Here is a 210151-nt window from a genome sequence, read left to right as displayed (position 1 = left end):
TTGTTTTTCTTTTTCCCCCTTTTGTTTGTGGCGGGGGGGGGGGGCGCCCCCCGCGGGGGGCCCCCCCCCCCCCCCCCCCCCCCCCCCGGGGGGGGGGGGCCCCCCCGGGCCCCCCCCCACGCTTCTCGTGCTCCCCGCACGCGGCTGCAGGCGGCCGGCCGTCACCGTCGTACGACGGTCCCGAACCGGATGTCATGGGCGGCCTCCGGATACATGACCGCGAGCATCCGCTCGCCCTCGGCGGTCACCTCCTGCCGTTGCGCCTTGCCGAGTGTGCCGAAGGGCTCGATCACCAGCGCGCCCTCCTCCAGCGTCCACACACCCGCCAGGAAACCGTCGACGAGCAGCGTGCGGTACGCCTGGTTACCCTGCCGGCTGCGGCCCTTGAGGCCGGCGGGCACGACCCGGGTGCGGTCCGCGTGGGAGAGCAGCAGATTGTCGTACTCGGGCAGGAATCGTGGCGGGGCGGGGGTGTCCGGGTCGGGCCGGGGGGCGTCGGGGAGGTCGAAGAGTTCGACGCCTTTGTGGTCGCGGAAGGCGAGGAGGCGGGGGCGGAGACGTTCGAAGGCGTCCTTCAGCCGGGTCAGGCCGGCCCAGGTCTGCATGTCCTTGACGGACGCCGGGCCGAAGGCGGCGAGGTAACGCAGCACGGTCTCCTCCGGCGCCGGGGCCGGCCCGGCGGCGCGGCCGAGCCAGCGCTCGGCGGTGGTGAGCGCGACCTGGCCGCTCCTGCCCCACAGGCCGCGCGGGGTGACCTGGACCAGTGGAAGCCGGCAGCGGGCGGCGACGGCGAGCGCCCCCGGGTCGGCGTGCGGCCACTCGGCGAGCAGTGCCTCGCGCAGCTGCTTCATGGTGCGGGGCTCGGCCTCGACGAGGTCGCGGGCGAGCGCGGTGAGGCGGTCCAGGTCGACGCCGGCCAGACCCGTGCGGAAGACGCCGAGCTCGCGGTCGCGGGCGGGCTGGACCAGGGGACGCAGGGACAGGCAGTCCTCGGCGGTGTGGGTGTGAAGGGTGGAGCGCAGGGTGACGATGCGAACCACCTCGCGGTCGGCCATGAGCACCGAGAGGTGCTCGGGGGCGAAGCCCTCCAGTCGGGCGGCGAGCGCGAAGTAAGGGGGCTGGACGTTCTGCGCCTGGAGCCCGAGAAGGTGGGTCGCGGCGGCCTTCGCGGACAGCGGCGACCGGCGGAGCAGGAGCTGACGGGCGAGGGTGGCCCGGTTGAGGGCGCGGGGGTGGAGGACGGGGGCCGCGGCCTCCCCAGGGGACGCGTTGCGGGGCGCGGGGGCCGTGGCCCCCCTTCCGGCTGCCGTCCGTGGCGCGCGGCTCGTCTTCGTCATGGCATGCACGCTAGCCCCGCTTGCGGTCGGTTTCCGTCCGCAAGGGTGGCCCCGCCTCACGGCGTGGGTGAGATCGCCGTCAGCCGAAGCCGAGCGAACTAGGCCGGGGCGACCGTCTCGCCTGCGAATTGCTGCGAGCGGCTCGCGAGGCTGATTCGCTCCTCGACGTCCCCCGGAGACAGGCCGAGCCTGCGCGGACGATGAACGAACTGTGGGGGCTGGGGAGAGGGGTACGGCCCGCTCAGGCAGGTGACAGGCTGGGTGAAGCGGTCGACGGGCGACGTGGTCGACGACCGCACGAACCCGGCGTGGGAGTCGGCTTCCTGGGCCAGGCGTTTCCCGGCCGGCGCGTTGTGGATCAGTCGACACGGCCCCTGACCTGGCTTCTTGCAGAAAAAGGTAGTATCGCCCTATATCCTTCTCCGGGATCGACAGACGTACGTTCGATACGGGAGGCAGCCGCGATGGCCGAGCGCCGCGCCCGCCCCGCCGCCGGCAACGGCCGCAAGCCGGTATGGCGCCGCGCCCTGGTACAGGCGACGGCGCCGCCCCCGAACCCACCGGCGCCCCGGCCCGACCCGGCACCCCCGGAGCCCCCGGAGGCGGGCAGCATCGTGCAGGCGGCGCTGTACCGGGACGGCGTCCGCATCTCCTCCCCCGCGTCGCTCGCCGACACCTTCCGCGAACTGCGCGAGGACCCGGACGGCATGGCGTGGATCGGGCTGGCCCGCCCCACCGAGTCGGAACTGCTCTCCCTGGCGGCCGAGTTCGATCTGCACCCGCTCGCGGTGGAGGACGCCCTGGAGGCGCATCAGCGGCCGAAGCTGGAGCGGTACGGCGACACCCTGTTCGTCGTGCTGCGCGCCGCCCGCTATCTGGACGCGCCGGAGGAGGTCGACTTCGGTGAGCTGCATGTGTTCGTGGGCCCGGACTTCGTGATCACGGTCCGCCATGGTGCGGCCCCGGACCTGTCGGCCGTCCGTCACCGCATGGAGGAGTCGCCCGAGCTGCTGAAGCTGGGCCCGGAGGCGGTGCTGTACGCGATCCTGGACGCGGTCGTGGACGGATACGCCCCTGTGGTCAACGGCGTGCAGAACGACATCGACGAGATCGAGACCGAGGTCTTCCGCGGCGACCCGGAGGTCTCCCGCCGCATCTACGAACTGTCCCGCGAGATGGTGGAGTTCCAGCGCGCCACCCGCCCCCTGGTCGGCATGCTGAACGGCCTGATGGCGGGCTTCGCGAAGTACGGGACGGACGAGGAACTCCAGCGTTATCTGCGTGACGTGGCGGACCACGTCACGCACACCAGCGAACGCGTCGACAGCTTCCGCCAGGCCCTTGCGGACATCCTGACCGTCAACGCGACACTCGTCACCCAGGAACAGAACGCCGAGATGCGGGCGTTGGCGGAGGCGGGCTTCGAACAGAACGAGGAGATCAAGAAGATCTCGTCGTGGGCGGCCATTCTGTTCGCTCCCACACTGGTCGGGACGATCTACGGCATGAACTTCTCGCACATGCCGGAGTTGCACTGGGTGTTCGGATACCCCTTCGCGATCGTGCTGATGGCGGTGGTCTGCACCAGCCTGTACGTCATCTTCAAGCGGCGGGACTGGCTCTGAGCGGTCGGGCGACGGACTGCCCCCGCCGGGCCGCCCAGGCCATCCCGTCCGCTCAGCGAAGCGGCTTGCGTGGGAGGTCGAGGACGGCCCGCACCGCCGATGCGGCGACGACGGCGAGCCCCGCGAACATCAGCCACCGGCCCCAGAGGGAGGCGAAGAGTTCCTGCGGATCGCCGTCCGGCATGACCCGGCCCCAGACGCAGGTCACCCGGGGCGGGAACACATCCACCGTCACACGGTCGAGGGCGTAGTCGCGCATCGTGTCCATGTACACGCCGTCGCCGGTCTTCGAGGCGCACAGGTCCAGGGGGCGAAGGAACGCGATCCCGTACACCGTCGCCGCGCCGTAACCGGCCAGGGCGATGACGGAGCCGGCCACCGCCCACCGCTTCGCCGGCGACGGCTGCCGGGTCCGCGCCCAGTACCGGTACAAGACGACGGCGAGCGGCGTGAGTACGACGGTGAGGGCCGGCGGGCCGAACAGCGCGAGCAGATCCATCACCGGTCACACGTCCTGCGCCGCGGTCAGGGGAGCTGCCGCGTTCGGGAGAACGGTCGTAGGCATCCGATCACCTCATCAGGGCCACCGGAGCCGGGCTGTGGCGGAGGCCACTCGTCCTGTCACAGGCGCGTCACAGGCAGGCCCGGGGCCCCTCGGCCGCCCTGCCGGGTCGCCGACAGCCACTCGATCACTCGATCACCGCAAACCAGGGCATCAACCGCGTACCATCCCCCCGTGGTCCTCTTCCGCCTCGAACGCGTCGTCCCGTTGCCCGTCGAACAGGCCTGGGCGCGGCTCACGGACTGGCCCCGCCACGGCGACGTGGTGCCGCTGACCCGGGTCACGGTGCTGACGCCCGCGCCGACGGATGTCGGAACGGTGTTCGTGGCCCGTACCGGGGTGGGACCGCTCACCTTCGACGACCCGATGGAAGTGGTCGACTGGCGGCCTCCGACGTGGTGCCGCCTGGCCAAGCGGGGTGGTCTCGTCACCGGGTGGGCGGAGGTCGAGGTGCACCCGCACGGGGACCGGTACGCGCGCGTGGTGTGGCGGGAGGAGCTGGCCGTACGCCGTCTGCCGGGACTCTTCGACTCACCGCTCGGGTGGCTGGCCCGGCGGGTGTTCGGGCGGGCGGTGGACGGGCTGCTGCGGCCGGATCCGGACCCTGGTGCTATTGGCCGCCCCTACCGTCCACCCCCATGACCGATACCCAGTCCACCCCCATGACCGATGCCGCACACCTCGAGACCACCAGGGCGTCGTTCGACGCCGTCGCCGCGGACTACGAACGGCTGCTCAGGAACGAGTCGGACGACAGTCCCAAGCCCTCGTCCGGCACTCCACGGTGCACACTCCGCCGCACGAACTTCCGCTGCGCTTCCGTCAGTTCCACCGCATCCTCGCGCCGGGCGGCCATCTCCTCACGACGTTGAAGGCGGGCTGCGAACGTGTGCGCCTGGACCACGCCTACGGCCACGAGCCGATACGATCACAGGGCGCGCCGACGCTACGGACACCTGGGGAAGGGGACACCGTGCACGAGGAGAGCCCGCGGCTGGAACTGCGGATCGACTCCGGGCCGCAGGCCACGGCAGAGCAGACGGATCGTCAGGTACGTCGGCTCCACAGCGATCTGAAGACCCTCGGCGTCCTCCGTGTCGCACGCGGGACGGTGCCGCCGCCTGCGGGCTCGATGGCAGGCCCGGGACACGACCTTGCGGTGCTCGTCCTCAGCGGCGCGTTCTCCGCCGCCACGGTCAAGGCCGTGAGCAACGTCGTCGTGGCCTTCCTCCAGCGGTCGAAAGCACGTTCGGTCGAGTGGGAGATCGACGGAGCCAAGGGGTCGTTCGGCGCCCTGTCCGCCGGGGACCACCATGCGCTGGTCGAGGCGGTCACCGCCCGTATCGGCGCCGGGTCCGCCACCGTCGCGGACCGGGAGACCAGTGGCGAACCGGGGGTTGGCGATGGCGGGACGCCGGATCGCGCTGCTGGTCGCGACTGACGGCTACCAGGACCCGGGCCTCAACCAGCTCAGGGCCCCGGCCCGGGGCGCCACCGAGCTGGGGGCGCTGCTGCGGGACTCCGCGATCGGGCGCTTCGACCTCGTGCGGGAGCTGCTGAACCGGCCCAAGCACGAGATCGAGGCGGCCGTCGAGGACGTCCTCAGCGACCGGTCGCCCGACGATTTGGTGCTGCTCTACTTCGCCTGCCACGGCATCCGCAACGACGCCGACCGGCTGTTCTTCGCGACCCTCGGCACACAGCTGAGGCGCCCGCACGCCACCGCCATCCCGGCCTCCTTCATCCACCACCTCCTCGACGAGTGCGAGGCCCGTACCAAGATCGTGCTGCTGGACTGCTGTTACAGCGGCCTCTTCCACCGTGGGGCGCCGCTGTCCCCCGCTCCCGTGGACGTGGAGGCCGCGCTCGCCGGGCGGGGCACCTTCGTCATCACCGCGTCGACAGCGCTGGAATACGCCTACGACGGCGACCTGTTGACCCTGGACAACAGTCTGTCGGCGCCCCGGTTCACCGCCGCCGTGATCGAGGGGCTGAGCACGGGCCTGGCGGACCTGAACCGGGACGGGGTGATCACTCCGGAGGAGCTGTACACCTACGCCCACGACACGGTGATCAACCAGGCGGGGCCGGAACAGACCCCCACCAAGTCCGGGCAGTGGGAGGGAAACGTCCCCCTGGCCTACGCGCCGTGGATCGACCCGGCCGCGGGACCCGCCGCCAGGGCCACGGTGGCCGAGGAACTCGCGCTCGGCTCGCTGCTTCCGACCCCCGTGGACACCATGGACCGCGGCTTCATCTGTGACGCCTGGGAGGGCGCCTCGCGGCTCGTCGCGCCCATCGGGCGGCTGGAGAACGGCACCGTCGACGACCTCATGTGCGTCGACTTCTCCAGCAGGGACGGCAACGCCGCGGTCGTCGGCAAGCTGGGCAGCGGCAAGACCACCCTGCTGCGTTCACTGATCATGTCGCTGGCCCTGACCCACACGCCGCGCGAGGCCGAGTTCTACCTGCTGGAGGGGGCGGTGAACCGGCTCGGAGTACTACGCTCGCTGCCGCATGTGCGGACGATCGCGGCGCCGCACGAGCACGACGCGGTCGAGGGCACCCTCACCGCGGTCAGGGCCGTCCTGTCCACCCGGCGCACGCTGTTCCGCAACCTCGACATCGACTCCATCGAGGCGTTCCGCGCGCTGCGCACCACCGACCGCGTCGAGGCGGGGGCCGCCGGCGATGTCTTCCTCGTCGTCGACGGCTGGCTCGACTTCTGCTGGGAGTACCCGGACTTCGCCGACACGGTGCACCGGCTGGCCAACACGGGCCTGAACTACGGTGTCCACCTGCTGGTCACTGCGCGCCGCTGGAGCGACTTCTCGGCGGACCTGCTGGGCCTTCTGGGGACGCGGCTGGAACTCGCCCTCGACGCACCCGAGGAGTCCCATGTCGACGCGGCTCTGGCGTCCGGGATCGCGGTGGGGTGGGCGCTGTGCCGGCGCAGACGCTTCCGGGTGGCGGTTCCGCGGTTCGACGACGGCACCGGGCCCGTGTCGGCACGGGAGTCGCTGACGGAGACGGCGGAACTTGTGCGGCAGGGGTGGAGCAACCGGCGCCCGGGTCTGTCGCGGCTCCTCGCCCAGTCCCGCACCGGCGCGTCGGGCGAGTCCTTCCTCCGGCTGTTCGGCATCGGCAACAACCCGGCCGCGCTGGATCTCCCGTCACTGCGCGACCGCGGGTCCCCCCGGGAGCGACTGACGGTGCCCTTCGCGGTGGGCGACGCGGGCCAGACCGTGCTGCTCGACCTCAAGGAGGCGGCACAGGAGGGTATGGGGCCGCACGGCCTGTGCGTCGGGGCGTCCGGCTCCGGCAAGTCGGAACTGCTGCGCACGATCGTGCTCGGCCTCGCCCTGCGGCACTCCGCGGAGGAACTGTCCTTCGTCCTGGCCGACTTCAAGGGCAGCGGCACGTTCGCGGGTCTGACGGGCCTGCCCCATATGGCGGGCGCCATCACCGGCCTGGAGGGCGATCTGCTGCTTGTGGCGCGGATGCGCGACGTCCTCAGCGGTGAACTGAGCAGGCGCCAGGAGTGGCTGCGGGCCCACGGCGTGTCCGGCGCCTACGAGTACGACCGGCAGCGCGCCACCACCCGGCCCGACCTGCCGCCGCTCCCGGCGCTGCTCGTGGTGATCGACGAGTTCGTCGAACTCCTCGACGCCGTACCGGATTTCGTGGAGCTGCTCGTGTCCGTCGCCCGTCTGGGCCGATCGCTGGGCGTCCACCTGCTGCTGGCCTCACAGCGGCTTGAGGAAGGCAGGCTGCGCGGGCTGGACACGTATCTGTCGTACCGCATCGCGCTGCGCACCTCGTCCGCCACCGACTCCCGGGCGGCGCTGGGCAACCCCGACGCCCACCACCTGCCACCGGAGCCGGGCACCGGGTTCCTGAGGGACGGCGGGACGGGCCTGCCGGTCCGTTTCAAGGCCGCGTACGTGTCGGGCCCCGTCGTGGGCGCGGGCGTGGACGACGTCGACGGCTCGGCGTCGCTGTTGGAGGCAGTCGTCGCCCAGCTGTCGGCCACCGGGCCCGCCGCCCGCCGGATCTGGCTCCCGCCCCTGACCGAATCGCCCACGTTGGGCACTCTGTTCGGCCGCGCACCGGAGGTCGTCCCGGACCGCGGCCTGCAGATCCCACGGCCGGCCCAGCCCCTCAGCGCCCCGTTCGCCCTGGTCGACCGGCCGTTCGAGCAGCGACAGGACGTGCTGGCCCTGAACTTCCGGAACACCGGTCATGCCCTCGTCTTCGGCGGGCGCCAGTCCGGCAAGTCGACCGCCCTGGCCACCCTCGTCCTCTCGTTCGCCCTCACCCACACCCCCGCCGAAGTGCAGTTCTACTGCCTGGACTTCGGCGGCGGCCGACTGGAGGCGCTGGCCGGGCTGCCTCATGTGGGCGGCGTGTCCTCCCGGCTGAACCCGGAGCGTGTCAGGCGCACCGTCGCCGACGTGCTGCGCGTCCTCGACGAGCGCGAACGGTTCTTCCGCGAACACCGGATCGAGTCGGTCGCCGAATACCGGGAACGCCGTGCGGCCGGTGAGTGGCCGGATCAGCCCTGGGGTGATGTGTTCCTGGTGATCGACGGCTGGGGGACCCTGCGGAACGACTTCGAGACCCTCGAGCCGTCCGTCATGGCCATCGCCCTGCGGGGCACGGATGTCGGGGTGCATCTGCTGGTCAGCGCCGCCCGGGGTTACGCCGAGGTCCGCCCCGCGCTGCGCGACTGCCTGGGCGACGGGTTCGAGCTGCGGCTCGGCGACCCGGTGGAGTCCGACATCGACCACCGGCAGGCCGCGCTCGTGCCACTGGGGATGCCGGGGCGCGGGCTGTCCCGGGACGGGCTGCACCTGCTGACCGCGCTGCCGAAACTCGACGACGACATCGAGGGCGAGTCACTGGAGAGCGCGACGACCCGGCTGGTGCAGAAGGTGCGCGAGCACTGGTCGGGGCCGCCCGCCCCGCCGGTACGCACGCTGCCCGAACTGGTGACCGTCGACGAACTGCCGGAGCCCGGCAAGCTCCCCGGCCATGCGGTCGCCGTCGGGATCGACGACACCGACCTCCTGCCCGCCCTGATCGACTTCGAGAAGGAGCCGCTGTTCGTCGCCTTCGGCGAGACCGAGTCCGGCAAGACCTCGCTGCTGCGCATGCTGGCGCATCAGATCTGCCGTCGCTACACGCCGGTCCAGGCAAGGCTGATCCTGGTCGACTACCGGCGGGGCCTGCTCGGGGCGGTTCCCGAGGACCACCTGATGACCTACTGCGCCACCGGGCGGCAGGTCGCCGACATGGCGGAACAGCTCAGCGAGGCGCTCGCGGCCCGGGCACCGGGGCCGGATGTGACACCTGAGCAGCTGCGCGACCGCAGCTGGTACACGGGTCCCGACGCCTATCTGCTCATCGACGACTACGACCTGATCGCCGGCCGGAGCGGCAATCCGCTCCTGCCGCTGATGGAGTACCTTCCCCTCGCCCGAGACCTGGGGCTGCGCGTGCTGCTGGCGCGCAGTGCACAGGGAGCCGCCCGGGCGTCGTACGAGCCGTTTCTGCAGCAGATGAACGACCTCGGGCCGCAGGGGGTCGTGCTGTCGGGCGATCCCTCCGAGGGGCCGCTGCTGGGGCGTGTCAAGCCGAGCCGCCGGCCGCCGGGGCGCGGAACCCTGGTGCGGCGCGGCGCCGCGCGCGGGGTGCAACTGGCCTGCCTTCCCCCGCTGCGCACCTGACGCTCAGGCCACCGAGCCGATCCGCCGCGCCGTCGCCCGGGGCACCTCGTGATGGATCGGGGTGTGGGCGCCGGTGAGGGAGGCGCCGCTGCCGCCGCGGCGGGCCGCGACGATCTCCGAGGCGATGGACAGGGCCGTCTCCTCGGGCGTACGGGCGCCGAGGTCGAGGCCGATGGGTGACCTCAGACGGGCCAGTTCGAGCTCGGTGACGCCGACCGCGCGCAGGCGTTCGTTGCGGTCCAGATGGGTGCGGCGGGAACCCATCGCGCCGATGTACGCGACCGGCAGGCGCAGCGCCAGCTTCAGCAGGGGTACGTCGAACTTGGCGTCGTGGGTCAGGACGCACAGGACGGTGCGCGCGTCGATCCGGGTGCGCTCCAGGTACTGGTGCGGCCACTCCACGACGATCTCGTCGGCCTCCGGGAAGCGGGCGCGGGTGGTGAAGACCGGGCGCGCGTCGCAGACCGTGACGTGGTAGCCGAGGAACTTGCCGACGCGAACCAGCGCGGAGGCGAAGTCGATCGCGCCGAACACGATCATGCGGGGCGGCGGGACGGACGACTCGACCAGGACCGTGAGCGGTGCTCCGCAGTGTGAGCCCTGCTCTCCGATCTCGAGGGTGCCGGTGCGGCCCACGTCGAGGAAGGCACCCGCCTCGGCCGCCACCGTCCGGTCCAGCTCCGGATGGGCGCCGAAGCCGCCCTCGTACCCGCCGTCGGGACGTACCAGCAGCGCGCGGCCGAGCAGCTGTGCCGGACCCGTCACGATCCGTGCGAGCGCAGCGGCGGAGCCTGAGGCCGCTTCGGCCAGCACGGACGCCACCACCGGCCGGACGGGGTCGGCCGCCCGGACCGGGGTGACGAGGACGTCGATGACGCCGCCGCAGGTGAGACCCACGGCGAAGGCGTCCTCGTCGCTGTAGCCGAACCGCTCCGAGACGGTTGCGCCGTCCTGGAGAGCCTGCCGGCACAGCTCGTAGACCGCCCCTTCCACACAGCCACCGGAGACCGAACCGATCGCCGTGCCCTCGGCGTCCACCGCGAGGGCGGCGCCGGGCTGGCGGGGGGCGCTGCCGCCGACCGCCACCACCGTGGCGACGGCGAAGTCGCGTCCCTGCTCGGCCCACCGGTGCAGCTCGTCGGCGATGTCCAGCATCTGTCGGTCTCCTTGGCACTGTGTGGGAAGGACGGGACCGGGGGTCTCTAGCGGACGCCCAGCCAGTGCTCGATCGGATGGAGGGCGAAGTAGACCAGGAAGATCCCGGTCAGGCCCCACATGAAGGCGCCGATCTCGCGGGCCTTGCCCTGGGCTGTCCTGATGGCGGTATACGCGATCACACCTGCGGCGACACCGGTGGTGATGGTGTACGTGAACGGCATGAGGACCACGGTCACGAAGACCGGGATCGCGGTGGCGCGGTCGCTCCAGTCCACATGACGGGCGTTCATCAGCATCATCGCACCGATGACCACCAGTGCGGCCGAGGCCACCTCCTGCGGGACGATCGCCGTCAGCGGGGTGAAGAAGAGGCAGGCCGTGAAGAACAGCCCGGTGACGACCGAGGCGAGGCCCGTGCGGGCGCCCTCGCCGACGCCGGTGGCGGACTCGATGAACACGGTCTGGCCGGAGCCGCCCGCCACACCGCCGATCGCACCGCCCGCGCCGTCGATGAACAGGGCCTTGGAAAGGCCCGGCATCCGGCCCTTGTCGTCGGCGAGACCGGCCTCGGTGCCCACGCCGATGATGGTGGCCATCGCGTCGAAGAAGCCGGCGAGGACGAGGGTGAAGACGATCACGCCGACGGTCATCGCGCCGACCTTGTCCCAGCCGCCGAAGGCGACGTGCCCGAAGAGCGAGAAGTCGGGCATCGAGACCGCGCTGCCGTGCAGCTCGGGGGGCCCGCCCGCCCAGGCTCCGGCCTTGACGACCCCGGCGGCGTCGAGGAGCGCGGCCACGACCGTGCCGCTGACGATGCCGATGAGGATGGCGCCGGGCACGTTGCGGGCCTGGAGCATGAAGATCAGCAGCAGGGTGCCGGCGAAGAGGAGGACGGGCCAGCCGGTGAGCTGTCCCGCCGGGCCCAGGCTGAGCGGGGTGGCCCTGCCCTGGTGGACGAATCCGGCCTTGTACAGGCCGATGAGGGCGATGAACAGGCCGATGCCCATGGTGATGCCGTGCTTGAGCGCCAGCGGGATCGCATTCATGATCATCTCGCGGAGGCCGGTGACGACCAGCAGCATGATGACCACGCCGTACAGCACGCACATGCCCATGGCCTGCGGCCAGGTCATCTGCGGGGCGACCTGGGAGGACAGGACGCCGGAGACGGAGAGGCCGGCGGCGAGGGCGAGCGGCACCTTGCCGACGAAACCCATCAGCAGCGTGGTCAGGGCCGCCGCGAACGCGGTCGCGGTGATCAGGGCCTGCCGACCGAGGGTGTCCCCCGCCGCGTCCCGGCCGGAGAGGATGAGGGGGTTGAGCAGCAGGATGTACGCCATCGCCATGAAGGTGGTGACGCCGCCGCGCACCTCGCGCGCGACGCTGGATCCACGCCGGGATATGTGGAAGTACCGGTCGAGCCAGGATCTGCCGGCCGGGACGCGGGCTCCCGCGCCCGCGTCCTCGGCGGTGGTCCTGGGCTGCACTGACTGCTGGGTCATGGTGCCATCTCCCAAGGTTCACAGGGGCACCCGCCCGTGCCTGGGGGCGAGGGGCGGGATTTGGGATCTGCACGACCCGGGGGACGGCCCGAGACGCTGGGTGGTACTGGACTTCAGCCCGGCGCCGGGAAGGCCGTTGGTGGAGCTGTCGCCCGGCCGCGGGGTCCCGCGGATTACGCCATGCCCGTCAGGTGTTCGGGCCGCACCGGTGTCCTGTTCAGCTCCAGGCCCGTCGCGTTGCGGATCGCCGCGAGGACCGCCGGAGTGGACGACAGGGTCGGTGCCTCGCCGATGCCGCGCAGCCCGTACGGGGCATGGTCGTCGGCGAGTTCGAGCACGTCGACGGGGATGGTCGGCGTGTCGAGGATGGTGGGGATCAGATAGTCCGTGAAGGAGGGGTTCCTCACCTTCGCGGTCCTGGGGTCGACGACGATCTCCTCCATGACCGCGATGCCGAGGCCCTGGGTGGTGCCGCCCTGGATCTGGCCGGCGACGGACAGCGGGTTGAGGGCCTTGCCGACGTCCTGGGCGCAGGCCAGTTCTACGACCTTCACCAGGCCCAGCTCGGTGTCCACCTCCACCACGGCACGGTGCGCGGCGAAGGAGTACTGGACGTGTCCGTCGCCCTGGCCGGTGCGCAGGTCGAAGGGCTCGGTCGGCCGGTGCCGCCACTCCTGCTCGATCTCGACGGCCTCGTCGCCGAGGACGTCCACCAGGTCGGCGAGCACCTCGCCGCCGTCGGTGACGACCTTGCCGCCCTCCAGGAGCAGTTCGGCCGTGGCCCAGGCGGGGTGGTACGAGCCGAACCTGCGGCGCCCGATCTCCAGGACCCGCTCGCGGACCAGCTCGCAGGCGTGTCTGACGGCGCCTCCGGTGACGTAGGTCTGCCGGGAGGCGGACGTCGAACCCGCCGATCCGACCTGTGTGTCCGCCGGGTGGATCGTCACCCGGCTGACGCCCAGCTCGGTACGGGCGATCTGCGCGTGCACGGTGATGCCGCCCTGGCCGACCTCCGCCATGGCCGTGTGCACGGTGGCGACGGGCTCCCCGGCCACGACCTCCATGCGCACCTTGGCGGTGGAGTAGTCGTCGAAGCCCTCGGAGAAGCCGACGTTCTTGATGCCGACCGCGTAGCCGACGCCGCGGACGACACCCTCGCCGTGCGTGGTGTTGGACAGTCCGCCCGGCAGCTGCCGTATGTCCGCGCCCTCGGAGCTCTCCCACTGGCGCTCCGGCGGCATGGGCCTCGCCTTGACGCGGCGCAGCAGCTCCGCGACCGGCGCCGGGGAGTCGACGACCTGCCCGGTCGGCATGACGGCGCCCTGGGACATCGCGTTCAGCCGGCGGAACTCCACCGGGTCCATGCCGAGTTTCCCGGCCACCTTGTCCATCTGGGCCTCGTAGGCGAAGCACGCCTGGACCGCGCCGAAGCCGCGCATGGCACCGCAGGGCGGGTTGTTGGTGTAGAGGGCGATGGCTTCTATGTCGACGTCGTCCACGACGTACGGGCCCACGCCGAGCGAGGACGCGTTGCCGACCACGGCCGGGGAGGAGGAGGCGTACGCGCCGCCGTCGAGGACGATCCGGCACCTGACGTGGGTCAGCTTGCCGTCCTTCGTGGCCCCGTGCTCGTAGTACAGCTTCGCGGGGTGGCGGTGGACGTGCCCGAAGAAGGACTCGAACCGGTTGTAGACGATCTTGACCGGTTTGCCGGTGCGCAGGGCGAGCAGGCAGGCGTGGATCTGCATCGACAGGTCCTCACGGCCTCCGAAGGCGCCGCCGACGCCCGACAGGGTCATCCGGACCTTGTCCTCGGGCAGGCCCAGTACGGGCGCGATCTGGCGGAGGTCCGCGTGCAGCCACTGGGTGGCTACATAGAGGTCGACGCCGCCGTCCTCCGCGGGCACGGCGAGACCGGACTCGGGGCCGAGGAACGCCTGGTCCTGCATGCCGAAGTGGTACTCGCCCTCGACGATCACATCGGCCCGCCGGCGTGCCTCCTCGACGTCACCGCGGACGATCGGCTGGCGGTGGACGATGTTCGGGTGCGGGACGTGGCCGGCGTGGTGATCTGTGCGGTTGTGGTGGATCAGGATCGCGTCCGGGGCGGTCGCGGAGGCCTCGTCGGTGATGACCGGCAGCTCGCGGTACTCGACCTTGATCCTGGCGGCCGCGCGGCGGGCGGTCTCCGGGTGGTCGGCCGCGACGATCGCGACGGGCTCGCCGTGATGGCGCACCCTGCCGTGGGCGAGGACCGGCGTGTCCTGGATCTCCAGGCCGTACGTCCTCACCCCGGTCGGCAGGTCGTCGTACGTCATGACCGCGTACACGCCGGGCGTGGCGAGGGCCTCGCTCGTGTCGATGGACACGATCTCCGCGTGTGCGACCGTGGAGCGCAGGATCTGCCCCCAGAGCATGTCCTCGTGCCACATGTCGGACGAGTACGCGAACTCGCCGGTGACCTTGAGGGTGCCGTCCGGGCGGAGCGTGGACTCTCCGATGCCGCCCTTGGTCCCCGAGCCCTGCGTGATCTTCGTGGGAGCGCCGTTGGGCATTCTCAGACCCCCTCGGACTGCCGGGCGGCCGCCAGACGGACCGCGTCCATGATCTTCTCGTAGCCGGTGCAGCGGCACAGGTTGCCGGAGAGCGCCTCGCGGATGTCCTCGTCGGTGGGGCTGGGGTTGCGCTCCAGCATCTCGTCGGCGGCGACCAGCAGACCGGGGGTGCAGAAGCCGCACTGGACCGCGCCCGCGTCGATGAACGCCTGCTGGACCGGGGACAGTTCGACGCCCTCGCCGGTCTGCGAGACGGTGCCCTTGGCCGCCCAGCGCCTGGCCTCGTCGAGGGCGGTGCCGCAGGAGCCGGTGCCGCAGGAGCGCTCCTTGGCGTACTCTGCGAGGCCCTCGACCGTCACGACCTCGCGGCCCTCGACCTGCCCCGCGGCCACCAGACAGGAACACACCGGCACGCCGTCCAGCCGGACCGTGCAGGACCCGCACTCACCCTGCTCGCAGGCGTTCTTCGAACCCGGCAGGCCGAGCCGCTCGCGCAGGACATACAGCAGGCTCTCGCCCTCCCACACGTCGTCGGCTTCCTGCGGACGTCCGTTCACCGTGAAGTTGACACGCATCACGCAGCTCCCTTCGAGGTGCGGGCGGAGCCGCGGTACGACTCCCAGGTCCAGGTCAGGGTGCGGCGGGCCATGACACCGACCGCGTGGCGGCGGTAGTTCGCGGTGCCCCGGACGTCGTCGATCGGGTTGCACGCGGCCGCGCACAGTTCCGCGAACTGCCGGGCGAGCGACGGGGTGATGATCCTGCCGTTGTCCCAGAAGCCGCCCTCCTCGAGCGCGGCGTTCAGGAATTCCTCGGCGGTCCGGGCCCGGACGGGAGTCGGGGCGGCGGAGCCGATGCCGGTGCGGACCGTGCGGGTCTCGGGGTGCAGGGCGAGACCGAAGGCGCACACCGCGATCACCATCGCGTTGCGGGTGCCGACCTTCGCGTACTGCTGCGGCCCGTCGGCCTTCTTCACACGGACGGCCCTGATCAGCTCGTCCGGGGCGAGCGCGTTGCGCTTCACGCCGGTGTAGAAGTCGTCGATCGGGATCAGCCGGGTGCCGCGTACCGACGCGACCTCGACCTCGGCGCCGGCCGCGAGAAGGGCGGGATGGGCGTCGCCGGCCGGGGAGGCGGTGCCGAGGTTGCCGCCGACGCCGCCGCGGTTGCGGATCTGCGGTGAGGCGACGGTGTGGGAGGCGAGAGCCAGGCCCGGCAGGTCGGTCCGCAGCTGCTCCATGATCTTCGAGTACGGGACCGAAGCGCCGAGCCGCACGCTGCCGCCTTCGGCCTCCCACTCGTGGAGTTCGCCGATGCGGTTCAGGTCCATCAGGTACTCGGGCCGGCGGTGGTCGAAGTTGATCTCGACCATCACATCGGTGCCACCCGCAATGGGCACGGCGGTGGGGTGCTCCGCCTTGGCGGCGAGCGCCTCCTCCCATGTTGCGGGGCGAAGGAAGTCCATGAACGGCTCTCTTCTTCGTCTCGTGGGGCGTGGGGATCGAGCCGGATCGGGTGCGGCGGGCCCGGCTCGTTCATGTCCTGTTCACGCGGGGTGGGCTCAGTACACCGTTCGGCTCGTCGCCGCGGTCAGTCACCGAAACCATGAAGGAGTTGGCTGGCCAGGGCGACCATCTTGTAGATTCATATGAACAGAGGCCGTCTGTAACCTCTCCATTTTCCTCTGGAAACACGGCACCGGCCCGGGGGGAATCGCGAGCGCGGCCTCCGTAAGCCCAGGACAACGCCCTGGGCACTGCCCGAGGACCCGCCCGCCGGGTTCTCACCCTGACCGAACGTGGATTTCCGGACAAGAACGGCGGCGACGAGACATGCGGCTGCGCGCACTGCTCAACACCGACGCGCTGGGGCTGCGGCTGCTCGGCGGCGAGGACGAGCTGGACCGCACCGTGCGCGGTGTGATGACGACGGACCTCAAGGACCCGAGCCGCTATCTCTCCGGCGGTGAACTGGTCCTCACGGGCCTGGCGTGGCGGCACGACGCCGCGGACTCCGAACCCTTCGTCCGCATTCTCGCGGGCGCGGGCGTCGCCGCGCTCGCCGCGGGCGAGGCGGAGCTGGGCGACATCCCGGACGATCTGATCGTGGCCTGCGCCCGGCACAGGCTGCCGCTGTTCGCCGTGCACGAGTCCGTGGCGTTCGCCACGATCACCGAGCATGTGGTGCGCCAGGTCTCCGGCGAGCGGGCCGGGGACCTGGCGGCCGTGGTGGACCGGCACCGGCGGATGATGACCTCGGGTCCGGCGGGCGGCGGCCCGGACGTCGTCCTGGACCTGCTGGGCTCCGACCTGGACCTGCGGGCCTGGGTGCTCTCCCCCACCGGCCGGCCGATCGCGGGCCCGCATCCGGGGCTCACCACGGACGTGTGCGCCACACTGGCCGCCGAGCATCTGGCGGCGGCGCGTACCGGCCGCCGGGTACCGCACCGGGTGACGGTCGATACGGCGACGTACTCGCTCTTCCCGGTCCGCGGCAGCCAAGGCCGCTCGGGGAGCGCCGCACAGGACGTGCGCGAGACGGTGCTGTCCGACTGGATGCTCGCCGTCGAGGCGGACGCCGGGGACTGGCCCGCGGAGCGGCTCGATCTGCTCCAGGGCGTCACCCAGCTGATAGCGGTGGAGCGGGACCGCCGGGACGCGGCCCGCGGCGTGCGGCGGCGGCTCGCCCAGGAGGTGCTGGAGCTGGTGCAGACCGGGGCCGCGCCCGCCGAGATCGCGGCCCGGCTGCGGGTCGCCGCGCCCGTGCTGCTGCCCGGAGTGGGCGCGGCCCCGCTGTGGCAGGTGGTCGTGGCGCGGGTCGAGTGGGACGGCGGGGAGATCGAGGGCGGCCCGGTCGCCCAGTCGCTGCTCGAGGAGATCTTGGTGCCCCCGGTGTCGGCCGGCCCCGAGCACTCCGACCGGATCGCGGTGGCCCATACCGACGACGAGGCGATCGCGCTCGTCCCGCTGCCCGCGGTGTCCACGGAGCACGGCGGGACCGAGCCGGGCATCCTCGCCGACAACCTGCTGGAGGCCGTGCGGGAGCCGCTGTCCTCGGGGCTCGACGACGACGGGCGGCTCACACTGGGCGTCAGCGCCGCTGTGCACTCGGCCGAGGGGCTGCGCGGCGCCCTGGAGGAGGCACGGCACGCCCGCCGGGTGGCCGCCGCCCGCACCGGCCGGGTCTGCGCGGCCGGCCACCACGAACTGGCCTCGCACGTGCTGCTGCTGCCGTTCGTTCCGGACGATGTGCGGCGTGCCTTCACGGCCCGCCTCCTGGACCCGCTGCGCGACTACGACCGCCGGCACCGCGCCGAGCTGATCCCGACCCTGGAGGCGTTCCTGGAGTGCGACGGCTCCTGGACCCGCTGTGCGACCCGGCTGCACCTGCACGTCAACACGCTGCGATACCGGGTGGGGCGTATCGAGCAGTTGACGAGCCGTGACCTTTCGCGCCTGGAGGACAAGCTCGACTTCTTCCTCGCGTTGCGCATGAGCTGAGGTCACGGCGCTGGGGCACCGGTGGCACCGATCGCCCCCCGCGTCCCACGACTTTGTGAAATCCTTCACCCAGCCCCTTGGCCCGGTACCGCGATTGGTGCTGGAATGCGGCCACCACTCAACAGCTCAATGGCGTGCTCGGGGAGGGCAACGTGGCGCATACCGCCACCGGTACCGGAACGACCGCAAGCGACGATCCCCTCCAGACCGCGGTGTGGCGGCTGCGCTCACGGGCCTGCTGGGCCGACGCGGCAGCCCTTCTGCCACCGGAGACGGCCGAGGCGTCGCTCCAGCGGGCCTCGCTGCTCGTCGAGCGGTGCCTGTACACGGAGCGGGGCTGGGAGGAGGCCGAGGACGCGCTGCGTACGGCCGAGGCACAGGCCCACAGCGACGAGGAGCGGGGCGCCGCCGCCTGTGAGCGCGGGCAACTGGCGTACGCGGCCACGCTGCACGGCGTACGGGACCGGGCGGACGAGGCGCGGGCCGCCCTCGGCCGGGCCGCGGCGCTGATCCCGCCCGGCGCCCCGGGCCGGGCACTGCTGGACTTCCGGCGCGGGCTCCTCGCCGAGAACCTCGCCCGCTCCCCGCAGGCGGCGCGTGCCGCCTACCGGCGCGCCCACGCGGGCGCCTCCGCGCACGGGGACGCGTTGCTGCTCTCCTTCACCTGGCGGCACCTGGCCGGTCTCGCCCTGCGCGACGGCGAGGTGGCGGAGGCACGGCACGGCTTCGCGGAATCGCTGCGGATCCGCGAGGAGCTGGGCTACCTCGTCGGTACGGCCCCGGCGCTGGCGTCCCTCGCGGACGCGGAGGTGGAGCCGGACGCCTCCCGGCTGCGGGCCGAGGCGGGCCGGCTGTTCCGCCTCCTCGGCGGCGTACCGACCTGGCTGGCACGGCAGTTGGCATCGGTGACACCGGCGGCGGGACCGGCCGCTTCGTAGGAACCGGGCGGCCGGGCGGGCTACGGCTTCTCCCCGGTCGCAGCACACCACGGCGGCTGACGGGCCGTCCGTCACAGCCCCCTCACGAACGTCCATACCGCGGTGCGCAATTCGGGATCGCGGCCGACGAGGACGGCGACGACGACAAGCGCGGCGAACGCCAGCGGTCCGCCGGCGCCGTCCACGGCGAACACCCACCGCTTGGGACCGGCCCCACCGGCCCCGCCCCGGAAGTCACCGGCGCTCCTGGCGCCGAGTCGCCTCCGCCACCGCCGCCGGGCCTGCCGCCCCGTTTCGGACATCATCGTCGCTCACCCCCGTGGGACGGCGGTCGTCCCTCGCCGGGCAGCACGCAACGGCCGCCGGAGCGGTTCCCTCCATGGCCTCCGCCCCCGGCACGGGCCGGTCGTGCCGGGCATACGGGCGCCTCAGGCCGCCCCGGCGAAGTGCTCCCGCACCAGTGACTGCACCACCGCGAGGTCCTGGGCTGCCAGTGCGTCGAGAAGGGCCGTGTGCTCGGCCGCGTCGGCGAGCAGCTCGGCGCGGCCAGGCGTGGCGGGGCCGCCGACGAGCGGCCACTGGGCGCGGCGGTGCAGGTCCTCCGCGATCCGCACCAGCTGCTCGTTGCCCGCCAGGGCGAGCACCGCGCGATGGAAGGCGCGGTCGGACTCGGCGTACGTGGCCCGGCACCCGGAGGACGCGGCCCGGACGGTCGCCTCGGCCAGCGGGCGCAGTCCGGCCCAGCGTTCGGCGGGCACGGTGCGGGCGAGCCGCAGCATCACGGGGACCTCGATCAGTGCCCGGATCTCGGCGAGCTCGGCCAGTTCGCGGGCCCCGCGGACGGCGACACGGAAGCCACGGTTGGGTACGACCTCGACGGCGCCCTCCAGTGCGAGCTGCTGCATGGCCTCGCGCACGGGGGTCGCGGACACTCCGAACCGCTCGGCGAGCACGGGTGCCGAGTACACCTCGCCGGGCGTCAGCTCCCCCTCGACCAGCGCGGTACGCAGGGCGTCCAGGATCTGGCCGCGGACGGAGGCCCGCTGAACGGCGGGACGCCGCCCCCCGTCCCCCGACGGCACCCCGCCGAAGGACCCCTGCCCCGCTCCGGGCAGCCCCCCGAGGGCGGACCGCTCAGCCAGAGGCCCTTCCTCCAGGCGCGGACGCGGGATGGGCGGCTCGCTGTGGGTGTGCTCGCCGCGCGTGGAGCCGACGGCGGCGCCCCGCTCGCGGACCTCGTCCCCCGCTCGGGGCCGCGGCGGCGCTCCGGCGGCCTCCGTCCGGGCGTCCGCTGCACACGTCTCGGCGGAGCCCTCCGCACGGCGCGAACGGGCCTGCTCCACGGGCTCCTCCTCCGGTCCTGGCGGTGCTGGGCAGGGGCGGGATCCCCATGGGGTTGTTACCGCTCGTAAAGCACCTTAGGCACCTTACGCTCCGGTTCCCCCGCTCTTCATCTTCGGTAAGGTAAGCCTTACCTACAGAGGCTCGTGAAACGGCGGTTCCGTATGCCCCTCCCCGTCCCACCCCCGTCCGCACTCACGGATGCGTACACCCGGCTCGGCGAGGCGTTCGGGGCGCCGGCCGTCAGGGAACTGGGTCCCGGAAAGGCGGCCCCCGAGGGCGGCGGCTGGTTTCCGGCCGCCCGCCTCGCGGAGGGCGGGGCCGCACTCGACGCGTTCCTGGCCTGGGACGAGGCGCAGGTGCTCCGCGACTACGGAGCAGGCGCCCGGCCGGATGTCGTGGCGGGCTTCGGGCTGCACCGGTACGCATGGCCGGCCTGTCTGCTCATCACCACCCCCTGGTTCCTGCTGCGCCGGGTGCCCCGCCTCCCCGTGGAGCAGGTGGCCTTCCATCGTGGCCTCGGCCGCATGGCGGTGCGGACCGGCGTGTTCGCATGCCTGCCGGACGATCCGGCGGCCACACTGCCCGGGGCCCGGGTCGTGGCGGACGAGGAGGCACTGCGGGCCGAGGTGCGGGCCGCCGTGGCCGAGCACCTGGAGCCGGTGCTCGCGGGCTTCGGACCACGCATGCGGCGCCGCGGGCGGGCCCTGTGGGGCATGGTGACGGACGAGGTCGTCGAGGGCCTGTGGTACGTCGCCCGTCTGCTCGGCGAGGAGCGGCGCGCGATACTCGAGCTGGAACTGCTGCTGCCGGGTGCCACGAAGCCGTACACAGGCTCGGCCGCTTTCCGTGAACTGGCCGGTCCGGACGGTGCGCCGCTGCCCACCCGGGACCGCGCGAGCTGCTGCCTCTTCTACACCGTGCGCCCCGAGGACACCTGCGTCACCTGCCCGCGCACCGGTGACGCCGAGCGCGTGGCCAAGCTGGTGGGAGCCGCCGCGAATTGACGGGACCTCAGCGGTCGGGCGCGCCCGGGGGTTCCGGCGACCCCGACCGCCCCGGTGTCATGAGATCCACTCGAACGAGACCCCGCCCGGATCAACGATGTTTGAACAACTTCCTCACCCGTCTCGGGAACTTTCCGTGGAACCATCCGTCCGGGTAGTCTTATTCGAACTCAACTCCCGCCCCTCAAGCGGCAGTTCGAGCAGAACGCCGCCCGGGGCTTCCACTTGCACTTCCTTGGCGGCCTCTTGCCCCGAAACCCCCTGAGGGCCCGAGGGATTGGGCCACTATGGCGGGCGATACGCCCTATCCCAATGCAAGGGACCCCAGATGAGACTGACCGACATATCGCTGAACTGGCTGCTTCCGGGCGCCGTACTGCTCCTGGGCGCGGTGGCGGCGGTAGCGGTGCTCGCGCGCGGAAAGCGCTCCTCCGGGGAGAACGCGAGCGCGGACGACTCGTGGGAGCGCGCCGAGGAGCGCCGCAGGCGCAAAGAGGCGATCTATGCCACGGCCTCCTACGTATTGCTCTTCTGCTGCGCCGCCGTCGCCGCGGCGCTCTCCTTCCACGGCCTGGTCGGCTTCGGCCAGCAGAACCTCGGCCTCACCGGCGGCTGGGAGTACCTGGTCCCGTTCGGCCTGGACGGCGCGGCCATGTTCTGCTCCGTGCTCGCGGTGCGCGAGGCCAGCCACGGCGACGCGGCGCTCGGCTCCCGGATCCTCGTGTGGGCCTTCGCGGCGGCCTCCGCCTGGTTCAACTGGGTGCACGCGCCCAGGGGCATCGACCACGCGGGCGCGCCGCAGTTCTTCGCGGGCATGTCGATGTCGGCCGCGGTGCTCTTCGACCGCGCGCTGAAGCAGACCCGCCGCGCCGCACTGCGCGAGCAGGGCCTGGTGCCGCGTCCGCTGCCGCAGATCCGCATCGTGCGCTGGCTGCGGGCTCCGCGCGAGACGTACAAGGCATGGTCGCTGATGCTGCTGGAGGGCGTGCGGAGCCTGGACGAGGCCGTCGAGGAGGTCCGCGAGGACCGGCGCGAGAAGGAGCAGAACCGGGCCCGCCGGCGCGATCAGCAGCGCATGGAGCGCGCTCAGCTCAAGGCGCTCAGCCGGGGGCACCGCGCGCTGACCGGCGGCAACGGCGGGCGCCAGGTCGACATGCCCACCGTGGAAAGGGCGTCCGCACCGGTCCCGTCGGAGCCTGCCCTACCCGCCGGGGAACTGCCCTCGTCCACCCGTCCCTCGCTCCAGCCCGTCCGGAACTCCTCCGCTGACCCGATCCGGGTCGATCTCACGGCGGAGGACGACACCATGGCGCTGCCGCGGCTGGACTCCCTGGAGCGCAAGCTCAAGGACCTTGAACAGCAGTTCGGCTGAGACCGGACGTCTTCACCGGAAGGGGGCGCGGCATGCTGCCGGGCCCCCTTCCGGTGTCAGGCGGCCTCCGCGTCGAGATCGAACCACACCGACTTGCCCACCCCGTGCGCCCGTACGCCCCACGCGTCCGCGAGGGACTGCACGAGGACCAGGCCCCTGCCGTGCGTACCGTCGTCGATGGTCGGCATCCGCAGATGCGGTCTGCGCCGCACGAAGTCCCGTACCTCCACGTGCAGTCCGCGGGGTGAGACGGTGGCCGTCAGGACCGCGTCGCGGTCGGTGTGGACAAGCGCGTTGGTGACCAGTTCGCTGGTGAGCAGTTCGGCTATCTCGGATCGTCCCGGCTTCCCCCAGTGCGTCAGCAGTTCCCTCAGTGCCCTGCGTACCTCGGGCACCGCCCGTAAGTCCGCCTGTCCCAGCCTGCGGCTGAGCTTAAGGCCCGCTGAGCGGTCCGTCGCACCGTAGGCCGTTTCCCCCGTCTTCGCCGAGAAGGCCCCGATGGTCGCGGGACCGCCTCCTCGTGCTCGCCTCTTCATGTCCCCCGTCCCGTACGTGGTTGTCGGTTCCCCTCCTGCCCGAACCCGTCAGGGGAATCCATGCCCCCATCCGGCAGACGCCAGTCCTGTCAAAACGTCAACAGCCGTCGTCCTCCATGAGACTCAGCGCTGGAGCTGGGCCAGGAACTCCTGCGGGTGATCACAGGACCGCCTTCGCTCTTCACGACGGGAATTACTTCATCGTCACACCGGACGACCGGAGTTCCCACCACACCGAAGGACTCGAAGTTCCCTACCGCTTCTCCCGCCCGGGTCATGTACTCATCACCCGTGACCTTCCGGTCGAATTCAGCGGACCTCAAACCGTCCACCTCACCCGCCGGCGACAGCAGTACCGACGGGTCGGCGAACCGGTCGTCGCCGGGCGGGAACGGCTGTTGAGCGAGCAAGGTCCTGAGGTAGTCGATGAATTGCCGCCGGCCGACGTCGGCGGCTGCGGCGAGCGCGCTCAGACCACGTCGAGAACCGGACCCGCCGACCGTGTCGTCGATCAGCGCCGCAAAATGGAACCGAACGACGAACTGCGCTCATCGGCGACCTGACGGATGGTGTCGAGAAGGTTTTCCGCCATACGGTGGCTCGCCCGGTCGCGCAACTCCAGGAATACCCGGAGTACGTGTGGAGTGTCCGGATCACCGTAATAGATTGTGGTGCCATCGGTACCGGTGGTGTTTTTCGGAGCCATGATCGCAGCCTGGCACAGACGGCCCGAATGAGCGCGGTGGACGAGTAGCAGGTGGCACACATCAGGAGTCAAGGACTGCGGCGACGGTTCGCGGGTGTGGTGCGGGTGCTCTCCCCGCGCGGTGCGCTGACCCTGCACGAGGTGGACGGAGCGCTTCTCTTCGCCCTCCGTGCGGCCCTGACCATGGTGGTGGTGGCGCTGCCGATCGTGCTGGCCGGGCGGCCCGATCTGGCCGTCTACGCCGTGCTGGGCGCCTTCACCACCACGTTCGGGCGCAATCTTCCCTACCGTCGCCGCGCGCGCGTTCTCGCGCTGGTGGGGCTGGCCATGACGGCGTGTGTGGGCTGTGGTGCGGCTCTCGCGGCATCGGTCCATCCGCGAGCCGGAGGAGCCGGCGCCATGGCGGTGGTGGCGGCTACGGCCCTGGTTGCCGGGTTGGCCAAGTTCGCGTGTGATGCGACGGGGCTGGGCGGGCTGGGCGCGGTTCTGCTGCTCTTCTCCTTCGCCGTGGCAGCGAACGCCTCGACCGCTGCGACCGCCGTGCTCCCGCAGACCGGACTGGCCGCGGCGGCATCGGCCGTGGCCTGGGCGCTGGCTGTGGGAGGCCGGCTCGTGCACCCGGACCGTCCTCAGCGCCTCGCCGTCGCCGGCGCCCTGCGCGCCCTGGCGGAGTTGTTGGAAGCGGTCGGCTCCGGGAAGCCGGCCGGCCGGCTCCGTCATCGGGCGACGGTGGCCGTGCTGGAGGCGTACCGGTCCCTGGGGCTCACACTGCCGACGCATCCGCGGGAAGGCGGCCGGAACGGGACCTGTGTGCGCCTGGCCGACATGTCCTGGTCGCTGCTGATCGGGTCCGCGCGCCGGTCGACCGACGACCTCACCGCCACGGCGCAGGCCCTGCGCCGGCAGACTCTTCTCCTCGGGGACCGGCGCCGTCGGCCACCGCCCTTGGTGCCCGGGTTGCCGCCCCCGGCTTCGGCCGCTCGGGAGGGCGCGGTCCGCTCCGTGCCGGGGACGGCCGCGGCGCAGGCCGATCCCGCCGCGCGCCGTGCCTCCGAACTCATGGCCGGGCACCGCCTCGGCGGCCCCGGGCATCTCTCGGTCCGGGTCGTTCCCGCGCTGCGGATGGTCCTGGGCACGGGGGTGGCGGGCGGGCTGGCCGTCTGGCTGGGGCTGGGGCACGGCTACTGGGCGGCGATCTCGGCCGCCGCCGTGCTGCACTCGGTCAACATCCGCACGACGGCACAGCGTGCCGTCCAGCGGACGCTGGGCACGGTCATCGGACTGCTGCTGGCACTCGGGGTGCTCGCCGCACACCCCGATCCCGTGGCCCTCACCCTGGTGATCGCGCTCCTGGAGTTTCTGCTGGAATACCTCGTGGCCCGCAACTACGCCCTGGGCGTCGTCTTCCTCACGCCGTTGGCCCTGCTGCTGAGCGACTTGGCCGCCCCTGTCTCCGCCGGGGAGCTCGTCCAGGACCGAGGGCTGGCCAGCCTTCTGGGGATCGGGGTGGGGCTGGTCTGTGCGCTGGTGGTGGTCCATGACCGTGCCGCGGTGCGGGTGCAGCGCGCACTGGCCGCCTGCACGGACGCGGCCGAGCGCGCCGAGCAGGCGCTGGCCGCCCCTTCAGGGCCACCGCACCCGAACGTCCCGACGGCTCTGGCCATGGCGGTGGTGGAGTTGCGCGAGGCCGACGACGCCGCGGCAGGTGAGTTGTGGTCCGCGGAAATCGATCCCGCCGGACTCGCCGCCGCCGAGCAAGGGGCCTACCTCCTTCTGGAGCGGCTCCACCATCGCCGGTGGGACTGATCCCCTGACAGACCGGTCACCGCGGGGATGCGCCCGGCCGGACAGGTGCAGGCTCCAGTCGGACGACGATCCCCTTCGACGTCGGCTGGTTGCTGATCTCGGCCACGCTGTCCAGCGGCACCAGGACCTGGGTCTCCGGGTAGTACGCCGCGGCGGAGCCGCGTGCGGTCGGATAGGGGACCACCTCGAAGTCTTCGGCCCGGCGCTCGGCGCCGTCCGTCCACACGCTGACCAGATCGACGTGCTCTCCTTCCGCGAGGCCGAGTTCTGCCAGGTCCGCGGGGTTTACGAGCACCACCCGGCGGCTTCCGTGGATGCCCCGGTAGCGGTCGTCGAGCGTGTAGGGGATGGTGTTCCACTGGTCGTGCGAGCGCAGGGTCTGCAGCAGCAGGTGCCCCTCGGGCGCGTGCGGCATCTCCCAGGCGTTGCAGGTGAACAGTGCCTTGCCGACCGCGGTCGGGAAGACGCCCTCGTTCACCGGGTTCGGCAGCCTGATACCGCCGGGACGCGCCACCCGTCGGTTGAAGTCGTGCAGTCCCGGCACGACGCGGGAGATCCGGTCACGGATCGCCCCGTAGTCGGCCTCGAACCCGTGCCACGGGATGTCCGCCCTGCCGTTGAGGGTGCGGCGGGCGAGCCGGCACAGGATGGCGACCTCACTGAGCAGGAGCTTGGAGGCCGGCTTCAGGCGTCCTCGGGAGGTGTGCACCTCGCTCATCGAGTTCTCCACGGTGACGAACTGCTCCCCGCCGGCCTGGACGTCCCGTTCCGTGCGGCCCAGGGTCGGCAGGATGAGTGCGGTCCGGCCGCAGACGGTGTGGGACCTGTTGAGCTTGGTGGAGATGTGGGCGGTCAGGCGGCACTTGCGCATCGCTTCCTCGGTGACCGCGCTGTCCGGGGCCGCCCGGACGAAGTTGCCGGCGAGAGCGAGGAAGAACTTGATGCGGCCTTCCCGCATGGCCCTGATCGAGTTCACCGTGTCCAGCCCGTGGGCGCGCGGCGGATCGAAACCGAACTCCTGCCGCAACGCGTCGAGGAACGAGTCCGGCATCTGTTCCCAGACGCCCATGGTGCGGTCGCCCTGCACATTGCTGTGCCCGCGTACCGGGCAGGCCCCGGCTCCCGCCTTGCCGACGTTCCCGCGCAGCAGCAGGAAGTTCACGATCTCCCGAATGGTGGGCACGCCGTGCTTGTGCTGGGTCACCCCCATAGCCCAGCAGGCGATGACACGTTCGCTGCGCAACACGTCGTCCCTGACCTTCTCGATCTCCTTGAGGGTCAGCCCCGTGGCGCTGAGAATGTCCTTCCACTCGACGGTGCGGGCGTGCCGGGCGAACTCCTCGAAGCCGCTGGTGTGGGTGCGGATGAAGTCATGGTCCAGTACGCTGCCGGGCCGGGCGTCCTCGGCCTCCAGCAAGAGCCGGTTCAGCCCCTGGAACAGCGCCAGATCCCCGCCGGGTCGGATGTGCAGGAACCGATCGGCGATCTGCACGCCCCGTCCGAGCACCCCCCGGACCTTCTGCGGGTTCTTGAAGCGCAGCAGCCCGGCTTCCGGCAGCGGATTGACCGCGATGATGCGCGCGCCGTTCAGCTTGGCCTGTTCCAGCGCGGAGAGCTGCCGCGGATGGTTGGTGCCGGGATTCTGCCCCACCAGGAAGATCAGGTCGGCGTGGTGCATGTCGTGGAGGCTGACCGTGCCCTTGCCGGTGCCCAGCGTCTCGTGCAGGGCGAACCCGCTGGACTCATGGCACATGTTGCTGCAGTCGGGCAGGTTGTTGGTGCCGTATGCCCTGGCGAAGAGCTGCAGGACGAAGGCGGCCTCGTTGCTGGCCCTGCCCGAGGTGTAGAAGACCGCCTCGTCGGGGGAGTCGAGTGACGTCAGCTCCTCGGAGAGCACTCCCAGGGCGTCGGCCCAGCTGATCGGCTCGTAGTGGTCCGAGCCCGCCCACTTGACCATCGGTTCGGTGAGCCGCCCTTGATGGTTCAACCACATGTCGGATCGCCGGCCGAGTTCGGACACCGTGTACCTGCGGAAGAAGTCGGCGGTGATACGGCGCGTCGTCGCCTCGTCGTTGATGTGCTTGGCGCCGTTCTCGCAGTACTCGTTGCGATGCCGGTGCCCCGGAGAGGGATCCGCCCACGCGCAGCCGGGACAGTCGATGCCGTCCACCTGGTTCATGGTCAGCAGCGTCACACCGGTTCGCCACGGGGACGTCTGCTCCAGGGAATACTCCAGCGCGTGCGCGACGGCAGGCACTCCCGTGGCCCACTTCTTGGACGGTGTCACCGTGAGCGGATCTTCCGGCTCTTCGCCGGCGGGCTTCTGCATCAGGTTGCCTCTCGCTTGCCGGGTCGGGCACGAGAATCAGCCGACGGGCCAGCTGGCCACCCGGCTCCTCGGCGGGTCCGGTTCGGCCGGCAGCACGTGTCCGTTGCGGATGCTTCCCCGCCAGGCCCCGCCCTCCTCCCCCAGCCCCTCGATGAACTCCTTGAAGTGCCCGAGTTCCCACCGCACGACACGGCCGACCATCTTGGAGACATCGGGGAAGACGCTCGCGGGTCCGCGCGGCTCGACCTGCATCCGCACGGTGACCGCTGTGCCGCCCGCCGCGGTGGGGCGGAAGGACACCTCGCCCCGGTGGGAGGGGCGACGCTCCAGACTGCGCCAGACCAGGCCGGCGTCCGGTGTCTGCTCCACGATCTCGGCCTCGAACTCACGGCGCACCGGTCCCCAGCCGATGACCCAAGTGGTCACTGCGGGCCTGACCTGCTCGACCCGCTTCACCACGGACATGAACCGCGGGAAGCTCTTGAACTGAGTCCACTGGTTGTACGCCGTGCGTACCGGTACCGCGACCTGGATCATTTCTTCGACGGTATTCATGGCCCACCACATCTTCAGGCGCCGCTGCCCCCAGTGTCATCGCCCGACCGGCAGGCCGCCACACGGACATCGTTCCAGGATCGAGCGCCGGCCTTTCCCGAGCGACCGGCGCCCGGGAACAAATACCCTGGAAAAGAAGAGCACCTCATGGCGTGCGGGGAGGCCCCGTGCACGAGAAACCGCTGAGCAAAATCGTCGACGAGCTCTTGCGTCTGCGCCGCGACGCGTCACGCACCTCTCAAGACCGGTCGGCGCCTTCCTCTTTCGAGTTGGATCCCGCGCTGGTCGGCAGGTTTGTCGCGGGCACGCTGGATTCCCAGGGCGAGGCCGCGCTCGCCGACCAGGTCGCGCGGCTGCTGCCGTTCCACTGGGTCCTGTCCAACAAGCCCACCGAGGCGATGACACAGGTCATCGACCACCTTGGTGGTCAGGGCGAGCTGATGACCTGGCTGGACCGGCACCCGGGGCTGCCACGGCTGGTGGCACGGCTGTACGTCCTGATGGGACTCCTCGACCGATACAGCGGGAATCCCGCGGTTGTCACGGCCCTGCGGGAATCCCGGGAGCGGACACCCTATCCACCGGGCCTCGAGGATTTCCTGGTACCGGAAACCGACGACGAGACCCTCGGCAGCCTCGCCTTCAAGATCGAGGAACTGCTCGGCGACGGCCGGAGAGAAGAGGCCACCGCGCTTGCGCTGGCCACTGCGGACTGGCTCCGCCGTGTCGCGCCGCGCGCCGGGGAACTCGATCCCGAGGTCGGTGACATGGGTGAGCTGATGGACCATATGCACCGGGACATCCAGGGCGCGGCGGGGCCGGGCACGGTCTAGAAGTTCACCCCGTCCTGCTCCCCTTGCGGATCACGCCTTGACGCACCCTGCTTCTCCTTGTCGATCCTGTCGATGACAGGCGCACCCCCGTATGGGCACGCTGCGCCGCCACGTCGGTCAGCAGGCGAAGCGCGGGAGCCCGGTTGACGTGATCGCGAGCATGACACGCAGGTGACTGCCGTCAAATGACAGGCTCAGGGACGGGGCACGTTGCGGAGGTTGGAGCGGGCCATCTGGAGCATGCGCCCGACGCCGCCGTCCAGCACGATCTTCGATGCGGAGAGCGCGAACCCCGTCACCATCTCCCGGCTGATCCTGGGCGGGATCGAAAGGGCGTTCGGGTCGGTGACGACGTCCACCAGCGCGGGCCCCTTGTGCCGCAACGCTTCTTTCAGGGCGCCCGCGAGCTGTTTGGGCTTCTCGACCCGGGCGCCGTACGCCCCGCACGCCTCGGCCACGGCCGCGAAGTCGGGGTTCTTGGCGCTGGTGCCGTACGCCGGGAGTCCGGCGACCATCATCTCCAGCTCCACCATGCCCAGCGAGGAGTTGTTGAAGAGCACCACCTTCACCGGCAGGTCGTACTGCACGAGGGTCAGGAAGTCGCCCATCAGCATGGAGAACCCGCCGTCACCGGACATCGACACGACCTGCCGCCGACGGTCGGTGAACTGCGCCCCGATCGCCATCGGCAGCGCGTTCGCCATCGAGCCGTGGGAGAACGAGCCGATGATACGGCGGCGGCCGTTGGGGGAGATGTACCGCGCGGCCCAGACGTTGCACATCCCGGTGTCGACGGTGAAGACCGCGTCGTCGGCGGCGATCTCGTCGAGGACGGAGGCCACGTACTCGGGGTGGATCGGGATGTGCTTGTCGACCCTGCGGGTGTACGCCTTCACCACTCCCTCGAGCGCGTCCGCGTGCTTCTTCAGCATCCTGTCCAGGAAGCGCCGGTCCTTCTTCTCCTTCACCCGCGGGATGAGACAGCGCAGGGTCTCCTTCACATCGCCCCACACCGCGAGGTCCAGCCTGGAGCGGCGGCCCAGGTTCTCCGGTCGCACATCGATCTGGGCGATCGTCACGTCGTCCGGCAGGAAGGCGTTGTACGGGAAGTCGGTGCCCACCAGGATCAGCAGGTCGCACTCGTGGGTGGCCTCGTATGCGGCGCCGTAGCCGAGCAGGCCGCTCATCCCGACGTCGTACGGGTTGTCGTACTGGATCCACTCCTTGCCCCGCAGGGCGTGTCCCACCGGGGCCTTGATCTTCCCGGCGAACTCCATGACCTCGGCGTGCGCACCCCGCGTGCCGCTGCCGCAGAAGAGGGTGACCTTCTCCGCCTCGTCGATCATCGCCGCCAGCCGGTCGATCTCCGCGTCGCCGGGACGGACGGTGGGCCGTGAGGTGACGAGGGCGGTCTGGGCCGCCCGCTCGGGCGCGGGCTCGTCGGCGATGTCGCCGGGGAGCGAGACGACGCTGACGCCGCTGCGGCCGACCGCGTTCTGGATGGCCGTCTGCAACAGGCGGGGCATCTGCTTCGGGTTGGAGATCAGCTCGCTGTAGTGGCTGCACTCGCTGAACAGACGGTCCGGGTGGGTCTCCTGGAAGTAGCCGAGACCGATCTCGCTGGACGGGATGTGGGAGGCGAGGGCGAGGACCGGGGCCATGGAGCGGTGGGCGTCGTACAGACCGTTGATGAGATGCAGATTGCCGGGGCCGCAGGAGCCCGCACAGGCGGTCAGCTTGCCGGTGATCTGCGCCTCGGCGCCCGCCGCGAAGGCTGCGGTCTCCTCGTGCCGCACATGGACCCAGTCGAGGGCGGAGTTGCGGCGGACGGCGTCCACGATCGGATTGAGGCTGTCGCCGACCACCCCGTACAGGCGTTTGACTCCAGCCCGGGCGAGGATGTCGACGAACTGGTCGGCGACGTTCTGCTTGGCCATGGATCCATGCACCCCTTCGGTCTCCTTGGATCCATCAACCCACAGCGCCCGCGATCACGCCTCCCAGACCGCGGCCGCCGTACGGTCGTCGGCGTAGCCCTTCACCCTCACCCGGATGTCCGCGAGGAACGCGGTGAGGGTCGGCGGTCCGCCCGTCGACCAGCGAACCGTCAGATGCTCGGCGAGCTGCGGTTCGCCGCGCAGCGGGTCCGCCAGGCCACTGGTGCACAGCAGGAGCGTGTCGCCCGGGCGGGCGATGGAGGCACGGAAGCGGAAGGGGTCCCTTGGCGGTTCCGGTGCCGGTTCAAAGGGGCTCGGGGGTGTCGTGATGCCGAGGTCCATGGTGAGGCGGTCGCCCTCGGGGGTCTCGGACGGCAGCGAGCCGAACCCGACCACCGGCTCGCCCGCCGTCTCGGCGGCACGGGGCTCGATGTCCTGCCATTCCCCGCCGCGCAGCCGGAACAGGCCGCCCTCGCCGACACCGAAGAACACCCGTGTGCGGCAGGCCGGGTCGGCGGGCAGCAGCAGACAGCGCAGGGTGGCGGTGTGCTCGTCGGGGTCGACGCCCTGTTCGGCGGCGCTCGCGCGGAGCTTGCCGAGGCTGCGGTCGGTGAGCCGTTGCAGGCCCGACTTGAGGTCGCCGCGCCGGCCGGCCCGGATGTCCTCGCCGAGAGGGACGTGGCTGCGGCCGACGGCCCGTCCGATCCACTGGCACAGCTGGGCGGCGGCCCGGTGTGCCCCGGGGGTGCCCCGGGCGCCGGTCGCCATGGCGACGAGGACGAGGGCCTGGTCGCCGGTGCCGAAGCGGGCCGTGAGCAGGCAGTCCCGGCGTGGCTCGCCCCTGAAGCGCGCCGAGTCACCCCGCACGGAGGTCGCGCGCAGCGTCAGGGCTCCGTAGCGCGCCCCGTCCAGCACGGTGTCGGGCACCAGATCGTCCAGGGCGTCCGGGTCGGCGAGCGGGAGGGCGGTGGGCTCGGCGTCGTAGGTGGGCGGGCCGGAGCCGACGTAGTCGACCGGGGCCGGCGTGCGGGGGACGGCGCCCTCCGCGGGCGGACGGGCAGGGGACGGGGCTTCGCCGGGCGGCGGGGGTGCTGCTACGGGAGCGGGTCCGGGCGGGACGGCGTCGGTGGGGACGGCCGGCGGACGGCCGGGAGGTGGCGGTACGGCGGGCGGGGGCGGTACGTGGGCCGGGGAGCGGCCGGGGGGCGGCGGCGCATCGGCCGGGGAGCGGCCGGGGGGCTGCGCCGCATCGACCGGGGAGCGGCCGGGGGGCGGCGGTACGGGGGCGTGAGGGCGGTCCGGGAGCGGAACCGCGGCGGGCGACGGCTGCGTCGGGGTTCCCGCCAGGGGGGCCGCCGCGCGGAACTCCGGGGCGCTGGATCCGAGCGGGAAGGTCACCGGCCCCTGCGGACGGGCGGAGGGGGGGTCCCACGGCAGAGGCCCAGGACGCTGCCCGGCGGACCGCCGGGCCTCCGCGGGCCCGAACGGGTCGCCGGCCTCCCCGGCCCCGGGCGGAGCAGCCGCGTCCCCCGAGCCGGGCCGAGCGGCGCCTTTCCCGGGCGCTGGTGGGGCAGCGTTCGGTGGGTCGGTGTTTGGTGGATCGATGTTCGGTGGATCGGTGTTCGGTAGGTCGGTGTTCGGCGGGGAGGCGGTGGTGCGGCCGGAACCGGATACCCCGGACGGCACGGGCCCGTCATCACGCGGCGCGTCCTCCGCGCCGGTCCCCCCGGCCGCCTCCGCGGGCGCGGCGGTGGGGGCCCTCCAGGGTGCGGGGGCGGTCTGCCGCCCCGGTCCGCGCTGTTCCGGGAGAGCCGGTGACGGCTCGGTCGGTTGCGGTGGCTCGGCCCGGTCCCCGGGGGTTCCCCGGCCGACCGCGCCCGCCGCGGAGGCGAAACGGTCGTCCAGGCTGTCGGCCGCGGGGGCCGGTCCCGTGTCTCCGGTGGCGTCGTCGTACAACTGCCCCCACCAGTCGTCCTCGTGGCCGGTGGCCCTCTCCCCCTGCTGGCTCATGCCCCCGATTGTCCACCGTACGGGGCGTATGAAAACGGGGCATCGGGAAAATCCTGCCGAACCACCGGCTTCCTGACGGCGTGTCGGACGTCGCCTCGAACGGCGATGCGAAACCGGCCGAGGGGGGCGTCGCCCCCGGTCCGGGGGCCGAGCATGACCCGTCTTCCCGGGGTTCCGTCGTCACCCGCCGGACCGTCGTACGAGACGACCGGCGGCGAGTGCCGCTCCGGTGGCGCCACCTTGGCAGAGAGAGCAGCAGTACGGCGATGATGTTCCCAGGCGGGTTTGCGCCGTGGCCGCTTTCCGCCACGCACCGCACCGCGGGACCTTGTCTCAGGGGAGGGACGACGGCTGATGCTGGCAGCGATAGGGCTCGACGAGACCCACGAGTCCGCGTACCGGGCACTGGTGTCGGTGGGCGCCGCAGACGTGCCCGATCTGGCACGGAGGCTGGTTCTCGGCGAGCGGGACACCGAGCGTCTCCTGCGCCGACTGGAGGGGCACGGTCTCGCGGCCCGGTCCTCCGCCCGGCCCGGTCGCTGGGTGGCTGCGCCGCCCGGAGTGGCGCTGGGCGCGCTGCTCATCCAGCAGCGGCACGAGCTGGAGCAGGCCGAGTTGGCGGCCGCGCTGCTGGCCGACGAGTACCGGGCGGCGGCCTCCGAGCCCGCGGTCCACGATCTGGTCGAGGTGGTGACCGGCGCGGCCGCGGTCGCTCAGCGCTTCCTGCAGCTCCGGCTCGGCGCGACCGAGGAGGTGTGCGCCCTTGTCACCAAAACCCCGGTCGCCGTGACGGGGACGGAGAACGACGCGGAGGAACAGGCCTCCGCCCCCGGTGTCCGCTACCGGGTGGTCGTCGAGCGGACGGTGCTCGACCAGCCCGACGGCATCAACGAGCTGACCGCCGCGCTGAGCCGTGACGAGCAGGTGCGGGTCGCCGACTCGGTGCCGACCAGACTGGTGGTCGCCGACCGGGCGCTGGCCATGGTTCCGCTCACCGCGCCCACGGCGGAGCCTGCCGCGCTGGTGGTCCACGCGAGCGGTCTGCTGGAGCTGCTGTCCGGTCTGTTCGAGTCGGTGTGGCGGGACGCGCTGCCGCTGCGCCTCGGCGCCTCCGGCGCCACCGAGCAGGCACCGGACGGGCCCGACAGCACCGACCTGGAGGTCCTGTCGCTGCTGCTCGCCGGGCTCACCGACGCGAGCGTCGCCAAGCAGCTCGACCTGGGTCTGCGCACCGTACAGCGCCGGGTGAAGCGGCTGATGGAGCTGACCGGGGTGACGACACGGCTTCAACTCGGCTGGCACGCCTACGAACGGGGCTGGGTCGCACGGCACTGACCGACGCCGGAACTCACGCCTGTGCCGAACGGGGCGGCTCCCCGTCGGGGGCACCGCCCATCCGAGTGCCTGTCACCGGCTCAGCAGGGCCGGATCGATCGCGTCGGCCAGCGCCTTCATGCCCAGGTCGTTGAAGTGGAGGTGGTCACCCGGGTCGTAGGCCGGACGGATGCGATCGGGGCGACCGGGGTCGCGGACGGCCCTGTCGAAGTCCACTACGCCGTCGAAGAGCCCGCCGCGGATGAGGGCGTTGATCTCGTGGCGGAGGCCCTCGCGCGCCGGCGTCCAGCTTCCGTGGCCGCCGAAAGGCGTGAGGGTGGCGCCGACGACACGGATGCCGTGGGCATGGGCGCGGGCCACGATCCGGCGGTACGCGCGGACCAAGGCGCCCGGATCGGTCTCGGGCGGGGTGCCCTTGAGGTCGTTGACGCCCTCCAGGACGACCAGGGTGCGCACTCCGGTGCGGGAGAAGACGTCCGCGTCGAGACGGCTCAGTGCGCTCGGGCCGACCCCGTCGCGCAGCAGGCGGTTGCCGGAGATCCCCGCGTTCAGAACGCCGGGCCGCCGCTCGGCGGACAGTCCGCGCAGCCGCCGGGACAGCAGGTCGGGCCAGCGGTGGTTGGTGCCGTACGAGGATCCGTTGCCGTCGGTCAGGGAGTCGCCGAGCGCGACGACGCTGTCCGGGGCGGCCGGACGCAGCACGTCGACGCCGGTCACGTAGTACCAGTGGGACATCCTGCCCGTGTACGCGGTGGCGCCGGGGTCGGCCGCATGGTTGCCGCTCCTGGCGAGGAAGCCGGTCTGGAGAGAGGTGCGGTGATAGGTCGCCGGGCCGCAGTCGGCGGAGGTGTGCACGGTGACAAGGAGGTTGGCGTCCGCCGGTACCGCGAGGGGGACGGCGTCGGTGACCCGGTCCTCTCCCGGCGGGACGGTCACGGAGGTGGCGCCGGCGAAGGTGGCGGTGCGCAGGGAGCCCGGCACCGCCTCGGGACCGGCGGGGCCGTGCGCCCGCTGCAACGCGACGGTCACGGCGTCGAGGCGGAGGGGGGAGGTGCCGAGACGGTTGGAGAGACGGATCCGGGCGACTGTGCCGCCGACGCTGATGTGTACGACGTTGCGGATCGAGGTGCCGGGAAGGGCGGGGGCCGTGCCGGAGGCGGCGGCCTCCCAGGTGCCGGTCCATTGCGGTGCCGTCTCCGCCCGGCCGACGGCGCCCGGGAAGGTGGCCGCGGTCGACAGGACGGTGAGCAGGAGAACGGCGAGGCAGTGGCGCCGGGTCCCGGTCAGTCGACGCAGGTGGATCATACGGACACGCCCTCTCCGCACCGGTGGCCCCGGGCACGGGGCCGGGAAGCGCTCGATGTCTTCCCGGGACACGTCGGCGGGGTAACACAACGTCACCCGTTCGGAGTCGGTCCGGTCACCCGGCCGCCGGACGGCTTTCACCCCCGGCCGTTCCCACCCCTCCGGGCTCCGGGCCCCGAACAAGAGCCTGGATCCGGTTGAAGGGCGCCCTCCGGCCGGGTCCGGGGGCGGGGCCCCGAGCCCGGCCGGAGGCCTCTAGCGCAGGCGCCCCCGCTTGGCGTCCATCGCCGCCTTCCCCTCGGCCCCCTTCCGTTTCCACTCACGTCGCAGCTCGGTCCGCAGCCGGGCATCCGTCTTGGCGACGATCCGCTGGTTCTCCCGCAGCAGCTTGCGGTAGCTGTCCAGCCGTCGCTCGGGCAGTTCCCCGGCATCGAGCGCCGCACGCACCGCGCATCCGGGTTCCGTGCCGTGCGCGCAGTCGTGGAAACGGCACTCCGCGGCCAGTTCCTCGATCTCGGAGAACACCTGGCCCACACCGGTGCCGGCGTCCCAGAGCCCGACCCCGCGCAGCCCGGGGGTGTCGATGACGACTCCCCCGCCCGGCAGGAGGAGCAGATTGCGCGTGGTGGTGGTGTGGCGGCCCTTGCCGTCGATGTCCCGGGTGGCCTGGACGGCCATGACGTCCTCGCCGAGCAGCGCGTTGGCGAGGGTCGACTTCCCGGCGCCGGACTGCCCCAGCAGTACGGCCGTGCCGCCGGACAGGACGGCGGAAAGGACGTCGAGTCCCTCGCCCAGCCGTGCGCTGACCGGCAGCACCGGCACCCCGGGCGCGGACGTCTCCACGTCCTCGACGAGGTACGAGAGGGTCATCGCGTCCGGCACCAGGTCGGCCTTGGTGAGCACCACGACCGGCTGCGCCCCGGACTCCCAGGCCAGTGCGAGGAAGCGTTCGATCCGGGCGAGGTCCAGCTCCGCGGCGAGCGAGACGGCGATGACCGCGTGGTCGACGTTGGCCGCGAGGATCTGCCCCTCGGACCGCTTGGAGGAGGTGGAGCGCACGAAGGCGCTGCGGCGCGGCAGATACATCCGTACGTAACGGGGGATGCCCGCGGGGTCGACGGCGACCCAGTCGCCGGTGCACACGACCCGGAGGGGGTCGTGCGGGGTGACGAAGGCGGTGTCCGCGCGGAGCACCCCGTCGGCGGTGGCCACGTCGCACTGGCCGCGGTCGACACGGACGACACGGCCGGGCAGGAGCCCCTGTTCGGCGTACGGCGCGAACTCGGACTCCCAGCCGGTGTCCCAGCCGTACTTGGCGAGAGGGTGCGAGGAAGCCGAAGTCACCGGAAGAGAAGAGAGGTTCAAGGGAAACCCTTCACAAGGGCGGCCCCGGCTCCGCGCAGGTGCGCGCTGTGAAAGGTCAGCCGGAGGCCACGGAGGTGGAGTGGATGATCTTCTGGTTGCGGGCAGCGCCCATCACAGAGACAGCCATCGGTCACACCTCCCATTCCTCACCTGGTCGACAGCGGCCACCAACGGCCGCCGTACGAAGCAGTCCTCACCCTAGAGCGGCACACACCCGAGTGCCACCGGTTTATGCTCCTGCGCCCAATCGGCCTTGCGCCCTGGCGTCCGCCGGTCGATAGCCCTTCGGCTGCTGTGGCCCGCGGGCGGTGTCGTACCGGGCACGGAATTGCGGCATGCCTCTCGGCACGATGGCACTGTTCTTCTTGGCCGGGGGCCATGCCGCGGGCGGCTCCTGGTCGCGTGCGCGGGCGGCTGGGGGTACGGCCGCCGGGTGGCCGGGGCGGCGGGCGCTGCGGCTGCTGCTTCCGGGGGGCGTCTACAGCGGTTCGGTGATCTCAAGGCCGCCCACCGCCTGATCAACCAGGCCGGAGGCGGACTCACCGGCGGCTTCGCGGTCCTGGCCCGGTCCGCCTCCACCTTCGACCAGGCGGCCCGCACTGCCGGTCTCACGCCCAGCGGCTGGCTGGACGCCGTCCTCATCGGCACGGCGTACGGCCCGAAGGCGTCGGCCGCTTTGGACCGGTGGCCGCCCGCCGGCCGAGCCCGCTGCCGCCGGCCCGTCGTCCTGGTCGAAAACCGCAAGGCACCGTGATCGCGGATGCCGCCGAACAGCAGCGCAAGGGGCAGGTCGGCTCCGAGGAGGACTCGGCCGAGTACGCCGACCTGGGACGACTGGACGACCCCTCAGTTCTTCCACAACTGCCGGCGCTCGTCGCTGTTGCAGGTGGCCACCATCACCTGGTTGCCGCCGCCGTACGCCGGGGAGGCGATCTCCAGGCAGTGCCCCGTCTCGGTGTTTTTCAGGGTCTGGCCCGCCGCGGTGGGGCTTCCCATACGCCAGTGCTGGTAGCCAGTGCCTCCGACGCCGCCGCAGGCTTCCAGCCCGGCCGCGTAGTTGTTGTTGTAGGGCGCCGACAGGCAGTTTCCGCTCGCGCGGTTGACCAGCTCGAAGGTGCTGCCGCCAAAGGAGCGCAACGTCCATGCGTAGGCATCGCTGGAAGTGCAGGTCCCGTAGCCGGGGTAGACGGAACCGTCGCCGGACACGCACTGGCCGGTGGAGACGTTCCGGAGGCGCGACACGGACCCCGGAGAGAGTCTGGTTGCCGCCGGCTCCCCGGACGGGGGCGGTTCGGCCTCGGGGGTGACCGCCGCGCTGGTCTGCGCCGGCTGAGCCACGGCCGCCGCGGAGCCGGACACGCGCGCAACCGAGGCCGAGGCCGAGGCCGACGGGGAGCCGGTGGCGGAGGGCGGCCCGGAAGGCGGCGGCGCCACCGAGGACGACGGCACCGAAGAGGATCGCCCCCGGCCCGGCGGGGATGAGTCCGGCACGAGAGTGATGGCCGTGATCGTCCCGCCCGCCACGAGGACGGGCACGACCAGCAGGCGCATGCGGCGTGCACGCTGCTTGCGGATGTAGGTGACGTGGCCGGCGTGACCGACCGCCACTCCCCCGTGGGAGGCGGTGATGCGCGAGGCCCGGCTGCCGCCGAGGGCGCCGAAGCCGGCCATGTGGAGCAGTCTTCCGACGAATGCGCTGCGGCTGCGGCGCTGTGGACCTGACGAGCCGGGGGTGGTCAGTCCTGGGCCGCCCCCGGCCTCGGAGGGTCCAAGCGCACGTCCCCGTTGACCACACCGGCGACAACCGATCCTTGTGCGGCCTTCATGATCACGTCGCCGGTGGCAGCGAACCCACCGGTACCGGCCGAGGCACCGGAGCCGCGAGCGTGCTGCCGGACATGCTCGACCAGGGAATGCAGCGCCCTGACGGCCTCGTCCCTTTCGGGTTCCGGCAGATCCTGGAGCAGGTCCGTGAAACGCGTCTCCCAGGACAGGGACTGCGCGACGCGTACCCGTTCCAGCGCTCCCTGCGCCTCTTCCTCGGATGCCCGTGCGAGATCGGCGGCGGTCTGGTCGAGGCGCTGCAATACCGCCTCTTCCCGTTGCCCGTCTCGCCCCAGGAGCCGGGCCACTGTTGTTCTGGTCCCGATCCAGGCATCGGTGCCGGCCGCGGTCACGACCGCCGTTCCCCCCGAAGCGGCAAGCCCGACCAAGATTTCCGGCAACATCCAGCTCCCCTACGACCAGTTGAGTGACGGACCTTCAGCCACGCCATTCAACACGCCTCGTCGGGTGAAGGAGTAACGAATCCGACAACGACCCCAAGAGACTGCGCGGCGGTCGGCCCGAGCTGAGGGCCGCTGTTGGCTGCCGGGTGGCTCAGCCGGTCGCGGCGCACCTGGCGCCGTTCACCGTGAAGGCGCGCGGTTCGGCGTTGCCGCCGTGCCAGGACCCGATGAACCCCACGGCGAAGGTGCCGTTCGCGGCGACCTTCTTGTTGTAGTCGGCTGCCTTCACGGTGACCTCGGAGCCGTCCTGGGTGAAGGTGCCGTCCCACAACCGGGTGATGCGCTGGCCGTCCTCGAAGGTCCAGCGGATGTTCCAGTCGTCGAGCGCCCGGGCCGAGGTGACCGTGACCGTGGCCTGGAAGCCGTCCGACCACTCGTCGACGACGCGGTACCTGACCCGGCAGGTCGACGGTGCCCGCGAGGCGGGGGCCGACGCCGTGGACGGGTCGGCCACCGGGCTCGTCGACCTGCCCTGTGGTTCGGTGTCGGCGTCACCGCTCCTGGTCGTACCGGCCGTGCCGGTCCTGCCGGCCGGACCCGAGCTCGGCGGCAGGCTGGTCCGGGGATGGCCCGGGGTCGTGCCGAGGGGCGGCAAGGACGGCGTCGCGACGGCGATCGCCCCGTCCGCGGCGTCGCCGTTCGCGCTCCTCTGCTCGCCCGAGTCGCCGAGCTGCATCAACGAGACCGTCAGCGCCAGCACGGACACGATCACGGCCGCGGCCAGGATCCCGGCCCGTCCGATCCGGGGCCGTGCCACGGTGCCCACCGCGATGCCCCGGTCCGTTCCCGCGTCCGCGCGGCCGCCGCTCAGTCCCGCCTCCGCGGCCCGGCGCCGTCGCTCCAGATAGGCGAGCCCTCCCCAGCCGATCACTCCGCTCGCCAGCGCGGCGGGCGTGCCACCGTCGTGCAGCCGCAGACAGGCCGCGGCCTCCGCGCACTCGACACACGTCGCGAGGTGCCGCGAGACGTCCTCCGGTGCCTCCGCGCCCGGAGAGCGGGTGACCGCGTCCAGGAGCCGGGCGTAACTGCGGCAGTCGGCGCCCATCGGCGTATCGAGATGATTGCGCTGGCAACGGTCCCGGAACAGCGCGCGCACCTGCACCAGTTCCTGCGCGGCGGCGGCCCGGTCCAGGCCGAGCCGCCCGGCCACGTCGGGCAGGGACAGCCCCTCCACTTCCGCCAGCCACAGCAGCGCCGCGTCCGGCTCCTGCATGTCCTTCAGTCCGCGCAGGGCCAGCGGGCGCTGGAGGGGCGGGCCGGTGTACCGAGCGGCCTTCTCGGAGTTCAGCCACAGCCTCAGGTCCGGGTCGAGCCGGTGCCCCTTGCCCTCGGCCTCCCAGGCCGCCGCGGTGGTGCGGACCGCGGTGAGCAGCAGCGGGATCCGGGGCAGCCGCAGGGTGCGCCGACCGGTGGTCCTCTCCTGGGACTCGGCCTCGCGTGCCTCGTGGATGCCGCGGCCGAACGCCTCGGTGGCCAGCTGCCAGCCGGCCCCGGAACCCGAGGTGCACAGATCGGCATACGACAGGACGGCGTCCCAGCACTCCGAGAACAGCGCCGCCTCGGCGGCGTCCTGGGGGGTCGGCAGGTCGGGCATGGAGGGCTCCTGCATCAACTGCTTCCACAAGCAAAGCCAAACACACCCTGAATACAAGGGAGTTGGAGGCCATCTCACGACAGGCCCAGAGCCTGTCACGCTCCCCACACAACTGACAAGCGCCGTATTCAATTGCCGTCGGCAGTGCGGTGGGGCGCCGCTGTGTCGGGTTGTACGGACAGGGCCCCGCCGCGACTCAGCGCACGGGGCCCCGTGATGCCTTCGTTACGCGGCGAAAGCGCCTACGGCGCAGCCCGATCAGGGCTCCCCCCGCGGTCGGGCCGGACCATGCGGCTTCGGGCGGCTGGATTGGGCTGTCCTGCAAGAGCGACGACGCCCAGGAGTTTTCCTGCTTCGTCCGTCCGTCCGTCCGTCCGGCCGGCCGGCCGGCCGCTGCCGGGCCGGGTTCCGGACTCGATACGCGCCCTACGCGCGGGAGGGCTCCTCCGCCTGCGCCTCCGCCTCCGCCTCCGCCTCCGCCTCCGCCGGAAGGCTGTCCATGAAGGAGCTGACGGAGAACACCGCCCGACCGGGTCCGGGCGGGCCGTAGCCGGGCGGCGAGGAGAGCCCGAAGTCGTCCATCGTGGCGCGGTAGGCCTCCAGCAGGCGGATGTGGTACTCCAGCGGCGCGCCCTGCGGGTTGGCCTTGCCGAGCGGGGTCGTCGGCTCGGGGCACCAGGTGGTGAAGCGGGGCGTGATGCCGTGCGACATGAAGAAGCGCAGGCCCTCGGTGGTGGAGGCGATCGCCTCGTCGACCGTGGTGAAACCGAAGGGCTCGGCCATCTCGACGCCCGCCACGAAGTTGGGGATCACATTGCGCGCGCCGAGGACGTCTGCGGAGTCCAGGATCCGCCGGTGCCACTCGTCCCGGCCGACGTACCGCTCCTTGCCCGGGCAGTAGAGCTCGAACAGGCGCCGGTCCCACACCTCGAAGTTGGGGTGGTAGATCTGCACGCCGTAGTCCTTGAAGCGCTGTACGTCGGCCTTCGGCAGCGCCTGGGCGACGACCTTGCCGATCCAGCGGCCCGGGAAGCGCTCCTCGATGGCCCTGGCGTAGTGCCCGTAGAAGTCGGCCTCGTCCCGGCCCGCGACCTTGGAGGTGATCGCGCCGCCGGTCAGGGTGTAGGCGGTGGACGCCTTCTGGGTGTCGTACCTGTCGATGATCTCCAGCGCCTCGAGGACCTCCTCGACGTCCTTCACGCCGGTGTACGGCCGGCCGGCCGCCTTGTGCTGGCGCCAGTTGTGGTTGATGTCGCAGTACTGGCACTCCTCCTTGGCGCCGAAGTACTGGCACACGCGGAAGACGGTGAGGTAGATCAGGTAGCCCCACTGGATGGTGGGGGCCACCTCCATCACGGACTTCCCGTTGGAGAGGGTGTGCCGGTAGTACTCGGGCATGGGCGGCACACCGACGTCCGCGATCCGCCGCCCGTCGAGGTAGAGCCCGAGCAGCCCCTCCTCATCGGCGGCCACCCGGTAGGGCGAGGCCGGGTTGACCCGTACGGAGACGACGGTCCTCCGCAGGTCGTAGGGGCCGCCGGTGAGGATGATCTCCTCGGGCGGACGCCGCAGCGCCGCCTCCCCCAGCTCGGGCAGGGTGCCGTGGTCGAAGGAGAAGATGAAGTACGACTTCGGCTTGACCTCGCCGGCCGCCTCGTTGGCGGTGTCGCTGAGCGCGGACGCGTCGAAGGCCACACCCCCGCGGAGCAGATCCTCTTTGAAGACGGCTTCCCGCGGTACGTGCGGGAATCGCTCCATCAGATCCTCGACCAGTGCGGTGCGGCTGCCCATCCCGTGTCTCCTCCCGGCTCAGGCGTTCGACTCCTCACGGTATGCCCCCGCCTGCGCGTCAGCCGTGCCGGGTCCCCTCGCGCCGCGCGATGTGCTCCGGTACGGCGATGTCCGGGGGCAGCCGGGGGTCCGGCACGGGCGCGCCCCATGCGGAGGTGAGCGGCAGCACACCGGCCCACAGGCCCAGCTCCGCGTCGGGCCCGTCGCCGTCGTCGGGGGCGCCGGTGCGGATCTTGACGGAGGCCTCTTCGAGGGACAGGGCGAGCAGGGCGGTGGCGGCCAGCTCCTTGCGGTTGGGCCGCCGGGCGTACGACCACTGCCCCGGGGTCGCGTGCTCGGTGAGCAGGCGCAGTCCGGCCAGTTTCTCTCCGGCGTCGGTGACCCGGCGGGGTACGCCGTGGATCACGGCGCTGCGGTAGTTCACTCCGTGCTCGAAGACGGACCGCGCGAGGACCAGGCCGTCGACGTGCGTGACGGTCACGCAGACGGGGCTGCCGCCCTCGAGGCTGCGGCTGGCGACCGAGCCGTGGACGTAGAGCTGCCGCTCGTCCCGGCCGTACACCGTGGGCACGACCAGCGGCCTTCCGTCGACGACCACGCCGAGGTGGCACACGAACCCCGCGTCCAGGATCGCGTCGAGATCGGCCCGCCGGAGGCTGCCCTGGTCGCGCAGGCGGCGGTGCCTGGTCAGATCGGTCCGGGGAAGGGTGTCGGGGAGCGGCGAAGGCTGCTGCGTCATGACCAGCGAGGCTACCGATAATAGGTTTCCCGGTGGATGAGCGGTCACGGGATGCGCGGTTGCCGGATGCGGGATGCGCGGATGCGGGATGCGCGGATGCGGGATGCGCGGTTGTGGCGGTTGTCGGTGCGTGGTTCGCGATGCCACGGGAAGGACGGCGGGATGACGCAGAGCGTGACCAACTGGGCGGGCAACATCACGTACGCCGCCGGGGAACTGCACCGGCCGCGCTCGCTCGACGCGCTGCGGGCGCTGGTCACCGCGAGTGCGCAGGTACGCGTCCTGGGCAGCGGGCACTCCTTCAACCGGATCGCCGAACCCGGCCCGGACGGTGTCCTGGTCTCGCTGTCGGAGCTGCCCGGTGAGGTGGACGTCGACACGGCCGCCCGTACGGTACGGGTGGGTGGAGGCGTGCGGTACGCCGAACTCGCCCGGGTGGTGCACCGGCACGGGCTCGCACTGCCCAACATGGCGTCCCTGCCGCATATCTCCGTGGCGGGCTCGGTGGCGACCGGAACGCATGGCTCGGGGGTCGCGAACGGTCCGCTCGCCTCGGCGGTACGCGAGGTGGAACTGGTCACGGCGGACGGGTCGACGTTGCGGATCGGCCGGGGCGAGCACGGCTTCGCCGGCGCGGTGACCGCGCTCGGGGCGCTCGGCGTGGTCACCGCGCTCACCCTGGACCTGGAGCCGGACTTCCTGGTCGAGCAGCATGTGTTCACCGAACTCCCGCTCGAGGGGCTGGAGTTCGAAACCGTGACGGCGGCGGCGTACAGCGTGAGCCTGTTCACCGACTGGCGCGCGCCGGGCTTCCGGCAGGTGTGGCTGAAGCGGCGCACCGATCAGCCGCTGCCGGACTTCCCGTGGGCACGACCGGCCACCGAGGCGCTGCACCCGGTGCCCGGTATGCCCGCTGTCAACTGCACCCCGCAGGGCGGTGTCCCCGGTCCCTGGCACGAGCGGCTCCCGCACTTCCGGGCGGACTTCACGCCGAGCAGCGGTGCCGAGCTTCAGTCGGAGTATCTGCTGCCGCGCCCCTGCGCCCTCGATGCGCTGCACGCCCTGGACGCCGTCCGCGCCACAGTGGCGCCCGTGCTCCAGACCTGCGAGGTGCGCACGGTCGCCGCCGACGCACAGTGGCTGAGCCCCGCGTACGGGCGGGACTCGGTGGCGCTGCACTTCACCTGGGTCGAGGACACGGCGTCCGTGCTGCCCGTGGTGCGGCGGGTGGAGGAGGCGCTGGACGCCTTCGGGCCCCGCCCGCACTGGGGCAAGGTGTTCACCGTGCCCGCGGAGACGGTCCGCGCGCGCTACCCCCGCGTCGGGGACTTCGCGGCGCTGGCGGCCGGGCTGGACCCGGCGGGGAAGTTCCGCAACGCGTACGTGCGGGACGTGCTGGGAGCTGCCGGGACGGTGGCCTGACCGTGGACCCCTCTCGCCGCACTGCTTCGTAAATCCCCTTTCCTAACCGCTTGTCGGAGCCCGGCGACGGTCATAGGCTCGCGCCGAGCCGAGGCCCGGTCGGGGGGAGTCCTATGAAGCGTGGGACCTCCCGCGACATTCGTACCGCGAACCGGTACGAGGTGCTGCGCCGGATCATCGCCCGGTCACCGACGTCCCGTCAGGAGCTGGCGGCCGCGACCGGGCTCAGTCTGCCCACCGTGGCCACGCTCGTCGGTGAACTGCTCGACCTCGGGATGCTGACCGAGGTCGGTTTCGAGGAGTCGGCGGGCGGCCGGCCGCGCGGCCTGGTCGCGGTCGACGCGTCGGGGGGCGCCCTGATCGGCGTCGACGTCGCCGAGACGTACGTCCGCGTGGAGCTGTTCGACCTGGCGCTGAGCGTACTGGCCCGCGCCGAGGAGGACGTACACCCCGGGGAGAACCGTCCCGAACAGGTCGTCGCCCATGTGGCCACGGCCGTCGGCTCGGTGGTGGCCCGGGTCGGCGTGGCGGACGCCCGCGTGCTGGGCACCGGCGTCAGCGTGCCGGGCCAGGTCGACCGCGACCGGGGCGTCTGCGAGTACGCCCCGAACTGGGACTGGCACGACGTCCCGCTGCTCGACCTGCTCGCCCTCCACATCGCCCATCCCCTGTACCTGGACAACCCGCTGCGCGCCGGCGCCGTCGCCGAACTGTGGTTCGGCGCGGCTCGCGGGCGCGGGGACGCCGTGGTCGTCAATCTGGGCACGGGCGTCGGGGCCGGGCTCGCGCTGGGCGGCGGACTGCACCGCGGCGTCAGCAACAGCGCCGGCGAATGGGGCCATACGACGCTGGTGCTGGACGGGCGGCCGTGCCACTGTGGCAACCGCGGCTGCGTGGAGACCTATGTCGGGGCACCCGGGATCATGCGCAACCTGCGGGAAGTGAGCCCCCGCAGCCCACTGCTGCACCCCGAGGACCAGACCGCCACGATCGACGCCCTCGCACGCGGAGCCGCCGATGCGGACCCCGTCGCGCTCGAGGTCGTCCGGAACACCGCCCGTTATCTGGGCGCCGGGATCGCCACCCTGGTCAACCTGCTCAACCCTGAAGTGGTGGTGCTCGGCAGCTGGGTCGCGGCCACGCTCGGCGAGCCCCTGCTCCACGAGGTACGCGAGGCCGTCGGCCGGCATGCGCTCGGCCGCCCGTTCGCCGCCACCGAGATCGTCCTGTCCCCCATCCCCAACGACCCGGTGTGCCTCGGTGCCGCGACCTTCGCCCTCGAAGGCACCCTCCGGTCGGTCGGCCGGCGGGCCGGCCGGCGCACCGCCCCCGCGAGGACCTAGGAGACCGATGTCCCTGCGCACTTCCCCCGAGCCTTCGTCCTCTCCCCCGTCGGCCGTCGGCTATGTCGAGGACGTCGCACCGGGCAGCGGCAGCCTGCCGCCGCGGGCCTGGTACGCGACCTCGGACGCCGCCTCCCTCTGTCTGAACGGCAGGTGGCGCTTCCGTCTGTCCCCGACGGCGGACGCCCACGACGACTCGTTCGCCGAACCCGGATACGACGCCGGGGACTGGGCGGAGGTCGCCGTGCCCGGCCACTGGGTGCTCCAGGGCGGCGGTTCCCTCGGCTCCCCCGCCTACACCAACCACCTCTACCCCTTCCCGGTCGACCCGCCGCGCGTCCCGACCGAGAACCCGACCGGCGACCATCTGCGGTTCTTCGACCTGCCCACCGACTGGCCGTCGGACGGCGGGGCTGTGCTGCGCTTCGACGGCGTGGAGTCCTGTGCCCGGGTATGGCTGAACGGCACCGACATCGGCGAGTTCAAGGGCTCCCGGCTGCCGCACGAGTTCGCCGTCGGGCATCTGCTCGAGCCGAGCGGCAATGTGCTCGCGGTCCGGGTCCACCAGTGGTCCGCGGGCTCCTACCTGGAGGACCAGGACCAGTGGTGGCTGCCGGGCATCTTCCGGGACGTGACGCTGCTGCACCGCCCGGCGGGCAGCGTCCTGGACTTCTTCGTGCACTCCTCGTACGACCACCTCCGCGGCGAGGGCACACTGAAGGTCGACTCGGACGTGGACGGCCGGGTCACCGTGCCCGCCCTCCGCATCGATGTCGCGACCGGAGAGCCGGTGACCGCCCCCGTGGAGCCGTGGACCGCGGAGACCCCGAAGCTGTACGACGGCATGCTGATCACCGAGGGCGAGCGGGTGCCGCTGCGGATCGGGTTCCGCACGGTCGTGCTCGAGGACGGCCTGATCAAGGTCAATGGAAGGCCGGTGCTCTTCAAGGGCGTCAACCGGCACGAGTGGCATCCCGAGAAGGGCCGTGCGCTCGATCCGGAGACCATGCGCGAGGACGTGCTGCTGATGAAGCGGCACAACATCAACGCCGTGCGCACCTCGCACTACCCGCCGCATCCCGCGTTCCTGGACCTGTGCGACGAGTTCGGCCTGTGGGTGATCGACGAGTGCGACCTGGAGACCCACGGCTTCGTCGAGCAGGCGTGGCGCGACAACCCGGTCGACGACGACCGCTGGACCCCGGCGCTCCTCGACCGTGCCGCCCGCATGGTCGAACGCGACAAGAACCACCCGTCGGTCGTCCTGTGGTCCCTGGGCAACGAGGCGGGCACCGGCCGCGGCCTGACGGCGATGGCCGAGTGGATCCGCGCCCGGGACGGCTCGCGGCTCGTCCACTACGAGGGCGATGTCACCTGCCGTGACACGGACGTGTACTCGCGGATGTACGCCTACCACGACGAGGTGGAGAGGATCGGCCGACGGCTGGACGGCGGTGGCGCCAAGCGCCGCGAACTCCCCTTCTTTCTCTGCGAGTACGGGCACGCCATGGGCAACGGTCCCGGCGGACTCGCCGACTACCAGCGGCTCTTCGAGAGGTACGAACGGCTCCAGGGCGGTTTCATCTGGGAGTGGATCGACCACGGCATCAAGGACGAGCGGTACGGCTTCGCCTACGGCGGCGACTTCGGTGAGGAACTGCACGACGGGAACTTCGTCTGCGACGGGCTGCTGTTCCCGGACCGGAGGCCCTCTCCGGGCCTGCTCGAGTACAAGAAGGTCCTCGAGCCGGTCCGGATCGATGGCGACCGTGCGGACGGAACCGTGCGGGTGCGCAACGCGTACGACTTCGCGGACCTGTCCGCTCTCGCCTTCGAGTGGTCGTACCAGCGCGACGGAGAGACGGTCGGTTCGGGCGCGCTGCCGGTGCCCGCGCTCGCGCCGGGCGAGTCGGCGGACGTGAAGCTGCCCGAGCCACCCGGCACCGGCGGTGGCGAGACACAGTGGACGGTACGGGCTCTGCTGGCGTCCGGCACCGCGTGGGGACCCAAGGGCCACGAGGTGGCGTGGGGCCAGTTCCCCGTGTCCGTCCGGCCGCCGCTGCGCGTCGCCCCCAGCCGGGCCCCGGTCCGCGACGACGGCCGCATCACCCTGGGCCCGGCCTCCTTCGACGGCCGCACCGGTGCGCTGCGGACCGTCGGCGCAGTGGACGTGACCGGTCTGCGCCTGGATGTCTGGCGTGCCCCCACCGACAACGACGACGGCGCCGCATGGCAGCCCGACCCCCGCTATGGCCTGCTGTGGCGCAAGCTCGGACTGCACCGCATGCGGCACCGGCTGGACGCCGTTCAACCGGGCGACGACGCGCTGACCGTGCGGACGCGGGTCGCGCCCGCCGCCCGGGAGGTGGGCCTTGTCACGGTGTACCGCTGGACGTCCGACGGGGACCGGCTGAAGCTGACCTTGTCCGTCGCGCCCGAGGGTGACTGGACGGTGCCGCTGCCCCGGCTCGGTATCCGGCTGGGGCTGTCGGGCCCGGCGGATCGCGTGCGGTGGTTCGGCGGCGGGCCGGGCGAGGCGTATCCGGACACCGGGTCGGCCTCCCGTATCGGCCGCTGGGAGTCCACGGTCGACGCGTTGCAGACGCCGTATGTCAAACCACAGGAGAACGGCGCCCGCGCCGACGTCCGGTGGGCGGAGGCCGGCGGCCTCAGGATCGAGGGCGACCCGGAGTTCTGGTTCAGCGCCCGCCGCTGGACGAACGAGGAACTGGACGCGGCCCGGCACCTCACCGACCTCACCCCCGGCGACACGGTGTGGGTGAACCTCGACCACGGTCAGCATGGCATCGGCTCCCAGTCGTGCGGTCCCGGCCCGCTGCCGCGGTACTTCCTGCGAGCCGAGCCCACGGAGTTCAGCTTCGTCTTCTCGCCGACGAAACCGACCCGTTGAGTGTCTGCCCGGCGTCGGCCTTCGATGAACCGGTGGTCGCTGAGGATGCGCCGCGAAAGCCGCACCCGGGCCATTCCCCACAGGGAATGGCCGACCGGCGGCCGAGGGGTTACACAGGAGGGGTGATCAGCGAACCGGCCGGAAGCGGGCTCGCCGGCGCGTTGCGCGCATGGCGCACCCGCCGGCGTGTCAGTCAGCTGGAACTGGCCATGCGCGCCGGAACCACGCAGTGGCACGTCGGTTTCATCGAGAGCGGGGGATCGGCACCCGGCCGCTCCGTGATCATCCGACTGGCCGAATCCCTGGAGGTACCGATCCGCGAGCGCAACGAACTGCTCCTCGCGGCCGGATTCGCCCCCGTCTACCCGCAGACCCGTCCGGACGACGCCTGGCTCGAGCCGATTCGCACAGCCCTCGAACGGATCTTGCACGGCCACCTGCCGTACCCGGCGGTGGTCGTGGACCGGCACGGCGATCTCGTCCCGGCCAACGCAGCGTTCCATGCGCTCACCGCCGGGGCGCGCCCCCCAACTGCTCGTACCGCCGGTGAGCGTTCCCCGCGTGCCGCTCCATCCTCAGGGCCTCGCCAAGCGCATCGTCAACCTGGACGAATGGGCCTGGCACATCATCGACCGCGTCCAGGCCGAATGCGTACGCAACCCCGACGAACAACTGCACCATCCGGCCTGCGAACTCACCGGCCTGGCGCCACCTCGGCCGCGTGAGTCACCGGACCATCTCGGCTTCGCCGTACCGCTGCGTCTGCGGGCACACGACCCGGACGACGGCCGCGAGTTCAGACTCATCACGACGCTCACCCACTTCGGCACAGCGGTCGACGTCACCGTCGCCGAACTGCGACTCGAGGCGTTCCTGCCGGTCGACGAGACGACCAGCGCCATGCTGGCCGAACTCGTCGAGCGATGACCGAGGTGCCGAACCTTCCGGCAACCGAACCGTTCACGGCAGTTCCGGCCGGCCGCCAGCGGGCCTCCACACCCGCACCTCCGCCCAGACCACCTTGTACGCGCAGCCGGGCCGCGGGTCCGCACCCCATCGCTGGGCGATCGCGGCGACGATCGGCAGCCCGTTCCCGCCCTCGCCACCGGGGGTCCGCAGCACGGGCAGCCGCTCGGTCCGCCCGTCTGCGACCTCGACGCGTACGACACCGTCCCGCAGCACCAGCCGCACACGGAAGTCCCGCCCCGGCACGCGGCCATGGCGGACGGCATTGGCGGCCAGTTCGGCGGACGACGAGGGTCACGTTCTCGCTCGGATCGCTGTCGTACGGGAACCCCCAGAGGTCCATCCGGTTCGCCACGAGCCGCCGCGCGAGCCGAGCGCCTCGCGGCGTACAGCTGAAGAGCTGGGTGAACGTACGTACGGTAACGGGGTCATGGATCTGTGGGTCTGCGTGCATGGCTCGACGGTCCCCGACGTCAGAGGCGTCGAACCAGGTACGGCACTCGTACGCCGCGGACCGTACGAGTCCACCGAATGGACAGTGCGCGTAACGGTGCGTGACCATATGGGACTTGGCGGGGTTGGCAGCAGTGCGCACTCGGGGGTTCCGCGGCATGACCGACAGCACCATCGGCACCACGAACGAGCCGGAGTCGTCCGACAGTCTGAAAGGCTTCGGGGCGGTCCACAAGGCCTTCCGCAAGCGCGCGGGACTCACACAGGAGGAATACGCCCCGCTGGTGCGGTACCAGCCGTCGACGGTCGCGTCGATCGAGCAGGGGCGGCGCTTCCCGCCGCGGGTGTTCGTGGAGCGCGCGGAAGAGGTGCTGGACGCCTTCGGCGCGTTGAAGGGCGCCTACAAGCACGTCGGACGGGAGAAGGGGCTGGCGTCCTGGTTCCGGCAGTGGGCGGAGCTGGAGGAGCAGGCGATCAGTCTGCACACGTTCGAGAACCGGTTGGTGCCGGGGCTTTTGCAGACGGAGGCGTATGCGCGGCTTCTCTTCGACGAGCAGGTGCCGGTGCTCACGGACTCTCAGATCGAGGCCCAGCTTGCCGCGCGCGAGGAACGGCAGCGCCTGTTGAGCGACCGTCCCGATGCGGCGTTCAGCTTCATCGTGGAGGAGTACGTCATCCGACGGGGCACCGGCGGGCGGGTCATCACTCGTGAGCTGATTTGCCACATCCTGGAGGTGACCAAGGCCCGCAACGTCGAGCTCCAACTGCTCCCCATGGCACTCGGCGCCCACGCGGGACTGGCCGGACCCATCCAGCTGCTGGAAACCCCGGACAACGAGTGGTTCGGATACTGCGAAGGACAGCGAAGCGGCCAGTTCGTCGCCGACCCGAAAGCAATCAGTGTGCTTCACATGCGCTATGCGAAACTGCGCTCACAGGCTCTGTCCCCGGGCGAGACCCGGAGCCTGCTCGAACGGATGCGAGGAGCGCTATGAGCACCACCGAACTGGCTTGGTTCAAGAGCAGCTACAGCAGTAGTGGTGACGGCGACTGTGTCGAGATGGCCACCGACCCCACCACCGTCCACGTCCGGGACTCCAAGAACCCCGGCGGCCCCCGGCTCGCCCTCGCCCCCACCGCGTGGGAGGAGTTCGTGGGGTTCGCCACGCACAACCACCGTCCCCGCTCCTAGGCAGGAGCGGGCCGGCCGCCGCCGAACTCGCGGACGAGGCCGGCTTCGACAAGCTCACCGCACGGCTTCGGTTCGGACGGTATCGCCGTACTCGATCTACTCACCCGCCATCCGGAGCGGCTGCGGCATGTCATCGCGCACGAGCCTCCGGTGGTGCGGGCTCTGCCGGATGTCGAGCGGAAGTCGGCGATGTTCGCGGAGGTGTACGACACCTATCGCGCCGCCGGTCTGGCCGGCACCGCCACTCCGCCGGAGGGCGGACAGCCACCGTCCGCCGTGGAGGAGTCGAGCAGCCCCATGGCACTCTTCCCGACGCGCGTCCTGACCCGGTTCACCGCGTACGTGCCGGACCTGGACGCCTTGGCGTCGGCGCCTTTCACCCTGGCGGCGGGAGCCGACTCACGCGGCGGGCTGCCGCAACGGACCGCCTCCGTGGCGGCCGAGCATCCCGGGAGTTCGCGGCGAGCGTGGTGGACACGCCGCGTCGCTGACCGGGCGGGACCTGGGGCGCCCCGGTTCCGGTCGGGACGCCCCAGGGGATCGCGGGCGGGGGCGCACGCCGGCGTGCTCGCCCCGCACGTCAGGGTCTCACGGCGAACGTGAGAGACCCTCCGGTATCAAATCCTGCGTCAACAGCGCGTCGCGCACCAGACCCAGGTACCCCGTCGCACCGTAAACGGACGTGTGCGGGTTGTCACGATGCGGACCGACCCTCCGATGAGGTAGGGGAGACGGGACATTCGGCATCTCGCCTTCGGTAAATGCACCAAACCGGCCTCACTGCAGCGTGGTCGACGGGATCATCGGATCATGGCTGGGTTTCGGGGGTATCGGCGTAGGCGCACACTGGTCTTCGGTGTCTGCGCGGTCGCCAGCTTGGCGGCCACCGTTGCCTACGCCGTGTGGCAGTTCACCGGTGACAGGCTCCATTTGGAGGACAGCGCAGCCCTGCTGGGCCTGCCCCTCGGCGTTGCCGGCTTCCTCCTGTCCGTCCTGACACTCCGCAGACAGGCCGAAGGCGACGACTCCGCAGACGTCCGCAGATGGGCGCACATCCTGGCCAGCCAGGTGTCCGAGCGCGAGTCCTGGACGCTTCGGCGGCAAATCGGTGCCGGCCCCCACCTCATCGACCTCACCTATACGCTGCACCCCGCGAGCAGCCGGGACGCCTCAGCCCTGCCTGCAGGACGTCTCGGCTCCAATCCGTCCGCCGCCCTCCCCGGCATCCTCGACTTCTACCACTCTCTCCGCCCCCGACGCCTGGTGATCACCGGTGCACCCGGGGCAGGCAAGACCACCCTTGTTGTCGCACTCATGCTCGCCCTGATCAGGAACCGCGACCAGGGCGATCCGGTGCCAGTACGCATTCCGGTCGCTCACTGGGACCCCACGAAGCCGCTGGACACCTTGCTGCTGGACCACCTCACCGACGTCTACGACTGCCCCAGGGACGTGACCGCCGACCTGGTCCGCCAAGGCCTGGTTCTTCCAGTGCTGGACGGTCTGGACGAGATGCCCTCCGCCCAGCGCGACTCCGTGGTACCGCTGTTGGGCCGCTGGCTGTCCGCTTTCCCGGCGCACATCGTGACGTGCCGGAGGGATGCCTACGACGAGCTGTCCGACGTGGCGGTTCGCGCGCTGGGCACCGCGGTGGTGGTCGAGCCGCTGTCGGCGTCCGCCATCGCCGACTGTCTGTTGGGGGCCGCTCCTGGAAGAGGCTGGCGAGTCGTCGCCGAGGCGGTGGCGAGGGACCCGGCCGGGCCGCTTGCCCAGGCACTGTCGTCGCCGGTCACGCTGATGCTGGCCCTCACCAGCTACTCGCGGCCCGGACACCGCGAACTCGTCGAGCTGACGGACCGCGGAGCGTTTCCCGACGCTGCCGCGGTCATGGCGCGCATCTTCGACACCGCCGACCCGACAGCCAGCTTCGACGGCTGGGACAGGGCGGCCGGGAGGCAGCATCTGACGCTGCTGACCGACGCCATGGGTCGGGAGAACGACGGTGCGTTGCTGTGGTGGCGTATGGCGCGGGCCTACCAGTCCCGGGGCGTGCTGTGGGGCGTGCGGCTTGGACTGCTGCTGCTTCCACTGCCTCTGATCGCCGCTGTGAACCCGCCTCTGGCAATCGTGGCTCTCTTTCCGTGCGCGGCAACAGGGCTCGTGGCCCTGGAGCTTCTGCGGCGTCCGATCCCCCTGCGCCTCACACCGCCTGCCCTCGGAAGAGCCGGCCGGAGAGGCCGTATCAGGGGGATGGCCGCCGCCATCGCCGCGGGTGCGCTGCCCGGGATGCTGGTCTTTCTCGTGCCTTCGGCGCTGCGCAGCGAGACCCTGGGCACCGCAGTGTCGACCCCCGGGCGCGTGGTCCTTCTGGTGTGCTGCGCGCTCATCGGCTGTGTGATCCCGTGCGTGCGCGCGAATACCGGCGCCGAACCCGGGCGGTCGGCCGGTGACCTGAGCCGGGATCTCCGGTGCGCGCTGGCCGTCTCGGCCGCCGTGGCTCTTCTCCTGTATCTGCCCTCCGCGCGTTTCGCCTGGGCTGCACAGGCCCCGCACGGTGACTTGCTCGCCTGGCTCGTATGGGTGGTGCCCCCGCTCTGCCTGTGGATGGCCTTCCTGCTCACCGGCAGCGCGTGGGGCCGATACCGGCTGGTCCACTTCCGCCTCGCGCTCGACGGCGAGTTGCCCTGGCGGCTGGGGCGCTTTCTCCAGGAGGCACAGGAACGAGGGCTGCTCATGCCCGCCGACGGGTACGGCGGCGGCTGCTATGCCTTCCGTCACCGCATGGTCCTCGACGTGTTCGCCGCCCGGGCCGTGCAACTGCCCCATCTCCGTGCCGTGCAGAGGTTTCAGGCGGAGATCCTGGCCGAGGTCTTGGATCTGCCGGAGTCCGTCGCCTATCGCGCGTACCGGGCGGATCGCGACCCTGAGGCTGCAACGCAGGCAGAGGCCGACATAGAGACACTCACCCACCGTGTTCTGGACGAGGAGCTCGCCGCCGTCGCGAGCCCGGGACGCGATGCCTATCAACGGTTTCAACGTGCCCAGGAGCGGATGAGGGCCGCGGTGCGCCGGCCCTGGTGGGCCCAGACCACCGCGGCCCGGATCTACGCGGCAGCCGCTCTGGTGGCCGGGGGCGCCGTATGGGGGGCCGAACTCCTGTCGGCGGGCGCTCGCGAGAACCTCCCGGGGGCCGAGAGCGCGGCTCTCGCCGTTCTGGGCGTCGCTCTCACGCTCTCGGTGCGTCGGCGGCGCGCCACGCGGGCTCGGACACACGGTTCCCAGCTGCCCCTGTCGCACCGTGCCGGGGTCGTGGCCGGCCTGTATTCCGCGCTGCCCCCGCTCCTGGCTCCGGTGGTCTCCGACGGTCTGCTGAGGACGGCGCTCCTGCCCGCGTCGGGGGTCGCCGGTGCGTCTCTCCTTGCCTGGTTCTACGCACGGCCCCATGTCGCGCGGGCCCGCGCTCTGCGTGACGACAATCCTCGCGGCTGGCCCGTCCTGCCCCGTTCCCGGGCCCGGCATCGTGAGGCCGCGCTCCAGGCGCGCCAGGACTGGCTGAACGTCGTGGCGCGGGACGGAGTCATGCCGCTGATCAGGAGTCGGCTCCGGGTGAGCGAGGACACCACGACGACCCCGGCCTTCCCCGCCATCGATCTCTCCCGTCTCACCGGGGCCCGTCACTCCGACAGCTTCGTGGAGACGGCCGCGTCCCAGCAGATCGCTTTCGACCTCGGGGAGCTGGACAGCGCCAGTATCGGCGTCAGCGGGCCACGCGGCGCCGGGAAGTCGCATCTCATGGAGCGGTTTTGCACCCATGGCCCCACCTCCACCTCCGAAGACCTGCTCGTCCTGGTCGCCGCGCCCACGTCGTATGATCCCCGCGAGTTCCTCATCCACCTGTTCGCGGAGGTGTGTCGGGGCATCACCGGCGACACGGCCGCCGAGGGCGGACGGCCCGGTCCCGACCCGGCCCGTCGCCGAGCGCGGGTACTCCGTATCGGCGCGGGTCTCACCACTGTTGCGGGCCTCGCGGTCGTCGCGGTCACTTTGCTGTGGCCACAGCTGAACGCGGCGGCGGCAACCGCCACGGCACACCTGCGTACCCTGCTGGTCGCCAGTGGTGTCGCACTTATCTGCGCGGGACTGATCTGGGCCTTCGTGCTGTCCGCCCGCGCCGGGCACCGCGCTGTCGGCTCCTTCGCGGACGCCGAAACCGTGGCGGCTCATCACCTGCGCACCTTGCGCTATCAGCTGTCGGTGATGCGCGGACGCAACGCCCAGCTCAGCCTGCCCGCGGGGCTCCAGCTCTCCGACGGCGCCCAGGTCCAGCACACCGAACAAGTACTCACCTACCCTGAGCTGGTGGCCCGGTTCCGGGCGTTGCTCGACATGATCGCGCTGGAGCGCCGCCCTGCCGGCGGGCGCGTCGTCATCGGCATCGACGAACTCGACAAGCTCGGCGACGCCCAGGCTGCCGAACGCTTCCTCAACGACCTCAAGGTCGTCTTCGGCATCAGGGGCTGTCACTTCCTTGTCGCGGTCTCCCAGGACGCCCTGACGGCCTTCGGTCGGCATGTGGTCGACATTCGTACCGCTTTCGACAGCGCCTTCGACCAACTCGTCGCCGTGCGTCCGCTGGATCTCGCACAGGCGCGCAGGCTCCTCGAACTGCGCGGTGTGTGGCTTCCCGAACCGTATCTCTGGGTGTGTCAAATGCTGTCCGGCGGGCTACCGCGCGATCTGCTGCGTACGGTGATGAGCCTGGCGACCGACCGAGCGCTGCACAACACCACTGACATGCACACGCTCGTAGTCCGTCTGATCGAGAACGACGCCCGTACCGTGCTCTCCGCCCAGAGCCGCCACGTCTCCGCCCTCACCAGTCCCCAGGCCCCGGCTGCCGCCCGCTGGATCGGGAGCGCCTCCGAGGCCCCGGCTCGCGCCGACGCCTGGGAGGAGGTCGTCGGCAACGCGCCTCTCGTCCCCGCCGGCGAGTACGAAGTCGCCAAGGCCGTCACTCAGGTGCGGGCCTATCTGGGGCTGGGCGCCGCACTCCTGCGCACCTTCGCCGACGACGTCTCCGATCGCCTGCCCCGCCACCTCCAGGCCCTGCGTGGCGCGGGCCCCGAACCCGTCGACCGCCTCACCGCCGCCCGGGCCAAACTCGCGGCGGAGCCCGAGGCGGCCTGGGCCGCGGTCAACCGGTACCGCGAGGAAGTACTCGGCCTCGCCCCACTGCCGGAACCGCAGTGAGACGGCGATCGCGTCCAGGGCATCGGCAAACTGTCTTCAGTACCCCGGGTCGCCGTCGGTATGCACACTTCTCGCCTACCGATTCGCCCGTCTGGGATATTTGCGCGAGGCTTTGGTTGTCGCACGACAACTGAGTTAATCTGCGACGGATTTTCTTATCGGGCAGATCCGTGAACTGCGAAAATGCGGGGCGATGAGCGGGGCCGGCCACGGCCCCGGCGCGGTTCCGAGTCCTCGGCGCGGGGACTCCTGGGGAGCGGAACGAGGGTGCGCATGACCAGCAGGACGACCGAGACCGTACGGCGGGCTCCGGGCGAGCAGGAGCTGCGGCAACTGCTGGCCGGACTGACCGCGGTACGGGACGGCGACTTCGGCACACGGCTGCCGTCCGACGGCGAGGGCCTGCTCGGCGACATCGCCACCGTCTTCAACGGCATGGTGGACCAGTTGTCCGTGTTCACCTCCGAGGTGACGCGTGTGGCCCGCGAGGTGGGGACCGAGGGCACGCTCGGCGGTCAGGCGGAGGTGCCCGGGGTCTCCGGCACCTGGGCCGACCTGACCGACTCGGTCAACGCCATGGCGGGCAATCTGACCACCCAGGTCCGTGACATCGCCCAGGTGGCGACGGCGGTGGCCAAGGGTGATCTGTCGCAGAAGATCGACGTGCCCGCGCGCGGCGAGATCCTCCAGCTGAAGGAGACCGTCAACACGATGGTCGACCAGCTCTCCGCCTTCGCCGACGAGGTCACCCGTGTCGCCCGCGAGGTCGGCAGCGAGGGGCGGCTCGGCGGTCAGGCCCAGGTGCCCGGCGTCGGCGGCGTCTGGCGCGACCTCACCGATTCCGTCAACTTCATGGCGGGCAATCTGACCTCCCAGGTCCGCAATATCGCCCAGGTGACGACCGCGGTCGCCCAGGGCGACCTCTCCCAGAAGATCACCGTCGACGCCCGCGGCGAGATCCTCGAACTGAAGAACACCATCAACACGATGGTCGACCAGCTCTCCGCCTTCGCCGACGAGGTCACCCGCGTCGCCCGCGAGGTCGGCACCGAGGGGCGGCTCGGCGGTCAGGCGGACGTCAAGGGGGTCAAGGGCACCTGGCGCGACCTCACCGACTCGGTCAACTTCATGGCGGGCAACCTCACCGCACAGGTCCGCAACGTGGCCCAGGTGGCCACCGCGGTCGCCCAGGGCGACCTCTCCCAGAAGATCACCGTCGACGCCCGCGGCGAGATCCTCGAACTGAAGAACACCATCAACACGATGGTCGACCAGCTCTCCGCCTTCGCCGACGAGGTCACCCGCGTCGCCCGCGAGGTCGGCACCGAGGGCAACCTCGGCGGACAGGCCATCGTCCGGGGTGTTTCGGGGACCTGGAAGGACCTGACGGACAACGTCAATGTGATGGCGTCGAACCTCACGGGCCAGGTCCGCTCGATCGCCCAGGTCGCCACCGCGGTGGCGCGCGGCGACCTGTCGCAGAAGATCACCGTCGAGGCGAAGGGCGAGGTCGCGGCCCTCGCGGACGTCATCAACACCATGGTCGACACGCTCTCCGCGTTCGCCGACGAGGTCACCCGCGTGGCCCGCGAGGTCGGCACCGAGGGACGGCTGGGCGGCCAGGCGCACGTCCCCAATGTGGCGGGCACGTGGAAGGACCTCACGGACAACGTCAACTCGATGGCCAACAACCTCACCGGCCAGGTGCGCAACATCGCGCTGGTGACGACCGCGGTGGCCAACGGCGACCTGTCGAAGAAGATCGACGTCGACGCCCGCGGCGAGATCCTCGAACTGAAGACCACCATCAACACGATGGTCGACCAGCTCTCGTCGTTCGCCGCCGAGGTCACCCGCGTGGCGCGGGAGGTGGGCAGCGAGGGGCGGCTCGGCGGACAGGCCGAGGTGGAAGGTGTCGAGGGCACCTGGAAGCGGCTGACGGAGAACGTCAACGAACTGGCCGGGAACCTCACCCGGCAGGTCCGCGCGATCGCCGAGGTCGCGAGCGCGGTCGCCGAGGGCGACCTGACCCGCTCGATCAACGTGGAGGCCTCCGGCGAGGTCGCCGAGCTCAAGGACAACATCAACTCCATGGTGGAGTCCCTGCGCGAGACCACACGGGCCAACCAGGAGCAGGACTGGCTGAAGACCAACCTCGCCCGGATCTCCAGCCTGATGCAGGGCCACCGCGACCTGCCCGTCGTCGCCGAGCTGATCATGGACGAGCTGACGCCCCTGGTGGCGGCCCAGTACGGCGCCTTCTACCTGGCGGAGGACACCGACCGCGGGCCCGAGCTGCGGCTGGTGGGCTCGTACGGCTTCCCGGACGGCGAGCAACGGCCCACCCGTATCCCCGTGGGCCGCTCGCTGGTCGGCCAGGCCGCGCGCAACCGCCGCGCCATCGTCGTGGAGGAGCTTCCGCCGGGATACGTGACCATCTCCTCGGGCCTCGGCCAGGTCGTGCCGAGCGCCCTGGTGGTGCTGCCCATCGTGGTCGAGGAGCAGGTGCTCGGCGTCATCGAGCTGGCGTCCGTCACCCGCTTCACCCAGATCCACCAGGACTTCCTGGGCCAGCTGATGCCGACCATCGGCGTCAACCTCAACACCATCGTGGCCAACGCACGTACGGACGAGCTGCTGGAGGAGTCCCAGCGGCTGACCACGGAACTCCAGGCCCGGTCCGAGGAGTTGCAGGTCCAGCAGGACGAACTCCAGCGTTCCAACGCCGAGCTGGAGGAGAAGGCGTCCCTGCTCGCCTCGCAGAACCGCGACATCGAGGCCAAGAACCTCCAGATCGAACAGGCCCGGCAGGAACTGGAGACCCGCGCCCAGGAGCTGGCGCTGGCCTCCAAGTACAAGTCGGAGTTCCTGGCGAACATGAGCCACGAACTGCGCACTCCGCTCAACAGCCTGCTCATCCTGGCCCAGTTGCTCGCCCAGAACCCCTCGCGCAACCTCACCCCGAAGCAGGTCGAGTATGCGGGCATCATCCACTCCGCGGGCTCCGACCTGCTCCAGCTGATCAACGACATCCTCGACCTGTCGAAGGTCGAGGCGGGCAAGATGGACGTCAGCCCGGAACGGGTCTCGCTGCGGCAGCTGCTGGAGTACGTCGAGGCGACGTTCCGGCCGATGACCACACAGAAGAGCCTGGAGTTCACGGTGACCACGGCCCCGGGCGCCCCGGCCGATCTGCTCACCGACGACTCCCGGCTGCGCCAGATCCTGCGCAACCTGCTGTCCAACGCGGTCAAGTTCACCGAGCAGGGAAGCGTCGAGCTGCGCATCGAACCGGCTGCGGACCAGGAGGTGCCCGGGGGAGTCCTCCGCGGCGGGACCATCGTGGCCTTCCGGGTGAAGGACACCGGCATCGGCATCCCCCAGCAGCAACTGGAGACGATCTTCGGGGCGTTCCAGCAGGCGGACGGGACGACCAGCCGCAAGTACGGCGGCACCGGCCTCGGTCTGTCGATCACCCGGGAGATCGCCCATCTGCTCGGTGGCGCCGTCACGGTCGACAGCACGCCCGGTCAGGGCAGCACCTTCACCCTGTATCTGCCCGTGGCGCGCCCGGACTTCGAGGAGTTGATGGACGGCAGCGCCCGGCCGCCGGAGCTGTCCGCCCGCACGGTGCCCTCCGAGGTGGTGCCGGCCCCGCGTCCGGACTCCTCCGCCGCGCCGGCGGTGCCCGGGCAGCGCAGGCGCCGGCTGCTGGTGGTCGAGGAGCGCCCGCGCGGTCTGCTGACCCTGGTCGCGGAGAGCGCGGTCGCGGACATCGCGCACGACCACGACACCGGCGACGCGCGCGGGGCGATCGACATCATCACCGCCATCGGGGCGCAGGAGGCGGCGAGCGCGCTGGCCGCCGAACCATGCCACTGCGTCGTCCTCGAACTCGGCATGCCGGACGAGGAGGCCTCGCACTTCCTGGACGCGATGCAGGGCGACTCGGCGCTGGCGAGCGTTCCCGTGCTCGTGCACAGCGGCCACCGGGTGGACCTGGCCCAGGAGCAAGCCCTGCGGTCCCGCTCGGGGGGCCGGCAACTGGACTTCCTGTCCAGCCTGGACGAGCTGCGCGAGCACATCACCCTGCATCTGTCCGCCGAGGAGCCGGGAGACGTGCTGTCCCTGGTCCGCACCGAGGAGCCGCAGCACACGGCCACACAGCCGGTGGACGGCGCGTTCCTCGGCCGTACGGTGCTGGTGGTCGACGACGACGCGCGCAACCTCTTCGCGCTGAGCGGGATCCTGGAGCTGCACGGCTTCCACGTGCTGCACGCGGAGAACGGCCGCAAGGGCATCGAGACACTGCTGTCCCACCCCGACGTCGCGGTGGTGCTGATGGACGTGATGATGCCGGAGATGGACGGTTACGCCGCCACGGCCGAGATTCGTACGATGCCCCAGTACGCGGACCTGCCCATCATCGCCGTCACGGCGAAGGCGATGCCGGGCGATCAGGAGAAGAGCCTCGCGTCCGGGGCGAACGACTACGTCACCAAGCCCGTGGACACCGGCGACCTCATCGCCTGCGTCCGGCGCTGGCTGCCCGTCTGAGGGGGACGCCCGCCGTGTGCATCTGCCGACCGGGCGCCGACCGGCGCCCTCAGTACGGCGTCCTTGGACGTCCCAGCCGAGGAACAGGCCAACCGTGAGCATTCCCCAGCAGCCCCCCGAGCCGCCCGCCGCGCATCCGGCAGGCACCGAAGCGCCGGAGCCGGCCGGCAGCGGTCCGGCGGAGCCGGGTGGCGCGGCGCGGCCCTCCGCCTCCCCCGTCGGAAGGCTGGCGGCCACCGTCGAACGGCTGCGGCGCGAGGCGCTGTCGGCGCACGCCGAGGCCGACGGACGTGCCCTGATCGAACTCGCCAAGGGCATCCTGGTCGAACGGCTGGGCTGCGGACCCGCACAGGCGGCCCGGCAACTCGCCGAGCTGACCGAGCAGGCGGGCGCGACACCGCTCGAATTCGCCGTCGAGGTCATCAACCAGGCGGCCCGCGACCGGGTCTCGGAGGTCACCTCGGCCTTCCTGGCCGCGACGAGCCACGGCGGCCCGGCGGAGGGCGCGGCGGACCCGGGCGCGCCGCAGGGCCGGTCCCCCGCCGTACGGCTGCGGGCCGCCGAGAGCGGCGCGCTGGCCGCCGACGACACCCAGGCGGTCGCCGACTCCCTGCTGGAGCACGCCCTGACCCCGCTCGGCGCGGAGGCCGTCGCCATCTGGGCCGTGGGCTCGGACGGCTCCCTCACACTCGCGGGCTGCGCCGGTTTCTCGGCGGCGGAGGCCGGCCGCTGGCGGTATGTGCCCCCGGGCGTTGCGACCGTGGCGCGTCGCGGTCTCGCCGAGCGTGCGGGGCAGTGGATCGCCTCCCTGTCCGAGACCGGTCTGCCCTCCATCGGCCGGTACCAGCATCCGGACGGCGGAAGGGTGGCCCTGCCGGCCGGTGCCGGCGGACGTATCCACGGGGTGCTGGAGATCGCCTGGCCCGTCCCGCTGGAGCGGCAGCCGCCGCAGATAGTCCGTCAGATCGAGGCCTTGGCCGAGCTGTGCGCCCACACCCTGGAAACCTCTGCGCGGCTGCACCCCGGCGAGGAGGCCAAGCCGCGCGTCGTGCCGGACGCCGCGGAGCTGATGGACCTGGCGGACGGGCTGCACGACCCCGCTCTGGTGCTGGTGCCGCACCTCGACGCCGACGGGGAACTCGTCGACTTCCGTATCCAGCACGCCAACAGCCGCTTCCTCGACCCGGCCGGACGGCCTCGGGGCGTCGTCAACGGTGCCCTGCTGCTGGAGGCGTACCCGATGGCCGCCGGGCACAGCGAGCTGTTCGAGCGGATAGAGCGTGTCTACGCCACGGGCGAGCCCTTCCGCGCCAACCGGATGAGGCTCACCGCCCTGGTGGGCGACGTCCCGCTGGCGGCGGTCGCCGACATCAGCATCAGCCGGCACGCCAACAGCGTGCTGCTCATCTGGCGCATCGAGGACGAGTCGGCACGTCTCGCGAGTCTGCTCCAGCACGCCCAGCGCCTCGGCCGCATCGGCGGTTTCGAGGAGAACCTGCTCACCGGCGAGATCACCTGGAACGGCCAGCTCTTCGCCCTCTACGGCAAGCCCGCGTCGAGCGCTCCGGTGCCCCTGGAGGACCTGTCCGCGCACGCGCATCCCGACGACGCCGTCGCCATCGGCAGGTTCCTGCGCACCCTGCTCCATCAGCGGCGGCCCGCTTCCACGGCCTTCCGGCTGCAACGCCCCGACGGGGTCACCCGTCACATCCGCGTGGTGGCCGAACCGGTCCTGGACTCCGACGGGCGGCTGTTCGTCGTACGTGGCGCCTACCAGGACATCTCCGCGCAGCACTGGACGGAGGTCGCGCTCTCCGCGACCCGGGACCAGCTCGCGCACACCGAACAGCAGGCGAGTGAGCGCAACCGGCTCACCTTGCAGTTGCAGCACGCCATCATGCCGCCGGCCCAGGCCCCGCTGGAGGCCGACGGCCTGCATGTGGCGGTGCGCTACCGGCCCGCGGAGACGGAGCAGCTGGTGGGCGGCGACTGGTACGACGCGTTCGTCCTGCCGTCCCGGCTGGTGCTGTTGTGCGTGGGCGACGTCGCCGGACACGGCATCGAGGCGGCCACAAGCATGGTCGTGCTGCGCAATGCGCTGCGGGGCCTCGCCGTGACGGGCGCCGGGCCCGCCCAGTTGCTGTCCTGGCTCAACATGGTGGCGCACCATCTGACCGGCGCGGTCACCGCCACGGCGGTCTGCGGGCTGTACGACCCCCGCCGCCGCACCCTGCGCTGGGCCAGGGCGGGCCATCTGCCGCCCGTCCTGGTACGCGGCGGCGAGGCCGCGGCGCTGCCCCTGGTCAGGGGCATGCTGCTGGGCGCCGTACCGGAGGCGGTGTACGAGGAGCACGAGGTCCAGCTGGCCGTCGAGGACACACTGCTGATGTACACGGACGGTCTGATCGAGCGCCGTGACCGCTCCGTGGAGGAGTCCCTCGCCCAGCTGCTGACGGCCGCGCGGACCGTGCCCCCCATGCTGGACCAGCAGCTGGACCGCCTCCTGACCTACAGCAAGTCGGACACCGACGACGACACCTGCATCGTGGGCATCCGGGTCGGCTAGCGGCGGGCGACGGGACGGGTGCCCGCCCGCCGAAGGCGCCCGGGCGTCCGGGTGTCCTTCGACTAGCGTCGTGTCATGGCCAGCGACAGCACTCCCACCCTCGCCGAAGCCCTCACCGCCGGGACGGTGGTCCTGGACGGCGGCCTGTCGAACCAGCTGGAGGCGGCCGGGCACGACCTGAGCGACGCGTTGTGGTCCGCGCGGCTGCTCGCGGAGCGGCCCGAGGCGATCGCCGAGGCGCACCTCGCGTACTTCCTCGCGGGCGCGGACGTGGCGATCACGTCCAGCTACCAGGCGACCTTCGAGGGCTTCGCCCGGCACGGTATCGACCTCGGCCGCGCGGCCGGGCTGCTCGCCCTCAGTGTCGGCCTGGCCCGCGAGGCGGCGGCACGGGCACGCGCCCGGGGGATCACACGCCCGCTGTGGGTGGCGGCGTCGGCCGGTCCGTACGGGGCGATGCTCGCGGACGGCTCCGAGTACCGGGGCCGCTATGGCCTCACGATCGCCGAGCTGGAGAGGTTCCACCGTCCGCGCCTGGAGGTGCTGGCCGCGGCCGGCCCCGACGTACTGGCCCTGGAGACGGTCCCCGACGCGGACGAGGCAACGGCGCTGCTGAGGGCGGTGCGTGGACTCGGCGTGCCCGCCTGGCTGTCGTACACCGTCTCCGGCGACCGCACACGCGCCGGGCAGCCCCTTGAGGAGGCGTTCGCGCCGGCCGCCGACGTGGAGGAGGTGATCGCGGTGGGTGTGAACTGCTGCGCGCCCGAGGACGTGGACACCGCGGTGGAGACTGCCGCGCGCGTGACCGGCAAGCCGGTGGTGGCCTACCCGAACAGCGGCGAGAGGTGGGACGCCGAGGCCCGCGCCTGGGACGGCCGCACCACGTTCACCGCCGCGCAGGTCACGGGCTGGCGCGCGGCCGGGGCCCGGCTGATCGGGGGGTGCTGCCGGGTGGGCCCGGAGACGATCACGTCGATCGCCGGAACGCTCGGGAAGCCGGGGAGTACGACGGGCGCGGCGCCGGCCTGATCTCCGGCGCACTCGTCCCTTCGTCCCCTCGTCTCTCCCGTCTCACTGCCGGAAGGTGGGCCCCGGCCGGCGCAGGCGTCGTACGGCCGACAGCGGGGGCCCGCCCCTGAGGAGCGCGCCGGTTCCGGCGCCCGGTGAGGCGGGCACGGGCTCCGGGCGGGTGGACGCCGCCTCCCACAGCGCCATCTCCGCGTCCCGGGGGCCGTACACCACGGGGTCCCCCTCGCCGCCGAAGACGCGCACGGGGTGGGTGTCGTCCCAGACGGGCCAGCCCGGGTCGCCGTCCCGCGCGAAACGTACCCATGCCGTGTGCATCTCGCGGGCGAGCTCGCGGGGCGCGTCCGGACCGGCCAGTTTCGCCGACTCCGGCACCTCCGCGCTGTCGAACACGAAGCCCAGCTCCAGGGCGTGACAGGCGCCGAGACCGGGCAGGCGGGAGCGCCAGGCGAACTCGTAGACGTACGAGGCGGCGCGGTCCCCGCCCGTCCGGGAGCCGGCCAGCCGGTGCAGCGGATACCTGAGCAGATGGTCGGTGACCATCTGGCCCACCAGCTCGGAGGCCGGGGCGCCCGGGTGGGCGGTCCGGTAGCCGCGTGGCACCTCGGGACCGCAGTGGCAGCGGGCCATCGCCCCGGCCAGCGCCACCGTGCCCAGCCGGTCGATGTGTTCGGTCAGCCCGGCGGGCACGAGCCACAGCCGGTGCTCCTCACTGGTCCAGCCGAGGAGCAGGGGTACGTCCCGGGCGGCGCCGTCGAGCAGCGCCTGAAGCGGGTCATGGGGCACCAGGTCTCCGTCGACGACGATCCCGAAGGCGGGGCCGCCGAGAATCGGGGCGGCCCGGCGGCCGACCTCCGCCTGGGTCTCGGCCAGCAGCGTCCGGTCCACCTCGGCGAACGCGGCCGCGGTGGCCGGTACCTTCAGCCGGGTCGCCATGCGCCGCACCAGGCGCCGCACCTTGTCCCGTTCCATCGACTCGGGCGGCCCACTCTGGAGCACGGCCCGGTGGAACAGTCCCCGGGCGCGGGGACTGGCCAGCAGCGCGCCGATGCTGATGGCGCCCGCGGACTCGCCGAAGACGGTCACCCGGTCCGGGTCCCCGCCGAACGCGGCGACGGCGTCGTGCACCCACTCCAGGGCGGCGAGCTGGTCACGCAGCCCCGGGTTGGGCGGGGCGTCCGGGAACAGGCCGTACCCCTCCACACCGAGGCGGTAGTTGAAGGAGACGAGGACGATCCCGTCGCGGGCGAAGGAGCTGCCGTCGTAGACCGGCACGGCGGAGGAGCCGCGGGTCAGGGCACCGCCGTGGATCCACACCATGACCGGCAGCCGGGCCCCCGGGTCCGGTGCCGGCGTCCAGACGTTGAGGTTGAGGCAGTCGTCGCCGGCGACCACCGGGTCGGACAGATAGCGGGCGAATGCCTCCGAGTACGGCGGTTTCGGGGGCGTCGGCCCGAACGCGCCCGCGTCGCGCACCCCGCCCCAGGGCTCGGGCGGTACGGGCGGACGGAAGCGGTGCGGGCCGAAGGGCGGAGCGGCGAAGGGGATGCCGCGGAAGACGGCGATCCCGCGCTCGTACCGTCCACGCACGGCTCCAAAGGGGGTGCGGACCACGGGGTCCGCCGTGTCGGCCGGCTCTGTGCTCGCCTCGTCCGCGCGCTCCATACGGTCTCTCCTCACCGCCCGCGGGCAGGACTGTCCGCCTCACTGCATCTCTTCCCCGTCCGGCCGGGCATCTCATCCCTTCCCCGCCACACGGACGGGGGCACACACCGGCGCACGAACTACCGGAAGGGGAGCGGAAGTCGCACCGCTCGGCCGTGAACTCCCGGACGGCGGGCAGGTGCGGTCGCCGGACGACCGCGCACCTCCACAGGCGCTGGTCAGTCCCCCCTCTGTTCGTCCTTCTTGTGGGGCTGCTGCTGGGGTGCGCTGCGCGCATGGGTGCGCAGGCGGGACGTCACGTCCTCCGGGGGCAGGAAGCGGGACCAGCGCTCGGGGAACTCGGAGGGCATGTCGGGATCGTCCGGGTCGGCGGCGCGCGCCGCGGCGGTGCGGGCCACGTACTCGGCGGCCTGCTCCTGCCGCAGCCGCTCGTTGGCCGCACGGGCCGCGGCCGTGGCCGCGGCGGGCCACACCCGGTCGATGGCCGCGTTGACGGCGGCGCCGACCAGGACGGCGAAGGCGGACACCCCGATCCACAGCAGCACGGCCACGGGCGCGGCGAGCGAACCGTAGATCGTCGGCCCCTCGATCGTCTGGGTCAGGTAGATACGCAGCAGGAAGCTGCCCAGCACCCACATCCCGAGGGCCACCAGGGCGCCGGGCACGTCCTCGACCCACGGAGAGCGCACCGGCACGGACACGTGGTAGAGGGTCGTCAGGAACACGATCGACAGGACGATGACCACCGGCCAGTACAGGACCTCGACCACCGTCGTGGACCACGGCACGACGTTCACCACCGCGTCCGGCCCCGCGACCATCAGCGGCAGGGCCACCGAGCCGATCAGCAGCGCCACGATGAACAGGACGAACGCCAGCAGCCGGGTCTTCACGATCCCCCGGGTGCCGTCGAGCCCGTACATCACCGTGATCGTGTCGATGAAGACGTTCACCGCCCGGGATCCGGACCACAGGGCGAACAGGAAGCCGATGGAGATGACGTCGGGCCGGCCGCCCTTCATCACGTCGTGCAGGATCGGCTGGGCGATCTGCGTGACGCCCTTGTCGGACAGGACCGTGCGGGACGCCTCCAGGAGGTTGCGCTCCAGGCTCTGGATGGTGTCGGCGCCGGTCCAGGCGTCGACGTAGCCGAGCAGCCCGATGAGGCTGAGCAGCAGCGGCGGCACGGACAGCAGCGTGAAGAACGCCGCCTCGGCCGCGAGCCCGAGGATCCGGTATTCCATGCACGAGTTGACCGTGTCCTTCAGCAGCAGCCAGGCGGTCCTGCGCTTGGAGACGTTCCGGTACAGGGCGCGTGCCCGGTGGAGACGGCCTTCGGACGGCCGCTTGGGGGTTTCACTTGCTGCTGACTGCACGCCTTAACGGTATCCGCCACCCGGTCCGGCGCTCATCTCCTGGTGGGGCCGCCCCGCAGGGTACGGCCGCGCACCTTGGCACAACGGGTGACCCGCGGCGTACCGAGGGGTAGGTTCGCCCCATGGCAGCCACCACCCACATCGTGACCAACCAGGCTCCGCCGCTGGTCGGGTATGACGTCTTCACCGCCGACCGCGCCCTCGCAGAGGCCGTCGAGCGGCATCTGGACCCCGCCCTCCTCGACGAGGTCCGCGCCGATCTGTCGGGATTCGGCCGCAGCGCCGGCTCGGCCCAGGTGCAGGAGTGGGGGATCCAGGCCAACGAGAACCCACCGAAACTCCGGACCCACGACCGCTACGGCAACCGCATTGACGAGGTCGAGTTCCACCCGGCCTGGCACCGGCTGCTCGGCAAGGGTGTCGCCGCGGGGCTGACCGCGGCCTGGGCGCGGCCGGCCGGTCATGTGCGGCGCGCGGCCGCTTTCGTGATCTGGTCGCAGGTCGAGGCGGGCAACGGCTGCCCGTTGTCGATGACGCACGCCGCCGTGCCCGCCCTGCGCACGGACCCGGCGCTCGCCGCCGAGTGGGAGCCCCGGCTGACCTCCATGGTCTACGACCGGGAGCTGCGCCCCGCCGCGCAGAAGGCCGGTGCGATCTTCGGTATGGGGATGACGGAGAAGCAGGGCGGCAGCGACGTCCGCGCGAACACCACCGCGGCCCGGCCGCTCGCGGAGGAGGGGACGTACGAGCTGACGGGACACAAGTGGTTCTGCTCGGCGCCCATGTCGGACGGGTTCCTGGTGCTGGCGCAGGCGCCGGGAGGGCTGACCTGCTTCCTCGTCCCGCGCGTGCTGGAGGACGGCACCCGCAACGTGTTCATGATCCAGCGCCTGAAGGACAAGCTCGGCAACCGGTCGAACGCCTCCGGCGAGGTGGAGTTCGACGGCACCTGGGCGCGCCGGGTCGGCGAGGAGGGGCGCGGGGTGCGGACCATCATCGAGATGGTCGCGGCCACGAGGCTGGACTGCGTCCTCGGCTCGGCGTCGCTGATGCGGCAGGCGGTGGTGCAGGCGATCCACCACTGCGGCTACCGGGAGGCGTTCGGCGGCAGGCTCGTCGACAAGCCGCTGATGCGCAACGTGCTGGCGGATCTGGCCCTGGAGTCGGAGGCGGCGACGACGCTGGCGCTGCGGCTGGCGGCGGCGTACGACGACGGGGGCGAGCAGGAGCGGGCGTTCCTGCGGCTCGCGGTGCCGGCCGCCAAGTACTGGGTGACCAAGCGCTGCACCCCGGTGGTGACCGAGGCCGCGGAGTGCCTGGGCGGCAACGGCTATGTCGAGGAGTCGGGCATGCCCCGGTTGCTGCGCGAGTCGCCGCTGAACTCGATCTGGGAGGGCGCGGGCAATGTGCAGGCGCTCGATGTGCTGCGGGCGCTGCAACGCGAGCCCGGAGCCCTGAACGCCTTCCTCCAGGAGGTCGGCCGGGCACGTGGCGCGGACCACCGGCTGGACGGCGCGATCAAGAACCTGCTCACCGAGCTCGCCGACCTGGACGGCGTCGAGGCGCGGGCGCGCCGTCTGGTGGAGCGGATGGCGCTGGTGCTGCAGGGAGCGCTCCTCGTCCAGTACGCGCCGCCGGCGGTCGCCGACGCCTTCTGCGCCTCCCGGCTGGGCGGCGACTGGGGCACCGCGTTCGGCACGCTGCCGCACACCCTGGATCTGGCCGCGGTGGTGGAGCGGGCGCGGCCGGTCGTCTGACGCCGGGCCCCGAGGCCGTACGCCTGACGCTTCACGCGCCGGGCGCGTCACCGGTACCGCGCCGGGGCGTACGCGGGGGTGGTGCTGCGCCGACACGGCACCACCCCCGCTCTCCTGGCCCCCCTCGAGGAGCTCGGACGCCGCCGTAGCGGCGTTGCACAAGTTTCAACCACTGCGCGGGCGTCCGCCAGGGTTGCAGAGGGTTGCAACTCGCTGCGCTCAGTTGGCCGGAGTACGCCCGTCCATCACGGGCGGACGGCAGTATGAGAACCACCGTCAACACGGGACCGGGCGTATCTGGCCGGAAACAGTCGACGGGCACGGCGAGCAGGCCGTAGAGGCGCACAGGCGACGGGAGTCCATGAGGCCCCCGCGGCGAACGATCCTCACGGCGGCGGCAGGCCCTTGGGGGAGGTTCCAGTGGCGCACTCGGCGAAAGACGTCACGCGGCTCGCCGCACTGGACGTCGGGCAGGCGGCGCGCGTGCTCAGCGAGGTGCGCAGCGCCACGCTGCCGGGACAGCGGGCTCCCGTCCCGCCGCGCCCGGTGATCGAGGCGTCGTGGGGGCGTGTGCTGCGCGGCGGCGTCGACCCCGACCACGATGTCCGGGCGGCTCCGCTCAGCCGCGACGAGATCGAGCGGCGCCGCCGCGACTCGCCGCTCAGACATGTGCTGCCGGTGCTGCGGGAAGGCCTGCTGTCGGCCGCGGACGCCGCCCAGCACATCATGGTGGTCGCGGACGCGGACGGACGGGTGCTGTGGCGCGAGGGCAGCCCCTCGCTGTTGCGCAGGGCCGACGGACTGGGCCTCGAGCCCGGTGCGGACTGGGGCGAGGCAGTCGTCGGTACGAACGGTGTGGGCACCCCGGCGGTGACCCGGCGCCCCGTGCAGGTCTTCGCGTCCGAGCACTTCGTGCGCTCGCACACCTCGTGGACGTGCACCGGCGCCCCCGTCACGGATCCGCGCGACGGCCGTCTGATCGGTGTCGTGGACGTCAGCGGCCCGCTGGAGACGATGCATCCGGCGACGCTCGCCTGGGTGGACGCGGTGGTCAAGCTCGCGGAGGCCCGGCTGCGCGAGTTGCACCTGACCTCCCTGGACCGGCTGCGCGCGGTGGCGGCACCGCTGCTGGCGCGTCTCGGCGGCCGGGCGCTGGCCGTGGACAGGGACGGCTGGACGGCGGCGGTGACCGGGATGCCGTACGTGAGCCGGGTGGCGCTGCCCGTGCCGCTCGCCCCCGGCCACTGCCTGCTGTCGGCAATGGGACCCTGCACGGTCGAGCCCCTGCCGGACGGCTGGCTGATCCGCGCGGCGGACGCGCCCGCCCCGGAGGGCACCGCACGCGTGGTCCTGGACGTGGCGCACCCGCGCCGCTGGTCGGTGACGGTGACGGGCGACACGGGTTCCTGGACCCATGAGCTGAGCGCCCGGCACGCCGAGTTGCTGTGCCTCCTCGCACTGCACCGCCCGGGCCGCTCGGCCACGGCCCTGGCCGCCGACCTGTTCGGCGATCCCGCCCGTACCATCACGGTTCGTGCGGAGATATCCCGTATCAGGCGGTATCTCGGAGTCTTTCTGGAACACCGGCCGTATCGTTTCTGCGATGCGGCGGAGGTGGAGGTGCTGCTCCCCCGGAACCGCCACGACCTGCTGCCGCACTCGGTGGCACCGGGAGTGGTACGGGCACGGAGTGCGCCGGAGAGACACGCCGCCGTGACGCCGGAGACCGGTGGGGCGCAGCCGTAGTCCTCACCGGCCCTCAGACAGTCCGCGCATAGCCCTCATGGTGGGGATAACCCTCCTTTTCCCGGGTCTTCAACCGGTCCCGCACCGATCTGCCGTAACATCCCCTGCACAGGCCACCCCACCCGCTCCGCCGGTCAACGACCGGACCGGCAGGAACAGTTGGCCCAGCCGGGAGGTTGTATGAAGCACCGTGGCAGACACCGCCGCAGGCGCAGAGGCCGTGCGCTGCGGGCCACGCTGACCGGCACCGCACTGGCGCTCACCGCCGCAGCCACGCTGATCAGCACCTCTCAGGCCGCGGGCGGGGACAACCCCGGGGGCCTGACCCGGGTCACCGCCGCGGCCGGGTCCGCCGGACTCCGCCTCCACGAGAACCTCACCGACCGGCGCGAGCTCGACTCGCTCACGCGCGCGATGGGCGGCAGCGTGAGCGTCCACGACGTCCTCCGGGCCGCCGACCACCCGATGCGCGACCAGTCCGCGTGCGACGCCGCCGAGACGGCCGCGCTGCCGGTGAGGCCGGCGGCCACGCGCGCGTACTGCTGGGACAACGGCGACGCGACGACCACGCAGTGGCTGCCGCGGTCCGTCACCACCTCCGGAGACGCCGAGGACGGCGGCCGATGGGGCTCCGACCGGGTCATCCTGTCCGGCTGGACGCACGACGACCGCCACTTCGCGGCCCCGGCCGGCGACCGGGGCCTCGCCCGGGTCGCCTTCGTCGACGCGAACGACCCGGCCCACCTCGCCTACCGCTGGGTCCTGCTGGTCACCCCGCGCACCGGCGGCAGCGACTTCGAGGCCGTCCGCACCCGCATGTCCGGAATGGTGTGGTACCGGGACAAGCTGATCGTCACCGCCCGCGACTCCCTGATGGTCTTCGATCTGCACCGCATCCTCAAGGCGGGCGTCGACGGTGACACCGTCGGCCGGGTGAAGGGCGGGTACTCGGCACACGGCTACCAGTACGTGCTGCCCGCGATCGGCTCCTACCGCCTGACCGGCGGCCCCTGTTCGACAGCCGACGACCACGCGGTCCCCTGCTTCTCCGCCCTCTCCCTCGACCGCACCTCGAGCCCGGACAGCCTGGTGGCGAGCGAGTGGTTCCCGCCCGGGGGCACCGGCCGGCCGGCCCGCCTGTGGCGCTACGCCTACAGCACCGCGCCGGGCCACGAGGGGCTGCTGGCCACGGACGCGCACGGCGACGTGCGGGCCACCGAGACCTACGAGACCGACGCGAGCGGGGTGCAGGGGGTGCTGTCGCACAAGCACGCCGGTTCGGCCGCGGCCGACTGGTACGTCGACCGCGCGCCCACCGTCGGCGGCCGGCACGGAACGCTGTGGCGGCAGACCACATCGGGGGCGAAGGCGGCCGTCTGCGCGGCCGACGAGACCCACGCGTGCTGGGGCCGGCACACCACATCCCTGTCGTACTGGCAGCAGACGGGCGAACTGTGGACGCTGACGGAGGGTGCGGTCGGCGGGGACGACGGCTCGGAGGCGGGCTCCGCCGACGGGCGGGTGCTGTACGCCGTACCGCTGGGATCCGTGGACGACGCGCTGGAGTAGCGAACGCGGATCCGGCGAGGCAGGGCGGCCCGGGACACGGGCCCCCCTTGCCCCCGCCGCGCACCTCCGTGATTCCCTGGCCGCATGAGCACCCTCACCGTGACCACGTGGTCCCTGGAACAGACCTCCCCGAACGATCTGCGGCCCGCCACGGCCCCCGAGGGCGATGTCCGGGTCGTGCGCGCACAGGTGCCCTCCCCCGAGTTCAGCCGCTTCCTGTACGCGTCGGTCGGTGGGGACATCCGCTGGGCGGACCGGCTGGGCTGGACGTACGCACGGTGGCAGGAGTACCTGGCCCGGCCGGGCGTGGAGACCTGGGTGGCCCTCGACCGGGGCACACCGGCCGGGTATGTGGAGCTGGACCCGGCGGACGAGGGCGTCGTGGAAATCGCCTACTTCGGGCTCATACCGGCGTTTCGCGGACGGCGGATCGGGGGGCACCTGCTGGCGTACGGCACGGCGCGCGCCTGGGACCTCGCGGACCGCTGGCCGGGGCTCGCGCCGACGAAGCGGGTGTGGCTGCATACGTGCAGCAAGGACGGCGAACACGCGATGGACAACTACCTGCGGCGGGGGTTCCGGCTTTTCGACACGAAGGTCGAGGAGGAACCCGACGTGCCCACCTCCGGCCCCTGGACCGGCGCTTACCCAGCCTGACCTGCATCGACACCACACATCCCGGTGATGTGATCCATGACACCCTTGTTCCACATTTCGGGACAACGGTGTCCACATGACGGACAAAGCTGGACTGCCTTCAAGGCGCCATGACACGCTTCCGTCATGTCTGGAACTGGAATCGCCTTGGTGAGTCGACGGCACGTCGATCTCGGCCGCATGTCCAGCGCCATCTGTCCGGCGAGCTGACACCCCAGCCAGTTCCGGTTTTCTCTTCTTCTCCACCCTCGCGCAGAGTCGCGCACCGCGTGACGTGTGCCCAGATGCGCAGGTCAGAGCCGCTACCCCGTCTGTCCCGAAGGACGTATCCACCATGGCCGCCAACCCGCAGGATTCCGCCGCGCCCCGCCGCAAGGTGAGCCGTCACCGTGGCGAGGGGCAGTGGGCGGCGGGTCACTTCACCCCGCTCAACGGCAACGAACAGTTCAAGAAGGACGACGACGGTCTCAATGTGCGGACACGCATTGAGACGATCTACTCCAAGCGCGGTTTCGACTCCATCGATCCCAACGACCTGCGCGGCCGGATGCGTTGGTGGGGTCTGTACACCCAGCGCAAGCCCGGGATCGACGGCGGCAAGACCGCGATCCTGGAGCCGGAGGAGCTGGACGACGAGTACTTCATGCTCCGCGTCCGCATCGACGGCGGCCGGCTGACCACACGGCAGCTGCGCGTCATCGGCGAGATCTCCCAGGAGTTCGCGCGCGGCACCGCCGACATCACCGACCGGCAGAACGTCCAGTACCACTGGATCCGGATCGAGGACGTGCCCGAGATCTGGAACCGGCTGGAGGCCGTCGGGCTGTCCACGGTCACCGCCTGCGGCGACACACCTCGCGTGATGATCGGCTCGCCGGTCGCGGGTATCGCCGAGGACGAGATCATCGACGGCACCCCGGCGCTGGAGGAGATGAAGCGCCGCGTTCTGAACAACCAGGCGTACTCGAACCTCCCCCGGAAGTTCAAGACGGCCATTTCCGGCTCACCGCTGCTCGACGTGGCCCACGAGATCAACGACGTGGCGTTCGTCGGTGTCCGGCACCCCGAGCACGGACCTGGCTTCGACGTCTGGGTCGGCGGCGGCCTGTCGACCAACCCGAAGCTGGGCGTGCGGCTTGGCACCTGGGTGCCGATCGACGAGGTGCCGGACGTCTACGAGGGTGTGCTGTCGATCTTCCGTGACTACGGGTACCGACGGCTGCGCACCCGCGCCCGGCTCAAGTTCCTGGTCGCCGACTGGGGCCCGGAGAAGTTCCGGCAGGTGCTGGAGGACGAGTACCTGAAGCGGAAGCTGGTCGACGGCCCGGCCCCGGAGCAGCCCGTCCAGCAGTGGCGCGACCACGTCGGTGTGCACCGGCAGAACGACGGCCGTTTCTACGTCGGTTTCGCGCCGCGGGTCGGCCGCGTGGACGGCACCACGCTGACGAAGATCGCCGACCTCGCGGAGGCGCACGGGTCCGGGCGGGTCCGTACCACCGTCGAGCAGAAGATGATCATCCTCGATGTCGAGGAGGCGCAGGTCGACTCTCTGGTCGAGGCCCTCGAGGCGCTGGACCTCACCGCCAAGCCCTCCCCGTTCCGGCGCGGCACCATGGCCTGCACCGGCATCGAGTACTGCAAGCTCGCCATCGTCGAGACCAAGGCGCGCGGCTCCTTGCTGATGGACGAACTGGAGCGCCGCATCCCGGACTTCGACGAGCCGATCACCATCAACCTCAACGGCTGCCCGAACGCCTGCGCCCGCATCCAGGTGGCGGACATCGGCCTCAAGGGCCAGCTGGTTCTCAACGACAAGGGCGAGCAGGTCGAGGGCTTCCAGGTGCACCTGGGCGGCGCGCTCGGCCTGGAGGCCGGCTTCGGCCGCAAGGTGCGCGGTCTGAAGGTCACCTCGGAGGAACTGCCGGACTACATCGAGCGGGTCCTCAAGCGGTTCCAGGCGGAACGCGAGGCGGGCGAGCGGTTCGCGACCTGGGCGGCCCGCGCTTCCGAGGAGGACCTGTCGTGAGCGAGCGCGCAGCCCCCTTCTACTGCGCCTACTGCGGGGACGAGGACCTGCGGCCGAGCGAGCAGGGCCACGGGGCCTGGGAATGCGCGGCCTGCAACCGGGCCTTCCAGCTGAAGTTCCTCGGACTGCTGGCCCGGGGGCTTCAGCGTGACGACACGGGAGGGGACGAGATATGACGACGACTCAGGAAGAGCCCGTCACCGACGATCTCAAGGCGCTCGCCGAGCAGGCGGGCCGCGATCTGGAGGACGCCTCCGCGCTGGAGATCCTCCAGTGGGCGGCCGGCACCTTCGGCAAGCGCTTCTGCGTGACCTCCTCCATGGAGGACGCGGTGGTGGCGCACCTCGCCTCCCGGGCGATGCCCGGCGTCGACGTCGTGTTCCTCGACACCGGCTACCACTTCCCCGAGACCATCGGCACCCGCGACGCGGTCGAGGCCGTGATGGACGTCAACGTCATCACCCTCACGCCGAGGCAGACGGTCGCCGAGCAGGACGCGGAGCACGGTCCGAAGCTGCACGACCGTGACCCCGACCTGTGCTGCAAGCTGCGCAAGGTGCAGCCGCTTCAGGAGGGGCTGACGGGCTACGACGCCTGGGCGACCGGACTGCGCCGCGACGAGTCCCCGACCCGGGCGAACACCCCGGTCGTCGGCTGGGACGAGAAGCGGCGGAAGGTCAAGATCTCGCCGATCGCCCGATGGACCCAGGACGACGTGGACGCGTACGTGGCCGAACACGGTGTCCTCACCAACCCGTTGCTGATGGACGGCTACGCCTCCGTGGGCTGCGCCCCCTGCACCCGCCGGGTCCTGGCGGGCGAGGACGCGCGGGCCGGCCGCTGGGCGGGCCGGGCCAAGACCGAGTGCGGGCTGCACGGCTGACATGACTGTGCCTTCTACGAACCAGGAGACCCACGTGACGACCGGAGCCACCGTCTGGCTCACGGGCCTGCCGAGCGCCGGCAAGACGACCATCGCCTACGAGCTGGCCGGCCGGCTGCGCGAGGAGGGCCACCGTGTCGAGGTGCTCGACGGCGACGAGATCCGCGAGTTCATCTCCGCGGGCCTCGGCTTCAGCCGCGCGGACCGGCACACCAACGTGCAGCGCATCGGCTTCCTCGCCGAGCTCCTCGCCCGCAACGGCGTGAAGGCGCTCGTCCCGGTCATCGCGCCCTACGCCGACAGCCGCGAGGCGGTGCGCAAGCGCCACCTGGAGGGCGGGACGGCGTACCTGGAGGTGCACGTGGCGACCCCGGTCGAGGTGTGCTCCGTACGCGATGTGAAGGGTCTGTACGCCAAGCAGGCCGCAGGCGAGCTGAAGGGGCTCACCGGGGTCGACGACCCGTACGAGACGCCCGAGTCGCCCGATCTGCGGATCGAGTCGCAGAACCAGACCGTGCAGGAGTCGGCGGCGTCGGTGTACGCCCTGCTCACCGAGAGGGGACTGGCATGACGACGGCCGCGCAGGTCAAGGGGGGCGACGCGGGCACGGACAGCTCGTACGCCCTGTCACACCTGGACTCGCTGGAGTCCGAGGCGGTGCACATCTTCCGTGAGGTGGCGGGCGAGTTCGAACGGCCGGTGATCCTGTTCTCCGGCGGCAAGGACTCCATCGTCATGCTGCATCTGGCATTGAAGGCGTTCACACCCGCGCCGGTACCCTTCTCCCTGCTGCACGTCGACACCGGGCACAACTTCCCCGAGGTACTGGAATACCGCGACCGTGTGGTCGCCGCACACGGACTGCGCCTCCATGTGGCCTCCGTACAGGACTACATCGACCGCGGTGTACTCAAGGAACGTCCCGACGGCACCCGCAACCCTCTGCAGACGCTCCCGCTCACCGAGAAGATCCAGAGCGAGCGGTTCGACGCCGTCTTCGGCGGCGGACGCCGCGACGAGGAGAAGGCACGCGCCAAGGAACGGGTCTTCTCCCTGCGCGACGAGTTCTCCCAGTGGGACCCGCGTCGGCAGCGGCCCGAACTGTGGAACCTCTACAACGGACGGCACGCCGCCGGCGAACACGTCCGCGTCTTCCCGCTCAGCAACTGGACCGAACTGGACGTCTGGCAGTACATCGCCCGCGAAGGCATCGAACTGCCGCAGATCTACTACGCGCACGAGCGCGAGGTGTTCCAGCGCAGTGGCATGTGGCTGACCGCCGGTGAATGGGGCGGCCCGAAGGACGGCGAGACCGTCGAGAAGCGGCAGGTCCGCTACCGCACCGTCGGCGACATGTCCTGCACCGGCGCCGTCGACTCCGACGCCGACACCATCGAGAAGGTGATCGCCGAGATCGCCGCCTCCCGGCTCACCGAGCGCGGCGCCACCCGCGCCGACGACAAGCTCTCCGAGGCCGCGATGGAAGACCGCAAGCGCGAGGGGTACTTCTAAACATGAGCACGACGACCGAGGAACTCTCGGCCACCACGCTGCTGCGGTTCGCCACCGCCGGCTCCGTCGACGACGGCAAGTCCACCCTCGTCGGCCGGCTGCTGCACGACTCCAAGTCGGTCCTCGCCGACCAGCTGGAAGCCGTGGAACACGCCTCCCGCAACCGCGGCCAGGACGCCCCCGACCTCGCGCTCCTCACCGACGGCCTGCGCGCCGAGCGCGAGCAGGGCATCACCATCGACGTGGCCTACCGCTACTTCGCCACCCCTCGCCGCCGCTTCATCCTCGCCGACACCCCCGGCCACGTGCAGTACACCCGCAACATGGTCACCGGCGCCTCCACCGCCGAACTCACCGTGATCCTCGTCGACGCCCGCAACGGCGTCGTCGAACAGACCCGCCGCCACGCCGCCATCGCCGCGCTGCTGCGCGTCCCGCACGTGGTCCTCGCCGTGAACAAGATGGACCTGGTCGACTACCAGGAGCCGGTGTTTGCGGCGATCGCCGAGGAGTTCACGGCGTACGCGACCGAACTGGGCGTCCCGGAGGTCACCGCGATCCCGATCTCGGCGCTCGCGGGCGACAACGTCGTGGAGGCGTCCGCGAACATGGACTGGTACGGCGGCCCGACGGTGCTGGAGCACCTGGAGACCGTCCCGGTCAGCCACGACCTGGCGCACTGCCACGCACGGCTGCCCGTGCAGTACGTGATCCGGCCGCAGAGCGCCGAGCACCCGGACTACCGGGGCTACGCGGGCCAGATCGCCGCCGGTACCTTCCGCGTGGGCGAGCCGGTGACGATCCTGCCGTCCGGCCGGACGACGAGGATCTCCGGCATCGACCTGCTCGGCAAGCCGGTCGACGTGGCCTGGACGACGCAGTCGGTGACCGTTCTGCTGGAGGACGACATCGACGTCTCGCGCGGCGACCTGATCGTGCCCAGCAAGGACGCCCCGCCGACCACCCAGGACGTCGAGGCCACGGTCTGCCACGTCGCCGACCAGCCCCTGACGGTCGGGCACCGCGTGCTGCTCAAGCACGGCACCCGCACGGTCAAGGCGATCGTCAAGGACATCCCGTCCCGTCTCACGCTCGACGACCTGTCCCTGCACCCGCACCCGGGACAGCTCGCCGCCAACGACATCGGCCGCGTGAAGGTCCGCACCGCCGAGCCGCTGCCGGTCGACTCCTACGCCGACTCGCGCCGCACCGGCTCGTTCATCCTGATCGACCCGAACGACGGCACCACGCTCACCGCGGGCATGGTCGGCGAGTCGTTCGCGTCCCCGGAGCCGGTCAAGGACGAGTCCGAAGACGGCGGTTGGGACTTCTGACCATGAAGACCACCGATTTCTTCTCGATGTTCGCGAAGGAGGGCGGCCGCGTCGGCAGCGGCGCCCTCGGCAGCGGGCAGGGCGGAGTGGCGCGATGTGCGCGGTGACGTACGCGCACTGCCCGCGCGCCCTCACCCCCCACCGCAAGCGAAGACCTGCCGATCTCCCGGCCACGACCTGAGAGACCGTGACGCCGGGCCAACGAGAGGAACGCCTCCCGTGCCTGCCAGCCCCTCAACACTCCTTCGCCGCGGCCTCGCCGTGGCCGCCGCGCTCCCCCTTCTCACGCTCGCCGCCTGCGGTTACGGGTCCCAGTCCAAGGACGACACCTCCAACGCCAAGGTCGCCGCCGGAGCCCAGAAGATCGACGGTCTCGACTCCGTCAAGATCGGCTACTTCGGCAACCTCACCCACGCCACCGCGCTGGTCGGCAACCAGAAGGGCTTCTTCCAGAAGGAGCTCGGGGCCACTCGGGCCAAGTACCAGATCTTCAACGCGGGCCCGTCCGAGATCGAGGCCCTCAACTCGGGCTCCGTCGACATCGGCTGGATCGGTCCCTCCCCGGCGATCAACGGCTACACCAAGTCGGACGGCAAGAACCTGCGCATCGTCGGGGGTTCGGCATCGGGCGGCGTGAAGCTCGTGGTCGACCCGAAGAAGATCAAGTCCCTGAAGGACGTCAAGGGCAAGAAGATCGCGACCCCTCAGCTCGGCAACACGCAGGACGTGGCGTTCCTGAACTGGGTCGCGGAGCAGGGCTGGAAGGTCGACGCGCAGAGCGGCAAGGGCGACGTGTCGGTGGTCCGCACCGACAACAAGGTGACCCCGGACGCCTACAAGTCCGGTTCCATCGACGGGGCCTGGGTGCCGGAGCCTACCGCGTCCAAGCTGGTCGCCGAGGGCGCCAAGGTGCTCCTCGACGAGTCGACGCTGTGGCCGGACAAGAAGTTCGTGATCACGAACATCATCGTGTCGCAGAAGTTCCTCACGGAGCACCCGAAGGCCGTCGAGGCGGTCCTGAAGGCGTCGGTCGAGACCAACAAGTGGATCAACGCCAACCCGGACGAGGCGAAGGCCGCGGCGAACAAGCAGCTGGGGATCGACTCCGGCAAGGAGCTGCCGGCCGACGTCCTGGACCCGGCGTGGAAGTCCATCCAGATCACCGACGACCCGCTGGCCGCCACGCTCAACACCGAGGCGCAGCACGCGCTCAAGGCGGGCCTGCTGGAGAACCCGAAGCTGGATGGCATCTACGACCTCACGCTCCTGAACAAGGTCCTCGTGGCCGCGGGTGAGCGCTCCGTCAGCGACGCCGGTCTCGGCGTCAAGTAAGTCCGTTCCGACAGTTCCCAGGAGGTGACGATCATGGCAACCGCCCTCGCCAAGGCCGATGACGTCGAGGCGGTCGAGTACGCCGCCCGCATCGAGCACGTCTCGAAGTCCTTCTCCGGGCCCGCCGGGCAGCAGCTCGTTCTCGACGACATCACGCTGGATGTCGCACCGGGTGAGTTCGTCACCCTCCTGGGGGCCTCGGGCTGCGGCAAGTCGACCCTGCTGAACCTGGTGGCGGGGCTCGACGATCCCTCCGCCGGCAGCATCACGACCCATGGGCGTCCCGCACTGATGTTCCAGGAGCATGCCCTGTTCCCGTGGCTGACCGCGGGCAAGAACATCGAACTCGCCCTGAAGTTGAGGGGCGTACCGAAGAGCGAGCGGCGCGGCCGGGCCGAGGAGCTGCTCGAACTCGTGCGGCTGAAGGGTTCGTACGCCAAGCGGGTGCACGAGCTGTCCGGTGGTATGCGCCAGCGCGTGGCCATGGCCCGGGCGATCGCCCAGGACAGCCAGCTGCTGCTGATGGACGAGCCGTTCGCGGCGCTCGACGCGATCACCCGCGACCTGCTGCACGACGAACTGACCCGGATCTGGGCGGAGACGGGGCTGTCGGTCCTCTTCGTCACGCACAACGTGCGCGAGGCGGTGCGGCTTGCGCAGCGGGTCGTGCTGCTGTCGTCCCGTCCGGGGCGGGTGGCCCGTGAGTGGCGGGTGGACATCCCGCAGCCGCGGCGCATCGAGGACGCGCCGGTCGCCGAACTGTCCCTTGAGATCACCGATGTACTGCGTGGGGAGATCCGCCGTCATGGCCAGCACTGAGACGAAGACCGCCGCGGACGCGGGGACCGTCGAGGCGGGCCTGGACGCCCTGGAGACCGCCGTCACCCGCCGGACGCCGTTCCGGCAGACCCTCACCAGCAAGATCCTGCCCCCGCTCGTCGCCACCGCGGTGGTCCTGGTCGTGTGGCAGGCCCTGATCTCGTTCGAGATCGTCGACCCGACGAAGCTGCCGTCGCCCGCCGACGTGGGCACCGAGTTCAAGAACGCCTGGATGGAAGGCAAACTGCTCGGCTACATCTGGACGAGTGTCTCGCGCGGTCTGCTGGGCTTCCTGTTCGCGCTGGCCATCGGCACCCCTCTGGGCCTGCTGGTGGCGCGGGTGAAGTTCGTGCGCGCGGCGATCGGCCCGGTCCTGTCCGGCCTGCAGTCGCTGCCGTCCGTGGCGTGGGTGCCGCCGGCGGTGATCTGGCTGGGCCTGAACAACTCGATGATGTACGCGGTGATCCTGCTGGGGGCGGTCCCCTCCATCGCCAACGGCCTGGTCTCCGGCATCGACCAGGTGCCGCCGCTGTTCCTGCGCGCGGGCCGCACGATGGGCGCGACCGGTCTGAAGGGCGCGTGGCACATAGTCCTGCCGGCCTCGCTGCCGGGCTATCTGGCCGGTCTGAAGCAGGGCTGGGCCTTCTCCTGGCGCTCGCTGATGGCGGCGGAGATCATCGCCTCCTCCCCCGACCTGGGCATCGGCCTGGGCGCGCTGCTGGAGAACGGGCGCAACGTCAGTTCCATGTCCATGGTGTTCGAGGCCATCTTCCTCATTCTGTTCGTCGGTATCGCCATCGACCTGCTGATCTTCAGTCCGCTGGAGCGGTGGGTGCTGCGCAGCCGCGGCCTGCTGGTGAAGAGCTGACGTCCCATGCACCACAAGCCGGTCCTTCTCGTCATCGCCCACGGCAGCCGCGACCCGCGGCACGCAGCGACCGTGCACGCCCTCGTGCGCCGGGTACGGTCGCTGCGGCCGGGGCTGCGTGTGGAGACCGGCTTCCTGGACTTCAACGTGCCCTCCGTGCACGGGGTGCTGGAGTCCCTGGCGGCAGAGGGCGTGCGCGACGTCGTGGCCCTGCCCCTGCTCCTGACGCGCGCGTTCCACGCGAAGGCGGACATCCCGGCCGTCCTGCGGGAGGCGCCGTCCCGGCTGCGGATCCGGCAGGCGGACGTCCTCGGCCCCTCCCCGCTGCTGCTGCACGCCCTGGAGCGACGGCTGTACGAGGCGGGGCTGACCCCCGCCGAAAAGTCCTCGACCGGGGTCGTGCTGGCCTCGGCGGGATCCACGGACCCGGAGGCGATCGCAGTGATCGCAGATATCGCGCGGGAGTGGCGGCACACCGGTTGGTGCGCCGTGCGGCCTGCGTTCGCCTCCGCATCCCTTCCACGCACGGAGGACGCGGTGCGCGATCTGCGGGCGGCCGGCTGCGCGCGCGTGGCCGTGGCGCCGTACGTCCTGGCCCCCGGCTTCCTGCCGGACCGCATCGCCCGGGGCGCCGTCGGAGCGGACGTCCTGGCCGAGGTCCTGGGACCCGCGCCGGAGGTGGCGCGTGTCGTGCTGGACCGCTACGACCAGGCCCGGCTGCCGGCCCTCGCGGCGCTCGGTGCCTGACCGAAGCGCCGGGGCGTCACGAAGTGACCCCTGTGCCTCCTTCGCTCCGGGTCACCCTGTCCGCGCGGTCAACTCGACCAGCTTGACGACGGTGTTCCAGTTCCGTGTGGTGGCGATGAGCCCCTTGGTCAGCCGGGGCCTCGAGAGGCACTCGGCCAGCTTGGACCGGCCGAGCCCGTCGGGGGTGTGGAGGTAGAGGGCGCGATCGCCCAGCCGGAACTGCTCCGGCAGATACGCGGCCGGGTCGACCTCGGCGAACCGCCCGGCGTCGACCGGTCGCGAGAAGTAGGTGACGTGCAGCTGCTTGGCCTCCAGCCGGTCCGCGGGGAACGGACAGGCGTCGCGTACGGACGTCAGGTAGGCGTGGTCGCGCACGAGCACATCGACAAGGAAGCCGAAGCGCTGCTCGATCGCCCCGGTCAGTTCGGCGGCCAGGGACTCCTCGTCACCGTGGTCGCAGGCGAAGACGGCCTGGCCGCTCTGGAGGTAGGTGCGGGCCCCCTCGTAGCCGAGCCCCTCCAGGAGGGCGCGCAGATCGGCCATCGGCAGCTTTCTGCTGCCGCCCACGTTGATCCCGCGCAGCAGTGCCGCGTACATCGTCGTCACCCGCTCACCATAGAGCGGCCACGGGAACCCTGATGCCGGGCCCTGAGAACCCGGAGTAGGTGTAAGGGGTCGTTCTCCTCCCCGATGGTGAGGCGACGGGGTCCGAGGGGAGGAGCCGGGGGCTGCGCGGTTCACCGACGAGCACGACGTGAGGACCGTGTACCGCCCCTACCGTCGAAGCGAACGGTGGCGGCAGGGGGCCGTCACCCGCACACGAGGGGGCAAGCCCGTCATGGGGAACGGAGACACACGGGTGCGGGGCATCGCCGCGCGGGCCGGCGGCTGGAGCGCCCGGCACCGATGGGCTGCCGTCGGCATCTGGGTGCTGTTCGTCGTCCTGGCCATGGCCGCCGGCTCGGCGGCCGGCCGGGTCGACGTCAAGGAAAGCGACCAGATGGGCGGCGAGACACACACCGCCGCACAGATCATCCAGGACGCGGGCATCGAGCAGCCGGCCGGTGAGACCGTCCTGATCCAGGCCAGGGACGGCCGGACCACCACCACGGACCCGGGGTTCCGTTCGGCCGTCACCGCGGTCGTGCGGGCCGTCGAGGGCACCGGGCGGGTGACGAATGTGACGTCTCCGTACGACACCAAGACCATTTCCAGGGACGGCCGCAGCGCGCTGGTGCAGTTCGACATGCGGGGAGACGCGGACACCGCGGGTGACCGGGTCGAGCCGGTGCTGAAGGCCGTCGCCGGGGTGCAGAAGGAGCACGGACAGCTGCGGATCGAGGAGATCGGCGGTGCCAGCATGCAGAAGACGTTCTCCGACGCGTTCGGGGACGACTTCAAGCAGGCCGAGTACTCCGCGGTTCCGGTGGCGCTCGGCATACTGCTGATCGCGTTCGGCGCGCTGGTCGCCGCGCTGCTCCCGGTCGCGCTCGCCATCACCGCGATCATGGCGACGATGGGCCTGATGGGCGTCGTCAGCCATGTTCAGCCGATGAGCGACACCGCCAACTCCGTGATGCTGCTGGTGGGCATGGCCGTGGGCGTCGACTACTGCCTGTTCTATCTGCGGCGCGAGCGTGAGGAGCGCGCGGCCGGCCGGGATCCGCGCACCGCGCTGCAGATCGCCGCCGCGACCAGCGGGCGCGCCGTCATCGTCTCCGGTGTCACCGTCTGCGTCGCCATGGCGGGCATGCTCTTCACGGGGATCGCCACCTTCGAGGCGATGGGTCTGGCCTCCCTGATGGTGGTGGCGGTGGCCATGGTCGGTTCGGTGACCGTGCTGCCCGCGCTGCTGTCCCTCCTCGGCGAGCGGGTGGAGAAGGGACGTCTGCCGTTCCTGCACCCGGACAAGCGGCGCGAGCGCGGCGCCCGGTCCTCCGGTGAGGGCAGCCGGTTGTGGGGTGCCGTGCTCAAGGTCGTCCTCGCCAGGCCCGCCGTGTCGCTGGTGGTCGCGGCGGGTGCCCTGCTGGCCGTCGCGGCGCCCGCGCTCGGCATGAAGACCCAGAACCTGACCATGGACCAGGAGTTCGGCGACAAGCTGCCCATCGTGGCCACGTACAACCGTGTCAACGACGCCTTCCCGGGCGGCTCCGAGCCGGCCCAGGTCATCGTCCGGGCGAAGGACATCAACGCCCCCGACGTGAAGGCGGCGCTCACCGATTTCCGTGCGCAGGCGATCAGTTCGGGCGCCTCGCGGGGTCCGGTCGAAATCCGGCTGCACGACGCGCAGAACGTGGCCGTGATCTCCGTGCCGCTGGTCGGCGGCTCGGACCTGGACAAGGCGGGCAGGAGCCTGGAGCTGCTGCGCGACAAGGTGCGGCCGGACACCCTCGGCAAGGTCGACGGGGTGCAGGCGCCGATCACCGGGCAGGTCGCGGGTTCGCACGACTTCAACGACCAGCTCGTCGGCTCGGTGGTCCCGGTGTTCGCGTTCGTCGTGGTCTTCGCCTTCCTGCTGATGCTTCTGTCCTTCCGCTCGCTGACGGTCGCGGTCACCTCGATCGCGCTCAACCTTCTGTCGGTCGGCGCGGCGTACGGCATTCTGGTCGCCGTCTTCCAGCACGGCTGGGGCGCGTCACTGGTGGGCGCCCATGGCGTGGGCGCCATCGTCACCTGGCTGCCGCTGTTCCTCTTCGTCATCCTGTTCGGGCTGTCGATGGACTACCACGTGTTCGTGGTGTCCCGGATCCGCGAGGCGCGTCTGCGGGGCCGTACGACGAAGGAGGCCATCGCGCACGGCGTGGTGACCACGGCCGGGGTCGTCACAAGCGCCGCGGTCATCATGGTCGCCGTTTTCGCGATCTTCGGCACGCTGTCGATGCAGTCCATGAAGCAGATGGGTGTGGGCCTCGCCGCGGCGGTGCTCATCGACGCGACCGTCATCCGGGGCGTGCTGCTCCCGGCGGTGATGGCCCTGCTCGGTGAGCGGAACTGGTACCTGCCCAAGTGGCTGCGCCGGCTGCCCGACCTGACGCACGACGAGTCGGCCCTGACGGCCCAGCCGCCTCAGCCGCCGGCGGTGGAGGGGGAGAAGGTCGGGGTCTGATCCCTTCCTCCGAGGGCACACGTGGCCGGGGTGGCTCCACCCCGGCCACGCTGCCGTGCCGGCCGGCGACCGTGGCGCGCTGACGGACTTCGGCCTCCCGCCGGGGCGACCGGCCGCTTCCGGGCCGAGACGCCGGTGATGCGAGACTGACGGCTGGAGACGACCGGACGACCGCGGACGACCGCGGACGGCTCAACGGCTGGACGACCGGACGACCGGACGGCTCAACGGCTGGACGACCGGACGGCTGGACGGCTGGACGGCTGGACGGCTGGACGGCTGGACGGCTGGACGGCTGGACGGCTGGCGAGGGTAGTCCCGGGTATGTGCTCCCGGCCGTTCGGCGAGGGCGTCGAGGACCGCGTCGAGGCACGGAGGCGAACGGATGGACGAGGCAACGGCGCGCGAGGTGCTGGCGGCGGTGGACGTGCTGCCCCGCCCGGCCGAAGTGGCGCGGCTCCTCGCCCTGGGTGAGAACGCGGTGTTCGGCGCCGGTGACCTGGTGGTCAAGGTGGGCCGTGACGCCGAGCTCCTGGACCGGGCACGGCGGGAGCTGGACATCGCCGTCTGGCTCGCCGAGGAGGGCGTCCCGGCGGTACGGGCCGCCGATCCCCGACCCCTCCTCGTGGACGGCCACCCGGTGACGCTGTGGCACCGGCTCCCCGATCCCGTACGTCCCGCCGAGCCGCGGGACCTGGCCGGACTGTTGCGGATCGTGCACGCCCTCCCCTCCCCCTCCTTCGGTCTGCCGTCCCGCGAACTGCTGGGCGGTGTGGAGCGCTGGCTGCGGCTGGCGGGCAGCGCGATCGACCCGGCGGACGCGGCGTATCTGCGCGAGCGCCGGGACGGGTTCGCCACCGCCGCGGCGGCACTGACCCCGCATCTGCCGCCCGGCCCGATCCACGGCGACGCACTGCCCCGGAATGTGCACGTCGGCCCGGACGGACCGGTTCTGGTGGACCTGGAGACCTTCGCCTCGGATCTACGGGAGCACGACCTGGTGGTCATGGCCCTGACCCGTGATCGCTACGGGCTGCCCGCCGAGGCGTACGACTCCTTCACCCGGACGTACGGCTGGGACGTGCGCGGATGGGAGGGCTGCTCCGTGCTGCGCGGGGCGCGCGAGACCGCCAGCTGTGCCTGGGTCGCACAGCACGCGCCGAGCAATCCCAAGGCGCTCGCCGAGTTCGAGCGGCGGGTGGCGTCCCTGCGGGACGGGGACGAGACCGTGCGCTGGTATCCCTTCTGAGCCCGTGCGTCCCCGTCAGACCTTGTGGGCCGCCGCCTCCCGCAGCGGCCAGGCCCCGTCCACCACGGCCTCCGTGTCCCCCTTGCGGCGCAGAAACGCCTGGAAGTCCGCCGCCCAGTCCGCGTGCCACCCGATCTGACGGCGGTGCAGCTCCGCCGGGCCGAGCGCCGCGATCTTCGGGTGGCGGCCGGCTATCGCGCCCGCGAGCCGGGCTGCGGCCAGGGCGTCCGCGCAGGCGTTGTGCGCCGACTCCAGCACGACGCCGTACTCCGTGCAGACCGCCTCGAGGGTGCGCTTGCCGGGGCGGTAGCGGTCGGCCCGGCGGTCGATGGTGTAGGGGTCGATGACGGGCGCGGGCTCCTGGCCACCCAGCCGATCGCGCAGCGAGGGCAGCCCGTACCGGCGCAGCTCGGCCGTGAGCAGGGTCAGGTCGAAGGACGCGTTGTACGCGACGACGGGGACGCCCGTCTTCCAGTAGCCCACCAGGACGTCGGCGATGGCATCCGCGACCCGGTCGGCGGGGCTGCCCTCGGCGGCCGCCCGCTCGTTGCTGATCCCGTGCACCGCCACCGCGTCCGCCGGGATCTCCACGCCGGGGTCGGCCAGCCAGTCGCGGCGGCCGAGCGGCTGCCCGTCCTTGACCTCGATCACCGCCCCCGTGACGATGCGCGCCTCATACGGATCCGTCCCGGTCGTCTCCAGGTCGAAGCCGATCAGCAGCTCTCGGTGCCAGGCCATGGCGGCCCCCCTTCTCGGTGGTGCTTTCCCCCAGTGGCCTTCACCTTCGCATGCACCACTGACAATCCGAGGACCGCGCTCCGCTCGCGTACCTGGGGCGCTCCGCATGGGACAGTTCAGGACACAGGACGTGAATCAGCCCAAGCCAGTTCGAACTCCTCGCGGTAGGTCGGGAAGAGCCCACCCTCGTCGGCATCCTCCGACTTGACGACCCGGTTGCCGTTGCGCAGCACCAGCACCGGCGCCTCCATGCCCCGGCTGCGCCGCAGATAGGACTGCACCACCGCGATCCCGTCCGATCCGTCCCCGTCCACCAGGTACGCGGTGAAGCGGGGCGTCTCGTCGAAGACCTGGATCTCGAATGCGCCCGGGTCGCGGAGCCGGGCACGCACCCGGCGCATGTGCAGGATGTTCATCTCGACGGCCCGGCTCAGCTCGCCCTTCTTGATGCCGAGTTCGCGCTCGCGCCGTTTGACCGCGCTGGAGGCGGGGTTGAGGAACAGCAGGCGCACCCGGCAGCCCGACTCCGCGAGGCGCACCAGCCGGCGCCCGGAGAAGTTCTGCACGAGCAGGTTGAGGCCGATGCCGATGGCGTCGAGGCGGCGGGCACCGCCGAAGATGTCCTCGGCGGGAAACTGCCGCAGCAGCCGCACCCGGTCCGGATGGACGGCGACCACGTCCGCGTACCGGTCGCCCACCAGGTCCTCGACCGCGTCCACGGGCAGCCGGCGCGCGGAGGGCACGTCGCCACCCGCGCCGAGGACCTCCAGGAGCCGGGCGGAGGCGCGTTCGGCCTGGGCGAGCACCGCCTCCGACAGGGCACGGTTGCGTGAGACCACGTTCCGGGTCACTTCGAGTTCGTCGAGGGCGAGTTCGACGTCACGGCGCTCGTCGATGTACGGCTCGAAGCACGGCCAGTGCTGCACCATCAGCTCGCGCAGCTGCGGCAGCGTCAGGAAGCTGAGGACGTTGTCGTCGGCGGGGTCGAGCAAGTAGCCCTTGCGACGGCTGACTTCGCGTACCGCGACCGCCCGCTGCACCCACTCCTGACCGGCCGGCCCGGCCGCGGCGACGACCCAGTCGTCGCCGTGGACGGGTTCGTAGATGGGCCGGAGAACAGCGCCTACGACCGCGCGCAGCCGCTGTTCGACCAGATTCAGCCAGATGTAGGCGCGTCCCGCCCGCTGGGCGCGGGTCCGTACCTCGCGCCACGCCTCGGCGTTCCAGTCCAGTTCCGGTCCGATGGAGCCCATTTCCATCGGACGTGCCAGGGACACCGCCCCGGGCGGGACCTCCGCGGAGTTCCCCTCATGACCCTCGTCACCAGGGGGCAGCTCCAGCCCTCCCGAGCCCACCCGCGCACCGCCTTCCGCTCCCCCGAGCCTCCTCAGGGGCCAGGCCCCAGCCAACGATCAAGGAAGACTACTCCGGGAGAGCGGCGGGATGCAGCCGGATGGACAGGGTCGTTTCTCAACTACCGGCTCACGGACGCCCGTTCTGACCCGCCAGGGCCGGCGGCGTGAGGGGATTCATAGCCGTGACGTCGCGCGGAGCGATCGAGAAGCCCTGCCAGTGGACCGGCATGGGCTGCTGGTCCTCGTCGCGCGCGATGTGATGGAAGCCGACGTTCACCCACACCACCGGGTGAGTGAGCGTCTGTCCGTTGACCCACTTGTCGACCGACTTGCCCGCGCCGCGGCCGCAGTTGCCCAGGTTGTCGCTGGCGAACTGCTCGCACCTGTCGTACTCGGTGAAGTAGGGGTCGTGGCGGGTGAATTCGCGCCCGAGGTATTTGGTGCTGGCACCCGGGACGAGTTCGTAGGAGCGCGCATGGCCGTCCTTGTTCTTGCCGGTGTCGCTGACGACCCGCCACCAGCGCATGTTCCGGACGTCGCCCGCGAGTTCCTTGGTGATGTTCGTGCGGGTGGTCTTGTTGCTCGGCGCCTGGGCGCCGCGCGCCGGCGGGCTGACCCGGGAGTCGTACTGCTCGACGTGGTTCCTGGAGGAGCCGTCGAGGCCGAAGTCGAGCCGCCAGAAGACGTTGTGGCTGTGGCTGGTGGCGTACGCCCTGGCACCCTTGCCGATCGGCCAGCCGCGGCCGTCGCCCGCGTCGTAGTCGAGCGGCGAGAGGCTGCCGGTCGCGCCGACGTTCATGTTGACCGTGCCGTCGTCCTGGAAGCGCCACTCGGTGATGTACTCGTACCAGCCGACCTTGTTGACCGTGTAGATCAGCAGGTCCTTTCCCTGCGCCTGGTAGACCTTGTTCCCGGTGTCGCTCTGCATGCGGTAGGCGTGGCCGCGTGAACGGGTCGTCGTGCACAGGCCGTTGACGTCGGGGTGCCGTGGGTCCGGAGCGTTCGGCACCTTGACCGCCTTGATGGTGCCGCCGGGGCACTCGGCGGGCGCCATCGCGGACAGCCCCTGCCCGAAGCCCGCGCCGGTCAGGTCGCTGTACTCGACCGACCCGTCGTCGTAGGGCACGTCGATCTGGGCGAGCCGCGCACTGTTGAGGACCTGGATCGGGCGGGCCTCACCGGGCGGCTGATAGGAGACGTGCTCCAGGACGAGCCCGGCGTGGCTGTCGTAGCGCCAGCACATCCGCCAGGTGGTTCCGGTGGAGAGCTTCTGCTCGATCCGGTACGCCGCACTGCACTGGGCGGCCGGCTGGGCCGCGGCCCGGGGCTGGGTGGCGGCCGGTGCGGCCGCCGTGCCGCCGAAGGCGAGCCCGGCCGCCAGGAGGCCGGTCAGGGCCGGCCTGCGGGCGCGGCCGATTCTGTTCACGCGCATGACGAAGAGACTCCTCCTGCACAGAGCGGGAAAGACGGAGCGGGAAGGTGAGGGGTGAGGAAGGCCGGACGGTGCGCCCCCGGCCCGGGGCGAGGTCGTGTCCGGCGGCGGCGCGCGTGCCTCAGGCGAGCTTGCCGACCTTCCGGGCGCTCAGGTCGACCACGAAGGAACGGCTGTCTATCCAGGAGCCGTTCGGGACCTTCGGGAAGAGCCGCACGCAGCGGTGCCGCCCGCACTGGTCGAGTGCGGCCGGCTGGGCTCCGGGGACCGCCCGGTAGACGATGCTCGTGAGCGTCAGCCGGCCGGGGGAGGTCAGGTCCCTGCCGGTGGCGTCCTTGTAGTCGGACTTCAGACCCGCGCCGAGCGGGTCCGCGATCAGCAGCCTGGCCGCCTCGGCGTTCTCGTCCGGAACGAGAGGCGGCTGCACTCCGTGCTGGGTGCCGGTCCGCTCGACCTTCCCGGTCTCCAGATCGACGGTCCTGGTGACGAGGGCGTCGTCCTTGTAGTCGTAGAACGTGACGTCCGCGCGGCGCGGCGCGTGCGGGTCGTCCAGGTGGTCCGGGTCCGGCTCGGCGAGGTCGACGCTCAGCCGCTGCGGGCCCTTTCCGCCCTCGACGTCCTCGCCGGCGGCGAACTGCTGCCGGGTCAGCGCGATGCGTTCGGCTCGCTTGATCTCGCCCTTCTCTCCCTCGGCGGGCGCCCGCTCGACGACACCCGGCGCCGCCGCCTGCTGCCGGCCGCCCTCGGCCTGCCCGGCTGCGGGTCCGCCGCCCCGGGCTCCGGATTCCTCGGCCGACACCGAGCCCGGAAGCGTGATCCCGACCATCACGGCGGTCCCCGTCACCGCGATGGCCGCGCCCGCCACCACCTTGCCCAGGTGGCGGCGCACCATTCTGCGCACATTTCCCCCTACTCCCCCTGTGTCGCCGGGAGTGGCTCGTGCCCCACTGGTTCGGCATACGCGGTCGCCCGGGTGGCTGCGATTTACCCCGTATGCACTGGTCGACTGCTAAGAGGGATGTAAGTCATAGGAGGTTCCCTCGCTTTCGGGGAAGACTCGGCTTCAGGGCGCCCCTCGGGGCCAGGACAACCGGGAGAGTCGTGTCCATGCAGGTCTGGCCTGGAGAGGCATATCCGCTCGGCGCCACCTACGACGGCGCAGGGACCAACTTCGCGGTCTTTTCCGAGACCGCCGACCGGATCGAGCTGTGTCTGCTGCACGACGACGGCTCGGAGACGGCGGTGGAGCTGCGGGAGACCGACGCATTCGTCCGCCACGCGTATCTGCCCGGGGTGATGCCCGGCCAGCGGTACGGCTTCAGGGTGCACGGCCCGTACGCCCCCGAGCGCGGGCTGCGCTGCAACTCGGCGAAGCTGCTGCTCGACCCGTACGCGCGCGCCGTCAGCGGCTCCGTGCGCTGGGGCGAGGAGGTGTACGGCTATCCCTTCGGCTCGCCCGACAAGCGCAACGACCTCGACTCGGCGCCCCACACCATGGCGTCCGTGGTGATCAACCCCTACTTCGACTGGGGCGACGACCGCCGGCCGCACACCGAGTACCACCGCACGGTGATCTACGAGGCCCATGTGAAGGGCATGACGATGCGCCACCCGGCGCTGCCCGACGAGCTGCGCGGTACGTATGCGGCGCTCGCCCACCCGGCCATCATCGAACACTTGACCGAGCTGGGTGTCACGGCGCTGGAGCTGATGCCCGTACACCAGTTCGTCAACGACCACCGTCTGGTGGACATGGGCCTCGCCAACTACTGGGGCTACAACACCATCGGCTTCTTCGCCCCCCACAACGCCTACGCCTCCTGGGGCGACCGCGGCCAGCAGGTCCTGGAGTTCAAGTCGGCCGTCCGCGCGCTGCACGAGGCCGGCATCGAGGTCATCCTGGACGTCGTCTACAACCACACCGCCGAGGGCAACCACCTCGGGCCGACGCTCTCCTTCCGAGGCATCGACAACCCCTCGTACTACCGCCTGACGGACGACCCGCGCTACTACATGGACACGACCGGCACCGGCAACTCCCTGCTGATGCGCTCTCCGCACGTGCTGCAACTGATCATGGACTCGCTGCGCTACTGGGTCACCGAGATGCATGTGGACGGCTTCCGCTTCGACCTCGCGGCGACGCTGGCCCGGCAGTTCCACGAGGTCGACCGGCTGTCGTCGTTCTTCGACCTGGTCCAGCAGGACCCGGTGGTCTCCCAGGTGAAGCTGATCGCCGAGCCCTGGGACGTGGGCGAGGGCGGCTACCAGGTGGGCAACTTCCCGCCCCTGTGGACCGAGTGGAACGGCAAGTACCGCGACACCGTTCGGGACCTGTGGCGAGGCGAGCCCCGCACGCTCGCGGAGTTCGCCTCCCGGCTGACCGGCTCCTCGGACCTCTACCAGGACGACGGCCGACGGCCGCTGGCCTCGATCAACTTCGTGACCTGCCACGACGGGTTCACGCTGCACGACCTCGTCGCGTACAACGACAAGCACAACGAGGACAACGGCGAGGACAACCGCGACGGGGAGAACCACAACCGGTCCTGGAACTGCGGGGCCGAGGGCGAGACCGACGACCCGGCGGTGCTCGAGCTGCGCGGCCGGCAGATGCGGAACTTCATCGCCACGCTGATGCTCTCCCAGGGCGTGCCGATGCTCAGCCACGGCGACGAGTTCGCGCGGACCCAGCGGGGCAACAACAACGCCTACTGCCAGGACAACGAGCTGTCCTGGGTGGAGTGGCCCGAGGACGGCAGCGAGCTGCTGGAGTTCACGCGCGCGATGGTGTGGCTGCGCCGGGACCACCCGGTCTTCCGCCGGCGCCGCTTCTTCCACGGCCGCCCGGTACAGGGCACGCACGACGAGCTGTCCGACATCGCCTGGTTCACCCCGCAGGGCCAGGAGATGACCCAGCGGGACTGGACATCGGCGCAGGCAGGCGCGCTGACCGTGTTCCTCAACGGCAACGCGATCTCCGAGCCGGGCCCGCGCGGGGAGCGCATCGCCGACGACTCCTTCCTGCTGATGTTCAACGCCTCGCCGAAAACGCTGGAGTTCGCGGTGCCGGTCGACCACGGGCGTCAGTGGCAGGTCGTCGTCGACACCTCCCTCCCGGAGGGGCTGTCACCGGGCACCGGCGACAAGGTCGCGGCGGGGGGCCGGCTGACACTGGTGGACCGGAGCCTGGTGGTGTTGCAGCGGCCCGCCTAGGCGAGGCCGGACGGCGCCCGGCGGCGCGTCCCGGGCACGAATGCCGGCGGGGCGGGTACGTAGGTTTCCATGACACCTGAGCGTCCCGCCCCGCCGGTGCCCACGGCCACCTACCGGCTCCAGCTCCAGCCGGAGTTCCCGTTCGGCGCGGCCGAGGCGGCCGTGCCGTATCTGGCCGCACTCGGCGTCTCGCATCTGCATCTCTCCCCCGTCCTGGAGGCCGTCCCCGGGTCGACGCACGGCTACGACGTCGTCGACCACGCGCGCGTACGGGAGGAACTCGGCGGTGAGGCGGGGCTGCGTGCCCTGTCCCGTACCGCCCGGGAGCACGGGCTGGGCCTGGTCGTGGACATCGTGCCCAACCACATGGCCGCCTCCCCGCGCCACAACCGGCCCCTGTGGGAGGTGTTGCGCGAAGGGCCCGAGTCGCCGTACGCGCGCTGGTTCGACATCGACTGGGAAGCGGGGGGCGGGCAGCTGCTGCTGCCCGTGCTCGGGCGCCGGCTCGGCGAGGAGACCGGGCAGCTGAAGGTCGACGGGGACGTGCTGCGCTACCACGACCATGTGTTCCCGCTGCGCGAGGGCACCTCGACGCTGCCGCTGCCGCAGCTGCTCGACGCCCAGTGGTACCGCCCGGTGTGGTGGCGGCTGGCCCGTACGGAACTGAACTACCGCCGGTTCTTCACCATCTCCGAACTCATCGGGGTGCGTGTGGAGGACCCGGAGGTCTTCACGGCCACCCACGCGGCACTCCTGCGGCTGATCGACGAGGGAGTGATCGAGGGTCTGCGCGTGGACCACCCGGACGGGCTGGCCGACCCGGAAGGGTATCTGCGCCGCCTGCACGAGGCCACCGGGGGGCGGTGGACCGTGGTGGAGAAGATCCTCGCCGCAAACGAGCATCTGCCCTCCGCCTGGCCGGTCGCGGGCACCACCGGATACGACGCCCTGCGCCAGGTGGACGGGCTGTTCACGGACCGCGTGGGCGCCGGTCGCCTGCTCGGCCACTACCGGCGGTTCGCGGCCCCCTTGGGCGACCGCGGCGGCCACTGGGCCTCCACCGTGCGGCGCGCCGCGTACCGGGTGGTCACCCACGAGCTGGCGGCCGAGGTGGACCACCTCACACGCGTGGCGAGCCACCTGTGCGGGACGTCCCCGGACCCCGCGCTGCGCGACCACGCACCCTGGGCGCTGCGCACCGCGCTGCGCGAACTCCTGGTCCGCCTGGAGGTGTACCGGCCGTACGCCTCGCAGGACGCCGCCTCGGTCGTCACCGAGGAGGCCGCCGCCGAGGCCCGCGCGGCCTTCACCGTGCCCGAGGAGGCCCATGCGGTGACCGCCGTAAGGGACCTGGCGCTGGGGCGGGCCGGCGACGGGCCCGCGCACGCCGGGTTCCGGGCCCGGTTCGCGCAGACGGCGTCGGCACTGCGCGCCAAGTCCGTGGAGGACACGGCGTTCTACCGCTACGTGCCGCTGCTGTCCGCCAACGAGGTGGGCGGCGATCCCGGCGCCCCCGCCGTCGCCCCGGAGGACTTCCACGCGTACTGCGCGCGCGTACAGCGCGACTGGCCCGCCGCCGGGACCGTGCTGTCCACGCACGACACCAAGCGCAGCGCGGATGTGCGGGCCGCGGTCTCGGTACTCACCCAGTGCCCGGAGCGCTGGGCCGACGTACTGGCCGAGGTGACCCGCGCGTGCGGCACCGGACCCGACCCGCACCTGGCGTGGGCCGCCTGGCAGACGCTCTTCGGACTCGGGCGGGCCGACCGCGAGCGTCTGTGCGGGGCGCTGCTCAAGCATGCGCGCGAGGCGGGGCTGCACACCACGTGGACCGAGCAGGAACCGGCCTACGAGGAGGCGGTGGCGGCGTTTGTCGCTCAGGGGCCGTGCGGTGCCCCGGGGGAGCCCGTCATGGAGTTCCGGAACGCGCTGGCGCCGCACATCGGGGCGAACGTCCTCGGGGCCGCGCTGGTCCAGCTGACGATGCCGGGAGTGCCGGACGTCTACCAGGGGACGGAGGGCGAGTACCGGGCGCTGGTAGACCCGGACAACCGGGGGCCCTTCACGCCCCGGAAGCGGTCCTCGGACAAGGCGGAACTCACCGCGGCGGCTCTGCGGCTGCGCCGGCGGCGCCCGGAGGTCTTCGGCGCGCCGGGGACGTACACACCGCTTGGGGCCGAGGGTCCGGCCGCCGAGCACTGTGTGGCCTTCGTGCGGTCGCAGGAGGTGCTCACCGCGGTCACCCGGCTCTCGCTGCGGCTCTCGGAGACGGGCGGCTGGCGCGGCACGTCTTTGACCCTGCCGCCCGGCCGGTGGGCGGACGTGCTCGCCCCTGAGCGCCGGTTCGAGGGGCACACGCGCGTGGCGGAGCTTTTCGCGAGACTGCCGGTGGCGCTGCTGGAGCGGGTCGCCGGGGAGTGAGGCCCTGCGACGGCGAACCGCACACGGCGAGCCGGATACGGCGGCCTTCATCCGGCGGCCCGCGCGCGTGCCGTGACGGACACCGGGCACGCGCGCGGGGCGTGGCTCAGTGCCGTACGCCCGGAACCACGTGATGCCGCACGCCGGGCGCGACCGGGTGCCGTACGCCCGGAACCGCCCGGTCGGCGAGAGCGAACACCGCCCCGGTTCTGGCCTCTAGCTCGCATGCGTTGGCGAAGGTGTGGCTGTACTCGACCGGGCGGCCGTCCCACTCGCCGCGCGCGGACACGGTCACGGGGGCGTAGAGCATCGGACAGAGCGAGTGACCGGGCGGGATGCGGCCGATGTCCCCTTGCACCGCCTCGAGTTCCGCACAGGCCCGGGCGGCCTGGGAGTGCCCCTGAGGCGGGTCGCACAGCAGCAGCGTGCCGTTGATGTCCCGGGAGCGCTCGTCCCCGTTGGTGACCGTCAGATAGAGCCAGTTGCCGGTGACGGCCGGTCGGGGTGCGGCCTGGGCCGGCACCACGGGAAGCAGGGCTGCGGCGGCGATCAGGGCACCGCGCAGGGCCAGGGTGGTCTTCGTCGTCATTCCGTATGCATCGGCACCGCGGCCTCAGGACCCCAGCCGGACTCACCCGAACGGGAGCGCGCCGGCGCGTACCGCCCGGCGAGTTCGACCGCGGCGAGCACCACGCGCGCCTGGTACTCGGCCTGGCGCGCGACCGGGATCCAGCGCGCCCGGTAACCGTCGCGGTAGTCGGCGCACCAGCCGTCGATGAGCCCGTCGAGTTCCGGCAGCACCCCGGCCGCCGCGGGCCCGGCGGCCCGGGCGAGTTGGTGCAGCAGTCCGGCGGTACGCAGTGCGACGCGGCGCCCGGAGATCCCGAGGGCGGTCAGCCGGGCGGTGTCCAGCGACGGCAGGGGCCGCTGCCCGGCGCCGTAGACGTCGGGGTCCCAGGAGTCGGCGAGTCCGGGGCCGACCAGTAAATAGTCGTCCACCGGGGCGAGCAGCCGGTCGGCGTCCGGGACGGTGGCCAGATGGGGGCGGATACGCTCCAGGAATCCCGCCAGCAGCCGGGTGTCGCGGCGCAGCGTCCCGCTGACGGCCCGGAGCACCGCCTCCGGGTCCGGGAGGGGCGAGGCGTCCTCCACGGCGGACACACCCCACATGGGTGCCTCCACGACCGCCGTGACGGTGCCGTAGCGATGCGGGTGGAACCAGGTCGACTCGACCGCGGCCTCCGTGATCGCCGCGGCCAGGTCGCCGCGACGGGGCGGCGGGATGCGGTACACGGCCGGCCCGAGGGTCGGCCAGTAGAGCGTGTCGTAGGGGCCGAGTTCCCGCGGGATGCCGAGCCGGGCGGCGGCCTGGGCGAGTCGCTGGGCGATGCCCGGCAGGTCGCGGGTCAGCTCGACGAATCCGCCGCCGACGTCGACGCCGTGCAGGGAGCACTGGAAGAAGGGCCGCAGCTCGTCCTGAAGGTCGAGCAGGGCGCGGGTCTCGGGCAGGGCGGCGCGCTCCGCGCCGTCGGGCAGCCACTCGGGCTGCTCCAGAAAGCCGGGCCGGAAGAAGTGCCGGAAGTACCGGCCGAGGGTGTACGGGCCCGACAGCCAGCCCTCGTTGCGGCGCGCGCCGTCGGGGTCGAGGCAGAGCAGCAGGTTCCAGGTGGTGTCGGTGCCGTCTTTCAGGCGGGGGTCGGACAGCACCCGTTCGGCCAGGCGCAGGGCGGTGGCTCCGCCGACCGGTTCGTTGGCGTGGGGCCCGGCGACGACGAGGGCGTGGCGGCCGCCGTGGCCCACGGAGAGCAGCCACAGGGGCGTGCCGCCCCGGGACGTGCCCACGCGGCGCAGCCGTGCGTCACGGGGCCGGCGGGCGACGAGCGCGGCCGCATGCGCGCCGAGCTCGTCCACGGTCGGGTAGCGGAGGAGTGGCGACAGGGCACACCTCCACTATGTGGTGCCGTCGGTTCACCTGGTGTACACGGTGTACGCACAGTCAGTCACGGGCCGGGAGGCTACGTCAACACCGCGGAGGGGGGCGGGCCGGGGTGGGGACGGGACGGCACTCGGACGGCGGAACGGGGCGCGGTGCGGCAGGGCGGGCAGGGAGGCCCGCCCCGGCGCGGCACGGTGTCCGGCTACTCCGTCGCCAGCCGGAAGGTCATCGTCCCGAAGCCGACCTGGTCTCCGTCGCGGACGACCGCGGCGCCGATCACCCGGCGGCCGTTGACGGTGGTGCCGTTGGTCGAGCCGAGATCGCGCAGCACCCACAGGCCGCCCTGGTGCCGAAGTTCGGCGTGCACGCGGGAGACCGTCTCATGGCTGAGCCTGAGGCCGCTCGCGGGGTCACGGCCGATGCGCAGCGGATAGGGGTTGCCGGGGCTCGGCAGCAGCAGCTTGGGCAGCCGCTCGGCCTGCCATGCTCGGCGAAGCCGCACGGTGAAACCGGAGACGGCCTCGACGGTTCCGAAGACAAGGCGCGTCCAGCGCCTCTCGGTGGTGAGGTCGGCGGTGAGCGCGGCCAGTTCGTGCGGCTGCCTGGCTACCAGTGCCAGCTCCATGCGCCGCAGGAACGTGTCGTGCGACAGACGCCCGAGGGCGACGCCGTCGCTGAGCACCTTCAGTGCCCTGTCGCGTTCGGCGTCCGAGAGCCGCGCGGGGTACGTATGGAACTCGAAAGACGACGTCACGGAGGTGATTGTCGGTCAGCCGGCCTTTGCTGTCCAGGAAACGACAAAACGACCGGCGGCGCCTTCGGGGGCCTTCGGGCGTGTCAAAAGGGTGGATCCGGCGGCCGATCGATCTGCGATGAAGCACGATGGACGCGCTACATCACGATGAGCAGACGAGGGGGAACCGTCCGTGCAGTTCGAGGTGTGGGCACCGCAGGCGACCCGGGTGACGCTCCACTGCGACGGCGTCGCACGCGTGTTGGCGCGCGACCCGGAGCGGCCGGAGTGGTGGACCGGTGAGGCGGAGGCCGGGGACGGCACCCGGTACGGGTTCGCCGTGGACGACGGCCCGGTGCTGCCCGATCCCCGCTCGCGGCGCCAGCCGGACGGTCCGGACGGCCTGAGCGCGGTCGTCGACCACGGGCGGTACACGTGGCGTGCCGAGTGGGCGGGGCGCGGGCTGCCCGGTGCGGTGCTGTACGAGTTGCATGTCGGGACGTACACCCGCGAGGGCACGCTGGACGCGGCGGCGCGGCGACTCGAACACCTCGTGGAACTGGGCGTCACGCACGTGGAGTTGATGCCGCTGTGCCCGTTCCCGGGCCGGCACGGCTGGGGCTACGAGGGCGTCAGCCTTTGGGCGGTGCACGAGCCTTACGGCGGACCCGAGGCGCTGAAACGGTTCGTCGACCGCGCCCACGAACTCGGCCTCGGGGTCGTGCTGGACGTGGTCCACAACCATCTCGGCCCCTCGGGCAACCATCTGCCTGCTTTCGGCCCGTACTTCACCGAGACACATCACACCCCCTGGGGCGCCGCGGTGAACCTGGACGCGCCGGGCTCGGACGAGGTGCGCGCGTATCTGATCGGCAGCGCGCTGGCCTGGCTGCGCGACTACCGGCTCGACGGGCTGCGCCTGGACGCGGTGCACGCGCTCCACGACTCACGCGCGCTGCACTTCCTGGAGGAGCTGTCGTCGGGGGTGGACACGCTGGCCGCCGAGGTCGGCCGGCCGCTGTTCCTGATCGCCGAATCGGACCTGGGCGATCCCCGGGTCGTCACGGCGCGCGCGGAGCACGGACTCGGTCTGCACGCCCAGTGGAACGACGACTTCCATCACGCGCTGCACACGGCGCTGACCGGCGAATCGCAGGGCTACTACGAGGACTTCGCCCGGGCACCGCTCGCGGCCCTCGCCAAGACACTGACGGGCGGCTTCTTCCACGACGGCACGTACTCGACGTTCCGTGGCCGCCGGCACGGGCGCCCGCTGGACCGCACACGCTTCTCCGCGCACCGCCTGCTCGGCTACGCCCAGACCCACGACCAGGTCGGCAACCGCGCCCTCGGCGACCGGCTCTCGGCGTCCCTCTCCCCCGGCCTGCTGGCGTGCGCGGCGGCGCTGGTACTCGCCGCACCGTTCACGCCGATGCTGTTCATGGGCGAGGAGTGGGGCGCGGGGACGCCCTGGCAGTTCTTCACCGACCACACCGATCCCGAACTGGCCGAGGCCGTACGACGGGGCAGGCGCCGGGAGTTCGCCGCCCACGGCTGGGCGGAGGAGGACGTGCCGGACCCGCAGGACCCGGCCACCCGCGACCGCTCCTGCCTCGACTGGTCCGAGCCGGAGAGCGAGCCCCACGCGCGCGTGCTGGCCTGGTACCGCGACATGATCGCCCTGCGCCGCGACCAGCCCGACCTCACCGACCCCGACCTCGAGGACGTGAAGGTCGCCTACGACGAGGACGCCCGCTGGTTCGCCTTCCGCCGCGGCGACGTCCGGGTCGCCGTCAACCTCGGCAAGGAACCCGCACAGATCCCCCTCGGCCTCCCTCACGCGCGCGTACTGGCCGCGTGGGAATCCGTGCAGCCGCCGGACGAGACGGGGGTGCTGCACCTGCCGGGCGAGTCGTGCGTGGTGCTGACACAGGGGTGACGAGGCCGGCACACGGGTGACGGGGCGCCGGGGCCGCCGGTGCGGGACGGGCGGCTCGCGCGGTGCGGGCACCTACGGCGTCTCGTCGTCCGGAAGTTCCGTGAGCCGCTCCAGCATGATCGCCTCCCATGCGCGCCGCAGCCGTGCACGCAGGACGGGCGGCGGGGTGGGGTCGCGGCCGTCGAGCCCGTCGGCGAGGCGGGTGAGCGTGTCGCAGCGGGCGAGCCACAGTCCGCGCAGGCAGGGGCGGGCACCGTAGCCCGCGAGGGTCGCGGCGCGCACGGCCGTGGGGGCGCCGACGGCGACCGCGAGCGAGGCGATGTCCTCGGCCGGGTCGCCGATGACCGCGTCGGTCCAGCCGAGGACGCCGCGCACCCGCCCGTCGCCGCTCACCACGAGGTGGTCGCCGCCGAGGTTGTGGTGGACCAGGACGGCGGCGCCGGGCTGCGGGACCAGCTGGCGGGCTGCGGGCGCGGTGAGCTGGGCAAGGCGCGTGGGGTCGAACTCGTCGGCCTCGGCGAGGCGGGCGGCGGCGCTCACGGCGGCGGCCCGGAGCGCCTCCAGGGGGCGAGGCGGCAGGCGGGGCACACCGAGCGCCTCGATCTGACGCACGGGCACCTCGCGCAGCCCGGTGAGCAGCGCCGCGAGGTCGGCCTCGCCGACCGCGGAGATGTCCGGTTCCTCGACGGTCGTACCGGGCAGCCGGGTGTCGAGGGTGTAGCCGAGACCGGCGGCCCACTCCCCGTGAGCGACGCTCGTGGGGACCGCGGCCGCCGCGTGCGGCCGTACCAGGGCGCGCAGCCGAAGTTCGCGACGCTGGCGCGCGGAGGCGTCGCGGTCGGTGGCCAGCCGCAGCACATGGCGGGTGCCGACCCACCAGGTGGAGTGCCCCGCGCCCTCGGCGGCGGGCGCCACATCCAATCCGGCCTCGCCGGGGAGCAGGGAGCGGGCCAGTCGGCGTACGGTCTCCGCCGTCGGTGTCGGTGCCTGGGTCATGATCGCGCCGTTGTCGTCTCGGGGGTGTGCTGGGGCTCCTGGTGCCGGGCCGGCCTGGCCGTCTCCGCTTCGCGGTCGCGGCGCGGCCGGCCCCTGCCCTCTCAGTCCACCACCGCCAGCTCGCGGGGGGTGTTGTTGAGGCGGCGCCCACCGTCCCCCGTCACCGTCACGATGTCCTCGATCCGGACACCGAAGCGGCCGGGCAGATAGACCCCGGGCTCCACGGAGAAGCACATACCGGGAACGAGGGGCTGCTCCTCCCCCTCGATCATGTACGGCGGTTCGTGTGTGGTGACGCCGATGCCGTGTCCGGTCCGGTGGATGAAGTACTCGCCGTATCCGGCGCCGGCGATGACCGCACGGGCCGCACGGTCCACGTCCTGGCAGGCGGCACCCGGCCGGACGGCGCAAAAGCCCGCCTCCTGGGCCGCACGTACCAGATCGTGCACCGTGCGCTCCTCCTCGGTCGGCTCGCCGACGTGGACGGTGCGGGAGGTGTCCGAGCCATAGCCGTGTTTGAGGCCGCCGAAGTCCAGGACGACCATGTCGCCGCGCTCGATGACGCGTTCACCGGCCTCGTGGTGCGGATTGGCGCCGTTGGGGCCGGAGGCGACGATGGTGAAGTCGACCTGCGTGTGCCCGAACTGCCGCAGCAGACCGGCGAGATCCGCGGCGACGTCCCGCTCCCGGCGGCCCGCGAAGCGGACCTTTCTGATCTCCTCGTAGGTCGCGTCCGCGGCGGCTCCGGCGGCCGCCAGCCGGTCGAGTTCCGCGGCGTCCTTGACCGCCCGCAGCATCGGCAGGGCGCGGGTGAGAGCGACGTGTCCGGCGTCCGGGAGCCGCTCGCGCAGGCCGAGCAGGTGCAGAGCCCAGGCGTTGTCGCTGATGCCGTAGCGGCCGTCGGGCCGCAGCAGGGAGCCGGCGGCCTCGTACGGGTCCTTGCCGTCGGTCCAGTCGCGCAGCGTCAGCGCGGGCGCGCCGGCCGCCTTCGCCGCGTCGGGCGCTTCCAGGGTGGGCACGACGAGGACGGGGTCGTGCCCGGCGCGCAGCACCAGCAGGGTGAGGCGTTCGGTCTCCACCGGCCGGTACCCGGTCAGCCACACCAGGTCGGGCCCGGGCGCGATCAGCAGCCCGGCGAGACCGGCCGCGTCGGCGGCCTCCCCGGCGCGCCGCATACGGGCCGCGTAGTCCTCGGCGGTGAAGGGTGCGGGGTCGCCTCTGTCGGGCGGGACGGGCGTGCCGGTCATCCATAACCTCCGCGGGTGCGGGTCCTCCCAGGGTCTACGGGCAGCATCCTGCCCTTCCGCCGGGACGGACGCGAGCCCATCGCGACCATGACGGCCCGCGGCGCCCCGAGGGCGCACGAGCGGCGGCGAGGCTCAGGTGAGGACGCCGGGAGTCGCGGTCAGGCGCAGACGGGCGCCGTTCGCGTGGCGCACGGTGAGGGTGACGGTGGTGCCGGGGCGGACGGCGGCGATCGCCCGCGCGAGGTCGGCGGCCGAGCCGAGGCGTGTCGCGTCGACGGCGAGCACGACGTCGCCGCGCACGAGACCGGCCGTGTGGCCCGGGCCCGGGATGCGCACGCCGACCAGGAGCGCGCCCCCGGACGCGGAGTCCACGGCCTCGACGCCGAGCGTGGCCCGCGCGGGCGGCGGCGCGCCGCGCGCGGTGTCGTCGGGCGCCCGGGTGGGGGCGGTGCGTATCGGCGCGCCGGCGGCGGCCCGCGACCGGACGACGGCCCCGGAGGTGGACGGCCCGGGCGCCGCCGCGCGCCGCTTCAGGTCTCCGAGCCTGTTCATGCCGATCACCGTGGCGCCCACCGTGCCGAGTTCCGCCCCCGACACCACCACGAACGCCCCCACGACCAGGGCGCACAGCAGGGTCGTCAGGCGCCTGCCCCGTTCCATGACTCACCTCCCGCTCGCTCCGGCAGAGCTCTACCCCGCGCGTCGCCTCCTCACGATCCTCGAACGAGTGAGACGGTGGCGTGGGCCAGGAGCTCTTCCGCCAGGGACGCCGCGGCGCCCCGTGGGCTCCCGGTGTGCAGCGGTTCCGTGCGTGCGGTGGACGACGCGCGGTGCCGTGAGCGGGACCGCGACCGTGCCGGGCACTGCGGTGGCCGCGGAGCGGGGCCAGCGGGGTCGGGCCGTGGCCGGCGGGCGTCGGCCGGCGGCGCGAGGAGAGTCCGCAGATCGGTGCCCTCGTGCCGCAGGGGCCGTCCGGAAGTCCGGCCCGCGCTGCCGGCGGCGGCACGGAGCTGAGCGAGTGGCAGACCCGCGTCCGGTGCGTCCAGCCGGCGGGCGTCGGCCTGGTCACCGAGCCGCGGCCCCGCACGCCCGGCGAGCGGATGAGTCCGCGCAGCGCGACGCACGCGGGCTCCCCCCGGCGCCCCCGGTGGTCAGCGGCGCCACGTCGGGCCGCAGCAGCGGATCGCTGGGCGCGGCGAGACCGTCCACCAGGCCCAGATCGGTATCGCCCATGGCGACGGCGGCGGGGATGTCGTCCCGGGTCGGCACCCGCAGCGTGACCCCGGCGGCGGGCAGCGGGGCCAGGACGTGCGGCGCGAGCGCGGTCGGCGTGACCGCGAGGGTGACGCCGGACGGGTGCGCGGCCACCATCCGGGCGATGTCGGCGCGGACGGCGTCCAGCCGCAGCAACAGAAGTCTGGCGTGTTCCAGGGCCCGTTCGCCCGCCGTGGCGGGGGCACCAAGGTGACACACGTACGCGGCAGGTCGATCCCTCGCGCACACCGCGGTGGAGCACTCGGGCGAGCGGGGCTCCTGCGACCGAGGTGCCCGGGCCGCCGCGGAAACCCTCGAGGGGGTTCGCCGCGGCGGCCCGGGGGCGGTCAGTGGGACACCGGCTCCGGCCGCCAGGTGACGGCCGGAGCCAGGTCCGGAACGAAGCCGTGGGCGCGCCGGGCGAGGTCGGCGGCGCCGTAGCGATGGCAGCCGCGGTGCCAGTTCAGGATGCCGGACATGTAGTTCTGGAGTTCCACGACGTACCCGTCCAAGACGGCGCGGGCCTCCCGGGAGAGTGCGAAGTCCTCGTACAGCACGGGCAGCTCCTGTGCGGCGACGTGCTGGAACTGCCGCATGCGCTGGTTCATCAGGTCGCCCACGATCCGTACGGCCGTCGGGTAGTCACAGCCGAAGAAGCTCTGCACGACGAGCACGGCGTTGTGGATCTCGCCCTCGTACTGGATCTCCTTCTGGTACGAGAAGACGTCGTTGGTGAGCATCGCGTAGTCGATGGCCGCGTTCTCCAGGGCACGAACCGTGCCGCTGCCGTACACCTCGGGCGGCACCTGGGGGCCGTGTCCCATGCGGCACAGGTTCTTGGTGAGGTCGGCGCCGAAGGTGGCGCGGCGCATCTCCAGGTAGTCGACGGGGTCCGGGATGCGGTTCTGGAGCTGGTTGGACAGCTCCCACAGCCAGCTCTCGGTCATCGTGTCGACGGCGGCGCGCAGCGTGCGCCGCTGGTCGGGCGTCATGCCGGCGGTGGTGCGCGCCCACAGCTCGATCAGCGCGCTCTCCAAGGCGTTGGCCGGCACCGGGAGTTCCGCGCCGTCGAGCGGCATGCACGAGGACAGCCGCTCGGTGCACAGTCTCGCCGCCGCCACGTCGCGCCGGTGCCCGAAGACGAGCGGGTAGTAGTCGTCCCCGTATGTGCCCCAGGCGAGCCACTGGGAGCTGAGGTCCAGCGCATCGGGGGTCGCGTCCGGGTCCAGGCCTGCCGCGCAGAGCGGGAGGTCGTAGGCGAGCAGCTTGTCCTCGTCCCAGACGCCCTCCTGGAGGATGCCCGTCCGCTGCGCCCAGGGGGTGAGCCGCCGACGGGCCCCGTCCAGATGCGGGCTGAGTTGCAGCTCGTAGGGCATCTGGAGGTCGGGGATCAGCGAGGGCCCCACCTGCTGGAAGGGGACATGGGTGTAGGCGCGCGCTCGCTCGGCCCCGGCGTCGGCGAGCAGTCCGCGCATATCGGCGGCGGAGATGCCGAGCCCGGAGAGTCCGAGGCGGCGGCGGGCGCGGGCGCCCTGGTTCATGTAGCGGCTGGACCTCATGTGCCATTCGTGGCCACCGGACTGCCAGTTCTGAAGGCCCTGTGCGTACACGCCGATCGCGGCGGCCTCGTCCGGAGTGAGGCCCTGCTCCAGGGCCAGGGCGGGCACCTCGGTGAGCGCGGTGTGCTCGAACTGGTGCAGTCGCGAGGTGAGGATGTCGTTGACGGTGTCCGCCGCCTCCTGGGTGGTGCAGCCGAAGAAGGTCTCCAGGACCAGGACGCCGTTGCTGAGTTCGCCCTCCTCCTCGACCTCGCGCTGGTAGGAGAACAGGTCGTTGCGCAGGTGGACGGCGTCGGAGAACGTCTCCATGAGCACCCGCAGCGGCCGTGACCCGGCCACGGCTGCGGGCACTTCGGCGGTCGCGTACTCGACCAGGCCGGCGGACCAGGGTGCCCCACCGACCTTGCGGCGCATCTCGATGTACTCGACGGGATTGGCGATCCGTCCTTCGTTGATGTTGGACAGCTCCCACAGCGACTCGTTGAGCAGGTGCTCGGTCGCGACCGCGAACCGGCGCCGCCAGTGCGGGGACATCGACGGCACGGTGCGCGCCCACAGGTCGGCGAGCCCCGCCTCGACGGGGTTCTCCGGGGCGGGCACGGGGGTCGCCGGGTCGAGGGGCATGAACTGCGGCAGCCGGTCCAGGTGGGCCTTGCCGCCGTGGCGGTCCTGGGTGCGTTTGAAGGCCTCCAGGAAGTGGTCGTCGAAGAAGAACACCCACACGTACCAGTCGGTGATCAGGGAGAGCGCCGGGCCGTCGCAGTCGGGGTGGGTGTACGCACAGAGCAGCCCGTAGTCGTGCGCTTCGAGGTCGGACTGTTCCCAGATGCCGGAGCCCTCCAGCATGCCCATGGCGCGTGCCCACTCCGTGGAGTGGGCACGCGCCTCGTCGAGATGCGGGTTCAGCCGCGCGGGGTACGGCATGTAGAAGTGCGGGAGTTCGAACGGCTGCGTCATGGCCGGGCCCTACCCGTGGGCCAACCGGGGCATCCGTGTGACGGGATGTGATCACACCATCGCGTGAATCGGGGTCACCGGTCCGTTACGCGGCCCCGGGGCCGGGCGGCGTTCCGGCGCACGGGAAGCGTGACGCCCCCTTGCCGCTCGTTCTGCCGAGGGCCACGGTGGTCGCATGACCTCCTTCGTGCTGCCTCATGAAGTGCACGGCCATGGTGCCCACATGGTGTTCGCGGTGCACGGCTGGTTCGCCGACCGGACCGCGTACGCGACCGTACTGCCGGATCTCGACCGCGACGCCTTCACCTACGCCCTGGTGGATCTACGGGGATACGGGGCGGCGAAGGGCGCCTCCGGTGCGTTCGGCACCGCCGAGGCCGCCGCCGACCTCGTGGCGCTGGCGGACCGGCTGGGCTGGGACCGGTTCTCGGTGGTCGGGCACTCGATGGGCGGCGCGGTCGCGCAGCGGCTGCTGGCACTCGTCCCCGAACGCCTGCGCAGAATCGTCGGCGTCTCGCCCGTCCCGGCCTCGGGACTGCCGCTGCCCGCCGACCAGTGGGAACTGTTCGCGGGCGCAGCGCACAAGGCGGAGAACCGGCGCCTCATCCTCGACGTCACCACCGGCGGCCGGGCCCCGGCCGCCTGGCTGGACCGGATGGTCGCGCGGTCGCTGGCGCACAGCGACGCCACGGCGTTCCGGGCGTGGCTGGACTCGTGGGCCGGGGAGGACTTCCACAGGGAGGTCAAGGGCTCCACGGTGCCCGCGCTGGCCGTCACCGGCGCACTCGACCCCGCGCTGACGGCCGGGCTGATGCGCGAGACCTGGCTGCGCTGGTATCCCGGCGGCTCGCTGGTCGAACTGCCGTCGGCCGGCCACTACGCGATGGACGAGACGCCCCTCGACCTGATCCGTACCGTGGAGGGCTTTCTGCGGGCCGGGGACACCCCCGCGTGAACCCACGGCAGACGCCGCCCGTCCCCGACGTCTTCGACCCGCGCCGGTACGCCGACGGAGTGCCCCACACGGCGTACCGCATCCTGCGTGACCATCACCCGGTCGCCTGGCAGGAGGAGCCCGAGGTGCTCGGCTGGCCGGCGGGGCCCGGCTTCTGGGCGGTGACCCGGCACGCGGACGTCGTGCACGTGCTCAAGGACTCGGCGACGTACTCCTCGTACCTCGGTGCCACCCAGATCCGTGACCCCGATCCCGGGGATCTGCCGTTCATCCGGCGCATGATGCTCAATCAGGACCCGCCCGACCAGGGGCGATTGAGGAGACTGGTCAGCCGCGCCTTCACACCACGGCGCATCGACCGGTTCGCCGAGGTGGCCCGGGCCCGTGCCCAGGCCCTGCTCGCCGGGGCCGTGGACCGGGCGCGGGCCGGTGACGGCACGGGTGACGTCGTCGCCGCCGTCACCGACGAGTACGCCCTCCTCAACCTCGCCGACCTGCTCGGTGTGCCCGGGTCCGACCGTGGTCTGCTGCTGCACTGGACCCAGCGCGTGATCGGCTACCAGGACCCGGACGAGGCGGGCGGACCGCGGCTGGGCGCCGGGGGACGACCGATGGACCCGCGCTCGCCCACCGCCCTGCGGGACATGTTCGGGTACGCGCAGGAACTCGCCGCGCACAAGCGGGACCACCCCGCCGACGACATCATGACCACGCTCGCCATGGACCCCGAACTCACCGGCCCCGAACTGGAGATGTTCTTCTTCCTGCTGACGATCGCCGGCAACGACACGGTACGCGCCGCCGCACCCGGCGGACTGCTGGCCCTGGCGGATCATCCGCGGGCGTACGGCGCACTGCGCGAACGGCCCGGCCGACTGCCGCTGGCCGTCGAGGAGTTGCTGCGCTGGCATCCGCCCGTGCTCAGCTTCCGGCGGACCGCCGCCCGCGACACCGAGCTGGCCGGGCAGCGCATCCGCGCGGGCGACAAGGTGGTCGTCTTCCACGCCTCCGCCAACCGGGACGAGCGTGTGTTCACCGCGCCGGACCGGCTCGAACCGTTCCGGACGCCGAATCCGCACGTCTCCTTCGGGGACGGCCCGCATGTCTGTCTCGGCGCGCACTTCGCCCGGCTGCAACTGGGTGTGCTGTACGAGGAGACCCTGCGGACCCTGCCCACCCTCCGTCCGGCCGCGCCGCCCGCCAGGCTCGTCTCGAACTTCATCAACGGCATCAAGTCGCTGCGGCTGCACCTGACATGACGGTCAGGGCCGGACCTGGATCAGCGCGTGTGTGCCGTTCGTGCGCCACCGCTGTCCCTCGGCGGCGACCAGGGCGGCTTCGGTGGCCGCCTCCAGGCCGACGATCACGTCGGACTTCAGGGTGCGCAGCGCGGCCACCGGGCCCGGGAAGCAGGCGGTGGTGTCCGCGAACGGGGTCGTCGGCGGGTAGAGCCGGTCGCCCACCAGGCGCCGGTAGTTGAGGTCGCCCTTGAAGATCGTCAGGTCCGCCGCGGCGAACTGCGTACGCAGGTCCTCCGGCATGTCCGCGTACGGCAGCGGGGCGCAGGAGAAGGGGTGCGCCCTGACCTCGACAAGGCCCTCGGCCATCGCCGCCCACAGGCGCTCCCCGGCGTCGGCGGCCGCGCCCTTGGCGGCGGTCAGCCGGCGTACGGCGTCCACGACGTCGGCCGTGGTGGCGTCGGAGATGTAGTAGGGGTACGGCTTCACGTGCAGCAGCGCCCGCCGGGCCCGCCCGTGGTGCAGCAGATGGTCGAGGAGAAGCAGGTCCGGGATCAGCTCCCGGCCGGCGTTGTCCGCGACCAGGCAGACGGTGTCGGCGGGCAGCAGCGACCAGAGCCTGTCGCTGTCGTCGGCGACGAGCTGGGAGACGGCCGTGGCGGCACCGGGCACGGAGAGCCGGAAGCCGAGGTCCGCGCGGTTGCCCCAGAGCGAGCCGTGGAGCAGCGCATCCGCCTGCTCCTGTTCGGGCCGTCCCGTCAGCCGGTCGAGCGCCGCCAGTTCCTCGTCCGTCTCCGGAGCGTCGAGTTCGGCGAGCTTGAAGGGGCGGAAGGGGTCGATGCCCTGCCAGGCGCCGGGGCCGAAGTAGCCGACGGCCTGAAGCAGTTGGCGGTAGAAGTAGCTCTCGGACCACAGGAAGGGGACCTCGAACCAGGAGCGGCCGAGGTACTCGCGCGCGCCCCATGCCGCCCACTGCTCGTCGGCCTCCGTGCCGAGCGGTTCGATGACGCCTTCGGTGGCGCTGGTCAGCAGCGCGTCGAGAGCCTGGCGCTGCCCCGGGCCGTAGGGGAAGGCGTCCCGCACCGCGCGGATGAGGGCGGGGTGCCGCGCGGCGAGCACGCCGTGCGCGAAGGAACCCGGCTCGTCGGAGAGGATCACGGTGGCGTCAGGCATGGTCGGGGCTTCCTCCAGGGCCGGCCGGGATGCCGGGCGGCAGCTCCACGTCCGTGAACCGTTCCTCGAGCTGCTTGCCGTATCCGGCCTCGGTCCACACCAGCTTCTTGAACTGCTCCGGCGTCAGCCGACCCTGCCACGGAGCTCCGCCGGGGCAGAACACCGACGCGCACCCCGCGCAGTAGTACGCCGATCGCCACAGCGCGTCGGCGCGGGGCGCGCCCGCCGCCACCAGGGCCCGTTCACGGCCCTCGCCGCGGACCACGACGATCGTGCCGGCGAAGACCAGCACGGCGAGCAGCGAGCCGCCGACGGTGAAGAACGGCTGGTCGTCGTCGACGCCGCCGTAGGCGAGGGCGACGCCGACGCCGACCATCAGCATGCCCTCCACGAAGTGCAGGAAGCTGTCGAACCGGGACGGTACGCCCGGCGACCGCGCCAGCCGGTCGGCCAGGCCCTCGCGCCCGGCGGCGTGGTCGGCGCAGACCTCCGGCACCGCCCGCGCCCCGGCCGACGCACAGCCCGGACATATCACCTCGACGGCCCCTCGGGCGCCCTGCGTTGTCATGACCCTACGCTAACGGCCCCCACCGCCCGGCTCCGAGCGACAGGGAGTCCGGCGCGCTCCTTGGACAGCACGGTGAACGCGCATCGCCTTTCCCCCGTACTCCTCGGTACGCACCCGCCGGACCCGACGCGCCTGGAGACACCGGATGACCGCACACCGCACCGTCGCCGCGGCCGCCGTCGCCGTGGCGGTCACGCTGCTGCCCGCGACGCCGGCCTTCGCCCATGGCGCGCCCACGGACCCGGTCAGCCGGGTCGTCGCCTGTTCGCCCGAGGGCGGTGGCCGGGAGCGCACCGCCGCGTGCCGGGCGGCGGTCACGGCGAACGGCGCGCCGTTCACGGCCTGGGACAACCTGCGGGTGGCGGACGTGAACGGCAGGGACCGGCGGCTCATCCCGGACGGCCGGCTGTGCAGCGGCGGGCTGCCCGCCTACCGGGGCCTCGACCTGGCGCGCGCGGACTGGCCCTCCACCCGGCTCGCGCCCGGGGCCGCACTGACGATGACGTACAGCTCGACCATCCCGCACACCGGCACGTTCGAGATGTTCCTGACGAAACAGGGCTACGACCCCACGAAGCCGTTGACCTGGTCCGACCTCCCGGCGAAGCCGTTCGCCAAGGTCACGGACCCGCCGTTGACGAAGGGCGCCTACCGGATCCGGGCGACGCTCCCGGCGGACCGTTCGGGCCACCACGTCCTCTACACGATCTGGCGGAACTCGAGCACGACGGACACGTACTACTCGTGCTCCGACGTGGTCTTCCCTGCGTCGGACGGCTCCGGTGCGTCGGGCACCTCCGCTGCCTCGGCCGCACCCGGCACCTCCGGCGCCGGCGAGAAAAAGGCCACACCCGCGCCCTCCCGGGACAAGAGTGCGCCGAGCCGTTCCGCGGCACCGAGCGGTTCCACGGCGCCGAGCGCGGCGGCCGCCACCGTGGCCGGCTCTCCCGCGGCGGCCACCGTGCCCGCTGGGGACGGCGGCCCGTCGGTCCCGCTGCTGGCGGGTGGTGCCGCGGTGCTCGCGGTACTCGCCGGCGGTGCCGCACTGACGCTGCGCCGCCGGCGCGGATGAGCCGGCCGGGGCGGCCGCCCCGGCCCGCGCGGTCCGGGGGCGGCCTCATGGCCGCGCCTCAGTTGACGCTGACCACGGGGTTCCCCGGCTGGCTGGTGTCGGTGACCGGGGCGTACTTCGCCGTGAAGTAGCCGTTGGCGAAGCACAGGGACGATCCCGAGGCCTTCGTGAACTGCTGGTTGGTGAAGGTGAGGCTGTTGTCGGCGTTGTCGGCCCTGCCGGTCAGGCTGGGAGCCTGGTAGACGCAGGTGATCGTGCCGAGCAGGGTGCGCAGTGTGGCCGTGGTCCGGATGGTGGAGCCGGCGGCCGGGGTGACCGTGAGCGTTCCGTCGGAGGCGACCGTCGTGGTGTACGGCAGGTTGTCGATGGTGATGCTCGTGACGCCGAGGACACCGGTGACATTGCTGGTGCAGCTGCTGCTCGTGAAGGTGTGCCCGGTGAGCGACTCCGTGGCCGTGCCGGGCGCGGCGGGATTGTCTGTGACGGTGGCGGTGAACGCGGACGAGGTGCAGGAGACACCGCTGGTGCCGGTGGCGCTGGAGTAGAGCGTGGCGCTGGTTCCGCCGGCCAGCGAGGCGTTGAGCACGTCGCCGACGGCGACGGCGGCGCCCCCGGCGATGAGGACCGCGCTGTCCGCGGAGGCGGGGGAGGCCGCGGACAAGGCGAGGGCCACGACGGCGCCGGTGAGGGCAAGCAGGGATCGGGGAGTACGCATGGGCATGCCTCTTCTCCGAAGTGTGGGGCTGTGCGGGTGAGGGGTACCGCTGCCGGTCCATGACGCTTTCTCCGTCCGTGACGTGCCGGCAGCGGCCGTCGGCCACCGGGGGCGGGCCCGCGGACAGGGAGAGACGGCCGTGCGGGTGTCGCGAAGGGGGAACAGGACCGCGGGGAAGGCGATGGGGGCCGTGCATCGCACCGCGCGGGCTCACGTGTCGCGATGCCCCTGCCGGGCGGGGCCGGAAGAGCGACGTTCGCGGTACGACCGGATCCGGCGCCACGGATCCATGGGGAACTGTCGCCAGTTGTAGAGCTGACGAACCATCAACGTCAATACAGACCGGTGAAGTTGAGACTCACACCTTCGGCACCGTTCCCTCACAACTCCCTTGACCCTGAGTGTAACCACCGGTAACTTCCTCGCACGGTCACTGCCGTGCCATGTGAAAGCCCTTGCACTCGCCGGGGGCGTGAGGAGACGTCGCACGGAAACCGCTGTCCGCGCCAGGACATCCGCCAGTGCAGCCCTACGCGCATTTCCTATGCCCAGGAGCAGACATGGCCTCGTCCTCGGACGCCACGGCGTCCCCCGGTTCCACCCCAGCGCACCCGGAAAGCGGTTCCGCCGCCGACGGGTTCCCCGCGAGACGCGGGCGGGTCCGCCTCCGCCGCGCCGCGGTGATGGCGGTGCCTGCGACCGCGATCGCCGCGGGTCTCGCGATCACGACCGCCCAGGGGGCGCTGGGCGTGCAGTTCGCGATCTCCGGCATGCCCTTCACGGTCACCGCCGCCGACCTGGACGGCACCGGCTTCGAGCAGTTCGGCGACCTCGACACGATGGCGGAGGACAGCCCGAACGCCGGCGGCACCGGCGGCCAGGTGCTGGTCGTCACCTCCGTGGTGAAGAACGCGACGCTCACCAAGCTGTGCCAGAGCGTCGACCTGGGCGGGACCAACCTGTACATCACCGCGGGCGGCGGCAGGAACAAGGTGGCCGCGAGCGGTCTGACCACCGACTCGACCGTGATGTCCGGCGACGCCGCCTTCCACGGCATCGAGATCGGCAACGACGCGAGCACACTGGACAAGGGCGGCGTGAAGGGCGCCAAGGGTGTCTTCAGCCAGCAGGCCGACACGGTGCACATCGACAATCTGCGGCAGACCGACTACGCCACCACGGCCGGTGTGTTCACGCTGCCCGGCCTCAGGCTCGGCTTCAACGACACGGGGTGCTGATGTCCGGCCGGGCGAGATCCGCCTTGCGGAGCCGGCGGGTGAGCCGCCCCTTCTGGGGCGGGCTGCTGCTCGCGCTGGGCGGGACGGAGATCCTCCTCACGGAGAAGGCGTCGTTGAAGGTGATCGTGCACATCGGCATGCAGGGCCTGGCAGGCTATCTGCTGCCGGTGGTGATGCTGCTGTGCGGTCTGCTGATCCTCTTCAACCCGGCGCAGCGGCTCTTCTACTCGATCGTCGGCGTCCTGGTGTCCCTGGGCACCTGGCTCACGTCCAACCTCGGCGGGTTCCTGATCGGCCTGCTGCTGGGCGCGACGGGCAGTTGTCTGGCCTTCGGCTGGCTGCCGGACCAGGAGCCACGCCGACGCCTGCTGCGCCGCCGGCGCACGGAGCCCCCACCGTCGGCCCGGCCGCGCTCTGACCCCCGGCGGGCGGGATCCGGTCGCCCCGCCACCCCGCACCCCGGGCCCCGGGCAGTCGCATCCGGGCTCAGGGCTCCCGCTTGGAGGTCACCGCGAAGCGGGCACCGTCCGGGTCGGCCAGGACCGCCTCCTCGGCCCCCTCCTCCCACTGGAGCACTTCCCCGTCATGGGTACGGGCGGCCCGTACGCAGGCCTCGACGTCCGCGACCGCGAAGTTCACCTGCCAGTGCGGGCGGACCGTGGGGTCGGGCGCCGACTCCACGGCGCCCGAGTGGATTCGCGCCACCACCGCGCCCCCGCTGCGCAGGACGACCTCGTCACCGTCGTACTGCACCTCGCAGCAGCCCTGGCGCGAGGAGGCCCAGTCCAGGACCTCGCCGTAGAAGATGGCGGCGTCGAAGGCGTTGCGGGTGTGCAGCCGTATGAAGGTGGGGGCGGCCTCGCGCCACACCTCCCAGTCCGTGATGAGCCGGCCCTCCCAGATGCCGAAAACGGCCCCGTCGCGGTCCGCGAGCAGGGCCGCCCGCCCGGGTGGCAGCGAGAGCGGTCCGACGGCCGTCGTGCCGCCGCGCTCGCGGCAGCGCGCCGCCACGTCGTCGGCGCTCGGGACCGCGAAGTACACGGTCCAGGCCACGGCCATCTGCCACATCGAGGCCACGGCCGCGATCCCGGCGACGGGCACCCCGTCCACCTGCGCGACCCTGAAACGGTCGCCGAGGCTGTTCGGCCGCCACTCCCAGCCGAACACGGCCCGGTAGAACTCCTCCGTGGTCTCGACGTCGCGTGTGGTCAGACTGACCCAGCACGGCGCGCCGAACACCGCGTCACTGGAGACTCCCCCCTTGCCACTCGTCTCGTTCTTGGCCATGCCCACACACCGCCCGGTTTCGAGGGGAGGCGCCGGCACCTCTCCCTTCGCTCGCTCAGGGCATCCGGGTACCCCGATCGTGCCTCTGCAAGGATGCGTCACGGCGGCCCGGACGTCATCCGGAGCGTGGCCGACCGGGGGCTCTAGGCCCGGAAGTACAGCGAAACGAGAGGCGGCGTGTACGGAGAGTCACCGTCCGGACGGTGGATCAGCAGCGGCCGGCCGGGGCGGGAGGCGTGACGTCGGCGACCGACCGGGGCCGGCGCCGGTTCCGTCCCGCGCATGATCCCGCGCCCCGCCGGGGGCGGGGCGCGGGCGGCCGTGTCCCCGGGGGGCCGGGGCACCGCGGGTCGGGCGTACGGGTCAGTCCAGGCCGGCCGACTTCAGCCAGGCCTTGGCGACGTCGAGCGGGTCCTTCTCGTCGAGCTGCACCTGGCCGTCCAGGTCGCGCAGGGCGGCGCTGTCGAGCTTGGCCGAGACAGCGTTGAGCGCGTCGACCCCCTTCTGCGACAGCCCCGACTTGGAGACGAGCGGCTGCACGTTCTCGAACCCGAAGAGGTTCTCCGTGTCCTGGAGGACGACGAACTTCTCCCTGGCGATGGTCGGGTCCGTGGTGAAGATGTCCGCGACCTGCACGGTGTTCTTCTGCAACGCGGCCTGGGTCAGCGGACCACCCGCATCGAGCGCCTTGAAGGACTTGAACTCCAGTTTGTACACGGACTTCAGGCCCTCGAGGCCCTGCTTCCGGGCCTGGAACTCCGGCGAAGCGCCGATGACCAGGTCCTTGGCGGCGTCCTTGAGGTCCGCGATGCTGGACTTTTCGGTGAGGTGGTACTTGTTCGCGGTCGCCGCGTTGAGGGTGATCGAGTCCTTGTTCTGCGCTGGCGCGGGGTCGAGCAGCGTCAGCTTGGAGTCGAGCTTGGCGTTGATCGCGGCCGTCGTGGCGGCGACCGTCTTCGGGCCCGCTTTCTTGTCGAGGTAGGCCAGCAGGGCGCCGTTGTACTCCGGAAGGACCGTGATGGAGCCGTTCTTCAGCAGACCGTAGGTGGTCTCGCGGCTGCCGATGTTGGGCTTGTAGGTGACCTTGATGCCCTTGGCCCTGAGGGCCTCGCCGTAGATGTCGGCGAGCAGGATGCTCTCGGCGAAGTTGTTGGAGCCGACGACGACGGTGTCACCGCTCGCCTTGTCGCCCGAGAGCGGGTTGTCGGACTTGGTGCCGGAAGACGAGGAACACCCCGCGAGCAGTGCCGCCGTGGCGGCGAGGGCGACGGCGGCCGCACCGGGGAGTCTCCTGCTGGACGTGCTGGTGTTCGCGGTAGAAGTCACGATTCCCGTTCCGGGCTGAGGGGTTGGGGCAGGACGTGGCACATGTGTGCGGGCGTGCGGGCACCGCACTCACTGATCCAATCCAGCCGGTTCCGGGTCAGTCAAGTCCATTCTGGTCACCGATTGGCCTCGGTGCGTGGCTGGTTGACGAACAGTGCGGGCCCGGGGGGCGGGCCCGCACGCCGTCAGGCACTTCTGCGCACCCCCGGGGACACGGCGACGCGGGTCGCCGCCCAGAACACCGTGAGCGTCACCAGCGCCAGAACCGCCACCAGCGTGGCGCCGCCCACGACCTTCTCGTAGTCCCGCTGGTAGAGCCCGTCCACGATGTACCGCCCGAGACCGCCCAGGCTGACGTACGCGGCGATGGTGGCCGTGGACACGATCTGGATGGCCGCCGACCGCAGCCCGCTCAGGATCAGTGGGAGCGCGACGGGGACCTCCACCTGCAACAGGATCCTCGGCTCGGTCATGCCCATGCCTCGTGCGGCGTCCACCGGGGACGGGTCGACGGAGCGCACGGCCTCGTACGTGGTGACGAGGATCGGCGGTACGGCGAGCACGACCAGCGGGATCATCACGGGCAGCAGTCCGAGCCCGAGCAGCACGAACATCAGCACCAGCAGTCCGAAGCTGGGCAGTGCCCGCGCGGCGGTCGCGACGAGGGCCAGCACATTGCCGCCGCGCCCGGTGTGGCCGGTGAGCAGGCCCACCGGCAGCCCGATGGCGGCGGCGACGCAGAGTGCGATGAGCGAGTACTGGACGTGTTCGAGCAAGCGATGCGGGATGCCGTCGTAGCCGTGCCAGTGGGCACTGTCGCTGAAGAAGGCGTTGACGAAGTTCAGTACGTTCACCGGGCCGCCTCCTCCCGTGCGACGGCGGCCGGTTCGGGCCGCGCGGCTGTCTTCCGTATCGGGCGCGTGCCGCGTGGCATCCAGGGGGTGAGCAGCACGCGGACGAGCACCAGCAGGGCGTCCACGAGAATCGCCAGGACGGCCGTGGTGACCACGGAGTTCACCGCCAGCGCGGGCCGGTGGTAGAACATCGCGTCGGCCAGCAGGTTGCCGAGCGCGCCCTGGTTGCCGATGAGGGCGCCCACGCTGACCAGGCTGATGCTGGAGACGGTCGCCACCCGCAGCCCGGCGAGGATGGCGGGCACGGCGATCGGCAACTGCACCTGGACATAACGGCGCAGCGGCCCGAAGCCCATGGCGGTGGCCGCGGCGAGGGTCTCCTGCGGCACCGAGCGGACACCGTCGACGATCGCCGGGACCAGTACGACCAGGCTGTAGACGGCCAGCGGAATCATCACGGTGAGTTCGGTCTGGCCGGTGTAGTCGATGAGGACGACGAAGAACGCCAGCGACGGGACGGCGTACAGCACGGTCGTCACGCCGAGCACCGGCGGGTACAGCCAGCGGAACCGCGCGCACAGCTGCGCGACCGGCAGGGCGGCGACCAGCCCGGCCAGCACCGGCAGCAGGGCCTCCCGCAGATGCAGTCCGATCAGGCCGAGCCAGCTGTGCTGCAGGTCGCTCGGGATGTCGAAGTACCCGGTCATCCGGCGACCTTCGCGTCGTCGCGGCCCTCGGCGTGGGCGCTGCGGATGGCCTCGCCGATGGTCTGCTGCGAGACGGCGCCGATCACCCGTCCGTCATCGCCCACGGCGACGGCCCAGCCGGTGGGCGAGAGCACGGCGGCGTCGAGCGCGGCGCGCAACGAGTCCCTGCCGTGGACGAACGGCCGTCCGCACGGCAGCAGCCGCTCCGTCTCGATCCGCCCGGCGACCAGGTCCTTCGGCTCGCCCCAGCCGAGCGGACTGCCGTCGAGGCCGGTGACGAGGAGGTAGGGCGTGTCCGGGTCGGTGCGGGAGGCGATCTGTTCGGCGGTGGAGTCGACGGCGACGATCGGTGTCTTCTTCAGCTCCAGCGTCTCGGAGGTGAAGAAGGACAGGCGCCGGATGCCCCGGTCCGTGCCGAGGAAGTCCTCCACGAAGGAGTCGGCCGGGGAGGAGAGCAGTTCGGCGGGCGGGGCGTACTGCGCCAGCCGGCCGCCGGTGCGCAGTACGGCGACCATCGTGCCGAGCCGGATCGCCTCATCGATGTCATGGGTGACGAAGACGATGGTCTTGCCCAATTCGTCCTGAATCCTCAGGAGTTCCTCCTGGAGGCCCTTGCGTACGATCGGGTCGACGGCGGAGAAAGGCTCGTCCATCAGCAGCACCGGCGGGTCCGCGGCGAGCGCCCGCGCCACGCCGACACGCTGCTGCTGACCGCCGGAGAGCTGGTACGGGTACCGCTTGGCGAGCGAGTCGTCGAGTCCGACCCGTTCCATCAGCTCCCGGGCGCGTGCCCGGGCCCGGTCCTTGCTCCAGCCGAGCAGCCGGGGCACGGTCGCGATGTTGTCGACGATGGTGCGGTGCTGGAAGAGGCCGGCGTTCTGGATGACGTAACCCATCGAGCGGCGCAGCGAGTTCACCGGCTGCCGGCTGATGTCGACGCCGTCGATGGTGATCGTTCCCTCGCTCGGCTCGACCATCCGGTTGATCATGCGAAGGGTCGTGGTCTTGCCGCAACCGGAAGGGCCGACGAGGACGGTGATCGAGCGGTCGGGTAAATCCAAAGACAGCCGGTCGACCGCCACCGTGCCGTCCGGGTACCGCTTGGTGACTGAATCTATCCGTATCAAAGCGCCGAATACCCTTCGGGTGTGGCAGGAGCGGCCCGATCCCCGGCCGATGTCGCACGGGCCGTTGCGAGGAGAGTCTAGACGGCGGCCGTTTCCGCACTGAGCCGGTGACTTCACGTGTCGAGAGCGGCGTCCCCGCCCGGGCGCCGTCGCCGTCAGGCCCTCGGAGCCCCCGGAGCCCTCGGAGCCCTCGGAGCCCTCGGAGCCCTCGGAGCCCCCGGAGCCCTCGGACCGAACGTGCCGTCCACCCGTTTCGCGTTGACGCCGCTGACGTACCGTGCCCCGCAGCGGTCCTGCGGCAGCACCAGTTGGGGCCCCGACCGGTCGAGCGGGGTGTCGTCGATCCTGGCCGCGAGCAGCACGGGCGCGCGGCCGAAGTCCGGGTCGGTCTCGGCCCGGGTCAACAGGGCGTGATGACCGTCCGCGCCGGTCACGGCGATCAGGAAGCGCAGCCGGTCCCTACGGCGGGCGGGGTCGAAGCCGGGCCCCGCGGCCGAGAGCACGTCGTACAGCAGCGGGCCGGTGAACCGGTGGTGTCGTACGCCGCTGGTGGCGCACTCGAAGCTGACCCGCACCCGGTGCTGGGGCCAGGCGCCGAGGTCCGGCACGGTCAGGCGGGCCGGACGCGCGAGGTCCCCGCTCAGTGCGAGCTCCGCCGCCGGTCCGGTGCCGGCGGCCGGCCGCGTCGGGGACTGGCTCACGGGCCACCACCTCCGTGGGCAACGGCGCCCGCGCGACGACCCCGCACAAACGCATGTGCACCCCCGAGCCTGACGCCGCCCTGGCTCCTGCGGCACCCGGCGGCCCTCTCCCTCGCAGATGCGGGAAGGCCCCCCAGGCTCCACAGGCTACCCGACAGGCTCCACAGGGTCGCCCGGTGTCAGCCCTCGCCCGCGAGCAGCCGCAGCGAGATCGAATTGATGCAGTACCGCTGGTCCGTCGGGGTCGGATAGCCCTCGCCCTCGAAGACATGCCCGAGATGCGATCCGCAGCGGGCGCAGCGCACCTCGGTGCGGACCATCCCGTGCGAGCGGTCCTGCACCAGTTCCACGGCGTCGCTGTCCTTCGGGTCGTAGAAGCTCGGCCAGCCGCAGTGCGACTCGAACTTCGTGCCGGAGGTGAAGAGTTCGGCGCCGCAGGCGCGGCAGGAGTAGACACCCTTGGTCTTGGTGTCGGTGTACTCGCCCGTGAAGGCGGGCTCCGTCGCGGCCTGGCGCAGGACCGCGTACTCGGACGGCGTCAGCTCCGCGCGCCACTGCTCGTCCGGCTTCTCCACGTCGTACGCCATGCTGTGTCAGCCCCTTACTTCGACAGACGGTCCAGGATGCGCGGGCCGAGGTCCGTGACGTCGCCCGCGCCCATAGTGAGAACCAGATCCCCCGGCTTCACCATTCCCGCCACGGTCTCGGGGACCTCGGCCTTGTCGTGGACGGACCGCACCTGCGCGCCCGCCGCCCGGGCCGCCGCGACGATCAGCTCGCTCGTCACTCCCGGGATCGGGTCCTCGCGGGCCGGGTAGATGTCCAGGACCACGGAGGTGTCCGCGAGGGCCAGTGCCTCGCCCATCTCCTTGCCCAGCTCCTGGGTGCGGGAGAACAGGTGGGGCTGGAAGACGACCAGGATGCGGGAGCTGTCGGCGGCGCCCCGCATCGCCTCCAGGTCCGCGGTCATCTCCGTGGGGTGGTGCGCGTACGAGTCGATGACCTGGACGCCCGCCTCCTCACCCTTCAGCTGGAGGCGCCGCTTGACCCCCGTGTACGCGGCCAGGGCGAGGGCCAGCTCGGACGCCGGGACCCCCAGCGCCACGCCCGCCGCCAGGGCCGCGACCGCGTTGTGCGCGTAGTGGCGGCCCGGGACGGAGACCGTGAAGGTCAGCTCCGTCCCCTCCAGGTCCACCGTCACCCGGCTCTTCAGGCCCTGCGGGACGACCGAGAGGATACGGACGTCGGCGTCCTCCGACTCGCCGTACGTCACCGTCCGCACCGAGCCGTCCAGCCGCCGCGTCAGCTCACGCGCGCCTTCGTGGTCGGCCGTGACCACCAGCGTGCCGCCGGGGACGATCCGGCCCGCGAAGGTCTGGAAGGACTCGTAGATCTCCTCCAGGGACGCGTAGTTCGCGTGGTGGTCCAGCTCGACGTTGAGGACGATGGCGACCTCGGGCGCGTACTTGTGGAAGCTGCGGTCGCTTTCGTCGGCCTCGGCGACGAAGATGTCGCCCTCGCCGTGCAGGGCGTTGGAGCCGGGGCCGTCCAGGTCGCCGCCGATGGCGTACGAGGGAGCGAGGCCCAGCTCGGTCAGGGACACCGCCAGCATCGACGTGGTGGTCGTCTTGCCGTGGGTGCCGGCGACCGCGATCGGGCGCAGGCCGTCCATCAGGCGGGCGAGCGCGTCGGAGCGGTGCACCACGGGGATGCCCAGCTCCGCCGCGCGCGTCAGCTCCGGGTTGTCCGCCCGGATCGCGGAGGACACCACGACGCAGGTGGCGTCGTCGGCGAGGTGCTCGGCGGCGTGTCCGATGTGCACGGTCGCGCCCAGCGCCCGCAGGGCCTCGGCGGTCGCCGAGTCCTTCGCGTCACTCCCCGCCACCTTGGCTCCGCGCTGTGCGAGGATCTTGGCGATGCCCGACATTCCGGCGCCGCCGATGCCGATGAAGTGCGGTCGGTCCATGGCGGTAGGAAGGCCGGGGGCCATGTGCGTCTCCCTGGAGTGGTGCGGCGAACGTCGAGCGGCACACCACCCTAGCCGTATCGCGCGCGCGACAGCCCGTCCGTGCCGCTCACGCCTTGCTGTGCGAGAACAGCTTCAGCACCGGCACGCCGACCTTGTGCCGGGCCCTGGACGCCCAGTCGCGGTGGAAGAACTCCTCCACGTAGTGGGGATCGGTCAGCACGATCACCTCGTCCGCGTCGACCTCGTCGACCAGCGTCTTCAGCGCATCGAGCGGATGCTCCTCGATGAGGCGGCCCTCCGCCTGGCTGCCGGCCGTCCGCAGGGCGGTCAGGGACACCTCCAGGGCCTGCTGCCCGAGGGCCGCGGCGTCCTTGCCCTCCGGGGTCTCCCGTTCGTGCGCGGCCTCGTCCAGCTCGCCGAGGGCGATGTCGTCGATGGCTCGCAGCAGGCGGTCGGCCTGGTCGCCGCGCGGCTGGAGCAGGACATGGAAGGCGACGGCCTCCTCACCGTGCAAGGTCGTCACGAACTCCACGTCGGCCGACGTGAGGGCCTTCTCGATCATCAGTACGCTCGTGAACACGGCAGGCGCCCCTTCCTCCTCCGAGGGCCCCGCCGGGGACCTCTGTCGTCCGCGGGCCGTCAAGGCCCTGCGGAAACCATCCTGCCCCGGGACGGCACGGGATGAGCAAGATCTAACTGGTGTGCCTGCCGGAGATCGAGCGGAAGGGACCGCTCCATGCACCGCAGGGACCGCCGCCGCGTCAGGGCCGGCGGTAGCGGCTGAAGAGGAACCCCTCCTCCTCCAGCAGCGACACCAGCTCGAAGCGCCTGGGCACCGCGACCGAGGGGCCCCCGGCGATCCGCTGCGCGTCACCCGCCGTGAGTGTCGGGGAGACCGTCAGGCACAGCTCGTCCAGAACCCCCGCGGTGATCAGCTGCCCCAGCAGGCGCGGGCCGCCCTCGGTCAGCAGCCGGGTCATGCCGAGGTCCGCCAGGGCGCGTACGGCGCGGTCGGGGTCCACGCCCATGCCGTCCCCCGCGATCACCACGCGGGCGCCGGCCTTCTCCGCCGCGGCCACCCGGTCCGGCGCCGCGGCCGCGCCGGTCAGCACCAGCGTGGGGGCCAGGGGCGAGGTGAACAGCGGCCACGAGAAGTCCAGGTCGAGGCTCGCGCTGACCACGGCGATCGCGGGCGCGGGGGCCTGTCCGGCCGCCTTGCGCAGGTCCGCGAAGGCGGCACGCGCGCGCGCCGGGCGGTAGCCCTCCTGCCGTACCGTCTCGGCACCCACGAGCACGACGTCCGCGAGCCCTCGCAGCGTGCCGAAGATCCGCATGTCGGCGGTGCCGGAGATGGGCTGGGAGCGCCCCTCGTGCTGTGCGGCGCCGTCCAGGGAGGAGACCATGTTGGCGCGCAGCCAGGGCTCCCGGGCGCCGGGGCCGGGCTCGGGGTAGGCGTACGCGGCGGCCAGCTCCTGAAGGCTCCACTCCCGGTCGTCGCGATCTTCCGCGGGGCGTCCGCCCACCGGGGCGGCGCCCGTGGCCTCCGCGTCCCCGGAGGCCGTGCCGGCCGGCCGGGTCGCTGTTTCGTCGGTCACAGGGAACAGGCGTCGCATGACGTGCAGTGTGGCACGGCCTTTAGCATGGGGAACCGTGTCCTCATCCTCCGCCGCCTCCGGGATCGAACCGATAGTCGAAGCGGCCCCGCTGTCCCTGTGCGCCCGCGAGCCGCACGTTGCCGCCGACCGGCTCGTCGCCGAGATGGTGCCGCCGCCGCGCTTCGACTCGGTCCGCTTCTCGACGTACATCCCGGACCCGAACCAGCCCAGCCAGAGCGAGGCGGTACACGTCCTCGAAGGCTTCGCCACGGGGCTCGACGGCGCCCGGCCCGCGCCCGTCAGGCGCTCGCTGCTCGGCTTCGGGTTCGGCAAGGCGAAGGCGCCGAAGGTCCCGGCCGGCCCCCGCGGTGTCTACCTCGACGGCGGCTACGGCGTCGGCAAGACCCATCTGCTCGCCTCCCTGTGGCACGCGACCCCGGCGGAGCCCGCGCTCAAGGCCTTCGGCACCTTCGTGGAGCTGACCAACCTGGTCGGCGCGCTGGGCTTCCAGGAGACCGTCCGCACCCTCTCCGGGCACCGTCTGCTGTGCATCGACGAGTTCGAACTCGACGACCCCGGCGACACCGTCCTCGTCTCCACCCTGCTCGGCAAGCTCGTCGAGGCGGGCGTCGCGCTCGCCGCGACCTCCAACACCCTGCCGGGCAAGCTCGGCGAGGGCCGGTTCGCCGCCGCCGACTTCCTGCGGGAGATCCAGGGCCTGTCCGCGCACTTCCGCGCGCTGCGCATCGACGGCGAGGACTACCGGCACCGCGGCCTGCCCGAGGCCCCGGCGCCCTTCACCGACGAGCAGGTCGGCAAGACGGCGTACGCCACCGAGGGCGCCTCGCTCGACGCCTTCCCGGACCTCCTGGAGCACCTCGCCCGGGTCCACCCGAGCCGCTACGGCGCGCTGACGGACGGGCTGAAGGCCGTATGCCTGACCGATGTCCGGCCGGTGCCGGACCAGTCGACGGCGCTGCGGCTGGTCGTGCTCGCCGACCGGCTCTACGACCGGGAGGTGCCCGTGCTCGCCTCCGGACTGCCGTTCGACCAGCTGTTCAGCGAGGACATGCTGAAGGGCGGCTACCGCAAGAAGTACTTCCGGGCGATCTCCCGTCTCACCGCCCTCGCCCGTGACGCAAAGGGTCTTGTGAAGGCGTAACAGTCCCAAACGGTTGTGCGCCACCGGCGCGTTCCCGCCATCCTCACCTCGGTTTTTGGGCTCTCCTTTACCTGAAACGTGAAGTTGACCCTGCAAATGAACCGGCCGGGTTAATGTGTTGGTCAAGACATCCATGACGGACGCACGCGGCGGGGAGGGGGGCGCATGGTGCACGGCACGACGGTCCGATGGGTGCTGACGGCCCTGTCCGCCGTCCTGCTGGCCCTGCCGCTCTGCGCGCCCACCTCCTTCGCCTCCGCGTCCCGGACCCATGCGACCGCCGCCGGCTCCACGGAGCCGGCCACGAACAAGCGCGCGGACGACGCGGACGAGGCCGTCACCCGCGGCGGGATCGGCCATCCGACGGGTCGCACCGGCCCGCTGCGCACCCGCGACCGCCACCGCACGGCCGCGGCACCCCTCCCGGGGGCCCCCGCGCCGACGCCGTCGGCGTACGACGCCCCGGCCGGACCGGCGGCCGCCCGGCCGGCCTCGCCGCGCATATCCAGACCCTCGACCACTCACACCGAAGCGGCACTCCAGGTGTTCCGCTGCTGAGCCACCCGCCCGGTACGGACTGACACCGCCCTCCCCTCACCACGCCACGTTGGCCGAGCGCGTCGACGTGGGGCCATGTCGCCGTACCCGCATATGCCACGTTCTCGTACACCGACGCGCCGAACGAAGCGCGCCAGGAGGAACTGACAATGCAGCCCCTCATCGATCACGCCCGTGCGCACGGACAGCGCCCGGAGAAGTTCGCCCGGCTGGCCGAGGGCCAGTCCCCGCAGGTCCTGTTCATCACCTGCTCCGACTCCCGGGTCGTGCCCGCCCTGATCACCGGAGCCCGGCCCGGTGAACTGTTCGAACTGCGCACCGCGGGCAACATCGTCCCCCCGTACGCCTCCGAGCACCCCACCAGCGAGGCGGCCACCATCGAGTACGCCGTGGAGGTGCTCGGCGTCCGGGACGTCGTCGTCTGCGGCCACTCGCACTGCGGTGCCGTCGGCGCTCTGGTGCGCGGCGACGATCTGACCGCCGTCCCGGCCGTGCGCGACTGGCTCGCGCACGCCGCGCCCGAGCCCCGGGCGGCCGACGCGGACGACCCGGCGGTCGCGGACGCCGTACAGAACCATGTGCTGGCCCAGTTGCTGCGTCTGCGGTCCTATCCGTGCGTCGAAGAGCGCCTGACGCAGGGCCGGCTGCGCCTGCACGGCTGGTACTACGAGGTGCACACCGGGGCCGTGCGCGAACACCGCACCGCCACCGACACCTTCGAAGCCCTGTGAGCGGCCCGATGACCAGGTTCCCTTTTCTCAAGCAGGACTTCGCCGCCTCCCTCGTCGTCTTCCTGGTCGCGCTCCCGCTGTGCGTGGGCGTGGCCGTCGCCTCCGGTGTGCCCGCCGAACTCGGGCTGGTCACCGGCATCGTGGGAGGCATCGTCACCGGGACCCTGCGCGGCAGCAGCCTCCAGGTCTCCGGACCGGCGGCCGGGCTGACCGTGCTGGTCTCCGAAGCGGTGCGGGAGTTCGGACTGCCGGTACTCGGCGTGATCGTGCTCGCCACCGGTGTGCTCCAGCTCGCCATGGGCGCGCTGAAGTTGGGGCGCTGGTTCCGCGCCATCTCGGTCTCCGTCGTGGAGGGCATGCTCGCCGGCATCGGCCTGGTGCTGATCGCCGGACAGCTCTACGCCCTGGTCGGGGCGAAGGCCCCGGCCTCGGGCCTGGGCAAGATAGCCGGACTGCCCGGGGCGCTCCTCGACGCGCTCCTAAGTACCCGTGCGCTGGCCTCCCTGGCACTCGGCGCGGGCACCATCGCCGTCCTCGTGCTGTGGAAGCACATGCCGCGCGTGATGCGCACGCTGCCCGGTCCGCTCGCCGCGGTCGGCGTCGCCACCCTCGTCGCCGTGATCCTCGGCCTGCCGGTGGCCACGGTCGAGGTGAAGGGGCTGCTGGGCTCGATACAGCCGCCCTCCCCGAGCGCCTACGGCGAACTGGCGGACGTGGGCCTGCTCGGCACGATCGTCGCGTTCACGCTGATCGCCTCCGCCGAGTCCCTCTTCAGCGCCGCGGCCGTGGACCGCCTCCACGACGGTCCGCGCACCGAGTACAACAAGGAGTTGATGGCGCAGGGCACCGGCAACACCGTGTGCGGGCTGCTCGGCGCGCTGCCGATGACCGCGGTGATCGTGCGCAGCGCGGCCAATGTCCAGGCCGGCGCCCGCACCAAGGCGTCTCGGGTGCTGCACGGCGTGTGGCTGCTGCTGTTCGCGGCGCTGCTGCCGTCCGCGCTGGCATACATACCGATACCCGCGCTCGCCGGCGTCCTCGTGTACTCCGGAGCCAAGCTCGTCCCCCTCCGGGCGCTCGTGGCCCTGTGGCGCGAGCACCGGGGCGAGGCGTTGATACTGCTGGTCACCGCGGTGTCCATCGTGGCGATCAGCATGTTCGAGGGCGTGCTCATCGGGCTCGCCCTGGCCATCGTGAAGACGGCGTGGGAGGCCTCGCACGTCCGGCTCGAGGTCATCGACAAGGGAGCCGGACCGGTGCAGGCGTATCTGTCGGGCAACGCGACGTTCCTGCGGCTGCCGAAGATTCTCGAGAGCCTGGAGGCACTGCCCCAGGACCGGCCGGTGGAGCTGGACCTGACCGGCCTGCACCACCTGGACCACGCCTGCCGTACGGCCCTGGAGAACTGGGCGGAGCGGCACAGCGCGGCCGGGACGGAACCGGTGCGGATGACGTCCGGCGGCTGACGCTCCGGAGCCGCCCGGCCCCGGCACAAGGGCCCGCCGGTGCGGTACCGGCGGGTCCTCGCTCATGCGGCCTCGGCGGAATTATCGTGGCAAGTGCAGATGTACCGGATGTACCGGATACACCTGACCTCTCGGTGAGGAGGTCGTCATGCTCTCTGAGGTGGTGGGCGCCCTGCTGGGGCTCGGCGCCGTGGGGCTTGTGTATGTGTCCGCGGCGGCCCGGGTGGTGAAGCAGTACGAGCGTGGGGTCGTGTTCCGCTTCGGACGGCTCCTCGGCTCGCCGAGGCCGCCGGGTTTCACCGTGATCGTTCCCTTCGTCGACCGGCTGCAAAAGGTCAACATGCAGATCGTGACCCTGCCGGTCCCGGGGCAGGAGGGCATCACACGGGACAACGTGACGGTGCGCGTGGACGCGGTCGTCTACTTCAAGGTGATCGACGCGGCCAACGCGCTCATCCAGGTCGAGGACTACCGGTTCGCGGTCTCGCAGATGGCACAGACCTCGCTGCGCTCGATCATCGGCAAGAGCGATCTGGACGACCTGCTGTCCAACCGGGAGAAGCTGAACCAGGGCCTGGAGCTGATGATCGACAGTCCCGCCGTGGGCTGGGGCGTGCAGATCGACCGGGTCGAGATCAAGGACGTGTCGCTGCCGGACACGATGAAGCGGTCGATGGCCCGCCAGGCGGAGGCGGACCGCGAGCGCCGGGCTCGCGTCATCAACGCGGACGCGGAGCTCCAGGCGTCCAAGAAGCTGGCGGAGGCCGCCGGGGTGATGTCCCAGCAGCCCGCCGCGCTCCAGCTGCGGCTGCTCCAGACCGTCGTGGCGGTCGCGGCGGAGAAGAACTCCACGCTGGTCCTGCCCTTCCCGGTCGAGTTGCTGCGGTTCCTGGAGCGGTCGGGGCAGCCCGAGGGCGTGGCGGGGCGAGGCGGGACGCGATCGGCACCGGAAACCTCGGTCGCGGTCCCGGCGGCCTCCGACGCCCCGGAGCGGTTGGCCGCGGGCATGTCGGCACCGCAGGCAGGAGAGGAGGCGACGCCGGACCTTTCCGGAGAGACCGCCGAGGCGGCTGTGCACGGGCTCGCCCAGGCCCCGGTCGGCGAAGGCGCCCACGCTCCTTCGGGCGAGGCGCCCCCGGAGCTGTGGGCGGAGCCCCCGCCGGAGGATGTGCCGCCGCCGCCCCGGCACAGTACCCCCGCCTCACCCACCCACGACGACTGAACCGCTCCCACAGACCGCTTGACGATCTGCAGGAGCTTCCCACCGGCGCCCGGCGCCCGAAGACCTCCTCATCGGCCAGGGCGCGCGGTGGTCTGGGCCGGCACGCACCGCTTGTCGCATCGGCGGGCCGTCGGGGAGCCCGACGCGGCCTGGTGCACGGGGGCTGAAGGCCGGGCGGGTGACTTCACCGGTACGCCGGCCCGGCACACCGGCGCGATGGCCGTGGCACCGCAGGTCCGCCCATACGTTGGTGCGGTGATCTCTCTTGTACGACGCATCGCCGCCGTAGGCGTGGTCGGCGCCGTCCTGGCCGCCTGCGAAGCCCCGAACGCTCCACAGGGCCCCGAGCGGCCCTCGGCGCGCTCCTCGGCGCCGGCCCCGGTGTCGTCCTCGGCGGCCACCTCCGGGACGGCGACGCTCGCGCCCGGGTCCGGCGGCCTGATGCCCGTCTTCAAGAGCGCCCGGACGCAGGAGAAGGCCGTCGCCCTCACCTTCGACGCGGACATGACCGCGGACGAGGGGCCGCGGGCGGCCGACGGTGAGCGCTTCGACAATCCCGGGCTGATCGACGCGCTGCGCGAGTTGAAGGTGCCGGCCACCGTGTTCATGACGGGCCGGTGGGCCGACCAGTACCCCGAGGAAGCGCGGGACATCGGCCAGGACCCGCTCTTCGAGGTCGCCAACCACTCCTACAGCCACTACTCCTTCACCGACGGCTGCTACGGACTGCCGGTCCTGCCCGAGTCGCGGATGCGCTCGGATGTGGAGCGTGCCTTCACCTCGATCCGCAAGGCGGGCGTCGCCCACCCGATGCCGTACTTCCGCTTCCCCGGGGGCTGCTACGACAACCGGGCCCTGCGCGCGCTCAGCCCGCTCGGTGTCACCTCGGTCCAGTGGGACGTGGTCAGCGGGGACGCGTTCGCGACGAACGCGGACGCGGTGGCGCGGCAGGTGCTGCGAGGGGTGCGGCCCGGTTCCGTGGTCGTCATGCACTGCACACGGAGCGCGGCTCCGGTGACCGAGCCGGCGGTGCGGGCGCTGGTGCCCGAGCTGCGCAAGCAGGGTTACCGGTTCGTCAAGGTCTCCGAGCTGATGGGGGCGCCGGGCGGAGGCGGCTAGACCCTGGCCGGCTGCGCCTACGCCGGGGCATGAGCGACCACTGCGATACGGGGGCAACGCCGGCAGTGACCCCGGCGCCCACGGCGGACGGCCCGCCGTTCGCCGAGTGCGTGCTGTGCCGGGAGCCGACCGAGTACCCGGAGTCGTACAAGGGGATCACGTTCTGCCCGGTCCGCACATGGCAGGAGGCACAACGCGCGGCCTGCTCCGGCTGACGCCCAGGCGACCGCGCCGATGACCCGATCTTCCGGCTGGCACACTGGGCGTCGTGAGCAGTGACCAGACCCCCGCAGCGTCGGCGGACTCCCCGCACGGCGGCCAGGACAGCCCCTTCCGCTCCGAGCGCACCCCACGCGACGCGGCGCCGCAGTTCGTCCTGCCGCTGGTGGTGCGCATCGAGCGGGCCGCTCCCCCGGCGCGTACGGACGCGCTGGAGACCGCGGCGCGTACCGTGCTGGTGATCCTCGGCGACGAGCGCTCACGGGGCGAGGGAGAGTGGGCCCGGGCGATGCGGGACTGGCAGGACGCGCGGATCCGCAAGGTGGTGCGCCGGGCGCGTGGCGCGGAGTGGCGCCGGGCCGAGGCGCTGCCCGGCATCACGGTCACCGGCAAGTCGGCGGAGGTACGGGTCTTCCCGCCCGTCCCGCTGGACGGCTGGCCCAAGGACCTGGCCCGGCTCCAGGTCTCGGGCACGGACCTGGAGGACCCGGAGCCGCCCCTCGCGCCCGACCCGTCGGCACCGGTGCTGTGGTTGAACCCGGAGCTGGAGATGTCCGCGGGCAAGGCGATGGCCCAGGCCGGTCATGGCGCTCACCTCGCCTGGTGGGCCCTGCCGGATGACGAGCGCGCCGCCTGGCGCGAGACCGGCTTCACGCTCCAGGTCCGCACGGCACCGCCGTCCCGCTGGCGTGAACTGACCGCGTCCGGCCTGCCGTTGGTACGCGACGCGGGTTTCACGGAGATCGCCCCGGGCAGCTGCACGGTGGTGGCGGACCACCCGGCCCTGCGCCGAGGCTGAGGTCCGCTCGGCCGGGGCGGCTCCGAGGCGGCACATGGGCCTCCTTGGTGACAGGATCGGCCTTATGGGCACCGAGACGGACTGGGTGTACCGAGTGTTCGAGCCGCACGGCTCGGAGGGATGGCGCCCCTACGGCAGCGACCCGGAACGATGGGCGGGGACGATCTCCGCCGCCGGTTCGAGCCAGGGCGCCCAGTATGCCGTCGCCCTCGTCGTCGCCGACCTGATGACCGAGTGGAAGGTGCGCGGCCTCCCCCGGGCACGGCATGTGCGGGTCTTCCTCTGGCGCGACGAGGAGGGCGACGAGGCGGACGCGGACATCATCGTGGAGGTCCGGCCGGATATTCACGCTGTGTGACGAATGGGTGTCCGCCTCAGCAGTGCGGCTCTTTGTCGCCGGGGGCCTGGCCGCTGATGACGGCTGCCGCGCGCCGCAGCTCGGTGAGGACCGTCCGCACGGCCGTGCGCGCCGCGTGTTCGGGGCGATGGAGTGCGTCGATATGACGTCGTGCGCTGACGCCGACCAGAGGTCTGAGGGCCACTCCGACGTGCGGGCGGGCGGTCCAGCGCGGCATCAGGGCGATTCCGGCGCCGGCCGCCACGACCTGGGCCACCACGGCGAACTCGTTGATGCGGTGGGCTAGGTGGAGGCGGCGGCCCGCCGCGGCGGCGATGGCCTCGATGGTCGCCATCAGCGGGAAGCCGTCGTGGACGGTGATCCAGGGCTCGTCGGCCACATCGCGCGGGCTCAGCCGCGGCTTGGCGGTCAGGGGGTGGCCGGTGGGCAGGGCGACGTCGAGCGGTTCGTGCAGCAGGGCGGTGACGGACACGGTCTGAGGCCAGGGCGCGGCATGGTCGAGGCGGTGGGCGAGGACGATGTCGTACTCACGGGTCAGGGGCGGGAAGTCGTCCTGGGCGACGTCCTCGTCGGCGAACGCGAGCCGCGGGGAGCCGGGGGCGGCCAGAGTGCGCACCAGATGAGGCCAGAAGGCCGCGGCGGCGCTGTGGAAGGCCGCCACCGACACCGAGCCGTCGGCCCGGCCGAGGAAGTCCTCCACGCTGTGGCGGGCTCGGGCCAGGGCGGTCTCGACGTCGATCGCGGCGTCGGCCAGAGCGCGTCCGGCCGGGGTGAGCACCAGGCGCCGGCCCTCGCGCTCGGTGAGCGGAACGCCGACCGAGCGCTGCAACAGCCGCAGCTGCTGGGAGATCGCCGAAGGGGTGACCCTCAGCGCCTCCGCCGCCGCCGTGACGCTGCCCAGTTCTCCCAGCTCGCGCAGGACCCGTAGCTGTCTCTCGTCCACCGGGATATTGTAGCTCTGCTAAAAGTTCACTTCAGAAGTTGGTACTTGGCTTCATTGTGCTGGTCGGGCACCGTGAGGGGCATGCCTGACACACGTCGAACCGATCTGGTGCTCCTGCTGGTCGCGATGGTCTGGGGCTCCAGCTATCTGGCGGCGAAGACGGCCGTCGGCGCCGCCCCGGTCCTGGCGGTGCTGTTCCTGCGCTACCTGCTCTCCGCGGTGCTGAGCCTTCCCCTGGTGCTGGCCGCCGCGCGGCGACGGCGGGTCCCCTGGACGCGGGAGGAGATCCGCATCGGGTTCGTTCTGGGCCTGACCCAGACGGCGGTCCTGGTACTGGAGATGTACGGGGTGGCGCACACGAGCGCCGCGAACGCGGGGCTGCTCATCAGCCTGACCCTGGTGATCACGCCGCTGCTCGATCGCTCGGGCGGCCGCGGCAGGGTGCCGCCGCGCTTCTTCCTCGCCGCCGGCGTGTGCGTCGTGGCGGTCGGCCTGCTCACTTCGGTACACGGGTTGCATGCTCCCGGGGTGGGCGACGTCCTGATGCTGGCCGCGGCTGTGGTCCGAGCCGTCCATGTGGCCCTGGTCGGGCGGCTCACCGTGGGCCGTTCACTGCGGCCGCTTCAGCTGACATCCCTCCAGACCGTCGTCGGGGCGGTGCTGTGCCTCGCACCGGCCGCCGCGGCAGGTCTGCCGACGCCGGCTCATGTCACCGCCGGCACATGGGTGCAGTTGGTCTATCTCGCCCTGTTCTGCAGCGTGTTCGCCTTCCTCGCCCAGACATGGGCCATCCAGCGCACCTCCGCGAGCAGGGCCAGTCTCCTGCTGGGCACCGAACCCGTGTGGGCCGCCGCCATCGGCGTCGGCATCGGCGGCGAGCACCTGACCGCTCTCGCCGCCCTCGGCGCGGTGCTGATGGTGGCCGGGACCTACTGGGGGCAGGCCATCGAGCAGGCCCACCGCGCCTTGGAGGGGACGAAGGAGAACGACACCTGTCGGGCCACGACGCTGAGCAGCGCCTGATCCGCCTCCTCGGACCGCACCACGACGCGGTACGGCTCATCGGCCCGTCCCGTCGTACGTGTAGCAGGTCACCCAGGTCGTATCGATCTGGACCGAGGAGCCCGGGGCCGCGTAGTTGCCGCCGAGGCTCGACTCGTTCTGGAGCACCCAGGCCGTGGCGTCGGGGTTGTCGCCCGCTACCTGGCCGATCCGGCGGCCGTCCAGGTAGAAGGTGACGCCGGACGGGGTGATCTCGTAGGTGCTGGTGTGCCAGTCGGTCCACCGGCCGGGGGCGTCCGCGTTGTACTCGCTGAAGCCGTGGACGAAGGCGCTGATCGGGTCGTAGGCGAAGTTCTCGCCTGCCTCCGGGAAGTCGATCTCACTTTCGGCATAGCGCAGATGGGCCATCTTGTAGCCGTCCAGCGTGCCGTGGACGCGCCAGCGCTCGCTGAACTTGCCGTAGCGGATGTCCATGCATCCCAGCGGCACCAGTGCGGCCACATGGTTGTCGCCGGTCGGCGGCCGGTACATGCGCACATGCAGCTGGCCGTCGCCGGCGGGGGACGGGCCGATCCAGGTGGTGTCGTCGGCGCGGTACTCGCCGCCGAAGGTGCGGGTGTTGCCGTTGGAGTGGTTCTTGGGGTTCGCGGTGTCGTACCAGCCGCGCGGGTAGGCGCCGAACGACCAGTACACCGACCCCGGCCCGGTGCCGTACTTCCGCAGACCGGCGCATTTGAAGTCGCCGTCCCCGGCGCAGTAGGAGAAGGCCCCCAGGGGGATGCGCTGCCCGTTGAAGTTGTCGGCGAAGACCTGGTGGAAGGGCCCGCAGTCACCGTGCGGCATGACGGTGTCGAGGGTGTGGCAGGCGTCCTGGGACGGCGTTGCGCCCTGCGCCTGCGATGGCATGAGGAGGGCCGCCACGAGCGCGGCGGGGGCGAGGGCGACGACACCGCGCAGGCGGTGCGCGAGGGGGCGACAGCGCATTGTGATCACGGATCTTCCTGGTGAGCCCGGGCTGCGAGCGGCGTGGCGGCAGGCGCGGGCTTGAGGGCCGCCGCGCGGTGCCGCATGGTCAGCAACAGCTGTTCCTGGAGATCGCGGGCGCCAGGGCCCCCATTGAGGTGAAACTGCGCCCCGACCGCCCCGACCGCCCCGACCGATGCGGCCAGCGGCGGGCGGCGGGCGGAACCTCAAATGTTCCTCTGAAGGTCGCCGGGGAGGGTTCGGCCCGGTCCGGCCGGGGCCATGACTCCGTCACACCGGCAGCGGCGGTTCGTCGACGGGGACGGGCGCGGCGAGGACGGGCTGGGCGAGGACGGGACGGGGACGGGGACGGCCGGTGCCGTCGGTACGGCCGTGGTTCGCAGGGGGCGCGCCGGTGGATCTGTGGATCCGTGGCGGAGGAGGGGACGATGGAGCAACTGGGTACGGGCATCGGGTGGCGGCCGGAGATCGCCGACGCGGTGGAGCGGATGCCGGACATCGACTGGGTCGAGGCCGTCGCCGAGAACGTCTGCCCCGGTCACCTGCACGAGTCGCTGGTACGCCTGCGCGAGCGCGGTGTCACCGTTGTCCCGCACGGTGTCTCCCTCGGCCTCGGCGGCGCGGACCGTCCCGACGAGACACGGCTGTCCGCGCTCGCCGAGCGCGTCCAGGCCCTCGGGTCGCCGCTGGTCACCGAGCACATCGCATTCGTACGGGCGGGCGGACCGCTGACCGCCTCGCCGGCGCTGGAGGCGGGCCACCTGCTCCCGGTCCCGCGCACCCGCGACGCGCTGGACGTCCTGTGCGAGAACATCCGCATCGCCCAGGACGCGCTGCCCGTGCCGCTCGCCGTGGAGAACATCGCGGCTCTGATCTCCTGGCCGGGCGAGGAGATGACCGAGGGACAGTTCCTGTACGACCTGGTCGACCGCACCGGCGTACGTCTTCTGATCGACGTCGCCAACCTGCACACGAACCACGTCAACCGGGGCGATGACCCCGCCCGGGCGCTCGACGAGCTGCCCGTCGAGGCCATCGCGTACGTCCATGTAGCGGGCGGCTTCGAACGCGACGGCGTCTGGCACGACAGCCACGCGCACCCGGTGCCGCAAGCGGTCCTCGACGTCCTGGCCGACCTGGCGTCGCGCGCCACCCCGCCCGGGGTGCTGCTGGAACGCGACGAGAACTTTCCCGAACCGGGCGAACTGGAGCGGGAGTTGTCCGCCATCCGGCGGACGGTCGACAGGACGCCACCGAGGACGCACGCCGCCGTCGGCACCGTGCCTCCAGGGCGGGTGCGGGAAGCGGGGCCGGACGGGCCGGCGGACGGAGCGGGCCCCGGCTCCGGCGGCGGTGGTGCCGGGGCCGGGCTCGCGCCGCTCGTACGGCAGCGGCTCGGGCTTGCGCAGGCCGCGCTGCTGTCCTGCCTCGTCGCCGGTACGCCCGTGCCCGAGGGGTTCGACCGGGTACGGATCGGGGTGCAGGCGCGCGCCCTCGCCGCCAAACGGGCCGGTGTCGTCGCCAAGGTCGCGCCCGAGCTGCCGGTGATCCTCGGGGAGGCGTACCGGCCGGCCTTTCTCGACTACGCCCAGGGCCGCCCGATGACCGGCGGCTACCGGCGCGACGCCCTCGGCTTCGCCGAGCACCTGCTGCTCGTGGGGCTCCCCGAGGACGCCGGGGCGCGCCGGCGGCTGCGTGACTGGTGGCTGGAGCGCTCGGGCCCCACCCCGCCGTCCCGGCACCCAGCGGCCCGCCTGGCCCGCGCCACGCGCCGGGTACTGCTACGGCACTGAGCCCCCGGGCCCCGTCCGGCATGCCGAGTTCGAGAACCACGCAGCGGCACGGCTCCGCAGCCGGCGCGCTCGCCGCCTCCTGCGCCCCGATCGCGGTGATGATGTCGATCCCCCCGCGCGCGTCGCCGCTGTCGTGGTCGTGCGCCATGTCCGCGAACGCGCACTCCGCCACCAGGGTCGGCACACCGCGCGGGCGCTCCTGGACCGCCGGCAGCCGGCGCCTGCGCCACCGGCGCGGCGAAGGAGTCCGGCGGCTGCGTCACCGGCGGCCGGAGCGCTCGGACCCCACCCCGCCGTCCCGGCACCCAGCGGCCCGCCTGGCCCGCGCCACCCGCCGGGTACTGCTACGGCACTGAGCCCCCGGGCCCCTACCACCCGCGGGCGGGTGCGGGAGGCCGTCTTCGCGGAAATGTGCCGCGGCTAACACCGTGGCCTACGGCGGACCACGGCGGTCGTTTTGCTCTCCTTGGCTGAGGAATGCCCCTCTTCAGGCACAGGGCATTGGACGCGTCATGCCCGCTTTCCAACTGTTTCTTCTTGTACGGCAGTTGGCTCGGACTGCGCAGTAATATGCCGAACCGCACCCGAAACGCAGCAACGTGCGGTGCCGCAAGCAGGAGGAACCATGCGATCCAGACCCGTGAAAGGCCGAGGAATCCTCAGTGGCACCGGGATCCTCATCACCTTGCTCGCGGGAACCCTCGCCGCCCTGGTCTTCCCGGTCTGGTCCTACGCGGACCGCTCCGGCACCGGCCTGGACACCCTGAACGCCCAAACCTTCTCCACGAGCTACGGCCCGCTGTCCGCGCTGGACCGGGACTTCGTCACCCGGGTCCGGCTGGCCGGGCTGTGGGAGCTGCCGGCGGGACAGCAGGCCGAGCAGAAGGGCACCACCGAGGCCGTCCGCACCGCGGGACAGCACCTCGTCGAGGGCCACACGTTCCTGGACGCGCGCGTCCGCGACGTCGCCGGGCGGCTCGGCCTCGCCCTGCCCAACCAGCCCAACGCACAGCAGCGCGAGTGGCTGGCGACCCTGGACAAGGCCCAGGGCGAGGAGTACGACCGCGACTTCGCCAACCTTCTGCGCCAGGCCCACGGCAAGGTCTTCACCGTCGTCGCCCAGGTCCGCGCCACCACCCGCAACTCGCTGGTGCGGGCCCTCGCCGACGACGCGAACGCCACCGTGCTCGACCACATCAAGGTCCTGGAGGCCACCGGCTACGTCGACTTCGACGCGCTGGCCCGGGACGCGGCCACCGCCGCCCCACCGCCGCTCACCACTTCCCCCGCTCCACCGGGCCCCACGGAGCAACCGGGCACACCGGTTCCGGCGAGACCGTCGGCGGCATATCCGCTGCCGCCCGCCGCTTCCAGCCCTCCCCCCGTGACAGGCTGACGCGCCGGGCGTCCCTGGTGGCGCCCGGCGCATGCGACGCGGTCAGGCGAGACCGGCGACCAGCTCGGCCACCGACTTCCGGCGGCCGGTGAAGAAGGGCACCTCCTCGCGGACGTGCATCCGGGCCTCCGAGCCGCGCAGGTGGCGCATGAGGTCGACGATGCGGTGCAGCTCGTCGGCCTCGAAGGCGAGAACCCACTCGTAGTCGCCGAGGGAGAACGAGGCGACCGTGTTGGCGCGCACGTCCGGGTAGCCGCGGGCCATCTTGCCGTGGTCCGCGAGCATGCGGCGGCGGTCCTCATCCGGCAGCAGATACCAGTCGTACGAGCGAACGAACGGGTAGACGCTGACGTAGTTGCGCGGCGTCTCGTCGGCGAGGAACGCCGGGATGTGCGAGCGGTTGAACTCGGCCGGGCGGTGCAGCGCCATGTTCGACCAGACCGGAGTGAGAGCGCGGCCCAGCTTGGTACGGCGGAAGAGGTTGTACGCCTCCTGAAGCTGGTCGCTGGTCTCCGCGTGCCACCAGATCATGAGGTCGGCGTCGGCACGCAGGCCCGACAAGTCGTACGTACCGCGGATGGTCACGTCCTTCGCGGCGAGCTGGTCGAACAGCTCCTGCACCTCGTCGGCGTAACCGGCACGGTCCTCGGGCAGCACGTCCCTCAGCTTGAAGACGGACCACAGCGTGTAGCGGATGACCTCGTTGAGGTCCTTGGCCAGCTTGCCCTTGTTCGGGATCCTGCCGGACTCGGTGGTGGGGGCGTCGTCACTCATGTGCCTATTCTCCCGCTCCGCCGTGGAGGCTCTGCACCGGGTCGGCGGTGAGCTGCTGCACCGCGCGCAGGTCACCGCCCAGCTGGTCCACGGCCGCGTGCGCGCTCGCGATGCAGGCCGGGATGCCGACGCCGTCGTAGGCCGCACCGCACACGGCGAGACCCGGGAGCCGTGCGACATGCTCGCGAATGCGGGCCACGCGCGCGTGGTGACCGACGGGGTACTGGGGCAGGCCGTCGGTCCAGCGGGTGACGCGGGTCTCCACCGGAGCGGCGTCCAGGCCGGTCGCCTCCCGCAGGTCGTGGCGCGAGACGGCCACGAGGTCGGCGTCCTCGTGTTCGAGGATCTCTGTCTCCCCGTACCGGCCGACGGACGTCCTCAGGACGAGCACGTCCGGGTCCTCGTCCGCGATCCAGCCCCACTTCCGGGAGGCGAAGGTCGATGCCTTGATCGTGCGCCCGTCGACCGGCGGTACCAGGAAGCCGCTGCCCTCCGGGAGGGCGGCGTCGGCGCGGCGGTACGCGAGGGTGACCAGGGCCATGGAGGCGTACTCGACCGTGCGCAGTTCGGCGGCGGCCTCGGGGGACGCGGTGCCCACCAGGCGGGCGGCCCCCGGGGCGGGAGTGGCGACGATCACCGCCTCCGCCTCGATCAGGTGGTCCCCGGCCAGGACCTCCCATCCTTCGGAAGTGCGCCGCAGCCGGTCCGCGACGGTCTTCAGGAGGATCTCTCCGCCCTTGGCCCGAACCGACTCGGCGACGGCGAGCGGGAGTTGACCGACGCCGCCCTCGACGCCCATGAACACCGGGCCCGTCTGCGCGGCCGCGGCCGCCTTCGCCTGGATCTCGCGGACCGCTTCCGTCAGCGAGTCATGGGCCTTCGCGGCCTGAAAGAGCTGCGGCACCGCCGAGCGCATCGAGATGCGGTACGCGTCGCCCGCGTACACCCCGCCGAGCAGGGGCTCCACCAGGCGGTCGACGACCTCGTGGCCGAGACGCTCCGCCACGTACTCCCCGACCGCGACGTCGTCGCCGATCTCCGTACGCGGCAGCAGCGTGTCGCGCTCGATGCGGCGCAGTCCCTCCCCCGAGAGGAGTCCGAGGAGGGCGGACGCGGTGCCGGGGACGCCCATGACGTGGCCCTTGGGCATCGGCCGCAGGGCGCCGCGGGTCCAGATCGAGGCGGTCGCCGTGGCCGGCGGCTGGAGGTGCTCCCCGAGGCCCACCGCACGGGCCAGCGCCATCGCCTCGGGCCGCCGTGCCAGCATCGACTCGGCCCCGAGGTCGACCCGCACGCCCGCGATCTCACCGGGCAGCAGCTTGCCGCCGACCCGGTCCGACGCCTCCAGGACCGTCACACGCGCGCCCCGGTCCAGCAGCCGGTGGGCGGCGGCCAGTCCTGCGATCCCGCCTCCGATGACGACGACGTGCCCGGCGTCCGCGCGGGCGTGCAGTGCGCTCATGTCCTCCAGCCTCTCAGACCCCACGGACAGTGCCGCGGGGGCCCTGTGTCCCCGCCGAGTCCCGACCGTGACCGCACCGGAACCGGATCCGGCCAAACGTTCCGGCAGGGTGCGGCGTCGAAGGAGCGTCCGTCACGACAACCCTCGGGGGTAGGACCGTATGCACTCTCCACGTTCGGCTCGGCCGGTCCGGGCGCTGGCCGCCACGCTGCTCGTCGCGGCGCTCGCGCTCGCGGGCTGCGGATCGGGCGCCGACGACAAGAGCGCCGCGAGCGCGAGCGGGGCGGAGGCCGCCGCGCCCGACGCAGGGCGGCCGGGAGCCGCCGGGGGCGGCGGGGGCGGGGGCTCCCGGAGCCGCGCCGCGGTGCCCCGTCTCACCCAGAACACCATCATCCGGACGGCGTCCCTCACCGTGCGCGTGAAGGACGTTCCCAAGGCGCTCGAGGAGGCGCGGGCGACCACCGAGAACGCGGGCGGGTTCGTCGGCAGCGAGAACACCGGCCGGGACGCCCAGGGACACGAGCGCACCCGGCTCGTCCTGCGGGTCCCCGCCGGGAAGTACGACGAGGTGCTCGCCGCGCTCGAAGGCACGGGCACTCTCGTCGACCGCACCACCAAGGCCGAGGACGTCACCGACCAGGTCGTCGACGTCGACAGCCGCGTCAAGTCCCAGCGGGCCGCCGTGGCGCGGGTGCGCGAGCTGATGGACAGGGCCACCGGAATCCGTGATGTGGTGGCTCTGGAGGGCGAGTTGAACACGCGCCAGGCCGATCTGGAGGCGTTGCTGGCCCGGCAGGCGTCCCTGAAGGACCGCACGAGCCTGGCCACCATCACCCTGTCGCTGTCCGCGACACCGGTGAAGAAGGCGGCGAAGGAGAACGGGCCGGGCTTCCTGGACGCGCTGGCCGGCGGCTGGCACGCCTTCGTCACGCTACTGCGGTGGATCGCACTGGCGATCGGGGCGGTGCTTCCCTTCGCGGTGCTCGCCGCGCTGCTGGCACTGCTGTGGCTGCGGGCCGTGCGCCCCCGGCTGTCCGCGCGTGGGGCTGCGGCGCCGGGCCCGCTCCCGGCGGCCGGTGCGGTGCCCGGGCACGAGGAACGGGGCGAGCGGGACTGAGGAGCCGCTCCCCCGTAGCGTGTGGGCATGAGCATGAGCCGTACGAGAGAGCGCATGGTCGTCATCGGGGGCGATGCGGCGGGCATGTCCGCCGCATCGCAGGCACGCCGCCTCAAGAGCCCTGACGAACTGGAGATCGTGGCGTTCGAACGCGGCCGCTTCTCCTCGTACTCGGCGTGCGGCATCCCGTACTGGGTGGGCGGCGACGTCACCGGCCGGGACCGGCTGATCGCCCGCACACCGCAAGAGCACCGGGCGCGCGGCATCGATCTGCGGATGCGCACGGAGGTCACGGAGATCGATGTCGCGCGCGGCCGGGTACGCGCGCGTGACGCCGATTCCGGGGCCGAGGCGTGGACGTCCTACGACAAGCTCGTGATCGCGACCGGTGCCCGCCCCGTCCGCCCCGAACTGCCCGGTATCCACGCGCCCGGGGTGCACGGGGTGCAGACCCTCGACGACGGCCAGGCCCTGCTGGACACGCTGACAACCACCGAGGGGCGCCGCGCGGTGGTCGTCGGCGCGGGCTACATCGGCGTGGAGATGGCCGAGGCGCTGATCAACCGCGGTTACGAGGTCACGGCCGTCAACCGCGGCAGCGAGCCCATGGCGACCCTCGACCCGGACATGGGCCGACTGGTGCACGACGCCATGGAGGGCCTTGGGATCACCATGGTGAACGACGCCGCGGTCACCGGGATCCTGACGAAGGACGGGAGCCCGTCCCCGGTCCGGGCGGTCGCCACGGACGCGGCCGAGTACCCGGCCGACGTGGTGATCCTCGGGATCGGCGTCGAACCGGAGACCGCCCTCGCGAAGGCGGCCGGTCTGCCGCTCGGCGGGCACGGCGGGCTGCTCACCGACCTGGCGATGCGGGTGCGCGGCCACGAGAACATCTGGGCCGGCGGCGACTGCGTCGAGGTGCTCGACCTGGTCTCGGGGCGCGAACGGCACATCGCCCTGGGCACCCACGCCAACAAGCACGGGCAGGTCATCGGCACCAACGCCGGCGGGGGCTACGCCACCTTCCCGGGCGTGGTGGGCACGGCCGTGAGCAAGGTCTGCAACCTGGAGATCGCACGCACCGGACTGCGCGAGAAGGACGCACGGCGGGCCGGGCTCCAGTACGAGGTGGTCGTCGTCGAGTCGACCAGCCGCGCGGGCTACTACCCGGACGCCGCGCCCATGACCGTCAAGATGCTCGCCGAACGCCGCACGGGGCGGCTGCTCGGCGTGCAGATCGTCGGCCGGGAGGGCGCGGCCAAACGCGTCGACATCGCGGCGGTGGCGCTGACGGCACGAATGACGGTGGAGGAGATGACGGCCCTCGACCTGGGGTACGCCCCGCCGTTCTCCCCGGTGTGGGACCCGGTTCTGGTGGCCGCGCGCAAGGCGGCCACGGCGGTGGGGAAAGCGCCCCGGTAGGCGACGCGCCCGCCCGCGGTTCCCACGGGGTCGCGGGGCGCGGCAGGTCAGGCCGTCTCGTGCTGGCCGACTCCGTTGATCCTCTCGATCGCCTGCCGGGCCTGCTCGGCCGGCGGCCGCGACGGCAGCGAGGACACGGACGCGCTGGAGGTCACGGCGGCCGGCTGGGGCTGCGCGGCCGGCTTGGCGTGCGCGGCGGGCCGGGTGGAGCGCAGACGGTGGCTGACGGCCTCGTCGAGGGTCACGGGACGCTGCATCTGGGAAGCCAGCCGCCCGGCCTCCTGGCCGAGCCGGGCAACGTCCTCCCAGGGCAGGCGGACCACGAGCGCCAGCTCGGCCTCGCCGTCGGGCAGAGCGTGTATCGGAGGAGTAACTCGGTCGTTCATCGCCTGTTCCTCACGTCGTCCCCGCGACACGGCTTTCCCCGCACCGCTGCCGGTTGAGGAGACATACGCACGGACGGAGCGCCACGTTCACCGATTTGCCGGTCGCATCCAGGGCACTACTTCCTTGTGGTCATCCCCGTTCATGACGTGAACCCGGCACGGCGCACGCCCTATGTGACGTATGCCCTGATCGCGGCCAACTTCGTGGTCTTCCTGTTCACCCCCGGCATCGCGGGCTCGGTGGCGGGGCAGAGCGACCTGCCCCAGCTGTGTCACCTCCAGGCGTTCCTGGAGCATTACGCTGCGGTGCCCCGGGAGTTGATCCACGATCAGCTTCCGCGGCTGGTGCCCTCGGGTGCGGTGGGCGTCGGACCGCACGGCCCGGGTTGCGTGGTGGGCCCGCCGGAGTACCACAAGTCGCCGCCGGCGTCCGTCTTCACCGCCATGTTCCTGCACGGCAGCTGGCTGCACCTGCTGGGCAACATGCTGTTCCTGCTGATCTTCGGCAACAACATCGAGGACCGCCTGGGCCACATCCGGTTCGCGCTCTTCTATGTGGCGTGCGGCTACGCCGCCGCGTACGGCTTCGCGTATCTCAACGACACCTCGGGCGATCCGCTGATCGGGGCGTCCGGCGCGATCGCGGGGGTGCTCGGCGCGTATCTGGTCCTCTACCCAAGGGTCAGGGTCTGGATCCTGATGCCGTTCCTGCTCTTCCTGCCGCTGCGACTGCCCGCGTGGGCGGTGCTGGGCTTCTGGTTCGTGCTCCAGGCGCTCTACTCGTCCGGGGCAGGGGTCTCCAAGGCCGGGACGGTGGCGTACGCGGCCCATGTGGTCGGCTTCCTCGTGGGCATGGTCCTGGCCTGGCCGCTGCGCCGGGGCACCCCGCCGCCGCCCGAGCCGCGCCGTGTGCAGTGGGGCAGGCAGGCGCGGCCCGGTTGGTGAGGCGGCGGACGGGGTCCTTCTGCCGGGGGACGGTCAGCGTGCCGTCTGCGTGTGGACGTACTCCACGAGCCGGGTGAGCGCGTCCGCGTCGGTATCCGGCATGACGCCGTGGCCGAGGTTGAAGACATGGCCCTCGAGACCGGCGGCGGCGTCGAGCACCTCGCGGGTCTTGGCCTCGACGGCCTCCCTCGGGGCGAAGAGGACCGCCGGATCGAGGTTGCCCTGAAGAGCCTTGCCGGGACCGACACGGCGGGCCGCGTCGTCGAGCGGGACACGCCAGTCGACACCGACGACGTCCGCGCCGGCCTCGCCCATCAGACCGAGCAGCTCGCCGGTGCCGACGCCGAAGTGGATACGGGGCACGCCGTACCCCTCGACGGCCCGGAAGACCTTGGCCGAGGCCGGCAGCACCGAGCGGCGGTAGTCGGCGGGGGCGAGGGCGCCGGCCCACGAGTCGAAGAGCTGAACCGCGGAGGCGCCCGCTTCGATCTGCACCTTCAGGAACGCGGCCGTGATGTCCGCGAGCCGGTCCACCAGGTCGGCCCACAGCTGCGGGTCGCCGTGCATGAGCGCCTTGGTGTGCTCGTACGTCCGGGAGGGGCCGCCCTCGATGAGGTAGCTCGCGAGGGTGAAGGGGGCGCCCGCGAAGCCGATCAGCGGGGTCGCGCCCAGCTCGGCGGTGAGCAGCCGGATGGCCTCCGTGACGTACGAGACGTCCTCGGGGGTCAGGTCGCGAAGCTGCGCCAGGTCGGCGCGGGTGCGGACCGGATGCGCGACGACGGGGCCGACGCCGGGCTTGATGTCGAGGTCGACACCGATCGCCTTGAGGGGGACGACGATGTCGCTGAAGTAGATCGCCGCGTCCACGCCGTGCCGGCGGACCGGCTGGAGCGTGATCTCCGTGACCAGCTCGGGCCGCATGCAGGACTCGAGCATGGGGATGCCCTGGCGCACCTTGCGGTACTCGGGCAGGGAGCGACCGGCCTGCCGCATGAACCACACCGGTGTGTGCGGCACGGGCTCGCGCCTGCACGCCTTCAGGAAGGCGGAGTCGTACGTCGCTATCGGCTGGCCCGTCGCGGGGCGGTCATTGGCACTCACGCCAAAAGTCTCGCACGCCGCACCGACAGCCCCGTCCGGGGTGGGCGGCACCCGGACCGGGGGGCGCCCGGCCGGAACCCGCCTTCGCGGGCGGGGCTGTGAGGCATCGCACCGGCTCCCCGGGCGGGGGCCGTGACGCCCTGTACGGCTCCGCGGCCGGGCACGGCTCGAAGCGCTTCCCGGGGGCGCACCCGCGCACGGCAGCACCCGGGCGGCGACGGTCGCGACCCCACCGCGCCGTTCCCCGCCAAACCGCCGGAGGCATCGGGTGTCTCTCCCTGCGAACGCGCTTTCTTCCCCTTACTCTTCCCCGCATGGCTGCGGCTCAGGGACGACTGACGGACGGCGCTGGCGGAACGGACGACGCGGGGGAGGAAGACCAGGATGCGAGGGATACGGCTCCGCTGCCGTTCCGCGCCGCTGTCGACGCGCTGAGGACCGCGCGCCTGCGGTCCGAGATCGAGATCGAGCCCACACGCCCGCCGCAGCGGCTGGCCCCGTTCGCGTACGCCCTGGAGGCCTCGGTCGTCGCGGAGGGGGAGGCACTGGCAGACGGGCGGCTCGTCCTGCTCCACGACCCGGCCGGGCACGAAGCCTGGCAGGGAACCTTCCGCCTGGTCACCCTGGTGCGCGCGGAACTGGAAACGGAGATGGCCGCGGATCCCCTGTTGCCCGATGTGTGCTGGTCCTGGCTGACGGGCGCCCTCCAGGCCCGCGGACTGTCGTACGGCGAGCCGAGCGGCACCGTCACGCGCGCGAGCTCCCACTACTTCGGCGGACTCGCCGCGCGCCCTGCCGCCTCCCAGATCGAGATCCGCGCCTCCTGGACACCGCGTGAGGGCCTCGGCGACACCCCGGACACCGCAGCCCATCTGGCCTCCTGGTGCGATCTGCTGGCCCAGGTGGCGGGCCTGCCCCCGGCGAGCCCGGGAGACGGATCCGTGGTGACGCTGCCGCAGCGGCGGGGCCCGCAGCCGCACTGACGCATACGCGGCACACACACGCACGTACGCCATGTCTTGTCAATCCTGACTTGACGTTCCTTGCCATCTCTTTGTCGATACGACCACTTTCGGACCCTTCTCCGTAAATGACCGAACCGACCCGATCTTCACTTGATCGCTCGCGCGTCCGAATTGCCCGGATTGTTACTCACCAAATCGTGATCATTCTCTAAAGGAGCACGGGTTTGGTGCCGAAGACGACTGTGACCTTGAAAGCACGGTTCGTCCCGGCTTCATCCCCAGAGCCGGCCCCGTCCCGCACCCCCAGGAGGCCTGGTGTCCGTTCTCCTCGAGCAGCCCGCAAGCCTGGTCGCCTACCGCCCGAACAAGCCGACCGCCATGGTGGTCGTGGCCGATCCCCGGGTCCGTTCCACCGTCACCCGCCATCTCTGGGCGCTAGGAGTGCGCGACGTCATCGAGGCGTCGTCGATCGCGGAGGCCCGGCCCCGTATCGGCAACCCGCGTGACATCTGCGTCGCCGACGTCCACCTCCCCGACGGCTCCGGCCTCACCCTGCTGTCGGAGACCCGCGCCGCGGGCTGGCCCAACGGTCTGGCCCTGTCCGCCGCCGACGACATCGGCGCGGTCCGCAACGCCCTCGCGGGCGGAGTGAAGGGTTACGTCGTCACCGGTACGCGCACCAACGTCGGACTCCCCACCCGACCCGGCGCCGCCCCGATCGGCGCCGCCGCCGCACGCCTGCACCGCCGCCCCCCGGGTGCCCCGAGTCACCCGGGCGGCTACCGCGAACTGTCCGGACGCGAGGTGGAGGTGCTGCGCCTCGTCGCCGAGGGTCAGTCGAACAAGGCGATCGGCGTCTCCATGGGCCTGTCCGCGCTGACCGTCAAGAGCCACCTGGCCCGTATCGCCCGCAAGCTGGGCACCGGGGACCGCGCCGGAATGGTGGCGGTGGCCCTCAGGACCGGCATCATCCACTGACCCGCCCCGCAGCCCGCACCCCAACCCCCGCATCCCCCAACCGCGTCCGACACCCAGCCCTGCTCCCGTCCCCCCATCCCCCGTCCGGACATCCGCATCCCCCACCCAGCCCCTCACCCCGGTCCGCGTCCACACCGAGCCGCCGCCGACCCGAATCCGGGTCACCCATCACCCCCTGGACGCGCCCGCCCCGCGCAGCCCGCGAGCACGGGAAGCCCGCTCCGCCATGTGACGCACGTGACTGGTTTACGCCCCTCTCGCGCCCGTCGACGGAACGTTCCGTCGACGGGCGCCGTCCACGCACAGATACCCTTGACAGGTGACCGACGCCCAAGAGACCGCAGCAGACAGCTCACTGCGAACCACCGGAGGCGCCCCTCCGGACGATGTCGAAGCGGCGCCGATCCCCTTGCTGGAGCCGCGCGACGGCATTCCGCCCGTGATCGCCGACGATGCCTCGCTCGCCGAGGTGATCGCCGCTTTCGCCGCCGGCAGCGGCCCCGTCGCCGTCGACGCCGAACGTGCGTCCGGCTATCGATACGGCCAGCGCGCCTATCTGGTCCAGCTGCGCCGCGAGGGCGCGGGCACCGCGCTGATCGACCCTGTGGCCTGCCCCGACCTGTCGGGCCTCGGCGAGGCGCTCTCCGGAGTGGAGTGGGTGCTGCACGCCGCCACCCAGGACCTGCCCTGTCTGCGGGCGATAGGCATGCTGCCCACGCTCCTGTTCGACACCGAGCTGGCGGGGCGCCTCGCCGGATACCCCCGGGTGGGCCTCGGCGCGATGGTGGAGAGCGTCCTGGGCTTCGTACTGGAGAAGGGGCACTCGGCCGTCGACTGGTCGACCCGGCCGCTGCCCGAACCGTGGCTGCGCTACGCCGCCCTCGACGTCGAGCTGCTCGTCGACCTGCGGGACGCCCTGGAGAAGGACCTGGACCGGCAGGGCAAGCTCGACTGGGCCCGGCAGGAGTTCGAGGCGATCGCCTCCGCGCCGCCTGCCGAGCCGCGCAAGGACCCCTGGCGCCGTACGTCCGGGATGCACAAGGTGCGCCGCCGCCGGCAGATGGCCGCCGTCCGTGAGCTGTGGCAGACCCGCGACCGGATCGCGCAGCGCCGGGACGTCTCGCCGGGCAAGGTGCTCGGGGATGCCGCGATCGTCGAGGCCGCGCTGACCCTGCCGCCGAACGTGCACGCCCTGGCATCACTGAACGGCTTCGGTCACCGCATGGGCCGACGCCAGCTGGAGCAGTGGCAGGCCGCGATCGACCGGGCCAGGGCCCTGTCCGAGGCCGAGCTGCCGCAGCCCGGCCAGCCGGTGGCCGGTCCCCCGCCGCCGCGCGCGTGGGCCGACAAGGACCCGGCGGCCGCGGCCCGGCTGTCCGCCGCGCGTGCCGCGGTCTCCGGGCTCGCGGAACGGCTCACGATGCCGCAGGAGAATCTGATCTCCCCGGACATCGTGCGGCGCCTGTGCTGGGAGCCGCCGAAGTCGCCCGACGCCGCATCGGTCGCGGCCGCGCTCTCCGGATACGGCGCCCGGCCCTGGCAGGTCGAGCAGGTCACACCGGTACTGGTGGGAGCCCTGTCCACCAGCGGCTGACATCCGACGCGCGGGCGCGGCCACGAGCCGCCCCGCCACTGCACGACCCCGTCCGAACGGCACGGATCGCCCCGCGGGACGGCCACAGGCACCGGCCGTATGTGACGGACGGCCGGATGCGTGTCCCGCTGCCGTACGGGCACAGGCGCCACACCGGACAGGCCGGATCACAGCCCTCACCGGACCGCCACAGCGACGCCCTCTGCCTGACGGCCACGGGCGCGCCGGGCTGCGCCGAAGTCTGCTCCGGCGGGGGCCGGGACCACGCAAAGGTCAACCGACGGCGCCCAGCCCACGCAAAGGTCAACCGACATCCAGCGCGCAGCACCCCTCGGCCCCGGCGGCCCATCCGCGCCTCGCACCCCCGCTCGAAGCGGAACAGTCCCATCGAAATTGCGCCAACCGGCCCGCACACGACCCCTGCCGACGGTGTGACCTTCACCGCTTGGCCCGGCGGGGGTGGGCAGCTTGGTTACCCACAAGTAGCATGGGGCTGAGCGCGCGCTCAGTGCGTCGCAGCAGTGCCATCCCGCACCTGGAGGAGAGCCATCGTGCCTCGTACCGTCAGGGACGTCGTCTTCGTCGACGGCGTCCGTACCCCGTTCGGCAAGGCGGGCCCGAAGGGCATCTACCACGAGACCCGCGCCGACGACCTCGTCGTGAAGGCGATCCGGGAGCTGCTGCGCCGCAACCCGGGTCTCGACCCGAAGAAGATCGACGAGGTCGCCATCGCCGCGACCACACAGATCGGCGACCAGGGCCTGACCATCGGCCGTACCGCGGGCATCCTCGCGGGCCTGCCGACCTCGGTGCCCGGCTACTCCATCGACCGTATGTGCGCGGGCGCGCTGACGGCCGTGACGACCACGGCGGGCTCCATCGCGTTCGGCGCCTACGACGCCGTCATCGCCGGTGGTGTCGAGCACATGGGCCGCCACCCGATGGGCGAGGGCGTCGACCCGAACCCGCGGTTCGTGAGCGAGAAGCTGGTCGACGAGTCCGCCCTGTTCATGGGCATGACTGCGGAGAACCTGCACGACCGCTACCCGCACATCACCAAGCTGCGTGCCGACGAGTACGCGGTGCGCTCGCAGGAGAAGGCCGCCAAGGCGTACGCCAACGGCAAGATCCAGCAGGACCTGGTGCCGATCTCGGTCCGCCGCACCAGCCCCGAGGCCGGCGAGACGGGCTGGGGCCTGGTCACCGCCGACGAGCCGATGCGCCCGGGCACCACCCTGGAGAACCTGGCGAACCTCAAGACGCCGTTCCGCGTCCACGGCCGGGTCACCGCGGGCAACGCGGCCGGTCTCAACGACGGCGCCACCGCCTCGATCATCGCCTCCGAGGACTTCGCGCGCGAGAACGGCCTGCCCGTCAAGATGCGCCTGGTCTCGTACGCCTTCGCGGGCGTCGAGCCGGAGGTCATGGGCTACGGCCCGATCCCGGCGACGGAGAAGGCCCTCGCCAAGGCGGGCCTGTCCATCTCCGACATCGGCCTGTTCGAGATCAACGAGGCCTTCGCGGTGCAGGTCCTGGCCCTGCTGGACCACTACGGCATCGCGGACGACGACGAGCGCGTCAACCAGTACGGCGGCGCCATCGCCTTCGGTCACCCGCTCGCCTCCTCCGGCGTCCGTCTGATGACGCAGCTGGCCCGCCAGTTCGAGGAGCAGCCGCAGGTCCGCTACGGCCTGACCACCATGTGCGTCGGCTTCGGCATGGGCGCGACCGTCATCTGGGAGAACCCGCACTTCGAGGGGGACAAGTGAGCACCACCGCTGAGCTGCTGAAGGGTGCGGCCGAGCTGTTCCCGGGCGAGGTCGTCACGCAGGCGCACGTACGCCACTTCGACCTGCCGCTGAACGCCGGGCGCTTCGCCCTGATCACCCTCGACAACGGCCTGGACCACACCAAGCCGACCACCTTCGGCCCGCAGTCGCTCGCGAACCTCAACACCGCGATCGACCAGGTCGAGAAGGAGGCCGCGGACGGCGACATCGTCGGCGTCGGCATCACCGGCAAGCCGTTCATCTTCGCGGTCGGCGCCGACCTCAAGGGCGTCGAGCTGCTGAAGCGGCACGAGGACGCGCTGGCCATCGGCAAGGGCGGCCACGAGGTCTTCAAGCGCCTGTCGAAGCTGGCCGTACCGACGTTCGCCTACTACAACGGCGCGGCGATGGGCGGCGGCGTCGAGGTCGGCCTGCACTGCACCTACCGCACGGTGTCCGCGGCCCTCCCGGCGTTCTCCCTCCCCGAGGTGTTCCTCGGCCTGGTCCCGGGCTGGGGCGGCTGCACCTTGCTGCCGAACCTGATCGGCGCCGACAAGGCAGTCTCGGTCATCATCGAGAACTCGCTCAACCAGAACAAGCAGCTCAAGGGCAAGCAGGTCTACGAGCTGGGCATCGCCGACGCCCTCTTCGAGGGCGCCGACTTCCTGGAGCAGTCGCTCATCTGGACGGCGTCCGTCCTCAAGGGCGACATCGTCGTCGAGCGTCCCGTGATCGACCGCGGTGAGGCCTGGGACCAGGCCGTCGCCAAGGGCCGCTTCATCGCCGACGGCAAGGTGCACGGCGCGGCCCCGGCCGCCTACCGCGCGCTCGACATCATCGCCGCCGCCAAGAACGGTGACCTTCAGCAGGGTTACGACGCCGAGGACCAGGCCCTCGCGGACCTGATCATGGGCGGCGAACTGCGCGCCGGCATCTACGCGTTCAACCTGGTGCAGAAGCGCGGCAAGCGTCCCGCGGGTGCGCCCGACAAGAACCTGGCGCGCCCTGTCACCAAGGTGGGCGTGGTCGGCGCGGGCCTGATGGCCTCGCAGCTCGCCCTGCTCTTCCTGCGCCGCCTCGAGGTCCCGGTCGTCCTCACGGACATCGACCAGGAGCGCGTCGACAAGGGTGTGGGCTATGTCCACGCCGAGATCGACAAGCTGCTCGCCAAGGGCCGCGTCAACCAGGACAAGGCCAACCGCCTCAAGGGGCTGGTGTCCGGTGTCCTGGACAAGGCGGCGGGCTTCGCGGACGCGGACTTCGTCATCGAGGCCGTGTTCGAGGAGATGTCGGTCAAGCAGAAGGTGTTCGCGGAGGTCGAGGCGGTCGCGCCCGCGCACGCGGTCCTCGCGACCAACACCTCCTCGCTGTCCGTGACGGAGATGGCGTCGAAGCTGAAGCACCCGGAGCGGGTCGTCGGCTTCCACTTCTTCAACCCGGTCGCGGTGCTGCCGCTGCTGGAGATCGTCCGCGGCGAGAAGACCGACGACGCGTCGCTCGCCACGGCGTTCGCCGTCGCCAAGAAGCTGAAGAAGACCGCGGTCCTGGTCAAGGACGCCCCGGCGTTCGTCGTCAACCGCATCCTCACCCGCTTCATGGGCGAGATCCAGAACGTCATCGACGAGGGCACCCCGGTCGAGGTCGCGGAGAAGGCGGTCGAGCCGCTCGGTCTCCCGATGTCCCCGCTGGTGCTGCTGGAGCTCGTCGGCCCGGCGATCGGCCTGCATGTCTCGGAGACCCTCAACAGGGCGTTCCCGGAGCGCTTCACGGTCTCCCCGAACCTCAAGGCGGTCGTCGAGGCGGGCAAGCGCGGCTTCTACGTCTACGACAGCGGCAAGCCGGAGCTGGACCCGGAGGTCGCCGCGCTGCTGAAGCAGGGCGACACGGTGCTGACCGAGGAGCAGGTCCGTGCCCGCGTGCTCGACGCGGTCGCGCAGGAGATCGGCCTGATGCTCGAGGAAGGCGTCGTGGCCGAGGCCCAGGACATCGACCTCTGCCTGATCACGGGCGCGGGCTGGCCCTTCCACCTGGGCGGCATCACGGCGTATCTGGACCGCGAGGGTGTCTCCGAGCGTGTGACCGGCAAGAAGTTCCTGGAGCCGGGCGTGGCGTCGGTTCCGGCGTAACCGCCACAGCCGAACCCGACGGCAACCGCGTACATGACAAGGGCCTCCGCACTCCGCGGAGGCCCTTCGTCGTACGGCCGCGGGCCCATGGACCAGGCGGCCCGGCACCCGCTCGGCCCGGGACCCGTCAGCCGGTCACCTGCCAGGGGCCGAACTCCGGTGAACCCGGGGCGGCCTGGCGGGAGACGGCCAGGCGGCCGTCCGCTCCGAGGACCGCGATCGTGGCGCGGCCCAGCGCGTCGAAGGCGGCCGCGGGGGCGTGCGCGATCGTGCCGCCCAGCGCGGTCGTGGGCAGCTCCCGCCAGGACTCGTCACCCGGCAGGAAACGGTAGGCGACCCCGCCCAGGTCTCCGCGCGCGACGACGAGCGTGCCCGTCTCGGGCGACGGTCCCGCGGCGAGGGCGATCGCGCCGAAGCCGCCGCGCCCCCCGATCGACGCCGCCGGCTGGGCCCACCGGCCCGCCGGGGCGTCCTCCTGCGCCATCAGCAGGCGGCCCGATCCGGGCTGGCGGTAGACCGTCATGACCTGTCCGCCCGGCTGGACGACGGCCGCGGCGGGACCGGCCGGCACGGTGAGCCGGAAGCGGGGCGCCCTGCTGAGCGGGGCGTCGAGGGAGCTCTGCGACCAGTGGAAGACGCCGTCCCGGCTGGCGGCGAAAACCTCCACCTGTCCGTTCGGCGCGGTCAGCGCGGCAAAGCCCTCCTGGAGTTCATGCCCGCGCAGATCGGTCCACTCGCCCCAGGAGCCGTCCGCCTCCTGGACCCGGCTGTGCAGCCCCTGGCCCGCGTTGCGCACGAAGAGGTGAAGCCGCCCCCTGCCGTCCCTGGTGACGACGGGTGCGCCGAGGTGGCGGTCGCGCTGCGGGTCGCCGGCGGAGGGGTTGCCCAGGGTGATCCAGCCGGGGAACACCCCGTCCGGTTCGGACTGTTCGAGCAGCACGATCTCCCTGGCGTGGCTGCCGTCCGCGGCGAGATGGGACAGGCGCGCGGCGAAGACCTGCCAGCGGCCGTCCGGGGTGAGGCTCACCGAGAGGCCCGGCGCGAGCGGGCCGCCCCCGAGGAAGAAGGGGCCGCGCCACTGGTCGGCGCCGGGCTGGACCTCCAGCCACACCGCGGCCTGCTGGTTGACCACGGCGAAGGCCGCCAGCCGGCCCCGCCGGTCGGTGACGAGCCAGTTCGCCCCGGTCGGATGGCGTGGTGCGGTGCTCTGCACCCAGCCGGTGCGCCGGGAGTTCAGACCGACCGCGTAGTCGCCGCTGCCGGCGGGATCCCCGCAGTCGTACCCGTCCGCGGCGCCGTAGACGTTGAGGAAGTACTCCTTCAGTGAGACGGCCTGCGGGCTCAGGTTGTGCGGCCAGCGCTCGTTGTAGTAGCCGCGGTACGCCTCCACGGTGAACGTGCGGTTCTCGGCCGGGCCCTGGTAGCGGTCGAGGGCGAGCCAGGAGAACAGGGCGGCCGCGGTGTGGTCGCAGTGGTCCGCCAGATCGCCGTGGTCGTGCCGCTGCGGGAACTTCTCGTCGTGGACCAGCCGGTCGGGGTCCGGGTCCATGGTGCGCACCAGCGTCGGCCGGACGATGCCCAGGATCTGGGCCAGCGTGTCCACCAGACCGGCCCGTGTGTACGCGTACGTCTCGGGCACGAGGCCGCCGTGGAGCACCAGCGTCGGGACCTGTTCGGTCTCCTCGTGCCAGAGTGCGTGCAGGCTGCGCGGCGGGCCCTCCGGGGTTCCGTGCTGGCGGATGTTGAGGAAGATCAGGGTCACCCAGGGCGCGTCGGCGAGGCTGTACACCTCGGCGAGGGCCCCGCCCGTCGTGGGCAGGGTGGCCGGTGTCCAGGCGGCCGTGCGGTCGCCGGAGACCATGGCGGCGTACGCGGCCTTGATGCCGTTCTGCCGTGCCTTGCCGTACGCCGCGCGGTCCTCGGCCACCGGTTCCAGCTGCCACGGCCGGGGGTTGCGCCCGCTCGCGTCACCGCTGGTGAGGTACACCGTGGTGGTGGGGGTCCCGGCCTTGAGGCCCTGGAAGGTCGCGGGGTTCATGAAGTACAGGTCGTCGTCCGGATGGGCCACGATCTGCAGTACGGATGCGGGGCTGTTCACGTGGTTGCTCCTCCTGACGGCGCGGACGGCGGGGATGACGGGGACTGCGGGGTCACAGCGGCCATCCCGGCAGATAGCCCGCGTGGGCGCGCTGGTTGCGCGGTGACCCGGTCTCGAACTGACTCGGCACCGGGAAGTAGCTCGGGAGGAACGCGGCGAGGATCGCGTCCTGTTCGTCCTCCGGGACGTCACCGTCGTGGTAGTCGTTGAGGCAGAACACGTCATGCGGGCGCACGGTGAGGATCCGGTTCAGCCGGGCGGCGTGCTCGCTCAGGCCGACGTTGACGAATCCGCACGAGATGCTGCCGGGCACGCTGCGCAGGGTGTGGAAGCCGAAGTAGTGGTGCAGCGACGAGGCGATGGAGATGTCGCTGTGGCTGCGCAGCCTGCTGGCCGCGGTGGCCGTGACCGCGTGCTGGTAGCGGTGTTCGATGTCCGCGAGGACGCTGCGCCGCAGCGGGTGCGGCGCGTGCAGGAAGGAGTGCACCAGCGTCTGCCCGAAGTCCCGCTCGATCAGGGCGCGGTTGTTCTTCGCGGCACTGATGTTGAACTCGTCCTCGGTCGACACCGGCGCCATCGGCACGGCCGTCGGCGACATGAAGTGCTTGGCCTGGCCGTTGGCGAGGAAGAACATGTCGGGTCGCACGGTCCGGCCGAGGAACACGTCGTCGTTGAAGTAGAGGAAGTGCTCGGCCAGGCCCTCGATCCGGTGCAGCCGGCTCTCGATGGCGTGCGAGTTGTAGGTGGGCAGCGCGCCTTGGTCGCCGAAGATCTCGGTGTGGTCCACGACCCGCACGCGCGGATGGCCGAGGTCGAGCCAGTGCGGGACCTGCCGGTCGGTGACGATGTAGATGTGGCGGATCCACGGGGCGTACATGTCGATGGACCGCAGGGAGTAGCGCAGTTCGTCGCGGTCCCGGAAGCGGGCCGCGCTGGTGGCGGCGTCCTCGGTGTCCAGGCCCATGGCCGCCAGGACCGCGTTCTTGCGTTCCAGCCACGCCAGGTCGGCGCCGTTGACCCAGGTGTAGACGGCGTCGACGGGGAAGGTGATGTCCCCGTGCAGCGCCCGCCCGAAGGCGTCGATCGTCGGGTAGGGGCGACCGCCCAGGGTGAGGGTGCTGCGGTACATGGCGCCGGCCGGCACCCGGTCGCCGATCAGCGTGCGCGCGGGGGCCTTGAGCTCGCTCTCGTCCTCCGGGTCGGTGTCCCAGAAGGTGATGGTGCAGCCGTACACGGCACCGAGGCGCAGCAGTCGCGACCGCGAGACCACGTTCTCGTACAGCCGGACCCCTGAGGACGGGGTGTCGGCGTACGGTGCCGCCAGTCCGGCGAGCACGGTCGCCACTGTACTCTGCCCCTCGTTGAGCACCGCGGCGTAGACGGCCTCCTCGGCGTACCGGTCGGCGAGGGCCTTGAAGACCGCCTCCTTGTGCACCGCGTGGACGGCGACCGTGTGCCGCACGAGGTGGTCCCGCACGACGAGGTAGGGGATGTCCGCGCCTTCGAGCGCGTTGGCGGCCAGGGCCAGGTTCTGCTGGACGACCTCCCACGGCGACTCCCACTCCAGGAGCCGGCACAGCTGGCCGCCGTCGTTCACCAGTCGGCGGTTCCGCTTGAGCAGCCGCTCCTCCAGCGCGCGCTGGTCGGAGGTGCGCACGGCGGTGGAGGGGGCGGGTGACGCGGCGGGCACGCTGCCGTCGGGGCCGCTGTAGAACGCGTGAACGGCCTGCCGCTCGGCCTTGGCCACGGCACGGCGGCCGCTGTCCCGCTCGGCGGCGAGTTCGTGGAAGATGCGCTCCCAGTGGGCGGAGACGACGGTGGGCGAGAAGCGGTTGACGGATGCCAGGGCCGCGGTGCCCATCCGCTGCCGCAACTCGGTGTCCTCGATCAGCAGGAGCAGGGCGGAGGCCAGGGCGTCGGTGTCGCCGGGTGGTACGAGGATCCCGGTCTGCCCGTCGATGACCACTTCGCGCGGGCCGTTCGGCGAGTCGTAGGAGACCACGGGGACGCCGGCGGCATGGGCTTCGGCGAGCACCAGGCCGAAGGCCTCGTTGCGGGAGGTCAGCGTGGCGATGCTGGCCTTGGCCCACTCCTCGGCGAGGTGACGGGAGTTGCCGTTGAGCTGGACGCAGTCGTGCAGCCCGAGCATGTCGATCTGCCGGCGCAGGGCGCCGCTGAGCGGTCCGTCGCCGAAGATCCGCAGCTGCCAGTCGGGGTGGTGCCGGGCCACGGTCGCCCAGGCGGTGACCGCATGGTCGATCTGCTTCTCCGCCACGAGGCGGCCCGCGATCACCACGGTCCGGGTCCGCAGGGTGGAGCGGGGACGGAAACCGCTGGGCAGCGCGTTCGGCACCACTTCCAGGCGGGGGGCAGCGGCACCGAGGGTCTCCGCGAACCATTCCCGGGTGCGTTCGCTGAGCACGGCGAGCGCGTCCAGCCGGGAGGCGTAACGGCGCAGCGGCTCGCCGCTGGTGCCGCGCAGTTCCGAGACCCGGTGTTCCTGGTGGACGGTGATCACACGGGCCGGCGCCAGCTGGACGGCGAGTGCCATCAGGGCGGGGGTCGTCGTGACGAGGACGTCGGTGTCCGTGTCCTGGAGGGCGAGTTCGAGTTCCAGGTCGGACAGCCGGTTGAAGGCCGACTCCCAGGACCGGTCGACGATCTGGCTGGGCTGCGCGGCGAGCCCTGTCCACACGGAGTCGTCGACCCGGGTCGGGCGCAGCGGGCGGGGGACGCGTCCGGTGAGGTCCACGAGGTAGTCCACACGGACCCGTTCGTCGGGGGTGAAGAACTGCGCCGGCTTGCTCTTGAAGACGCTGAGCACCCGCACGTCGTGCCGGGCGGCGAGTTCCGACGCCTGGTTGAACACCGCTCGTTCGGTTCCGCCCACGGCGTCGGCCGTGGTCAGCAAGAAAGTGATCTTCATCGGTCGGTTCAGCCTGCCTCGGGCATGCGCGTGCAGGTGACCCGGAGATTTCCTGCGGGGGTGTAGCGCGGTTGGACGATCATGGGCGGGTGGCCCTGCGGGGTGATGGCCAGGCTGCGCATGGCGAAGACGCGCAGCGGGTTGCGTACGTCGTGCAGCCGACGCCCGAGGCGCAGGGACCGGCCGGTGGAGTCGCGGAGCACGACGTCCCAGTGCTCGGGCCGGCCCCCGCGGGGGGTCATCTGGCTCAGGGGGACGGCGACGCGGAAGCGGTCCGGTCCGAGGGTCTCGACGGCCTGGTCGATCCTGCGTCCGGCGGCGACGAACTCCGCCCGCGGTCCGTCCACGGACGTCCCCAGCACCCGCACGTCCACGGTGACGCCCGCATGGGTCAGATGCACCTTGGTCACCTCCACGGCGGCGCGGGCGGCCGTACTGACCACCCGGGCGCTGCCGCGGACGGAGCGTCCGAGACGGTGGCGTTCCCCGGTCACCGGGGATGCCTCCATGGGCTTGGTCGGTCCCTCGTAGGGAACCGGAGGCTCCAGCAGGAGCAGGGACAGCGTGCGTGATCTGCGTCCCGAGTACAGCCGCAGCCGCAGCCGCCACCGTCCGGTGCCGACGGGTGCGCCGCCGAGTTCCGCGCCCAGCAGGACCGCGGCGTCGACCAGGGCCTCGCCGGCCGGGCCCTCGTACACCCGCGCCTCGCAGGGGTGGCGGCGGCGGCCGCGGCGCAGGACGATCTCCACCCGGTCCGGCAGGCCGGCGGTGGGCGGCAACTGGGCGTGCAGGTTCACGGTCTGGCCGTCGAGGATGGCGGCGTAGTGCAGGAGTGCGGCGCGCTTTCGGCGCAGGGGGACGAACAGGCGCAGCATGAGCCGGGTACGCAGGGCGGCGACACGGGCGCGCAGCCGGCGGCGCGGGCCGCCCGCCCCGCCACCTGCCGTGGCGGGGCCGTTGGGTCGGGGGGTCATGAGCCGGCGCGTCCCAGCTCGGCGACGCGCGCCGGCCGACGGGGCGCCACGATGCCGGAGGCGGTCTCGTAGGGGCTCGGCACCGGGAAGTAGGCGTCCAGGAAGTTCTCCACCATGCGGCTCTGAGCCTCGGCGTCGGCGGCGGTGACCGTGTCGTTCATGCAGAAGGTGTCGAAGTTGCGTCGGGCCAGGAGGCTGTTGAGCCGGCGCGGCGCCAGTTCGTCGGCGAGGTCGACGTAGACGTAGCGGATGTCCCCGACCGTGGCCCGGGCCGACTGGTAGGCGTAGTAGTGGTGCAGCGAGGAGGCGATGGGAACGTCGCCCGGCGACCGGAAGCGGGAGTGCTGGGTGACCCGGTGCGCCTTGGCGTAGACCTGCTCGATCTCCGCGAGCACACTGCGCCGCAGGGCGTGCGGGGTGTGCTTCATCTTCTGGGAGATGACGGTGCCGAACTGCTGGGCGATGAGTCCGCGGCTGTTCTTGCCGGCCGCGTTCACGGGCAGGTCCTCGGTGCTGGCACGGCCGGACGGGATCAGGGCCTTGGACTGGAAGAACTTGGTCAGGCCATTGGGGTGGAAGAACCGTCCGGGCTGCACGGGCCGGCCGAAGAACACGTCGTCGTTCAGGTAGAGGAAGTGCTCCGCGAGTTCCGGGATGTGGTGCAGCTGGCTCTCGATCGCATGGGAGTTGAAGGTGGGCAGCGCGTCCGGGTCGGAGAAGATCTCCCGGTGGTCCACCACCCGGATCCCGGGGAAGTCGGCGTTCAGCCAGGCCGGCACCTGACCGGCGGTGACGAGGAAGACGTTGCGCACCCAGGGGGCGTACTGGTGCAGGGAGCGCAGCGAGTACCGCAGTTCGTCGCGGCTGGTGTAACGGGAGTCGTTGGCGGCCTGCTCGTGCAGGGCGTTCCCCGGGGCGCCGGTGAGCCGGCCGCGGGCCGCGTCCCGGCTCGCCCGCCACACGGGGTCGGAGTCGTCCACCCAGGTGTAGACCACGTCGATCGGGAAGAGGTGGTCGTCGGGCAGTGCGGCGACGAACTCGGGCAGGGTGCGGGCGTGGCCGGTGGTGTATACGGCGGGCACAGGGCTGAATCGTTTCTGCTCGGCCCAGCAGCGACCCGCGTCCACTGGCACCTCGGTCACCACGCGATTGGGCCGCGGCGCAACCAGCTGACCGTCCTGCTCCGCCCAGAACTCGATGTCACAGCCGGACTCACGGCCGAAGACCAGGTTTCCGGTGGGGTCGCAGACGTTCCACGCCACGCGCAGCACCCGCTGTCCGCGCAGCGCGCGCCAGCTCGCGGCGGAGGCACCGGGACGCATCTGCCCCGGGGAAACGGTGCCGACGTATCCCGGGCTCTCCTCGCACAGCAGCCGCAGCACATCCTCCACCTCGGCCCGCTGCCCGGCCGGAACGGCCACACAGGGGGTGGGCGACGCGGTACCGCGCACGCAGAAGTAGTCGATCCCGGCCTCGTCCAGGACGGAGACCACGATGTGGAGGTTGCGTGCCCGGGCGGCCCAGGCGGTCGCCCCGGGCACCTCCATGGCACGGATGTGCTTCCCGGCCACCCGCACGATCCGTATCCGGCCCGCGGAGGTGTGCTTGCCGCCCTTGCGGCTCCCGCTCAGCGCACGGACCACGACGGCGGAACGCACGGCGTCGGCCGAGGCCAGGGAGCGCTTCACCGAGGTGCGCAGCGGAACCGGCACCCGTCGTACGATCCTGCGCCGAGCCCCCACCGGCACCAAAGACCGATATGTCGACACCAGGGCGCTGGCCTCCGGATTGTTGAGGCTCACCTGACTTCCGCACCATCCACTTCGAAACCGGGGCACACCGCCCGGCTGTCCGTCGGCGTCACCGCCGCCCCCCACCCTTGTCACGCGTACGTCGGCCCACCGCCCCCCGGCAGTGACTCCGTCTCGCCTCCCCTGCCGGCGACCGCACCCCCTAGTGCGGTGACCGGGACGGCCACGGCGTCTTCCCCTTGGCCTGCGGGACACCTGTTGCTTACCGAAGCCTTACTGACTACGAAGAATGTTTACACCTCCTCCTCAAACTGTCCAGAAGGAATCGGTTGCCGGCCGAGCCTCTGTCATGAATCCCACATCCGGGGAGACTTCGGGTCAGGCATGCACCCAGTCCTCGAACGCGAGCCCGGACCCGGATGCCTGCCGGGCCACACAGAGGGTGCCGTCCGGATCGAGGGCGGCCAGCACGACACGGCCGTAGGCGTCCAGCGCCAGGGCGGGGGCGCCCAGGCATGAGCGGCCCGCGTCCGTCCACCACAGCCCCGACGACTCGGCCTCCGTGCCGCAGACTCCGACCAGGATGCCGCCGTCCGCGCCCCGGTGGGCGAGCACCGTGCAGTCGTACCCGTCGAGGAGGGTGCGCAGCACCGCGTTGGCCCCGTCGCCGGGGGCGCCGCCCAGGGGCGCCGGCCAGCCGCCGGACCGGTGACAGAGGAGTCCGGATCCGGCCGGGTCGGTCCAGAAGCGGGTCAGCCGGCCCGGGGCGGTCTCCAGCACGGCGACGGAACCGGGCAGCGGGCCCGGCCGTACGTCATGGGACCGCTGGGGCGTACCGCCGGATTCCGGCTGAACCCAGTGCAGTGCCGCGCCTCCGGCCGGGGCGAACACCTCGACCCGGCCGCTCGACGTGGCCGTCGCGACAAGTCCGTCCCGGACATCGGCGCCCCGCAGATCGGCCCAGGGCTCCCAGCGGCCGCCGTTGCCCTCACGGCGCATCATGAGCCCGCCCCCCGCGTTCCGTACGAAGACGTGGACGGTACCCGCGGTGTCCACGGCGGCCGTCGGCACGCCGAAGCGCCGGGCCCTGTCCGGCTCGCGGTGCGGATTGCCGAGGGAACGCCACTCCGTGACTGGACGTCCCGTCTGGTACTGGATCGCGTGCACGACGTCCACGTCCACCCGGCCGTCCGGGTGCCGCCGTTCACGTCGGCCCACGAAGTGGACATAGGTGTCCGCGCCCTGGACGACCGTGAGGTGCGTGAGGTCCGCGACCGGGAAGAAGGCCGGCCCGGACCAGCCGGGGCCGCCCGGCCGCGCCTCGGTCCAGCGCAGCAGTCCGCCCTCGCACGGGGCGTATGCGGTGAGCCTGCCGTCCTTGCCGCGCACCAGCCATGAGCCGGCAGCGGTGCCGGTGACGGCGGACGACGGCGTGCCGGCGACGGCCCCGGGCGTACGACGCCGCTGCGCGGCGCGCGCGGACCGGCCCCGCATGACCATGACGGACTCCTTGCAGAACGCGCCCGGCCTCGGCCCGGGTACCCGGAATTCACGTGGAATTCTCACATCATATGCATAGGGCATACACTCCCCCGGCCAGGACCGGAGGACACCGGGGTACCGCACCGCTTCTCGCGGACAGGCGCCAAGGGACATGACGGCCCATCAGCACGACTCATGTGATTCAGATCACCGTCGTACAACGCCCGGGGCGGCTCGCCGGTCTGTCCGATCACCCGAGCACTCCTTGCCCGGCAGAGATGAAGACGAGGACAGCGACCCGATGACGACCCCAGCCGTCGAGAGCCCGCGCGGTACACGCCGCGCCCCGAAGGCCGCCAAGCCCCGCCGCCGCAGGGGCCGGTGGATCCTGCTCTCGCTGGCGCTGCTCGTCGTCGCCGCGGGCGGTACCGGCTACTGGCTCTACAGCGACCTCGACGGCAACATCAAGGGCGTCGACATCGACAAGGCGCTCGGTGACAACCGACCCGAGAAACTACCCACTTCGGGACAGAACATCCTCGTTCTGGGATCCGACTCACGTGCCGGTGCCAATGCCTCGCTCCACACCGGCAAGGTCTCCGGCGCGCGCTCCGACACCGCTCTGGTGATGCACATACCCGACGGCCGTACGAAGGCCGTCGCCGTCAGCATCCCCCGCGACACCCTGGTCACCCGCCCCACGTGCACGAAGCCGGACGGAACCGAGGTGGCCTCGGCGAAGCGGGTGATGTTCAACTCCATCTACTCCCAGGTGGGTCCGGCCTGTGTGGTCAAGACCGTGGAGCAGATGTCCGGAGTACGCATGGACCACTACGTCGAGATCGACTTCGCCGGGTTCAAGGGGCTGGTGGACGCGATCGGCGGGGTCACCGTCACCGTCGACCGGAACATCCACGACAAGTCCAGCGGTCTGGACCTGACCGCCGGCACGCACCGGCTGGACGGCACACAGTCACTGGAGTTCGTCCGGACCCGGCACGGCATCGGGGACGGCAGCGACCTGGGCCGTATCGGGCTCCAGCAGCAGTTCATGCTGGCGCTGTTGAGCGAGATCAAGAAGCAGGACCTGCTGGGCAGCCCGGCCAAGGCCTACAAGATCGCCGACAGTCTGACGGCGGCGCTCACCACCGACTCGGGGCTCGCCTCCCTCACCAAGCTGGCGGAGTTCGGCCGCAGCGTGAACGGCGTGGATCCGTCCACCATGGAGACGATCATGCTTCCGGTGGCGTACGACAAGGTCGACCCCAACCGGGTCGTCGCCGCCGAACCGCAGTCGAGCACCCTGTGGAAGGCGCTCCGCACCGACTCCGACATCCCCGCGTCGGCGAAGAAGTCCCCGGCGACCGGAGGCTCCTGACGCGTCGTCAGGCAGTCATGTCCCTGTCCGTCCGCATGGCTGCCGGCGGCGCCTGACGGCGGCAACCGGCAGCCGTCACACCGACTGCCAGGCATCCAACGCCGGCCCCGACTCGTCCTTCTGACGGGCCAGGCGGAGTTCGCCGTCCGGCGCCAGGGTCGCGGAAGCCACCCGCCCCTCGGCGTCCTCGGCCAGCGCGACCCGTGTGCCGACCGGCAGCTGCGGGCCCGACTCGCTCCACCACAGGCCCGCCGACTCCTGTTCGGTCGGGCAGGCCGCGAAGACGGCATGGCCGGAGGCCGAACGCTGGGCGAGGAGCGTGCAGTCGTAGCCGTCGATGGCGCAGCGAAGGGCCGCCACCCGGCCCGGCCCGGCGGCGAGGAGCAGCGGGACGGGGTCGCTCCCCGGGCGCCAGGCGTGCAGCATGCCCTCCAGGTCCGTGAAGAACAGCGTGGTGTGCTCCTTGGAGGTGGGCAGGGCGGTCAGCGTCCCGGGCCGGACGCTCACCTCCAGCGCCTCGTCGGGCACGAGGGTCGCGCCGGGCTCCTCCTGGCGCCAGCGCAGGATGCCGTCCGGCGTGGTGGCGTACAGCTCCACACGCCCCGACCCTCCGGTCACGGCGGAGAGTTCCTCGTGCGCGCCCGCGCCTCCGATGTCGCGCCAGGGGCCCCAGCCGCCGCGCTCCTTCTGGCCGAGCATGCTGACACCGCCGCCCTTGTTGTGCGCGAAGACATGGGCGCGGCCCTCGGCGTCCACGGCCACCGCGGGCAGACCGGTCCGGTCGCCCTTCCGGTCCGGGTGGCCGATGGGAACCCAGTCGAGCGCGGCCAGGTGAGGACGGAAGTGGGTGGAGTGGACGAGCCCCGACTCACCCGGGACCGTGGGACGCCATGCGACGAGGTGGGCGTAGCCGTCGGCGCCCTGGCCGAGGGCCAGTTGGTCGTGCAGGCGCTGCTCCCCGCCGACCCTGCGCGGGGGCTCCCAGGGAAGGCCCGGGTGTCGTTCGGCCCGGCACCACACCGCTTCGTCCCGCGGGGTATAGGTGCTCAGGCTGCCGTCCCGGCCGCGCAGCAGCCAGGAGCCGTTCAGTGTGGGGACCGTTGACACTCCCCCACTGTAATCGGGAGTCCGTCGAGCCGACGGCACGGCTTCGTGCGAAGCTGAGGGCATGAGCGCCCCGCCCCTGGTGATCGTCGACGCCGCGAACGTCGTCGGATCCGTGCCCGACGGCTGGTGGCGGGACCGGCGCGGCGCGGCGGAGCGGCTGCGGGACCGGCTCGTGCGGTACGCCGAGACGGGGCTGCCCGGCCGGTCCGGTCCGGTGGAACTGGTGCTCGTGGTCGAAGGCGCCGCGCGCGGGGTGGACTCCGTTCCCGGGGTACGGGTGGACTCGGCGCCCGGCAGCGGTGACGACCGCATCGTCGAGCTGGTGGAGGAGGCCGGGGACCGCCCCGTCCTGGTCGTCACGGCGGACCGGGAGCTGCGCCGCCGGGTGGGGGAACACGGGGCGGCGGTGCTGGGACCGCGGGCGCTGCGTGATCAGGAACCCCCGGCGGACCGGGGCTGAGAAGCGGTCACAGAGGGCCGTTGTCCGGCTGCCCGGTCGCTCGCACGGTGGTGCGCTGCTCCTGGCCGACACGGCTGCGCGAGCGCCCGTAGAGGAAGTACACGAGGAAGCCGATGATCAGCCAGACGGCGAACCTCAGCCAGGTCTCGGCGGGCAGGTTCAGCATCAGCCACAGCGAGGCGCACACCGAGAGGACGGGCACCACCGGAACGAACGGGGTGCGGAAGGCGCGGTGCAGGTCGGGGCGGGTCCTGCGCAGGATGAGCACGCCGATCGCCACGACGATGAAGGCGAAGAGCGTACCGATGTTGACGAGTTCGGCGAGTTCGCTGAGGCTGGTGAAGCCCGCGACGACGGCGATGACCACGCCGAGCAGGACGGTCGGCCGGTGCGGGGTCTTGAAACGGGGGTGGACCCGGGAGAAGAAGCGGGGCAAGAGTCCGTCCCGGCTCATCGCGAAGAAGACCCGGCTCTGCCCGAGCAGCAGGATCAGGCAGACCGTCGTCAGGCCGATGGCGGCACCGAAGCTGATCACTCCCGCGAACCAGGGGTGTCCGATGGCCTTGAAGGCGTCGGCGAGCGGCGCGTCCACGGACAGGTCGGAGTAGTGCTGCATCCCGGTGACGACGATCGACACCGCCACGTACAGCGCGGTGCAGATCAGCAGGGATCCGAGGATGCCGCGCGGCACGTCGCGCTGCGGGTTGCGGGTCTCCTCGGCCGTCGTCGCCACGATGTCGAAGCCGATGAAGGCGAAGAAGACGACCGAGGCGGCGGTGAAGATGCCCAGCACGCCGAAGTCGGAGGGTGCCCAGCCGGCGATGAGCTGGATCAGCGGCGCCCTGAGGTCACTGCCCGCGGGTACGGCCTGCGGCTCCGGGACGAACGGCTTGTAGTTGGCGGTGTCGATGAAGAAGGCACCCCCGATGATCACGATGAGCACGACGACGACCTTGATGGCGACGACCAGCCGGGTCACCCGGGCCGAGAGCTTCATGCCGAGGACGAGGATGGCGGTCAGCGCCAGGACGAGCGCGGCGGCGAGGATGTCGAAGCCGAATCCGCTCACCCCCTCACGGCCGCTCAGTACCGCGGGCAGGTGCCAGCCCGCGTTGGCGAGCAGCGAGCGGATGTAACCGGACCAGCCGACGGCGACCACCGCCGTGCCCAGCGCGAACTCCAGGACCAGGTCCCAGCCGATGATCCAGGCCGGCAGCTCGCCGAGCGTGGCGTACGAGAATGTGTAGGCGGACCCCGCGACCGGGACCGTCGAGGCGAACTCCGCGTAGCAGAGCGCGGCGAGCGCGCAGACGACGCCGGCCAGGACGAAGGACAGCGAGACGGCCGGTCCCGCGTTCTGCTTGGCGACCTTTCCGGTCAGCACGAAGATGCCGGTGCCGATGATGACACCGACGCCGAACACGGTGAGGTCCAGCGCGGAGAGGGTCTTCTTGAGCGCGTGCTCCGGCTCCTCGGTGTCCTGGATCGACTGCTCGACGTTCTTCGTCCGGAAGAGGGTCCTGCTCACGGCGTACCTCCCACGCTTGTCGTCCCCGACATGATCGAGAGGGGGCGTAGTGCGTATGCCCCGGCAGGGGTGGGTTCACGCAAATGGGCCGGTCCCGCCACCGTAAAGGAGGGCAGGACCGGCCCGGGATGTCAGTGGGGTGGTGTCAGTCCCGTGCGGACTCCACCGAGTCCACGGCCCGCGGGGCGGCCGTACGGTCGGCGGGGGTCCCCCCGGTCGAGTGGGGCCGGGCGTGGGGCAGGCCGTCGAGCTTGGAGACGAGCCCGGTGACCTGGCGGGCGATGTCCGGGGCGGTCAGGCCGATCTCCGCCAGGACCTCCTTGCGGGAGGCATGGTCGAGGAAGCGCGACGGGATGCCGAAGTCGCGCAGCGGGAGGTCGACGCCCGCGTCGCGCAGGGCCTGCGCGACCGCCGAACCGACACCGCCGGCGCGCGAGTTGTCCTCGACGGTGACGACCACGCGGTGCCGCTCCGCCAGCGGGGCGAGCGCCTCGTCGACGGGCTTGACCCAGCGCGGGTCGACGACGGTGGTGGAGATGCCCTGCTTGTCGAGGAGGTCGGCGATCTCCAGGCACATCGGCGCGAGCGCGCCGACGGAGACCAGCAGCACGTCCGGAACGGGGGCGTCGGCCTTGCGCAGGACGTCCATGCCGCCGACCGTGCCGACCGCGGGGACGGCCGGGCCGACCACGCCCTTGGAGTAGCGCAGCACGGTCGGCGCGTCGTCGACGTCCACGGCCTCGCGCAGCTGGGCGCGCAGCTGTTCGGCGTCGCGCGGGGCGGCGATCCTGAGTCCGGGGACGACCTGGAGCATCGACATGTCCCACATGCCGTTGTGCGAGGCGCCGTCGTCGCCGGTGACGCCGGCCCGGTCGAGCACGAAGGTCACCCCGCACTTGTGCAGGGCGACGTCCATGAGGACCTGGTCGAAGGCGCGGTTGAGGAAGGTGGCGTACACCGCGAAGACCGGGTGCAGTCCGCCGGTGGCGAGGCCGGCCGCGGAGACCGCGCCGTGCTGCTCGGCGATACCGACGTCGTAGATCCGGTCCGGGAAGGCGTCCGCGAACTTCTTCAGGCCCACCGGCTGGAGCATGGCCGCGGTGATGGCGACGATGTCCTTGCGCTCGCGGCCGAGCCTGACCATCTCGTCGCCGAAGACGGAGGTCCAGCTGGCGGCGGACGCCTTGATGGGCAAACCGGTGTCGGGGTGGATCGGGCCGATGCCGTGGAAGCGGTCGGCCTCGTCCTGCTCGGCGGGCCTGTAGCCGCGGCCCTTCTCGGTGAGGCAGTGCACGATGACCGGGCCTCCGAACCGCTTGGCGCGGGCCAGCGCGGACTCCAGTGCCTCGATGTTGTGGCCGTCGATCGGGCCGACGTACTTCAGGCCCAGGTCCTCGAACATGCCCTGCGGGGCGATGAAGTCCTTCAGGCCCTTCTTGGCGCCGTGCAGGGTCTCGTAGAGGGGTTTGCCGACGACGGGGGTGCGCTCCAGCACCTCCCGGGTGCGGGCGAGGAACTTCTCGTAGCCGTCGGTGGTGCGCAGGGTGGCCAGGTGGTTGGCGAGGCCGCCGATGGTGGGGGCGTAGGAGCGCTCGTTGTCGTTGACGACGATGACCAGGGGGCGGTCCTTGGCGTCCGCGATGTTGTTGAGCGCCTCCCACGCCATGCCGCCGGTCAGCGCTCCGTCACCGATGACGGCGACGACATGGCTGTCCCGCTCCAGCAGCTCGTTGGCCTTGGCGAGGCCGTCGGCCCAGCCGAGGACCGTGGAGGCGTGCGAGTTCTCGATGATGTCGTGCTCGGACTCGGCGCGCGAGGGGTAGCCGGACAGGCCGCCCTTGCTGCGCAGCTTCGAGAAGTCCTGACGGCCGGTGAGCAGCTTGTGCACATAGGCCTGGTGGCCGGTGTCGAAGAGGACCTTGTCCCTGGGCGAGTCGAAGACACGGTGCAGGGCGATGGTGAGCTCGACCACACCGAGGTTGGGGCCCAGGTGGCCGCCGGTCTTGGAGACGGCGCCGACGAGGAAGGTCCGGATCTCCTCTGCCAGCTGGTCCAGCTCCTCCAGGCTGAGCCGGTCCAGATCGCGCGGTCCCCTGATGCGGGTCAGCAGCGGCACCCGTGCCTCCTTGCAGTAGAGCTGTGTCGAGCTTGCCGGGCCTGTCGAGTCTAATGTTCCGCCTGTTCGGATCACGGGCGGCCCTCACCTTCCGGGGCACAGGTTTCCGGCCGCCCCGGGCCGGGCCTGCCGCACGGGACGCGGGGGCCGGACAGGACTGTGCCCGGCACCGCCATTGGTGCCGGGCACAGGTCGAAGGGGACTGACGCGCCCCGCCGGTCGGGCCTACGCGCGGCCCGCCGTCTTCTGGGTCTTGCGGGTGATCGAGTCGATCACCACGGTGGTGAGCAGCACGCCGGCGGTGATCATGTACTTCACCGGCTCCGCGATGGACTCCAGCTGGAGGCCGTACTGGATCGAGACGATCACCAGCACACCGAGCAGGGCGTTCCAGGTGCGACCCCGGCCGCCGAAGAGGCTGGTGCCGCCGATGACGGCCGCCGCGATCGCGTTCATCAGCAGGTCACCGGCACCGGCGCTCTGGTTGGCGGAGGCGATCTTGGAGGCCAGGAACAGACCGCCGACCGCCGCGAAGAACCCGGAGATGGCGAAGACCGAGATCCGGACGGCCGTGACGTTGATACCGGCACGGCGGGAGGCCTCGACGCTGCCGCCGAGGGCGAACACCTTGCGGCCGTACGCGGTGCGGCGCAGCACGAAGTCCGTGAGCACCAGGAAGGCCAGGAAGATCACCGTGGCCAGCGGCAGGCCCTTGTACTGGTTGTACATGTAGGCCGCGGCGAAGGCGACCACGGCGAGCAGGCCGGTGCGCAGGGCCGTCTCGCTGAGCGGGCGGGACGGGACGCCCGCGGCCTCGCGACGGCGGTTGCCCAGGTACGAGGTGCCGAAGAACACGATGACCACGACAGCGGCCAGACCGTAGGCGGCCGCCACGTCGGAGAAGAAGTACGTGGTCAGCTGGCCGATGAGGCCGTCGCTGTCCAGGTTGATGGTGCCGTTGGCACCCAGCACCTGGAGCATGAAGCCCAGCCAGAAGAGCAGACCGGCCAGTGTCACGGCGAAGGCGGGAGCGCCGAGCACCGCGAAGAAGAAGCCGTGCGCCGCGCCGATGGCCGCGCCCGCGGCGACGGCGACGAGCACCGCCAGCCACTCGGGCCAGCCCTGGTTGACGGCGAACACGGCCGCGAGGGCGCTGGCCGCACCGCTGACCGAGCCGACCGACAGGTCGATCTCACCGAGCAGCAGGACGAAGACGATACCGACCGAGATCATGCCGGTGCCGACCATCGTGACGGTGATGTCGCTCAGGTTCTGCGCGGACAGGAAGGCCGAGTTGAGGCTCTGGAAGATGGCGCAGATGGCGATCAGGCCGACGATGACGGGCAGGGAGCCCAGCTCGCCGGCGCGCATCTTGCGCTTGAACTCGCCCAGGTAGCCCGTGAGGCCCTGCTCGCGTACGAGAAGGCGCGGGTCGACGGCGGTCACCGCGGCCGCGGCGGCCTCGGGGTTCTCGACGGCCGGCGCGTCCTGCGGCGTCTCGGAGGTCTTTTCGATGCTCACTTGGAAACCTCCCCGTTCGTGCGTGCCGCACGGCGGGTCACGGCATTGTCGGTGGCGCCGGTGATGGCGGAGATGATCTCCTCCTGCGAGGTGGTCTTCACCTCGAAGACGCCGTTGTTGCGGCCGAGGCGGAGTACCGCGACCTTGTCCGCCACGGCCTTCACGTCGGCCATGTTGTGGCTGATGAGAATCACCGCGTGGCCACGCTCGCGCAGCCGCTCGACCAGGTCGAGGACCTGGGCGGTCTGCTCGACGCCGAGCGCCGCGGTGGGCTCGTCGAGGATGACCAGCTTGGGCTCACCGAGCATCGAACGGGCGATGGCCACGGTCTGACGCTGACCGCCGGAGAGGGAGGCGATCGGGATACGGACGCTGGGGATCCGGATCGACAGGGTGGTCAGCAGCTCGCGGGCACGCCGCTCCATCTCGACCTCGTCGAGGATGCCGCGCTTCTTCAGCTCGCGGCCCAGGAAGAGGTTGCCGACGACGTCGATGTTGTCGCAGAGCGCGAGGTCCTGGTAGACGGTCGCGATGCCGAGGCTCTGGGCGTCGTTCGGCTTGCTGATCTGGACGGACTTGCCTTCCCACTCGATGGCGCCCTCATCGATGGGGTGCACGCCGGCGATCGTCTTGACCAGCGTGGACTTTCCGGCGCCGTTGTCGCCGACCAGGGCGACCACCTCACCGGCGTGGACCTCAAGCTCTACGTCGGTGAGCGCCTGAACGGCACCGAACCGCTTGGAGACCCCGCGCAACGCCAGCACGGGCGTAGCGGACACGTGAACCATCTCCTTCGCCGCCTGACCCGGCGGGAGGTTGTGCAGAAGTTTGGGGGAATGTTCCGTCCGGCGCCCCGCAACGAGCTTGCGGGGCTGGTGAACGCGAGGCGCCGGAGGAGTCTTTGTGCGCCAGTCCCCTACGGGAATTCAAGGACGAATTCCCGTGCGGGGAAAGGACTCGGGGTCGCTTACTTCAGACCGATCTTGTCGCAGCCGGCCTTGAACTGCGGGGTGCAGATCTCGGCGGGGGTGTAGATGCCGTCCTTGATGACCGTGTCCTTGATGTTGTCCTTGGTCAGCGCGACGACCGGGACGAGGGCGGACGGAACCTGCTTGGTGGTCGGGCTGTCGACCTTGTCCTTGGCGATCGCGTCGAGCGACTTGCCCTGGGCGAGGGCGACGGCCATCTGCGCGGCGACGTCCGCCTCCTGCGGGTAGGACTTGTACACGCTCATGTACTGCTCACCGGTGACGATGCGCTGCACACCCGCGAGCTCGGCGTCCTGGCCGGTGACCGGGATGTTGGAGATGCCCGCGGCCTTGAGGGCGGTGATGATACCGCCGGCCATGCCGTCGTTGGCGGAGTAGACGCCGATGATGTTCTTCTTGCCGAGCGCCGTGATCGCCGCCTCCATGTTGGCGTTGGCGTTGTCCGGCGACCATTCCTTGGTGTCGTACTCGCGGCCGACGTTGACCTTGCCGTTGAGGACGGAGTGGGCACCGGCCTTGAACTGGGCGGCGTTGGGGTCGGTCACCGCACCGTTCATCATGACGATCTTGCCCTTCTTGGCGTTGCCGCCAAGGGCCTTCAGAAGCGCCTCGCCCTGCGTCTTGCCGACCTGGGTGTTGTCGAACGAGGTGTAGGCCTTGATCGGGCCTTCGGCCAGGCGGTCGTACGCGACGACCGGGATGCCGGCGTCGTTGGCCTTCTTGACCGAGTTGGCGATGGCCTTGGAGTCGACGGCGTCGATGATCAGGACGTCGACCTTGTCCGTGATCATGGTGTCCACCTGCTGCGCCTGCAGGTTCGCGTCCTGCCGGGCGTTGTTGTACTCCAGCGTGGCCTTGTTGCCCGTCAGCTCCTTGATCTTCTTCTCGATCAGGGGCTTGTCGAACTTCTCGTACCGCGCGGTCTTGTTCTCCGGAAGGAGCAGACCCACCTTGATGGCGTCGCCCTTCTTGGCACCCGACGACGAGGCAGAGCCGCCACCCGACTCCTTGGCACTGCCACAGGCGGCCAGCGAGACGGCCATCGCACCCACGGCAACGGCAACGGCGGCACGACGCATACGCGTGTTCACTTCAGAAACCTCCCTGACGAGGCCGCGACGTTGCGGCCGAGGTGGCTGGAAGTCAACTCGGCCACACGTGCGACGTCAAGAAGTAAATCCTTAACGAGATGGCAACGGTGCCATCCGTTCTCTAAGTGAAGGCAGGAGCTATGGCCGTCAGCGTGCCGTCCAAAAGGGTTGAATCACCCATTTCGCTGAGCGCGAGGGCGAGCGCCCCGAGCACCTCGGCACGGCCTCCGAGCGCCCCCGGCAACACCGAGAGCTGACGTGCGGCACTGGGGATGGCGTACCGGCCGACCGACTCCCTGATGGGCCCCAGAACCAGCTCTCCGGCCTCGGCGAGATCACCACCCAGGACGACGCGGCTCGGGTTCAGCAGATTGCAGAGATTGGCGACTCCACTGCCGATGTGGCGACCGACGTCGGCGATCACCCGGCGGCAGCCCGGATCACCGTCCCGCGCCAGCCTGACCACGCCCTCCATGGTCAGATCGGTGCCGTGGCTGGGCTGGAGCAGCGGCAGTACGTAGCGCGCCGCCGTGAACGTCTCCAGGCAGCCCCGGTTTCCGCAGCGGCAGACGGGACCGGATTCATCGAGAGTAATATGCCCGATTTCTCCGGCTGTGCCACCGGGGCCGCGGTAGATCGACCCGGCGATCACCAGCCCGGCTCCGACACCGCTGGCGACCTTGATGTAGGCCAGGTCCTTGACCCCCCGGCCACTGCCCCAGACCAGTTCGCCGAGGGCGCCGAGGTTGGCGTCGTTGTCCACGTGCACCGGCACGCCGAGCCGCCCCCGCAGCTCCTCGGCGGGCTTGGTGCCGGTCCACCCCGGCAGGATGGCGGTGGAGCCCAGCGTGCCCGACTCGACGTCGATGGGGCCGGGCACACCGAGGCCCACACCCGCGATCTTGGAGCGGTCCACGCCGGTCGCCGCGATCAGCCTGCCGACCAGCTCTTCCGCCCGGTCGAAGCCCTGCGCGGCGGAGGCGTCCACATCCAGCGGCTCCGCCTCCTCGGCCAGCACCTGATGAGCGAGATTTCCGACCGCGACCCGCAAATGGGTGTGCCCGAAATCGATGCCGATGACAATGCCGGCATCACCGCTCAGAGAGACGCTCCGGGCCCTGCGGCCACCCGACGACGTGGGCGTGACCTCGACGGTTCCGCCGTCCTTCAGCTCCCGCACGATGTTGGAGACCGTCGCCGCGGACAGGCCCGTGGTCCTCGCGATCTCCGCCTGCGTGAGGGATCCGGCCAGCCGCACGGCGCGTACAACCCGCTCCAGGTTGGCTCGGTGCAGCGACGACTGCGACCCTGGAGTCTCCACAACGACCTCCTGAGCACGGGGCCGCTCCGGTGAGGCCCCGCCTATGTCCAACTAGTGAACTCTAAGCTGAGCCGTTCGGGTTGCCTTCCGTCAAGAGGTTGAACCCCATCCGGGTCCTTGGCCACACTCGGGCGCGCCGTCCCGGGGCCCGGAGCGGCGCGCACAGGTGACGTCACACAGTGTGACACTCCCCGGGGGCTACTTGAGTGTCGCCGACGTCAGACCCGCCTGCACCTGGCGCTGGAAGGACAGGTAGACCACCAGCATCGGGATTATGGCGATGGTCACACCAGCGAACAGAACGGGCAGGTCGGAGGCGTATCCCTGCTGCTGCTGGAGCTGGATGAGGCCCTGGGTGAGCACATAGCGCTCGGGATCCGACCCGCTCTGCGGCTGCATCAGAACCGTCGGCAGGATGAACTGGTTCCACTGACCCAGCGTGTTGAAGATCCCGACGCTGATCAGTCCCGGCTTCGCCATCGGCAGCATGACTTGGAAGAAGGTCCGGGTGTGCGAGGCACCGTCCAGGACGGCCGCCTCGAACACCGCCGTCGGCAGGGTCCGGAAGAAGGCGTGCATGAAGAACACCGTGAACGGCATCGAGTAGGCGATGTAGACGAGGATCAGGCCCTGGTAGCTGTTCAGCATGTCCAGCCGTTTGACCATGAAGAACAGCGGCACCAGGGCCAGGAACACGGGGAACATCGCGCCGGCGACGAAGAAGTAGTACAGGAACCGGTTGCCCGGGAACCGGTAGCGGGCCAGTACGTACGCGGCCATCGAGCCGAACAGCATCGTCAGCGGCACGGAGAACACCAGCACGATCACGGTGTTCAGGAAGTAGTCGCCGATGCCCTTGTCCCAGGCGCGCCGGAACACGTCGAAGGACCAGTCGTGCGGCCAGCCGAAGGCCGAGCCGCCGATCTGGGCGTCGGTCTTGAAGGAGCTGAGCACCAGCCACAGCAGCGGCAGCACGATCAGCAGGGCCCACAGGGCGAGGAAGCCGTGCGAGAAGACGTTCAGGACCACGCCCTCGCTGCGCCGGTCGCCTGGGCGGACGGGAACCTTGGCCACGGACCGCTGGGCGGGAACGGCCGGGGTCTCCTTGATGGGTGCGCTCATCGTCGTCTCTCCCGCTCAGAACTCGATGCGCTCGCGGCGGGTGGCGCGCAGCGTGACCACGGACAGGACCAGGGTGAGCAGCAGCATGACGACACCCATGGCACAGGCGTAGCCGCTCTTCCCGAAATAGAGGAAATTGCGCATCATCACGGTCGACATGACATCGCTGTGATGGTCGGGGCCGCCGCCGTAGGCGCCCATGTTCTGGGTCATGGAGGACACCAGGACGAACATGTCCATCGCCACGATCCCCAGGTACACCCACGCGGTCTGCACGGTGTCCCACAGCAGCGGCAGCGTGATGCGGAAGAAGGACTGGGAACGGCTCGCCCCGTCGATGAGCGCCGCCTCGTAGACGTCCCTCGGGACGGACTGCATGGCTGCCGAGAAGAGCACCAGGTAGAAGCCGACGCCGTGCCAGACCACGACCAGGATCAGCGCCCACAGCACCATGTCGGGCTCGTTGAGCCACTCCACGGGATTGTCCGCGCCGACCAGGCCGAGTTTGATGAGGAAGCCGTTCAGCAGACCGCCGCCGTCACTGCGGTACACCGCGTTGAACAGCACGGCGAGAATGGCGAGCGACAGCACCTGGGGGAAGAAGTAGACGATTTTGTAGAACTTCGATCCGGCGACGCCCTGGACTCCGCCGGCCCGCCCGCGCCCGCCCGCGTTCACCATGAAGGCGAAGAAGAGGGCGAGCAGAATGGTGATCACCGGGATGAAGATCAGAAACAGGATGTTGTGCCAGATGGCCTCCAGGAAGACATCGTCCTGGAAAAGCGCCCGGTAGTTGTCCAGGCCGACGAACTTGAATGTCTGCGACTGGCCCTTCCAGTCGGTCAGCGAATAGCCGAACGTCTGGATGTACGGCCAGATGACGAAGATCAGATAGAGCGCCACGGGGACGAAGAGAAATCCCGCGACGAACCGGTACTGCCCCTTGCGCATGGCGTTCCTGCCCCTGGTGTCCCGTCCCGGGCCGGGAATCAGGTGGATTCCCGGCCCGGAATCCGGTCGGTCGAGCGGGCCCCGGTCCATCGGGGCCCGGCCGGCGGCGAGCCTCAGTCGTGGTGGTTCTTCTTGGAGGCCGGGTCCTTGGCCTGCTTGTCGACCGCGGCCTGACAGCGCTTCAGCCACTCCTTGGGCTGGATGCGCTTGGCCATGAGCTCGTTGGACGCGTTCTGGATGGCGGTGTCCATCTCGCTGTACCAGTCCGGGTAGAGGTAGCGGAAGGTGTTGGAGCCCGCCGCCTTGGAGGCCTCGACCGTGGACTGGGTACCCGGGCGCAGGGTCACGCCGGAGTCGACGCCGTCCTTGAGGATGGTGAGCGAGTTGGCCTGTTTGGCGAAGAGCGTGGACCACTCCTTGGAGAGCATGTGCCGCATGAACTCCTTGGCCCCCGGCAGGTTCTTGGCCTTCGCGGGGATGACGAAGGGCTCACCGGAGCCGGCCCGGATCGCCTCGAAGGGCATCGTGCTGCCGGACAGCAGCGGCATCGGCAGGAACTTCATGTCGAAGTCGGAGGGCGTCTGCTTGAGCTGCTCGTTCTCCAGCCAGGAGCCGCAGGTGATGAAGGCGGCCTTGTACTGGTTCCAGCGGGTCTGCGACTCGGTGTGGGTCAGGCCGTTCGTGCCGGGCATCAACAGGCCCTTCTCGACGACCTCGTAGATCGCCTCGATGCCCGCCTGCGCGGCGTCGGAACCGACGAACGCCTTCGGGTCGAGGTTGTCGATCGCCTTGACGGCGTCGATGCCGCCCTTCTTGGCGATCAGGTCCATGATGGCGACGTTGATGTAGTAGGGGTACTTGCCCTGGTGGGCGAGGCCGCCGATGCCCTGCTTCTTGGCGTCCTGGCAGATGGCGAGGAAGTCGTCCCAGGTCTTGGGCGCCGTCCAGCCCTTCTCCTTGAAGAGCTTGCCGGAGTACCAAAGACCCCACACGGTGTAGATGTAGTTGAGGGCGACGACCTTGCCCTCCTGGACGCCCGGGTCCAGGGTGCCGGGGATGAGGGTGTCGCGGACCTTCTTGCCCGGGTCGTCGACCGACGGCGCGTCGAGGACCTCGGCGAGGTCGAGCAGCTGGCCGTTCTTGTAGAGGACGTCGACCTTGATCTGCTGGGCGCCGGAGTCGTCCACGATGTCCGGCGGGTTGCCCGCGTTGAAGCGGGGCTGGAGCTTGCCCGTGATCTCCTGGGTGCCGGTGTGGGTCGAGGTGATGCCGAGCTTCTTCTGGTAGTCGGCCTCCCACGCCTTGGCGTAGTCGTCGCCGTAACCGCCCTTGAAGATGACGATGTCGAGCTTGCTGTTCTTCTCCGCCCCGAAGGGGTTCGTCTTCGACGTCTTTCCCTTGGCGTTGTCGTCGCTGGAGCCGCCGCCCCCGCCGCTCGCACACGCGGACAGGAAACTCATCGCGGGGACGGAGATCAGGCCGAGCGCGGCGGACCGTTTGATCAGATCACGGCGGCCGACGCCCCCGGGTGTGGTGTTCTCGCCGGAAGTGGATCCCATGCTCAAGTCCTCGCCTTCTCCAGGACTCAGGCGGTGAACCGGATCCTCCCCGGCACCGCGGTGATGGTGAAGCTGGGGTCGTGCATGAGGGATTCAGTGGGACGGCATGGCAGCCGGTCGTGCAAGGAACGGTCCGCCGCCTCCTGCTTTCCCCCGGTCGTGCCGGTACAGGGCTGCCGTACCCGAGGGTTGGCGACTGCCCGAACGCCGACAGGTATAGTCCACTTCCCGCCAACGGAGCAAGATCGAATGCAAGGTTGACGGGTTGCTTATCCGAGTTGAGACCTCGCGGAAATACAGGATGCCCGTGTGGTCACTCGGACGGGATATCCGCCACATTGACCCCGAATGCCACGCTCAACACCCTTGACATCACAGGTCACTTGGCCACCTACTGGTCCTTGCGCATGGAGTTGACAACGTTGTCCATATTTTCACAGCGCAGGGAGGGTGCTCGCGTATGCAGCACAGATCTCGGCACGGACGAACTCAGGCGGCGGTCGTGGCGACGGCCGCCTTCGCGTTGCTGGTGGGCCTGCACGGCGCGGCGGTGGCGCTGCCCGGCCAACCGGACGGCACGGACCGGGAGTTCGCCTCCTCGTTCGAGACCGGTGATCCGGCCCCTACATGGCTGAACACCGTCGACACGGGGGCGGACGGTGCGAAGCGGGCGTCCGGCGTGGACGGCGGATACACCACCGGAATCCCCGGCAACGTGACCGACGAGGTCACCGATGTCCGGGCCGGCGCCGAGAACGCCGGGGCCGGCGAGGTCAAGGAGAACCTGATCGACGGCGAGCCCGGCACCAAGTGGCTCACCTTCGCGCCCACGGGCTGGGTCGAGTTCGACCTCGACGCGCCGGTCAAGGTGGTCACCTACGCGCTGACGTCGGCCAACGACTACGCGGAGCGGGACCCCGCCGACTGGACGCTGCAAGGGTCCACGGACGGCAAGGACTGGAAGACCCTCGACACCCGTACCGGCGAATCGTTCGACGAGCGCTTCCAGACCAAGTCCTACGACCTCGCGGATCCTGCCGAGTACGCGCACTTCCGGCTGGACTTCACCGGAAACCACGGCGCGGACATACTGCAACTCGCCGATGTGCAGTTCTCGACCGGCCACAGCACCGAGCCCGTGCCCAGGGACATGCGCACGCTGGTGGACCGCGGCCCGATCGGCTCCCCCACCGCCAAGGCGGGCGCCGGCTTCACGGGCCGGCGGGCCCTGCGGTACGCCGGCACGCACACGGCGGACGGACGGGCGTACTCGTACAACAAGGTCTTCGACGTGAACGTGCGCGTCGAGCCGGACACCCGGCTGTCCTACCGGGTCTTCCCGTCGATGGCCGACAAGGACCGGGACTACGACGCCACCAACGTCTCCGTCGACCTCGCCTTCACCGACGGCACCTATCTGAGCGGCCTCGGAGCGCTGGACCAGCACGGCTTCCCGCTGTCCCCGCAGGGGCAGGGGGCGGCCAGGGTGCTGTACATCAACCAGTGGAACGACGTGGTCTCGCGGATCGGGTCGGTCGCGGCGGGGAAGACGGTGGACCGGATCCTGGTGGCGTACGACTCGCCGAAGGGGCCGGCGAGGTTTCGCGGCTGGCTGGACGACATCACCCTGAAGGCCGCGCCGCCGGACCGGCCCAAGGCCCATCTGTCGGACTATGCGCTGACCACCCGCGGCACCAACTCCAGCGGCTCCTTCTCGCGCGGAAACACCTTCCCGGCGACCGCCCTGCCGCACGGCTTCAACTTCTGGACGCCGGTGACCAACTCCGGCTCGCTGAACTGGCTGTACGACTACGCGCGGGCGAACAACGCGGACAACCTGCCCACCATCGAGGCGTTCAGCGCGAGCCACGAGCCGAGCCCCTGGATGGGCGACCGGCAGACGTTCCAGGTGATGCCGTCGGCCGCCGCCGGCACCCCCGACACCGGTCGCGAGGCGCGGGCGCTGGCGTTCCGGCACGACCACGAGACCGCGCGCCCGTACTACTACGGCGTGACCTTCGAGAACGGGCTCAAGGCCGAGATGACGCCGACGGACCACACGGCGGTGCTGCGGTTCACCTATCCCGGCGACGACGCCGGCGTGATCTTCGACAATGTGACCGAGCAGGCCGGGCTGACCCTCGACAAGGACAAGGGGATCGTCACCGGGTTCTCCGACGTGAAGTCAGGGCTGTCGACAGGGGCGACGCGACTGTTCGTCTACGGCGTCTTCGACGCGCCCGTGACGGACGGGGCGACCTCGGGAGTGAAGGGATACCTGCGCTTCAGGCCGGGCTCCGACCACACCGTGACCCTGCGCCTCGCCACCTCGCTCATCGGCATCGACCAGGCGAAGGACAACCTGCGGCAGGAGGTCCCGGACGGGACGTCCTTCGACGAGGTGAAGGCACGGGCGCAGCGCGCCTGGGACAAGCTGCTGGGCACGGTCGAGGTCGAGGGAGCGACCACCGACCAGCTGACGACGCTCTACTCCTCGCTGTACCGGCTGTACCTGTATCCCAACTCCGGTTTCGAGAAGGTCGGTTCGGCGTACCAGTACGCGTCCCCGTTCTCCCCGATGACGGGACCGGACACCCCCACGCACACGGGGGCGAAGATCGTCGACGGCAAGGTGTACGTCAACAACGGCTTCTGGGACACATACCGGACGACCTGGCCGGCGTACTCCTTCTTCACCCCGAAGCAGGCCGGTGAACTGGTCGACGGCTTTGTGCAGCAGTACAAGGACGGCGGCTGGACCTCACGGTGGTCCTCGCCCGGCTATGCGGACCTGATGACGGGCACATCCTCGGACGTGGCGTTCGCCGACGCCTATGTGAAGGGCGTGAAGTTCGACGCGGAGGCCGCCTACGACGCCGCCGTGAAGAACGCGACGGTCGCGCCGCCCGCCTCCGGCGTGGGCCGCAAGGGCATGACGACCTCCCCCTTCCTCGGCTATACGAGCACCAGCACGGGCGAGGGCCTGTCCTGGGCGATGGAGGGCTACGTCAACGACTACGGCATCGCGAGGATGGGCCAGGCGCTCTACGAGAAGACCCACAAGAATCGGTACAAGGAGGAGTCGGCGTACTTCCTGAACCGCGCCCGCGACTATGTCGACCTCTTCGACACGAAGGCCGGCTTCTTCCAGGGCCGAGACGCGCAGGGCAACTGGCGGGTGGACTCCTCGAAGTACGACCCACGGGTGTGGGGTTACGACTACACCGAGACCAACGGCTGGGGCTACGCCTTCACGACCCCGCAGGACAGCCGCGGCCTGGCCAACCTGTACGGCGGCCGGGCCAAGCTGGCGGACAAGCTGGACGCGTACTTCTCGACGCCGGAGACGGCCTCGCCGGAGTTCGTCGGCTCGTACGGCGGAATCATCCACGAGATGACCGAGGCGCGAGACGTCCGGATGGGCATGTACGGGCACTCCAACCAGGTCGCGCACCATGTGATCTACATGTACGACGCGGCGGGCGAGCCGTGGAAGGCCCAGGCGAACGTCCGTGAGGTCCTCTCCCGCCTGTACACGGGCAGCGAGATCGGCCAGGGCTACCACGGTGACGAGGACAACGGCGAGCAGTCGGCCTGGTACCTGTTCTCGGCGCTGGGTTTCTACCCCCTGGTCATGGGCAGCGGCGAGTACGCCATCGGATCGCCGCTGTTCAAGAAGGCCACCGTGCATCTGGAGAACGGCCGGGACCTCGTCGTCAACGCCCCGGGGAACAGCACGCGGAACGTCTATGTCCAGGGGCTGAAGGTCAACGGCCGCCCGTGGACGTCGACGGCGCTGCCGCACGCGCTGCTGTCCCGGGGGGCGGTGCTGGACTTCGACATGGGTCCACGTCCGTCGGCCTGGGGCAGCGGGAGGAACGCGGCGCCGGTGTCGATCACCCAGGACGACAAGGTGCCGTCGCCGCGCGCGGACGTGCTCAAGGGTGACGGGCCGCTCTTCGACGACACCTCGGTGACGGAGACGGCCGTGACGAGCGTGGACCTGCCGGTCACGGACCCCGTCAAGGCGGTGCAGTACACCCTGACGTCCCCGGCGGACCACACCAGGGCCCCCACGGGCTGGACCCTCCAGGGCTCGGCGGACGGCGCACAGTGGACGACCCTCGACGCACGCTCGGGAGAATCCTTCACCTGGGACCGGCAGACCAGGGCGTTCTCGATCCCGCGCCCCGGCTCCTACGCGCACTACCGCCTGGTCCTGAACTCCCCCGCCACCCTGGCGGAGGTGGAACTGCTGGCCTGACATCCCCATGAGGGACGGGGCGGGCGCGGAGGTTCCTCCGCACCCGCCCCGTCGTCGTACCGGAGGTCGCTCAGCCCACCGCGAGGGTGAACACGTGCAGATCCGCGTCGTCCGGCAGCGTCACGCTCCTGATGGTCCTGCCGGTCGGGGCCTCGTACGGCCTTGTGGCGAAGACGTAGGTCGCCACCGGGTCCCGATCGGCGCCGGCGACATTGCGGTACGCCGTCCTCGCGACCACCTCGTTGCCGTACTGGACCGTGCCGGAGCCGCCGCCGACGGTCCAGTCGGTGAAGGAGAGGTCGACGGTGTCCGTGGTGCCGTCGGTGTACGTCACGGTCGCCTTCGTCCGCCGGTTGCCGTTGACGGCGCTGCCGACGAAGCTCAGCCGGGTGGCGGGACCGGTCAGTTCGATGGTCTGGCCGGTGGCCGACACGTTGTCGGGGCGGCCCGCCGGAGAGTCCGGCCAGGTGAAGGAGAGCCCGCCCACCGTGCCCTGGAAGCCCGCCGTGAGCCCGGCGTCGGCCAGGGCCTGGCGCGAGTAGCTCCAGCCGCCTCCGTCGTAGTCGGCCTCGTCGTGGTCGCCCCCGTCGTCCGAGACGCCGGTGTTGTTGTACGCGGCCAGGAGGGTGCCGGGGGCCGCGACGGTGAGCGCCACCGGCTGTGCGTACGCGGTGTCCCCCGAGGTCACGGTGACCTTGACGTCATGGAAGCCCTGCCGGGCCGCCGGGTCGGCGGTCAGGGCGATCTCCTGGGCGCCGTCGTCGACCGTGCCCTGCGCGGGGGTCGCCGTCACCCCCTGCGGGGTGTCGACCGTGAAGTGCACCTCGGGGCCGGTGCCGCCGCTCAGGGCGAGCGCCCGGATGCCGATGCGGGCGCTGCCGCCGGGGGCGAGGGTCGCGGTGTTCGGGCCGACACCGATCTGGTACGGCTGCTCGCCCGACCGGAAGGACGGCGGCGCGTCGGCCGGGTCCGTGCCCCAGGTGCGGTCGGGGGTGCCGGAGAGGGTGTAGTCCAGGCGGCCGCCGTCGCGGACGAAGGAGGCGGGCAGCCAAGGCCGATCGCTGCTGCGGCCGTCGACCGACAGCGACCGCACATACGGGGCGTCCTCGCCCGCGCCCTCGGCCCGGATCTCGATGTCGCGGCCGTGGGGGCGGTGGATCAGCGCGCGCGGGAACAGCGGGGACGCCAGCACGAGTTCGGCCCGTGACGGCACCTGCGGGTACATCCCGAGCGCCGAGAAGACGTACCAGGACGACATGGCGCCGAGGTCGTCGTTGCCGGGGATGCCCTCGGGCCTGGTCGACCAGAGCCGGCTCATGGCGGCCCGTACGGTCTCCTGGGTGCGGGAGGGCGCCCCGGCGTAGTCGTACAGGTACGGGACGTTGATCGACGGCTCGTTGTCCAGCTCCGACTTGTCACCGCCGCTGCCGGTGAACGCCCAACTGCCGTCGGCGTTGTGGAAGAAGGCGTCGAGCCGGGCCAGCGCCTTGTCCCGGCCGCCCATCGCGGCGAACAGACCGGCCGGGTTGTGCTGCACCATCCAGGTGTACTGGGCCGCCGTCCCCTCCACGAAACCGTTCCCGGTGGCGGGCGTGAAGCCGGTGACCCAGCTGCCGTCCGCCTTGCGGTTGGCGATGTAGCCGCCACCGGGGTCGGCCGCGAGGTTGAAGTTGTTCTGCCACCACTGGGAGCGCCCCGCGAAGGCCGCCGCGGTGTCCTTCTGCCCTGCCGCGAGGGCGAGTTGGGAGAGTGAGAAGTCGGCCGTCGACATCTCCAGCGTCTCGGCGGCGCCGCCCCAGGCGTTGGAGACCGACGGCATGTAGTGGTGTTCCAGGTACTTGTCCAGGGAGGGGCGCTGGCCCACCGACAGGACCGGCCTGCCCGCTGCGGACAGGTCCTGAGGGGTGGGCGCCGTCGCCGCCTTGACCAGGGACTTCAGCGCGCCGCGCAGGTCGAAACGGGTGCCGCCGAAGGCGCGGATGCCCGCGAGGGCGGTCGGTGACGGATCGCCGTTCATGACGTGCGTCCCGCTCGCTCCGTGCAGCCAGCGGTCCCAGACTCCCCCGTTCTGCCGGGCGAGTTCGTACAGGGACTGGGCGATGTCGGAACCCGCGCCGGGGTCCAGCAGGGTCAGCAGCTGCACCTGGTCGCGGTAGACGTCCCAGCCGGAGAAGGTGCCGTACTGGGCGGTGTGGCCCCGGCCCACCCGGTGCACCGCGCTGTCGCTGCCGCGGTACCGGCCGTCGGCGTCGCTGATCACGTTCGGGTGCAGGAGCGCGTGGTAGAGCGCGGTGTAGAAGGTGGTGCGGTCCTCGTCCGTGCCGCCGCCGACCCGAATCGCGCCCAGCCGGTCGCGCCAGGCGCGGCGGGCGGCGTCCCGCACGGAGTCGAAGGACCGCCCGTCCGGGTTCTCGGCCCGGAGGTTGGCCTCGGCGCCCGCCTGGCTGACGTAGGAGACGCCGACCTTGACGTTCACCGGGCCCGAGCCGGGCGCGAACCGGACGTACCCGCCTGCGCCCTTGCCCGCGACGGGCCTGCCGCCGTGGGAGAAGCCGCCCGTGCCACCGGTCGTGTGCGTGGAGCCCGGGGTGAGCCTGTCGTCCTGCCAGGTGCCGGTCGCCGTGAAGTCGTGGTCGAAGCGGGCCGTGAAGTGGAGGGTGTAGTAGCTGTGTCGTCCCTCAGGGTCGAGATAGCCGCAGAAGTCGCCCGAGGTGACCGAGCCGGAGACCGTACGGGTCGCCGGGTCGATGGTGACCGAGGAATCGGTCGAGCCCACCTCGGAGTTGGCGGTACGGATCAGCAGCGAGGCCGGTTTGTCCGCCGGGAAGGTGAAGCGGCCCGACCCCGTGCGCGCGGTGGCCGTGAGGTCGGCCGTGACGCCCGAGGACAGGCCCACCTTGTAGTGGCCCGCTTCGGCCGTCTCGTCGGCGTGTGTGAAGTCGGCCGCGTACACGGCGTCCTCGGTGTCGCTCGCCGGTGAGGAGGTGACCTCGCCGGCGTACGGGAAGAACGGGATGTCGCCGCTGCCGCCCGCACACCCGGTGCCGGACATATGGGTGAGGCTGAAGCCGCGGATACGGGTGGCGTCGTACTGGTAGCCGCCGGGCGCGGCCGTTCTCGTCGCGTCGCCCCGGGTGTTCTCGGGGCTCCAGGAGAGCATGCCGAACGGGACGACGGCGCCCGGGAAGACGTTACCGCCGTTGCGGGTGCCGATGAGCGGGTCGACATGGGCGGCCGGGTCACGGACCAGGGGTGGTGCGGTGCCCGCGGCGAGCGCGGGGGAACCGCCGACCGCCAGGGCGGCCGCCAGCAGCAGGGACATCGGACGGAAACGCATGACGCGGCCCCTCCTCCTTCGGACGGGTCGCGCACCACGGGTCGCACAAGCCGCGGGGACAGTAACGTGCGCCGCCCGTCCCGGGGAAGACCGCCTGTCAGCCGTACGGGCGAACGCCCTTGACGTCGTTGTCCGTTGGGGGAGTACAGTCATGTACAGACCATTCCGACAACGTTGTCGCCTCCACCGGTCGTCACAAGCCACGTTCCACCCGGCGCGGCCCCCTCCCCCCGGGCCGGGCCGGCTCGCGGACCGGGTGGCACGCTCACCGGCCACCCGGTCCGCCCGGAGTTCCCCGAACGGCGCCGACCGCACGGCAGTCGTCATACGCGGCAGTCGTCATACGCGCCCGCCCGTCACAGGCGCCCGTCGTCACAGGCTCGCGTCGTCACAGGCTCGCGTCGTCACACGCGCGGGTCGGTCCGCCCCGCGTACACCCCCTCCCGCGTACACCCCCTCCCGCGTACACCCCCTCCCGCGGCACCCGAGGCACCGTAAGGGTCACTCGTGGGGGCGGTGTTGGCCGCACCAGGGCGCGAACGGGGCAACCCCAGTGCTCTTGTGGTCATCTACCTGTAGGAACGCGAACATCTGGGAGAGGGCGGGCTGTGCACGGTTCCGGTGCGGACGGTGGCCACGAGAAGGGCACCGCCGGTTCCTGGTGGGCGCCCACGGTGGCGAATCTCCTGATCGGACTGGTGGCGATACTCCCGGGCCTGTGCGTGCGGTGGCTGCTGACCCGGTACGCACTGATCCACTGCGTCGACGGGTTCGGCTGTCCCGGCAAGTCACCGGACAACACGCTCGGCATGACGCTCGGCGCGCTGCTGGGCGGCGGATTCGTCGTCGGGATGGTGCTGGTGGTGGACGTCCTCATGCCCTGGCAGGAGGGCCGGCCCCTGCATAGGTGGCTCGGTATGACGCCCCTGGTCCCCGCGCCGTTCGCGATCGCTCAGGCAGCGGGGTGGATCTAGGGTCTTTCGTTTGGATCACGCCGGGGGCGGGTCCGGGCGGGCACACGGCGAGGGCCGCACCCCCGCCGGGCGGGGGTGCGGCCCTGGACTGCCGTGCCGGAACGCTTACTTGCGGATCAGGCTGCGCAGCACGTACTGCATGATGCCGCCGTTGCGGTAGTAGTCGGCCTCACCGGGGGTGTCGATGCGGACGACCGCGTCGAACTCGACACCGGTGTCGGTGGTGACCTTGACCGTGCGCGGCGTGGTGCCCTCGTTCAGCTCCGTGACGCCGGAGATGGAGAAGGTCTCCTCGCCGCTCAGGCCGAGGGACTCGGCGGACTGGCCCTCGGGGAACTGGAGCGGCAGGACGCCCATGCCGATCAGGTTCGAGCGGTGGATGCGCTCGTAGGACTCGGCGATGACGGCCTTGACGCCGAGCAGCGCGGTGCCCTTCGCGGCCCAGTCGCGGGACGAGCCGGAGCCGTACTCCTTGCCGGCCAGGACGACCAGCGGGATGCCCTGCTCGATGTAGTTGCGCGAGGCGTCGTAGATGAAGGAGACCGGGCCGCCCTCCTGCGTGAAGTCGCGGGTGTAGCCGCCCTCGGTGCCCGGCGCGATCTGGTTGCGCAGGCGGATGTTGGCGAACGTGCCGCGGATCATGACCTCGTGGTTGCCCCGGCGCGAGCCGTAGCTGTTGAAGTCACGACGCTCCACACCGTGCTCGGTGAGGTACTGGCCGGCCGGGGTGTCGGCCTTGATCGCACCGGCCGGGGAGATGTGGTCGGTGGTGACCGAGTCGCCCAGCTTGGCGAGGACCCGGGCGCCGGCGATCTCCTCGACCGGGGCCGGCTCCATCTGCATGCCCTCGAAGTACGGGGGCTTGCGGACGTAGGTGGACTCCGCGTCCCACTCGAAGGTGTTGCCGGTCGGGATGGGCAGGGACTGCCACTGGGCGTCGCCCGCGAAGACGTCCTGGTAGGACTTGCTGAACATGTCCTCGCCGATGGCGTTGGCGACGACGTCGTTGACCTCGGCCTCGGTCGGCCAGATGTCCTTCAGGTAGACCGGGTTGCCGTCCTGGTCGGTGCCGAGGGCGTCACGGGTGACGTCCACCGTCATGGAGCCCGCGAGGGCGTACGCGACGACCAGCGGCGGGGACGCCAGGTAGTTCATCTTGACGTCGGGGTTGATTCGGCCCTCGAAGTTCCGGTTGCCGGAGAGGACCGAGGTGACCGCGAGGTCGTGGTCGTTGACGGCCTTGGAGACCTCCTCCGGCAGCGGGCCGGAGTTGCCGATGCAGGTGGTGCAGCCGTAGCCGACCAGGTTGAAGCCGACCTTGTCCAGGTACGGGGTCAGGTTGGCCTTGTCGAAGTAGTCGGTGACGACCTTCGAGCCCGGGGCCAGGGTGGTCTTGACCCACGGCTTGCGGGTCAGGCCCTTCTCGACCGCCTTCTTGGCCACCAGGGCGGCGGCGACCATGACGTAGGGGTTCGAGGTGTTGGTGCAGGAGGTGATGGCGGCGACCGTCACGGCACCGTGGTCGAGGGTGTAGGTCGTGCCGTCGGGGGCGGTGACCTGGACCGGGTTGGACGGGGCGCCGTTGGGGTGGATGGCCGGGGCGTCGGAGGCCGGGAAGGACTCCACACCCGCCTCGTCGACGACGTCGACGTAGTTGCGGACGTCCTGCTTGAACTGCTCGGCGGCGTTGGCGAGGACGATACGGTCCTGCGGGCGCTTGGGGCCGGCGATGGACGGAACGACCGTGGACAGGTCCAGCTCGAGCTTCTCGGAGAAGTCCGGCTCGGCGTTCGGGTCCAGCCAGAGGCCCTGCTGCTTGGCGTAGGCCTCGACGAGCGCGACCTGCTGGTCGGAGCGGCCGGTCAGGCGCAGGTAGTTCAGGGTCTCGTCGTCGATCGGGAAGATCGCGGCGGTGGAGCCGAACTCCGGCGACATGTTGCCGATGGTGGCGCGGTTGGCCAGGGAGGTCGCGGCGACGCCCTCGCCGTAGAACTCGACGAACTTGCCGACCACACCGTGCTTGCGGAGCATCTCGGTGATGGTGAGCACGAGGTCGGTGGCGGTGGTGCCGGGCTGGAGCTCGCCGGTGAGCTTGAAGCCGACGACGCGCGGAATGAGCATGGAGACCGGCTGGCCGAGCATCGCGGCCTCGGCCTCGATGCCGCCGACGCCCCAGCCGAGGACGCCGAGGCCGTTGACCATGGTGGTGTGCGAGTCGGTGCCGACCAGGGTGTCCGGGTAGGCCTTGCCGTCGCGGACCATCACGACACGGGCCAGGTGCTCGATGTTCACCTGGTGCACGATGCCGGTACCCGGCGGGACGACCTTGAACTCGTCGAAGGCGGTCTGGCCCCAGCGCAGGAACTGGTAGCGCTCCTTGTTGCGGCCGTACTCCAGGTCGACGTTCACCTTGAAGGCGTCGTTCGTGCCGAACTTGTCGGCGATGACGGAGTGGTCGATGACCAGCTCGGCCGGGGCCAGCGGGTTGATCTTCGCCGGGTCGCCGCCCAGCTCCTTCACGGCCTCGCGCATGGTGGCGAGGTCCACGACACAGGGAACGCCGGTGAAGTCCTGCATGATCACGCGGGCCGGCGTGAACTGGATCTCCTGCGACGGCTGGGCCTGGGAGTCCCAGTTACCGAGGGCACGGATGTGGTCGGCGGTGATGTTCGCGCCGTCCTCGGTGCGGAGCAGGTTCTCCAGCAGGACCTTGAGGCTGTACGGCAGGCGGGCCGAGCCCTCCACCTTGTCCAGCCGGAAGATCTCGTACGACTCGTCGCCCACCTGCAGCGTGCTGCGGGCGTCGAAGCTGTTCGCCGACACGACAGTCTCCTTCATTGATGTGCGCGTACCACCGCAATCCTGCCGCCATGACGGCTTGGCCGATCCGCTAAGGTAAGGCTAAGTTAGGTAACCCTTACCAGAGCGATGGCTGCGGGGCGCCTCGGCAGATATCTCGATGTCGAGATAACTCTAGTACATGGGTGCCAGATGGTCATGCCCGGCCCCGCCCGGCCTCGGTCCGCGACACCACGGGGCAGCGGCTCCGCGCCCCAACCCCGACGGGCGAACGCACCCCCGTGTCATCAGCCCGGCGAACCGGGGTATCCGACGTGAATCAGAACGTTCGAGAAGGAGGCACGCACGCATGCCGCTGACATTCCGCAAGAGCTTCCGGATCCTGCCCGGAGTCCGCCTGAACATCAACAAGCGCTCCTGGTCCCTCACCACAGGCGGGAAGAACGGACCGCGCCACACCCGCAGCAGTTCAGGACGTCGCACGACATCGATGGATTTGCCCGGTCCTTTCGGATGGCACCGCACCCGCTCCACCAGGGGTCACTGAAAGTCACTCACCCGAATGGACCCCCTAGAAGGCGCCATCTCATATCTGAGATAACCTCAGTCTCATGTCAGACGACTACCTCGTACGCATCGGCAAGCTCATCCGTGACGCCAGGCAGCACCGTGGCTGGACTCAGACGCAGCTCGCCGAGGCACTCGGCACCAGTCAGAGTGCCGTGAACCGGATCGAGCGCGGCAACCAGAACCTCAGTCTTGAGATGATCGCCAGGATCGGCGAGGCCCTCGACAGCGAGATCGTGTCCCTGGGCTACGCGGGTCCCATGCATCTGCGGGTGGTCGGCGGCCGCCGGCTCTCCGGCGCCATCGATGTCAAGACGAGCAAGAACGCCTGTGTGGCCCTGCTGTGCGCCTCGCTGCTCAACAAGGGACGCACGGTGCTGCGCCGGGTCGCCCGTATCGAGGAGGTGTTCCGCCTTCTGGAGGTGCTGGCGTCGATCGGAGTGCGCACCCGGTGGATCAACGACGGGGGCGATCTGGAGATCGTGCCGCCCGCCGACCTCGACCTGGGCGCCATCGACGCCGAGGCCGCCCGCCGCACGCGGTCCATCATCATGTTCCTCGGGCCGCTGATGCACCGTACGGAATGGTTCAAGCTGCCGTACGCGGGCGGCTGCGACCTCGGCACCCGGACCGTCGAGCCGCACATGATCGCGCTGCGCCGGTTCGGGCTGGACGTCACCGCCACCGAGGGGCACTACCACGCCGTCGTGGACCGGTCCGTCTCCCCCGGCAGGCCGATCGTGCTGACCGAGCGCGGTGACACCGTGACCGAGAACGCGCTGCTCGCCGCCGCCCGCCACGACGGGGTCACGGTCATCCGCAACGCGTCCTCCAACTACATGGTCCAGGACCTGTGCTTCTTCCTGGAGGCGCTCGGTGTCGTGGTCGAGGGCATCGGCACCACCACGCTCACTGTCCACGGTGTGCCGGACATCGACGTCGACGTCGACTACTCCCCCTCGGAGGACCCGGTCGAGGCGATGAGCCTGCTGGCCGCCGCGGTCGTCACCGAGTCGGAGCTGACGGTGCGCCGGGTGCCGATCGAGTTCCTCGAGATCGAGCTCGCGGTGCTGGAGGAGATGGGGCTCGACCACGACCGCAGCCCGGAGTACGTGGCCGACAACGGCCGCACCCGGCTGGTCGACCTCACGGTACGGCCCTCCAAGCTGGAGGCGCCGCTCGACAAGATCCACCCGATGCCGTTCCCGGGCCTGAACATCGACAACGTCCCGTTCTTCGCGGCCATCGCGGCCTCCGCGCAGGGCAAGACGCTCATCCACGACTGGGTGTACGACAACCGGGCCATCTACCTGACCGACCTCAACCGGCTCGGCGGACGACTGCAACTCCTCGACCCGCACCGTGTCCTGGTGGAGGGCCCGACCCGCTGGCGCGCCGCCGAGATGATGTGCCCGCCGGCCCTGCGGCCCGCGGTGGTGGTCCTGCTGGCGATGATGGCGGCCGAGGGCACCTCCGTGCTGCGGAACGTGTACGTCATCAACCGCGGCTACGAGGACCTGGCCGAGCGGCTCAACTCGGTCGGCGCGCAGATCGAGACGTTCCGGAACATCTGAGACACGGAACGGCCGCCCCCCTGGTCGATCGGCCGGACGTGCCGCTCGGTCAGGCGTATGGGCAAGCCGGTCGCGGGTGGCCGCGGCGAGGGCCTGTCCGGCGGATCATGCCGGACAGGCCCGTCGTCCCGAGGAGGGCTCAGCGCTTGAGCGTGAAGCTGAAGTCGCCGGAGAGTTTGCCGCTCAGCCGGACCGCCGAAACAAGCCTCCCCTCCGTGATCAGTCTCTCGACCTCGGCCCGCGAAAGACCGCAGCCTTCGGCGATCAGTCGCACCGGCCGGACAGGGATCCGCGCCGCAAAGCGGACCGAGACGTCGATCACCTCGCGGTCCAGGTGATCCGATCCGCCGCTGTCGAGGCGCCAGGCGTTGTCCCAGTCGAGGGCGATGCGATTACGGCGCTGCACGACCGCATCCTGAAGCAGCTCGGCTGTCAGGCCGGGGTCGTTGTCATGCAGCCGGTCCAGCAGTTCAGGTCGTACGGAGCGCACACTCATCCGCTCCAGGACCGTGAGCTTTGCGGTTTCCCCGCAAGCGGTACAGAGGACGAGGAGCCAGGCGTCGATGAGCTTGTGGTTTGCGTTGACGCGAAATTTACCGCCTGCCCGGAAGCGCTTAGAGGCGCACGCGTGGCAACGGCGGAGAACGAGCGGCAGGCAGGTGGGCGCGACCACCCAGTCATTGAGCACAGAAGTACACCGGTTTCAGTGAGAAGTCCGCAGCAAAAAGCAGCGCGGCGCATATGCGCGACGCGCGACGAATCAGCGCTCGGGAGGTCTCACAGGGTGTACAACGGCACGTCCTTGACCAGACGACTTGGTTCGGCAGCACGGTAATGGCGCACAGCGGCGCTGCTCCACTGGTTTTTGACCCCGGCTAGCGTCCTCTCGTGCCCACGGAGATACAGCGCCTGGTCGACGAACTCGTCGCACGGATGGAGTCCGGCTCCGCTCCCGCCTACCGAACCGCGATGAAGCGGCTTGCGGATACCGCTCGGGCGGGAGGCCCCGGGAGTCTGACCGCCACCGCGGAGGCCCCCGCGCCCTTGCTGCCGGGGCTGAGCGCGGACTTCGCCAAGACCGCGGTTCTGGCGGGCGCGTGCGTCGAGTGGGGCGCGTCCCCCATCGCTCTCGTCGAAGTGCTGCCGCGGCGCGCCTCAAAAGCCATGAAGTTCAACGAGGTGGTGCCGCGGTTCTGGGACAAAGCAGCACGCGGCCGGCCGCTGCCCGAACCGGTGAGCGCCGGCGCCCACCAACTGGTGCGGACGCTGACCGGACTGCCCCGGTGGCGCCGGGGCGTCGACAAGAACACGATGACTCGTATCGCCATGTCCTGGTTCGACATGGAGGACTGGCTCAAAGCCCTGATCACGGTCATGGCGGACGCAGGTTTCCGCGCGGCCGTCCCCGGCGACGTCAAAGCCGAGCTGTGCGAACACGCCGCCGCGCTCGCCCACCGGTCCCAACAAGCTGCTTGGGTCGGCGCACTGGCTGCCGTTCTTGACGACGAACCGCTGGTCGTCATCGACCCTCGCGCACGCCGGGGATACGCCCTCACGATGAGTGGTATCTGATTCTGGAACCGGCCGAGACCCAACACTGGCTCGCCCGCCTTGCTCCCGCCGTCGAGAACGACCTGATGGCCGACTAGAGGCCAGGGAACAGCGACCCTGAGGTCCCGCTGCCGAGCTCTCACACCTGCTCTGCTTGGATCAGCCCATGACTTCCCCTGATGTACCGGACCCGACGCGCGGCGTGGCAGGACTTGCGGTCTGGTTCGGCGGGTTGTCCGTGGCGTGCTGGTTCTGCTGCCCGTTCTGGATGCTTGTCTGGTTCGTCTCGCTGCCGCTGGCCCTCGCCGGGATGGTGCGGGCGTACATCGAGTATCGAGCGCCGGGACCTGAGCGGACGAGCAGGTCGCGGGCGGTGGTGGGAGGGGTGTTGTCCCTTGTGGGGGCAGCGGCGGCAATCGCGTACCTGATCTTTCTGGCCCTCCATCCGGATCTTCCCGTTCAGGACTAGCGGTTCGGCTCGATCACGCTGCGGGCCGCCTACGGAAGCACCGCGAAACCGTCGAGTTCCACCAAGGCCTCCTCGTCCCACAGGCGTACGGTTCCCACGACGGCCATCGCGGGATAGTCGCGGCCCGCCAGCCGCCGCCAGATGCGGCCGAGTTCGGGGGCGTGGGTGCGGTAGGCGGCGACGTCGGTGGCGTAGACGGTGACGCGGGCGAGCTCTGCGGGGGTGCCGCCGGCGGCGCGCAGGGCGGTGAGCAGGTTGGTGAGCGCCCGCTCGAACTGCTCGGGGAGGGTGGCCCCCACGACTTTGCCGTCGGTGTCGAGAGCTGTCTGGCCCGCCAGGAACACCACCCGGGAGCCGGTCGCGACCACCGCATGCGAGAAACCTGTCGGAGGGGAGAGATCCGGCGGGTTGATACGCGAGAAGGCGGGCGGATCGGTGCGCTCGGCGGTCACGGGGCCTCCACGGTGGTGTACAACTCCTTGGCGACGATGCCGCGTTGGACCTCGCTCGCGCCCTCGTAGATCCGGGGAGCGCGCACCTCGCGGTAGAGGTGCTCGAGAAGGTGGCCGCGGCGCAGGGCGCGGGCGCCGTGCAGCTGGACGGCCGCGTCGACGACGTACTGCGCGGTCTCGGTGGCCAGCAGCTTCGCCATCGCGACCCGTTTCGGGACGTCCGGGGCTCCGGCGTCGTACGCCGTCGCCGCCGCGTAGACCATGAGGCGGGCCGCCTCGGTGCGCAGGGCCATCTCGGCCACCTGGTGGGCGACGGCCTGGAGGTCCTTCAGCTTGCCGCCGAACGCGTCCCGTTCCGCCGTGTGGGCGAGGGTCGCGTCGAGGGCCGACTGCGCCATGCCGACCGCGAAGGCCCCGACGCTGGGCCGGAAGAGATTGAGCGTGCCCATGGCGACCCGGAAGCCCCGGCCGGGCTCCCCGAGGACATCGTCGGCGGTCACGGGCACGGCGTCGAAGGCGAGGGCGCCGATGGGGTGCGGCGAGAGCATGTCGAGCGCGGAGCCGGTCAGGCCGGGGCGGTCGGCGGGGACGAGGAACGCGGTCACGCCGCGCGCTCCCGTGCCGGGGGCGGTGCGCGCGAAGACGGTGTAGAAGTCGGCCTCGGGGGCGTTGGAGATCCAGCATTTCTCCCCGGTGAGCCGCCAGCCCCGCCCGCCGTCCCGCTCGGGGAGGGGGGATGTGCCCTCCGGGTCCGCTCTCAGGGCCAGCGCCGCGGCGTCCGAGCCCGCGTCCGGCTCGGTCAGGGCGAAGGCCGCCACCACAGTGCCGGCGCGGACACCGGGGAGCCAGCGGTCGCGCTGTGCCCGCGTACCGTACGTGTGCACCGGGTGCGCGCCGAGACCTTGGAGGGCGAGGGCCGTCTCCGCCTCCGTGCAGGCTTGGGCCAGCGACTCCCGCATCAGGCACAGCTCCAGCGCGCCCGCGGTGAACAGCCTGTCCAACAGCCCGAGTCGACCGAGTTCCTCGACGAGTTCCCGGTTGACCCGGCCCGGCTCGCCCTTGTCCGCGAGCGGGCGCAGCCGCCGCTCCGCCAGGTCGCGCAGTTCCGCACACCAGGCGATCTGTGCCGGATCGAGCGAGAATGCGGTCATTGCCGGTCCCTCTCCCTGACGGTGCACCGGGCCGGTGGGCAGCCCACCCGAGCGTATCGCGGACCGTTGACTGTCGTCACCAACACGATACGCTCGATGCGCGAGCCCACCACGACAAGGGGGCGAGACGCCATGGATCCCAGGGACGCCACCACCAGCGCCATGGAGACGGCCGGCGCCGTCGGCACCAGCAGCACCAGCAAAGGCACCACCGCTCACCTGGACACCTTCGCCCGGGACCAGCTCCCACCCCGTGAGCAGTGGCCCGAACTCCTTTTCGACCTGCCCGAGCTGCATTACCCCGAACGGCTCAACGCCGCGGTCGAGTTGCTGGCCGGTACCGCCCCGGGCCGACCGGCCTTCCGTACGGCGACCGGGGAGGTGTGGACGTACGGGCAGCTCAGGGCCCGTGTCGACCGGATCGCGCACACGCTCACCGGAACCCTCGGCGTGGTCCCCGGCAACCGGGTGCTGCTGCGCGGCCCCACCACCCCTTGGCTCGCGGCCTGCTGGCTCGCGGTGCTGAAGGCGGGCGCGGTCGCCGTCACCGTGCTCGCCCAGCAGCGTCCGCACGAGCTGCGCACGGTGTGCGAGATCGCCCGGGTCGGGCACGCCCTGTGCGACGCCCGCGCCGTGGACGACCTGGCGAAGGCCGACGTCCCCGGGCTGCGCATCACCCCCTACGGCGGCGACTCCCCCGAGGATCTGCTGCGCCTGCCGGCGCCCGAGGAACCGTACGCGCCGGTGGACACGGCGGCCGACGACGTGGCGCTGATCGCCTTCACCTCGGGCACCACGGGCCGCCCGAAGGGCTGTATGCACTTCCACCGCGACCTGCTGGCCATCGCGGACACCTTCTCCCGGCATGTGCTCCGGCCCCGCCCCGACGACGTCTTCGCGGGCAGTCCTCCGCTCGGCTTCACCTTCGGGCTCGGCGGCCTGGTCGTCTTCCCGCTGCGGGCCGGCGCGAGCGCCCTGCTGCTCGAACAGGCGGGCCCCCGGCAGCTGTTGCCCGCCATCGCCGAGCACCGGGTCTCCGTCCTGTTCACGGCGCCGACCGCGTACCGCGCGATGCTCGAGGAGATGAGCGGACACGAAGGAGGCGAAGGAGACGACGGACGCGAAGGAGGCGAAGGAGACGACGGACGCGAAGGAGGCGACAGGCACGAGGGACACGACATCTCGTCGCTCCGGCGGTGTGTGTCGGCCGGGGAGAACCTGCCCGCCGCGACCTGGCGGGCCTGGTACCAGCGCACGGGGCTGCGCGTCATCAACGGCATCGGCGCGACCGAACTGCTGCACATCTTCATCTCCGCCGCGGACGACGCGATCCGCCCGGGGACCACGGGAGTTCCGGTGCCGGGGTGGCAGGCCCGGGTGCAGGACGCCGACGGCGCTCCCGTGCCCGACGGCGAGCCCGGGCTGCTCGCCGTGCGCGGACCGGTCGGCTGCCGCTATCTCGCCGATCCCCGGCAGCGGGACTACGTCCGGGGTGGCTGGAACATCACGGGCGACACCTATGTCCGCGAGCCCGACGGCTACTTCCGGTATGTGGCGCGCGCGGACGACATGATCATCTCGGCCGGGTACAACATCGCCGGACCGGAGGTCGAGGACGCCCTGCTGCGTCACCCGGATGTGGTCGAGACGGCTGTCGTCGGCCGGCCGGACGAGGCGCGCGGGCAGGTGGTGGTGGCGTACACGGTGCTCAGGCCGGGCGCTCGGCGCGACCCGGAGGCCCTGCGCGCCTTCCTGACCTCCGAGCTGGCGCCGTACAAGTGTCCGCGCGAGTTCGTCTTCGTGGACGCACTGCCCCGCACGGCGACGGGCAAGCTCCAGCGGTTCCGGCTGCGCATGGACGTCCGCCCGGCGCCCCCACCCGGTGATCATGACTGACGCCGACGATCTAAAGTGATCAACGTGTCCGATCAGCACGCTCCCCGCTCCCTCATCGTGACGTTCTACGGCGCCTACGGCCGCTTCACACCCGGTCCGGTTCCGGTGGCCGAGCTGATCCGGCTGCTCGCCGCGGTCGGCGTGGACGCGCCCTCCGTACGCTCGTCGGTGTCCCGGCTGAAGCGGCGGGGGCTGCTGGTCCCGTCGCGCACGGCCACCGGCGCGGCCGGATACGCGCTGTCGCCGGACGCGCTGCAACTCCTCGACGACGGCGACCGGCGCGTGTACGCGACGACGCCTCCCGAGGACGAGGGCTGGGTGGTCGCGGTGTTCTCGGTGCCGGAGTCCGAGCGGCAGAAGCGGCATCTGCTGCGCTCCCGGCTCGCCGGACTCGGTTTCGGCACCGCGGCCCCCGGCGTGTGGATCGCCCCCGCACGCCTGTACGAGGAAACCCGGCACACCCTTCAGCGGCTGCGTCTCGGCCCGTATGTGGAGCTCTTCCGCGGTGAGCACCTCGGTTTCGCGCCGACCGCGCAGGCGGTGGCGCGCTGGTGGGACCTGGCCGCGATCGCCAAGCAGCACGAGGCGTTCCTCGACTGTCACGCGCACGTACTGCACGAGTGGGAGGCGCGCGAGGACACCCCGCCGGAGGCGGCGTACCGCGACTACCTGCTGGCTCTGGACTCCTGGCGCCATCTGCCGTACGTCGACCCGGGGTTGCCGGCCCAGCTGCTCCCCGGGGACTGGCCGGGTACGCGTTCCGCCTCGGTCTTCCGGGCGCTGCACGAGCGGCTTCGGGACGCGGGAGCGGTGTTCGCGGGAGTGCGCCCCGAGGCCTGAGCCGGTGCCGGGCGAGAAGGCTCAGCCGCTGAAGGCCAGACGGGGTTTCGGGGCGTCCGTGCGTCCGGTCTGCGGGCGCCGGCTGCCGGCCCGGTAGGGCGCGGGCCACACCGCGCCGGGCCCGCCGTATCCCTGTTCGGCCGCCGCGTGCAGCGTCCAGTGCGGGTCGTACAGATGCGGCCGGGCGAGGGCGCACAGATCGGTCCGCCCGGCGAGGATCAGCGAGTTGACGTCGTCCCACGACGAGATGGCGCCCACCGCGATCACCGGGATGCCCGTCTCGTGGCGGATCCGGTCGGCGTACGGCGTCTGGTACGAACGCCCGTACGCCGGCCGTTCGTCGGCCACCACCTGCCCGGTCGACACGTCGATCGCGTCGGCGCCGTGTGCGGCGAAGGCCCGGGCGATCTCGACGGCCTGCTCGGCCGTGGTGCCGCCCTCGGCCCAGTCCGTCGCGGAGATCCGTACGGTCATGGGCCGCTCCTCGGGCCACACCGCCCGTACGGCGTCGAAGACCTCCAGGGGGAAGCGGAGCCGCTTGGCGAGGCTGCCGCCGTAGGCGTCGGTGCGCCGGTTGGTGAGCGGCGAGAGGAAGCCGGAGAGCAGATAGCCGTGGGCGCAGTGCAGTTCGAGCAGGTCGAAGCCGCTGCGGACGGCCCGCCAGGCGGCGGACGCGAACTGCTCGCGGAGGTCCGTGAGTTGGGCGCGGGACAACTCGCGGGGTGTCTGGCTGCCGGGTTTGTACGGGATCGGGGACGCGGCCACCAGCGGCCAGTTGCCCTCCTCCAGCGGCTCGTCCATGCCCTCCCACATCAGCTTGGTCGAGCCCTTGCGGCCGCTGTGCCCGAGCTGCACACCGATGGCGGTGCCCGGGGCCTGGGTGTGCACGAAGTCGGTGATCCGCCGCCAGGCCTCGGCCTGCCGCCCGGTGTAGAGCCCGGCGCAGCCCGGGGTGATGCGCCCCTCGGCGCTCACGCACACCATCTCGGTCATCACCAGTCCTGCCCCGCCCAGCGCCCGCGCGCCCAGGTGGACGAGGTGCAAGTCGCCCGGAACGCCGTCCACCGAGGAGTACATGTCCATCGGCGAGACCACGACCCGGTTGCGCAGGGTCAGGCCCCGCAGCCGGAAGGGGGTGAACATGGGAGGGGTGCCGGGCGCGCAGCCGAACTCCCTTTCCACCGCCTCGGTGAAGCGTGCGTCGCGCAGCCGCAGATTGTCGTGGGTGACCCGGCGGCTGCGGGTGAGCAGGTTGAACGCGAACTGCCGGGCGGGCTGGTCGAGATAGAGCCGGAGGTTCTCGAACCACTCCAGGCTGGCCCGGGCCGCGCGCTGGGTGGAGGCGACGACGGGCCGCCGCTCCTCCTCGTAGGCGGCGAGGGCGTCCCGCAGCGAGGTGTGCTCCTCCAGGCACGCGGCCAGCGCGAGTGCGTCCTCCACCGCGAGCTTGGTGCCGGAGCCGATCGAGAAGTGGGCGGTGTGCGCGGCGTCGCCGAGGAGGACCACGTTGCCGTGCGACCACCGGGCGTTGGTGACCGTGCGGAAGGTGGTCCAGGTGGAGTTGTTGGAGCGCAGGGGCTGTCCGCCGAGCGCGTCCGCGAAGATCTTGGCGCAGCGCTCGATCGTCTCGGCGGTCTCCGACTCGGCGAACCCGGCGGCCCGCCACACCTCCTCGCGCATCTCGACGATGACGGTCGAGGCGTCCCCCGCATACGGATAGCCGTGCAGCTGCATCACGCCGTGCTCGGTCTCGGCGATCTCGAAGCGGAACGCGTCGAAGGCGAAGTCGGCGGCGAGCCAGATGTAACGGCAGCGGTGCTCCTCGACAACGGGCCGGAACACCTCGGCGTAGGCCGCACGGGTGGCGCTGTGCACCCCGTCGGCGGCGATCACCAGGTCGTACGCCTTCGACAGCCGTGCCGGGTGCGGGGCCTCGGACCTGAAGCGGATCTCGACGCCGAGCGAACGGCAGCGCTCGTGCAGGATCTGAAGCAGCCGCCGCCTGCCGAGAGCGGCGAAGCCGTGGCCGCCGGAGGTCTGGCGCACTCCCCGGTGCACGATGTCGATGTCGTCCCAGCGCACGAACTCGTCCTTCAGCGCGGCGTGCACGACGGGGTCGGCGTGCTCGATGCCGCCGAGCGTCTCGTCCGAGAGGACGACACCGAAGCCGAAGGTGTCGTCGGGGGCGTTGCGCTCCCAGACTGTGACCTCGCGGGCCGGGTCGAGACGCTTGAGCAGGGCGGCGGCGTACAGCCCGCCGGGGCCGCCGCCGACGACGGCGACGCGCAGGGGCCGGCGGGCCGCCTCCATGGCTACTTCCCCTGCCATTTCGGGGGCCTCTTCTCCGTGAAGGCGGCGTGGAACTCGGCGTAGTCCTCGCCGTTCATCAGCAGCGCCTGCGTCGACGCGTCCAGCTCGACGGACGCGGCGAGCGGCATGTCCAGCTCGGCCGTCAGCAGCGCCTTGGTCTGCGCGTAGGCGAGGGCCGGGCCGTCGGCGAGCCGGCGGGCCAGCGCCTGGGCCGCCTCGTCGGCGCGGCCCTCCTCGGTCAGCTCGCTGATCAGCCCGATCCGCTCCGCCTCCGGTGCCCGCACCGGCTCCCCGAGCATGAGCAGCCGGGTGGCGTGCCCGAGCCCGACGACCCTCGGGAGCAGATAGGCGGCACCCATGTCGCCGCCGGACAGCCCGACCCTGGTGAACAGGAAGGCGAAGCGCGCGGAGGGGTCGGCCACCCGGAAGTCCGCGGCCAGCGCGAGCACCGCGCCCGCGCCCGCGGCCACCCCGTGCACGGCGGCGATCACCGGGAACGGGCACTCCCGCACGGCCCGGACGACCTGCCCGGTCATACGGTTGAAGTCGAGCAGCTGGGCGGTGTCCATGGAGAGGGTGGCGCCGATGATCTCGTCGACGTCGCCGCCCGAGCAGAAGCCGCGCCCCTCACCGGCCAGCACCAGGGCCCGGACGGACCTCTCCCGGGACAGCTGGGCCAGCAGGTCGCGCAGGTCGGCGTAGGCGCCGAAGGTGAGCGCGTTGAGTTTCTCGGGGCGGTCCAGGGCGACCGTGGCGACCCCGTCCGCCAGGGCGCACCTGAGGTGACGCCAGTCGGAGGTGCGGGCGGCGGAGCCGGTGAAGGGACTCATGACGGGCGGCCTCCTCGGTCGGGGGGCGGCTGTCTGCACTGCTGCTCTGTGACGAAGTTATCACTGATCCATGACTGTCGTCACGAGTGCGCGATACACCATGGCGAAACCCGCCGATCGCCCTCCACGGGGCGCGTCGTACCATGCATGACTCGTGTAGAAAGCAGGACCGCCCTGCGCCATGAACGGACCCGTCTTGTACGAAGCCCCCGCTCCCGCCTCCTGGCGCGTCGCGCTGCCGCAGACCGCCGCGGCCGTGCCGGTCGCGCGCGCACTGGTCCGTACGGCGCTGGCGGAGCTGGAGCACACGGCCGACAGCGACACCGCGGAACTGCTCACCGCGGAACTGGTCGCGAACGCGGTGGAGCACGCGGCGGGCGACGGGCCGATCGAGCTGGTCGTCGAGCTGCTCCCGACCGGCTGCACGGTCGAGGTGCACGATCCCGACCCCGCGCCGCCCGGCGATCTGACCCGCCCCGCCGTGATCCACGCCGACCCCTGGCAGGAGCATGGGCGTGGTCTGCTGCTGATCCGCAGCCTCAGCTCGTCCTGCGGGCACCGCCCCACCGCGTCCGGCAAGGCGGTGTGGTTCAGACTGCCTGCGGTTCCGCGGCAGCGGCGTCCGCGGTGACGGGCGCAGCGGCCATGAGCCGGGAGTGCCGGCGGCCGTAGAGCGCGTAGACGAGGCAGCCGGCCGCCAGGAACGCCGCGAACTGCACCCAGGTGGTCCAGCCCGTCTCGTACATCAGGTACAGGCAGAAGCCCACGCCGAGCAGCGGCACCGCCGGGTACAGCGGTACCCGGAAGGAGCGGGCCAGACCGGGCTCGCGGCGGCGCAGGGCGATGACCGCGACATTGACCACGGCCATCGTGGCGAGGGTGCCGATGGTGCACAGGTTGACCACCGCGTCCAGCGAGGAGAAGGCGGCCGGGACGGCGAAGACGACCGCCACGATCAGGGTGCCGGTGACCGGGGTCGAGGTCCTCGGCGAGACCCGCTCGAAGACACGCGGGACGAGTCCGTCCCGGGCCATCGACATCAGGATGCGGGTCTGGCCGTACATCACCGCGAGCACGACCGAGGCGATGGCGACGACGGCGCCGAAGGCGATCACGCTGCCGCCGACGGTGGAGCCGGTGACCTGGTTGACGACGTACGACAGCGCCGCGGGCCGGCCGCCGACCGCGGGCCCGCCGATGGCGCCGATCGCGGCGAGCGCGACCGCGCAGTACAGCAGCGTGACCAGGCCGATGCAGACGAGGATCGCGACGGGGATGTTCCGGCGGGGGTTCTTGGCCTCCTCGCCGGCGGTGGTGATCGCGTCGAAGCCGATGTACGAGAAGAACGCGGCCGTGGTGCCGGCGCCGATGCCGCCGAGTCCTGCGGGCGTGAACGGGGTCAGGTTGCCGTGTTTGAAGGCGGTGAACCCGATGGCGCAGAAGACGACGAGGATGGCGAGCTTGAGGACCGCCATGGCGGCGGTGGCGCGGGCGCTCTCGCGGACACCGCGCACCAGGAGGACCGAGGCCAGGGCGATCACGATCACGGCGGGCAGGTTGATCACCCCGCCGTCGCCCGGCCCCGCGGAGAGCGCCGCGGGCAGCTGCCACCCGGTGAGGCCGGCCAGCAGCTCGTTCACGTACTGGCTCCAGCCGACCGCGACGGCCGACACGGACACGCCGTACTCCAGCAGCAGGCACCAGCCGACGAGGAAGGCCGTGCCCTCGCCGAAGCCCGCGTAGGCGAAGGAGTACGAGGACCCGGAGACCGGGATGGCGCCACCCAGCTCGGCGAACGCGAAGGCGGTGAAGACGCAGGTGAGGGCGGCGAGCACAAAGGAGACCACGACCGCGGGCCCGGCCTGGGCGACCGAGTCGGACAGGCCGACGAAGATGCCGGTGCCGACGACCGCTCCGACGCCGAAGCAGACGAGCTGGAACAGGCCCATATGGCGTTTGAGGCCATGACCCGCGAGATCGGCGCCGGCCTCGGCGACGAGCAGCTCTGGTGACTTGATGCGGAAGGGGTTGGCGGGTCTGCCGGGCATGAAGGTGGCGCTCTTTTCAGTGGTGCGGGGCGACCAGGGGGTGTCCCTGCCCGGGCGAAGACGGGAGCTTGCCGGGCGCTGGGGGAAGGTCGCGCGACGAGCCGCGGAAGGGGTGGCTCCGGGCTCGCCGAGGATCGTACGGGAAGGATGCGGGGTTCCGCTGTGGCAGCGGGCACGCCCGGTCAGGCGAGGGTGGCGACCAGGATGGCCTTGATCGTGTGCATCCGGTTCTCCGCCTCGTCGAAGACGAGGGAGTGCGCGGACTCGAACACCTCGTCGGTGACCTCCAGTTCGGTCAGCCCGTGCCGCCGGTGGATCTCGCGGCCCACCTCGGTGCCGAGGTCGTGGAAGGCCGGAAGGCAGTGCAGGAACCTCACCTCGTCGTTGCCTGTGGCGCGCAGCACGTCCATGGTCACGGCGTACGGGCCGAGCAGCGCTATGCGCTCGTCCCAGATCTCCTTGGGCTCGCCCATCGACACCCATACGTCGGTGGCGACGAAGTCGGCGCCGCGCACGCCGTCCTTCACGTCCTCGGTGAGCGTGATCCGGGCGCCGGAGGCGGCGGCGAGCCGCCGGGCCGCCTCGACGACCGTCTCCTCGGGCCACAGCGGCCGGGGAGCGGCGATACGGACGTCCATGCCGAGCAGGGCACCGGTGACCAGGTAGGAGTTGCCCATGTTGGAGCGGGCGTCGCCGAGGTAGGCGAAGGCGATGCCGGTCAGCGGCTTGGAGCAGTGCTCGGTCATGGTGAGCAGGTCGGCGAGCATCTGGGTGGGGTGCCACTCGTCGGTGAGGCCGTTGTAGACGGGGACCCCGGCGTGTGCGGCCAGCTCCTCGACCACACGCTGTCCGCGCCCGCGGTACTCGATGGCGTCGAACATCCGGCCGAGCACTCGGGCGGTGTCCTTGACGGACTCCTTGTGCCCGACCTGCGAGCCGGCCGGGTCCAGATAGGTCGTGTGGGCGCCCTGGTCGGCGGCCGCGACCTCGAAGGCGCAGCGAGTGCGGGTCGAGGTCTTCTCGAAGATCAGGGCGATGTTCCTGCCGGTCAGGTGACGCGTCTCGGTCCCGGCCTTCTTGGCCGCCTTGAGATCGGCCGCCAGCTCGATCAGGGAACGGAACTCATCGGCGGTGAAGTCCAGCTCCTTGAGGAAGTGACGTCCGGCGAGGGCGGTCGGGACTGTCGCCATGTGGGCGCTCCAGGGATGCGAGGGGCAGGACGAACAAGGGGACGAATGGAAGTCTATACGACGCGTTACATTTCTATACGGACCCCGCCCGCCCCGCCCGCCCCGGTGCCCCAGGCACCCCGGCGGCGCCCTCAGACGGGGTCCCTCTCCACCGGGCAGCTCATGCACCGGGGCCCGCCCCTGCCCCTGCCCAGCTCGCTCCCCGGGATCTCGATCACCTCGATCCCCTGTTTGCGCAGATGAGTGTTGGTGGTCGAGTTCCGCTCATAGGCGATGACGACCCCCGGTTCGACGGCGAGGACGTTGCACCCGTCGTCCCACTGCTCCCGCTCGGCCGCGTGCACGTCCTGCATCGGGGTCAGCACCCGGATCTCGCTCAGCTCCAGCGACGCTGCGATCGCACGGTGCATATGCTCCGGCGGATGGTCGGTGACCTTCAGCTCCTTGTCGCCGGCCCCAGGCTCGATGGTGTACGAGCGAAGCATGCCGAGCCCCGCGTACTGGATGAAGGTGTCCGCGTTCACCATGCTCATCACGGTGTCGAGGTGCATGAGGGCGCGCCGCTTGGGCAGGTCGAGCGCCACGATGGACCGCGCCGACCCCGCGGCGAAGAGCTTGGTCGCGAGCATCTCGACGGCCTGGGGAGTGGTCCGTTCGCTCATGCCGATGAGCACGGCACCGCTGCCGATGACCAGCACGTCACCGCCCTCGATCGTCGAGGGGTAGTCGGCCTGGCCCTCCGACCACAGAGGGAAGGTCTCGTCACGGAACAGCGGATGGTGCCGGTAGATCGCCTCGAAGTGGACGGTCTCGCGCTGCCGGGCGGGCCAGCGCATGGCGTTGATGGAGACACCGTCGTAGATCCAGGCGGAGGTGTCCCGGGTGAAGAGATGGTTGGGCAGGGGACGCAGCAGGAAGTCGTCGAGGTCCATGACATGGAACCGCACGGAGGTCGGCTCCGGGTGGGCCTCGAGGAACTCGCGCTTGGTCATACCGCCGATGAGGGCCTCGGCGAGTTCCGCGGCGGGCAGCGCGCCGAAGGCCGCGCGCAGATGATCGGTGGCGAGCGGCCCGTACTCCTTCTCGTGGAAGACGCGGTCCAGGACCAGGGCCCTGGCCGTCGGGATCTCCAGGACCTCGGTGAGCAGATCGCCGAAAAGATGGACCTCGACCCCGCGGTCGCGCAGCACGTCGGCGAACCCGTCGTGCTCGGCGCGCGCCCGGCGCACCCACAGCACATCGTCGAAGAGAAGCGCGTCCTTGTTGCTGGGGGTGAGCCTTTTGAGCTCGAGATCCGGCCGGTGCAGGATGACGCGGCGCAGCCGCCCGGCCTCGGAGTCGACATGGAATCCCATGCCTCCATCCTGACCATTAGGGCGCGTGTTCACCCTTCGTTCCCTGCGAACCGCGCCGTTTGATTTCGTCCACCTGACGATAAACGGCCCGGGGTATACGCGGTGCGGTTGTGGCGGGTGGGCCGCAGACGGCACCGTCAGCAGTACGGCGGCTGGTCGGTGAGAGAGGCCGCGACCCGCATCCACACACCGAACAGCCGGTACAGCGCGGGCAGTTCGCCCTCCGCCCGGACGGTGCGGCTGTCGGTGGCGGTGACGCCGGGGATGCCGAGCAGCGTGGCGGGCACCGAGGCCGACTGCCAGCGGACGCTGAGCGTGGACGGCCCCGGGACCGCCGGAAGCGGTGCGCGTGGTGCGCAGAGGGCGGCGGTGACCGCCTCCTCGATCGCCTTGCGCGCCTCCGCCTCCGGGCGCAGCTCGGCCGCGAACCGGTCCCGGGCGTACTTCACCGCCACCGTGGTGATCGACCCGTCCCAGGCGGCGGCCTCCCCGCATGCCGCGTCGTCCCCGGTGAGCGCCACGACGGGGACACCCAGCGCCGCGGCCGTTGCCTGGGCGAGCCCGATCTCGCCGACCGGCCGCCCGTCCAGCCACATGTCCTCGATCTCATGCCCCATGAAGCTGTGGCTGAGCACACCGGGTTCGCCCGCCCGGGAGTGGTAACCGACGCAGACCATGGCGTCGTGTCCGGGGATGAGACCCTCGAGCATGCCCATCCGCTTGGGCCTGCCCCGGACCAGCCGGACCGCCGGATGCAGCGCCTCGGGCAGCAGATTGCGCATCGGGCCATGGGCGTCGTTCACCAGGACGCCGGCGGCACCGGCCGCCAGTGCGCCCCGCACGGCCGCGTTGACGTCCTCCGCCATCATCCGCCGGCCGCGCTCGTAGTCCCGTCCGCCGGGCTGGACGTCGTCGCGGTCGACGAGTCCCGTGATGCCCTCCATGTCGGCGCTGATGTAGACCTGCACGCTGCGTACTCCTCGGGCTCGATCGTCCGGAAGGACGCCGGGCCCGAGGAGTGCGGTTCCGTCACAGCCGGGGGTCCACCGGTTCCGACTCCAGGGCCAGCACCCCGAAGACCGCCTCGTGGACCCGCCACAGCGGTTCGCCCTCCGCGAGGCGGTCCAGCGCCTCCAGGCCGAGGGCGTACTCGCGCAGTGCGAGAGAGCGCTTGTGGTTCAGGAACCGGCCGCGCAACCGGGTCAGGTTCTCCGGGCGCGTGTACTCGGGACCGTAGATGATCCTCAGGTACTCACGACCGCGGCACTTGATGCCCGGCTGCACCAGACGGCCGGCCGCACCGCGCACCACCGCCTCCACCGGCTTGACCACCATGCCCTCGCCACCGCGCCCGGTCATCTCCAGCCACCAGTCGACTCCGGCGCGCACCGACTCCGGGTCGCCGGTGTCGACGTACAGCCGGCGGGTCGTCTGGAGCAGCCCGCTTCCGTCGTGCTCGACCAGCCGGTCCAGCAGTGCCAGCTGCCCGTCGTGCGGCAGCGCCGCGAGACTGCGGCCCTGGACGGCCAGGAGCTGGAACGGGGCCAGCCGGACGCCGTCCAGTCCGTCGGTGGTCCAGCAGTAGCGCCGGTACGCCGCCGTGAACGCCGCCGCGTCCGCGGCCCGTGCGCGCTGGTGCGAAAGCAGTTCCGTCACCTCCACGCCCCGCGCCGCCGCGCCCTCCAGCGCGGCCAGCACCCCCGGGAACGCGGCACCGGACGCCGCACCCACCGCCGCGTACTGCGAGCGCAGCAACCCGGAAGCCTTCAGCGACCAGGGCATCAGCTCGGCGTCGAGCAGCAGCCAGTCCGTCCGAAGCTCCTCCCACAGGCCCGCCTCGCCGATCGCCGAACGCAGCCGGCCGAGGATCTCCTCGGTGACCGCTGCGTCGTCGAAGAACGGCCGGCCCGTACGGGTGTACAGCGACCCGGTGGGGCCCTTCCCGCCTCCGGCCGCACCCGGGCCGGACGGGCCACCGACCCCGAAGCGCCTCCGTGCCGTCTCGGCGTCCCGGCACACCAGGGCCACGGCCCGCGAGCCCATGTGCTTCTCCTCGCACACGACCCGCGCGACCCCGTCCTCCTGGTACTGCGCGAAGGCCTCCGCCGGATGCTCCAGGTAGCCCTCGACATGGCTGGTCGCGGTCGGTGCCATCGTCGGGGGCAGATACGGCAGCAGACGCGGGTCGACCGCGAAGCGGCTCATGACCTCCAGGGCCGCCGCGGCGTTCTCCTCGCGGACCGAGACCCGGCCCCCGTGCCGCGTCTCCACGACCCTGCGGCCCTGGACGTCGGCGAGGTCCAGCGGGCGGCCGTCGTGGCCGCCCGGCGCCTCGGTGCGCAGCGGCCTGCCCGGCTCGTACCAGACCCGCTCGGCCGGTACGTCGACCAGCTGCCGCTCCGGCCAGCGCAGCGCGGTCAGCTTGCCGCCGAAGACGGCACCGGTGTCCAGGCAGATCGTGTTGTTCAGCCAGGTGGCCTCCGGAACCGGGGTGTGGCCGTACACGACGGCCGCCCTGCCCCGGTAGTCCTCCGCCCACGGGTAGCGCACCGGCAGGCCGAACTCGTCCGTCTCCCCCGTGGTGTCGCCGTACAGCGCGTGCGAGCGGACCCGGCCCGAGGTGCGGCCGTGGTACTTCTCCGGCAGACCGGCGTGGCACACCACCAGCCGCCCTCCGTCGAGGACGTAATGGCTGACCAGCCCGTCGATGAACTCCCGGACCTGCTGCCTGAACTCCTCGCTCTCGCCCTCCATCTGCGCGATCGTCTCGGCGAGTCCGTGCGTGTGCTGGACCTTGCGGCCGCGCAGATGGCGCCCGAACTTGTTCTCGTGGTTGCCGGGCACGCACAGCGCGTTGCCGGACGCCACCATCGACATCACACGTCGCAGTACGCCCGGACTGTCCGGGCCACGGTCGACCAGGTCGCCCACGAAGACGGCGGTACGGCCCTCCGGGTGCACACCGTCGACGTATCCGAGCCTGCCCAGCAGCGACTCCAGCTCGGACGCGCAGCCGTGGACGTCGCCGACGATGTCGAAGGGGCCGGTGAGGTGGGTCAGGTCGTTGAAACGCTTCTCGGTGACGACCGTCGCGTTCTCGATCTCCTCCACGCCCCGCAGCACATGCACCTTGCGGAAGCCCTCCCGCTCCAGGTGCCTCAGGGAGCGGCGCAGTTCGCGCGTGTGGCGCTGGATGACGCGGCGCGGCATGTCCGCCCGGTCGGTGCGGGCCGCGTTGCGCTCGGCGCACACCTCCTCCGGCACATCGAGCACGATCGCGATCGGCAGCACGTCGTACCGCCGGGCCAGCTCGATCAGCTGACGGCGGCCCTCCTGCTGCACGCTGGTGGCGTCGACCACCGTGCGGCGCCCCGCCTCGAGGCGCTTGCCGGCGATGTAGTGCAGTACGTCGAAGGCGTCACGGCTCGCGCTCTGGTCATTCTCGTCGTCGGCCACCAGTCCGCGGCAGAAGTCCGACGAGATGACCTCGGTCGGCTTGAAGTGCCTGCGGGCGAAGGTGGACTTGCCCGAGCCGGAAGCGCCGACCAGGACCACGAGGGAGAGGTCGGTCACGGGCAGGGTGCGCCCCTGGGTCCGGGTGGTGGTCATGCGGCCTTCTCCTCCTTCGTGGTGAGCGTGAACACGGCCATCTGGGTGGGCGGCCCCACCTCGGGGTCATCGGGTCCCACGGCCACGAACCGCACACCGTAGCCGTGCCGTTCGGCCACCGTGCCCGCCCATGCCCGGAACTCCTCCCGCGTCCACTCGAAGCGGTGGTCGCCGTGGCGGACATGCCCGGCCGGCAGGCTCTCCCAGCGGACGTTGTACTCGACGTTCGGGGTGGTCACGAGCACCGTCCGGGGCCGGGCCGCGCCGAACACCGCGTACTCCACGGCGGGCAGCCGCGGCGGGTCGACATGCTCGACGACCTCGCTGAGCACCGCGGCGTCGTAACCCTTCAGACGGCGGTCGGTGTACGCGAGCGAGCCCTGGAAGAGCTGCACGCGGGACGCCTGCCGCTCCCCCATGCGGTCCAGTTTCAGACGCCGGGCGGCGATGGCGAGCGCCCGCGCCGACACGTCCACACCCACGATCTCCGTGAACCGCGCGTCCTTCAGCAGCGCCTGCACCAACTGGCCCTGCCCGCAGCCCAGGTCGAGGACCCGGGCGGCGCCGGACTCCTCGAGCGCGTCGATGATCGCGTCCCTGCGCCGCACGGCGAGCGGGGCCGGCTTCTCCTCCGTCTCGGTCTCGGCCTCGACCGCGTTGTCGATCTCCTCGACCTCGCTGTCGTCGGTCTCGGCGAGCCGCACCAGTTCCAGCCGCTCCATCGCCTGCCGGGTCAGCGACCAGCGGCGCGACAGATAACGGCTGGTGATCAGCTTCTGCTCCGGGTGGCCGGGCAGCCAGCCCTCGCCCGCCCGCAGCAGCTTGTCGACCTCGTCTGCGGCGACCCAGTAGTGCTTGGCGTCGTCGAGGACCGGCAGCAGGACGTACAGATGACGCAGGGCCTCGGCCAGGGTCAGCGTCTGCGACTGAAGCACCAGGCGCACATACCGCGAGTCCCCCCACTCCGGGAACTCGGCGTCGAGAGCGACCGGTTCGGCGGTGACCGTCCAGCCGAGCGGCGCGAAGAGACGGTGTACGAGGTCGGGGCCGCCCCGGGCGGGCAGGGCCGGTATCTCGATCCGCAGGGGCAGCGGCTGCCCGGCGCGCTCGGGCCGAGCCGTGCACACACCCCGCATGGCGCTGGAGAACACGCTGCTGAGCGCCACGGCGAGCAGGGAGGAGGCCGCGTAGGGGCGGTCGTTGACATACTGGCCGAGGACCGCGTCGGGCGCGCCGCCCCGGCCCTTGCCCTTACCGCGCCGGACCAGTGCCACCGCGTCGACCTCCAGCAGCAGCGCCGCCGTGCAGCGCTCGGCGTCCGCCTCGGGGTAAAGGACGTGCGCGGTGCCGTAGGAGGTGGAGAACGCCTGGGCTCTGTCCGGGTGTTTGTGCAACAGGAAACCCAGGTCGGTGGCCGGGTGCTGCTCGGTGCCGGTGGTGGAGATCGTCAGGAACACGTGACCGAGTATCGGCGCCGACGAGCCCTCGGTGGTACTGGATTTCCCGGCGGAGGCGCCCTGATTCACGGGGTGCGGGAGAATCGAGTCCGCGCCTTCACGCCCCACGCCCCCAGCGCGCGGCGCCACGCGCGGAGGGCCTCCGCGGGCTTCGGTCGGGCTAGCTCAGCTGGGACCGGACCTGGGAGGAGATCAGCTCCAGGTGGTCCAGGTCGTCGAGGTCGAGGATCTGGAAGTAGATACGACCGGAGCCGATCTCCTGATAGCGGCCGATCTTGTCGACGACCTCGGCCGGGGTCCCGGCCAGGCCGTTGG

Annotated in this window: 164 protein-coding genes and 4 pseudogenes (1 of these 168 only partly in view); 80 read left to right on the top strand and 88 right to left on the bottom strand. The window is 71.5% G+C overall.

Annotation, left to right across the window (positions count from 1 at the left end; translation table 11 throughout):
• Positions 1-161 precede the first annotated feature (161 nt).
• Positions 162-1337: a winged helix DNA-binding domain-containing protein gene (locus tag ABZ876_RS20260; protein WP_361782674.1), complete on the bottom strand. Its 1176-nt coding sequence runs from the start codon at positions 1335-1337 to the stop codon at positions 162-164.
• A gap of 464 nt (positions 1338-1801) precedes the next feature.
• On the opposite strand from ABZ876_RS20260, the gene ABZ876_RS20255 reads away from it, so the two are divergent.
• Positions 1802-2962, top strand: a complete 1161-nt coding sequence (locus ABZ876_RS20255; RefSeq protein ID WP_361782671.1) for a magnesium and cobalt transport protein CorA — start codon at positions 1802-1804, stop codon at positions 2960-2962.
• A 52-nt stretch (positions 2963-3014) separates the two neighbouring features.
• On the opposite strand, the gene ABZ876_RS20250 is transcribed toward ABZ876_RS20255, so the two are convergent.
• Positions 3015-3464: a hypothetical protein gene (locus ABZ876_RS20250; RefSeq protein ID WP_361782668.1), complete on the bottom strand. Its 450-nt coding sequence runs from the start codon at positions 3462-3464 to the stop codon at positions 3015-3017.
• A gap of 234 nt (positions 3465-3698) precedes the next feature.
• Here ABZ876_RS20250 and ABZ876_RS20245 point away from each other — a divergent pair, with 234 nt between their 5' ends.
• The 4 genes from ABZ876_RS20245 (at position 3699) to eccCb (ending at position 9253) form a co-directional block, all read left to right on the top strand.
• Positions 3699-4166: an SRPBCC family protein gene (locus tag ABZ876_RS20245; RefSeq protein ID WP_361782665.1), complete on the top strand. Its 468-nt coding sequence runs from the start codon at positions 3699-3701 to the stop codon at positions 4164-4166.
• Positions 4163-4396, top strand: coding sequence for a hypothetical protein (locus ABZ876_RS20240; RefSeq protein ID WP_361782662.1), 234 nt, complete (start codon positions 4163-4165; stop codon positions 4394-4396). Before ABZ876_RS20245 ends, ABZ876_RS20240 begins: the two co-directional genes overlap by 4 nt.
• Positions 4397-4497: 101 nt before the next feature.
• Complete coding sequence (locus ABZ876_RS20235) at positions 4498-4965, top strand: hypothetical protein (RefSeq protein ID WP_361782659.1); 468 nt, start codon at positions 4498-4500, stop codon at positions 4963-4965.
• Positions 4928-9253 (top strand): type VII secretion protein EccCb, encoded by a 4326-nt coding sequence (eccCb, locus tag ABZ876_RS20230; protein ID WP_361782656.1) that lies wholly within the window; start codon positions 4928-4930, stop codon positions 9251-9253. Before ABZ876_RS20235 ends, eccCb begins: the two co-directional genes overlap by 38 nt.
• 3 nt (positions 9254-9256) lie before the next feature.
• On the opposite strand, the gene ABZ876_RS20225 is transcribed toward eccCb, so the two are convergent.
• The 5 genes from ABZ876_RS20225 to ABZ876_RS20205 all read right to left on the bottom strand — a co-directional run bounded on the left by ABZ876_RS20225 (position 9257) and on the right by ABZ876_RS20205 (position 15933).
• Complete coding sequence (locus ABZ876_RS20225) at positions 9257-10408, bottom strand: XdhC/CoxI family protein (protein ID WP_361782653.1); 1152 nt, start codon at positions 10406-10408, stop codon at positions 9257-9259.
• 47 nt (positions 10409-10455) lie between these two features.
• The gene (locus ABZ876_RS20220; RefSeq protein WP_361782650.1) at positions 10456-11913 is read right to left on the bottom strand and encodes an NCS2 family permease; all 1458 of its coding nucleotides are present in this window, start codon (positions 11911-11913) and stop codon (positions 10456-10458) included.
• Positions 11914-12086: 173 nt separating this feature from the next.
• Positions 12087-14468: a xanthine dehydrogenase subunit D gene (gene pucD / locus ABZ876_RS20215; protein ID WP_361782647.1), complete on the bottom strand. Its 2382-nt coding sequence runs from the start codon at positions 14466-14468 to the stop codon at positions 12087-12089.
• A gap of 2 nt (positions 14469-14470) precedes the next feature.
• On the bottom strand, positions 14471-15043 hold the full coding sequence (locus tag ABZ876_RS20210; RefSeq protein WP_361782644.1) for a (2Fe-2S)-binding protein: 573 nt from the start codon (positions 15041-15043) through the stop codon (positions 14471-14473).
• Positions 15043-15933, bottom strand: coding sequence for a xanthine dehydrogenase family protein subunit M (locus ABZ876_RS20205; protein ID WP_361782641.1), 891 nt, complete (start codon positions 15931-15933; stop codon positions 15043-15045). The genes ABZ876_RS20210 and ABZ876_RS20205 overlap by 1 nt, the downstream gene beginning before the upstream one ends.
• A 367-nt stretch (positions 15934-16300) precedes the next feature.
• On the opposite strand from ABZ876_RS20205, the gene ABZ876_RS20200 reads away from it, so the two are divergent.
• Positions 16301-17968, top strand: coding sequence for a PucR family transcriptional regulator ligand-binding domain-containing protein (locus ABZ876_RS20200; RefSeq protein WP_361782638.1), 1668 nt, complete (start codon positions 16301-16303; stop codon positions 17966-17968).
• Positions 17969-18120: 152 nt separating this feature from the next.
• Positions 18121-18906, top strand: a complete 786-nt coding sequence (locus tag ABZ876_RS20195) for a hypothetical protein (RefSeq protein WP_361782635.1) — start codon at positions 18121-18123, stop codon at positions 18904-18906.
• Positions 18907-18977: 71 nt separating this feature from the next.
• Here the strand turns inward: ABZ876_RS20195 and ABZ876_RS20190 are convergent, their stop codons facing one another.
• Positions 18978-19211, bottom strand: a complete 234-nt coding sequence (locus ABZ876_RS20190) for a hypothetical protein (RefSeq protein ID WP_361782632.1) — start codon at positions 19209-19211, stop codon at positions 18978-18980.
• 123 nt (positions 19212-19334) lie between these two features.
• Positions 19335-20249, bottom strand: a complete 915-nt coding sequence (locus ABZ876_RS20185) for a GntR family transcriptional regulator (protein WP_361782629.1) — start codon at positions 20247-20249, stop codon at positions 19335-19337.
• A 162-nt stretch (positions 20250-20411) separates the two neighbouring features.
• On the opposite strand from ABZ876_RS20185, the gene ABZ876_RS20180 reads away from it, so the two are divergent.
• Positions 20412-21254, top strand: a complete 843-nt coding sequence (locus tag ABZ876_RS20180; RefSeq protein WP_361782626.1) for a (2Fe-2S)-binding protein — start codon at positions 20412-20414, stop codon at positions 21252-21254.
• 328 nt (positions 21255-21582) lie between these two features.
• On the top strand, positions 21583-22626 hold the full coding sequence (locus ABZ876_RS20175; protein ID WP_361782618.1) for a DUF2637 domain-containing protein: 1044 nt from the start codon (positions 21583-21585) through the stop codon (positions 22624-22626).
• Between the two features lie 56 nt (positions 22627-22682).
• On the opposite strand, the gene ABZ876_RS20170 is transcribed toward ABZ876_RS20175, so the two are convergent.
• Both ABZ876_RS20170 and ABZ876_RS20165 read right to left on the bottom strand, forming a co-directional pair.
• Positions 22683-23162: an ATP-binding protein gene (locus ABZ876_RS20170; RefSeq protein WP_361782615.1), complete on the bottom strand. Its 480-nt coding sequence runs from the start codon at positions 23160-23162 to the stop codon at positions 22683-22685.
• Positions 23163-23673: 511 nt separating this feature from the next.
• On the bottom strand, positions 23674-23868 hold the full coding sequence (locus tag ABZ876_RS20165) for a hypothetical protein (RefSeq protein ID WP_361782613.1): 195 nt from the start codon (positions 23866-23868) through the stop codon (positions 23674-23676).
• A 183-nt stretch (positions 23869-24051) separates the two neighbouring features.
• Between ABZ876_RS20165 and ABZ876_RS20160 the strand changes: the two genes are divergently transcribed.
• A complete protein-coding gene (locus ABZ876_RS20160; RefSeq protein WP_361782702.1) occupies positions 24052-25674 on the top strand; it encodes an FUSC family protein in 1623 nt (540 codons plus the stop codon).
• A gap of 16 nt (positions 25675-25690) precedes the next feature.
• Here ABZ876_RS20160 and ABZ876_RS20155 read toward each other — a convergent pair whose 3' ends face one another.
• The gene (locus ABZ876_RS20155; RefSeq protein ID WP_361782610.1) at positions 25691-28003 is read right to left on the bottom strand and encodes an FdhF/YdeP family oxidoreductase; all 2313 of its coding nucleotides are present in this window, start codon (positions 28001-28003) and stop codon (positions 25691-25693) included.
• A 36-nt stretch (positions 28004-28039) separates the two neighbouring features.
• The gene (locus tag ABZ876_RS20150) at positions 28040-28558 is read right to left on the bottom strand and encodes an SRPBCC family protein (RefSeq protein WP_361782607.1); all 519 of its coding nucleotides are present in this window, start codon (positions 28556-28558) and stop codon (positions 28040-28042) included.
• Positions 28559-28725: 167 nt separating this feature from the next.
• On the opposite strand from ABZ876_RS20150, the gene ABZ876_RS20145 reads away from it, so the two are divergent.
• Positions 28726-29391 (top strand): hypothetical protein, encoded by a 666-nt coding sequence (locus ABZ876_RS20145; RefSeq protein ID WP_361782604.1) that lies wholly within the window; start codon positions 28726-28728, stop codon positions 29389-29391.
• 194 nt (positions 29392-29585) lie between these two features.
• On the opposite strand, the gene ABZ876_RS20140 is transcribed toward ABZ876_RS20145, so the two are convergent.
• Complete coding sequence (locus tag ABZ876_RS20140) at positions 29586-31328, bottom strand: pyruvate dehydrogenase (RefSeq protein ID WP_361782601.1); 1743 nt, start codon at positions 31326-31328, stop codon at positions 29586-29588.
• A 54-nt stretch (positions 31329-31382) separates the two neighbouring features.
• A complete protein-coding gene (locus ABZ876_RS20135; protein ID WP_361782599.1) occupies positions 31383-33338 on the bottom strand; it encodes a protein phosphatase 2C domain-containing protein in 1956 nt (651 codons plus the stop codon).
• A 354-nt stretch (positions 33339-33692) separates the two neighbouring features.
• Here ABZ876_RS20135 and ABZ876_RS20130 point away from each other — a divergent pair, with 354 nt between their 5' ends.
• Entirely contained in the window at positions 33693-34673 is a 981-nt protein-coding gene (locus ABZ876_RS20130; protein ID WP_361782596.1) for a helix-turn-helix transcriptional regulator, read from the top strand.
• 72 nt (positions 34674-34745) lie between these two features.
• Here ABZ876_RS20130 and ABZ876_RS20125 read toward each other — a convergent pair whose 3' ends face one another.
• On the bottom strand, positions 34746-35978 hold the full coding sequence (locus ABZ876_RS20125) for an SGNH/GDSL hydrolase family protein (RefSeq protein WP_361782593.1): 1233 nt from the start codon (positions 35976-35978) through the stop codon (positions 34746-34748).
• Positions 35979-36233: 255 nt separating this feature from the next.
• On the bottom strand, positions 36234-37322 hold the full coding sequence (gene rsgA, locus ABZ876_RS20120; protein WP_361782590.1) for a ribosome small subunit-dependent GTPase A: 1089 nt from the start codon (positions 37320-37322) through the stop codon (positions 36234-36236).
• Between the two features lie 454 nt (positions 37323-37776).
• Between rsgA and ABZ876_RS20115 the strand changes: the two genes are divergently transcribed.
• Entirely contained in the window at positions 37777-38097 is a 321-nt protein-coding gene (locus tag ABZ876_RS20115; RefSeq protein ID WP_361782587.1) for a hypothetical protein, read from the top strand.
• Between the two features lie 92 nt (positions 38098-38189).
• Here ABZ876_RS20115 and ABZ876_RS20110 read toward each other — a convergent pair whose 3' ends face one another.
• The 5 genes from ABZ876_RS20110 to ABZ876_RS20090 all read right to left on the bottom strand — a co-directional run bounded on the left by ABZ876_RS20110 (position 38190) and on the right by ABZ876_RS20090 (position 43755).
• Positions 38190-39014 (bottom strand): RICIN domain-containing protein, encoded by an 825-nt coding sequence (locus ABZ876_RS20110; RefSeq protein ID WP_361782584.1) that lies wholly within the window; start codon positions 39012-39014, stop codon positions 38190-38192.
• Positions 39015-39079: 65 nt separating this feature from the next.
• Entirely contained in the window at positions 39080-39520 is a 441-nt protein-coding gene (locus ABZ876_RS20105; RefSeq protein WP_361782581.1) for a hypothetical protein, read from the bottom strand.
• A 202-nt stretch (positions 39521-39722) separates the two neighbouring features.
• Complete coding sequence (locus ABZ876_RS20100; protein ID WP_361782578.1) at positions 39723-41225, bottom strand: cellulose binding domain-containing protein; 1503 nt, start codon at positions 41223-41225, stop codon at positions 39723-39725.
• A gap of 426 nt (positions 41226-41651) precedes the next feature.
• Positions 41652-43016 carry a radical SAM protein gene (locus ABZ876_RS20095; RefSeq protein WP_361782575.1) on the bottom strand — a complete coding sequence of 455 codons (1365 nt, stop codon included), beginning with the start codon at positions 43014-43016 and terminating at the stop codon, positions 41652-41654.
• 58 nt (positions 43017-43074) lie between these two features.
• A complete protein-coding gene (locus tag ABZ876_RS20090; protein WP_361782572.1) occupies positions 43075-43755 on the bottom strand; it encodes a pyridoxamine 5'-phosphate oxidase family protein in 681 nt (226 codons plus the stop codon).
• Between the two features lie 162 nt (positions 43756-43917).
• Here ABZ876_RS20090 and ABZ876_RS20085 point away from each other — a divergent pair, with 162 nt between their 5' ends.
• From ABZ876_RS20085 to ABZ876_RS20070, 4 genes and pseudogenes are all read left to right on the top strand, one after another.
• Positions 43918-45177 carry an FAD-binding protein gene (locus ABZ876_RS20085; RefSeq protein ID WP_361782569.1) on the top strand — a complete coding sequence of 420 codons (1260 nt, stop codon included), beginning with the start codon at positions 43918-43920 and terminating at the stop codon, positions 45175-45177.
• A 113-nt stretch (positions 45178-45290) separates the two neighbouring features.
• On the top strand, positions 45291-46520 hold the full coding sequence (locus ABZ876_RS20080) for an ROK family transcriptional regulator (protein WP_361782566.1): 1230 nt from the start codon (positions 45291-45293) through the stop codon (positions 46518-46520).
• A gap of 7 nt (positions 46521-46527) precedes the next feature.
• Positions 46528-49431, top strand: a complete 2904-nt coding sequence (locus tag ABZ876_RS20075) for a glycoside hydrolase family 2 TIM barrel-domain containing protein (protein ID WP_361782563.1) — start codon at positions 46528-46530, stop codon at positions 49429-49431.
• 122 nt (positions 49432-49553) lie between these two features.
• Positions 49554-50358, top strand: a pseudogene (locus tag ABZ876_RS20070) (helix-turn-helix transcriptional regulator).
• Positions 50359-50391: 33 nt separating this feature from the next.
• Here ABZ876_RS20070 and ABZ876_RS20065 read toward each other — a convergent pair.
• Entirely contained in the window at positions 50392-50643 is a 252-nt protein-coding gene (locus ABZ876_RS20065) for an ATP-binding protein (protein WP_361782561.1), read from the bottom strand.
• Between the two features lie 365 nt (positions 50644-51008).
• Here ABZ876_RS20065 and ABZ876_RS20060 point away from each other — a divergent pair, with 365 nt between their 5' ends.
• From ABZ876_RS20060 to ABZ876_RS20050, 3 genes are all read left to right on the top strand, one after another.
• Entirely contained in the window at positions 51009-51845 is an 837-nt protein-coding gene (locus tag ABZ876_RS20060; protein WP_361782558.1) for a helix-turn-helix transcriptional regulator, read from the top strand.
• Positions 51842-52042, top strand: coding sequence for a DUF397 domain-containing protein (locus ABZ876_RS20055; RefSeq protein ID WP_361782555.1), 201 nt, complete (start codon positions 51842-51844; stop codon positions 52040-52042). The genes ABZ876_RS20060 and ABZ876_RS20055 overlap by 4 nt, the downstream gene beginning before the upstream one ends.
• Before the next feature lie 153 nt (positions 52043-52195).
• Positions 52196-52645: a hypothetical protein gene (locus ABZ876_RS20050; protein WP_361782552.1), complete on the top strand. Its 450-nt coding sequence runs from the start codon at positions 52196-52198 to the stop codon at positions 52643-52645.
• Here ABZ876_RS20050 and ABZ876_RS20045 read toward each other — a convergent pair.
• Positions 52631-52741: pseudogene (locus ABZ876_RS20045) on the bottom strand (carbohydrate esterase); the annotation flags it as partial. The gene ABZ876_RS20050 and the pseudogene ABZ876_RS20045 sit on opposite strands and share 15 nt — an antisense overlap.
• Before the next feature lie 177 nt (positions 52742-52918).
• On the opposite strand from ABZ876_RS20045, the gene ABZ876_RS20040 reads away from it, so the two are divergent.
• The 4 genes from ABZ876_RS20040 to mmuM all read left to right on the top strand — a co-directional run bounded on the left by ABZ876_RS20040 (position 52919) and on the right by mmuM (position 65444).
• The gene (locus ABZ876_RS20040) at positions 52919-57292 is read left to right on the top strand and encodes an NACHT domain-containing protein (RefSeq protein ID WP_361782549.1); all 4374 of its coding nucleotides are present in this window, start codon (positions 52919-52921) and stop codon (positions 57290-57292) included.
• Between the two features lie 273 nt (positions 57293-57565).
• Positions 57566-61849, top strand: a complete 4284-nt coding sequence (locus ABZ876_RS20035; protein ID WP_361782546.1) for a HAMP domain-containing protein — start codon at positions 57566-57568, stop codon at positions 61847-61849.
• A gap of 100 nt (positions 61850-61949) precedes the next feature.
• The gene (locus ABZ876_RS20030; RefSeq protein WP_361782699.1) at positions 61950-64415 is read left to right on the top strand and encodes a SpoIIE family protein phosphatase; all 2466 of its coding nucleotides are present in this window, start codon (positions 61950-61952) and stop codon (positions 64413-64415) included.
• A 75-nt stretch (positions 64416-64490) separates the two neighbouring features.
• Positions 64491-65444 carry a homocysteine S-methyltransferase gene (gene mmuM, locus ABZ876_RS20025; protein ID WP_361782543.1) on the top strand — a complete coding sequence of 318 codons (954 nt, stop codon included), beginning with the start codon at positions 64491-64493 and terminating at the stop codon, positions 65442-65444.
• Positions 65445-65486: 42 nt separating this feature from the next.
• On the opposite strand, the gene ABZ876_RS20020 is transcribed toward mmuM, so the two are convergent.
• A complete protein-coding gene (locus tag ABZ876_RS20020) occupies positions 65487-67106 on the bottom strand; it encodes a carboxylesterase family protein (RefSeq protein ID WP_361782540.1) in 1620 nt (539 codons plus the stop codon).
• 218 nt (positions 67107-67324) lie between these two features.
• Positions 67325-68482, bottom strand: coding sequence for a YihY/virulence factor BrkB family protein (locus ABZ876_RS20015; RefSeq protein ID WP_361782537.1), 1158 nt, complete (start codon positions 68480-68482; stop codon positions 67325-67327).
• Positions 68483-68604: 122 nt separating this feature from the next.
• Between ABZ876_RS20015 and ABZ876_RS20010 the strand changes: the two genes are divergently transcribed.
• From ABZ876_RS20010 to ABZ876_RS19940, 15 genes are all read left to right on the top strand, one after another.
• Positions 68605-70239: an acyl-CoA dehydrogenase family protein gene (locus tag ABZ876_RS20010; protein WP_361782534.1), complete on the top strand. Its 1635-nt coding sequence runs from the start codon at positions 68605-68607 to the stop codon at positions 70237-70239.
• A 420-nt stretch (positions 70240-70659) separates the two neighbouring features.
• Entirely contained in the window at positions 70660-71985 is a 1326-nt protein-coding gene (locus ABZ876_RS20005) for a GAF domain-containing protein (protein WP_361782532.1), read from the top strand.
• Positions 71986-72165: 180 nt separating this feature from the next.
• On the top strand, positions 72166-73554 hold the full coding sequence (locus ABZ876_RS20000) for a hypothetical protein (protein WP_361782529.1): 1389 nt from the start codon (positions 72166-72168) through the stop codon (positions 73552-73554).
• A gap of 84 nt (positions 73555-73638) precedes the next feature.
• Positions 73639-74211, top strand: a complete 573-nt coding sequence (locus ABZ876_RS19995; protein WP_361782526.1) for a GNAT family N-acetyltransferase — start codon at positions 73639-73641, stop codon at positions 74209-74211.
• A gap of 126 nt (positions 74212-74337) precedes the next feature.
• A complete protein-coding gene (locus ABZ876_RS19990) occupies positions 74338-74421 on the top strand; it encodes a putative leader peptide (RefSeq protein WP_309486338.1) in 84 nt (27 codons plus the stop codon).
• Positions 74422-74545: 124 nt separating this feature from the next.
• Positions 74546-76237, top strand: a complete 1692-nt coding sequence (locus ABZ876_RS19985; protein ID WP_361782523.1) for a nitrite/sulfite reductase — start codon at positions 74546-74548, stop codon at positions 76235-76237.
• Positions 76234-76413 (top strand): hypothetical protein, encoded by a 180-nt coding sequence (locus ABZ876_RS19980; protein WP_361782520.1) that lies wholly within the window; start codon positions 76234-76236, stop codon positions 76411-76413. Before ABZ876_RS19985 ends, ABZ876_RS19980 begins: the two co-directional genes overlap by 4 nt.
• Entirely contained in the window at positions 76410-77120 is a 711-nt protein-coding gene (locus tag ABZ876_RS19975) for a phosphoadenylyl-sulfate reductase (protein ID WP_361782517.1), read from the top strand. The genes ABZ876_RS19980 and ABZ876_RS19975 overlap by 4 nt, the downstream gene beginning before the upstream one ends.
• A 1-nt stretch (position 77121) precedes the next feature.
• Positions 77122-77691: an adenylyl-sulfate kinase gene (gene cysC / locus ABZ876_RS19970; RefSeq protein WP_361782514.1), complete on the top strand. Its 570-nt coding sequence runs from the start codon at positions 77122-77124 to the stop codon at positions 77689-77691.
• Positions 77688-78632 (top strand): sulfate adenylyltransferase subunit CysD, encoded by a 945-nt coding sequence (gene cysD / locus ABZ876_RS19965; protein WP_361782511.1) that lies wholly within the window; start codon positions 77688-77690, stop codon positions 78630-78632. Before cysC ends, cysD begins: the two co-directional genes overlap by 4 nt.
• A gap of 2 nt (positions 78633-78634) precedes the next feature.
• Positions 78635-79966 carry a GTP-binding protein gene (locus tag ABZ876_RS19960; RefSeq protein WP_361782508.1) on the top strand — a complete coding sequence of 444 codons (1332 nt, stop codon included), beginning with the start codon at positions 78635-78637 and terminating at the stop codon, positions 79964-79966.
• 219 nt (positions 79967-80185) lie between these two features.
• Positions 80186-81298, top strand: a complete 1113-nt coding sequence (locus ABZ876_RS19955) for an aliphatic sulfonate ABC transporter substrate-binding protein (RefSeq protein ID WP_361782505.1) — start codon at positions 80186-80188, stop codon at positions 81296-81298.
• A 33-nt stretch (positions 81299-81331) separates the two neighbouring features.
• The gene (locus tag ABZ876_RS19950) at positions 81332-82117 is read left to right on the top strand and encodes an ABC transporter ATP-binding protein (RefSeq protein ID WP_361782502.1); all 786 of its coding nucleotides are present in this window, start codon (positions 81332-81334) and stop codon (positions 82115-82117) included.
• Positions 82104-82985 carry an ABC transporter permease gene (locus ABZ876_RS19945; protein WP_361782499.1) on the top strand — a complete coding sequence of 294 codons (882 nt, stop codon included), beginning with the start codon at positions 82104-82106 and terminating at the stop codon, positions 82983-82985. The genes ABZ876_RS19950 and ABZ876_RS19945 overlap by 14 nt, the downstream gene beginning before the upstream one ends.
• Before the next feature lie 6 nt (positions 82986-82991).
• Positions 82992-83732: a sirohydrochlorin chelatase gene (locus ABZ876_RS19940; RefSeq protein ID WP_361782496.1), complete on the top strand. Its 741-nt coding sequence runs from the start codon at positions 82992-82994 to the stop codon at positions 83730-83732.
• A 51-nt stretch (positions 83733-83783) separates the two neighbouring features.
• Here the strand turns inward: ABZ876_RS19940 and ABZ876_RS19935 are convergent, their stop codons facing one another.
• Positions 83784-84338, bottom strand: a complete 555-nt coding sequence (locus tag ABZ876_RS19935) for a DUF1697 domain-containing protein (protein WP_361782493.1) — start codon at positions 84336-84338, stop codon at positions 83784-83786.
• A 232-nt stretch (positions 84339-84570) separates the two neighbouring features.
• On the opposite strand from ABZ876_RS19935, the gene ABZ876_RS19930 reads away from it, so the two are divergent.
• Positions 84571-86838, top strand: a complete 2268-nt coding sequence (locus tag ABZ876_RS19930) for an MMPL family transporter (protein WP_361782490.1) — start codon at positions 84571-84573, stop codon at positions 86836-86838.
• 385 nt (positions 86839-87223) lie between these two features.
• Positions 87224-88087 (top strand): aminoglycoside phosphotransferase family protein, encoded by an 864-nt coding sequence (locus ABZ876_RS19925; RefSeq protein WP_361782487.1) that lies wholly within the window; start codon positions 87224-87226, stop codon positions 88085-88087.
• A 15-nt stretch (positions 88088-88102) separates the two neighbouring features.
• On the opposite strand, the gene ABZ876_RS19920 is transcribed toward ABZ876_RS19925, so the two are convergent.
• From ABZ876_RS19920 to ABZ876_RS19905, 4 genes are all read right to left on the bottom strand, one after another.
• Positions 88103-88825: a 3'-5' exonuclease gene (locus tag ABZ876_RS19920; protein WP_361782484.1), complete on the bottom strand. Its 723-nt coding sequence runs from the start codon at positions 88823-88825 to the stop codon at positions 88103-88105.
• Between the two features lie 116 nt (positions 88826-88941).
• The gene (locus ABZ876_RS19915) at positions 88942-90180 is read right to left on the bottom strand and encodes an SAV2148 family HEPN domain-containing protein (RefSeq protein ID WP_361782481.1); all 1239 of its coding nucleotides are present in this window, start codon (positions 90178-90180) and stop codon (positions 88942-88944) included.
• Between the two features lie 127 nt (positions 90181-90307).
• On the bottom strand, positions 90308-91612 hold the full coding sequence (locus ABZ876_RS19910) for a copper amine oxidase (protein WP_361782478.1): 1305 nt from the start codon (positions 91610-91612) through the stop codon (positions 90308-90310).
• A 121-nt stretch (positions 91613-91733) separates the two neighbouring features.
• Complete coding sequence (locus ABZ876_RS19905; RefSeq protein WP_361782476.1) at positions 91734-92513, bottom strand: Tat pathway signal sequence domain protein; 780 nt, start codon at positions 92511-92513, stop codon at positions 91734-91736.
• Between the two features lie 206 nt (positions 92514-92719).
• On the opposite strand from ABZ876_RS19905, the gene glgX reads away from it, so the two are divergent.
• Both glgX and treY read left to right on the top strand, forming a co-directional pair.
• Positions 92720-94828, top strand: a complete 2109-nt coding sequence (glgX, locus tag ABZ876_RS19900; protein WP_361782474.1) for a glycogen debranching protein GlgX — start codon at positions 92720-92722, stop codon at positions 94826-94828.
• Positions 94829-94897: 69 nt separating this feature from the next.
• The gene (gene treY / locus ABZ876_RS19895) at positions 94898-97249 is read left to right on the top strand and encodes a malto-oligosyltrehalose synthase (protein WP_361782472.1); all 2352 of its coding nucleotides are present in this window, start codon (positions 94898-94900) and stop codon (positions 97247-97249) included.
• Positions 97250-97355: 106 nt separating this feature from the next.
• Here the strand turns inward: treY and ABZ876_RS19890 are convergent, their stop codons facing one another.
• The 3 genes from ABZ876_RS19890 to ABZ876_RS19880 form a co-directional block, all read right to left on the bottom strand.
• A complete protein-coding gene (locus ABZ876_RS19890) occupies positions 97356-97838 on the bottom strand; it encodes an SSI family serine proteinase inhibitor (protein ID WP_361782470.1) in 483 nt (160 codons plus the stop codon).
• Positions 97835-99160, bottom strand: coding sequence for a M14 family zinc carboxypeptidase (locus ABZ876_RS19885; protein ID WP_361782467.1), 1326 nt, complete (start codon positions 99158-99160; stop codon positions 97835-97837). The genes ABZ876_RS19890 and ABZ876_RS19885 overlap by 4 nt, the downstream gene beginning before the upstream one ends.
• 227 nt (positions 99161-99387) lie before the next feature.
• The gene (locus ABZ876_RS19880) at positions 99388-99939 is read right to left on the bottom strand and encodes a DUF1707 and FHA domain-containing protein (RefSeq protein ID WP_361782464.1); all 552 of its coding nucleotides are present in this window, start codon (positions 99937-99939) and stop codon (positions 99388-99390) included.
• Between the two features lie 172 nt (positions 99940-100111).
• Here ABZ876_RS19880 and treZ point away from each other — a divergent pair, with 172 nt between their 5' ends.
• On the top strand, positions 100112-101857 hold the full coding sequence (gene treZ, locus ABZ876_RS19875) for a malto-oligosyltrehalose trehalohydrolase (RefSeq protein ID WP_361782462.1): 1746 nt from the start codon (positions 100112-100114) through the stop codon (positions 101855-101857).
• 72 nt (positions 101858-101929) lie between these two features.
• On the opposite strand, the gene ABZ876_RS19870 is transcribed toward treZ, so the two are convergent.
• The 5 genes from ABZ876_RS19870 to cyc2 form a co-directional block, all read right to left on the bottom strand.
• Positions 101930-102853, bottom strand: a complete 924-nt coding sequence (locus ABZ876_RS19870; protein WP_361782459.1) for an aminoglycoside phosphotransferase family protein — start codon at positions 102851-102853, stop codon at positions 101930-101932.
• A gap of 101 nt (positions 102854-102954) precedes the next feature.
• Positions 102955-104100, bottom strand: a complete 1146-nt coding sequence (locus ABZ876_RS19865) for an aminopeptidase P family protein (RefSeq protein WP_361782457.1) — start codon at positions 104098-104100, stop codon at positions 102955-102957.
• Between the two features lie 132 nt (positions 104101-104232).
• Positions 104233-104760: a PDZ domain-containing protein gene (locus ABZ876_RS19860; RefSeq protein WP_361782454.1), complete on the bottom strand. Its 528-nt coding sequence runs from the start codon at positions 104758-104760 to the stop codon at positions 104233-104235.
• A gap of 405 nt (positions 104761-105165) precedes the next feature.
• Positions 105166-105573, bottom strand: coding sequence for a hypothetical protein (locus tag ABZ876_RS19855; RefSeq protein ID WP_361782451.1), 408 nt, complete (start codon positions 105571-105573; stop codon positions 105166-105168).
• Between the two features lie 128 nt (positions 105574-105701).
• A complete protein-coding gene (cyc2, locus tag ABZ876_RS19850) occupies positions 105702-107870 on the bottom strand; it encodes a germacradienol/geosmin synthase Cyc2 (RefSeq protein ID WP_361782448.1) in 2169 nt (722 codons plus the stop codon).
• Between the two features lie 175 nt (positions 107871-108045).
• Between cyc2 and ABZ876_RS19845 the strand changes: the two genes are divergently transcribed.
• Positions 108046-108825: an alpha/beta hydrolase gene (locus ABZ876_RS19845; protein ID WP_361782445.1), complete on the top strand. Its 780-nt coding sequence runs from the start codon at positions 108046-108048 to the stop codon at positions 108823-108825.
• Positions 108822-110084, top strand: coding sequence for a cytochrome P450 (locus tag ABZ876_RS19840; protein ID WP_361782442.1), 1263 nt, complete (start codon positions 108822-108824; stop codon positions 110082-110084). The genes ABZ876_RS19845 and ABZ876_RS19840 overlap by 4 nt, the downstream gene beginning before the upstream one ends.
• Positions 110085-110087: 3 nt before the next feature.
• Here ABZ876_RS19840 and ABZ876_RS19835 read toward each other — a convergent pair whose 3' ends face one another.
• On the bottom strand, positions 110088-111236 hold the full coding sequence (locus tag ABZ876_RS19835; protein ID WP_361782439.1) for a damage-control phosphatase ARMT1 family protein: 1149 nt from the start codon (positions 111234-111236) through the stop codon (positions 110088-110090).
• A complete protein-coding gene (locus tag ABZ876_RS19830) occupies positions 111229-111804 on the bottom strand; it encodes a hypothetical protein (RefSeq protein WP_361782436.1) in 576 nt (191 codons plus the stop codon). The genes ABZ876_RS19835 and ABZ876_RS19830 overlap by 8 nt, the downstream gene beginning before the upstream one ends.
• A 145-nt stretch (positions 111805-111949) precedes the next feature.
• Here ABZ876_RS19830 and ABZ876_RS19825 point away from each other — a divergent pair, with 145 nt between their 5' ends.
• Positions 111950-112876, top strand: a complete 927-nt coding sequence (locus ABZ876_RS19825; protein ID WP_361782433.1) for a lytic polysaccharide monooxygenase — start codon at positions 111950-111952, stop codon at positions 112874-112876.
• A 58-nt stretch (positions 112877-112934) separates the two neighbouring features.
• Here ABZ876_RS19825 and ABZ876_RS19820 read toward each other — a convergent pair whose 3' ends face one another.
• The gene (locus ABZ876_RS19820; protein ID WP_361782430.1) at positions 112935-113591 is read right to left on the bottom strand and encodes a Tat pathway signal sequence domain protein; all 657 of its coding nucleotides are present in this window, start codon (positions 113589-113591) and stop codon (positions 112935-112937) included.
• A gap of 560 nt (positions 113592-114151) precedes the next feature.
• Between ABZ876_RS19820 and ABZ876_RS19815 the strand changes: the two genes are divergently transcribed.
• Positions 114152-114829, top strand: a complete 678-nt coding sequence (locus tag ABZ876_RS19815; RefSeq protein ID WP_361782427.1) for a DUF6230 family protein — start codon at positions 114152-114154, stop codon at positions 114827-114829.
• Positions 114829-115215, top strand: a pseudogene (locus ABZ876_RS19810) (DUF6114 domain-containing protein); the annotation flags it as partial. The gene ABZ876_RS19815 and the pseudogene ABZ876_RS19810, both read left to right, overlap by 1 nt.
• Before the next feature lie 100 nt (positions 115216-115315).
• On the opposite strand, the gene ABZ876_RS19805 reads toward ABZ876_RS19810, so the two are convergent.
• The 10 genes from ABZ876_RS19805 to ABZ876_RS19760 form a co-directional block, all read right to left on the bottom strand.
• Positions 115316-116116, bottom strand: a complete 801-nt coding sequence (locus tag ABZ876_RS19805; RefSeq protein ID WP_361782424.1) for a VOC family protein — start codon at positions 116114-116116, stop codon at positions 115316-115318.
• Positions 116117-116479: 363 nt separating this feature from the next.
• Positions 116480-117442 carry an ABC transporter substrate-binding protein gene (locus ABZ876_RS19800; protein ID WP_361782421.1) on the bottom strand — a complete coding sequence of 321 codons (963 nt, stop codon included), beginning with the start codon at positions 117440-117442 and terminating at the stop codon, positions 116480-116482.
• A gap of 185 nt (positions 117443-117627) precedes the next feature.
• Positions 117628-118296, bottom strand: a complete 669-nt coding sequence (locus ABZ876_RS19795; protein WP_361782418.1) for an ABC transporter permease — start codon at positions 118294-118296, stop codon at positions 117628-117630.
• The gene (locus tag ABZ876_RS19790; protein ID WP_361782415.1) at positions 118293-119003 is read right to left on the bottom strand and encodes an ABC transporter permease subunit; all 711 of its coding nucleotides are present in this window, start codon (positions 119001-119003) and stop codon (positions 118293-118295) included. Before ABZ876_RS19790 ends, ABZ876_RS19795 begins: the two co-directional genes overlap by 4 nt.
• On the bottom strand, positions 119000-120130 hold the full coding sequence (locus ABZ876_RS19785; RefSeq protein ID WP_361782412.1) for an ABC transporter ATP-binding protein: 1131 nt from the start codon (positions 120128-120130) through the stop codon (positions 119000-119002). The genes ABZ876_RS19790 and ABZ876_RS19785 overlap by 4 nt, the downstream gene beginning before the upstream one ends.
• A gap of 155 nt (positions 120131-120285) precedes the next feature.
• A complete protein-coding gene (locus ABZ876_RS19780) occupies positions 120286-120831 on the bottom strand; it encodes a molybdopterin-dependent oxidoreductase (RefSeq protein WP_361782409.1) in 546 nt (181 codons plus the stop codon).
• A 179-nt stretch (positions 120832-121010) separates the two neighbouring features.
• Complete coding sequence (gene msrB / locus ABZ876_RS19775) at positions 121011-121418, bottom strand: peptide-methionine (R)-S-oxide reductase MsrB (protein WP_361782406.1); 408 nt, start codon at positions 121416-121418, stop codon at positions 121011-121013.
• Between the two features lie 14 nt (positions 121419-121432).
• A complete protein-coding gene (murC, locus tag ABZ876_RS19770) occupies positions 121433-122821 on the bottom strand; it encodes a UDP-N-acetylmuramate--L-alanine ligase (protein ID WP_361782403.1) in 1389 nt (462 codons plus the stop codon).
• Between the two features lie 85 nt (positions 122822-122906).
• A complete protein-coding gene (locus ABZ876_RS19765) occupies positions 122907-123380 on the bottom strand; it encodes an indole-3-glycerol phosphate synthase (protein WP_361782400.1) in 474 nt (157 codons plus the stop codon).
• Between the two features lie 181 nt (positions 123381-123561).
• Positions 123562-124413: a pyrimidine reductase family protein gene (locus ABZ876_RS19760; RefSeq protein WP_361782398.1), complete on the bottom strand. Its 852-nt coding sequence runs from the start codon at positions 124411-124413 to the stop codon at positions 123562-123564.
• A 37-nt stretch (positions 124414-124450) separates the two neighbouring features.
• On the opposite strand from ABZ876_RS19760, the gene zapE reads away from it, so the two are divergent.
• From zapE to ABZ876_RS19715, 9 genes are all read left to right on the top strand, one after another.
• The gene (zapE, locus tag ABZ876_RS19755; RefSeq protein WP_361782395.1) at positions 124451-125557 is read left to right on the top strand and encodes a cell division protein ZapE; all 1107 of its coding nucleotides are present in this window, start codon (positions 124451-124453) and stop codon (positions 125555-125557) included.
• Positions 125558-125722: 165 nt separating this feature from the next.
• A complete protein-coding gene (locus ABZ876_RS19750; protein ID WP_361782392.1) occupies positions 125723-126115 on the top strand; it encodes a hypothetical protein in 393 nt (130 codons plus the stop codon).
• Between the two features lie 149 nt (positions 126116-126264).
• Positions 126265-126846: a carbonic anhydrase gene (locus ABZ876_RS19745; protein ID WP_361782390.1), complete on the top strand. Its 582-nt coding sequence runs from the start codon at positions 126265-126267 to the stop codon at positions 126844-126846.
• A gap of 8 nt (positions 126847-126854) precedes the next feature.
• On the top strand, positions 126855-128312 hold the full coding sequence (locus ABZ876_RS19740; RefSeq protein ID WP_361782387.1) for a SulP family inorganic anion transporter: 1458 nt from the start codon (positions 126855-126857) through the stop codon (positions 128310-128312).
• A gap of 148 nt (positions 128313-128460) precedes the next feature.
• Positions 128461-129534, top strand: coding sequence for a slipin family protein (locus ABZ876_RS19735; protein WP_361782384.1), 1074 nt, complete (start codon positions 128461-128463; stop codon positions 129532-129534).
• A 255-nt stretch (positions 129535-129789) separates the two neighbouring features.
• Entirely contained in the window at positions 129790-130653 is an 864-nt protein-coding gene (locus tag ABZ876_RS19730; RefSeq protein WP_361782381.1) for a polysaccharide deacetylase family protein, read from the top strand.
• 29 nt (positions 130654-130682) lie between these two features.
• Positions 130683-130868 (top strand): hypothetical protein, encoded by a 186-nt coding sequence (locus ABZ876_RS19725; RefSeq protein WP_361782378.1) that lies wholly within the window; start codon positions 130683-130685, stop codon positions 130866-130868.
• Between the two features lie 53 nt (positions 130869-130921).
• Positions 130922-131671 (top strand): aminoacyl-tRNA hydrolase, encoded by a 750-nt coding sequence (locus tag ABZ876_RS19720; RefSeq protein ID WP_361782375.1) that lies wholly within the window; start codon positions 130922-130924, stop codon positions 131669-131671.
• A gap of 64 nt (positions 131672-131735) precedes the next feature.
• Positions 131736-132029, top strand: a complete 294-nt coding sequence (locus ABZ876_RS19715) for a hypothetical protein (protein WP_361782372.1) — start codon at positions 131736-131738, stop codon at positions 132027-132029.
• Positions 132030-132045: 16 nt separating this feature from the next.
• Here ABZ876_RS19715 and ABZ876_RS19710 read toward each other — a convergent pair whose 3' ends face one another.
• Positions 132046-132972 (bottom strand): LysR family transcriptional regulator, encoded by a 927-nt coding sequence (locus ABZ876_RS19710; protein ID WP_361782369.1) that lies wholly within the window; start codon positions 132970-132972, stop codon positions 132046-132048.
• Positions 132973-133053: 81 nt separating this feature from the next.
• On the opposite strand from ABZ876_RS19710, the gene ABZ876_RS19705 reads away from it, so the two are divergent.
• On the top strand, positions 133054-133995 hold the full coding sequence (locus ABZ876_RS19705) for a DMT family transporter (protein ID WP_361782366.1): 942 nt from the start codon (positions 133054-133056) through the stop codon (positions 133993-133995).
• A gap of 36 nt (positions 133996-134031) precedes the next feature.
• On the opposite strand, the gene ABZ876_RS19700 is transcribed toward ABZ876_RS19705, so the two are convergent.
• Positions 134032-134967 carry a glycosyl hydrolase family 16 gene (locus tag ABZ876_RS19700; protein WP_361782363.1) on the bottom strand — a complete coding sequence of 312 codons (936 nt, stop codon included), beginning with the start codon at positions 134965-134967 and terminating at the stop codon, positions 134032-134034.
• A gap of 419 nt (positions 134968-135386) precedes the next feature.
• Between ABZ876_RS19700 and ABZ876_RS19695 the strand changes: the two genes are divergently transcribed.
• Entirely contained in the window at positions 135387-136751 is a 1365-nt protein-coding gene (locus ABZ876_RS19695) for a DUF692 domain-containing protein (RefSeq protein WP_361782360.1), read from the top strand.
• Between the two features lie 7 nt (positions 136752-136758).
• Here the strand turns inward: ABZ876_RS19695 and ABZ876_RS19690 are convergent.
• A pseudogene (locus ABZ876_RS19690) lies at positions 136759-136983 on the bottom strand (hypothetical protein); the annotation flags it as partial.
• 393 nt (positions 136984-137376) lie between these two features.
• Between ABZ876_RS19690 and ABZ876_RS19685 the strand changes: the two are divergent.
• The gene (locus ABZ876_RS19685; RefSeq protein ID WP_361782357.1) at positions 137377-138147 is read left to right on the top strand and encodes a DUF4142 domain-containing protein; all 771 of its coding nucleotides are present in this window, start codon (positions 137377-137379) and stop codon (positions 138145-138147) included.
• Positions 138148-138189: 42 nt separating this feature from the next.
• Here the strand turns inward: ABZ876_RS19685 and hemQ are convergent, their stop codons facing one another.
• Complete coding sequence (gene hemQ / locus ABZ876_RS19680; protein ID WP_361782354.1) at positions 138190-138921, bottom strand: hydrogen peroxide-dependent heme synthase; 732 nt, start codon at positions 138919-138921, stop codon at positions 138190-138192.
• A gap of 4 nt (positions 138922-138925) precedes the next feature.
• On the bottom strand, positions 138926-140383 hold the full coding sequence (hemG, locus tag ABZ876_RS19675) for a protoporphyrinogen oxidase (protein WP_361782351.1): 1458 nt from the start codon (positions 140381-140383) through the stop codon (positions 138926-138928).
• A 160-nt stretch (positions 140384-140543) separates the two neighbouring features.
• Here hemG and ABZ876_RS19670 point away from each other — a divergent pair, with 160 nt between their 5' ends.
• Positions 140544-141500 carry a DUF4349 domain-containing protein gene (locus tag ABZ876_RS19670; RefSeq protein WP_361782348.1) on the top strand — a complete coding sequence of 319 codons (957 nt, stop codon included), beginning with the start codon at positions 140544-140546 and terminating at the stop codon, positions 141498-141500.
• 27 nt (positions 141501-141527) lie between these two features.
• Entirely contained in the window at positions 141528-142925 is a 1398-nt protein-coding gene (locus tag ABZ876_RS19665) for an FAD-dependent oxidoreductase (protein ID WP_361782345.1), read from the top strand.
• 47 nt (positions 142926-142972) lie between these two features.
• On the opposite strand, the gene ABZ876_RS19660 is transcribed toward ABZ876_RS19665, so the two are convergent.
• On the bottom strand, positions 142973-143311 hold the full coding sequence (locus ABZ876_RS19660; protein WP_234513900.1) for a hypothetical protein: 339 nt from the start codon (positions 143309-143311) through the stop codon (positions 142973-142975).
• 126 nt (positions 143312-143437) lie between these two features.
• Here ABZ876_RS19660 and ABZ876_RS19655 point away from each other — a divergent pair, with 126 nt between their 5' ends.
• Positions 143438-144256: a rhomboid family intramembrane serine protease gene (locus tag ABZ876_RS19655; protein WP_361782342.1), complete on the top strand. Its 819-nt coding sequence runs from the start codon at positions 143438-143440 to the stop codon at positions 144254-144256.
• A 33-nt stretch (positions 144257-144289) separates the two neighbouring features.
• On the opposite strand, the gene hemE is transcribed toward ABZ876_RS19655, so the two are convergent.
• Positions 144290-145357: a uroporphyrinogen decarboxylase gene (gene hemE, locus ABZ876_RS19650; RefSeq protein WP_361782339.1), complete on the bottom strand. Its 1068-nt coding sequence runs from the start codon at positions 145355-145357 to the stop codon at positions 144290-144292.
• Between the two features lie 314 nt (positions 145358-145671).
• On the opposite strand from hemE, the gene ABZ876_RS19645 reads away from it, so the two are divergent.
• The 5 genes from ABZ876_RS19645 (at position 145672) to ABZ876_RS19625 (ending at position 152789) form a co-directional block, all read left to right on the top strand.
• Positions 145672-146340 carry a DUF3000 domain-containing protein gene (locus tag ABZ876_RS19645; protein ID WP_361782336.1) on the top strand — a complete coding sequence of 223 codons (669 nt, stop codon included), beginning with the start codon at positions 145672-145674 and terminating at the stop codon, positions 146338-146340.
• A 297-nt stretch (positions 146341-146637) separates the two neighbouring features.
• On the top strand, positions 146638-147300 hold the full coding sequence (locus tag ABZ876_RS19640) for a response regulator transcription factor (protein ID WP_003993737.1): 663 nt from the start codon (positions 146638-146640) through the stop codon (positions 147298-147300).
• A 319-nt stretch (positions 147301-147619) separates the two neighbouring features.
• Positions 147620-148894 carry a ribonuclease D gene (locus ABZ876_RS19635; RefSeq protein ID WP_361782333.1) on the top strand — a complete coding sequence of 425 codons (1275 nt, stop codon included), beginning with the start codon at positions 147620-147622 and terminating at the stop codon, positions 148892-148894.
• A 551-nt stretch (positions 148895-149445) separates the two neighbouring features.
• Positions 149446-150663 carry an acetyl-CoA C-acyltransferase gene (locus ABZ876_RS19630; protein ID WP_361782330.1) on the top strand — a complete coding sequence of 406 codons (1218 nt, stop codon included), beginning with the start codon at positions 149446-149448 and terminating at the stop codon, positions 150661-150663.
• Positions 150660-152789, top strand: a complete 2130-nt coding sequence (locus ABZ876_RS19625) for a 3-hydroxyacyl-CoA dehydrogenase NAD-binding domain-containing protein (protein WP_361782327.1) — start codon at positions 150660-150662, stop codon at positions 152787-152789. Before ABZ876_RS19630 ends, ABZ876_RS19625 begins: the two co-directional genes overlap by 4 nt.
• 127 nt (positions 152790-152916) lie before the next feature.
• Here the strand turns inward: ABZ876_RS19625 and ABZ876_RS19620 are convergent, their stop codons facing one another.
• From ABZ876_RS19620 to ABZ876_RS19600, 5 genes are all read right to left on the bottom strand, one after another.
• A complete protein-coding gene (locus ABZ876_RS19620; protein ID WP_361782325.1) occupies positions 152917-154887 on the bottom strand; it encodes a PIG-L family deacetylase in 1971 nt (656 codons plus the stop codon).
• A gap of 52 nt (positions 154888-154939) precedes the next feature.
• Positions 154940-157813 carry a stealth conserved region 3 domain-containing protein gene (locus ABZ876_RS19615; RefSeq protein WP_361782322.1) on the bottom strand — a complete coding sequence of 958 codons (2874 nt, stop codon included), beginning with the start codon at positions 157811-157813 and terminating at the stop codon, positions 154940-154942.
• An 8-nt stretch (positions 157814-157821) separates the two neighbouring features.
• Complete coding sequence (locus ABZ876_RS19610; protein WP_361782695.1) at positions 157822-158688, bottom strand: hypothetical protein; 867 nt, start codon at positions 158686-158688, stop codon at positions 157822-157824.
• A 95-nt stretch (positions 158689-158783) separates the two neighbouring features.
• The gene (locus tag ABZ876_RS19605) at positions 158784-160499 is read right to left on the bottom strand and encodes a stealth family protein (protein WP_361782319.1); all 1716 of its coding nucleotides are present in this window, start codon (positions 160497-160499) and stop codon (positions 158784-158786) included.
• Positions 160500-160916: 417 nt separating this feature from the next.
• Positions 160917-162032 carry a hypothetical protein gene (locus ABZ876_RS19600; protein ID WP_361782692.1) on the bottom strand — a complete coding sequence of 372 codons (1116 nt, stop codon included), beginning with the start codon at positions 162030-162032 and terminating at the stop codon, positions 160917-160919.
• A gap of 289 nt (positions 162033-162321) precedes the next feature.
• Between ABZ876_RS19600 and ABZ876_RS19595 the strand changes: the two genes are divergently transcribed.
• Positions 162322-163398: an LCP family protein gene (locus ABZ876_RS19595; RefSeq protein ID WP_361782316.1), complete on the top strand. Its 1077-nt coding sequence runs from the start codon at positions 162322-162324 to the stop codon at positions 163396-163398.
• Positions 163399-163473: 75 nt separating this feature from the next.
• Here the strand turns inward: ABZ876_RS19595 and ABZ876_RS19590 are convergent, their stop codons facing one another.
• Complete coding sequence (locus ABZ876_RS19590) at positions 163474-164487, bottom strand: hypothetical protein (protein ID WP_361782689.1); 1014 nt, start codon at positions 164485-164487, stop codon at positions 163474-163476.
• A gap of 79 nt (positions 164488-164566) precedes the next feature.
• On the opposite strand from ABZ876_RS19590, the gene ABZ876_RS19585 reads away from it, so the two are divergent.
• Positions 164567-164965 carry an NTP pyrophosphohydrolase gene (locus ABZ876_RS19585; protein WP_361782313.1) on the top strand — a complete coding sequence of 133 codons (399 nt, stop codon included), beginning with the start codon at positions 164567-164569 and terminating at the stop codon, positions 164963-164965.
• A 7-nt stretch (positions 164966-164972) separates the two neighbouring features.
• Here ABZ876_RS19585 and ABZ876_RS19580 read toward each other — a convergent pair whose 3' ends face one another.
• From ABZ876_RS19580 to ngcE, 9 genes are all read right to left on the bottom strand, one after another.
• Positions 164973-166493 (bottom strand): amino acid permease, encoded by a 1521-nt coding sequence (locus ABZ876_RS19580; protein ID WP_361782310.1) that lies wholly within the window; start codon positions 166491-166493, stop codon positions 164973-164975.
• Positions 166494-166638: 145 nt separating this feature from the next.
• On the bottom strand, positions 166639-168609 hold the full coding sequence (gene dxs / locus ABZ876_RS19575; protein ID WP_361782307.1) for a 1-deoxy-D-xylulose-5-phosphate synthase: 1971 nt from the start codon (positions 168607-168609) through the stop codon (positions 166639-166641).
• Between the two features lie 225 nt (positions 168610-168834).
• On the bottom strand, positions 168835-170130 hold the full coding sequence (locus ABZ876_RS19570; protein ID WP_361782304.1) for a sugar ABC transporter permease: 1296 nt from the start codon (positions 170128-170130) through the stop codon (positions 168835-168837).
• Complete coding sequence (locus ABZ876_RS19565; RefSeq protein WP_361782301.1) at positions 170127-170918, bottom strand: ATP-binding cassette domain-containing protein; 792 nt, start codon at positions 170916-170918, stop codon at positions 170127-170129. Before ABZ876_RS19565 ends, ABZ876_RS19570 begins: the two co-directional genes overlap by 4 nt.
• 179 nt (positions 170919-171097) lie before the next feature.
• Positions 171098-172198 (bottom strand): substrate-binding domain-containing protein, encoded by a 1101-nt coding sequence (locus ABZ876_RS19560; RefSeq protein WP_361782686.1) that lies wholly within the window; start codon positions 172196-172198, stop codon positions 171098-171100.
• Positions 172199-172331: 133 nt separating this feature from the next.
• Positions 172332-173531, bottom strand: coding sequence for an ROK family transcriptional regulator (locus ABZ876_RS19555; protein ID WP_361782298.1), 1200 nt, complete (start codon positions 173529-173531; stop codon positions 172332-172334).
• A gap of 198 nt (positions 173532-173729) precedes the next feature.
• Positions 173730-174653 carry a carbohydrate ABC transporter permease gene (locus ABZ876_RS19550; RefSeq protein WP_361782295.1) on the bottom strand — a complete coding sequence of 308 codons (924 nt, stop codon included), beginning with the start codon at positions 174651-174653 and terminating at the stop codon, positions 173730-173732.
• Positions 174654-174668: 15 nt separating this feature from the next.
• Positions 174669-175604 (bottom strand): sugar ABC transporter permease, encoded by a 936-nt coding sequence (locus tag ABZ876_RS19545; protein ID WP_361782292.1) that lies wholly within the window; start codon positions 175602-175604, stop codon positions 174669-174671.
• Between the two features lie 113 nt (positions 175605-175717).
• Positions 175718-177163, bottom strand: coding sequence for an N-acetylglucosamine/diacetylchitobiose ABC transporter substrate-binding protein (gene ngcE, locus ABZ876_RS19540; protein WP_361782289.1), 1446 nt, complete (start codon positions 177161-177163; stop codon positions 175718-175720).
• 460 nt (positions 177164-177623) lie between these two features.
• Between ngcE and ABZ876_RS19535 the strand changes: the two genes are divergently transcribed.
• The gene (locus ABZ876_RS19535; protein WP_361782286.1) at positions 177624-181427 is read left to right on the top strand and encodes a GH92 family glycosyl hydrolase; all 3804 of its coding nucleotides are present in this window, start codon (positions 177624-177626) and stop codon (positions 181425-181427) included.
• A gap of 70 nt (positions 181428-181497) precedes the next feature.
• On the opposite strand, the gene ABZ876_RS19530 is transcribed toward ABZ876_RS19535, so the two are convergent.
• Positions 181498-184764: a GH92 family glycosyl hydrolase gene (locus ABZ876_RS19530; RefSeq protein WP_361782283.1), complete on the bottom strand. Its 3267-nt coding sequence runs from the start codon at positions 184762-184764 to the stop codon at positions 181498-181500.
• A gap of 608 nt (positions 184765-185372) precedes the next feature.
• Between ABZ876_RS19530 and ABZ876_RS19525 the strand changes: the two genes are divergently transcribed.
• Positions 185373-185738 carry a hypothetical protein gene (locus ABZ876_RS19525; protein ID WP_361782280.1) on the top strand — a complete coding sequence of 122 codons (366 nt, stop codon included), beginning with the start codon at positions 185373-185375 and terminating at the stop codon, positions 185736-185738.
• Positions 185739-185843: 105 nt separating this feature from the next.
• On the opposite strand, the gene acnA is transcribed toward ABZ876_RS19525, so the two are convergent.
• Positions 185844-188561 (bottom strand): aconitate hydratase AcnA, encoded by a 2718-nt coding sequence (acnA, locus tag ABZ876_RS19520; RefSeq protein ID WP_361782278.1) that lies wholly within the window; start codon positions 188559-188561, stop codon positions 185844-185846.
• Positions 188562-188886: 325 nt separating this feature from the next.
• On the opposite strand from acnA, the gene ABZ876_RS19515 reads away from it, so the two are divergent.
• Both ABZ876_RS19515 and ABZ876_RS19510 read left to right on the top strand, forming a co-directional pair.
• Complete coding sequence (locus ABZ876_RS19515; protein ID WP_361782276.1) at positions 188887-189084, top strand: DUF4236 domain-containing protein; 198 nt, start codon at positions 188887-188889, stop codon at positions 189082-189084.
• Positions 189085-189148: 64 nt separating this feature from the next.
• A complete protein-coding gene (locus tag ABZ876_RS19510; protein ID WP_361782273.1) occupies positions 189149-190678 on the top strand; it encodes a UDP-N-acetylglucosamine 1-carboxyvinyltransferase in 1530 nt (509 codons plus the stop codon).
• A gap of 139 nt (positions 190679-190817) precedes the next feature.
• Here the strand turns inward: ABZ876_RS19510 and ABZ876_RS19505 are convergent, their stop codons facing one another.
• Positions 190818-191366 (bottom strand): DUF1062 domain-containing protein, encoded by a 549-nt coding sequence (locus tag ABZ876_RS19505; RefSeq protein WP_361782270.1) that lies wholly within the window; start codon positions 191364-191366, stop codon positions 190818-190820.
• Positions 191367-191566: 200 nt separating this feature from the next.
• On the opposite strand from ABZ876_RS19505, the gene ABZ876_RS19500 reads away from it, so the two are divergent.
• Complete coding sequence (locus tag ABZ876_RS19500) at positions 191567-192250, top strand: hypothetical protein (RefSeq protein ID WP_361782267.1); 684 nt, start codon at positions 191567-191569, stop codon at positions 192248-192250.
• 145 nt (positions 192251-192395) lie between these two features.
• The gene (locus ABZ876_RS19495; protein WP_361782264.1) at positions 192396-192698 is read left to right on the top strand and encodes a hypothetical protein; all 303 of its coding nucleotides are present in this window, start codon (positions 192396-192398) and stop codon (positions 192696-192698) included.
• Between the two features lie 29 nt (positions 192699-192727).
• Here the strand turns inward: ABZ876_RS19495 and ABZ876_RS19490 are convergent, their stop codons facing one another.
• Positions 192728-193150 (bottom strand): RidA family protein, encoded by a 423-nt coding sequence (locus ABZ876_RS19490; RefSeq protein ID WP_361782261.1) that lies wholly within the window; start codon positions 193148-193150, stop codon positions 192728-192730.
• The gene (locus ABZ876_RS19485) at positions 193147-194301 is read right to left on the bottom strand and encodes an acyl-CoA dehydrogenase family protein (protein WP_361782258.1); all 1155 of its coding nucleotides are present in this window, start codon (positions 194299-194301) and stop codon (positions 193147-193149) included. The genes ABZ876_RS19490 and ABZ876_RS19485 overlap by 4 nt, the downstream gene beginning before the upstream one ends.
• Positions 194302-194463: 162 nt before the next feature.
• Here ABZ876_RS19485 and ABZ876_RS19480 point away from each other — a divergent pair, with 162 nt between their 5' ends.
• Together ABZ876_RS19480 and ABZ876_RS19475 are read left to right on the top strand one after the other, a co-directional pair.
• The gene (locus ABZ876_RS19480; protein WP_361782683.1) at positions 194464-196197 is read left to right on the top strand and encodes an AMP-binding protein; all 1734 of its coding nucleotides are present in this window, start codon (positions 194464-194466) and stop codon (positions 196195-196197) included.
• 15 nt (positions 196198-196212) lie between these two features.
• Positions 196213-197037 (top strand): PaaX family transcriptional regulator C-terminal domain-containing protein, encoded by an 825-nt coding sequence (locus ABZ876_RS19475; RefSeq protein WP_361782255.1) that lies wholly within the window; start codon positions 196213-196215, stop codon positions 197035-197037.
• Positions 197038-197058: 21 nt separating this feature from the next.
• Here ABZ876_RS19475 and ABZ876_RS19470 read toward each other — a convergent pair whose 3' ends face one another.
• Positions 197059-199365, bottom strand: a complete 2307-nt coding sequence (locus ABZ876_RS19470; RefSeq protein ID WP_361782252.1) for a bifunctional salicylyl-CoA 5-hydroxylase/oxidoreductase — start codon at positions 199363-199365, stop codon at positions 197059-197061.
• Positions 199350-200177, bottom strand: a complete 828-nt coding sequence (locus tag ABZ876_RS19465) for an enoyl-CoA hydratase family protein (protein ID WP_361782249.1) — start codon at positions 200175-200177, stop codon at positions 199350-199352. The genes ABZ876_RS19470 and ABZ876_RS19465 overlap by 16 nt, the downstream gene beginning before the upstream one ends.
• Before the next feature lie 181 nt (positions 200178-200358).
• Here ABZ876_RS19465 and ABZ876_RS19460 point away from each other — a divergent pair, with 181 nt between their 5' ends.
• Positions 200359-200808, top strand: coding sequence for an ATP-binding protein (locus tag ABZ876_RS19460; RefSeq protein ID WP_361782246.1), 450 nt, complete (start codon positions 200359-200361; stop codon positions 200806-200808).
• On the opposite strand, the gene ABZ876_RS19455 is transcribed toward ABZ876_RS19460, so the two are convergent.
• From ABZ876_RS19455 to ABZ876_RS19425, 7 genes are all read right to left on the bottom strand, one after another.
• Positions 200768-202225, bottom strand: a complete 1458-nt coding sequence (locus ABZ876_RS19455; RefSeq protein WP_361782243.1) for an amino acid permease — start codon at positions 202223-202225, stop codon at positions 200768-200770. The genes ABZ876_RS19460 and ABZ876_RS19455 overlap by 41 nt on opposite strands.
• A gap of 182 nt (positions 202226-202407) precedes the next feature.
• Positions 202408-203415, bottom strand: a complete 1008-nt coding sequence (argF, locus tag ABZ876_RS19450; protein WP_361782240.1) for an ornithine carbamoyltransferase — start codon at positions 203413-203415, stop codon at positions 202408-202410.
• A gap of 131 nt (positions 203416-203546) precedes the next feature.
• Positions 203547-204770 carry an arginine deiminase gene (locus ABZ876_RS19445; protein ID WP_361782237.1) on the bottom strand — a complete coding sequence of 408 codons (1224 nt, stop codon included), beginning with the start codon at positions 204768-204770 and terminating at the stop codon, positions 203547-203549.
• 137 nt (positions 204771-204907) lie between these two features.
• Positions 204908-205738, bottom strand: a complete 831-nt coding sequence (locus ABZ876_RS19440; RefSeq protein ID WP_361782235.1) for a M55 family metallopeptidase — start codon at positions 205736-205738, stop codon at positions 204908-204910.
• Positions 205739-205799: 61 nt separating this feature from the next.
• Complete coding sequence (locus tag ABZ876_RS19435) at positions 205800-208379, bottom strand: polynucleotide kinase-phosphatase (RefSeq protein WP_361782232.1); 2580 nt, start codon at positions 208377-208379, stop codon at positions 205800-205802.
• The gene (locus tag ABZ876_RS19430) at positions 208376-209836 is read right to left on the bottom strand and encodes a 3' terminal RNA ribose 2'-O-methyltransferase Hen1 (RefSeq protein ID WP_361782229.1); all 1461 of its coding nucleotides are present in this window, start codon (positions 209834-209836) and stop codon (positions 208376-208378) included. Before ABZ876_RS19430 ends, ABZ876_RS19435 begins: the two co-directional genes overlap by 4 nt.
• Before the next feature lie 160 nt (positions 209837-209996).
• Positions 209997-210151, bottom strand: partial view of an LLM class F420-dependent oxidoreductase gene (locus ABZ876_RS19425; protein ID WP_361782226.1) — the 3' end only. It continues 769 nt past the right edge of the window; the window shows 155 of its 924 coding nt (coding positions 770-924); its start codon lies off the right edge, out of view; its stop codon occupies positions 209997-209999.

This window comes from Streptomyces sp. NPDC046931 (genome assembly GCF_040644655.1).
Lineage (GTDB): Bacteria > Actinomycetota > Actinomycetes > Streptomycetales > Streptomycetaceae > Streptomyces.
This window is presented reverse-complemented; position numbering and strand designations above follow the sequence as displayed.

What these genes read in the sequence shown, in the direction of transcription:
- ABZ876_RS20260 (WP_361782674.1), bottom strand. Translation starts at nt 1,337, where the DNA reads ATGACGAAGACGAGCCGCGCGCCACGGACGGCAGCCGGAAGGGGGGCC.
- ABZ876_RS20255 (WP_361782671.1), top strand. Translation starts at nt 1,802, where the DNA reads ATGGCCGAGCGCCGCGCCCGCCCCGCCGCCGGCAACGGCCGCAAGCCG.
- ABZ876_RS20240 (WP_361782662.1), top strand. Translation starts at nt 4,163, where the DNA reads ATGACCGATACCCAGTCCACCCCCATGACCGATGCCGCACACCTCGAG.
- eccCb (WP_361782656.1), top strand. Translation starts at nt 4,928, where the DNA reads ATGGCGGGACGCCGGATCGCGCTGCTGGTCGCGACTGACGGCTACCAG.
- ABZ876_RS20225 (WP_361782653.1), bottom strand. Translation starts at nt 10,408, where the DNA reads ATGCTGGACATCGCCGACGAGCTGCACCGGTGGGCCGAGCAGGGACGC.
- ABZ876_RS20220 (WP_361782650.1), bottom strand. Translation starts at nt 11,913, where the DNA reads ATGACCCAGCAGTCAGTGCAGCCCAGGACCACCGCCGAGGACGCGGGC.
- pucD (WP_361782647.1), bottom strand. Translation starts at nt 14,468, where the DNA reads ATGCCCAACGGCGCTCCCACGAAGATCACGCAGGGCTCGGGGACCAAG.
- ABZ876_RS20210 (WP_361782644.1), bottom strand. Translation starts at nt 15,043, where the DNA reads ATGCGTGTCAACTTCACGGTGAACGGACGTCCGCAGGAAGCCGACGAC.
- ABZ876_RS20205 (WP_361782641.1), bottom strand. Translation starts at nt 15,933, where the DNA reads ATGGACTTCCTTCGCCCCGCAACATGGGAGGAGGCGCTCGCCGCCAAG.
- ABZ876_RS20200 (WP_361782638.1), top strand. Translation starts at nt 16,301, where the DNA reads ATGCGGCTGCGCGCACTGCTCAACACCGACGCGCTGGGGCTGCGGCTG.
- ABZ876_RS20190 (WP_361782632.1), bottom strand. Translation starts at nt 19,211, where the DNA reads ATGATGTCCGAAACGGGGCGGCAGGCCCGGCGGCGGTGGCGGAGGCGA.
- ABZ876_RS20180 (WP_361782626.1), top strand. Translation starts at nt 20,412, where the DNA reads ATGCCCCTCCCCGTCCCACCCCCGTCCGCACTCACGGATGCGTACACC.
- ABZ876_RS20175 (WP_361782618.1), top strand. Translation starts at nt 21,583, where the DNA reads ATGAGACTGACCGACATATCGCTGAACTGGCTGCTTCCGGGCGCCGTA.
- ABZ876_RS20170 (WP_361782615.1), bottom strand. Translation starts at nt 23,162, where the DNA reads ATGAAGAGGCGAGCACGAGGAGGCGGTCCCGCGACCATCGGGGCCTTC.
- ABZ876_RS20165 (WP_361782613.1), bottom strand. Translation starts at nt 23,868, where the DNA reads ATGGCTCCGAAAAACACCACCGGTACCGATGGCACCACAATCTATTAC.
- ABZ876_RS20160 (WP_361782702.1), top strand. Translation starts at nt 24,052, where the DNA reads ATGGTGGTGGTGGCGCTGCCGATCGTGCTGGCCGGGCGGCCCGATCTG.
- ABZ876_RS20155 (WP_361782610.1), bottom strand. Translation starts at nt 28,003, where the DNA reads ATGCAGAAGCCCGCCGGCGAAGAGCCGGAAGATCCGCTCACGGTGACA.
- ABZ876_RS20150 (WP_361782607.1), bottom strand. Translation starts at nt 28,558, where the DNA reads ATGAATACCGTCGAAGAAATGATCCAGGTCGCGGTACCGGTACGCACG.
- ABZ876_RS20140 (WP_361782601.1), bottom strand. Translation starts at nt 31,328, where the DNA reads ATGGCCAAGCAGAACGTCGCCGACCAGTTCGTCGACATCCTCGCCCGG.
- ABZ876_RS20135 (WP_361782599.1), bottom strand. Translation starts at nt 33,338, where the DNA reads ATGAGCCAGCAGGGGGAGAGGGCCACCGGCCACGAGGACGACTGGTGG.
- ABZ876_RS20130 (WP_361782596.1), top strand. Translation starts at nt 33,693, where the DNA reads ATGCTGGCAGCGATAGGGCTCGACGAGACCCACGAGTCCGCGTACCGG.
- ABZ876_RS20125 (WP_361782593.1), bottom strand. Translation starts at nt 35,978, where the DNA reads ATGATCCACCTGCGTCGACTGACCGGGACCCGGCGCCACTGCCTCGCC.
- ABZ876_RS20110 (WP_361782584.1), bottom strand. Translation starts at nt 39,014, where the DNA reads ATGGCCGGCTTCGGCGCCCTCGGCGGCAGCCGGGCCTCGCGCATCACC.
- ABZ876_RS20100 (WP_361782578.1), bottom strand. Translation starts at nt 41,225, where the DNA reads ATGCCCGACCTGCCGACCCCCCAGGACGCCGCCGAGGCGGCGCTGTTC.
- ABZ876_RS20095 (WP_361782575.1), bottom strand. Translation starts at nt 43,016, where the DNA reads ATGGGCAGCCGCACCGCACTGGTCGAGGATCTGATGGAGCGATTCCCG.
- ABZ876_RS20090 (WP_361782572.1), bottom strand. Translation starts at nt 43,755, where the DNA reads ATGACGCAGCAGCCTTCGCCGCTCCCCGACACCCTTCCCCGGACCGAT.
- ABZ876_RS20085 (WP_361782569.1), top strand. Translation starts at nt 43,918, where the DNA reads ATGACGCAGAGCGTGACCAACTGGGCGGGCAACATCACGTACGCCGCC.
- ABZ876_RS20080 (WP_361782566.1), top strand. Translation starts at nt 45,291, where the DNA reads ATGAAGCGTGGGACCTCCCGCGACATTCGTACCGCGAACCGGTACGAG.
- ABZ876_RS20075 (WP_361782563.1), top strand. Translation starts at nt 46,528, where the DNA reads ATGTCCCTGCGCACTTCCCCCGAGCCTTCGTCCTCTCCCCCGTCGGCC.
- ABZ876_RS20060 (WP_361782558.1), top strand. Translation starts at nt 51,009, where the DNA reads ATGACCGACAGCACCATCGGCACCACGAACGAGCCGGAGTCGTCCGAC.
- ABZ876_RS20055 (WP_361782555.1), top strand. Translation starts at nt 51,842, where the DNA reads ATGAGCACCACCGAACTGGCTTGGTTCAAGAGCAGCTACAGCAGTAGT.
- ABZ876_RS20035 (WP_361782546.1), top strand. Translation starts at nt 57,566, where the DNA reads ATGACCAGCAGGACGACCGAGACCGTACGGCGGGCTCCGGGCGAGCAG.
- mmuM (WP_361782543.1), top strand. Translation starts at nt 64,491, where the DNA reads ATGGCCAGCGACAGCACTCCCACCCTCGCCGAAGCCCTCACCGCCGGG.
- ABZ876_RS20020 (WP_361782540.1), bottom strand. Translation starts at nt 67,106, where the DNA reads ATGGAGCGCGCGGACGAGGCGAGCACAGAGCCGGCCGACACGGCGGAC.
- ABZ876_RS20010 (WP_361782534.1), top strand. Translation starts at nt 68,605, where the DNA reads ATGGCAGCCACCACCCACATCGTGACCAACCAGGCTCCGCCGCTGGTC.
- ABZ876_RS20000 (WP_361782529.1), top strand. Translation starts at nt 72,166, where the DNA reads ATGAAGCACCGTGGCAGACACCGCCGCAGGCGCAGAGGCCGTGCGCTG.
- ABZ876_RS19995 (WP_361782526.1), top strand. Translation starts at nt 73,639, where the DNA reads ATGAGCACCCTCACCGTGACCACGTGGTCCCTGGAACAGACCTCCCCG.
- ABZ876_RS19990 (WP_309486338.1), top strand. Translation starts at nt 74,338, where the DNA reads ATGTCTGGAACTGGAATCGCCTTGGTGAGTCGACGGCACGTCGATCTC.
- ABZ876_RS19985 (WP_361782523.1), top strand. Translation starts at nt 74,546, where the DNA reads ATGGCCGCCAACCCGCAGGATTCCGCCGCGCCCCGCCGCAAGGTGAGC.
- ABZ876_RS19975 (WP_361782517.1), top strand. Translation starts at nt 76,410, where the DNA reads ATGACGACGACTCAGGAAGAGCCCGTCACCGACGATCTCAAGGCGCTC.
- cysC (WP_361782514.1), top strand. Translation starts at nt 77,122, where the DNA reads ATGACTGTGCCTTCTACGAACCAGGAGACCCACGTGACGACCGGAGCC.
- cysD (WP_361782511.1), top strand. Translation starts at nt 77,688, where the DNA reads ATGACGACGGCCGCGCAGGTCAAGGGGGGCGACGCGGGCACGGACAGC.
- ABZ876_RS19960 (WP_361782508.1), top strand. Translation starts at nt 78,635, where the DNA reads ATGAGCACGACGACCGAGGAACTCTCGGCCACCACGCTGCTGCGGTTC.
- ABZ876_RS19950 (WP_361782502.1), top strand. Translation starts at nt 81,332, where the DNA reads ATGGCAACCGCCCTCGCCAAGGCCGATGACGTCGAGGCGGTCGAGTAC.
- ABZ876_RS19945 (WP_361782499.1), top strand. Translation starts at nt 82,104, where the DNA reads ATGGCCAGCACTGAGACGAAGACCGCCGCGGACGCGGGGACCGTCGAG.
- ABZ876_RS19940 (WP_361782496.1), top strand. Translation starts at nt 82,992, where the DNA reads ATGCACCACAAGCCGGTCCTTCTCGTCATCGCCCACGGCAGCCGCGAC.
- ABZ876_RS19930 (WP_361782490.1), top strand. Translation starts at nt 84,571, where the DNA reads ATGGGGAACGGAGACACACGGGTGCGGGGCATCGCCGCGCGGGCCGGC.
- ABZ876_RS19925 (WP_361782487.1), top strand. Translation starts at nt 87,224, where the DNA reads ATGGACGAGGCAACGGCGCGCGAGGTGCTGGCGGCGGTGGACGTGCTG.
- ABZ876_RS19920 (WP_361782484.1), bottom strand. Translation starts at nt 88,825, where the DNA reads ATGGCCTGGCACCGAGAGCTGCTGATCGGCTTCGACCTGGAGACGACC.
- ABZ876_RS19910 (WP_361782478.1), bottom strand. Translation starts at nt 91,612, where the DNA reads ATGCGCGTGAACAGAATCGGCCGCGCCCGCAGGCCGGCCCTGACCGGC.
- glgX (WP_361782474.1), top strand. Translation starts at nt 92,720, where the DNA reads ATGCAGGTCTGGCCTGGAGAGGCATATCCGCTCGGCGCCACCTACGAC.
- treY (WP_361782472.1), top strand. Translation starts at nt 94,898, where the DNA reads ATGACACCTGAGCGTCCCGCCCCGCCGGTGCCCACGGCCACCTACCGG.
- ABZ876_RS19890 (WP_361782470.1), bottom strand. Translation starts at nt 97,838, where the DNA reads ATGACGACGAAGACCACCCTGGCCCTGCGCGGTGCCCTGATCGCCGCC.
- ABZ876_RS19870 (WP_361782459.1), bottom strand. Translation starts at nt 102,853, where the DNA reads ATGACCCAGGCACCGACACCGACGGCGGAGACCGTACGCCGACTGGCC.
- ABZ876_RS19865 (WP_361782457.1), bottom strand. Translation starts at nt 104,100, where the DNA reads ATGACCGGCACGCCCGTCCCGCCCGACAGAGGCGACCCCGCACCCTTC.
- ABZ876_RS19860 (WP_361782454.1), bottom strand. Translation starts at nt 104,760, where the DNA reads ATGGAACGGGGCAGGCGCCTGACGACCCTGCTGTGCGCCCTGGTCGTG.
- cyc2 (WP_361782448.1), bottom strand. Translation starts at nt 107,870, where the DNA reads ATGACGCAGCCGTTCGAACTCCCGCACTTCTACATGCCGTACCCCGCG.
- ABZ876_RS19845 (WP_361782445.1), top strand. Translation starts at nt 108,046, where the DNA reads ATGACCTCCTTCGTGCTGCCTCATGAAGTGCACGGCCATGGTGCCCAC.
- ABZ876_RS19835 (WP_361782439.1), bottom strand. Translation starts at nt 111,236, where the DNA reads ATGCCTGACGCCACCGTGATCCTCTCCGACGAGCCGGGTTCCTTCGCG.
- ABZ876_RS19830 (WP_361782436.1), bottom strand. Translation starts at nt 111,804, where the DNA reads ATGACAACGCAGGGCGCCCGAGGGGCCGTCGAGGTGATATGTCCGGGC.
- ABZ876_RS19825 (WP_361782433.1), top strand. Translation starts at nt 111,950, where the DNA reads ATGACCGCACACCGCACCGTCGCCGCGGCCGCCGTCGCCGTGGCGGTC.
- ABZ876_RS19820 (WP_361782430.1), bottom strand. Translation starts at nt 113,591, where the DNA reads ATGCGTACTCCCCGATCCCTGCTTGCCCTCACCGGCGCCGTCGTGGCC.
- ABZ876_RS19815 (WP_361782427.1), top strand. Translation starts at nt 114,152, where the DNA reads ATGGCCTCGTCCTCGGACGCCACGGCGTCCCCCGGTTCCACCCCAGCG.
- ABZ876_RS19805 (WP_361782424.1), bottom strand. Translation starts at nt 116,116, where the DNA reads ATGGCCAAGAACGAGACGAGTGGCAAGGGGGGAGTCTCCAGTGACGCG.
- ABZ876_RS19790 (WP_361782415.1), bottom strand. Translation starts at nt 119,003, where the DNA reads ATGACCGGGTACTTCGACATCCCGAGCGACCTGCAGCACAGCTGGCTC.
- msrB (WP_361782406.1), bottom strand. Translation starts at nt 121,418, where the DNA reads ATGGCGTACGACGTGGAGAAGCCGGACGAGCAGTGGCGCGCGGAGCTG.
- murC (WP_361782403.1), bottom strand. Translation starts at nt 122,821, where the DNA reads ATGGCCCCCGGCCTTCCTACCGCCATGGACCGACCGCACTTCATCGGC.
- ABZ876_RS19760 (WP_361782398.1), bottom strand. Translation starts at nt 124,413, where the DNA reads ATGCGACGCCTGTTCCCTGTGACCGACGAAACAGCGACCCGGCCGGCC.
- ABZ876_RS19750 (WP_361782392.1), top strand. Translation starts at nt 125,723, where the DNA reads ATGGTGCACGGCACGACGGTCCGATGGGTGCTGACGGCCCTGTCCGCC.
- ABZ876_RS19745 (WP_361782390.1), top strand. Translation starts at nt 126,265, where the DNA reads ATGCAGCCCCTCATCGATCACGCCCGTGCGCACGGACAGCGCCCGGAG.
- ABZ876_RS19740 (WP_361782387.1), top strand. Translation starts at nt 126,855, where the DNA reads ATGACCAGGTTCCCTTTTCTCAAGCAGGACTTCGCCGCCTCCCTCGTC.
- ABZ876_RS19735 (WP_361782384.1), top strand. Translation starts at nt 128,461, where the DNA reads ATGCTCTCTGAGGTGGTGGGCGCCCTGCTGGGGCTCGGCGCCGTGGGG.
- ABZ876_RS19725 (WP_361782378.1), top strand. Translation starts at nt 130,683, where the DNA reads ATGAGCGACCACTGCGATACGGGGGCAACGCCGGCAGTGACCCCGGCG.
- ABZ876_RS19715 (WP_361782372.1), top strand. Translation starts at nt 131,736, where the DNA reads ATGGGCACCGAGACGGACTGGGTGTACCGAGTGTTCGAGCCGCACGGC.
- ABZ876_RS19705 (WP_361782366.1), top strand. Translation starts at nt 133,054, where the DNA reads ATGCCTGACACACGTCGAACCGATCTGGTGCTCCTGCTGGTCGCGATG.
- ABZ876_RS19695 (WP_361782360.1), top strand. Translation starts at nt 135,387, where the DNA reads ATGGAGCAACTGGGTACGGGCATCGGGTGGCGGCCGGAGATCGCCGAC.
- ABZ876_RS19685 (WP_361782357.1), top strand. Translation starts at nt 137,377, where the DNA reads ATGCGATCCAGACCCGTGAAAGGCCGAGGAATCCTCAGTGGCACCGGG.
- hemQ (WP_361782354.1), bottom strand. Translation starts at nt 138,921, where the DNA reads ATGAGTGACGACGCCCCCACCACCGAGTCCGGCAGGATCCCGAACAAG.
- hemG (WP_361782351.1), bottom strand. Translation starts at nt 140,383, where the DNA reads ATGAGCGCACTGCACGCCCGCGCGGACGCCGGGCACGTCGTCGTCATC.
- ABZ876_RS19670 (WP_361782348.1), top strand. Translation starts at nt 140,544, where the DNA reads ATGCACTCTCCACGTTCGGCTCGGCCGGTCCGGGCGCTGGCCGCCACG.
- ABZ876_RS19665 (WP_361782345.1), top strand. Translation starts at nt 141,528, where the DNA reads ATGAGCATGAGCCGTACGAGAGAGCGCATGGTCGTCATCGGGGGCGAT.
- ABZ876_RS19660 (WP_234513900.1), bottom strand. Translation starts at nt 143,311, where the DNA reads ATGAACGACCGAGTTACTCCTCCGATACACGCTCTGCCCGACGGCGAG.
- ABZ876_RS19645 (WP_361782336.1), top strand. Translation starts at nt 145,672, where the DNA reads ATGGCTGCGGCTCAGGGACGACTGACGGACGGCGCTGGCGGAACGGAC.
- ABZ876_RS19615 (WP_361782322.1), bottom strand. Translation starts at nt 157,813, where the DNA reads ATGAAGATCACTTTCTTGCTGACCACGGCCGACGCCGTGGGCGGAACC.
- ABZ876_RS19610 (WP_361782695.1), bottom strand. Translation starts at nt 158,688, where the DNA reads ATGCTGCGCCTGTTCGTCCCCCTGCGCCGAAAGCGCGCCGCACTCCTG.
- ABZ876_RS19600 (WP_361782692.1), bottom strand. Translation starts at nt 162,032, where the DNA reads ATGCGGGGCCGGTCCGCGCGCGCCGCGCAGCGGCGTCGTACGCCCGGG.
- ABZ876_RS19595 (WP_361782316.1), top strand. Translation starts at nt 162,322, where the DNA reads ATGACGACCCCAGCCGTCGAGAGCCCGCGCGGTACACGCCGCGCCCCG.
- ABZ876_RS19585 (WP_361782313.1), top strand. Translation starts at nt 164,567, where the DNA reads ATGAGCGCCCCGCCCCTGGTGATCGTCGACGCCGCGAACGTCGTCGGA.
- ABZ876_RS19565 (WP_361782301.1), bottom strand. Translation starts at nt 170,918, where the DNA reads ATGGTTCACGTGTCCGCTACGCCCGTGCTGGCGTTGCGCGGGGTCTCC.
- ABZ876_RS19560 (WP_361782686.1), bottom strand. Translation starts at nt 172,198, where the DNA reads ATGCGTCGTGCCGCCGTTGCCGTTGCCGTGGGTGCGATGGCCGTCTCG.
- ABZ876_RS19550 (WP_361782295.1), bottom strand. Translation starts at nt 174,653, where the DNA reads ATGAGCGCACCCATCAAGGAGACCCCGGCCGTTCCCGCCCAGCGGTCC.
- ABZ876_RS19545 (WP_361782292.1), bottom strand. Translation starts at nt 175,604, where the DNA reads ATGCGCAAGGGGCAGTACCGGTTCGTCGCGGGATTTCTCTTCGTCCCC.
- ngcE (WP_361782289.1), bottom strand. Translation starts at nt 177,163, where the DNA reads ATGGGATCCACTTCCGGCGAGAACACCACACCCGGGGGCGTCGGCCGC.
- ABZ876_RS19535 (WP_361782286.1), top strand. Translation starts at nt 177,624, where the DNA reads ATGCAGCACAGATCTCGGCACGGACGAACTCAGGCGGCGGTCGTGGCG.
- ABZ876_RS19530 (WP_361782283.1), bottom strand. Translation starts at nt 184,764, where the DNA reads ATGCGTTTCCGTCCGATGTCCCTGCTGCTGGCGGCCGCCCTGGCGGTC.
- ABZ876_RS19515 (WP_361782276.1), top strand. Translation starts at nt 188,887, where the DNA reads ATGCCGCTGACATTCCGCAAGAGCTTCCGGATCCTGCCCGGAGTCCGC.
- ABZ876_RS19510 (WP_361782273.1), top strand. Translation starts at nt 189,149, where the DNA reads ATGTCAGACGACTACCTCGTACGCATCGGCAAGCTCATCCGTGACGCC.
- ABZ876_RS19495 (WP_361782264.1), top strand. Translation starts at nt 192,396, where the DNA reads ATGACTTCCCCTGATGTACCGGACCCGACGCGCGGCGTGGCAGGACTT.
- ABZ876_RS19485 (WP_361782258.1), bottom strand. Translation starts at nt 194,301, where the DNA reads ATGACCGCATTCTCGCTCGATCCGGCACAGATCGCCTGGTGTGCGGAA.
- ABZ876_RS19480 (WP_361782683.1), top strand. Translation starts at nt 194,464, where the DNA reads ATGGAGACGGCCGGCGCCGTCGGCACCAGCAGCACCAGCAAAGGCACC.
- ABZ876_RS19470 (WP_361782252.1), bottom strand. Translation starts at nt 199,365, where the DNA reads ATGGCAGGGGAAGTAGCCATGGAGGCGGCCCGCCGGCCCCTGCGCGTC.
- ABZ876_RS19465 (WP_361782249.1), bottom strand. Translation starts at nt 200,177, where the DNA reads ATGAGTCCCTTCACCGGCTCCGCCGCCCGCACCTCCGACTGGCGTCAC.
- ABZ876_RS19460 (WP_361782246.1), top strand. Translation starts at nt 200,359, where the DNA reads ATGAACGGACCCGTCTTGTACGAAGCCCCCGCTCCCGCCTCCTGGCGC.
- ABZ876_RS19455 (WP_361782243.1), bottom strand. Translation starts at nt 202,225, where the DNA reads ATGCCCGGCAGACCCGCCAACCCCTTCCGCATCAAGTCACCAGAGCTG.
- argF (WP_361782240.1), bottom strand. Translation starts at nt 203,415, where the DNA reads ATGGCGACAGTCCCGACCGCCCTCGCCGGACGTCACTTCCTCAAGGAG.
- ABZ876_RS19445 (WP_361782237.1), bottom strand. Translation starts at nt 204,770, where the DNA reads ATGGGATTCCATGTCGACTCCGAGGCCGGGCGGCTGCGCCGCGTCATC.
- ABZ876_RS19435 (WP_361782232.1), bottom strand. Translation starts at nt 208,379, where the DNA reads ATGACCACCACCCGGACCCAGGGGCGCACCCTGCCCGTGACCGACCTC.